Annotated in this window: 218 protein-coding genes, 1 tRNA gene and 2 pseudogenes (2 of these 221 running past the window's edge); 131 read left to right on the forward strand and 90 right to left on the reverse strand. The window is 69.7% G+C overall.

What is annotated here, in order from left to right; all coding sequences use genetic code 11:
• The 7 genes from OG371_RS36920 to OG371_RS36950 form a co-directional block, all read right to left on the reverse strand.
• Positions 1-452: the beginning of a ParB/RepB/Spo0J family partition protein gene (locus tag OG371_RS36920; protein WP_329060516.1), read on the reverse strand. It extends 1,315 nt beyond the left edge of the window; only the first 452 of its 1,767 coding nucleotides appear in the window; its start codon is at positions 450-452; its stop codon lies off the left edge, out of view.
• A 267-nt stretch (positions 453-719) separates the two neighbouring features.
• The gene (locus OG371_RS36925) at positions 720-1,148 is read right to left on the reverse strand and encodes an SLOG family protein (RefSeq protein ID WP_329060518.1); all 429 of its coding nucleotides are present in this window, start codon (positions 1,146-1,148) and stop codon (positions 720-722) included.
• Between the two features lie 207 nt (positions 1,149-1,355).
• The gene (locus tag OG371_RS36930) at positions 1,356-2,327 is read right to left on the reverse strand and encodes a hypothetical protein (RefSeq protein WP_329060520.1); all 972 of its coding nucleotides are present in this window, start codon (positions 2,325-2,327) and stop codon (positions 1,356-1,358) included.
• A gap of 140 nt (positions 2,328-2,467) precedes the next feature.
• The gene (locus OG371_RS36935; RefSeq protein WP_329060523.1) at positions 2,468-2,995 is read right to left on the reverse strand and encodes a hypothetical protein; all 528 of its coding nucleotides are present in this window, start codon (positions 2,993-2,995) and stop codon (positions 2,468-2,470) included.
• Positions 2,996-3,098: 103 nt separating this feature from the next.
• Positions 3,099-4,028 (reverse strand): DNA-processing protein DprA, encoded by a 930-nt coding sequence (locus tag OG371_RS36940; RefSeq protein ID WP_329060525.1) that lies wholly within the window; start codon positions 4,026-4,028, stop codon positions 3,099-3,101.
• Between the two features lie 117 nt (positions 4,029-4,145).
• Complete coding sequence (locus OG371_RS36945) at positions 4,146-4,427, reverse strand: response regulator transcription factor (RefSeq protein WP_329060527.1); 282 nt, start codon at positions 4,425-4,427, stop codon at positions 4,146-4,148.
• Positions 4,424-5,284: a hypothetical protein gene (locus OG371_RS36950; RefSeq protein WP_329060529.1), complete on the reverse strand. Its 861-nt coding sequence runs from the start codon at positions 5,282-5,284 to the stop codon at positions 4,424-4,426. The genes OG371_RS36945 and OG371_RS36950 overlap by 4 nt, the downstream gene beginning before the upstream one ends.
• A 552-nt stretch (positions 5,285-5,836) precedes the next feature.
• Here OG371_RS36950 and OG371_RS36955 point away from each other — a divergent pair.
• The 7 genes from OG371_RS36955 to OG371_RS36985 all read left to right on the forward strand — a co-directional run bounded on the left by OG371_RS36955 (position 5,837) and on the right by OG371_RS36985 (position 10,990).
• A complete protein-coding gene (locus tag OG371_RS36955) occupies positions 5,837-6,172 on the forward strand; it encodes a hypothetical protein (protein WP_329060531.1) in 336 nt (111 codons plus the stop codon).
• Between the two features lie 218 nt (positions 6,173-6,390).
• The gene (locus tag OG371_RS36960; protein WP_329060533.1) at positions 6,391-6,882 is read left to right on the forward strand and encodes a cupin domain-containing protein; all 492 of its coding nucleotides are present in this window, start codon (positions 6,391-6,393) and stop codon (positions 6,880-6,882) included.
• Positions 6,876-7,064: a hypothetical protein gene (locus OG371_RS36965; RefSeq protein WP_329060535.1), complete on the forward strand. Its 189-nt coding sequence runs from the start codon at positions 6,876-6,878 to the stop codon at positions 7,062-7,064. The genes OG371_RS36960 and OG371_RS36965 overlap by 7 nt, the downstream gene beginning before the upstream one ends.
• Before the next feature lie 60 nt (positions 7,065-7,124).
• Positions 7,125-7,412, forward strand: a complete 288-nt coding sequence (locus OG371_RS36970) for a transposase (RefSeq protein ID WP_329057890.1) — start codon at positions 7,125-7,127, stop codon at positions 7,410-7,412.
• Positions 7,409-8,293 carry an IS3 family transposase gene (locus OG371_RS36975; RefSeq protein WP_329057889.1) on the forward strand — a complete coding sequence of 295 codons (885 nt, stop codon included), beginning with the start codon at positions 7,409-7,411 and terminating at the stop codon, positions 8,291-8,293. Before OG371_RS36970 ends, OG371_RS36975 begins: the two co-directional genes overlap by 4 nt.
• A gap of 394 nt (positions 8,294-8,687) precedes the next feature.
• Positions 8,688-9,413 carry a hypothetical protein gene (locus OG371_RS36980; RefSeq protein WP_442876025.1) on the forward strand — a complete coding sequence of 242 codons (726 nt, stop codon included), beginning with the start codon at positions 8,688-8,690 and terminating at the stop codon, positions 9,411-9,413.
• Positions 9,410-10,990, forward strand: coding sequence for a DNA polymerase Y family protein (locus OG371_RS36985; RefSeq protein WP_329060538.1), 1,581 nt, complete (start codon positions 9,410-9,412; stop codon positions 10,988-10,990). The genes OG371_RS36980 and OG371_RS36985 overlap by 4 nt, the downstream gene beginning before the upstream one ends.
• Positions 10,991-11,019: 29 nt before the next feature.
• Here the strand turns inward: OG371_RS36985 and OG371_RS36990 are convergent, their stop codons facing one another.
• Positions 11,020-11,682: a hypothetical protein gene (locus tag OG371_RS36990; RefSeq protein WP_329060540.1), complete on the reverse strand. Its 663-nt coding sequence runs from the start codon at positions 11,680-11,682 to the stop codon at positions 11,020-11,022.
• 55 nt (positions 11,683-11,737) lie between these two features.
• On the opposite strand from OG371_RS36990, the gene OG371_RS36995 reads away from it, so the two are divergent.
• A complete protein-coding gene (locus OG371_RS36995) occupies positions 11,738-12,274 on the forward strand; it encodes a hypothetical protein (RefSeq protein ID WP_329060542.1) in 537 nt (178 codons plus the stop codon).
• A gap of 56 nt (positions 12,275-12,330) precedes the next feature.
• On the opposite strand, the gene OG371_RS37000 is transcribed toward OG371_RS36995, so the two are convergent.
• Complete coding sequence (locus OG371_RS37000) at positions 12,331-12,747, reverse strand: hypothetical protein (protein ID WP_329060544.1); 417 nt, start codon at positions 12,745-12,747, stop codon at positions 12,331-12,333.
• Positions 12,744-13,610, reverse strand: a complete 867-nt coding sequence (locus OG371_RS37005; RefSeq protein ID WP_329060547.1) for a hypothetical protein — start codon at positions 13,608-13,610, stop codon at positions 12,744-12,746. Before OG371_RS37005 ends, OG371_RS37000 begins: the two co-directional genes overlap by 4 nt.
• A gap of 764 nt (positions 13,611-14,374) precedes the next feature.
• On the opposite strand from OG371_RS37005, the gene OG371_RS37010 reads away from it, so the two are divergent.
• A complete protein-coding gene (locus OG371_RS37010; protein WP_329060549.1) occupies positions 14,375-14,599 on the forward strand; it encodes a hypothetical protein in 225 nt (74 codons plus the stop codon).
• A gap of 649 nt (positions 14,600-15,248) precedes the next feature.
• Here OG371_RS37010 and OG371_RS37015 read toward each other — a convergent pair.
• Positions 15,249-15,917: a DUF6218 family protein gene (locus OG371_RS37015; RefSeq protein ID WP_329060551.1), complete on the reverse strand. Its 669-nt coding sequence runs from the start codon at positions 15,915-15,917 to the stop codon at positions 15,249-15,251.
• A gap of 1,372 nt (positions 15,918-17,289) precedes the next feature.
• Here OG371_RS37015 and OG371_RS37020 point away from each other — a divergent pair.
• From OG371_RS37020 to OG371_RS37040, 5 genes are all read left to right on the forward strand, one after another.
• Complete coding sequence (locus OG371_RS37020; RefSeq protein ID WP_329060553.1) at positions 17,290-20,241, forward strand: RHS repeat-associated core domain-containing protein; 2,952 nt, start codon at positions 17,290-17,292, stop codon at positions 20,239-20,241.
• A gap of 343 nt (positions 20,242-20,584) precedes the next feature.
• A complete protein-coding gene (locus tag OG371_RS37025; RefSeq protein ID WP_329060555.1) occupies positions 20,585-21,064 on the forward strand; it encodes an RHS repeat-associated core domain-containing protein in 480 nt (159 codons plus the stop codon).
• 14 nt (positions 21,065-21,078) lie between these two features.
• Positions 21,079-21,264 (forward strand): hypothetical protein, encoded by a 186-nt coding sequence (locus OG371_RS37030; RefSeq protein ID WP_329060557.1) that lies wholly within the window; start codon positions 21,079-21,081, stop codon positions 21,262-21,264.
• 54 nt (positions 21,265-21,318) lie between these two features.
• Positions 21,319-21,495 (forward strand): hypothetical protein, encoded by a 177-nt coding sequence (locus tag OG371_RS37035; protein ID WP_329060559.1) that lies wholly within the window; start codon positions 21,319-21,321, stop codon positions 21,493-21,495.
• Positions 21,496-22,077: 582 nt separating this feature from the next.
• Complete coding sequence (locus tag OG371_RS37040; protein WP_329060561.1) at positions 22,078-25,932, forward strand: DUF4365 domain-containing protein; 3,855 nt, start codon at positions 22,078-22,080, stop codon at positions 25,930-25,932.
• 120 nt (positions 25,933-26,052) lie between these two features.
• On the opposite strand, the gene OG371_RS37045 is transcribed toward OG371_RS37040, so the two are convergent.
• Positions 26,053-29,376, reverse strand: coding sequence for an error-prone DNA polymerase (locus OG371_RS37045; protein ID WP_329060565.1), 3,324 nt, complete (start codon positions 29,374-29,376; stop codon positions 26,053-26,055).
• Between the two features lie 150 nt (positions 29,377-29,526).
• On the opposite strand from OG371_RS37045, the gene OG371_RS37050 reads away from it, so the two are divergent.
• Positions 29,527-29,763 (forward strand): hypothetical protein, encoded by a 237-nt coding sequence (locus tag OG371_RS37050; protein WP_329060567.1) that lies wholly within the window; start codon positions 29,527-29,529, stop codon positions 29,761-29,763.
• A 162-nt stretch (positions 29,764-29,925) separates the two neighbouring features.
• On the opposite strand, the gene OG371_RS37055 is transcribed toward OG371_RS37050, so the two are convergent.
• Positions 29,926-30,288: a helix-turn-helix domain-containing protein gene (locus OG371_RS37055; protein WP_329060569.1), complete on the reverse strand. Its 363-nt coding sequence runs from the start codon at positions 30,286-30,288 to the stop codon at positions 29,926-29,928.
• 204 nt (positions 30,289-30,492) lie between these two features.
• On the opposite strand from OG371_RS37055, the gene OG371_RS37060 reads away from it, so the two are divergent.
• Positions 30,493-30,816 carry a transposase gene (locus OG371_RS37060; RefSeq protein WP_329057474.1) on the forward strand — a complete coding sequence of 108 codons (324 nt, stop codon included), beginning with the start codon at positions 30,493-30,495 and terminating at the stop codon, positions 30,814-30,816.
• Complete coding sequence (locus OG371_RS37065) at positions 30,816-31,730, forward strand: IS3 family transposase (protein WP_329057475.1); 915 nt, start codon at positions 30,816-30,818, stop codon at positions 31,728-31,730. Before OG371_RS37060 ends, OG371_RS37065 begins: the two co-directional genes overlap by 1 nt.
• Here the strand turns inward: OG371_RS37065 and OG371_RS47540 are convergent.
• The 10 genes from OG371_RS47540 to OG371_RS37110 form a co-directional block, all read right to left on the reverse strand.
• Positions 31,691-32,206 (reverse strand): helix-turn-helix domain-containing protein, encoded by a 516-nt coding sequence (locus OG371_RS47540; RefSeq protein WP_442876026.1) that lies wholly within the window; start codon positions 32,204-32,206, stop codon positions 31,691-31,693. The genes OG371_RS37065 and OG371_RS47540 overlap by 40 nt on opposite strands.
• Positions 32,088-32,855 carry a trypsin-like serine protease gene (locus OG371_RS37070; protein ID WP_329073374.1) on the reverse strand — a complete coding sequence of 256 codons (768 nt, stop codon included), beginning with the start codon at positions 32,853-32,855 and terminating at the stop codon, positions 32,088-32,090. Before OG371_RS37070 ends, OG371_RS47540 begins: the two co-directional genes overlap by 119 nt.
• 636 nt (positions 32,856-33,491) lie before the next feature.
• On the reverse strand, positions 33,492-34,079 hold the full coding sequence (locus OG371_RS37075; RefSeq protein WP_329060571.1) for a hypothetical protein: 588 nt from the start codon (positions 34,077-34,079) through the stop codon (positions 33,492-33,494).
• Between the two features lie 26 nt (positions 34,080-34,105).
• A complete protein-coding gene (locus OG371_RS37080; RefSeq protein WP_329060573.1) occupies positions 34,106-34,357 on the reverse strand; it encodes a hypothetical protein in 252 nt (83 codons plus the stop codon).
• Between the two features lie 361 nt (positions 34,358-34,718).
• Positions 34,719-35,015 (reverse strand): hypothetical protein, encoded by a 297-nt coding sequence (locus OG371_RS37085; RefSeq protein ID WP_329060575.1) that lies wholly within the window; start codon positions 35,013-35,015, stop codon positions 34,719-34,721.
• Positions 35,008-35,259, reverse strand: coding sequence for a hypothetical protein (locus tag OG371_RS37090; RefSeq protein ID WP_329060577.1), 252 nt, complete (start codon positions 35,257-35,259; stop codon positions 35,008-35,010). The genes OG371_RS37085 and OG371_RS37090 overlap by 8 nt, the downstream gene beginning before the upstream one ends.
• A 124-nt stretch (positions 35,260-35,383) precedes the next feature.
• Entirely contained in the window at positions 35,384-35,755 is a 372-nt protein-coding gene (locus OG371_RS37095) for a hypothetical protein (RefSeq protein ID WP_329060579.1), read from the reverse strand.
• Positions 35,752-36,045 (reverse strand): hypothetical protein, encoded by a 294-nt coding sequence (locus OG371_RS37100; protein WP_329060582.1) that lies wholly within the window; start codon positions 36,043-36,045, stop codon positions 35,752-35,754. Before OG371_RS37100 ends, OG371_RS37095 begins: the two co-directional genes overlap by 4 nt.
• Before the next feature lie 48 nt (positions 36,046-36,093).
• Complete coding sequence (locus tag OG371_RS37105; RefSeq protein WP_329057889.1) at positions 36,094-36,978, reverse strand: IS3 family transposase; 885 nt, start codon at positions 36,976-36,978, stop codon at positions 36,094-36,096.
• Positions 36,975-37,262 (reverse strand): transposase, encoded by a 288-nt coding sequence (locus OG371_RS37110; RefSeq protein ID WP_329057890.1) that lies wholly within the window; start codon positions 37,260-37,262, stop codon positions 36,975-36,977. Before OG371_RS37110 ends, OG371_RS37105 begins: the two co-directional genes overlap by 4 nt.
• A 687-nt stretch (positions 37,263-37,949) precedes the next feature.
• On the opposite strand from OG371_RS37110, the gene OG371_RS37115 reads away from it, so the two are divergent.
• Positions 37,950-39,266 (forward strand): XRE family transcriptional regulator, encoded by a 1,317-nt coding sequence (locus OG371_RS37115; RefSeq protein WP_329060584.1) that lies wholly within the window; start codon positions 37,950-37,952, stop codon positions 39,264-39,266.
• A 13-nt stretch (positions 39,267-39,279) separates the two neighbouring features.
• Positions 39,280-40,167 (forward strand): aminoglycoside phosphotransferase family protein, encoded by an 888-nt coding sequence (locus OG371_RS37120; RefSeq protein WP_329060587.1) that lies wholly within the window; start codon positions 39,280-39,282, stop codon positions 40,165-40,167.
• Positions 40,168-40,652: 485 nt separating this feature from the next.
• Here the strand turns inward: OG371_RS37120 and OG371_RS37125 are convergent, their stop codons facing one another.
• Both OG371_RS37125 and OG371_RS37130 read right to left on the reverse strand, forming a co-directional pair.
• Complete coding sequence (locus tag OG371_RS37125; protein WP_329060589.1) at positions 40,653-41,732, reverse strand: helix-turn-helix transcriptional regulator; 1,080 nt, start codon at positions 41,730-41,732, stop codon at positions 40,653-40,655.
• Between the two features lie 183 nt (positions 41,733-41,915).
• Positions 41,916-42,332, reverse strand: coding sequence for an NUDIX hydrolase (locus OG371_RS37130; protein WP_329060591.1), 417 nt, complete (start codon positions 42,330-42,332; stop codon positions 41,916-41,918).
• Positions 42,333-42,499: 167 nt separating this feature from the next.
• On the opposite strand from OG371_RS37130, the gene OG371_RS37135 reads away from it, so the two are divergent.
• The 8 genes from OG371_RS37135 to OG371_RS37170 all read left to right on the forward strand — a co-directional run bounded on the left by OG371_RS37135 (position 42,500) and on the right by OG371_RS37170 (position 53,081).
• The gene (locus OG371_RS37135) at positions 42,500-43,270 is read left to right on the forward strand and encodes a TauD/TfdA family dioxygenase (protein ID WP_329060593.1); all 771 of its coding nucleotides are present in this window, start codon (positions 42,500-42,502) and stop codon (positions 43,268-43,270) included.
• A gap of 229 nt (positions 43,271-43,499) precedes the next feature.
• A complete protein-coding gene (locus OG371_RS37140; protein WP_329060595.1) occupies positions 43,500-43,649 on the forward strand; it encodes a hypothetical protein in 150 nt (49 codons plus the stop codon).
• Between the two features lie 100 nt (positions 43,650-43,749).
• Positions 43,750-46,812 carry a lantibiotic dehydratase gene (locus tag OG371_RS37145; RefSeq protein WP_329060597.1) on the forward strand — a complete coding sequence of 1,021 codons (3,063 nt, stop codon included), beginning with the start codon at positions 43,750-43,752 and terminating at the stop codon, positions 46,810-46,812.
• On the forward strand, positions 46,809-48,089 hold the full coding sequence (locus OG371_RS37150) for a lanthionine synthetase C family protein (protein WP_329060599.1): 1,281 nt from the start codon (positions 46,809-46,811) through the stop codon (positions 48,087-48,089). The genes OG371_RS37145 and OG371_RS37150 overlap by 4 nt, the downstream gene beginning before the upstream one ends.
• A 30-nt stretch (positions 48,090-48,119) precedes the next feature.
• On the forward strand, positions 48,120-50,201 hold the full coding sequence (gene fxlM, locus OG371_RS37155) for a methyltransferase, FxLD system (protein ID WP_329060601.1): 2,082 nt from the start codon (positions 48,120-48,122) through the stop codon (positions 50,199-50,201).
• 640 nt (positions 50,202-50,841) lie between these two features.
• Complete coding sequence (locus OG371_RS37160; RefSeq protein ID WP_329060603.1) at positions 50,842-51,153, forward strand: hypothetical protein; 312 nt, start codon at positions 50,842-50,844, stop codon at positions 51,151-51,153.
• 9 nt (positions 51,154-51,162) lie between these two features.
• Complete coding sequence (locus OG371_RS37165; protein ID WP_329060605.1) at positions 51,163-51,666, forward strand: GMC family oxidoreductase; 504 nt, start codon at positions 51,163-51,165, stop codon at positions 51,664-51,666.
• 1,247 nt (positions 51,667-52,913) lie between these two features.
• On the forward strand, positions 52,914-53,081 hold the full coding sequence (locus OG371_RS37170; protein WP_329060607.1) for a hypothetical protein: 168 nt from the start codon (positions 52,914-52,916) through the stop codon (positions 53,079-53,081).
• 199 nt (positions 53,082-53,280) lie between these two features.
• Here the strand turns inward: OG371_RS37170 and galE are convergent, their stop codons facing one another.
• The 11 genes from galE to OG371_RS37225 form a co-directional block, all read right to left on the reverse strand.
• Positions 53,281-54,240: a UDP-glucose 4-epimerase GalE gene (gene galE, locus OG371_RS37175; protein ID WP_329060609.1), complete on the reverse strand. Its 960-nt coding sequence runs from the start codon at positions 54,238-54,240 to the stop codon at positions 53,281-53,283.
• A gap of 54 nt (positions 54,241-54,294) precedes the next feature.
• Positions 54,295-55,380, reverse strand: a complete 1,086-nt coding sequence (locus tag OG371_RS37180) for a thioesterase domain-containing protein (protein ID WP_329060611.1) — start codon at positions 55,378-55,380, stop codon at positions 54,295-54,297.
• A 16-nt stretch (positions 55,381-55,396) separates the two neighbouring features.
• Positions 55,397-56,269 (reverse strand): hypothetical protein, encoded by an 873-nt coding sequence (locus OG371_RS37185; protein WP_329060613.1) that lies wholly within the window; start codon positions 56,267-56,269, stop codon positions 55,397-55,399.
• Positions 56,266-57,552: a D-arabinono-1,4-lactone oxidase gene (locus tag OG371_RS37190; protein ID WP_329060615.1), complete on the reverse strand. Its 1,287-nt coding sequence runs from the start codon at positions 57,550-57,552 to the stop codon at positions 56,266-56,268. Before OG371_RS37190 ends, OG371_RS37185 begins: the two co-directional genes overlap by 4 nt.
• Positions 57,549-58,736 carry an acyltransferase family protein gene (locus OG371_RS37195; RefSeq protein ID WP_329060617.1) on the reverse strand — a complete coding sequence of 396 codons (1,188 nt, stop codon included), beginning with the start codon at positions 58,734-58,736 and terminating at the stop codon, positions 57,549-57,551. Before OG371_RS37195 ends, OG371_RS37190 begins: the two co-directional genes overlap by 4 nt.
• A gap of 6 nt (positions 58,737-58,742) precedes the next feature.
• Positions 58,743-59,423 (reverse strand): HAD family hydrolase, encoded by a 681-nt coding sequence (locus tag OG371_RS37200; protein WP_329060619.1) that lies wholly within the window; start codon positions 59,421-59,423, stop codon positions 58,743-58,745.
• Positions 59,423-61,264 (reverse strand): ABC transporter ATP-binding protein, encoded by a 1,842-nt coding sequence (locus OG371_RS37205; RefSeq protein WP_329060621.1) that lies wholly within the window; start codon positions 61,262-61,264, stop codon positions 59,423-59,425. Before OG371_RS37205 ends, OG371_RS37200 begins: the two co-directional genes overlap by 1 nt.
• Positions 61,261-63,096 (reverse strand): ABC transporter ATP-binding protein, encoded by a 1,836-nt coding sequence (locus tag OG371_RS37210; RefSeq protein WP_329060623.1) that lies wholly within the window; start codon positions 63,094-63,096, stop codon positions 61,261-61,263. The genes OG371_RS37205 and OG371_RS37210 overlap by 4 nt, the downstream gene beginning before the upstream one ends.
• Entirely contained in the window at positions 63,086-64,081 is a 996-nt protein-coding gene (locus tag OG371_RS37215) for a R2-like ligand-binding oxidase (protein ID WP_329060626.1), read from the reverse strand. Before OG371_RS37215 ends, OG371_RS37210 begins: the two co-directional genes overlap by 11 nt.
• Positions 64,078-65,706: an AMP-binding protein gene (locus OG371_RS37220; protein WP_329060628.1), complete on the reverse strand. Its 1,629-nt coding sequence runs from the start codon at positions 65,704-65,706 to the stop codon at positions 64,078-64,080. The genes OG371_RS37215 and OG371_RS37220 overlap by 4 nt, the downstream gene beginning before the upstream one ends.
• Before the next feature lie 62 nt (positions 65,707-65,768).
• Positions 65,769-66,134, reverse strand: coding sequence for a hypothetical protein (locus tag OG371_RS37225; RefSeq protein WP_329060629.1), 366 nt, complete (start codon positions 66,132-66,134; stop codon positions 65,769-65,771).
• 52 nt (positions 66,135-66,186) lie between these two features.
• Between OG371_RS37225 and OG371_RS37230 the strand changes: the two genes are divergently transcribed.
• Positions 66,187-68,361: a CaiB/BaiF CoA-transferase family protein gene (locus tag OG371_RS37230; RefSeq protein WP_329060631.1), complete on the forward strand. Its 2,175-nt coding sequence runs from the start codon at positions 66,187-66,189 to the stop codon at positions 68,359-68,361.
• Positions 68,362-68,413: 52 nt separating this feature from the next.
• The gene (locus OG371_RS37235; RefSeq protein WP_329060633.1) at positions 68,414-69,337 is read left to right on the forward strand and encodes a LysR family transcriptional regulator; all 924 of its coding nucleotides are present in this window, start codon (positions 68,414-68,416) and stop codon (positions 69,335-69,337) included.
• A 487-nt stretch (positions 69,338-69,824) separates the two neighbouring features.
• Here OG371_RS37235 and OG371_RS37240 read toward each other — a convergent pair whose 3' ends face one another.
• The 5 genes from OG371_RS37240 to OG371_RS37260 all read right to left on the reverse strand — a co-directional run bounded on the left by OG371_RS37240 (position 69,825) and on the right by OG371_RS37260 (position 74,976).
• Positions 69,825-70,871 (reverse strand): alcohol dehydrogenase catalytic domain-containing protein, encoded by a 1,047-nt coding sequence (locus tag OG371_RS37240; RefSeq protein WP_329060635.1) that lies wholly within the window; start codon positions 70,869-70,871, stop codon positions 69,825-69,827.
• Complete coding sequence (locus OG371_RS37245) at positions 70,872-71,624, reverse strand: SDR family oxidoreductase (protein ID WP_329060637.1); 753 nt, start codon at positions 71,622-71,624, stop codon at positions 70,872-70,874.
• 1 nt (position 71,625) lies between these two features.
• Positions 71,626-72,354 carry a FadR/GntR family transcriptional regulator gene (locus OG371_RS37250; protein WP_329060638.1) on the reverse strand — a complete coding sequence of 243 codons (729 nt, stop codon included), beginning with the start codon at positions 72,352-72,354 and terminating at the stop codon, positions 71,626-71,628.
• A gap of 305 nt (positions 72,355-72,659) precedes the next feature.
• The gene (locus OG371_RS37255) at positions 72,660-73,826 is read right to left on the reverse strand and encodes a Dyp-type peroxidase (RefSeq protein WP_329060640.1); all 1,167 of its coding nucleotides are present in this window, start codon (positions 73,824-73,826) and stop codon (positions 72,660-72,662) included.
• A complete protein-coding gene (locus tag OG371_RS37260; RefSeq protein WP_329060642.1) occupies positions 73,819-74,976 on the reverse strand; it encodes an EfeM/EfeO family lipoprotein in 1,158 nt (385 codons plus the stop codon). The genes OG371_RS37255 and OG371_RS37260 overlap by 8 nt, the downstream gene beginning before the upstream one ends.
• Before the next feature lie 203 nt (positions 74,977-75,179).
• Here OG371_RS37260 and OG371_RS37265 point away from each other — a divergent pair, with 203 nt between their 5' ends.
• The gene (locus tag OG371_RS37265; protein ID WP_329060645.1) at positions 75,180-77,339 is read left to right on the forward strand and encodes an alkaline phosphatase family protein; all 2,160 of its coding nucleotides are present in this window, start codon (positions 75,180-75,182) and stop codon (positions 77,337-77,339) included.
• Positions 77,340-77,525: 186 nt separating this feature from the next.
• Here the strand turns inward: OG371_RS37265 and OG371_RS37270 are convergent, their stop codons facing one another.
• The 4 genes and pseudogenes from OG371_RS37270 to OG371_RS37285 all read right to left on the reverse strand — a co-directional run bounded on the left by OG371_RS37270 (position 77,526) and on the right by OG371_RS37285 (position 79,862).
• The gene (locus tag OG371_RS37270) at positions 77,526-77,801 is read right to left on the reverse strand and encodes a helix-turn-helix domain-containing protein (RefSeq protein WP_329060647.1); all 276 of its coding nucleotides are present in this window, start codon (positions 77,799-77,801) and stop codon (positions 77,526-77,528) included.
• Positions 77,801-77,935 (reverse strand): annotated as a pseudogene (locus OG371_RS37275) (ABC transporter ATP-binding protein); the annotation flags it as partial. The pseudogene OG371_RS37275 and the gene OG371_RS37270, both read right to left, overlap by 1 nt.
• Positions 77,936-78,103: 168 nt before the next feature.
• On the reverse strand, positions 78,104-79,135 hold the full coding sequence (locus OG371_RS37280; RefSeq protein WP_329060649.1) for a sensor histidine kinase: 1,032 nt from the start codon (positions 79,133-79,135) through the stop codon (positions 78,104-78,106).
• A 52-nt stretch (positions 79,136-79,187) separates the two neighbouring features.
• Entirely contained in the window at positions 79,188-79,862 is a 675-nt protein-coding gene (locus OG371_RS37285; protein WP_329060651.1) for a response regulator transcription factor, read from the reverse strand.
• Between the two features lie 220 nt (positions 79,863-80,082).
• Between OG371_RS37285 and OG371_RS37290 the strand changes: the two genes are divergently transcribed.
• From OG371_RS37290 to OG371_RS37335, 11 genes and pseudogenes are all read left to right on the forward strand, one after another.
• Entirely contained in the window at positions 80,083-85,182 is a 5,100-nt protein-coding gene (locus OG371_RS37290) for a hypothetical protein (protein WP_329060653.1), read from the forward strand.
• A 102-nt stretch (positions 85,183-85,284) separates the two neighbouring features.
• Positions 85,285-86,568, forward strand: coding sequence for a multicopper oxidase domain-containing protein (locus tag OG371_RS37295; RefSeq protein WP_329060655.1), 1,284 nt, complete (start codon positions 85,285-85,287; stop codon positions 86,566-86,568).
• 14 nt (positions 86,569-86,582) lie between these two features.
• A complete protein-coding gene (locus OG371_RS37300; RefSeq protein WP_329060657.1) occupies positions 86,583-87,881 on the forward strand; it encodes a multicopper oxidase domain-containing protein in 1,299 nt (432 codons plus the stop codon).
• Positions 87,882-87,907: 26 nt separating this feature from the next.
• Complete coding sequence (locus OG371_RS37305; protein ID WP_329060659.1) at positions 87,908-90,895, forward strand: multicopper oxidase domain-containing protein; 2,988 nt, start codon at positions 87,908-87,910, stop codon at positions 90,893-90,895.
• 25 nt (positions 90,896-90,920) lie between these two features.
• Positions 90,921-91,394 (forward strand): hypothetical protein, encoded by a 474-nt coding sequence (locus OG371_RS37310; protein WP_329060661.1) that lies wholly within the window; start codon positions 90,921-90,923, stop codon positions 91,392-91,394.
• 4 nt (positions 91,395-91,398) lie between these two features.
• A complete protein-coding gene (locus OG371_RS37315; RefSeq protein ID WP_329060663.1) occupies positions 91,399-93,219 on the forward strand; it encodes a copper resistance CopC/CopD family protein in 1,821 nt (606 codons plus the stop codon).
• Complete coding sequence (locus OG371_RS37320) at positions 93,216-93,581, forward strand: hypothetical protein (protein WP_329060665.1); 366 nt, start codon at positions 93,216-93,218, stop codon at positions 93,579-93,581. The genes OG371_RS37315 and OG371_RS37320 overlap by 4 nt, the downstream gene beginning before the upstream one ends.
• Before the next feature lie 1,202 nt (positions 93,582-94,783).
• Positions 94,784-96,580: a thiamine pyrophosphate-requiring protein gene (locus tag OG371_RS37325; protein WP_329060666.1), complete on the forward strand. Its 1,797-nt coding sequence runs from the start codon at positions 94,784-94,786 to the stop codon at positions 96,578-96,580.
• A 416-nt stretch (positions 96,581-96,996) separates the two neighbouring features.
• Positions 96,997-97,098, forward strand: a pseudogene (locus tag OG371_RS47545) (hypothetical protein); the annotation flags it as partial.
• Positions 97,099-97,174: 76 nt separating this feature from the next.
• Positions 97,175-97,408 (forward strand): hypothetical protein, encoded by a 234-nt coding sequence (locus OG371_RS37330; RefSeq protein WP_442876027.1) that lies wholly within the window; start codon positions 97,175-97,177, stop codon positions 97,406-97,408.
• A gap of 74 nt (positions 97,409-97,482) precedes the next feature.
• Entirely contained in the window at positions 97,483-97,893 is a 411-nt protein-coding gene (locus tag OG371_RS37335) for a CBS domain-containing protein (protein WP_329073376.1), read from the forward strand.
• A 212-nt stretch (positions 97,894-98,105) separates the two neighbouring features.
• Here OG371_RS37335 and selD read toward each other — a convergent pair whose 3' ends face one another.
• Positions 98,106-99,098, reverse strand: coding sequence for a selenide, water dikinase SelD (gene selD / locus OG371_RS37340; RefSeq protein WP_329060668.1), 993 nt, complete (start codon positions 99,096-99,098; stop codon positions 98,106-98,108).
• 62 nt (positions 99,099-99,160) lie between these two features.
• Between selD and OG371_RS37345 the strand changes: the two genes are divergently transcribed.
• From OG371_RS37345 to nrfD, 6 genes are all read left to right on the forward strand, one after another.
• Positions 99,161-99,255: transfer RNA gene (locus tag OG371_RS37345), tRNA-Sec, on the forward strand.
• Between the two features lie 12 nt (positions 99,256-99,267).
• Positions 99,268-100,557 carry an L-seryl-tRNA(Sec) selenium transferase gene (selA, locus tag OG371_RS37350; protein WP_329060670.1) on the forward strand — a complete coding sequence of 430 codons (1,290 nt, stop codon included), beginning with the start codon at positions 99,268-99,270 and terminating at the stop codon, positions 100,555-100,557.
• The gene (selB, locus tag OG371_RS37355; RefSeq protein WP_329060672.1) at positions 100,548-102,266 is read left to right on the forward strand and encodes a selenocysteine-specific translation elongation factor; all 1,719 of its coding nucleotides are present in this window, start codon (positions 100,548-100,550) and stop codon (positions 102,264-102,266) included. The genes selA and selB overlap by 10 nt, the downstream gene beginning before the upstream one ends.
• A 37-nt stretch (positions 102,267-102,303) precedes the next feature.
• Entirely contained in the window at positions 102,304-105,525 is a 3,222-nt protein-coding gene (gene fdh, locus OG371_RS37360; protein WP_329060674.1) for a formate dehydrogenase, read from the forward strand.
• A complete protein-coding gene (locus OG371_RS37365; protein WP_329060676.1) occupies positions 105,518-106,360 on the forward strand; it encodes a 4Fe-4S dicluster domain-containing protein in 843 nt (280 codons plus the stop codon). The genes fdh and OG371_RS37365 overlap by 8 nt, the downstream gene beginning before the upstream one ends.
• 20 nt (positions 106,361-106,380) lie before the next feature.
• Positions 106,381-107,271 (forward strand): NrfD/PsrC family molybdoenzyme membrane anchor subunit, encoded by an 891-nt coding sequence (gene nrfD / locus OG371_RS37370; protein ID WP_329060678.1) that lies wholly within the window; start codon positions 106,381-106,383, stop codon positions 107,269-107,271.
• Here nrfD and OG371_RS37375 read toward each other — a convergent pair.
• From OG371_RS37375 to OG371_RS37395, 5 genes are all read right to left on the reverse strand, one after another.
• Positions 107,265-108,014, reverse strand: a complete 750-nt coding sequence (locus OG371_RS37375) for a hypothetical protein (protein ID WP_329060680.1) — start codon at positions 108,012-108,014, stop codon at positions 107,265-107,267. The genes nrfD and OG371_RS37375 overlap by 7 nt on opposite strands.
• Positions 107,929-108,726: an SDR family oxidoreductase gene (locus OG371_RS37380; protein WP_442876201.1), complete on the reverse strand. Its 798-nt coding sequence runs from the start codon at positions 108,724-108,726 to the stop codon at positions 107,929-107,931. The genes OG371_RS37375 and OG371_RS37380 overlap by 86 nt, the downstream gene beginning before the upstream one ends.
• 131 nt (positions 108,727-108,857) lie before the next feature.
• Entirely contained in the window at positions 108,858-109,781 is a 924-nt protein-coding gene (gene ku, locus OG371_RS37385; protein ID WP_329060683.1) for a non-homologous end joining protein Ku, read from the reverse strand.
• A 72-nt stretch (positions 109,782-109,853) separates the two neighbouring features.
• Entirely contained in the window at positions 109,854-110,303 is a 450-nt protein-coding gene (locus OG371_RS37390) for a hypothetical protein (protein WP_329060685.1), read from the reverse strand.
• A 253-nt stretch (positions 110,304-110,556) separates the two neighbouring features.
• A complete protein-coding gene (locus OG371_RS37395; protein ID WP_329060687.1) occupies positions 110,557-110,916 on the reverse strand; it encodes a VOC family protein in 360 nt (119 codons plus the stop codon).
• Between the two features lie 112 nt (positions 110,917-111,028).
• Here OG371_RS37395 and OG371_RS37400 point away from each other — a divergent pair, with 112 nt between their 5' ends.
• Both OG371_RS37400 and OG371_RS37405 read left to right on the forward strand, forming a co-directional pair.
• Positions 111,029-111,670, forward strand: a complete 642-nt coding sequence (locus OG371_RS37400; RefSeq protein WP_329060689.1) for an endonuclease — start codon at positions 111,029-111,031, stop codon at positions 111,668-111,670.
• 262 nt (positions 111,671-111,932) lie between these two features.
• Positions 111,933-112,343, forward strand: a complete 411-nt coding sequence (locus tag OG371_RS37405; RefSeq protein ID WP_329060691.1) for a sugar phosphate isomerase/epimerase — start codon at positions 111,933-111,935, stop codon at positions 112,341-112,343.
• 4 nt (positions 112,344-112,347) lie between these two features.
• On the opposite strand, the gene OG371_RS37410 is transcribed toward OG371_RS37405, so the two are convergent.
• The 5 genes from OG371_RS37410 to OG371_RS37430 all read right to left on the reverse strand — a co-directional run bounded on the left by OG371_RS37410 (position 112,348) and on the right by OG371_RS37430 (position 118,444).
• The gene (locus OG371_RS37410; protein ID WP_329060693.1) at positions 112,348-114,348 is read right to left on the reverse strand and encodes a glycoside hydrolase family 31 protein; all 2,001 of its coding nucleotides are present in this window, start codon (positions 114,346-114,348) and stop codon (positions 112,348-112,350) included.
• A 29-nt stretch (positions 114,349-114,377) separates the two neighbouring features.
• Positions 114,378-115,202, reverse strand: a complete 825-nt coding sequence (locus OG371_RS37415; protein ID WP_329060695.1) for a carbohydrate ABC transporter permease — start codon at positions 115,200-115,202, stop codon at positions 114,378-114,380.
• Entirely contained in the window at positions 115,199-116,149 is a 951-nt protein-coding gene (locus OG371_RS37420; RefSeq protein WP_329060697.1) for a carbohydrate ABC transporter permease, read from the reverse strand. Before OG371_RS37420 ends, OG371_RS37415 begins: the two co-directional genes overlap by 4 nt.
• On the reverse strand, positions 116,146-117,366 hold the full coding sequence (locus tag OG371_RS37425; protein ID WP_329073378.1) for a sugar ABC transporter substrate-binding protein: 1,221 nt from the start codon (positions 117,364-117,366) through the stop codon (positions 116,146-116,148). The genes OG371_RS37420 and OG371_RS37425 overlap by 4 nt, the downstream gene beginning before the upstream one ends.
• Before the next feature lie 70 nt (positions 117,367-117,436).
• Complete coding sequence (locus tag OG371_RS37430; RefSeq protein ID WP_329060699.1) at positions 117,437-118,444, reverse strand: LacI family DNA-binding transcriptional regulator; 1,008 nt, start codon at positions 118,442-118,444, stop codon at positions 117,437-117,439.
• Between the two features lie 331 nt (positions 118,445-118,775).
• Here OG371_RS37430 and OG371_RS37435 point away from each other — a divergent pair, with 331 nt between their 5' ends.
• On the forward strand, positions 118,776-121,772 hold the full coding sequence (locus OG371_RS37435) for a glycoside hydrolase family 3 C-terminal domain-containing protein (protein ID WP_329060701.1): 2,997 nt from the start codon (positions 118,776-118,778) through the stop codon (positions 121,770-121,772).
• A 23-nt stretch (positions 121,773-121,795) separates the two neighbouring features.
• On the forward strand, positions 121,796-122,497 hold the full coding sequence (locus OG371_RS37440) for a GH12 family glycosyl hydrolase domain-containing protein (protein WP_329060703.1): 702 nt from the start codon (positions 121,796-121,798) through the stop codon (positions 122,495-122,497).
• Between the two features lie 375 nt (positions 122,498-122,872).
• On the opposite strand, the gene OG371_RS37445 is transcribed toward OG371_RS37440, so the two are convergent.
• Positions 122,873-123,217 (reverse strand): hypothetical protein, encoded by a 345-nt coding sequence (locus OG371_RS37445; RefSeq protein WP_329060705.1) that lies wholly within the window; start codon positions 123,215-123,217, stop codon positions 122,873-122,875.
• A 9-nt stretch (positions 123,218-123,226) separates the two neighbouring features.
• On the opposite strand from OG371_RS37445, the gene OG371_RS37450 reads away from it, so the two are divergent.
• A complete protein-coding gene (locus OG371_RS37450) occupies positions 123,227-123,484 on the forward strand; it encodes a hypothetical protein (RefSeq protein WP_329060707.1) in 258 nt (85 codons plus the stop codon).
• A 101-nt stretch (positions 123,485-123,585) separates the two neighbouring features.
• On the opposite strand, the gene OG371_RS47550 is transcribed toward OG371_RS37450, so the two are convergent.
• Complete coding sequence (locus tag OG371_RS47550; protein ID WP_442876028.1) at positions 123,586-124,080, reverse strand: DUF488 family protein, N3 subclade; 495 nt, start codon at positions 124,078-124,080, stop codon at positions 123,586-123,588.
• On the opposite strand from OG371_RS47550, the gene OG371_RS37455 reads away from it, so the two are divergent.
• From OG371_RS37455 to OG371_RS37465, 3 genes are all read left to right on the forward strand, one after another.
• Complete coding sequence (locus tag OG371_RS37455; RefSeq protein ID WP_329060709.1) at positions 123,975-124,481, forward strand: PucR family transcriptional regulator; 507 nt, start codon at positions 123,975-123,977, stop codon at positions 124,479-124,481. The two genes, OG371_RS47550 and OG371_RS37455, sit on opposite strands and share 106 nt — an antisense overlap.
• Before the next feature lie 204 nt (positions 124,482-124,685).
• Positions 124,686-125,087 carry a DUF1003 domain-containing protein gene (locus OG371_RS37460; protein ID WP_329060710.1) on the forward strand — a complete coding sequence of 134 codons (402 nt, stop codon included), beginning with the start codon at positions 124,686-124,688 and terminating at the stop codon, positions 125,085-125,087.
• 565 nt (positions 125,088-125,652) lie between these two features.
• Positions 125,653-126,606, forward strand: a complete 954-nt coding sequence (locus OG371_RS37465; protein WP_329060713.1) for an AraC family transcriptional regulator — start codon at positions 125,653-125,655, stop codon at positions 126,604-126,606.
• A 31-nt stretch (positions 126,607-126,637) separates the two neighbouring features.
• On the opposite strand, the gene OG371_RS37470 is transcribed toward OG371_RS37465, so the two are convergent.
• Positions 126,638-127,360 (reverse strand): type 1 glutamine amidotransferase domain-containing protein, encoded by a 723-nt coding sequence (locus OG371_RS37470; protein WP_329060715.1) that lies wholly within the window; start codon positions 127,358-127,360, stop codon positions 126,638-126,640.
• Positions 127,361-127,604: 244 nt separating this feature from the next.
• Between OG371_RS37470 and OG371_RS37475 the strand changes: the two genes are divergently transcribed.
• From OG371_RS37475 to OG371_RS37530, 12 genes are all read left to right on the forward strand, one after another.
• Positions 127,605-128,624 (forward strand): DJ-1/PfpI family protein, encoded by a 1,020-nt coding sequence (locus tag OG371_RS37475; RefSeq protein ID WP_329060717.1) that lies wholly within the window; start codon positions 127,605-127,607, stop codon positions 128,622-128,624.
• Positions 128,621-129,100: a nuclear transport factor 2 family protein gene (locus tag OG371_RS37480; RefSeq protein ID WP_329060720.1), complete on the forward strand. Its 480-nt coding sequence runs from the start codon at positions 128,621-128,623 to the stop codon at positions 129,098-129,100. The genes OG371_RS37475 and OG371_RS37480 overlap by 4 nt, the downstream gene beginning before the upstream one ends.
• Before the next feature lie 10 nt (positions 129,101-129,110).
• Positions 129,111-129,584, forward strand: a complete 474-nt coding sequence (locus OG371_RS37485; protein WP_329060722.1) for a nuclear transport factor 2 family protein — start codon at positions 129,111-129,113, stop codon at positions 129,582-129,584.
• 14 nt (positions 129,585-129,598) lie between these two features.
• On the forward strand, positions 129,599-131,128 hold the full coding sequence (locus OG371_RS37490) for a toluene monooxygenase (protein WP_329060724.1): 1,530 nt from the start codon (positions 129,599-129,601) through the stop codon (positions 131,126-131,128).
• 3 nt (positions 131,129-131,131) lie between these two features.
• The gene (locus OG371_RS37495) at positions 131,132-131,434 is read left to right on the forward strand and encodes a toluene-4-monooxygenase system B family protein (protein ID WP_329060726.1); all 303 of its coding nucleotides are present in this window, start codon (positions 131,132-131,134) and stop codon (positions 131,432-131,434) included.
• Positions 131,431-131,748, forward strand: a complete 318-nt coding sequence (locus tag OG371_RS37500; protein ID WP_329060728.1) for an MmoB/DmpM family protein — start codon at positions 131,431-131,433, stop codon at positions 131,746-131,748. The genes OG371_RS37495 and OG371_RS37500 overlap by 4 nt, the downstream gene beginning before the upstream one ends.
• Positions 131,745-132,776, forward strand: a complete 1,032-nt coding sequence (locus OG371_RS37505; protein ID WP_329060730.1) for a toluene hydroxylase — start codon at positions 131,745-131,747, stop codon at positions 132,774-132,776. Before OG371_RS37500 ends, OG371_RS37505 begins: the two co-directional genes overlap by 4 nt.
• Positions 132,773-133,099, forward strand: a complete 327-nt coding sequence (locus OG371_RS37510; protein ID WP_329060733.1) for a Rieske 2Fe-2S domain-containing protein — start codon at positions 132,773-132,775, stop codon at positions 133,097-133,099. Before OG371_RS37505 ends, OG371_RS37510 begins: the two co-directional genes overlap by 4 nt.
• Positions 133,096-134,340, forward strand: coding sequence for an NAD(P)/FAD-dependent oxidoreductase (locus OG371_RS37515; protein ID WP_329060734.1), 1,245 nt, complete (start codon positions 133,096-133,098; stop codon positions 134,338-134,340). The genes OG371_RS37510 and OG371_RS37515 overlap by 4 nt, the downstream gene beginning before the upstream one ends.
• A gap of 22 nt (positions 134,341-134,362) precedes the next feature.
• Entirely contained in the window at positions 134,363-135,097 is a 735-nt protein-coding gene (locus OG371_RS37520) for an iron-sulfur cluster assembly protein (RefSeq protein WP_329060736.1), read from the forward strand.
• Between the two features lie 35 nt (positions 135,098-135,132).
• Entirely contained in the window at positions 135,133-135,423 is a 291-nt protein-coding gene (locus OG371_RS37525) for a putative quinol monooxygenase (RefSeq protein WP_329060738.1), read from the forward strand.
• Positions 135,424-135,523: 100 nt separating this feature from the next.
• A complete protein-coding gene (locus OG371_RS37530) occupies positions 135,524-136,489 on the forward strand; it encodes an AraC family transcriptional regulator (protein ID WP_329060740.1) in 966 nt (321 codons plus the stop codon).
• A gap of 404 nt (positions 136,490-136,893) precedes the next feature.
• On the opposite strand, the gene OG371_RS37535 is transcribed toward OG371_RS37530, so the two are convergent.
• The gene (locus OG371_RS37535; protein WP_329060742.1) at positions 136,894-137,775 is read right to left on the reverse strand and encodes an alpha/beta hydrolase; all 882 of its coding nucleotides are present in this window, start codon (positions 137,773-137,775) and stop codon (positions 136,894-136,896) included.
• 39 nt (positions 137,776-137,814) lie between these two features.
• A complete protein-coding gene (locus tag OG371_RS37540) occupies positions 137,815-138,597 on the reverse strand; it encodes an SDR family NAD(P)-dependent oxidoreductase (protein ID WP_329060744.1) in 783 nt (260 codons plus the stop codon).
• 158 nt (positions 138,598-138,755) lie between these two features.
• On the opposite strand from OG371_RS37540, the gene OG371_RS37545 reads away from it, so the two are divergent.
• Entirely contained in the window at positions 138,756-140,414 is a 1,659-nt protein-coding gene (locus OG371_RS37545) for an AMP-binding protein (protein ID WP_329060746.1), read from the forward strand.
• Positions 140,415-140,606: 192 nt separating this feature from the next.
• Positions 140,607-142,034, forward strand: coding sequence for an alpha/beta hydrolase (locus tag OG371_RS37550; protein WP_329060748.1), 1,428 nt, complete (start codon positions 140,607-140,609; stop codon positions 142,032-142,034).
• Between the two features lie 70 nt (positions 142,035-142,104).
• On the opposite strand, the gene OG371_RS37555 is transcribed toward OG371_RS37550, so the two are convergent.
• The 3 genes from OG371_RS37555 to OG371_RS37565 are packed head-to-tail and all read right to left on the reverse strand — an operon-like array spanning position 142,105 to position 145,603.
• A complete protein-coding gene (locus OG371_RS37555) occupies positions 142,105-143,043 on the reverse strand; it encodes an acyl-CoA dehydratase activase (protein WP_329060750.1) in 939 nt (312 codons plus the stop codon).
• Complete coding sequence (locus tag OG371_RS37560; protein ID WP_329060751.1) at positions 143,040-144,410, reverse strand: 2-hydroxyacyl-CoA dehydratase subunit D; 1,371 nt, start codon at positions 144,408-144,410, stop codon at positions 143,040-143,042. Before OG371_RS37560 ends, OG371_RS37555 begins: the two co-directional genes overlap by 4 nt.
• Before the next feature lie 26 nt (positions 144,411-144,436).
• Positions 144,437-145,603, reverse strand: a complete 1,167-nt coding sequence (locus OG371_RS37565) for a 2-hydroxyacyl-CoA dehydratase subunit D (protein ID WP_329060754.1) — start codon at positions 145,601-145,603, stop codon at positions 144,437-144,439.
• A 101-nt stretch (positions 145,604-145,704) separates the two neighbouring features.
• Between OG371_RS37565 and OG371_RS37570 the strand changes: the two genes are divergently transcribed.
• The 5 genes from OG371_RS37570 (at position 145,705) to OG371_RS37590 (ending at position 151,273) form a co-directional block, all read left to right on the forward strand.
• Positions 145,705-146,754 carry an NAD(P)H-dependent flavin oxidoreductase gene (locus OG371_RS37570; RefSeq protein WP_329060756.1) on the forward strand — a complete coding sequence of 350 codons (1,050 nt, stop codon included), beginning with the start codon at positions 145,705-145,707 and terminating at the stop codon, positions 146,752-146,754.
• 38 nt (positions 146,755-146,792) lie between these two features.
• A complete protein-coding gene (locus OG371_RS37575) occupies positions 146,793-147,737 on the forward strand; it encodes an LLM class flavin-dependent oxidoreductase (RefSeq protein ID WP_329060758.1) in 945 nt (314 codons plus the stop codon).
• 5 nt (positions 147,738-147,742) lie between these two features.
• Positions 147,743-148,738 carry a quinone oxidoreductase family protein gene (locus OG371_RS37580; RefSeq protein ID WP_329060760.1) on the forward strand — a complete coding sequence of 332 codons (996 nt, stop codon included), beginning with the start codon at positions 147,743-147,745 and terminating at the stop codon, positions 148,736-148,738.
• Entirely contained in the window at positions 148,738-149,523 is a 786-nt protein-coding gene (locus OG371_RS37585) for an enoyl-CoA hydratase/isomerase family protein (RefSeq protein WP_329060762.1), read from the forward strand. The genes OG371_RS37580 and OG371_RS37585 overlap by 1 nt, the downstream gene beginning before the upstream one ends.
• A gap of 85 nt (positions 149,524-149,608) precedes the next feature.
• Positions 149,609-151,273, forward strand: a complete 1,665-nt coding sequence (locus OG371_RS37590) for an AMP-binding protein (protein ID WP_329060764.1) — start codon at positions 149,609-149,611, stop codon at positions 151,271-151,273.
• Between the two features lie 32 nt (positions 151,274-151,305).
• Here the strand turns inward: OG371_RS37590 and OG371_RS37595 are convergent, their stop codons facing one another.
• The gene (locus tag OG371_RS37595) at positions 151,306-151,890 is read right to left on the reverse strand and encodes a TetR/AcrR family transcriptional regulator (RefSeq protein ID WP_329060766.1); all 585 of its coding nucleotides are present in this window, start codon (positions 151,888-151,890) and stop codon (positions 151,306-151,308) included.
• A 164-nt stretch (positions 151,891-152,054) separates the two neighbouring features.
• Here OG371_RS37595 and OG371_RS37600 point away from each other — a divergent pair, with 164 nt between their 5' ends.
• Positions 152,055-153,230, forward strand: coding sequence for an acyl-CoA dehydrogenase family protein (locus OG371_RS37600; RefSeq protein ID WP_329060767.1), 1,176 nt, complete (start codon positions 152,055-152,057; stop codon positions 153,228-153,230).
• A gap of 4 nt (positions 153,231-153,234) precedes the next feature.
• Positions 153,235-155,178 (forward strand): AMP-binding protein, encoded by a 1,944-nt coding sequence (locus OG371_RS37605; protein ID WP_329060769.1) that lies wholly within the window; start codon positions 153,235-153,237, stop codon positions 155,176-155,178.
• 11 nt (positions 155,179-155,189) lie between these two features.
• Here OG371_RS37605 and OG371_RS37610 read toward each other — a convergent pair whose 3' ends face one another.
• Entirely contained in the window at positions 155,190-155,963 is a 774-nt protein-coding gene (locus OG371_RS37610; RefSeq protein WP_329060772.1) for a FadR/GntR family transcriptional regulator, read from the reverse strand.
• Positions 155,964-156,055: 92 nt separating this feature from the next.
• Here OG371_RS37610 and OG371_RS37615 point away from each other — a divergent pair, with 92 nt between their 5' ends.
• From OG371_RS37615 to OG371_RS37675, 13 genes are all read left to right on the forward strand, one after another.
• Positions 156,056-157,117 (forward strand): acyl-CoA dehydrogenase family protein, encoded by a 1,062-nt coding sequence (locus tag OG371_RS37615; RefSeq protein ID WP_329060774.1) that lies wholly within the window; start codon positions 156,056-156,058, stop codon positions 157,115-157,117.
• Between the two features lie 84 nt (positions 157,118-157,201).
• Positions 157,202-158,368 (forward strand): acyl-CoA dehydrogenase family protein, encoded by a 1,167-nt coding sequence (locus OG371_RS37620; protein ID WP_329060776.1) that lies wholly within the window; start codon positions 157,202-157,204, stop codon positions 158,366-158,368.
• Positions 158,368-159,117: an SDR family NAD(P)-dependent oxidoreductase gene (locus OG371_RS37625; RefSeq protein WP_329060778.1), complete on the forward strand. Its 750-nt coding sequence runs from the start codon at positions 158,368-158,370 to the stop codon at positions 159,115-159,117. The genes OG371_RS37620 and OG371_RS37625 overlap by 1 nt, the downstream gene beginning before the upstream one ends.
• Entirely contained in the window at positions 159,117-160,313 is a 1,197-nt protein-coding gene (locus OG371_RS37630) for a thiolase family protein (protein ID WP_329060780.1), read from the forward strand. Before OG371_RS37625 ends, OG371_RS37630 begins: the two co-directional genes overlap by 1 nt.
• Complete coding sequence (locus OG371_RS37635; protein ID WP_329060782.1) at positions 160,313-161,548, forward strand: acetyl-CoA hydrolase/transferase family protein; 1,236 nt, start codon at positions 160,313-160,315, stop codon at positions 161,546-161,548. Before OG371_RS37630 ends, OG371_RS37635 begins: the two co-directional genes overlap by 1 nt.
• Positions 161,545-162,501, forward strand: coding sequence for a hydroxymethylglutaryl-CoA lyase (locus OG371_RS37640; RefSeq protein WP_329060784.1), 957 nt, complete (start codon positions 161,545-161,547; stop codon positions 162,499-162,501). The genes OG371_RS37635 and OG371_RS37640 overlap by 4 nt, the downstream gene beginning before the upstream one ends.
• Positions 162,502-162,506: 5 nt before the next feature.
• Positions 162,507-163,262, forward strand: a complete 756-nt coding sequence (locus OG371_RS37645) for an SDR family NAD(P)-dependent oxidoreductase (protein WP_329060785.1) — start codon at positions 162,507-162,509, stop codon at positions 163,260-163,262.
• Positions 163,262-164,095, forward strand: coding sequence for a 1,4-dihydroxy-2-naphthoyl-CoA synthase (gene menB / locus OG371_RS37650; RefSeq protein ID WP_442876029.1), 834 nt, complete (start codon positions 163,262-163,264; stop codon positions 164,093-164,095). Before OG371_RS37645 ends, menB begins: the two co-directional genes overlap by 1 nt.
• A 37-nt stretch (positions 164,096-164,132) precedes the next feature.
• Complete coding sequence (locus tag OG371_RS37655) at positions 164,133-164,909, forward strand: enoyl-CoA hydratase-related protein (RefSeq protein WP_329060787.1); 777 nt, start codon at positions 164,133-164,135, stop codon at positions 164,907-164,909.
• Positions 164,910-164,949: 40 nt separating this feature from the next.
• Positions 164,950-165,762: an enoyl-CoA hydratase/isomerase family protein gene (locus OG371_RS37660; RefSeq protein WP_329060789.1), complete on the forward strand. Its 813-nt coding sequence runs from the start codon at positions 164,950-164,952 to the stop codon at positions 165,760-165,762.
• A gap of 28 nt (positions 165,763-165,790) precedes the next feature.
• Positions 165,791-166,597 (forward strand): enoyl-CoA hydratase/isomerase family protein, encoded by an 807-nt coding sequence (locus tag OG371_RS37665; protein ID WP_329060792.1) that lies wholly within the window; start codon positions 165,791-165,793, stop codon positions 166,595-166,597.
• 3 nt (positions 166,598-166,600) lie between these two features.
• The gene (locus OG371_RS37670) at positions 166,601-167,638 is read left to right on the forward strand and encodes a phosphotransferase family protein (protein WP_329060794.1); all 1,038 of its coding nucleotides are present in this window, start codon (positions 166,601-166,603) and stop codon (positions 167,636-167,638) included.
• Entirely contained in the window at positions 167,628-168,650 is a 1,023-nt protein-coding gene (locus OG371_RS37675) for a DUF7064 domain-containing protein (protein ID WP_329060796.1), read from the forward strand. The genes OG371_RS37670 and OG371_RS37675 overlap by 11 nt, the downstream gene beginning before the upstream one ends.
• A 58-nt stretch (positions 168,651-168,708) precedes the next feature.
• On the opposite strand, the gene OG371_RS37680 is transcribed toward OG371_RS37675, so the two are convergent.
• From OG371_RS37680 to OG371_RS37690, 3 genes are read right to left on the reverse strand one after another with little or no spacing between them, the layout of a single operon-like run.
• A complete protein-coding gene (locus OG371_RS37680; protein WP_329060798.1) occupies positions 168,709-169,617 on the reverse strand; it encodes an SDR family oxidoreductase in 909 nt (302 codons plus the stop codon).
• 59 nt (positions 169,618-169,676) lie between these two features.
• On the reverse strand, positions 169,677-170,813 hold the full coding sequence (locus OG371_RS37685; protein ID WP_329060800.1) for an acyl-CoA dehydrogenase family protein: 1,137 nt from the start codon (positions 170,811-170,813) through the stop codon (positions 169,677-169,679).
• A gap of 13 nt (positions 170,814-170,826) precedes the next feature.
• Positions 170,827-171,621 (reverse strand): enoyl-CoA hydratase-related protein, encoded by a 795-nt coding sequence (locus OG371_RS37690; protein ID WP_329060802.1) that lies wholly within the window; start codon positions 171,619-171,621, stop codon positions 170,827-170,829.
• Positions 171,622-171,844: 223 nt separating this feature from the next.
• Between OG371_RS37690 and OG371_RS37695 the strand changes: the two genes are divergently transcribed.
• The gene (locus OG371_RS37695) at positions 171,845-172,300 is read left to right on the forward strand and encodes a MaoC family dehydratase (protein ID WP_329060804.1); all 456 of its coding nucleotides are present in this window, start codon (positions 171,845-171,847) and stop codon (positions 172,298-172,300) included.
• Positions 172,301-172,321: 21 nt separating this feature from the next.
• On the opposite strand, the gene OG371_RS37700 is transcribed toward OG371_RS37695, so the two are convergent.
• Both OG371_RS37700 and OG371_RS37705 read right to left on the reverse strand, forming a co-directional pair.
• Complete coding sequence (locus OG371_RS37700; protein WP_329060806.1) at positions 172,322-173,116, reverse strand: PaaI family thioesterase; 795 nt, start codon at positions 173,114-173,116, stop codon at positions 172,322-172,324.
• A gap of 48 nt (positions 173,117-173,164) precedes the next feature.
• Positions 173,165-174,022, reverse strand: a complete 858-nt coding sequence (locus tag OG371_RS37705; protein WP_329060808.1) for a PaaX family transcriptional regulator — start codon at positions 174,020-174,022, stop codon at positions 173,165-173,167.
• Between the two features lie 185 nt (positions 174,023-174,207).
• Between OG371_RS37705 and fdxA the strand changes: the two genes are divergently transcribed.
• The 21 genes from fdxA (at position 174,208) to OG371_RS37810 (ending at position 197,404) form a co-directional block, all read left to right on the forward strand.
• Positions 174,208-174,549, forward strand: a complete 342-nt coding sequence (fdxA, locus tag OG371_RS37710) for a ferredoxin (protein WP_329060810.1) — start codon at positions 174,208-174,210, stop codon at positions 174,547-174,549.
• Positions 174,546-175,514 carry an NAD(P)/FAD-dependent oxidoreductase gene (locus OG371_RS37715; protein WP_329060812.1) on the forward strand — a complete coding sequence of 323 codons (969 nt, stop codon included), beginning with the start codon at positions 174,546-174,548 and terminating at the stop codon, positions 175,512-175,514. The genes fdxA and OG371_RS37715 overlap by 4 nt, the downstream gene beginning before the upstream one ends.
• A gap of 189 nt (positions 175,515-175,703) precedes the next feature.
• Positions 175,704-177,146: an aldehyde dehydrogenase gene (locus tag OG371_RS37720; RefSeq protein ID WP_442876030.1), complete on the forward strand. Its 1,443-nt coding sequence runs from the start codon at positions 175,704-175,706 to the stop codon at positions 177,144-177,146.
• A gap of 12 nt (positions 177,147-177,158) precedes the next feature.
• Positions 177,159-178,256, forward strand: coding sequence for an NAD(P)-dependent alcohol dehydrogenase (locus tag OG371_RS37725; protein WP_329060814.1), 1,098 nt, complete (start codon positions 177,159-177,161; stop codon positions 178,254-178,256).
• Positions 178,257-178,297: 41 nt separating this feature from the next.
• Entirely contained in the window at positions 178,298-179,530 is a 1,233-nt protein-coding gene (locus OG371_RS37730; RefSeq protein ID WP_329060816.1) for a cytochrome P450, read from the forward strand.
• A complete protein-coding gene (locus OG371_RS37735; protein ID WP_329060819.1) occupies positions 179,527-179,727 on the forward strand; it encodes a ferredoxin in 201 nt (66 codons plus the stop codon). The genes OG371_RS37730 and OG371_RS37735 overlap by 4 nt, the downstream gene beginning before the upstream one ends.
• Before the next feature lie 22 nt (positions 179,728-179,749).
• On the forward strand, positions 179,750-180,178 hold the full coding sequence (locus OG371_RS37740) for an SCP2 sterol-binding domain-containing protein (RefSeq protein ID WP_329060820.1): 429 nt from the start codon (positions 179,750-179,752) through the stop codon (positions 180,176-180,178).
• Between the two features lies 1 nt (position 180,179).
• Positions 180,180-181,037, forward strand: coding sequence for an MlaE family ABC transporter permease (locus OG371_RS37745; protein WP_329060822.1), 858 nt, complete (start codon positions 180,180-180,182; stop codon positions 181,035-181,037).
• A 13-nt stretch (positions 181,038-181,050) separates the two neighbouring features.
• Positions 181,051-181,893 carry an ABC transporter permease gene (locus tag OG371_RS37750; protein WP_329060824.1) on the forward strand — a complete coding sequence of 281 codons (843 nt, stop codon included), beginning with the start codon at positions 181,051-181,053 and terminating at the stop codon, positions 181,891-181,893.
• A gap of 29 nt (positions 181,894-181,922) precedes the next feature.
• The gene (locus OG371_RS37755; protein ID WP_329060826.1) at positions 181,923-182,735 is read left to right on the forward strand and encodes an ABC transporter ATP-binding protein; all 813 of its coding nucleotides are present in this window, start codon (positions 181,923-181,925) and stop codon (positions 182,733-182,735) included.
• 1 nt (position 182,736) lies between these two features.
• Positions 182,737-183,975: an MlaD family protein gene (locus tag OG371_RS37760; RefSeq protein ID WP_329060828.1), complete on the forward strand. Its 1,239-nt coding sequence runs from the start codon at positions 182,737-182,739 to the stop codon at positions 183,973-183,975.
• Entirely contained in the window at positions 183,972-185,330 is a 1,359-nt protein-coding gene (locus OG371_RS37765; RefSeq protein WP_329060830.1) for an MlaD family protein, read from the forward strand. Before OG371_RS37760 ends, OG371_RS37765 begins: the two co-directional genes overlap by 4 nt.
• The gene (locus OG371_RS37770; RefSeq protein ID WP_329060832.1) at positions 185,330-186,607 is read left to right on the forward strand and encodes an MlaD family protein; all 1,278 of its coding nucleotides are present in this window, start codon (positions 185,330-185,332) and stop codon (positions 186,605-186,607) included. The genes OG371_RS37765 and OG371_RS37770 overlap by 1 nt, the downstream gene beginning before the upstream one ends.
• Positions 186,607-188,019 (forward strand): MlaD family protein, encoded by a 1,413-nt coding sequence (locus tag OG371_RS37775; RefSeq protein ID WP_329060834.1) that lies wholly within the window; start codon positions 186,607-186,609, stop codon positions 188,017-188,019. The genes OG371_RS37770 and OG371_RS37775 overlap by 1 nt, the downstream gene beginning before the upstream one ends.
• A gap of 10 nt (positions 188,020-188,029) precedes the next feature.
• The gene (locus tag OG371_RS37780; protein ID WP_329060836.1) at positions 188,030-189,289 is read left to right on the forward strand and encodes an MlaD family protein; all 1,260 of its coding nucleotides are present in this window, start codon (positions 188,030-188,032) and stop codon (positions 189,287-189,289) included.
• Positions 189,286-190,575, forward strand: a complete 1,290-nt coding sequence (locus OG371_RS37785) for an MlaD family protein (protein ID WP_329060839.1) — start codon at positions 189,286-189,288, stop codon at positions 190,573-190,575. The genes OG371_RS37780 and OG371_RS37785 overlap by 4 nt, the downstream gene beginning before the upstream one ends.
• Position 190,576: 1 nt before the next feature.
• Entirely contained in the window at positions 190,577-191,113 is a 537-nt protein-coding gene (locus tag OG371_RS37790) for an RNA polymerase sigma factor (protein ID WP_329060841.1), read from the forward strand.
• 97 nt (positions 191,114-191,210) lie between these two features.
• Positions 191,211-193,451: an RND transporter gene (locus OG371_RS37795; RefSeq protein ID WP_329060842.1), complete on the forward strand. Its 2,241-nt coding sequence runs from the start codon at positions 191,211-191,213 to the stop codon at positions 193,449-193,451.
• Between the two features lie 3 nt (positions 193,452-193,454).
• On the forward strand, positions 193,455-194,498 hold the full coding sequence (locus tag OG371_RS37800; protein ID WP_329060844.1) for a peptidyl-prolyl cis-trans isomerase: 1,044 nt from the start codon (positions 193,455-193,457) through the stop codon (positions 194,496-194,498).
• Between the two features lie 15 nt (positions 194,499-194,513).
• Positions 194,514-195,005: a hypothetical protein gene (locus OG371_RS37805; protein WP_329060848.1), complete on the forward strand. Its 492-nt coding sequence runs from the start codon at positions 194,514-194,516 to the stop codon at positions 195,003-195,005.
• 137 nt (positions 195,006-195,142) lie between these two features.
• A complete protein-coding gene (locus OG371_RS37810) occupies positions 195,143-197,404 on the forward strand; it encodes an ATP-binding protein (RefSeq protein WP_329060850.1) in 2,262 nt (753 codons plus the stop codon).
• A gap of 19 nt (positions 197,405-197,423) precedes the next feature.
• On the opposite strand, the gene OG371_RS37815 is transcribed toward OG371_RS37810, so the two are convergent.
• The 6 genes from OG371_RS37815 to OG371_RS37840 are packed head-to-tail and all read right to left on the reverse strand — an operon-like array spanning position 197,424 to position 201,904.
• Positions 197,424-197,549, reverse strand: a complete 126-nt coding sequence (locus OG371_RS37815; RefSeq protein ID WP_329060852.1) for a hypothetical protein — start codon at positions 197,547-197,549, stop codon at positions 197,424-197,426.
• Positions 197,546-197,815, reverse strand: a complete 270-nt coding sequence (locus OG371_RS37820) for a hypothetical protein (RefSeq protein WP_329060855.1) — start codon at positions 197,813-197,815, stop codon at positions 197,546-197,548. The genes OG371_RS37815 and OG371_RS37820 overlap by 4 nt, the downstream gene beginning before the upstream one ends.
• Positions 197,816-197,836: 21 nt before the next feature.
• Positions 197,837-198,673, reverse strand: a complete 837-nt coding sequence (locus OG371_RS37825; protein WP_329060857.1) for a carotenoid biosynthesis protein — start codon at positions 198,671-198,673, stop codon at positions 197,837-197,839.
• 26 nt (positions 198,674-198,699) lie between these two features.
• The gene (locus OG371_RS37830; protein WP_329060859.1) at positions 198,700-200,199 is read right to left on the reverse strand and encodes an FAD-dependent monooxygenase; all 1,500 of its coding nucleotides are present in this window, start codon (positions 200,197-200,199) and stop codon (positions 198,700-198,702) included.
• Positions 200,196-201,101, reverse strand: a complete 906-nt coding sequence (locus OG371_RS37835) for an alpha/beta fold hydrolase (protein WP_329060861.1) — start codon at positions 201,099-201,101, stop codon at positions 200,196-200,198. The genes OG371_RS37830 and OG371_RS37835 overlap by 4 nt, the downstream gene beginning before the upstream one ends.
• Positions 201,098-201,904: an alpha/beta fold hydrolase gene (locus tag OG371_RS37840; RefSeq protein ID WP_329060863.1), complete on the reverse strand. Its 807-nt coding sequence runs from the start codon at positions 201,902-201,904 to the stop codon at positions 201,098-201,100. The genes OG371_RS37835 and OG371_RS37840 overlap by 4 nt, the downstream gene beginning before the upstream one ends.
• A 118-nt stretch (positions 201,905-202,022) precedes the next feature.
• Here OG371_RS37840 and OG371_RS37845 point away from each other — a divergent pair, with 118 nt between their 5' ends.
• Positions 202,023-202,748 (forward strand): TetR/AcrR family transcriptional regulator, encoded by a 726-nt coding sequence (locus tag OG371_RS37845; protein WP_329060865.1) that lies wholly within the window; start codon positions 202,023-202,025, stop codon positions 202,746-202,748.
• 353 nt (positions 202,749-203,101) lie between these two features.
• On the opposite strand, the gene OG371_RS37850 is transcribed toward OG371_RS37845, so the two are convergent.
• The 7 genes from OG371_RS37850 to OG371_RS37880 form a co-directional block, all read right to left on the reverse strand.
• Positions 203,102-203,230 carry a hypothetical protein gene (locus OG371_RS37850; RefSeq protein WP_329060867.1) on the reverse strand — a complete coding sequence of 43 codons (129 nt, stop codon included), beginning with the start codon at positions 203,228-203,230 and terminating at the stop codon, positions 203,102-203,104.
• A 172-nt stretch (positions 203,231-203,402) separates the two neighbouring features.
• Entirely contained in the window at positions 203,403-203,771 is a 369-nt protein-coding gene (locus OG371_RS37855) for a DUF5313 family protein (RefSeq protein WP_329060869.1), read from the reverse strand.
• Between the two features lie 67 nt (positions 203,772-203,838).
• Positions 203,839-204,555 (reverse strand): glycosyltransferase, encoded by a 717-nt coding sequence (locus OG371_RS37860; RefSeq protein ID WP_329060871.1) that lies wholly within the window; start codon positions 204,553-204,555, stop codon positions 203,839-203,841.
• The gene (locus OG371_RS37865; protein ID WP_329060873.1) at positions 204,552-205,817 is read right to left on the reverse strand and encodes a bifunctional PIG-L family deacetylase/class I SAM-dependent methyltransferase; all 1,266 of its coding nucleotides are present in this window, start codon (positions 205,815-205,817) and stop codon (positions 204,552-204,554) included. Before OG371_RS37865 ends, OG371_RS37860 begins: the two co-directional genes overlap by 4 nt.
• Positions 205,814-206,773, reverse strand: a complete 960-nt coding sequence (locus OG371_RS37870) for an acyl-CoA dehydrogenase family protein (protein WP_329060875.1) — start codon at positions 206,771-206,773, stop codon at positions 205,814-205,816. Before OG371_RS37870 ends, OG371_RS37865 begins: the two co-directional genes overlap by 4 nt.
• A 108-nt stretch (positions 206,774-206,881) precedes the next feature.
• Positions 206,882-207,079, reverse strand: coding sequence for a hypothetical protein (locus tag OG371_RS37875; protein WP_329060877.1), 198 nt, complete (start codon positions 207,077-207,079; stop codon positions 206,882-206,884).
• 66 nt (positions 207,080-207,145) lie between these two features.
• Complete coding sequence (locus tag OG371_RS37880) at positions 207,146-207,589, reverse strand: ATP-binding protein (RefSeq protein ID WP_329060879.1); 444 nt, start codon at positions 207,587-207,589, stop codon at positions 207,146-207,148.
• A 232-nt stretch (positions 207,590-207,821) separates the two neighbouring features.
• Here OG371_RS37880 and OG371_RS37885 point away from each other — a divergent pair, with 232 nt between their 5' ends.
• Positions 207,822-209,033, forward strand: coding sequence for a PP2C family protein-serine/threonine phosphatase (locus OG371_RS37885; RefSeq protein ID WP_329060881.1), 1,212 nt, complete (start codon positions 207,822-207,824; stop codon positions 209,031-209,033).
• A 1-nt stretch (position 209,034) separates the two neighbouring features.
• Here the strand turns inward: OG371_RS37885 and OG371_RS37890 are convergent, their stop codons facing one another.
• Complete coding sequence (locus OG371_RS37890; protein WP_329060884.1) at positions 209,035-209,406, reverse strand: STAS domain-containing protein; 372 nt, start codon at positions 209,404-209,406, stop codon at positions 209,035-209,037.
• A gap of 173 nt (positions 209,407-209,579) precedes the next feature.
• Between OG371_RS37890 and OG371_RS37895 the strand changes: the two genes are divergently transcribed.
• From OG371_RS37895 to OG371_RS37940, 10 genes are all read left to right on the forward strand, one after another.
• Positions 209,580-210,140, forward strand: a complete 561-nt coding sequence (locus OG371_RS37895) for a hemerythrin domain-containing protein (RefSeq protein ID WP_329060886.1) — start codon at positions 209,580-209,582, stop codon at positions 210,138-210,140.
• 529 nt (positions 210,141-210,669) lie between these two features.
• Positions 210,670-211,098 carry a DoxX family protein gene (locus OG371_RS37900; RefSeq protein ID WP_329060887.1) on the forward strand — a complete coding sequence of 143 codons (429 nt, stop codon included), beginning with the start codon at positions 210,670-210,672 and terminating at the stop codon, positions 211,096-211,098.
• 34 nt (positions 211,099-211,132) lie between these two features.
• The gene (locus OG371_RS37905; RefSeq protein WP_329060890.1) at positions 211,133-211,696 is read left to right on the forward strand and encodes a DoxX family protein; all 564 of its coding nucleotides are present in this window, start codon (positions 211,133-211,135) and stop codon (positions 211,694-211,696) included.
• A 240-nt stretch (positions 211,697-211,936) separates the two neighbouring features.
• Complete coding sequence (locus OG371_RS37910) at positions 211,937-212,218, forward strand: hypothetical protein (protein WP_329060892.1); 282 nt, start codon at positions 211,937-211,939, stop codon at positions 212,216-212,218.
• Positions 212,215-213,150, forward strand: a complete 936-nt coding sequence (locus tag OG371_RS37915) for an FAD:protein FMN transferase (RefSeq protein ID WP_329060894.1) — start codon at positions 212,215-212,217, stop codon at positions 213,148-213,150. Before OG371_RS37910 ends, OG371_RS37915 begins: the two co-directional genes overlap by 4 nt.
• Positions 213,150-213,713 (forward strand): ferric reductase-like transmembrane domain-containing protein, encoded by a 564-nt coding sequence (locus tag OG371_RS37920; protein WP_329060896.1) that lies wholly within the window; start codon positions 213,150-213,152, stop codon positions 213,711-213,713. Before OG371_RS37915 ends, OG371_RS37920 begins: the two co-directional genes overlap by 1 nt.
• Before the next feature lie 4 nt (positions 213,714-213,717).
• Positions 213,718-214,902, forward strand: a complete 1,185-nt coding sequence (locus OG371_RS37925; RefSeq protein WP_329060898.1) for an NADH-ubiquinone oxidoreductase-F iron-sulfur binding region domain-containing protein — start codon at positions 213,718-213,720, stop codon at positions 214,900-214,902.
• On the forward strand, positions 214,899-215,120 hold the full coding sequence (locus OG371_RS37930; protein WP_329060900.1) for a ferredoxin: 222 nt from the start codon (positions 214,899-214,901) through the stop codon (positions 215,118-215,120). The genes OG371_RS37925 and OG371_RS37930 overlap by 4 nt, the downstream gene beginning before the upstream one ends.
• A gap of 11 nt (positions 215,121-215,131) precedes the next feature.
• Positions 215,132-215,803 (forward strand): response regulator transcription factor, encoded by a 672-nt coding sequence (locus OG371_RS37935; protein WP_329060902.1) that lies wholly within the window; start codon positions 215,132-215,134, stop codon positions 215,801-215,803.
• Positions 215,800-217,023 carry a sensor histidine kinase gene (locus tag OG371_RS37940; RefSeq protein ID WP_329060905.1) on the forward strand — a complete coding sequence of 408 codons (1,224 nt, stop codon included), beginning with the start codon at positions 215,800-215,802 and terminating at the stop codon, positions 217,021-217,023. The genes OG371_RS37935 and OG371_RS37940 overlap by 4 nt, the downstream gene beginning before the upstream one ends.
• A 128-nt stretch (positions 217,024-217,151) precedes the next feature.
• On the opposite strand, the gene OG371_RS37945 is transcribed toward OG371_RS37940, so the two are convergent.
• Entirely contained in the window at positions 217,152-217,367 is a 216-nt protein-coding gene (locus tag OG371_RS37945; RefSeq protein WP_329060907.1) for a hypothetical protein, read from the reverse strand.
• Between the two features lie 96 nt (positions 217,368-217,463).
• Between OG371_RS37945 and OG371_RS37950 the strand changes: the two genes are divergently transcribed.
• Positions 217,464-218,384: an FAD:protein FMN transferase gene (locus tag OG371_RS37950; RefSeq protein ID WP_329060909.1), complete on the forward strand. Its 921-nt coding sequence runs from the start codon at positions 217,464-217,466 to the stop codon at positions 218,382-218,384.
• Between the two features lie 55 nt (positions 218,385-218,439).
• Here OG371_RS37950 and OG371_RS37955 read toward each other — a convergent pair whose 3' ends face one another.
• Positions 218,440-219,168: a hypothetical protein gene (locus OG371_RS37955; protein WP_329060912.1), complete on the reverse strand. Its 729-nt coding sequence runs from the start codon at positions 219,166-219,168 to the stop codon at positions 218,440-218,442.
• Positions 219,169-219,400: 232 nt separating this feature from the next.
• On the opposite strand from OG371_RS37955, the gene OG371_RS37960 reads away from it, so the two are divergent.
• The 5 genes from OG371_RS37960 to OG371_RS37980 all read left to right on the forward strand — a co-directional run bounded on the left by OG371_RS37960 (position 219,401) and on the right by OG371_RS37980 (position 222,729).
• Positions 219,401-219,982 (forward strand): sigma-70 family RNA polymerase sigma factor, encoded by a 582-nt coding sequence (locus OG371_RS37960; protein ID WP_329060914.1) that lies wholly within the window; start codon positions 219,401-219,403, stop codon positions 219,980-219,982.
• Between the two features lie 91 nt (positions 219,983-220,073).
• The gene (locus OG371_RS37965) at positions 220,074-220,889 is read left to right on the forward strand and encodes a zf-HC2 domain-containing protein (protein WP_329060916.1); all 816 of its coding nucleotides are present in this window, start codon (positions 220,074-220,076) and stop codon (positions 220,887-220,889) included.
• Between the two features lie 127 nt (positions 220,890-221,016).
• Positions 221,017-221,706: an MIP/aquaporin family protein gene (locus tag OG371_RS37970; protein ID WP_329060918.1), complete on the forward strand. Its 690-nt coding sequence runs from the start codon at positions 221,017-221,019 to the stop codon at positions 221,704-221,706.
• Positions 221,707-222,124: 418 nt separating this feature from the next.
• Positions 222,125-222,409, forward strand: a complete 285-nt coding sequence (locus OG371_RS37975) for a hypothetical protein (protein WP_329060921.1) — start codon at positions 222,125-222,127, stop codon at positions 222,407-222,409.
• The gene (locus OG371_RS37980) at positions 222,406-222,729 is read left to right on the forward strand and encodes an RNA polymerase sigma factor (RefSeq protein WP_329060922.1); all 324 of its coding nucleotides are present in this window, start codon (positions 222,406-222,408) and stop codon (positions 222,727-222,729) included. The genes OG371_RS37975 and OG371_RS37980 overlap by 4 nt, the downstream gene beginning before the upstream one ends.
• Before the next feature lie 7 nt (positions 222,730-222,736).
• On the opposite strand, the gene OG371_RS37985 is transcribed toward OG371_RS37980, so the two are convergent.
• A complete protein-coding gene (locus OG371_RS37985; protein WP_329060925.1) occupies positions 222,737-223,777 on the reverse strand; it encodes a cation diffusion facilitator family transporter in 1,041 nt (346 codons plus the stop codon).
• 126 nt (positions 223,778-223,903) lie between these two features.
• On the opposite strand from OG371_RS37985, the gene OG371_RS37990 reads away from it, so the two are divergent.
• Positions 223,904-224,281 carry an ArsR/SmtB family transcription factor gene (locus tag OG371_RS37990; protein ID WP_329060928.1) on the forward strand — a complete coding sequence of 126 codons (378 nt, stop codon included), beginning with the start codon at positions 223,904-223,906 and terminating at the stop codon, positions 224,279-224,281.
• A 42-nt stretch (positions 224,282-224,323) separates the two neighbouring features.
• Here OG371_RS37990 and OG371_RS37995 read toward each other — a convergent pair whose 3' ends face one another.
• Positions 224,324-224,686 (reverse strand): ArsR/SmtB family transcription factor, encoded by a 363-nt coding sequence (locus tag OG371_RS37995; protein WP_329060931.1) that lies wholly within the window; start codon positions 224,684-224,686, stop codon positions 224,324-224,326.
• A gap of 189 nt (positions 224,687-224,875) precedes the next feature.
• Between OG371_RS37995 and OG371_RS38000 the strand changes: the two genes are divergently transcribed.
• Positions 224,876-226,768, forward strand: a complete 1,893-nt coding sequence (locus OG371_RS38000) for a heavy metal translocating P-type ATPase (RefSeq protein WP_329073381.1) — start codon at positions 224,876-224,878, stop codon at positions 226,766-226,768.
• A 16-nt stretch (positions 226,769-226,784) separates the two neighbouring features.
• On the opposite strand, the gene OG371_RS38005 is transcribed toward OG371_RS38000, so the two are convergent.
• A protein-coding gene (locus tag OG371_RS38005) for an MFS transporter (RefSeq protein WP_329060932.1) crosses the window boundary here: on the reverse strand, positions 226,785-227,713 show its 3' portion. It continues 268 nt past the right edge of the window; the window shows 929 of its 1,197 coding nt (coding positions 269-1,197); its start codon lies off the right edge, out of view; the stop codon is at positions 226,785-226,787.

The following is a 227,713-nucleotide window of genomic DNA, read 5'->3' on the forward strand; positions in this document are numbered from 1 at the left end:
TTCTCGTCGAGCTGGTCGAAGACGCGCTTGATCTCCGCGGCCTGGTCGTCCTCAGAGGGCGGGTGCTTCATCCACACCGGGACGGTGGTGCCGGCCTCGCGTGCGTGCAGCACCCGGAGCTGTCCCTCGGTGACGACGATGACTCCGTCCTCGCGGCGGAACCCGTTGATCGCGGAGCGGATTCCGCGATTCTGGTAGTTCGCGACGGTCTTCTTGTCCAGTTCCAGACCGTGGGTGCGGACGTTGTTCTGGATGACGACGTCGTTGGGATCGGCGTGGACGATGGTGTCGATCTCGGCGGCCCGTTCTTCGGCGCTGATGGGCTGAGCGTCGGCCGGAGCGTCGGCCTGTTCCGGAATGATCGCCGGATCGTGGTCGGCGGCAGCGGGATCGACCTCGACGGGCGCGGTGTGTTCGTGCTGCGGGTGAGTGGACTCGACCGTGACGGTCATCGAATGCCTCCACAGAGTGGGAAACCCGCGTCCGCCACGTCCGTGACCGTTCCGATCCGGAGGCGGGGCGAGGCGCGGTGTCCCGGGCGGGACGCACTCGCCCCAGCGGGGCCGCGGGTGCCCGGGCCCGACGGTGGCCTCGGCCAGCCGGCGTGGACCGCCGCCGGGCGGCCGGAACGCCCTCGGGCGGACCGGCCTCCCGGGTGGCGGCGGTTCACCCGAGCTGGCACGGGGTCACCGCGGTTGGCCCGGGTGCCCCCGGCTCCGCTAGCGTGCGTCGTCCCCCCCCCGGGACCGCAACCCGTCCTCGGCGCCGGCCGGATGCTTGTCATCAGCCCGGAACACCCGGGTCGGAATGCCGGCCTGTCGCGCCAGGTCGACGGTGTGGCTGGCGCCGGCAGAGCCGTTGCGGATGAACGCGAGGCAGACGTCGGCGCCTCGGTCGACCATCACCTTGTTACGGAGGAACCCGGCCCTCTTACCGCGGGTGGCCCACAGTGCAGGATGCCGTTCCACACGGCCGCCCCAGTGCGTCCAGCACGCCTCGCACATCATGTCCGCACCACGGGGGCTGGCGCCCGAGACCAGAATCCGGCCCGGCGCCCACACGTCAGCCAGTGCCGCGCGGATAACTGCGGGATCGTCCCAGAGCCGTGATCCGGTGATGAGAATCCGGTGCGTCACGATCGATGCCACCTCCTGAGTAACTCCGTCCCGTCGGCTGAGCGGGATGCGGTGGTCCTCGCTCGCTCGGCGGCTGTGCGGCCGGCGGCAGTTGGCCGGGGTGCACAGCCACCGAGCGAGCCATGCTCACGGTGACCGCTCGGAGACGGCGGTCGATCTCATGAAGACTGGGGCTACGTCCACTATGGACGACGGTTGAGTGCGCCGTATCGCCGTCGATCAACCGGATTCGCTGTCCCTGGACTGCTGCTTGTGGATCCATCGGATGATGACCCCGGCGACTTCGGCCGCGGTAGTTGCGCCTTCCGGCGCAAGCGGCCCGCCGTCGTCGTCGCCGCCTTCACGGTCGAGACTGATCCACAGCTCGGAGGTCTTTGCGATCGCGCGGGGACTGTCGTCGCGCACCATGCCGGGGCCCACGACGAGCACGTAGCTCTCGTCTTCGGGTTCCCCGCCGGCGTAGAGTGATACGTTTCCGCTTCCGGTGAAGATTGTGTCGGCGCGGACTCCTTGGTCGCGGAGAATGCGCTTGACCTGGTACAGGTCAATGTCAAAGGCGGGCCCGGTCTGTATTACGTGATCGGTATGGAACCATTCATGGTCCATATGGGACAGAATGGCGCCTGTCTTCGAGTTGGTGGCGAGGGCGCGGTGGAGGACGGACTGGGTGCGCGCGGGAGAGCCGCCGGGGTGCCTGGCGAGGACGTCCAGCAGGATCTGCTCGACTTGCTCGTACCGCTGGCCATACCAGCGCTGCGAGTACGGCGAGAGACCGGTCGTCGTCATGGTGGCGTAGATTTCGCGGATCGCGGACAGCAGCGGCTCGGCGACGAGGAGAACGGTCTCGCGTTCTGCGTCGGCCATGATCTGAGCCTGGTTTTGAGCTGATTCGGGAGCGGCCAGGTACTCGAGGAGCGAGCAGCCCAGCCACGTCGCCGCGACTACAGCCGAGGGCGGCGCGGCCGAGTGGCCGGCTTCGTACCACCCTTCATACAGATCGAACTCGAGCCGGTACACACCTCTCGCGCTGGCGTCCCGCAGGCGGACGGTCTTCTGGTCGACCCGCACCACGGGACCCACGTGGGGAAGGCCCGCGGGGTCCCGTAAGGCGGCGCCCATCTCCTCGCGGGTGCGCTCGTCCCACACTTGTGCCGGGCTGTCGGGATCGCGTCGTACGTACTTTGCCGGCATGGCTTGACCTTTCTTGTCGGAAGGTGTCCAGATGAGGGAGAAGGGATTCTGTGGTGGCGATTGCCGATGGTCTGCGGGACGTCCCCGTTTGCGCCGGGTGGACACCGGCAACGGATGGCTGCCCGGCGAAACGGGAGCGGTCACCAGATGCCGGGGAGACTCCAGCTGATGGAGCGAACCCGGAGCGGAGCGCACTGCGCATACGACGCGGCGAGGTTGCCGTGATCGACAATCACGTCGTAGCCGGCCACCCATACCGCGAACCACGGCTCCGCAGGCGCGCCTTGCCGTGCGGCAGCGTCCGGCCCTGATACCTGACCGGGTTCGAGCGGCCGCGGTGAGGCTCGGTAGTGATCCATCCTTCCCACCACCATGGGGCAGGCCTTCATGGTGTAGGCGGCGCACTGCGGATGCAGGCCCGGCTCGCTGGTGCAGCGTCGCGGCAGGTCGGACTGCCGTAGCAGCAACACAATCCGGCCATCGAGAGGCTTTCCGCAGACGCCGCAGCGGCGGCGGGTGAGTGCGCTGTTCATGCGGTCGCGGTCCACGGTGCCGAACAGGTGCCGGCCGTTGGCTGTGCGCGGCGTGATCCAGGGGACCGCCATCCCGCCACTCACGGGCAGATGCGCAAGCCATACGGGCAACGGAGGCTGGCTCGGTGAGGACATTCTGGATTCCTTACGTGATAGGGGATGCGGGCTGCGGCGTCTCACTTCGTGGGGGCGATACGCTGCACGGGCTCTCCGAGAGCCATGGGGCCGGCGCGAAGGATCAGCGGTCCGTTCGGCCGGAGCTGCGCTCGATGTTCTGCTCGACGTCGGCGGCATTGATGACGAGCGTTGCCGTGCCGTCGACGATCAGGTGGTGGCACCCGTTGGATCGGCCCGACGTCACCGGCCCGGGCATGGCCATGACAGGACGCCCGATCTTGTGCGCCAAGCGAGCCGTACTGATGACGGCGGTGCGGGGGACCGCTTCGACGATCACCACGGCGGAGGTCGATGCGACGATCAACCGGTCGCGGGCCTCGGTGCCGCGCTTGCTGGGCGGGGTGGAGAATCCGAACTCGCTGACGAGGACACCGTTTTCGGCGATCCGTTCGAACAGGTTCTCGTGCTGTACGGGATGGGTGTGGTCGAGACCGTGCCCGAGCACGGCGACCGTGCGTGCATCGGGTTGGGCGAGGGCGCCTCGCTGAGCTGCGCCGGCGACGCCGAGCGAGCCACCGTTCCAGATAGCCCAGCCTCTCGCGGCGAGTTCGTGTCCGAGGTCGGCCGCGTTGTGTTCCCCGTAGGCCGTCGCAGCGCGTGCGCCGAGGACGGCGATCGCCCCAGAGGCGAGGGTGTCGAGTCGGCCAGTGCCGCGGACCCACAGTGCCAGGGGTGCGACCGCGCTGGTCGCCGTCGCGTCTTCTACACCCGTGGCGGCCTGCTCGGGATACGGCCACTCATCGTGCCCTGGCCTGACGAGCCGCGCACCCAGTTCGGCCGCACGGGCTACGTCGTAGGCGACGGCCTCCCAGTCACCGCAGGTGTCGTGGAATTCAGCGAGGACGTCGTCGGGCAGGGTTCCGTTGCCGTGGCGGTGGATCACCTCGATCGGACCGACTTCGGCGGCCAGGCGGACGGTGTTCGGCGCGGGCGGCCGACAAGCGCGCAGCAGGTAGGCCCAGGCATGGTCGAGCGTGCGGGGTGTGTTCACGAGGGGCTCCTGTCGGATCGTGCGTTCCTGCCGCGGCGGCAGGCGCGCACGGAGGAGCCCGCTCCGGGGCAGCCGGCAGCCGCACCCGATCCGAGGGACCGGCTGCCCCGGAGTGGGCTAACCTGAGCGCCGCTTGCCGCCGCGCGGGGACGCCTCCCGATAGCCTGTCGGCAGGCCCCGCGGTTTGTGCCCCGGCTGGAAGATGCCGGTGTGGTAAGCGATTGCGACCGCGTGCGCACGGTTGCGGGCGCCGAGCTTCTTCGAGATGTGGTGCAGGTGCGTGCGTACGGTCTCGATCGAGACGAACATCTTCACGGCAATTTCGGGGTTTGACATGCCCCGGGCGACTTCAACCAAGATCTCGAGTTCGCGGGGCGTGAGAGCGCGGGGCTTCTTCATCCGCGATTCCCCTTGCGGCCGCTCGCTGTGTGCCTGGCGCGCCCTCCGGGGCGAACCATCCAGACGACAACTGCGCGAAGCGAGGTCGAATTTCCTTTTGACCGCAAGGCCCGGTGCGCGCCGTAGCGCGCGGCCATCGCGTACAACTCGCGGCGTTCCGCGTCGGCCACGTCGAGCACGAGCATGATGACCCGTCCTCCGGGAACCACGTGCTCCCACAGCTGCCGCACCAGGTCGGTCGATGACACGCCGTGCTTCACCAGTGCGAGGGCTTCGTCGAAGGGGGCAGGACGCGTTCCGAGCAACGCCGTGAGCGTGCCCGGAAACACGCGCAACCGGGGATCAGCGGGCATCGCGGACCGGGGCCGGTGCTTCGGTGCCGTTGTGGTCACCCTGATGTGCTCGCCGCCGAGGTCGAGCGCGGCGCGCACCAGGGCGCCGTCGTCGATCTCCGCCATCAGAACCCGCAACGGTCCCTCCGTCACCGGAATGCTGCTGTAGCCGGCAACAGCGGCCAGAGCCAGGTGGTCTTGGCAGCCGCGTGCGTGAGGCGATACCGGCAGGGCGCCAACCATGGCCTGGAGGATGGCGGCAGTGGGGTCGTTGTCGAACACGAAACCTTTCCGCCACGAACTCCACCGGCCGCCCACGGCGACCAGCATCGTCTTGACGACGTGCAGCTCTTCGGTGGACATGTTGTCAGGCAAGCGAATCAGGCGCTTTCGCTTGCCGAGGACAGAGGCGTGCTCGACGCGGAGGCGTCGCCCGCCGATCATGATCTCGTTGCTGCGGCGACCGACTGCCGGGAGCCGGAATGTGGTGCGCCATCGTGCACGGCGAGGATGCGGGTTGGCCATCGGAGTGCCTTCCTGAGCCGGGGCGTGGACGGCCTCCGCCCGGGCATGCCCGCCGGCTCCGTGTGCAAGCCCGCCGTTGCGGCGTGGCGCACCGGCCACGAGCAGCGGGCTTGCGCACGGAGGCGGGCCTGCTTGGCTGATCGGCCTGCGACCCGGCAGAGGAAGGACCACTCAGGCCGTCGACAACGCGGAGATACATCCTCCATGAAGGAAGAGAAGATGTATCACCGTGTTGACGTTGCCTCGTTTTTCGGGCAGGGTGGGCCCCAGAAGGAACCCGGGCGTGATCCAGACGGGAGTGATCGCACCCGGTCCTTCCGGGCAGCGGCCCCGCAACAACCCCCTCGCGGGAAGCTGCGGTCCGGTCCGGGAGACGGTTGTCGGGGAGGGCGCCGTCTCCCGGACGCCGGCCCGCGTTCGCGCGGGCTGTCGTTCGGCGTTCTACCCGCGCGTGATCGTCACGTTCGTGGCCGCCCTCCCGCTGTTCCTCGGCCCAGTCCGGCGTGAACCGGCCGGAATCTGTGCGCCGCGGACGACGAAGGGAATGTCACCATGACCACCACATCCGACCTGTCCGCGCCGTCGCGCCGGAGCCGGTCGATCTGGACCTCGCTTGCCGTCGGTGCTTTGGGCGTTGCGGCGTCGATCGCGTTTGCCGCGCCGGCGAACGCCGCCCCGGCAACCACCGGCGGAGGCACGGAGACCGGCGCGTCGTCGGGCGGGGGCGCCCTGTCGGCTCCGGCCGCAGTCACTCCGTACGGAACACGCATCGGCGGGTTCGGCGTATCCCCGTACGGTTCGGCGGGCGATCGCAGTGACGGCACAGCACTGACCACTGTGGACAGCTACATGTCCGGTCAGCCAGACGCGCACGTCGCCGGCTCTTAACGCTGGCCCCTTGAGTACGCCTCGCGTGCCCGTGAACACCTGAGGGGCGAGCCACCCTCGGAATCCTCTCTCTGCTCGCCCCTCGGGTCCGAGGGGCGCACTGTGTCGCCGGCCTTGGAAAGAGCAGGTCGATCGGCCGCCGTCGAGGAATCGACGGCGGCCGATCGGCCCGTGCTGCCTTACCCAGTCGTCCTCCCCGTGAATGAACGGGAGTCCTCATGTCGACCGACACGGCACGGAAGCCGACGTGCGTCCGGATTGATCACACCGCCCGCGGATCATCCGTTCAAGGGCAAGCGCTGACGCCGATCGTGCACTCGGGAACCGCGCCCGGCACAAGGCTTTCGAGCTACATCGTCGCGATGCCGCCCGGTCATCTGAGCCTCGCCCACGTCCACCGCCACAGCGACGTCCTCGTGCAGATCCTGCGCGGATGGGCCGCGACGCTGTGGGGCGAGGAGATGGAGCCGATCCCGCACGGCGCCGGCGACCAGGTCGTGATCCCGGCGGGCATTCCGCACGCGGCCCTGAACCTCTCCCGGAATGCGATAGTCGTCGCCCTGGAGGTCCGGACCGACCCGCATGCCAACCGCGACGTCGAACTCCTGCCCGATCTCGACCCGGTGGCCGCGGCGCAGGTTCAGACCTTGCAGGCTGAACACCTCGACCGGGTCAAGCAGGCCGTGGCGCAGGGCAGGATGTCATGGTGACGACGCGGGAGGTCCTGGCCTACGTTCCGGGGCGCGTCGACACGGTGACGCTCTCGACCAACGAACTGGCCGGCGGCCCGCTGTCGGTAGCGGCCGCGGCAGTGCAGGAATCCGCACGTTCGATCCACCGCTATCCGGACACGACGGCCGCCGTTCTGACCGAGGCCATCGCCCGCCACTGAGGTTCCCCCTTCGGGCCGGACACTCTGAGCCCAGACAGTGGTCTGGGGAAGGATGTCCTGGTGCCACGTCCGTCGAAGTATCCCGAGCAGTTCCGCAAGGACGCAGTCGAGTTGGTCCGCAACTCTGATCGTCCGCTGCGCCAGGTCGCCCGCGACCTGGGCGTGAACCACGAGACCCTGCGCAACTGGGTCAAGACCGCCGAGAAGCAGGCCGGGCAACCGTCCGCTGTGTCGGGCGCCGATCAGGACGAGCTGCGGACACTGCGTAAGCGGGTGGCGGAACTGGAGGTGGAGAAGGAGATTCTGCGGAAAGCGGCCGCCTATTTCGCGAAGGAGATGGGTCGTTGACCTGCAGCTACCGGTTCATCTCCGAACACCGCGCCAGCTTCGCTGTCGCACTGCTGTGCCGGGTCCTGGGTGTCCGCCGCCCCGGGTTCTACGAATGGATCGCAGCCGCCCCTGTCAGGGCCGCGCACGCCGCGACCGAGGAGGAACTGGCCACCGAGATCGCCGAGGTCCACACCGAGCACCGTGGGCGCTACGGCTGCCCGCGGGTCACCGTCGAACTGCGCCGCCGGGGCCGGGTGGTCAACCACAAACGCGTTGAACGGATCATGCGCCAGCGCCGGATCGTCGGGCTGACCCGCCGGCGCCGCCGGTCCCTGACCAAGCAGGACACGACCGCCGCACCGGCACCAGACCTGATCAGCCGGGACTTCACCGCCGACGCTCCCGGCGAGCGGTTCGTCGGCGACATCACCTACCTGCCCACCCAGGAAGGATGGTTGTATCTGGCGACCGTGCTGGACCTGCATACCCGGGAAGCGGCCGGTCACGCGATGGCTGAGCACATGCGTGCCGAGTTGGTATGCGATGCGGTCGATCTCGCCGTGGGACGTGGTCTGACCAGTGCTGATGCGATCTTCCACTCCGATCGTGGTTCCCAGTACACCTCCTCGACCTTCCGCGCCGCACTCACGGCGGCGGGTATGCGGCCGTCGATGGGGCGGGTCGGGTCGTGCTACGACAACGCCGTCGCCGAGTCGTTCTTCGCGACCCTCAAAACCGAGATCGGGACCCAGGTCTGGGCCACCCGCGACGACGCCCGCCGGGCAGTGTTCGCCTACCTCAGCTACTACAACCACGACCGTCTACATTCGACACTCGGATACCGAACACCCCACGAAACCCGCATCAGCTATCGTCAACCTATCGCCCTCGCGGCATAAAACCCCGGTGTCCGGATCCCGGGGGGAACCTCAGTTGCACCAAACTCAACATTGTGGCGCCGCGCTCGCTGACAGGAGCGCCCTGACAACGCTTTCCTACGGACTCTGCCACGACCTCGCGATCCGCCTTCGACGAGCACGGTACCGACCTCTCGAAGCCGATCGACTACGACGAGCAGCATCGCACGCTGAACGTCTCTGAGCTGCGCATATACTTTCCAATTGCGTGTTGTGGCCGATGCAACTCTGCTCGGTCTCGGCTTGACAGGCGACGCCGCACAGACCTTAATCAAACGTAAGTTCGATTAAGGTGCCGTCTCCCCGCGGTGCGCTGAGGCTGTCCACGCGTGTTCCAGCGGATGGCTCTCCGGCGTGACGCGGGTTGGAGGCGGCTGTGGTGGACGAGCGGATTGCACGGCTTGTCGCGATTCCCGGTGTCCGCACGGCCGCCGAGGTTGCCGAACAGGTTGCTGGAGCGGCGGCGTCCAGTGAGGTGCTGCCTGTGCTGCCTGGTTTGACGCGGTTGTTGCCAGGCACGGGGCTGGAGCGTGGCGACACGGTCGCGGTCAGCGGCTCGGTGTCGCTGTTGCTTGGCTTGGTGGCTGGTGTCACCGGTGCAGGCGGGTGGGCCGCCGTGGTCGGGATGCCTGAGCTGGGGTTGGTCGCGGCGGCGGAGCTCGGTGTGGACCTCGGTCGGTTCGCGTTGGTTGCGTCCCCGGTCGCTGAGGTGATCGCGGTCGCGACGGCGTTGCTGGACGGGGTCGATCTGGTGGTGCTCGGCTCGCCCGCGGTCGCGGTCGCGGCCGTGTCCGGGCCGGTGGCCCGGCGGTTGTCCGCGAGGGCCCGGCACCGCGGCGCGGTCTTGGTCGCGGCGGGGCCGTGGCCGGGCGCGGAGCTGGAACTGCGTGCCGAGCCGGGCTTGTGGAGCGGGCTGGAGGATGGTCCGACCGGCTACCTGACCGGGCAGATAGCCGTGGTGTACCGCCACGGGCGGGGCGCGGCGGCTCGTCCGGCGCGCTTCACGGTCGCGCTGCCGCACCCCGGAGGTGAGATCACTGCGGTCCCGGTGCGGCGGGACCGCAGTGCCGAGCAGGTCGCGGCGCTGGAGAGCGCGAGATGAGCGCGGTCCGGCTCATGGTCGTGTATTGCCCGGACTGGCCTGTGGTCGCGGCCACCGCCGCGGCCGGAATCCCGGTGACCCGGCCGGCAGCTGTCTACTCCGGCAACCGGGTAGTCGCGTGCTCGGCCGCGGCGCGTGCGTGTGGAGTTCGGCGCGGTATGGCGCGCCGGGCGGCGGAGTCGCTGTGCGAGTACGTGGCACGGTTCGACCAGGACGCGGATCGGGACGCGCGTCTGTTCGAGCCAGTCGCTGCCGCGGTGGAGCGCCTGGCGGTCGGCGTGGAGGTCGTCCGGCCTGGGGTGGTGGCGGTTCCGGTGGCGGGAGCGGCCGGCTATTTCGGCGGAGAGGAACAGCTGGGGGAGCGGGTAGTCGACGAGGTCGCCGCCCGGGCGGGAGTGGAGTGCGAGGTCGGGGTGGCGGACGGACTGTTCGCGGCGACGCTCGCCGCCCGCACCGGCCAGCTCGTCGCCCCAGGCGCGAGCGCGCAGTTCCTTGCCCCACGGGCCATCGGCGATCTCGACCAGCCGGAGGCACCCCGCGCGACGTTAGTCGCGTCGCTGCGGCAACTCGGGTTGCGCACCTTGGGCGCGTTCGCCGAGCTGGCAGAACGGGACGTCGCCGGCCGTTTCGGCGCCGACGGGGCTCAGGCACATCGGCTGGCGCGCGGGCTGTCGGAGCGGCCACCTGCACGACGGCGGCCGCCGCCAGAGCTGGCGGTGCAGGAGTCGTTCGACCCGCCGTTGGAGCGGGTCGACGCGGCCGCATTCGTTGCGAAGGCCCTGGGTGAGCGGCTGCACGGTGTGCTGGCGGCGCGAGGGCTGGCCTGTACGCGACTGGCCGTGCGGGCGGTGACCGAGGCGGACGAGCAGTTCGCGCGGGTGTGGCGGTGCGCGGAACCGCTGACCGCGCAAGGCATCGCGGATCGGGCACGGTGGCAGTGCGACAGCTGGCTCACCCGCCCGCCCAGCGGCCGCCCGACGGCGGGGATGGTGCGGTTGGTGCTGGAGCCGGAGGAGACGGTGGCCGGGGCGGCGCTGCAGCTGCAGCTGACCGGCCGCGCCGAGCACGCTGACGCCGACGAGCGTGCAGGGCGGGCGTTCACCCGCGTCCAGGCCCTCCTCGGCCCGGACGCGGTCGTCACGGCGCAGCTGGTCGGCGGGCGTGGCCCGAGCGATCGCGTCCGGTTCGTGCCCTGGGGCGAGCCCCGCGACGCCGACGACGCCGCGCCGTGGCCGGGGCGGCTGCCCGCGCCGGCGCCCGCAATCGTTCCTCATTCGAAGACACCGGTCGTCGTCCGGGATGTGGACGGACACGAGGTGGTCCCGACCGAGCGGCAGGGGCTGACCGGCGTGCCCGCCGTGGCCGAGGTCGAGGGCAGGCCACCGTCGCCGGTGCTCGGATGGGCTGGGCCATGGCGTGCCCAGACAGCCGACTGGCGCCCCGGAAACACCGGTGACCAAACTCGAATCCAGCTACTGCTCGGCGAGACGCAACCCGGACGCGGGGACACGGCTGTCCTGCTGCTGCACGGCGAACTGTCCGGTCCACAGTGGATACTCGAAGGCGTGTACCGCTGAGCGTCGTCCGAACGCGCAGTGTGCCCGGCTCAGCCGGGGAAAGGCAGATGCGGGTGGCGTTTGAGGACGCGGGGCTCGAGGATGGGGCCGGGCCAGAGGACGACGTGGTAGGTGTCGGCGCCGTGGACCCGGTCCTCGCTGATGGTGTCGAATCCCTTCGCGTAGACGCGGGCGGTGTAGTCGCCGGGCGGGACGGCGGTGCGGGGGACGGTCGGCCGGTAGTCGAATTTGGACACGACGATGCGGCCGCTGGTGATGCGGAGGCCGGCTTCGGTGACGTGGTCCCAGTCCTCGAGGTTGTCGTCGGGAGCGTCGGCGCGGACGTCGAGGGTGACCGGGAGGAGGAGCCGGCGCGCGGTGCCGACGCCGATGGCGCCTTCGGCCGCGGCGATGAGGTCGGTCATCACGCTGGTGATGAAGGCGCGGTCGGTGTCCGGGCGTGCGGTGTCGTCCTGGACGAAGAAGCTGCCGTAGTCCGCGAGCACGTCGAGTTCGGCGTGCGCGATCGGTGCGGGAGGCTGGCTGGGTGTGTCGGGCATGAGCTGTACCTGGGCTCCGTCGGGTAGGTCGTGGATGGAGGAGGCGAAGGGGCCGCGGATGCGGATGCAGACCGCGGCGTCCTCGGCGGTGAGGTTCGTGTCGTCGTAGGCGCTGATCACCCGCGCGCGATCCGCCTCGTGCGTCGGCCCCACCTTTGCACGGAACCTGAGAAGCCGCGGGCTGGCAAGGTCGGGCAAGATGGTCGCCATGACCGTCGGCGAGCACCTGGCCCAACAACTGCGGAGCCATCTTGTTACGCAGCTCGCCGATGTTGCGGCGATGTTCCCGTCGAAACCCGACTGGTGCCACAACAGTGCCCAGGCCTTGGTTCTCGGCCATGGCCGCTGGTTCCGGCCGGCTCCGTTGCCGGTCGGTCGGACCCTCGGATCGCCGGGAAGATGCTTCGCCAACGCAACCCGGCACGCCGCCCGCCACGATCTGGCGTATGTGGAGGGGTTCGCCCTCCCCGAGGCCGGCCCGGTCTTGCAACATGCCTGGTGCGCCCGCCGCGATGGCACCGTTGAGGATCCCACTTGGGGCGCAGACGGTCTGGCCTACCTCGGCATCCCCTTCACCCGCCACTACCTCCAGGCGCAGCACCGACGCGGGAATACGCACCAGCTGCTGTTCGAACAACACCGCAGCGACTGGGAACTCTTCCGTTTCGGCATCGGCGAGGACATCGTCGAGGACATCGGCGAGCTGAACGAGCCGATAACCCTTTCCAAGCAACAAGAAAATTAGGCGCCGCCTGCTGGCATTCAGATGCGGCCCATGGATAGCGAGCGTCCCGGTCCGTGTCAAGAGGATGTGGGCGGCCCTGTCCATTCCCGTGCGTCGTCGCGCCGGTTCTGGAGGAGCCACCAGAGCTGGCGTAAGGATTTCGCCGGCACGCTGTGGCTGGCTGCGCGCATTGCCTTGGTGAAGTCGGCGCGAGTCGGTGTGCCGGGCAGGGCATCGATGATCGGCAGGGCCTGCGCGATTAGAGTGGTGAACTCCCGGAATTCGTGGTGCTCGTTGTTGTGCGCGGCGGGGATTCCGGTGTTGTGGCAGGCGGCGGTGGCTGCCGCCCACAGGCCGGTGGTGGCGTAACTCCACGCGCGGCTGGTTTTCGTCGCGGCGGGTGCGTCCTCGCCGAGTAGGTGTCCGAGCGTTTGGTCGAGTTGGCTGCGTGTGGTGGAGATGCGGAAGCCACGTCTGTTCGCGGCGTCCTTCACTGAGGTCCACGGGGTCTGCGGTTGGTGCCAGAACGCGATGGCCGTTGCCACGAGCACTTCGACCAGGGCTGGCGTGTCCCGGACATCCGCGCCCTGATTCTTCTGTCCGCAGGTGTTTCACGTGCGGGTTCGCATGACGAGACTTGGTGGACGTCCGCATGCCGGGTGGCCTGCTCTGTCGCCGGCCGTGCGGTGTGCCGAGGCTGGGGGTCTGCGATGACGGTAACCCCCAGGTGATCCAGCGCGGCAAGGTCGGAAATGCCGGCCGCGAGGAGTGCGGGCACCCCGAGCGAGGCGGCCAGCACGAGGGTGTGGGCCTGTCCGGAGGACAGGCCGTGTTCGGCGGCGACGGCATTGACGGCGGGCTGCACGGCGAGCTGCGCTTGATAGGGCAGCACTCGTTTGATCCCGATGCGCACGAGCTCGTCCAGGATGTGGTCGACGAGGGCGCCCACGCAGGGGCCGGCGCGGGCTTCGAGCCGGGTGAGGTCGCCGCGCCATCGATCGAGGACGGCGTCGACGAACTCGAGCAGGGAGAACTCCGCGACGTATGCGCCGTGCCGGGTGATCGTCCCAGCGAGCTGGGCTACGGCGTTGTCGTCGTAGGTGGTGAGCAACCGGACTAGGATCCTTGCGTCGACCACGGCTGCCGATTCGATACCGGCGGCGCTCACTACCTCGTACTCGCTGTCGCGATCGAAATCCTGCCGTGCGGCGGATTGCGCGGCGGAGCACAGCTGTGTGCGTAGCCGCTGGATTGCGCGCAGCGGGGTTTCGAGCGTGACGGAACCGGGGCTGTCGGGATCGATACGAACGATCACGGTGGCCGACTGGCTGACGACGCCGAGGGCTTCCCGCGCCACGAGGGGCAGCTGTCCCTAGCCCCGCACGTCGATCCGGGCCCTCGCCGACACCGACCGACCCCCACTGCCTCCGGAGGACACCATCCCTGTCCGGGACGCCATCCCGCCAGACCCCGCCGGGCCGTTGCCGTCCAGCGGGTGCGCCTGTCGATGGCTCTTGATGCCTGTCGAGATCCGAATGCCCCACTACCAGTCCCCGCCCTAGCCGACGCCAGTGCCCCATCAGTCAGCCACAGGGGCGCCAGAAAGTAGTCGCAAGGTCACAGTGTGCTCAAGGCTGTGTGCGGACGAGTGGCCGACACGAGGCGTTCACCCCGCGCTCCGAGAGGTGGAGCGTCGATGACGTCGGCGAGGCGGCCCGAGCGGCACCGCCTCGCCGTGCCCGTCGTCTTGGGCTAAGCACCCCGCAGCTGGAGTACGGGACGTGGCCCGGGGCTGGGCAGCGCGCGATCTTGGTGACAGTCTGCGAATACAACTGAAGCGTCCTGAAATTCCACAGTTGCTACTATAAAGTCTGAAGATAGGTGGAATTGTCGCTGCGGCATGCCTGCTTGATGGCCCTCACCTGCGCAATCGCCTCGAAACGTTCCTTCCGACACCCCTCATGAACCTCTGACCCCAGAAAGCCCGCGGTTGAATTACGCTGCCGCCGCAGTCTGAAGTTCTCGCTTTTGCGAGGTGGTGTTGCAGGACGGCTCTTCCCGTGTTGCCGACCACGCCGGCCGGGTGGTCGATCGAACCACTCGGGATAGGAGTTCCTTCCCGTGACCCAGGTGATCAACGAAGGTGACGACCCGAGCCCGCAGGACACTGTCCCGCCGGGCGAGGAGGCGGATCGGCATCCCCGGGCGAAACCCGCGCCGGAAGCCGGTGAGTCTCTCACCGATGAAGAGCGCCGGGCTCAGAAGGCCCGGCGCGTCATCACCATCGCGCAGGTCGTACTCGCCGTCGCGCAGACGGTGGACGGGGTTGTCAGGATGTTCTCCTGACACCGGCCGGCCTGGACGCAGCCGCATCTGGGCCGGTCCCATCCTCGACCGCCACCCGATGAGCGCAATCGGAAGGATTCTGCCGCGTCCCGGAAATCGGTGTTCCCGATTTCATGAACAGCCGACGCTGTAGGGCATAGCGGCCGAGACGGTGGCGTCGTGCTCACAGCCGTTCCAGCCGCTGCCGGATCCCGCCTGCACGCCAGGGCTGCCAACCCAGATGTCACCCAGTCCACTATCGACTCGACGATCTGCGTGCCGGGCTGGACGGCGACCGTGCGGCCGCCGACTTCGTAAACGAACCCGTTGAAGGTTCGGGATCGCGGATTGCGGCTACACAGGGCACCAGCTCCAGCTCATACGAGGAGGACCATTTCCTGCCGTTGGAACTCGGCGGATCGTCGCGGGACCCGAAGGGCTTCTGGCCCGAGTTGTACAGCGGTGATAAGAGCTCCTACAGCTCGGACTCGGCGGAGAACGCGCTGAAGAAGGCTGGCTGCGACGGCCGGACCGCTCTCGCGGCGGCACAGCACGCCATGCGTACCGGTTGGACCACCGCCGAATCAGTCCTCGGCTGATCCCGGCGCACCTCCTGGAGGCACCGCGGCGCCCGGCTGACGACGTGACACTCTGCAAGCCGGGCGCGGTGCTAGTGACTGGCGCCCAGCGGCAGCCTCGTCTGCGCGGCATGGACCATTCCCGTTTGCCAGACAGGAGGAAGCGCTAAGGGTTCACCGTGCGTGGCTTTCACGCTGGCGCGGTTTTTCGCGCGCTCGGTCTCTGTCCACATGCGAGTCAGCCATTGCAGGACCCGAACGAGTGCCAGAGCTTCAGCGACGACGGGTTCACCGGGCACGGGCGCAATTCCGGCGAGGTCTCGGAAGTCGTCGAGTGTCCGGGGCGCGGCATCTGCATCCGGAAGGTCGCGTTGCCACTCCAGGGCGGAGTCGGTTTCCTGGTACTGCCCACGATGCTCGATGATCTCGGCGAGAATCTCGCGCGGGTCGACGAGCTGGTTCACCCACCAGTCGGCGTCGTCGATGCCGGCGGCGTCGGTCAGCAGGCGCAGGGGCTGTGCGACCGCATCCGCGGACATCGTCACCACGGCGCGGCGCTCGAGGACACCCAGCAGGCGTCGGGCCAGTTCCGGCGTACGGGCGTCGTTGAGGGATGGCGCGTTCGCGCCGGTCGGGTTCCCTTCGACGCTGACCTGCCAGATCGCGATCCCGTCGCCCTCGGCCTTCGGCCCGAGCAGCACCACTGCACTGCCGGGGCACGGGAATCGCTCGGCGCCCGGGCTGCTCGACGCTGTGGTCATCATCATCTCCTCAGGTCAGAAGGCCGACAGCATGATCCTCGCGGCGGGAGCTTCCCCGAGGCTACGTGGACGGCATCGTCGGAGCGGTGCGTGCGCCCCGCGGAACGGCATCGCCGGCTACTCGGCGTCGAGGGCTCGGCCGAGGAGGAGGGTGGGCGGTCATCGCGGGGTGGCCGCGGCTGGGAGGCGCTGCTGCGTCGATCGCCGCATCGGAGGAAGACATTCGAGAGCTGGCTGTCGGCATCGTGGATGGCCGGCCCGGTCACTCTTCGTCGGGTTGCTGGGTCTCGACGTGGTGCCTGTACTCGGCGGCGTAGGCGGCTTCCTTGTCGAGTGCGCGGGTAAATGTGTTCATCAGCCTGCCGAGGACGGGGCCGGGGGCGATGTCTCGTCGCGGTTGCTCGCGTGTCCGGTGCGGTCGATGTCCCGGCTGACGACGACACGGCGCCCGCTGGCCAACAATGAGATGCTGGCAGGGCGTGCCGGCAGGACCCTCCCCCTCGGCCTGCCGGCACGCCCCACTTACTGCCGCGCGCACGCAAGACACCGGACCGTGTGCCGTACCGGCGCCTAGCCACCGTCGACCTGGTCGGTGGTTGTGTCCGTGATGTCGCCGAAGTGCTTCTCTCCCAACGCCATCGCGTCGCCCTGTGACGGACCACCAGCCGCTTTCATCACCTCCATCTCCGCCTGTAACCTCTCCAGCTGAAAGCCGACGGTGCCCGGAAGGTGAAGTGACTTTGCGGAATCAATTGTCGCGTGCTCCCTGGTCGCCGAGGAGCCGTCCGGTAAGTCATCGGAGTGAGAGAACGGTCACGGCGGTAGTGAGTTCTGCTTGTTAGTAGGCGATCTGTTTGGCATACCTCGCGCGATCTTCGCGTAGTTCCTGCCATTGTTGATCACCCTGTGCCGGCCCCTCGAATCGTGGACCTCCGGTCGGCCTGCGCAACGGTGAACGCCAGCATGCCGAGGTGATCGAGTAAATCCAGATTTCCGAACCACTCCGGCTGTGAATCACCAACTGAGCCTCGTTCGGTAACGTCTTTGCTCCATTAGCATGATAATAAGGATAAATCAGTCAAAGCAGACTTGTTGTTGTGACGAAGTAACAGCTGCGCACGATCAACCCTTCTGCACGATGTTCTGCCGTGCGAGGGGCCTTCTTCGGGTTTTTTTGTGCCTGGTCCAGGTTTTCTGGCGCGGTTTCATGCTGCACTCATGCGTGTCGAGGGGAAGACTGATGAGGCATAGATCTGCTGCGGCGGTGGCCGCTGTGACGTGGGGGGCGCTGGTGGTTGCTGTACCGCATACCGCGTCCGCCGAGCCGCATACGGTGGCGCCGCCGTCGACGGTGTGGACGCCGCCTGCGACGGTGAATCACACCCCGACCGGCGGCCTGCCGCCGTCCGCGAACTGGGCACCCGGGTGGAAGCCGGGCCTCGCCCCTGCGGCGGTGTCGTCGTGCGGGGCGAACGAGACCGGTTTGCTGCCACAGTATCCGCTGGAGCGGTTCCCGATTTCGGATCGAATGGAGGCGCTGGTCAACACCCATGACGGGAACCTGACGATCACCCAGCGGCAGCTGACGGTCCAGGGGACCGGGGAGAACCTGTCGCTGAGCCAGGTCTACAACAACCAGCGTCCGGGCAACGGCAGTTTCGGTACCGGCTGGACGCTGAGTCACGGCCAGGACATCGGCCTCACGTTCTCAGGCAGCGACGTCGTCGTGCACGGCGACTCCGGTTATTGCGCGACGTACAAGCACAATGCCGACGGCAGCTACGTCGAGGCGCCAGGTATGCATGCGGAGCTGGCCAAGGGTTCGGACGGCAAGTACACACTGATCTTCGACAGTTCGAACGAGCGGTGGACGTTCAGCCCGGCGGGCTGGCTGCTGTCACAGGCCGATCGCAACGGCAACAGCAACACCGCTCGCTACAACCCGGACGGCACCACCGCCTCGATCACCGATTCGCAGACCCGGGTGACGACGTTCGGCTACCAGAATGGCCTGGTCTCGACGATCACCGACCCGACCGGCACCGTCGCGGCGACCTACGGCTACAACACCGCCGGGCAGTTGCAGGACTTCACCGACCGGTCTGGCACGTCGATGCACCTGACCTGGTTCCCCTCCGGTGACCTGGCCACGATCCAGGACCCGGACGGCAAGACCTACGGCTTCAGCTACGACGGATCCCACCGCGTCACGCAGGTGACGGTGCCCCGGCAGGCCGGCGACGCGACGACGTTGTTCGGCTACAGCAGCGGGCAGACCACCGAGACCGACCCGAACTCGCATTCGGTGACCTACTACTACGACGCCCAGGGCCGGCAGACCTCGGCCGTGGACGCACTCGGCCATCAGCGGCAGCAGAGCTGGACCGCCAACAGCGACGTCCAGACCACTATGGACGGATTGAACAACTCCACCACCAACCACTACGACCCGTTGAACAACCTGATCGGGACCGATCTGCCGACCGGCGCGAAGACCGGGGTGGGCTATACGGACGCCGCGCACCCGCATCTGCCCACCACGGTCACGGACCCGGCCGGGGACCAGGTCTCCCGCACCTACGACGACGCCGGGAACGTGAAGACGATCCACTCCGACGGGCTCAACGCCGACCTGCAGACGTTGACTTACTGGCAGCCGCTCGGATTGGTCCGGACCAGTGTCGACGGCAACGGCCATCCGACCACCTACGACTACGACAACGCCGGCAACCTCAAGAAGGTCACGCCCCCGACCCCGCTGGGACCGACGACCTACACCTACGACTCGCTCTCCCGCGTCGCCACGGTCACCGACGGCCGCGGCATCGAGCTGGACTACGGCTACGACAAACTCGACCGCGTCGTCTCGGTGACCCGCCACCACACCAGCGGCCCGGACACGGTCCTGCAAACCTCGGCGTATGACAACAACGGCAGCCTCAAACGCCGAGAAACCGCCACCGCGGTCCACACCTTCACCTACGACACCGGCGGCCTGGTCCTCACCGACACCCGCACCGACGGCACGAGCCCGACAGAGAACATCACCTACGGCTATGACCCCGCGACCAACCTGACCAGCCTCACCGACCCGGGCGGCCAGACGATCTACGGCTACGACAACGCGAACCGGCTCACCTCGGTCAAGGACCCGTTCGGGCAGACCACCGGCTTCGGCTACGACAACGCCGACCGCCGCACCACCGTCACCTGGCCCGGCGCGGGCAGCCAGACCAACGGCTACGACAACTCCGGCCGCCAGACCAGCCTCACGGTGAAGAACAGCGGCGGCACGCAGCTGTTGCAGACCACCTACAGCTTCACCCGCAGTGACGGCAAGGACTCCGATCAGATGCAGTCCAAAACCGACGCCTCCGGCACCACCGCCTACGGCTACGACAGCCTGCAACGGCTGAAGACCGCCGGTACCACCGGGTTCGACTACGACAACGCGTCGAACATGAAGAAACTCGGCGGCACCACGTTCACCTTCAACGCCGCCGACGAACTCGTCAACGACGGCCGCACCCGCACCTACGACACGGCCGGCAACCTCACCGGCGCCGACAACCCCACCGAGACCAACTTCTACAGCGACACCAGCCAGTACGCCTCGGGCACCGACGCCGCCGGCGACAGCTTCACCGCCAGCTACGACACCCTCGACCAGACCCAACCCCACACACTCACCTACACCACCAGCGGCGGCACCACCACTGACCAGTTCACCACCACCGCCCTCGGCATGACCCAAGCCATCCACAACGGTGCCCGGACCAGCCTCACCCGGGACCCCAAGGGCACTCTCGTCACCGAAAAGGCCGGAACCAGCCGCTACAACCTGGTCACCGACTACCAGGGCAGCGTCATCGCCCTCGTCTCCACCACCGGCGCCCTGGCCGCCACCTACAAGTACGACCCCTACGGCGGCAGCACCGCCACCGGGCCGTCGGCCGGGGACAACCCGTTCCACTACCTCGGCCAATACCAATACGGCGTCGACATGCTGCTCGGCTACCGCTGGTACTTCCCCGGCTGGGGCCGCTTCACCACCCCCGACCCCACCGGACAAGAGGCCAACCACTACGCCTACGCCAAAGACGACCCCATCAACCGGAGTGACCCCACCGGCGCATCCGCCGCGCTGAATGCGTGCTCTGGCGCGATACTAGGTGTGGTACTTCTTGGGGCAGCGCTCACTGGCGGAGTCGTCGGACTGGCCGCAGCGTTCATTGCTGAAGATACACTAGGAGTTGGTTTGTCTCTTGTAGGATTAGCAGGCGCAGGTGCAGGTGGTTTGACAATTGACAGTTCGGCGTGCTGATGACGACGTTATCAACTGTTGGAATCATAGTTCTGGTCATTGCAATACTTCTGTCGCTGATTGCAATAGTTCGAAGTAGTCGAAAGAGGAGGGAAAAGTAGACTTTTGATGCTGTGGTTGGAATGCTGCAGAAATCAGCGTTCCAACCACAGTATTACCTATATACTTCAAGGCGGCGTGCACCAGTCGTGTCCAGCCTCCAGCACCGTTCAGCCCCTGTGTCGCCCGCCCACCGCGGGGTCCTCGTCGAGCAGGAACGGCCGTCGAGGAGCTCCGCAGCTTGGGTGTGGTCGCTGCGGCGTGAGGCCGGGGTGTAGCTGGTGTTCGAGGTGGCGCGCAGCTGGTGCGCCGCTACAACCTGGTCACCGACTACCAGGGCAGCGTCATCGCCCTCGTCTCCACCACCGGCGCCCTGGCCGCCACCTACAAGTACGACCCCTACGGCGGCAGCACCGCCACCGGGCCGTCGGCCGGGGACAACCCGTTCCACTACCTCGGCCAATACCAATACGGCGTCGACATGCTGCTCGGCTACCGCTGGTACTTCCCCGGCTGGGGCCGCTTCACCACACCCGACCCGACCGGACAGGAGGCCTGCCACTACGCCTACGCACAGGACGACCCCATCAGCCACAGCGACCCACGGGAGCCAAGGGTGGCAAGAGTTGCAACGCAGCCGGAATTGCAACGATCTTCACCTTGCTCGGATTTGCCGCCTGGATCGCAGCGGCTGGGGGTACCGGGGGCGTTCTCGCGCCCGTTGTCATTCAGGCAGGTACGCAACCGCATGAGCCCTGCTGGCACAATCTACGCATGCAGTTAAATTATACCGAGAGGATGAAGATCATCGACGGAAAGCTCTTGGGGTCGTTGATCGCATCTATTGTAACAATTGGGTTCTTTATATTTTCATTCTTCTACCTTAATACTCTCGTCGTCAACATACGGGCAATTCTCGCACTGCTGGCCATGTTGTATACGTGGTGGGCGTATTTCAAGGCGCGTAAAATCGAAAAGAAATGACCTGGTAAGCGTGCCGGGGCCGGGAATCCTGCGCAAGAAGAGTAAAATCACCAAATGAGCAAGTCGGTAAGTATAGCTTTTGTCACCGTCTCCGGAGTCTTGCTCATTACTATGATCGTGCTCGCATCGCTGTGGCGTCAGCCCACGTCCTTAATCGTCGGCGCTTTTCCCTTGGCACTGCTTGTGTACTTCATAATCTCGGTGAAGAAAAGCTGGAAAAAACTGTCCTAGTGCGCCGATCAGAACGTCCATGGCACGAACAGTGAGATTACGACGCCAATCTTGAGGACCGACAAGACCTGTAAGGTCTCGCCGGTCGTGACATGTCGATCTTGCGCGACCTGCCGTTTCTCGGCTTATCTCATCGCAATGTCATCAAGATCAGTCAAACTCGTGGCATTTCCTCGGTGTCCGACCGTTCGGTGCGACCGGGCCCGGCAGTCGCGGTGCGTTCGGACACCGGCTCGTCCGAGTCCGCCGGCTTCGCCCGCGGCGGCTCCGTTCGGCCCCGGCGACACCTTTGTCAAATGGAGGACATGTCCACCTGCACAGGCCACCGGCGCGGCCTCGGATCGCGCGGGCAGTCTGGATGTTTCACTCGAGATTCGGCGCAGTGAGGCAACTGACCCAGTACTCTGAGACGACTGCCCGGTCCATGAGCCGGATCAGCCCCCAGGTCCGTGCCCCGTTTCGCGTCGAGGTTGTCGCTGCCCATGGCCACGATGACGACTAATACCCGAACAGCTGTCAGTTACTGGATCGAGCCCGCATGAGCCGCATTAGTTGAAGGTGCGTGCCTCACCTGTTCGAAAGGTGAAAATCTCTCACGCACTGCAATGTTGGGCGGAAGTTTTTGCGCATCGCCTGGTTAATGCGAACTCTCCGGTGGAGCGCTATCCTGGCACCCGACAGAGCAGGCAGCAGGGAGGCGGTCCGATCAGCGTCGACACGAACAAGATCGATCGGGCCTCGGTCGCTCTCGGTGAATTTCAGGTCAATGAGTTGCTTGGCCATACATTTCGCGAGCAAACGACATCGGACTTTGGCGTCGATGCGCACGTCGAAATTAAACGCGACGGAAAAGCTACTGGACGACTTGTCGGCCTGCAGATAAAAGGCGGCAACTCGTGGTTCGAAGAAAAAACTGAGATTGGTTGGAAATTCCGCCCCGAAAAGAAGCATATTCCGTACTGGCTGAGTCACTCCTTGCCGATGTACGTGCTGCTCGTTGATAAGACCAATGGAACCATCTACTGGCAGGAGTTGTCCGAGAGAACTCTGGAGACCGGCCCACGCGGCGGTGTCTTTGTCACGGTCCCCAGGATTCAAACGCTCGAGACTGCAGGCGCGGTCTGGGAGATCGCTGCCGAGAAGTTCGCGGAGACGGCACTTTCTGACTACTCCGACAACCTCTCGCGTCTGCCTCCCTCGGCAGTCAGGGCTCTAGCTACCTTCGCAACGGCGAACGTAACCGCCGCGGCGCTGTTGGCAGCCCACCTTGCTCGAGGTCGAGGAGCCCCAGAGGTCGTCGTCCGCACCCTCAAGGACAGTGACCCAACCTGGTTGTCACCCGACGGTGGGAATATCGGTCTCATCGCGCTGGCCAGCTACGCGCACGCCCACTATCTCCCCGGGCTAGCAGCCGATGTGTTGCTCCTCGCCGCCGGCCGAGCACCCGAAACGAAGTACAAGCACACTCGGGATGCAGCCCTCATCTTGCTCGAATCCGACCGCGCTCGCGCCCGCGACCTTCTCGCCATAGCTGCGACAACGCCCATTGCCTCGGGCGACGCACGCATCGCCATCGGCCATGCTGTACTTGCGCACCCTGAAGGTTCGGCAGCACCCATTGTGATCTCGGATGAGGTCATGGCGCAGCTCGATGCCATCGCCGACGATGAGCTAGTGCTCGCATTTCGGGCGCAACGAAGCGAGCGTGCCGGCGATCTTGATCACGCAATCGATTTGTTCGAGCAGGCGCTCGCACTTGTTCCCGACTCGGCTGGGCTCATGGATACCCTTGCCGCCTCGCTCCTTCGCAGGGCGCGCGCGGGAAGGATGCAGCCCTTCGACGAGCAACGAGCCGTCCAACTCTCTTCAGGCGCAGTCGATCAGCTGCACAACTGGTCCGGTCCGACCGAATCGGCCTTGAAGACGCTCCTGCAGGGCCTGACCGTGAGCGGCCAGTTCTCGAAAGTTCTCGACCGAAGTCTGCCGGCGCCCGATGGTCGAGCGACCTCCGACGAGTCGCAGAGGGTCGACGTCCGCACGTCGGCCGCAACCGCCGCCACGATGCTCGGACGCCGTGACCTCGCGCTGCGCTTGATCGACTCTCTGCCTTCGGGCGTGAGCCAGGACTTTGCTCGTCTTCGACTGGGGGGCATTTCGGGCGATGTCGATGACCAGCGTGCAGCATGGACTGACCTGCTCGCGCGACTGGATGCGAGCCAGCCCGACGCTTTAGTGCAGGTGGTTATGCGTCTGAGTGATCTCGGAGTCGACGTGTCGGCGCGTCTCACCTCACTGATCGACGACAACATCATCGCGCCTGAGATCCGGGATCTAGCTGCCGTTGGCGCGAAGGCGCAAGTTGATCTCGATGCGGCACTTCCACAGTTGCGACTCTTGGCAGAACGTGACGCATTCGGTGCAGCTAGACTCGTTGACTATCTGGCAAACGCCGGAAGGCTCGACGATGCCCAAGTCGCATCGGAGGCGGCCTACCTCAGATTCGCAAACTCAGATTTCGCAGTGCGTCGCGCAGAATTACTCTTGCGCCTTGATCGTAAATCCGATGCACATGACGTAGCTACTGAGGCCCTTGCCACGTCGTCTCTCGATTCAATCCAGCGCCGCAAAGCGCATAAACTACTCGTCCGCCTGCTCTTGCAGGAAGCCATGCAGACGCCATCGGACATGCGAGTCTGGCGACGCGTCGAACGCCAGTTGATCGAATGCGTCAATTCCGACGAGTTAGTAGCCGAAGACCAAGACGTTTGGCAACTCGCAGGCGCTCAAATGCGGCTAAGGGAAGAAGCTGACGCCTTCGTGACGATCAAGCGGTATGAGCCAACAGTTACCACGCCAGACGAAGCTCATCTGTGGATGTCCATCATGGCAATGCAACCTACGCTGACCGCGCAGACATATGCACGTATGTTGGAACTAGCAGATACCTTTGCTGATGACGTCGAGTTGAGCGCCGCACTCCTGACCACAGTAATAGGGCGTACGCGTAACACTGAGGATGAGCCTGCTACCCCTGCTGATCAGCGGGCGGTACTTGATGGCGATCGTCGGGCCGCAGCTTTCGCCGCTCTCCAAGCCCACGTGCAGAGGCACGGCGATCAGAGCCCGATCAAGTTCGTTGAAGCTCCCACGCCAGAAGGCCTCATCGCCAAGATGACCGAACTTACCCGGCGCGATGACCGCCCACTCATCGAACTCTCTGAAATGATCCGTCAAGCTAGCGCGCCCCTAGGCATGTTGACGTCCGCCGTGAGACGGCCGTACTCGTCAACCCTCGCAATGAGACCTTTCGGTTACTTCATTTCCGCGGCGGCCTTTGAAGAGGATGATATTGCCGACGAGCGAGCAGCCAAGGCTTCGCCGAACTGCGACGTGGTCGTCGATCTTTCTGCCCTTCTCGTCGCTTGCGAGCTTGGTGAGTTTGACAGCTTCCGCGGCAATTTTAGAAGTCTACTCATTCCGTCCGCGTCACGCATGGACGTGCACGCAGGCCGCGCCACATTGGATGGTGAGTCATCCAGCAGTGGATCCATCAGGTACAACGCGGCAACCGACAAAATCGCCGCCGTAGAACTGAATGTTGAAGATCACCTCGGTGCACTCGCGCGCTTCTCGAAAATCGACAGCGCTCTCGCGGCAACTCAGACAGTCGCGGACGTCCCCCTTGATTATCTTGTGATTCCTCGATCAGCCCCTTGGCTCGGGCCGATTGGTCTCGCGAAACAGCGAGGTATACCACTCTGGTCAGACGACCTCGCGCAGAGGCGACTTGCCAGAACGCTGGGCGTAGAAGCTTTCGGGACAACGACGCTTCAGCAACTTCGCGCCGAAGATCGCCTTAACGGCGAAGAGGTAGACGACGTCCAGTTCCAAGAAGCTCTTGAGGCTCGACGGCAAGAGGTCATAGATGCCCTAGCTGCACGCATCGTTGACCTCCCAACCGATCGCGACGTTGTCATCAGTCAAGGCAGGGCAGAAGCCTGGAATGAACAGGTCGCCCTCGTTACAATCGGCCGGCAGGGTTGGTGGCATATGGCCGTCAACCCGTGGAGTGATCTCCGATCCATCCTGGCCGCGGTGGAAGCGGACGGCGGCCACTCTGATACGTGGCGCCATCACGCGATGTGGGGTGTCGCACGAGTCGCGCCTGACGACCCGAATCGTACGGCCCTTCTGCTCGCCTGCGTTGCGTTAGTCTGTGTCGACGACACTCTGAATGACGACAGGACCGTTGAGTATCTAGGGGCAGCCGGTAGTGTTGCGGTTCAGTTTGGCGCGAAAGTGCCGTCAGAATTTTTGGTTGAGGCCGCGACGGATCTTGACTCGGCGGGCGTATTCTCCTATGCACCAGTGGACGTCGCACGTCTGCGCCTTCGATTATCCGGTAATAACGGAGGTGATCCTTCGCCAACCGCATAGAAGGACTAGACTTCGGAAGTTGCAGCACGGTGGAGTATCGAGCCATCGGTGCAGGTGAACGTCAAACGCCGCTTCAGTTGGTTTTGAGACCCTACAAGACCGGTGCGCAGCGCGGTCGGGTCAGCGGAAGTCGCGTGACGGTGCGGCCAGGGCCGTGAGGTCGATGGGGATGATCTTGTCGGCGTCGATGGACACGGTGCCTTCGCCGATTCGGGCCAGGCCGCGGATGATCACAATGCGGGCGTGGCGCAGCAGTTTCTCGTAGCGGCGGTAGAAGCCTTTGGCGCAGACGATGTTGACCATGCCGGTCTCGTCTTCGAGGTTCAGGAAGGTGATGCCGCCGGCAGTGCCAGGGCGTTGACGGTGGGTGATGGTGCCGCCGACGTGAACGCGGGTGTTCTCGGTGAGGGTGAGCAGGTCGCGGGTGGTGGTGGCGCCATAGGTGTCGAATACGCTGCGGACGTAGGCGACGGGGTGGACGTCGGTGGTGATGCCGGTGGCGTTGCGATCGGAGACGGTCAGTTCGAGCGCGCTCATCGACGGTAGCGGTGGCGCTTGCTGCCCGACGGCGGTGCCGGGCAGGTGCCCGGTCCGGGTGCGGACCGCGGCGCCGGCGGCCCAGAGCGCTTGACGGCGGTCGAGCCCGAACACATCGAAGGCGCCGGCGCTGGCGAGGGCTTCGGCGACGGGGGTGGTGAGCTCGACCCGGTCGGTGAGGTCGGAGACTCCGGTGAACGCGCCTCGGGCCTGGCGTTCGGTGACGATCTGCTCGGCGACGTCCTGGCCGACGGTGGCGATGGCGGCGAGACCGAGGCGGATCGCCTGGCCGCCGCGGCTGGCGGGGTCGGGCTCGAGGGTGGCATGGGGGAGGCTGGCGTTGATGTCGGGGCGGCGGGCGGTAACCCCGTGTCGGCGGGCATCCTGGACAAGGGATTGCGGGCTGTAGAACCCCATCGGCTGCGCGCGCAGCAGCCCGGCGCAAAACGCGGCCGGATAGTATTTTTTGAAATAGGCGCTCGCATAAACCAGTAATGCGAACGACATGCTGTGGCTCTCGGGAAAACCGTAGCCGGAGAACGCGCGGATCTGTTCGTAGATCGTGTCGGCAAGGCCGCCGGCGATGCCGTTGGCGCTGGCCCCTTCGAAGAACCGGCCGGCCAGTCGCGCCATTTTCGCGGTGGAGCGTTTTGCGCCCATCGCTCGCCGCAGCTGATCGGCCTCCGCCGCCGTGAAGGACGCGACGTCGCGGGCGAGTTGCATCACCTGCTCCTGGAACAAGGGCACCCCCAAGGTCCTCTCGAGTGCAGGCGCGAGGAGCGGATGTGCGTGCTCCCAGGCTTCTTCTCCGCGGCGCCGGCGGATGTAGGGGTGGACCGAGCCGCCCTGGATCGGGCCGGGCCGGATGAGCGCGACTTCGACGACGAGGTCGTAGAACTCGCGTGGCCGCAGCCGCGGCAGGGTCGCCAGCTGCGCGCGCGACTCGACCTGGAAGACGCCGACGGCGTCGGCCTCGCAGAGCATGTCGTACACGGCCGGGTCGGCGAGGTCGAGCTGTCCCATGTCGACGTCGATGCCGTGGTGCTCGGCGACGAGGTCGGTCATGTAGTGCAGCGCGGACAGCATCCCGAGTCCGAGGAGATCGAATTTGACCAGGCCGATGGAGGCGCAGTCGTCCTTGTCCCACTGCAACACCGACCGGTCCTTCGCGGTGGCCCACTCGACCGGCACGATCTCCGAGACCGGGGAGTGAGCGATGACCATGCCGCCCGAGTGGACACCGAGGTGCCGGGGCGTGTCCTCCAGCTGCGCGGCGAGGTCCAGTACCGGCCCGGGAATGGTGTGGTCGGACTCGGCGGCGCCGACGACCGAGCCCCAATGGTCGACTTGTTTCCCGAAAGCGTCCTGCTGGCCCGGGGTGTAGCCGAGGGCTTTGGCGGCGTCGCGGACGGCGGAGCGGCCGCGGTAGGTGATCACGTTCGCCACCTGCGCGGCGTGAAACCGGCCGTGCGTGGCGTAGACGTACTGGATGACCTCCTCGCGGCGGTCGGATTCGATGTCGACGTCGATGTCGGGCGGGCCGTCCCGCTCGGGGGAGAAGAAGCGCTCGAACAGCAGGTTCCAGCGGACGGGGTCGGCGTGACAGATGTATAGGGCGTAGCAGACCGCGGAGTTCGCTGCCGAGCCGCGGCCTTGGGCGTAGATGTTGTTGTCCCGGCAGTACTTCACGATGTCCCACACGACCAGGAAGTACCCCGGGAAGTCGAGTTCCTCGATGATCCGCAGCTCGTGGTCGAGCTGGGCATACGCAGTGGGGTTGGCCGCGCGGGGCCCGTAGCGGTCGGTGGCGCCGAGCTCGACGAGGTGACGCAGGTAGGCGGCTTCGTCGGCGAACCCGGGCGGGGTCGGGAATGGCGGCAGCCGGGGTGCGACGAGGGCGAGGTCGAACGCGCACTCGACGCCGAGCAACGCTGCGCGCTGCACGGCGCCGGGGTGGCGGGCGAACAGCTGGGCTTGTTCGGCGCCACTGCGCAGGAACGCCGGCCCGCCGCCGGGCAGCCAGCCCTGCAGGTCCGCGATCGACCGACGGGCCCGGACCGCCGCGACCGCGTGGGCGTGGTGCCGCTGGGCGGGGGTGGCGTAGTGAACGTTGTTGCTCGCCACGGTCGGGACCCCAAGGTCGGCGGCCATGCCGGCCAATGCGTCGTTGTGGCGGCCGTCGAGGGGCTGCATGTGGTGGATCAGCTCGACCACAACGTGCTCCCGCCCGAACCGATCCACCAGCTCGCGCAGCGCCATGGCAGCCGCGGCCGGGCCGGCCTCGACCAGGGCACGGCGGACGGCGCCCTTGCGGCAGCCGGTCAGGACCAAGACGTGTCCGCGCAGTTCCTCGACGACCATGCCCGGGTCGTAGACCGGGCGCCCCTTCTCGCCGCCGGCGAGCTGGGCGTGGGAGATCACCCGGCACAGCCGGCGGTAGCCCTCCAGATCCCGCGCCACCGCGAGCAGGTGCTCCCCGAGCGGGTCGGGGATCCCACCTCGCGGGCCGGGCAGCCCGAGGGACAGTTCGGCGCCGTGACCGGCGCGGATCCCGACCTCCCGGGCAGCCTCGGCGAACCGCACCGCGCCGTACATCCCGTCGTGATCACTCAGGATCACGGCGTCCAAGTCCAACCGGACCGCTTCCTCGACGAGTGCTTCCGGCGAGGACACGCCATCCAGGAACGAGTGGTAGGAGTGCAAATGCAGCTCGGCGTAGGGCACCCGCGGCTCGGGTTCCTCGCTCTCGGCGCGGACCCGCAGATCCTGCGGCGGCCGGTATCCCTCACGCTTGCGCGACTGCGGCGCCTCCGCCGTCGCCGGCTCGTCCGGGCTGCCCGCGGGTGGCCGGCCGGAGGCGATCCGCTCGAGCTCCGACCATCGGCGCACCGGGTTCTCAAACGCCATCACGAACTCCCACGGCATGTCGTCGCGCCGTGGGAAAGACGGCGAACTAAAGTACGTTCGTTGATCGAACGTGTGTACGACAGTGCGCTTGACGTGCGGGGAACCGCAACGTGTGCGCGGTCACATTGGTCTGAAAGAGTGAGGTGGCATGTGGCAGAGGAACCAGACCTGAGGTTGGCTACGAAGGTCTACGTCGAGGACAGCGTCGCCCACGGCACCTGGTACGTCCTGCCTGATCAGGTGTGGTTCCAGCCGCACCCACCACCGCCACCGCAGGCTCAGCCCCGGCCGCAGGCAGCGATCATGTCGGCGGAGACGCTCGCGAAGTGGGCCGCAGCCGGGACCATACGCGACGTGACCCCGAAGACCGGCGGTGCATCCACCTGAATCATGCCCAGCCGGCGTGATTGTCGGCTCGCTGATGCGTTGGGCATCGGCTTCGTCGCCAGGCGTTCGCTACGCCAGATCCCGTTGCATCGGCCGTTCTTGGTCGAAAACGCGGGAGAAGTCAGAACCCTGAAACGCCGTGAGCGGGGTGGATCCTGGCGCTTAACGTGGACCGCGGCGCCGTAGCCGGACACCTTCGGCGAGCAGGATTCGGCGGGTTTGGTTGTAGCTCATGCCGTGGGTGTCGGCCAATTGCTGGATAGTGCCGCCGTGGTGGTAGGCGTTGACCAGTCCTGGCGGGGTCTGCGGTAGGAGAATCTTTTGTGGACGGATGGTGACACCGGCGCGGTGGAGCAGTTCACGGACTTTCCGATAGCTGAGCGGGTACTGCTCGGCCAGGCTCTCCATGGTTTCGCCGTCGCTGTACCGCTGGACCAGTTCGGTGATGATGTCGTGATCGATCTCAAGCCCGCCGGCGATCGGTGGATCACTCGTCGCTGTGTGGTGCAGTGCCGGTTCCGTCAACGTCTCGTCCTCGGTTGGTGGCGGATCCCTGACGCCGCGCCGATCGTGGTCATCCGGAATGGGGGGAGTAGAAGAGCACGCCGCAGGGGCAGCGGCTTGCAGTCGGTGGCACTTCCGTGTGGCCCGCGGCGCAGGTGTGAGGTTCCCCCTGGGCGGTGGACACCGAGCTAGCAGGACTGCGGTCCTGCTGGAAGGATGTCCGTTATGCCTCCTCGTAAGCGTCGGTCGTACACGGCCGAGTACAAGATTGAGGCTGCGCATCGTGTGATCGACTCCGACCGCACGATCGCCGAGGTTGCCCGTGAGCTGGGGATCGATCCGGGGATGTTCAGTGTCTGGGTCAAAGACGAACGGCGGAGGATCGCCGCCGCCGGGGTCCACGGCGAGAAACCCCTGGAAGCTGCAGAGCAAGCCGAACTGCTGCGATTGCGCAGGCAGGTGGCCGAGCTGGAGAAGGACAACGCGTTCTTGGTAAAAGCGTCGGCGTACTTTGCCGCGATGCAGAAGAACCCGCGAGGTTCGATCTGATGGCGAAGTACGCCGGCCCCGACGAGCCCGCCGGCTCCACACCACCCGAGGGCACACGGTTCTCTGTCCTGCGCATGGCGCGGCTGCTCGGTGTCTCGACGTCCGGCTACTACGCGTACATGAAACGTTCCGCAGCAACGATGTTGACGCCCCGGCGGCAGCGCCGCGCTGATCTGGCGGTGAAGATCCTCGACGTACACACCGAGTCCGACGGTACCTACGGGTCCCCGCGGATCACCGCCGAACTACGGGCACGCGGTGAAACAGTGAACGAGAAAACCGTCGCGGCAATCATGGCCGGAATCGGGATCGAGGGCATCAGTCCCCGCACCTTCAAAGTCCGCACCACGGTGGTTGACCCGGCGGCGTCGTTTCCGCCGGATCTGGTGCGACGCAACTTCGACCAGGGCAAGCTCGACGCGGTCTGGCTGACCGACATCACCTACCTCACCTGCGGTGAGGGTGATCTGTACTTGTGCGCGATCCGCGACGGGCATTCCCGCCGCGTGCTCGGGCACATCGTCGCCGACCATATCGGTGCTGACATGGTCTGTGAGGCCATCGACGCGGCGGTGGCCTGCCGCAGCCGCGGTGTCGCCGGCACAGTGCTGCATTCCGATCGCGGTGGGGAATTCACGGCCGGGTTGACGGCGCGAGCCTGCGACCGGTACGGGTTGAAACGGTCGATGGGTGAGACCGGTATCTGCTGGGACAACAGCCCCGCGGAATCGTTCTGGTCAACGTTCAAGCACGAGTACTTTTACCGCCACACGTTCACAGTCAAGGCAGAACTTGTTGCTGCAGTTGACAAGTGGATCGGTCGGTACAACAATGAGAGGCGTCACTCGGCTATCGGGATGCTCAATCCTGTGTGCTACGAACAGTCCCTGACAGGCGCAGCGAAAGCTGCTTGAAGACCTGTCCACTGTTCGGGGGGAACCTCAGTGAACCGCACCCGCCCCTGCGGCTGGGGTGGGGCCGGGCGTGCGAAGCCCGGGGTGCGGGCGAGCCAGTCAGCAAACAGGTGTAACGGGTTGATGCCCCACTCGTCCTCGGCGTAGTAGCGGCGCTGGTTGCCCCGGCCCCGGGGGCCGGCCGCGGTCACGGCGTGGTTCCCGGGAGGTTTGGTCGGTTTCCGGTTCTGGCTGCCATGCGCACGCAGGGGAACTCCGACTTGCTGCAGCGCCTGGCGAACGGTGCCGTAGGCGGTGTAGTCCTCGTCGGTGAGGCCGTGGATGCTGGCGCCGGCGCGGTACTCGTGGGCGATCCGGTCAGCGTGGAGGTCCACGCGTTTGCCCCCTCGGGGAACCTCGGGCAGCTGAGTGCCCGCCCGGCGGAGGACGCGTCCGGCCCAACTGAGAGAGAGCCCGCACTCCTCGGCGATATCCACGATGAGCGTCAGCCGGCTGGCTGGGGTCCTGGTTCCAGTTCCAGCCGGGGTGGACGACGATCTTGATGACCTTCGCGGTTTCCCCGCCCCGGGTGCGGTCTTTCGAGCCGACACGGACGAAGAACTGCTTGTCCGCGACCGGGATGCTCGTGGTGTTGCCGGGCTGGTCGTCGACGCAGTGGGCGTTGGTGACGACCCACGGTCGGAACACAAGCGTTCCTCCGCAAGTGTGCTGTGCGAAACGGCCGTGTTTGGGTGCATTGTACTGGAGGGACGCCATCCAGCCGGTGTTACCGGTGGCTGCGGTGCCGCCGACGATCTGCGGTGCTACCTCGGCCGAGGCGACGCCGCCACCCAGCAGTGCGGGCACGGCAAGTGCGCTGGCGGCGATGAGGCTTCCTGCTGTCGATCTCAACGGTTCTCTTTCCTGATAGTGGTTTTCGGGTTTCCCACGGCTGACACCGGGGGAGTCTTCGTGACGGCACAGCGCTTCCGCCCGAGATGAGTCGGACAGGCCGGCGCGTGGTTCCGTTGCGCGGCAGCAAAATAGGCAGTCACTGCTCCTGGTCGAAGTCGTTGCCACGGCTGTGTGGATCGGAGCGTGCTGATCGTTCGGCAGGATGTCGCCGCGGTGTCTCCGCGGCCGCATCCTTCTCGCCACCCACCGGTTGTGGACCGCGGCCTGGGAGATGCGGGCTTGCTTCCACCCCGGTCAGGTCTACGTCTTTGAGCGGAAGGGGACGAGAAGCGTGTCGCAGATAGGGCCGTGTCCGCAGCCGCGCTCGTGGCGCGTGAACTCGGGGCAGGCGTAGCGTCCTCTGATCGTGTTCCGAAACGGTGTCCCGGAGGTCGCGGTCGTACAACGGCCAGGCCGGGGATGGTGGCCGTTTCCGCTCGGCTTCGACGCGGGCGGTGATCGCGGCCACCGAATCTGGGCGCTGACTCCACCGCCGACGCCGATTGCGAACTCGGGCTCGTAGCGCCAACGCTGTGCCGGCCAAGAGCGCGGCAGCTGCGAGGCTGGCAAGGAGGATTGGGCTCATGATTAGAGCGGCTGTCGTTGATCACCATGCGTCCGCCCGACCATCGGCGGCGCTACAGCTGGGGGCCCGTCCGGCTGTGGTTACGAGCGACAACGCGGAGACCTCGTCGGTGTGTTCGGGAATGAGGCGCACGATGTTCCGGCCGATTACGGTTTCGTTATCCGGCCGCAATGTGCCGTTTCGCCGGACGTGCGCCGTGTCGGGGCGGTCGAGCGGGCCGACCCTGTGGGCCACGTCAGTGGTCAGCACGAGGCACCTTGCCGTCGTCGGCGCGCGGGGACGGCGAGGCGGGCCGTCACCGCGGCAGCGATGACACTCAGAAGTTTGTGGAGTCCCTGGTCGAGGTCGTAGAGCGCGGTGCCAGGCCCGGACTCATCCGGTGGGTTGCCGGGCTTGCGCACCACGGTGGCGAACGCGATGTAAATGTCCTTGCGGTTGACCTGCTTCGCCAGCCACAGCAGCGGGCGGCGGCGGTCGATGATCCAGTGCGTCCCGAAATTGATCGCCGCACCGACAAGCCGGGCACGCCACGGTATCCGCATGCCGAGGGTGAGCGCGACGGCCTCGGTGACGACGAGTTGCCCGGCGGCGTAGGTCAGCACGTGGCCCGTGGCCGCACGGCGCCCGACGACGCGGGCCGGCACCGGAGCCTCGTCCTCACGCAGGCCGTCGACCCTGGCCACAGGCGTGCCATCACTGGGATACACCAGCTCGTCGCCGTGCAGTCCTTTGAGGACAGCGTCTTTCGGCCGCTGAAGCCAATGGTCCGCCCAAAGGTGCAGCCCGTGAAACATGCTGGCGAGTGCCCCGAACAGCGCTATCCGCGCCACGACCCGGTCTGAGACTGTCACCAAGGTCATCCGGGTTGCCCCGCTGTGTTGTGGGCTTCGCCGTCGGAGCGCTCGTAAAACGCCTCGAGATAGATGTCGGCGTCGTCGGATTCGTGATCGACGCCGAGAGGCTGGCCGAGATCGGCGCCCCACACCTGCACCTTGGCCTGTACCGGGCCGGCCAGTCGCCCTGCTGCGACGGCGAACTCCGGTGCGCAGTCGCGCCCTTTGAACGTCGTGCAGGCCGCGGCGCGGCGTGATGATTGTCGGCGTGGCATACGAACCTTCCTCTACGAGACGACTTCTGATAGATGTGACCCGCGAGCGTCACTGGTGCTCAACTGGGGTTGGAGAGGATGGGCTCTCATCGCAAATTTCCTCGGAGTTCCGCTGGGCCATGACCAGTGTTCCGGCGGCCAGCGAGAATCGGTTCGATGCCGCGACCATCGAAAGCGGCGTGGCAAGGCGTAGGCACCGGAATTGGCGTCGAATCGCAGGAACGACCCAAGCCGCTCCAGAAGCAGCGAGAGTGCGATCCTTCGTCACCGGCGTGGTTTTCGTCGCCGAGTCGTTGCGCGCTCGGAGCTGAGGCGACAATTGCTGGCCCTGAGGAACCTGGCGACGACGATCGTGATCGCGCTACTGATGATCTCGATGTTTTTCGAGGGCTGCTATGGCCTGCTGGACGCGTTGCGGTGCGGGTGGTGATCCCTCTCGCGAGGCGATGGTGATTCGTTTGGCGGCGATGCGTTCGAAGACGGCGACGAATCCGACTTTCTCGGCGACGTCCTCGAAGAGCGCCTCGAACGTCTCCGGACCTTCTTCGCTCCATTCCCAGCCGAAGACGGCGATGTCGCCGTTGGAGACTCGTTGGGCGAGCTGGTCGAAGTCAGGGACCAGGACGGCGGCTAGGACGTCCGCGGGTTCGTCAGGCATGAGCGGGCACCTCGCGGGTGATTCGGATCGCCGGGCGGAACGCTCGCCAGGCAGCACGGCTGAACACGGTGACGATGTAGCCGCTGTTGCGGTTCGCGTTGGGTACCCGGGTGATCCACACGCGGTCTCCGTCCAGTGCTTCGCCGACTTCTCCGCGCAGACCTCTGCGCCCCTCGAAGGATTCCCAGCGCTGGACCGTCGCTACCAACTCAGCCATCGTCGGGCGGATTGCCTTGTACTCCATGAGTTCCTGTCCTTGTAGAGCGGTCCGGCCCCGCCCTGAAGGGGCTAGGGGAAGCTGGGCGGAGTCAGAGTCTGGGTTTCTTGGATGCGTATGTGGTTTGTCCGGGGGCAGTGCACTGAGTGAGCTAGCCGCGCCGGGGCAGACCCGGAGGTCGTTTACGCGCGAACACGCTGATCAGCCCCTGCTTCGAGTCGCCGTGTTCGTCGATATCGACCACGACCTCCGGCGGTGTCTCGTCGGCAGCGGCGTCCACGAGGGCACAGGCGACCACACGCAGCGCCAAGATCACTCGGTCGATCTGCGCCATCTCAGAGCCAGCGGAAGTCTTTGTACCCATCGCCTCGCGGAACAGGTCGACCTCACGACTGCCTCGGAGCATGATCGAGATCGGCAGCTCCAGCTCATTCCGCCCCATCGGGATGATGACGCCGCTGTGCCCGCCAGGGACCACCGTGAGTTCCGGCTGGTCGGTACTGTCGTCTCTGGCGCCGGTCATCGGTTTGGTTCCTGGTATTCCGCCCGCGTCCCCGCGAAGTCGAGTATCTCGCCCGTGAGACCAGCGGCGGCCGTGACTGCGTCGGCCGTCACCGGATCCTTGCCGTCGTGGCAGAAACCGTGCCCACGCAGATGGGCCTCGATGAATGATTCGTCAGGTGCGACGTTGATGTCCTCAGGGCAGGTTCGTGCCGGCTGGCTAAGCATGGCGGAGGTGCCGACTGACGGTTCGTTGCGGATCGTCCACACGCAGGTGAAGCGCAGAGAACGGGCAGGTGCCTGGCGCGCCACAGCATGATTGCGGGTTGAGGTTCCCCCCGGGATCCGGACACCGGGGTTTTATGCCGCGAGGGCGATAGGTTGACGATAGCTGATGCGGGTTTCGTGGGGTGTTCGGTATCCGAGTGTCGAATGTAGACGGTCGTGGTTGTAGTAGCTGAGGTAGGCGAACACTGCCCGGCGGGCGTCGTCGCGGGTGGCCCAGACCTGGGTCCCGATCTCGGTTTTGAGGGTCGCGAAGAACGACTCGGCGACGGCGTTGTCGTAGCACGACCCGACCCGCCCCATCGACGGCCGCATACCCGCCGCCGTGAGTGCGGCGCGGAAGGTCGAGGAGGTGTACTGGGAACCACGATCGGAGTGGAAGATCGCATCAGCACTGGTCAGACCACGTCCCACGGCGAGATCGACCGCATCGCATACCAACTCGGCACGCATGTGCTCAGCCATCGCGTGACCGGCCGCTTCCCGGGTATGCAGGTCCAGCACGGTCGCCAGATACAACCATCCTTCCTGGGTGGGCAGGTAGGTGATGTCGCCGACGAACCGCTCGCCGGGAGCGTCGGCGGTGAAGTCCCGGCTGATCAGGTCTGGTGCCGGTGCGGCGGTCGTGTCCTGCTTGGTCAGGGACCGGCGGCGCCGGCGGGTCAGCCCGACGATCCGGCGCTGGCGCATGATCCGTTCAACGCGTTTGTGGTTGACCACCCGGCCCCGGCGGCGCAGTTCGACGGTGACCCGCGGGCAGCCGTAGCGCCCACGGTGCTCGGTGTGGACCTCGGCGATCTCGGTGGCCAGTTCCTCCTCGGTCGCGGCGTGCGCGGCCCTGACAGGGGCGGCTGCGATCCATTCGTAGAACCCGGGGCGGCGGACACCCAGGACCCGGCACAGCAGTGCGACAGCGAAGCTGGCGCGGTGTTCGGAGATGAACCGGTAGCTGCAGGTCAACGACCCATCTCCTTCGCGAAATAGGCGGCCGCTTTCCGCAGAATCTCCTTCTCCACCTCCAGTTCCGCCACCCGCTTACGCAGTGTCCGCAGCTCGTCCTGATCGGCGCCCGACACAGCGGACGGTTGCCCGGCCTGCTTCTCGGCGGTCTTGACCCAGTTGCGCAGGGTCTCGTGGTTCACGCCCAGGTCGCGGGCGACCTGGCGCAGCGGACGATCAGAGTTGCGGACCAACTCGACTGCGTCCTTGCGGAACTGCTCGGGATACTTCGACGGACGTGGCACCAGGACATCCTTCCCCAGACCACTGTCTGGGCTCAGAGTGTCCGGCCCGAAGGGGGAACCTCAGGTGTCGGCGACGAAGACGCTCACGCGCGCGCCTCCTCGTTCGGAGCCGGACGCGCCTTGGGCGTCAGGTCTGTGTGGAGTCGTGGGAGCGCGTGGCTCCGTGCTGCTGGGCCTGGCGGCGAGCCGACCGCCACCGAAACGGCCAGAAGCTCGGAACCAGATAACGCCGAGAACCACCGCGCAACTCGACCCGGTCGCCGATGCCGATGAGCTCCCCGCAACCGCACCTCCACCGCCGAGCGCGTGGTCGACGCCTTCAACATCAACCGGCATCGCGAACACGCCGCCCTTGGAGCCGTCGCTAACGATGCCGACAGAAACCGAGCCCGGCATAGCCCCTCGAACACCCCACCTGCTGCCATCCCGGCTGCCATCGCCTCATCGGTAACAGCGTGATCACAGGGCATGTAGGCAGCTGTCACCCATGTCAGATGGGCTCGCTGCGCCGACGGTTCGACAGTCGCAAGCCCCGTTGTCGTCGTCATCGTTAGAGCGTCGATCAGGTACCGCATTCCGCAGAGGGCATTCTGGGGGGCATCGGCCGGCATCCCCGGGGCAATCTGAGCTCCATTTGCACTGGTCACCGGGGTACACTCAGCGACGTACGCCAGCGAGGGGAACAGAGTGGCCACACCGAACGCGAGTTTGCGCGCGAAGCGTGAAGCAACACCTTCGCGCGCCAAATCCGGCGAATCCATGACCCGTTCCGAGCTTGCTGACGCGGTGAACGCGTACCTCTGGGAGACGAGACGTCGGCGTTACAGCCTGGACTCTGACGCCATCAAACGATACGAGGGCGGCAAGGTCGGCTGGCCCAACGAGGCATACCGTGAGGCACTGCGGTCGGTGCTGGACGTTAGGACAGACGCGGAATTGGGTTTCCGGCCAACGCCGCGGGGCAGCAACAGTGCCAGCAGCGCGCTTGCACTGCCCGCTGCAACCCCAGACTTGTGCGGTCAGCCGGATCTTGGAGTCAGTCCGACCGAGTTTCTCGCACGCACGTCGGTGGAGACACCGATTCCTCGGCAGATCGGCTGGACTGACGTCGAACATGTCCGCGCGACTACCCGCGCAGTGGCGACGTCGGAGAACCTCTTTGGCGGTGGCCTGTCCTGCGAGGCTGCTATCGCTCAATTACGCTGGGCCGTCCGATTGATCGAGGCGCGGGCTGATAATGATGTACGTATGGCAATGTTTGAGGCGGTAGGAAATCTTAGTGGTGTCGTGGCATATTCTGCCTTCGATATTGCTAACTACGGGGCGGCCGACCGTTGTTTCAAATTCGCGCTGTGGTGTTCCGATCAAGCGGGCTCTTGGACGCTGCGTGCAAACACTCTGGCGGAAATGTCGCGAAAGTCTGCATATATCGGCAATCTCGGCGATGCGCTCACGCAGATCGAGTTCGCGCAAGTTCGCTCGGATCGAGTATCGCGGACCGCTTGTGCCATGCTGTGGGCGATTCGAGCGCGACTGCTAGTCCTGACTGATAGGTTGGGCGAGGCGGTTGCCGATGTGGGCCGGGCGGACGCATATTTTGCTGACCGTGACGCTGCGGCTGACCCGCCGTGGCTGTGCTACTACGACGAAGCTGAACATCTAGGAAGTACGGGAAAGGCCTTGATTCCGATTGCTCGAAAAAGAAGCAATATTGAATTGGCCGCACCTCGGTTGGAAACGGCAATTCGATTGCAAGGCTCGAACTATCCGAGATCGCGTACGTTTTCCCGAACTAGGCTCGCGGCGCTGATGATGTCCGTGGGTGACCCGCGCGAAGCAGCCTCCATCGGACAGCAGGCGGTCGCCGATGCCGCTCCACTACGGTCTCGACGGATTATGAAGGAATTGGCCAGCCTCGCGATGGTGGCCGAGCGCTACGCTCGGATCGGAGACGTTGCTGAGTTGCGGCACGACATCACCTCCCTGACGCTAGCTGAGAGCTGAGACGATCGTCGGCGTGACAACGAACCTAACGACCGCGGACGGCGTGCTCTCGACTGCCGCTCGGATCGCTGGCCTTGATAGCAGAGGGGCCGAATTGATCCGCGACGGCTCCAACGTGATGTACCGGCTTGCCGGCGACGTGGTTGCACGTATCGGTCGACCGGGTTCGGAGGTCGCCGCCCACCGCGAGGTGCTGGTGTCCGAGTGGCTCACCAGCGCTGGACTGCCAGTCGTGCAAGCGTTGGCTGATGTGCAGCAGCCTGTCGTGGTGAGTGGCCGGCCGGTCACCTGGTGGGCATTGCTGCCGGCGCACCGGCCGGCTACACCCGCCGAGCTCGGCTCGGTCTTGCGTTCCTTCCATGCACTGTCGACGCCGGAGATTTCGGGACTTCCCACTCATGACCCATTCGCCAACCTTGATCAGCGCATCACCGAGGCATCCGAAATCGACCACGACGACCGCACCTGGCTCCGGCGCCACCTCACTCAACTGCGATTGCGCTATCGACAGCTCGGGCTCGATGGGCCACGGAAAATTATCCACGGCGACGCGTGGCAGGGCAACGTGGCTGTGCCCGACTCCGGCCCGCCGATCTTGCTTGACCTGGAGATGGTCTCCATCGGCCATATTGAATGGGACTTAATCCAAATAGCAGTTGACTACACTGACTTCGCTCGACTGGAAGTCGGGGAGTATCGTTCGTTCGTGTCCGAATACGGCGGTTACGACCTGACTTCCGTATCCGGCTACCGCACGTTCGCAGACATACAAGAGCTTCGCTGGGTCTGTTTCGCGCTTAGCAAGGCTGGCGTCCGCCGCGATGCCGCCACCCAAGTACGGCACCGAATTGCGTGTATACGCGGCGACCTGCCTCGCCCGTGGACTTGGGATGCGATTTAGACTGAGTCATGGAGTTCTTTGAATGCGCGGTCGGAACGCGACGCGCTGAAGACCTCGGTGGATCTGGCATTGCCGGACGAGGATGAAATGACACGCTTCTGTTCTGCCTAAAGTAATCTGCGGGATTGCGCCGCGATTCGATCCAAGGAGGTGCGTACTCAGTCGTCGACCATCTCCGGGTCACTGTCGGCCTTCATCGGCGGCATCGTGATCGACAACTCGTTGGTCGAGTACGCGCACTCTGCCTCGGGCGGATGAGTCAGGGCTTCTCGTCAAGCTGGCGAGCCGGCACTTCTCGCTCCGTTCGGCCGGACAGGTAGGGCTTGGCGGTGTCTGCTCGGTCTGTGAGCCGTTGCGTACTACGTCCCGGCCAGTGGTGAACGTTCGGCTGTTCAGGGTCATGTCGCTCTTTTGCTGCGGCAGGTGAATGTCCGAGCCGAGCCTCCTTGCCTGTTGCGATCGCTTCGTCTGCCGTGCTCTTGTGATCAGCTGGTCGGGGCGAGCTGGCCGCGGAGGCGCTGCAGCGCGGTTCGGCCGGTGTGGGCGACGGCAGCGAGGCCGCCGCGGTTGGCGGCGCGGATCGCGCGTTGGAGTTGGTGGGGTAGTCGTCGTTGTTCGGCGATGGTGATGGCGGCCAGGAGGGATTCCTGGGCTCCGTCCTTGTCTCGGCTGGCGGTGAGGATTTCGCCGGTGGTGACGCGTTCAATGACTTGCCATTGTGGGGCGGCGGGCTCGCCGGCGCTATCGGTGGTCAGCACGTGTAGCGCCTGGGTGGGTTGGCCGAGGGCCAGCAGGCCGCGGGCGTGGATTTCGCGCAGGGTAAAGGGGTTGACCAGCATTCCGTGTTCTGCGCCGGTGTCCAGTAGGCGGCGGCACTGGTTGATCGCCGTGATGAATTGGTCGGGTAGCCCGGCTTCGCTGGCGGCGCGCGCTGCCAACGCCAGCGCGGAGCCTTGGCCGGTGGGGTCGGTCGAGATGGCCAGGGCGTGGTCGAGGCGTGTGACTGCGGCCGTGAGGCGGCCGGCTTTGCGGAGTTCGTTGCCGTGCATCCGCAGGGCGTGCGCGAGGAACGGCTGGTCGTTGGTGTGCCGGGCGAGGATGAGGGCTTTGCCGGTCCAGGCCGCGGCTGCGGACAGGCGTTCTTCCGGTAGCACGGTGCCCAGGGACACGCCGAGGGCGAGTCGGGCGGCGGCGAGTAGGAGGAGGGTGTCGCGTTCCAGGCGGCCTTCGGCGGCGCGGGCTTCCAGCCGGGCGACGAGGGGCCACAGCTCGTTGACTGCTTCGACGGCCCGGCCGGATTGGCGGGCGATCTCGGCGAGGCGGATCACGGAGTCGCCGAACTGTACCAGCGCGGCGAAGTCGGCGTCGTCGGGTTCGGTGACGCCGAGAAAGTGTGAGGGCAGGCCTAGCGCTCGGGCGATGTGCCGGCGGACCGCGACGTCGCCGGGGTCGCGGCGGCGGGTTTCGATCATCGCGATGTAGCTCTTGTCGTAGTCCAGGATCGCGGCGAGGGCTTCCTGGGACAGGTCGTTGGCGTGGCGGTAGGCGCGCATGATCGTGGGCAAGTCGCGAGTGGACAGTGCCTTGCCAGCGGCGGGGTTGGACCACATCCACACCGCGGGCGCCAGCCGGGCCGGCGGCGCGGGCAGCGCTGCGGTATTGGCCTGGCAGGTGGGGCACACCGGAGTCGGTGCGAAGCGGCCGAGGGGCGTTCCACAGCGTGTGCACCCGGTGGCCATCGCGTTCGCCTATCGGGTGGTGTGGAGGGTGCGGAGCCGGTCGAACCAGGTGGCGATGGAGCGCTTGTAGCCCTCAGGCATCGGCAGTGCGGCGATCTCGTGTTCGGCGAACTCGGCGATGCGGTTGTGCTCGTGGCTGATGACCGGTTCGGCGGTCGAGCTGCTTGTGCAGCCGTAGGTCACGATGAACACGTCCTTGTCCGCGACGGTGATGTGGTACATCCAGGAGTCCAGGATCTCGGCGACCGTCACCGGCAGGCCGGTTTCCTCGGCGATCTCGCGGGCCACGGTCTGTTCCGGGGTCTCGTTGTCCTCGATCCGGCCGCCGGGCAGCTCCCACTCCTCGCGTTCGTTGCGCACCAGCAGGACCCGGCCGTCGCGGACCAGCACGCCCTTGATCGACACCGGGTACGCGGGCTTCGCCATGGTCGAACCCTCCGCCGAGGCTGGGGAATGCTGTCGCCGCACGGTAGCAGTCCGTGCCGCGGCGGCCCGGCCGTGCGAGGTTGACAATCCGTCAGTGGACAGCGACCGCGTGCACCGGGTGTGCTCACAGGACCGAACGGGTCCGTGATGAACAGGAGGGCAGCGGAATGCTCGACAGTGCCGGCACCGCAGACGTTCTGGCCGCGTGCCGGCTCGACGTGGCGGCCTCTGATGACGTCGGTGAGCTGGCCGCGTGCCTTGCCGCCCACGGCGTGGCGCGCTTCGACGGGGTGCCCGACGAGCGGACGCTGCTGGAGCTGGCCGGCCGGCTCGGCGCGGTCGTGGCGCACCGCGACAGCGGTCAGGACGGGATGACCGTGATCAGCAACCGGGCTGCCGGCGCGGCGGGTCCCGTCCGGGCAGGGTTCACCGACCGTCCGCTGCTGCCCCACACCGACGGCTCCGACCGGCACCGTCCTCCTCATCTGATGATGCTGGTGTGCGAGCGGCCCGGGCGCGGCGGGCAGTGTGTGGTGGTCGACGGCCAGGCGGTACACGCCGACCTCGCGGCCACCGCGCCGGACGCGCTGGCCGACCTGTCAGCCCCGCGCAGCGCCTACTTCGGCGGCGCCGCGGGATTGGTCGGGCAGGTGTTCGAGCCATACCCGGACGGCCACATCAGCCTGAGGCTGCGGCTGGACAAGCTGGCCCGGTTCTCCCCGCGCGCCCAGCGCGCACTGCCGGTCCTGCGCGCGGCCATCGATCGGCACCTGGTGACATTTCCGCTCGACGCGGGTGCCGGGTATGTGGTGAACAACCGGCGATGGCTGCACGGCCGCCGGTCGTTCACCGGCGACCGCGTGATGTGCCGAGTACACGTCGAACCCCGGCCCGGCTGGCGCATCCCCGCCGGATTCCCGGCGCGCACCGCCGCCTAGACCGTGGTGTCCCTGCCGTGACCCCGACCGGCAGGGACACCACAACCAGCCCCGTTGAGGGGGCACCCGGCACGAGCCACGACCCAGTCCAGCAGCCGGGCCATGACTGCGGAGGCCAAGGGGGAGGCGGCACCGGCCGAGACCTCCTTGGGCAACGCGGACGCCGGCGACCACGTGGCGTGGCCCGGCGCAACGAAGAAACACCATCGCTACCAGCAGGAGGATCGCTATGAAGACCAGCACGAAGGAACTGATCGCGGAGTACGGCACCGTCGATCTCGCCCTGGACGTCCGCATCGTCACCGCCGGGCCTCCCGCGGCAGCGCTTCTGGGCAGCACCGACGACGGCTGTGACACCAAGAAAGACGGCGACTGCTGATGTGATCGCCGGGGGTGTCCGCGGCACGAGTTCGTGCTAAGGGCACCCCTTCGGCGCATAGGTCTCATCACGACGGACAGGGCTGGCGGGAGGAACGACAGTGAAGCGGGATGAGCTGGCGCCGTACTACCGGCAGGTGGGGTCGCCGATGGTGCGGGCGAGCGTGCTTACCGGCGAGACGATCGTGCCGCCCTGGCCCGTGCCGGAGGAGGACGCCGCCGGCGAGCGGTGGGTCGGATGGCTCGCCGCGGCCTGGGCGGAACGGCCGGTGGCCGAGGCGGTCTCGATCGCCAGTCCGGTGCTCGCTGCGCGGATCGAGGCCGTGCTCACCGGAGGGACAGCCGAGGCGGGGCAGGTGCGGCGTATGGCGTTGGCACTGGCGCGTTATAGGGTGCGGCTGCGCGGCCGGGCCACCCCGTTCGGGGTCTGCGCCGGGGTGAGCAGCGCCCGCTTCGGCCCGCACCTGTCCGCCCGATGGACGGAGGGCCACCAGGCCCGCACCCGGCCGGACGCGGTCTGGCTCTCCCGGGTGATCGCCCGGCTCGAAGCGTCTTCCGGTCTGCGGCGGCGGCTAACCGTCGTGATCAACGACCAGACGGTGGTACGCGGTGAACGCCTCGTCATGACCTGGGCACCGCATGCCGGAGCCGGCGGGGCGCAGGCCGAGGTGTCGGTGCGGCTGAACCCCGTCGTGCGGACGGTGATGCAGCGGGCGCGCTCGCCGCTGCGGGTCGGCGATCTGATCGTCCAGCTCGCCGCTGAGCACCCGGGCGCCCCGGCCGCGGGGCTGGAGGCGATGGTCGGCGAGCTGGTAGTCCGGGGGATTCTGATCAGCAGCCTGCGGCCCCCGTCGACCATCACCGACGTTCTCGCCCATCTCCTGGACCAGCTGACTGCCGCGGACGCGATGGATCTGCCGGAAACAGGGCCGTTGGTCAGGGAGCTGCAGGCGATCCACCGGCAGCTGCAGGACGCCGACCGCGCCACGTCCTGGGTCGAAGGCCGGGCACGGCGCGCCGCCGCCGAGCGGATGCGCGCGCTCGCCGGCGATATCGCTCAGCCCGTGGCGGTGGATCTGCGACTGGGCTGCAGTCTGGTGCTGCCGACGGCTGTGGCGGGTGAAGCCGCTCGCGCCGCCGAGGCACTGATCCGGCTGAGCCCGGCACCCGCGGGCACCACGTCGTGGCGCGAGTACCACAGCCGGTTCCTGGGCCAGTACGGCCCAGGAACACCAGTCGCGGTCGACCAGCTCGTGGACCCCACCGACGGAGTCGGCTTTCCCGCGCACTTCGCACCGGCTGCTCCCGCAGTCCGGGAGGTCCCGTCGCGCGACGGGGTACTGCTCGCCCTGGCCCAGCAGGCCGCGCTGGAACACGTCACCGAGGTCGTGCTCGACGAGCGAGGACTCGACCAGCTGGCCGGCGGACAGGGGACGCGGCCGGTGTCGCCTGCGGACCTGTGGGTCGATGTCCGCGCCGCCACGCCGGTCGCGCTCGACAAGGGCGACTTCACGTTGGGCGTGTGCGGGTTCGGCCGCCGGGCCGCTCACCTCGGCCGCTTCCTCGACCTGCTCGACCAGCCCGACCGGCAACAGATCACCAACCTGCCCACCAGCGTGCGCGGAGCTGTCGCCGCCCAGCTGTCGTTCCCGCCCCAGCAGGTGCGGCAGGAGAACGTCCAACGTGTCCCGTCCGTCCTGCCGGACACGATCACCCTGGCCGAATACGGCGACCCATCCCCACACCGGATCCCGGTGGCCGACCTCGCGGTCATCGCCGCCCAGCACCGGCTGTACGTGGTGTCGCTGTCGAGGCGGCGGGTGGTGGAGCCGGTGCTCCTGCATGCCGGGGCCTGGCACACGATGCCGCCGCTGGCCCGGCTGCTGCTCGAGATCCCCCGCTCCGCCCACGCCGCGGTCACCTCGTTCGACTGGGGCGCCGCCGCGATCCTGCCGTTCGTGCCCCGGCTGCGGTACGGCCGCACCATCCTCGCCCCCGCCCGGTGGCGTGTCGACCCGGCCGACCTGCCCGGCTCGACGGCATCGACCCGTGACTGGAACACGGCTCTGCAGGCGCTTCGCGCGCGTCGCCGGTTGCCCGAGGGCATCGAGGTGGGGACCGGTGATCGGCAGCTGCGGCTGAATCTGGGCCAGGCAATGGATCGGGCTCTGCTGCGCGCCCACCTGACCGCGGCCGACGGCCCGCTCACCGTCGCGGAAGCGCCCGCCGCCGCCGACTACGGCTGGTTCGCCGGCCGGGCCCACGAGATCGTCGTCCCGCTGACCGCGACCGGCCCGCCCGACCCGCCGCCGGCGTTCCTGCGCGGACGGGCACCGCTGGTCGTGAGCGAGCCCGACAACCTGGTGGTGTACGCCAAGCTGTACGGGCACCCCGACCTCGTCGACACGATCCTGACTGAGCACCTGCCGCGGCTGCTGGCCGGTTGGGACAGGCCGCCGCGCTGGTGGTTCGTGCGCTACCGCCACCCCACCCCGCACCTGCGGCTGCGTGTTCACGACCCGGACCACGGCCGCGCCGCCGCCCGGGTGGCCACCTGGGCGGGAAACCTCCGCATGCTCGGTCTCCTCGGCGAGATCAGCTTCGGCACCTACCGTCCCGAGACCGGCCGGTACGGGACCGGTCCAGCCATGACGGCGGCCGAGAACCTGTTCGCCGCCGACTCCGCCGCGATCCTCGCCCAGCTCGCTGCCGTGTCCGCTGGGGGCGGCGTGCATCCGCACGCCCTGACCGCTGCGAGCCTGCTGGATCTGGCCGCCGCGGTGACCGGCAGCGCGAGCGCCGGGACGCGGTGGTTCATCGACCATCCGGAACTCGCCACCGACGCGCCGCCCCTGGACCGCGAGACCCGCCGGCAGACCTTGTGCCTCGCCGATCGGCAGGCCGTGTGCCGCCTGCCCGGCGGCGAGGCGATCGCCGGCGCCTGGGCGGCACGGGCACAGGCCGCCACCCGATATGCCGCCGGCCTCCGCCGTACCGCAACACGCGTGACACCCGCCTCGGCGCTCACCTCGCTGCTGCACCTGCACCACAACCGTGCCCTCGGCATCGACGCGGAAACCGAAGCGGTCACGCACAAGCTGGCCCGGGCCGTCGCTCTGGCCCACGCCGCCCGCCAGCAGACCGAGAAGGGGGACGCCGCATGATCACGCTGGACACCGGCCGGCGAGCTGCCGCCGCAGCGGCGGCCGACCGGCTCTCCGCAGCCCTGATCACGCCCCCGGCGGTGGACTACGGCGACGACTACAGCCCGCGCAGCCCCCGCTGGCACGATCAATCGCTCTCCAAAGGAGCCGCGGGCGTCGCGATCCTGCACGGCCTGCGCGCCCAGCACGGCCTGGCCGACCCGGCACCGGTGCACGCGTGGCTGGCCAGCGCCGCCCGCGACGACCTGAGCGCCGGCCCGCCCAGTGCCGGGCAGGTCGGCGCCGGACTGTGGTTCGGCGCCCCGGCCGTGGCCTTCGCCCTCCACACCGCCGCCCCTGGCGCCTACCCGCACGACATGGCCGCCCTCGACGCCAGCGTTGCCCAGCTCGTCGAGACCCGTCTCGCCGCGGCCCACGACCGCATCGACGCCGGGCAGCGTCCCTCGCAGTACGAGTTCGACCTCACCCGCGGCCTGACCGGTCTCGGCGCCTACCTCCTGCACCGGGACCCCGGCGGCCATCTCGTCCGCCGGGTCGTGGCCTACCTGGTGCGGCTGACCGAGCCGGTAGACGCCGACGACGAGGCGGGGCCCGGGGCGCCGGGGTGGTGGACCCGCGACAGCTCGGCCCACGACCGCGATCCCGCCTTCGCCCAGGGGGAGGCCAATTTCGGTGTGGCACACGGCATTCCCGGCCCGCTCGCGTTCCTGGCCCTGGCACTTCGGCACGGCGTGGTCGTCGACGGCCAGGAGGCTGCCCTCGACCGGATCTGCCGGTGGCTGGAGAACTGGCGGCAGCAGGGCCCGGCAGGACCCTGGTGGCCCGAGCGGATCACCGTGCACGAACTCCACGCCCACCGGACCCGGCAGGACCGGCCTTTGCGGCCGTCCTGGTGCTACGGCACCCCCGGCCTCGCCCGCGCCCAGCAGCTCGCCGCCCTCGCCCTGAACGATCCCGTGCGCCAGGCGGCCGCAGAGGACGCCTTCGCACGCTGCCTCTGCGACCCCGCCCAACAGGGCAGCCTCACCGACCCGGCCCTGTGCCACGGCCGCGCCGGGCTCCTCGCAACGACCTGGCACGCCGCCGCCGACGCGAGCACACCCGCTCTGGCCATTCACATCCCGCGCCTGCTCGACCAGCTCCTCGACGACGCCCGCCACACCCCGTCCGAGGCTCTGCCCGGTCTGATCGAGGGCACCGCCGGCATCGCCCTGACCCTGCACACCCTGGCCACCGGAATCAGCCCTGGCTGGAGCGCCTGCCTCCTTCTCACTTGAGCACCACCACAACCCGACGGGAACCCGACGATGAACGACCGCGAACCGGCCACCCTGTGGCGGCAGGTCAACCTGTGGTGCGACAGCTGGCAGGCCGCCGAACGCATGGGCGTCCACCACCTGGCGCCGCTCCTGACCGAAGCCGAAGGAAACGGAGACCTCACCGCGTGGTGGTACATCCGCAAACGCGACATATGGCGACTACGAATCCAGCCCACCGAAACCCGTGACGCCGCAACAGTTCTCACGCAGTTCACGACCACGCTCACCGAACGCGCCGCGATCCGGCGCGCCGAGAGCGCAATCTACGAAGCCGAGACCCGCCGCTTCGGCGGCCCGGCCGCGATGCAGGCCGCCCACCGGCTGTTCCACACCGACAGCCGCCATATCCTGGCTCACCTCGCTCGCGGCGGCGACGATCACCGGAGCGAGATCGGCGTGCGGCTGGCCACCCGGATGATGCTCGCCGCCGGCCAAGACTTCTACGAACAAGGCGACGTCTGGGCCCAGGTCGCCGAGCAGCGAGCCGATGACGGAAGCGCGCCGTCCCCGGCCACGCTCGCCGCGGTGCAGACGCTCATCACGGCCCAGGCCGACACCGACGACAGCCCCCTCACCCAGGCACCTGGCTGGGCGACGGCGTTCGAAGACGCCGGGCGCACCCTCGCCGAGCTGGCCCAGCATGGACAGCTCGCACGAGGGCTACGGGCCGTCCTCGCCGACCAGCTGCTGTTCGCCTTCAACCGGCTCGGGATCCCCGCAGCCCACCAGAAAACCCTCGCCACTGCCGCCAGCCGCGTGATCTTCCACCGGGAACCCACACCCGAAAGAACCCCGCGAGGCAACGAAACCGCGCCCGTTGATTCCCCTACAGTCAGGACCGTGACCATGAACACCGTCGACACCGCCGCGCTCGAACTGCAGGAGCAGGAGCTGCGGGAGGCCCTCGTCGCCAAGATCGATCACCTCGGCATTTTCCGCACCACAGCAGTGAAAGATGTTTTCCGGCAGCTGCGCCGGTCCCTTTTTCTGCCCGGCGTCGACCTGGCCACGGCGTACGGGTACAAGGCCGTGGTGACCAAACGTGCGGACGACGGCACCGCCCTATCCTCCGCCTCCAGCCCCGGCATCGTGGCCACGCAACTCGAACAACTCGACGCCCGCCCCGGCAACCGTGTCCTGGAGATCGGCGCGGCCACCGGTCTCAACGCCGGATACCTGGAACTCCTGGCCCGTCCGACCGGCTCGGTGGTCACCATCGAATTCGACGACGACCTCGCCGACGGCGCCCGCACCAACCTCGCCGCAGCCGGCTTCAACCGCGTCACCGTGCTCTGCCGGGACGGCGCCCTCGGCGACCCCGACAACGCCCCGTTCGACAGGATCATCGTCACCGCTGGCGCCTGGGACATCCCGGCCGCCTGGTGGCACCAGCTCGCCCCCGCCGGACGGCTCGTCGTCCCGATCCGCCTGCACGGCAGCGGCCTCACCCGCTCCATCGCCCTCGTCCGCACCGCGGAAAACCGCATGGTCAGCACCGACGCCGAGGTATGCGGCTTCGTGCCCATGCGCGGCGCCACCGAAGAAGAAGAGATCCACGTCCGCCTCACCGACGACGTCATCCTCAAGATCGACCCCGCCGACCACGCCGACCACACCGCGCTCGCGAACGCCCTCAACCACCCCGCACACCACCACTGGACCGGCCTCCACGTCCGCCACGACGAACCCGCCGCCCACCTCGACCTCTGGCTCGCCACCATCCAAAAAGACCTCAACTTCGGCAAACTGGCCGTCGGCGCCGCGGCCCGCGACCTCGGCCTCGCCGACCCCGCCCTGCGCTGGGCCGGAGCCACCCTCTACAACGGCGGCACCATCGCCTACCTCACCACCTGCCCCATCGACGACGACACCAACGAGCTGGGCATCACCGCCCACGGACCGGACGCCGGCAAAGTCAGCACCCAGCTGAACGACCTGCTGCACCACTGGGACCAGCACCGGCCCGCGCAGCCCACCATCACCGCCTACCCCTCCTCCACCAGCGACGACCAACTTCAAGCAGGCGCCCACATCACCCGCCCAAACACTTGGCTGACCATCGCCTGGTAGGCCAGTCGCAGCCGCACCACCGCTGGATTCTTGTGTACCCGGCGAACCTTCTCGCCAAAGCCCGCGCAGTTGTTCGGATAGACACGAGCATCTCGACCATGCCCGCGCCCATGCGCGGGTATGGAACCACCCGGCGGCCCCAGCTGGAGAAGTCGCGGCTGCCGTTCAGCCAGACGCTCAGAGTGACGAGTTGGGGGCGCGGCGCGACTGGATGCCGAGTTTGCGCAGAACATTTCTCATGCCTCGTAGGAGACCGGCCGCCGCGGTCGGCGGCCGGTCAACACCTACTGGTCGACGGCTGGCGTGTCGGCGAGGTGGGGCAGGAGCGTCTCGAACCCACCTGGCGATGACCGCGGGATTAGGGACTGTGGTGCATGCCGGCCGCTAACCGTCCACGCCGCGATCATGCGCTAGCTTGCGGTCGCCCCACCAATCGGTTTTTCGCCGGTTGCGCCGGTCACGGGCTCCTGATCTGCGTTGATGGTTCACAGCATGTCGCCGACCCGTACTCGTCGCGCCGATTCATGCGCGCGTTCTGTTGCCGCGCTGGCTCCGTATCGCCTGGCCATCTGTGCGGTTGACCAACCGTTGAGCAGCATGAGGTCGCCCTCGCTGCCGCCGGCCTTCATAAAATGGTGTGATGAGAAGTGCCTGCCGAGGTGGGCGTGCAGATTTCTGCCGAGCTCTTCGGCCGAGCCGGCTGCAGGACCGTCGCAAGGGGGCGGTCTACCGGGTCCGGGCGGCGCGGGTCGTGGTGTGCGCGGACGGGCTGCGCACACCGCAGGTGCTGTTCGCCTCCGGCATCCGCCCGCGCGCGCTCGGCCACTACCTCAACGAGCACTTCCAGATGACCGCGTTTCTGGTGCTCGACGACGAGTTCGATCCGGCCGGGTACCCTCCGGGCGAGTTCGCCACTGTCCGCATCCCGTTCTCCGACGCCCGGCCGATGTAGGGCGGGGTCGTGGCGCTGGCCGGTTCCCCTTACCAGCTCGCCGTCGGCGACGACCTGCCGACCTCCCGGCTCGGCGTCTCCGTCTGGTACGCGGCGAAGGATATCCAGTTCGGCGACGCGGTCGAGTTCAGCGACACCGAGACCGACTTCTACGGGATGCCGAAGATGACCATCCGCTACTCGCACACTGCGAAAGACCTCGCGACCATCGAGTCGATGCGCGCGAATTCCATCCGCAGTGCTTCCCGGATCGGCACGCTCGCGGAGGAACCCACCCTCGCCGCGGGCGGTTCTTCTCTGCATTACCAGGGCACTGTTCGCATGGGCGCCGACGACGACGGCGAGTCGGTCTGCGACCCGTACCTGCGGGTCTGGGCGGTCGACCACCTCTACGTCGGCGGCAACGGCGTCATCCCCACCGCCACCGCCGCGAACCCAACCCTCACGATGGTCGCCCTGGCCTGGCGCGCGGCGAACCAGCTCGTCCGGGAACTCTGCGGCGCGGAGGGTTGACACTGACCTAGACATGGATCGGCAGCTGCGCCAGCACCACCCCTGCCGCGCTGTGCATGGTGACCACGCTCTTGCCGCGCTCCTCGAGCGGGCCTCGTTGAGGTTGATGCCGGGCAGCGCAAAGGTTCCGTTGCCGACGGTCGCGACGACGTAGGGGGACTGCGGGCGCGAGATGCTCACCGACTTGACCTCGGCGGACTTCACCAACCCGGTCACCGCCACGGTGGAGCCGTCGAGGTTCGGCTCGAAGTAGTAGAACACCGCGGTGGTGAACAGATACGGGCCGATCTGGAGGCCCACCTGCGCAACTTGGCGACTTGTGTGTTCAGGCCGGACAGGACGCTCTGCTATCCCTCGTAACCAGCGCCTGCGACGAGCTTGACTGGCGTCAGGCCTGGCGGGCTCACCGGAAGGTCAGCCTGCTCGCAAAGGCGTTGCTCTCGGCCTCCTGGGATACCTGCGTGCCGGAGCTGATCCTGGTCGCGCCGGAGTCACTGGACAAGATTCTGGCTGAGCTGGAGACCGTCCAGCGGAGTACATCGAACCACCTCTGGAGTCTTCACTCGGACGAGCCAACGTTCATCGGTCGGCACCTTGCCAACGAATGAGGCACGCGGATCGATCCTCGGCGTGCTCGCGAGCAAACCGGTACACTAAAACGCATGATCTCCCGCAATAGGGGAGATATCCCACGCGTGGGGGTTCAAGTCCCCCCTCGGACACAGTATTACCCCACGGATCGCGAAACGCGATCTTGAAGCTGAGGCGATCGTAGCTCAGTTCGAATCGAGCTACTTCAGCCGCCATCCAGCGCTTTCGCAGACGACGAGTCTTCCCACGACGTCGTTCGCCGGAGGGGACTGAGCCGGGTGTGGGTTGATGCCGATGCACGTTGGACCGCTGCCGGGGCTGTCGCCTCATGACGGCGTGTTCGAGTTCGTTCACCCGTTCGGCGCAGCGGATCGGGTGCAGGTTGTATAACGACTATGCGATAAGGCTGACACGATCAGCTGCGGAATGATGTGGACGAAGTCGAGATGAGCGCTGAGTCCCTGAAGACACTAGGACTCTGCGTGTCGACCGACTGATGGTGTCCACAATGGAAGCTTCTGGCGTAGTCGTCCGGCCCGGGGCCGCCTGAGGATCACGGCGCGGTCGGCACCTTTCTGACCGACTTGTTCGTGACGTGCTGTTACTACAGGTTCTTCTCTGCGATCCGGCGCATCACTCCAGGCCTGATCAAGGCCATGACGTCCGCTCCGCTGGTGCTGCTCGCGCTCGACGAGAAAACTGTGGTCGGCCACGTCATGGCCGCCTTCGCCGAAGACCGAGCGGCGGATATCGGCGTCGTCGCCGAGGCGTGCTGGCGCCAGGTGTCGGCCGACGGCTGGTGGGCGAGTTGTCCAGGGCGTTGACGAAGTCCGGCCCGCCTCAGGTGCGGCTGGGACGTCCTCCGCGACAACAAGCTCGTTCTCGACCGGCTGGGACGCTCCCGGCCGGCCGCCGCTTCGGGTGACGGCAAGACCGTCACCGTCCACGAAACGCGCACTTAGGAGGTTCGAAGCGGGTGTGCTGAACGTCGGTCATGCCGAGTGAGGACCGGACGCCGGCAGTTCAGTGGTGGTTGGTGTGGAACGCCCAAGCATCCGCGACGATGTCGCGCAGATCGGGCTTGCTCGGCTGCCAGCCAAGGTCCTTCTGGGCCTTCTCGCTGCTCGCGACGGTGATCACCGCGTCGCCGTCTCGCCGAGGGGCCAGCACCACCGGGATCGGGTGACCGGTGACCGCGCGAGCCGCTTCCACCACCTGCATGTTGGTGTAACCGTTGCCGTTGCCGAGGTTGTAGATCTCGTGGCGTCCGGGCTCGATCGCCTCCAGGGCCAGGACGTGCGCTGCGGCCAGGTCGGCGACATGGATGTAATCACGTACGCAGGTGCCGTCCGGGGTCGGATAGTCAGTGCCGTACATCTGCAGCTGTTCCCGCTTGCCCGCGGCGACCTGCAACACGATGGGGATAAGGTGACTTTCCGGATCGTGCCGTTCGCCGAGTTCGCCGACGGCCCCTGCCGCGTTGAAGTAGCGCAGGCTCGTCGCGCCGAGGCCGAACGCCGTGGCCTCCGCGGACAGCATCAAGTCGACCATGAGCTTGCTGGCCGCGTAGGGGTTTCGCGGTTCCACCCGGGCGGTCTCGGCGAGCTTTTCGTTGCCGTCGGCTCGGTACATCGAGCCCGTCGACGAGAAGATCATGCGGGGGACCCCGGCCGCCCGGATCGCCTCCAACAGGGCGAGGGAGCCACGCACGTTGACGTCCCAGTAGATGTCCGGCCGGACGACGGATTCCCCGACTTCGATCCGTCCGGCGAAGTGAAGTACTCCGTCGAAGCCAGCTTCGGGAGTCAGCACCCGGGCTGCGTCGTGCACGGATATCTGGTGGAACACCACGCTGTCCGGGACACTCTTCCGGTGACCGGTCGACAGGTCGTCCAGCACCTCGACCTCGTGCCCGGACGCCAGAAGGGCCCGCGTCACCACGCTCCCGATGTAGCCCGCGCCACCCGTGACCAGCAGTTTCACCGTTTGTTCCTCCTCATCGACTGGCTCGTGCAGTCTAGCGATGCGGAACTCCGATTACGCAACCGGCTGCCACTCGGAAATGTGACGTTCCAGATCGCGGGCCACCCGGGGACCGTTGTCGCCGCGGAACACCTGCTCGTGATCGCCGGGCAGCACCATTATCTCGCCGCACAACCGGAAGTGGTTTCCCCAGCCGTAGTCCACTGTGCCGGGACGCTCGGAGCAGCGGTAGAACGTGACGTCCGCGTCCAGCCAACCAGGATGGTAGGCGGCCGCCGCCGCCAGCGTGTAGTCGTACGTCTCCAGCATCCGGTTCATCGAAGGTGCGGAGTAATCGGCGGGTAGCGTGCCCTTGGCCTTTGCCATCGCCATGATGGTGGCCACGCGCGCGGCGGGTTCGACGCCGCGGAGATTTTCTTCGTCCGCTTCGCTGAGCTCCAGTCCGATCCGCAGCTTCCCCAGCCTCATCTGGCCGTCCGCGCCTTCCGCGGCGAAGCCTCTGGGGGGTACGCCGAGCGAAGCATCCGCCAGGGCCACCGTACCCAACGGCAGTTCCGAGGCCAGCAACTGCTTGGCCATTTCGAAGGTGATCTTTCCGCCCAGCGAGTAGCCCAGTAGGTGGTAGGGGCCGTCGGGATTCAGGATGCGTATCTCGGCGACGTACCGGGCGGCCATCTGCTCGATGGTCCGGTCTGGTTCGCGATGGGGTTCCAGACCGTAGAACTGCATCCCGTAGAGCCGCCGCGCTCCCGGGTACGCATTAGCGAGCGAGATGTACTTGAACACTGTGCCCGGCATGGGGTGCATGCAGAACAGCGGTGGGACGTCCGGATCGCCGTCCTTGAGCAGCACCGTGCACGGGGTGACACCGTCGAGGGTCCGCCCGCGGATGATCTTCGCGTAGTCGTCCACCGCGGGGTGCTCAACCAGGAGGTCCACCGGCAGGTCGGTTCCGAAGTGGACGTTGATCCGCTCGGTCAGCTTGACGGCTTTGTCCTTGGTTCCCCCTCGGGCGAAGTAATCGTCGTACAGCCCCATCAGTCCGCTGCCGGCGGAACCGGTGAACAGAGCGCATAAGGTGATCTCGATGGCGTCACGGCCGGTCGTCCGGCGCGGCGTACCTGACTGGGTCATGGTCATCCTCTCGATGCGGGCATCAGACGAAAACTCGATTGCCGAGCAGGGGACGCAACCCGGCCCACCACCAGTGGTCTTCGGTGAACGCCGACCACGGGTGACAGTGATAGCTGCCGGCTACCGCCCGCTCGACATTCCGCAGGGTGATCAGCCGCTCCACCAGCGGCTCGTCGTGCCCGTGGCGCAGTTCGGCGACGGCGTCGCGAATGGCGTTCCATTCCGGGAGACAGCCCGCCCGTGAAGCTGTCAACCGCCACTTGTACGGCGGCGGCCACTGGCCGTTCTGCAAATACGCGATGTGCACCAGCGTGTGCAACGCGGTGTCGAAGCAGTCGTCCGCGGCCATGGGCTCTTGCCGGAGAACGCCCTGTTTGATCGCCGAGTACACCTGTTTCCCGTAGGTCTCCAGCGCATATCCGGCCATCCCGATGGCATCGGTGGTCATCCGGGCACGCGTGCGGTCGATGATCCTCCGGACCGCGCTTCCGGGCACCTCGGCCAGCACCAGGTAGTGGTAGAGCGAATGGATCTTCTCGAGGTAGAGCTCGTCCAAGTTCGGCTCTTGGTTCGCGAAGCGCCAGACCCGGTGCACGGTCATGTGCTTGAGGTCGATGTCGAGCCCACGAGCGAGGTGGCGGTGTTCGAGGAAGTACTCGCGCCGCCGCACCGAGGTCCGGGTGCCGAACGCGGCCGACCATCGTGCGGCGAACACGTCCGGCACACACAGTTTCGACTGCCAGTACACGAAGATGTCGAGGTCGGAAAACGAATCGGTGGCTTCGGCTGCGTAGGCGATGCTGCCGCCGAGGCACACCGCGGACACCTCGGGAAAGGCAGCCAGGACCTGCTGGGCCAGTTCGGTCGCGACCGCGATCGCCGCTTCCTTGTTCATCGCTTTCTCCCGGTCCTGCCGCCTCCGGTGATCCCGAGCACGCGGCGCAGGTGGTCGTTGACGAATCGCCGGTCCGGGTCCACAGCGGCCCGGACCCGCTGGAACAGCTCCCAGCCGGGGTAGCGATCGCGGATGTCCTCAGCGGTGGCGAAATGCCGTTTTCCCCAGTGCGGGCAGCCTCCGTGTGCCCGGCAGGCCGCGTCGAACCGTCGCAGCATCGCGACGTCCCCGGCTTTGTTCGGTGTCGCGAAGTTCAGGTACATCGTCGGTCGATCGGCCGCCAGGCTGAGCGCGGCGTCCTCCGCCGCGGACACCCGCACAGTGAATGGGTATGGCGACCTCGGTTCGTGGCCGACCAGGGCGTCGCGCACCGCGACGAGCACCTCTCGGCTGCCCGCCAGTGGAAAGGCGTATTCGCAGGCGCTGAACCGTGCCGGTTCCCAGACGGTGAACGCGCGCCAGCTGTCGGTCACATAATCCCGGGACGGTATGCTCCCGCCCCACCCTGCCGCGGTGCGGACCTGGGCCGCCGTGCCGGCGAACCGTTTCAAGCCGGCTCGCGGCGACGCCTCGTCCGGCACCTCCGACATGTGTCGCATGTGGACTTGACAGTCGCCCGGCCGGAACGAGAAGTAGGTGTGCTCGGCCTCCTCCGGCCAGTGCGCGAACCGCTCTAGCACCGCGGCGAGTGGTTCCGGCCGTTCGGCCACCCGGAGCCGGAAAGCCGGGCGAACCCGCAGCGTTACCGCACTGAGTATCCCGAACCCGCCGAGTGCAGTGCGGACGCAGCGGAACAGGTCGCCACCCGCGGAGGTCAGGTCCACTACGTCGCCGTCTCCCCGCACGAGCCGGACGGCGGTGACCTCCCCGGCCAGTGGCGGGTGGGTTCGGCCGCTGCCGTGGTTGCCCGTGGAGATGGCGCCGCCGAGGGTCTGCCCGGCCAGGTGCCCGAGGTTGGCGACGGCCAGCCCGGCTCGGTGCAGAGCGGTGTTCATCGCGGCGATTGTGGTGCCGGCCCGGACGGTCACCTCCCCGGCGTCCCGGTCGAGCGAGACGATCCCGCGGTGCCGAGTGAGGTCCAGCCGGACACCGGAGGTACAGGCGATCGCGTTGAACGAGTGCCCCGATCCGGTCACCCGGATCTCGTCGTCCCGGTCCGCCGCGGCCCGCACCGCGGCGATGATGTCGTCCTCGTGGCGGGCCGCCATGGTCAGGCCAGGTGTGCACGATTCGGTGCCTGCCCAGTTCTGCCACTGCCGGATCCGCGAGCCGTTCACGGTCATGAAGCGGCCCCTTCATGGTCTGGCTCGACCGACGTTACCGGGGACAGCGCGTTGCGCTTGCGGCGCAACCACGGCAACTCCAGCCACCGGTAGGAGATGGCGGTGAGACCGAACAAGACGACGAGGAACACCACGATCGACACCGGACCGGGCGCCCCCGCACTGGGGGCACGTCCGCTGCCGCGCCGGCTCAGCAAGGCGATGGAGAGCCCGATCAACGGCACGTGGATGAGGTAGACGCCGTACGAGACCTTGCCGATCCAGGCCAGGGGCGCGCTCCCGAACGCGCGGGCGGCGTGACCGGGTGTGCTCAATGCGTAGGTGATCGCCCCCGCGGCGAGCGCGATCATCGAGTACTGCCAGATCCACCCGGCGCCGGCGCCCAGCATGTTCGGCCAGCCGAGGTCCGTCGGCACCCGATGCGTGCGGGCGAGCCCGGTCAGCACGGCGACGAGCGAGACCACGAGCACCGCACCCAGGGTGACCGCAACGACGACCGCCGGGCGGGGCAGCCTCGCCCTGATCTCCGGCAGGGCCACGCACGCCCCCACTGCGAAGGCGTCGAGGTAGGAGAACGGCAGCAGGTAGACACCCTGGACCGCGCCGGCGCCGGACGTGCCGGCCGCCGTCAGGAGCAGCCAGGCCAGCACCCGCAGCGCCGGGCCCGCCAGCACCAGAGCAGGCATGGTCCGCACCAGCGAACGCCGGGACAGGCCCAGCACCAGGGCGGCCCACACCAGGTAGACCTGCACCTCGAGGCCGAGCGACCAGACGTGGTTGTAGAGCACCAGCCCGTTCGGCGTGTACCCGGGCAGCAGGGGGCGCAGGTTGTAGGTCCAGGTCCAGATGTAGGGCAGGTCGCCGGGCAGTGACCGGCCACCTCCGCCGCAGGCGGCCAACACCGTCAGCCCCGCGCAGAACACCAGGTAGAGCGGAACCAGCCGTAACGCCCGGTTCCGGAAGAAGTCCTTGGCCCTCTGGCCGCGTGGCGCGTCGGCATGCTGCAGCAGGGTGCGGGTGATGAAGTGTCCGCTGAGCACGAAGAACACCGGCACGCCGAGCCAGCCGGGCTGGAACAGGCCGAGGTGGAACAGGATCACGGCGAGCACGGCCACGGCACGCAGGCCGTCGAGTGCCCGGGAGTGCGTGCCGGTCGCCGAAGTCGGGTGCTCGGTGGTCGCCACGACGGCCTAGCCTCGGTCCGCGTTGGCGTTCGTCTTCGCGACTAGGGCAGGCAGGCCGGTGAGCGTGTCCAGCACGAACCGGCAGTGCCGGGAGATCTCCTGGTCGCGCAGGATGTACCCCCACGGGCCGCGGCGGATCCACGCCGTGGCGAGACCACATCGCTGCGCCGGCCAGACATCGTTGTCCAGCCGGTCGCCGACGTAGAGGATTCGCTCGCGGGGTACGCCGGCGACTTCGACGACTTTCTCGAAGAACGAGTCGTCCGGCTTCTCCACCCCCCAGTTCTCGGACGTGCCGATGAAGTCCACCGGGAGGTCGAGACCGCGCAGCGTGCGCTCGTTGCGGGCCGTCTGGTTGCCGGCGAGGCCGACGCGGATGCCGAGCGCGCACAGCTCGGACAAGCAGCCGACCGCGTCCTGGTACAGATCGTCCGCGGTGAAGACCTCGGCAACGCCGGCGTCGGCCCTCTTCTCCCGTTCCGCGTGCAGGTCGAAGCCTGGGCGGAATCGCTGGAAGGCGTCCCGGTAGTCACCGCCGGTCGCGATCACGGCCCCGAACACCGAGGAGAAGGTGTGCCGGGGCACGTCGAGCCAGTCGGCCCAGGCGCCGTACTCCCACGTCTCGTCGAGGATCGTCTCCCCGACGTCGAAGACGACCGCATCGATCGCGGCACCGTTCTGGGGCATCAGTTTCCTCCGTCGTGTCCGGCCGGCGCCGCGTCCGGCAGCGCACCTGTGGATGGGGGCAGCGGCCGGCCGTGGATGGCCGCGTGCATGCGGAAGAGCTCGGCGTAGTAGCCATCGCGGGCGAGCAGCTGCGCGTGGCCGCCAGTTTCGGTGATCCGCCCTTCGCGGAGCACCACGATGAGGTCCGCCGTGCGAACGGTGGCGAACCGGTGAGACACCAGCACGGTGACCGTGCCGTGCTCGCGGGCCAGCCGCCGCGCGCTCTCCGTGTAGTTCTCGAACAGCGCCTGTTCGACGGCCGGCGCGAGACTGGCGGTCGGTTCGTCGAGCATCAGCAACATCGGGGCGTCCCGCATCATCGCCCTGGCCAGGGCGAGTTGCTGCCACTGACCGCCGGAGAGCCCGGTCCCGCCGGAGAGGAGCTCGTGGAGGCCGGCCGGGTGCGTCCCGACGAGACCGGTCCCGTCCACCCGAGCCAGTGCCGAACGGATGGCCTCCTCGTCGTCGAGCCGGGGCAGGTCGCCGACGCCGACGTTCTGCCCCACCGTGAGTTCGTAGCGGGCGAAATCCTGGAACGCCACCGAGATGCGTTCGTGCCAGGCCGGGGCCGGCACGGTGGCCAGGTCGACGCCGTCCACGAGCACGGTGCCCTCGTCTGCCGCGTACAGCCCGGCGAGGAGCTTGACCAGCGTGGTCTTGCCCGCGCCGTTCTCGCCCACGATGGCGACCGTTGTACCCGCGGGAATGCGCAGATCGACCTCGTGCAGGACCGGCCGGGCCGGGTCGAACCCGAAAGTCACGGACCGCAGCTCGATGCCGGAGCGCAGCGAGCCCGGCAGCCTGCCCGCAGCGTCGGCGGCCCGGACACCGCTCCGCTTCGCGTAGTCCTCCAGCCAATGCAGGCTGCGCACCGTGACCGAGATGGTGCCCAGCTGACTGGTCGTCTCGCCGATCTGCGCGAACTGGACCTGGGCCCGGCGCACCAGCACGACCGTCATGAGCAGCTGCCCGAGGCTGGTCTCACCCTCGGCGGTGCGCACGATGACTAAGGCGATCCCGGCGAGGAACAAGCTGGCGAAGACCATCCAGCCGAGTGCGCGCAACAGGCCTGACGCGGCGGCGCCGACGGCCGTTGCGCGCGCGATCCGGGTCGCCAGGCGGACCTGCCTGCGCAGCAGGTCTTCGGCAGCACGGTAGGTGCGCAGCTCCGGCCCGTATCCGGGAGTGGTGGTCACCGTGAACAGATCGTCGGCGAGCCGCCGCTGCTCCCGCAAGGTGGCGTCGAGGCGATGCTTGGGCCGATCGGCGACGCGGTCGACGAAGTAGGGGATCAGACCGGCGAACGCGAGCGTGGCCAGCGGCGGGTACACCGTGGCCAGCAGGACGACGACCACCACCAGGCGCACTAGCACGCCCAGCAACGCGATGGCCTGCCGTGGGTAGCCGGAGAGCAGCTTCACCCGCTCCTGCAACAACTCCAGGTGCCGCAGGTATTCGGGCCGCTCGAAGTGCCCGATGCCCGGCACCGAGTTGATCAGGTCGGCGATCTGACATCTCAGGTGCATGCCGGCGCGCTCGGTGAGCCCGGCGACCAGGTTGGCGCTCAGCCCACCGCACACCCAGCCCGTGACATAGAGCAGGGCCATCAGCACCGCGCCGATCACCACCGCCGATCGGTCGTCGCCGACGAACCCGTCGGTGAACATCCGCAACCCGAACGGATACAGCGACAGGCTGAGGGCGCCGGCGACACTGACCGTCGTGGCCGCCAACATCCAGCGCGGCGCCACACCCCGGCCGAGCTCGTCGAGCAGCCGCCAGTTCCGCCGGGCCCGCCTCACGGCGACTCCACGGCGAATCGTTCGGCCTGTAGCCGGTACATCTGCGCGTACTGGCCTTCGGCGGCGACCAGTTCGTCGTGCGTGCCGCTCTCCGTGACGCCGGTGTCACCGAGCACATGGATGTGGTCGGCCAGCCGGACGGTCGCGAAGCGGTGCGAGATCAGCACTGTGGTCACCCCGCGGGTGAGATCGAGGAAGTCCCGGTAGAAGGCGGCCTCGGCCCGGACGTCGAGGGCAGCGGCCGGCTCGTCGAGCACGAGCACCGTGGCCCCGTGGTCGAGGGCGAACACGGCACGGGCCAGGGCGATGCGCTGCCACTGGCCGCCGGAGAGGCCGACGCCGTCGGAGTACGAGGGCGCGAGCCTGGAGTCGAGGCCGTCCGGCAGCTGGCCCACGAACGCGACGGCACCCACCTTGGCCAGCGCTGCCCGGATCCCGGGTTCGTCAGCCGCTGCGAAGGCGATGTTGTCCCGCACGGACAGTGGCAGGTGCAGGAAGTCTTGGGTGATCAGCGCGATGCGCTGCTGCCATTGCCGCGCGTCGAGTTCGCTCAGGTCGGCGCCGTCCACCAAGATGCGTCCGTCGACCGGGTCGTAAAGCCGGGCGAGCAGCTTGACCAAAGTGGACTTTCCGGCACCGTTGCTGCCAACGATCGCGGTCGAGCGGCCCGCGGGGATGGTCAGGCACAGGCCGTCGAACACCGCCCGGTCCGCCTTCGGGTAGCTGAACCGCACCCCGGAGAACTCGATCGCAGTGCGTACCTCGGCCGGTGCCGGCCGGGAGCCGGACAGCGCCGAGGCGGCTCGGTCCAGCCGCGTGTTGAGCCGTTCCAGTCGCTGCAGGCCGTCGGACATCCACTCGAGTGCGATGTCCTGGTAGCTGATCCCGCCGACGGCCGAGGTCAACAACAGCGACGGCGCCAGTAACCCGATCCGGGTCAGGCTCAGTTCCCCGGTCAGCGCGGCGTCGGCGAGGAACCAGCACACCAGCAGGTACACCGCGGTCATCACGCCGCCGATGAGCAGGACCACCTGGGTCAAACCCGTGCGAGCGCGCCACACTTCGCGCATCCCGTCCAGCCAGAGCGTGCGATAACGGTCGATCAGCCAGCTCGCCAAGCGGAAGACCCGGACCTCCTTCCCGAACTCCGCGCTGGTGGCGACCCGGGCGAAGTAGCGGGCGCGGTGCACCAGAGCGGCGTCCTGCTGCAGGGCCACGGTCTGACGCGCGATGATGCGGCGCAGCGGAACCCGGACGGCCTGCCATGCGCAGAGCAGGAGGAGGCCGAGCCACCAGTGCCAGGTCGCCACGATGATGCAGGCGAGGATGCCGCTGAGCCGGTTGCTCATGATGCGCAACAGCATCAGCGGAGCTTCGGCCGGCGCGAAGTTGGTCAACGCACCTTGGGCGATGGCCAGTCCCGTGGTCACTTCCGGATGCTCGAGGTGGCTCACATCGGGGAGCCGGTTCAGGGCCGAAGCCAGCCTGCGCTGCAACGAGTAGGTAAGCCGGACAGCCACCACCGAGCCGATCGAGTCGAGGGCCACGTCCACGACCATCGCACCCAGCAACACCACGGCGGCCACGGCGAACGTATGCCACAGCTGCGTTGCCGCGGCAGAGTCCAGTCCGGCCCGCACCACTCCCGGCACCAAGCCGGTGAGCACAGCCATCAGGATGATGAAGGCGGCGGGGAGCACTGCGGTGAGTACGGCACACAGCGTCAGCGCGCCGCTGGCCACCGGACAGTGCCGGAAGCTGAGCCGGATGACCAGCCAGTAACCGGGAAGGGCGGACCGGATGCGCGCCGGGCCCGGACGTTCAGCCGCCATCGCCGGACTTCCTCGGCATCACCGTGGCCGTGCCCAGCAACCGCTCGGCCCGGTCCGCGGCCTCGGCGTCCTCCTCGGCATGCCGGTCTTCCAGCTCTTCGGGCGAGAGAGAAGAGGGCTCCGCCGGTGCGTCGTTGCCGCGCACCGCGCTCTCGATCGCGCGAAGACGGCGGTACGCGCAGGCGCGTGCGAACTGCTTGGTGAGCCGCCTGCCGAACCGGAACGGCGTGCCGTCCATCTGGTCGAACACCCAGTCCAGCGCCGACATCGCGACCGGCCGCAGTTCGGCGAAGGTCTGCTCGGCGATGGCCCAGTTTGCCCGGTCGGCCGCGACATGACGGCGACACGTGTAGGTTCCCCAGGCCATGTGCCGTCGCTCGTCCTCGCCGATGAGCCGGATCAGCTCGGCCATTCCGGGCAGGATGCCGAGGCTGCGGCAGAACACCCCGAACGAAAAGTATCCGGTGAGGGCCAGTGTGCCTTCGACGACGTGGTTGTAGATCACCGAGGCAGCCACTTGGCTCGCCGGCGAAGGATCCTCGTCCAGCGCGTGCAGGGCCGCGGGCAACCGCCGGTAGAAGATCTCGCGGTATCCGGGGTTGTCCGCGACGTAGCCGTGCAGGTCCTCGGTCAGGCCGACGGCGCTCAGCCAACGGCAGAACACCTCGGTGTGCCGCGCTTCTTCGAACGCGAACTGGCTGAGGTATAGTGCGTCACCTAGCCGCCCTTCGGCGGATATCGCCCGGGCGAAGGGCTGGATGTCAGTCGCCACCGCTTCCTCTCCCGCCACGAACATGGCGACCTGGAAGGTCAGCGCACGCCGGTAGGACTCCGGTAGCCGCGTCCAGTCTGCCGCGTCCTGCTCGAAGTCCAGGTCGGCGGGGTTCCAGAACTTTCGGTTTCCCTTCGCCAGCAGCCGAAGCGGCAGCGAGTTCCAGTCCAGCCGTTCCTCGGTGAGTACCTGGAAGCCGGTCCGCGTGGTCATCCCGGCGTCCCCGCGTCGAGGGGGCTGAGCGCGCCGGCCAGGTAGCGCTGCCACATGGTCCGGCGCCGCGGCTTGCCGCTCGTGGTGCGTTCGATGGTGCGGAACGGCCCGCAGACGACGTCGATCGCGACGCCCGCAGTCAGTTGCGCCAGCAGCTTGGTCACCTGCGCCACCATGTTCTCGGGCACCTCTTCCAGCACGGCGACCGCGACCGGCTCGGTCCGGCGGGTGCCCAGCAGCACCGCGACCGTGTGCCCGGGCAGGCCCAGTTCACGCAGTGCCACTTCGAGGTCCTCGGCGAACAAGGCCCGCCCGCGGATCTTCATGCTGTCGCCGAGCCGGCCGACGGGGAACAGCTCACCGCCGAGCACCAGCCCAGCATCACCGGTCTTCAGCTCCGATTCGGCGAACGCCGTCAACGATGCCGAATCCGCCACACCCGAGACGTAGCCGTCCGCCAGCGAGGTACTGGACACGACGATCTCGCCGACCATGCCTTCCGGCACCGGGTCGCCACCCTCGTCCACGATGCGGACGTCGACCCCGTCGAGCGGCGTGCCACAGCCTATGAGCGCGCCGTGGGTGTCGCTGGTGTCCACGGCTCGGCCGTCTTCGTCCAGCCGGACATAGCGTGGCTCGCGCAGCCGGGACAAGCCGTTGACTGCGAGTGTCGCCTCGGCCAGGCCGTACGCGGGCGTCAACGCGGAGCGCCGGAAGCCGAACGGCGCCAGCAAGTCGGTGAACTGCTCGAAGATCACCGGGTCGAGTCGCTCTGCGCCCACGACGACCGACCGCCAACCGGAAAAGTCCAGTCCGGCCAGGCGATCGGGCGTGACCCGCCTGATCACCTGCTCGAGCCCGAAGTTCGGCATGGTCCCGATTTCCGCGCCACCCGCCTCGCCGAAGCAGCGTAAGTAGGTGAGGGGATCGCGCACGAAGTCACCCGGTCGCAGGCTCCAGCAGTCACTCTGGTGGACCGCCGGCATCAGCAAGCCACCGATCAGGCCCATGTCGTGGTGGAACGGCATCCAATGTGCCGAGCGTGGGCGGTCGGCGAGGTCGAGCCAGCGGTGAATCGCTCGCATGTTATTCGCCAACGCTAGCCTGGACACCCGGACACCCCGCGGGTTTCCGCTGGAACCGGACGTGAGCTGCAGCAGGGCCAGGTCGGACGGCGCGGTCCGGAACGGACGGCCGTTTGCCATCAGGTCTTCGTAGCTGACTAGCTCGCTGCCCGCGGCAGCCACCGCGTCGGCGAACTGGCCGGCCTTGTTCGCACCAGCCACGACCTTCTTCGGGCGGGCGACGCCGAGGACTCGAGTCAGATGCGTGTTGTACTGACTGCTCTGGTGCCACACCGCCGCCGGCGCCACGGGTGACACCGTCGCGCCGGCCAGCATCGCGCCGAAGAACGTCACCACGAACTGCGGTCCGGACGGCAGTACGGACACGACGACGTCTTCCGGCTCGACGCCGGATTCGGCGAGCGCGCCCGCCATCAAGCCGGCTTTCTCCGCCAGGCGTTGGTACGACCAGAATTCCCATCCGTCCGAGCCGAGAAAACTGATGCCATGGTCGGGCCGCGCTTCCTCGGTCCAGCACAACACGTCGTCGAGCTCACGCATCGGCGATTCTCCTTCGGTGGCTGTTCCGCGCCGGTCCGTCTGGATCAGCGGATCGAGCGTGTTCATACGTCAGGGAAGTAGCGCAGCTGCGACCATTGGTCGACGTGCCGGGCGATGGCGTCCTCGACGGCGGGCGCGAGGTGACCGAAGAAACTCTCCGCGTCGTCCATCGGGAGAGTCAGGTCCCGGTATTCGAAATGCACCGTGCCCGCATCGGTGAGAACGGAATAGCCGAGCACGACCCTCAGTTCGTGTCGGCGTGCCATCTCGTAGGGAAGCACGGAAACCCGCCTGTGCAGCCCGAACAGTGGCAATTCAGCCGTGTTCCGCGCCACCTCGGCGCCGATGGTCGTGTCCGGTTGCCACACCATCGAGTACCCGCGGCGCACCGCGGTGTGCATGAAGCGGGCGACGAACGGGTTGGGCACGGGAAGCAGGCGAACCGCGGCACCGGGCGGGAAGTTCAGGAGGTCGGCGATCTTGGACAGCAGCAGGAACGGTGCGCCCTGCGGACTGGAATGGCACGACCTGCTCGCGGACACCGACCTGCTCGTCGAGAACACCGTCCCGGAAAGCGCCGCGGAAGCCGCACTCGACGTCGACGCGATCCGGCGGGCACACCCGTCCCTGGTGATCCTGTCGATCAGCGATTTCGGCCGTGGCAACGAGTTCAGCACCTGGCAAGCCACCTCGCCGGTCTTCCACGCGCTCACGAGCGAACTGTCCCGCTCCGGCCTGCCGGGCCGGCCGCCGCTCATCCCGCCGGCCGAGCTGCCTTACGACGTCGCGGCCGCCCAGGCCGTCTTCCAGCTGCTGAGCCTCTACCACGACCGGCTGCGCACCGGAGCCGGCAACCGGATCGACTTCTCGATCCTCGACGGCGCCATGCAGACGCTCGACCCGGCATACGGCATGACCGGCAGCGCCGCGGCCGGCGTCCCGCTCAGCCAAGCACCCCGCGGCCGGGCCGACGAGCGGTACAAGTACCCGATCATCCCGTGCCAGGACGGGTTCGCCCGCATCTGCGTGCTGGCCAAGCGGCAGTGGCGCGGCATGTTCGAATGGATGGGCCGGCCCGAGGAGTTCGCCGACCCGAAGTTCGACAACCTCATGGTGCGGTTCGGCTCGCCGACACTGCTGCCCGCGATCGCGCGCCACTTCGCCGGCAAAACCCGTGCCGAGCTCGAACAGCAGGGCCAGGAACACGGCGTTCCCACCGCTGCTGTGCTGACGCTGGAAGAGGCACTGGACACCGAGCAGATCAAGGCACGGGCGTTCCTTCGCGACGTCGAGCTGGCGCCGGGTGTCACCGGCCCGGTCCCGGCCGGCGTCGTCGAGATCGACGGCGCCCGCGCGTGGGCCGACGATGTCCCCGACGGCGCCGCGCCGAGGCCGGCGGCGAAGATCACCGCTCACCGTCGCGGCGAGCTGCCGCTCTCGGGACTGCGCGTGCTCGACCTCGGCGTCATCGTGGTCGGCGGCGACACCGGCCGCATTCTCGGCGACCTCGGCGCCGACGTCATCAAGGTCGAAAACTCCGCCTTCGTCGACGGCGCCCGCGCGGCGCAAGGGGCGACCGGCATGGCTCCCGGGTTCGCCGCCGGCCACCGCAACAAGCGCAGCATCGGCATCAACCTGCGCGATCCCGAAGGCCACCGGCTCCTGCGCGAACTCGCCCGAGCCGCCGACATCGTCCTGACGAACTTCAAACCGGGCGTGATCACCTCTCTCGGCCTCGACTACGCCTCGCTCCAGGACGTCAATCCCGGCATCGTCGTCGTCGACAGCTCGGCGTTCGGCCCGACCGGCCCCTGGGCCAAGCGTCTCGGCTACGGCCCGCTGGTGCGGGCCGCCGCGGGCTGCACCGACCAGTGGGTCTTCCCCGGCGAGCCGGGCAGCTTCAGCGACGCCGTCACCGTCTACCCGGATCACGTCTGCGCCCGCGTCGGTGCCTTCGCCGCGCTCGCGCTGCTGGTCCGGCGCGAGCGCACCGGACGCGGTGGGTCGGTCAGCGTCGCCCAGTCCGAGGTGATGCTCAGCCACTTCGCCGCGAAGATCGCCGCCGGGGAGCGAGCGGATCGGCCCGAGCACGACGGGCCGTGGGGCCTGTTCCCCGCCGCGGGCGACGACGACTGGGTGGCGGTGACGGTTCGTGACAGCGCGGACTGGTCGGCGCTGTGCTCGGTGATCGAGCGGCCCGACTTGCTCGCCGACCCGTCGCTCGCCGACGCCGCCGGGCGGGACGCGCAGCGCGCCCGCGTCGACGAGGCGGTCGCGGGGTGGACCGCGCAGCACTCTCCCGCCGACGCGATGTCCGCGCTGCAAGCCGCCGGCGTCCCGGCCGGTGCGATGCTGCGCGGAATCGACCTGGCCGACTGGGAGTACTACCGCGCTCGTCGGTCCTTCCGGCATGAGCAGCACCCGCGCAGCGCGGAGCCCTACGTGCTGGAGGATGTACAGATCCACGCCGAGGGCATCGCGGACCCGCCGCTCCGCCCCGCGCCGCTGCTCGGCGAGCAGACGTACGTGATCGCTCAGGAGTTGCTGGGCCTCGACGCCGCGGAAGTCGCCGACCTCGTGGAGCGGGGCGTGCTCGAGACCGTTGACGCCCCAGTCGCGCCTGCGCGAAGCGGAGCCACGGCCACCGCCGGCTGACTCGACCTATGATCGGTAACAGCGAGTCATCGAGGATACGTTGGGCGGCCAGATGGAAATCGACTTCACCCGCCTCAAGTACTTCCTGGCGGTCGCGGACGAGCTGCACTTCAAGCGCGCCGCCGAGCGGCTGCACATCACGCCGCCGCCGCTGAGCAAGCAGATCAAGCTGCTCGAACGCGAACTCGGCGGCGCGCTGTTCGAACGCGACTACCACGAAGTACGGCTGACGCCCCTCGGCGAAGAGCTGGTGGAGCCGGTCCGGCGGATCCTCGATCAGGTGGCCGAGCTGAAGGACACCGCCGACACCCTCGTCAAGCGGGTTGCCCCGCTGCGCGTCGGAGCCACCGCCTACGCCCCGTCCGAGCTGCTCAACGCGTTCGAGGACGCCGTGGCGAACCTGGCCTCGACCCGAACCGTGTTCAGCATCCCCGGTTCCGCCGCCGAGGTGGCCGCCCACCTCGTCGCGGGGCACCTCGACCTGGGCTTGATCCACCTGCCGCCCACCGACGAACGCATCGACTACCGTGTCATCGCCAGGTACCGCAGCGGCATCGCGGTGCGCAGTGACGACCCGCTGGCCGCGAAAGACCTCGTCACGGTCGACGACCTGCGCGACCGCGAGGTCGCCGTGGACTTCGCTGGCGCCAACCCGTTCATCCTGGCCAACGTGACCCGCCGGCTCACCGCCCGCGGGATCACGAAGGTGGTCCTGGCCAGCCCGACCGGCCGCGGCAGCGAAGTCGAGACGGCCGCACAGGTCCGCTCCCGGCACCTGGTCGCGATGATCGCCTACGCGCCCACCTCCTCTGTCGGCCGCGTGTTCTCCTCGCCGGAGTTCAAGCTGATCCCCATCGACGAGGACAGCTGGGAAGGCAGCGAGCTGGCCATCGCCTGGGCCCGCGAACGCGGCAGGCAGCACGTCTCCCTCGAACCTGCGATCGACGAACTGGCCGCAGTCTTCTCAACCTCTTGACCGGCTACGTTTCCCGGACGGCGACGCAGCCGTTTCGGGATCGGCAGTTTCCTGCCATTCTCCGCACTGCCAGACTGTGCGAACGATGAAGCCCGTCGCAACGGCGGCAGGATGAGCCAGGATTCCGAACTGCGTCGCCTAGGGCGCGCGAGTTCCTCCCGGGGCTGGAGCCGAACATCGTGCGCGCCGACGCCTGCCCGGACTGTGCACCGAGGACCACGTTCCCATGCCGGGCAACGCGCCGGGACGCCTGCGCACGGTCTTCGCCACCGGCTTTTCGGGACTGGCTTCAAAATCGCTCCCGTATCCGCAGCCACGGCAGTCGCTGTCGCCGCCGGTGAACCACGCGGGGACTGGCCGGGCCGGTTCACGGAGCGTTGACCTCACCTGGTCGTCCGCATGGCGGATGACCGGAACCGGCGGGCAGCCGGCGTGGGACCGTGCCTGGGCCGGTGAAGGACTGCCGGCCGCACACGGCCGGCGCCGGTCAGGGCGCACCGAACCGCAGCAGGACCTTGCTCGACCGCTCCGGATGGCTCGCCACGGCCAGGGCTTCCCCCGCTTCGTCCACTGTGTACTCCGTGGACACGATGGGAGCGAACAGCTCCGGGTTCTCGGCGATCGTCACCAGGGTCTCGGCCATCCCGCCCGCGAACCGGCTCGATCCGGCGAACGTCAGCTCACGGGGGACCGTCAGGTGCCATGGGGCGGCGACGCCGTGGCCGGGGAGCTGGCCCACCTGCACCAGCGTCCCGCCCGGAGGCAGCGCGGTCAGCGCCGCGGCGACGGCCGCGGGCGCACCCGACGACTCGAACGCGACGTCCACCGGCGGCAAGGGCTCGCCGGCGCTCAGCGTCCGGGTCGCGCCGACCTGCCGGGCCACTTCCAGCGGGCGGGCTTGGAGGTCGGTGACGGTCACCTCGGCGGCGCCGTCCAGGTGTGCCAGGGCCACCACCAGCAGCCCGATCGGGCCGGCGCCGGTGACCAGGACACGACGGTCCCGCACGCCGCCGGCCAGCGCGGCCATGCGGGTCAGCGCGTGCCGGGCCACGGACGCCGGTTCGGCGAGCGCCGCTGTGCGCAGCGAAAGTTCTTCCGGCACAGGGACCAGGCGGTGGCCGGGCACCAGCAGCCGGTCCGCGAAGCCGCCGTGGGTGTGCGGGCGGCGGGCCGCGCTGCCGAGGTACCTCAGGGACGGGCACAGGTTGTCCCGGCCTTCACGGCAGCGCGGGCACTCCCCGCACGTCTGCGCCGGGTGGACGGCGACGGGAGTGCCGGCCTGCGGCCCCGAGCCGTCGGCGGCCGCGGTGCGGACCGTGCCGACGACTTCGTGGCCCAGCACCATCGGGTCGGCCAGCACGGATTCGCCGACTTCGCCGCGCTGCCAGTAGTGGACGTCGGAGCCGCACACCCCGCCGTAGGCGACGTCGACCACCGCGTCGCCCGGCCCGGGGGAGACCTCCGGCCACTCGCGGACCGCCAGCCGGCCGGCGCCGAGCACCGTCACGGCCCGGCCCATCGGGATCACAGTCACTCAGATCACCGCCGTGAGGCCGCCGTCGACGTACACGACCTGTCCGTTCACGAAGTCCGACGCAGACGACGCGAGCCACACCGCCGGGCCGGTGACGTCCTCCGGGCGCCCCCACCGGCCGGCGGGTGTGCGCCGGGTGATCCACGCCGAGAACTCCGGGTCCGCCACCAGGGAGGCGTTGAGCTCGGTGTCGAGGTAGCCCGGCGCCAGGCCGTTGACCTGGATCCCGTGGCCCGCCCATTCCGCGCACATCGACCGGGTGAGGCCGGCGAGCCCGGTCTTCGCCGCGGCGTACGGCGCGGTGGTCGGCCGGACCAGCTGCGTCTGCACCGAGCAGATGTTGACGATCTTCCCGCTGCCGCGCGCGATCATGCCGCGCGCCAGCGTGCGGCCGACGACGAACGCGCTTGTGAGGTCGACGTCGAGGACGTGGCGCCAGTCCTCGACCGGCAGGTCGGTGAGCGGGCCGCGGACCTGGATCCCCGCGTTGTTCACCAGGATGTCCGGGCAACCGCGCTCGGCCACGAGCCGCTCGAGCGCCGCTTCCGCCGCGTCGCTGTCGGAGACGTCGAACGCGCAGGTGAGGGCGCCGTCGCCCAGCTCGGCGGCCGCGGCTTCGAGCTGCGCGGCGTCGGGGCTGTTGAGCACCACCCGCGCGCCGGCGGCGAGGTAGGCCTCGGCGATGGCACGGCCGATGCCGCGCCGCGAGCCGGTCACCAGCGCGAGCCGGCCGGTCAGGTCGAACGGTGTCACGTCAGATCTCCTCATCGTCCGCACCGAGAACTTCGGCCCGGGCTTCGCGCACAAGTGCGCGGGACGCCGCTTCGGCCGCGGCCTGGTCGCCGGCGGTCACCGCGTCGACGAGTTCGCGGTGCCGGTCGAGCGACACCGCGGTCTCGTCGCTGAACGAACGGTGGCCCGCGTACCGGGCGCGCAGGGTGGCCAGCACGGTCTGCACGAGCTGGCTGAGCACGTCGTTGTGCACCCCGCGCAGCAGGGCTTCGTGGAACGCGGTGTCCGCGGTGGCGAAGTCGTGCGGTTTCCCGTCCTCGAACGCGGTCGTCATCCCGGCCAGCGCTTCGCGCAGGGTCCGCGCGGTCTCCTCGTCCCGGCCGGCCGCGGCACTGCGCGCGGCCATCGGTTCGAGGGCCTCGCGCAAGGTGAGCAGCTCGCCCAGCTGGCGCCGGGAGTCGGGCCCGCCCGCGCGCCAGGTGATCACGCGCGGGTCGAGCAGGTTCCACGCCGCGACGGGCAGCACGGTGGTCCCGACACGGTGCCTCGGCTGGACCATGCCGAGCCCGGTGAGCGTGCGCAGTACCTCGCGCACGACCGAGCGGGACACCCCGTGGTCCTGCTCGATCCGTTCCGTGGACAGCACCGAGCCGGGGGCGAGCTCGCCCGTGGCGATCCGGCTGCCGATCGCGTCGACCACCCTGGCGTGCAGGCCGCCCGGTCCGCTCAGCGGGTTCACTTTGCCTCCCATTTGAGTATGATAAATCATACTCTAACGAAGGAGTGGGTATGCGGGTGACCGACGTCGAGACCTTCCTCGTGGCGCCGCGGTGGCCGCGAGACCGGCTTTCTCAGACACGCGCCAGTGGAACCCGCAACCGGTGAGCCGCAGGCTGGACCTTGACACCTCGGCGGCCGAAGTGGCGTAGCCGCGGCATTCCCGGCTGACCGTGGCCGCCGGAACGATCATTGCCGGGTTTCCGGCCTCGGCAGTCCCAGGAGCGCGGGCTGACCGATCGGCACTGTCGCAAGTAGACGTGACCGAACGCGCCCCGTTCAGCCGAGCATGCCGCGACCCAGCCAGTCGTCGGCGTCCTGTACGCCGGGCAGGGCGAAGAAGTAGCCGCCGCCGAAGGGCGAGATGTAGTCGACCAGCGGTTCGTCGATGAGCAGCGTCTGGACGGCGACGAACTGCCGGTCGAGGTCGGCGTTGAAGCAGATGAAGATCATCCCCATGTCGAGCTGCCCGTTGGGCTGGATGCCGGCGCTGTAGTTGAAGCCGCGGCGCAGCATCCGCCGGTCGTCGGCCGTGCCGTCGTGCGGGTTGGCGAGCCGGATGTGCGCTGTCAACGGCACCGTGTTGCCGTGCGCGTCCCGGTGGTAGCTGGGGATCTGGAACTCGTCCGGGCCGGCGACGCGTTCGCGCCGGCCGGACAGCGGCGCGCCGGTGTCCCGGGCCCGGCCGAAGATCCGCTGCTGCTCGTTGATCGAGATCCGGTCCCAGAACTCCACGAACATCCGGATCAGGCGGACCACGTGGTAGGAACCGCCGGTCACCCAGTCCGGTTCGCCGCCGCCTGCCTTGGTCCACACCAGCTGATCGACGAGGTCGGCACGGTCGAGGAACTCCTTGTTGGCGGTGCCGTCCTTGAAGCCGAACAGGTTGCGGGGCGTCCCGCTCGGCCGCGCAGGGCTGGTGAAGCCCTCCATCTGCCACAGCACCTGCAGGTCGGCCCGGGTCGCGCGCATCAGGATCCGCAGCGCGTGCAGCACGGTGTCCGGGTGATCGGCGCAGATCTGCACCAGCAGGTCGCCGTCGCAGTGCTCGGGGTCGAGCGCGTCGTTCGGGAACTCGTCCATCGCGCGTAGCCGGGCCGGTCTGACGCCCGCGAGACCGAACCGGTCGTCGAACAGGCTCGCACCGACACTGACCGTGACGGTGAGACCGTCGGGCACCGCACCCGGGCCGAGCACGCCGTTCTCGTACGGGGTCGACACGAGCCCGTCGTCGCTGCCGCGCCCGGCCGGTGCGTCGCCCCCGGCGACCAGATAGCGGATCGTCGTCGTCAGCGTCCGGAACATCCGCCGCAGCGCCGGCCGGTCGGCCGCGGTCACGAGGAACGCGACGACAACCGCCGCGCGCTGCGCGGGCTCGAGAATGCCGGCCTGGTGGGCGCCTTCGAACGGCCGGCCGGCCGGCCCGGCGGTGTTGTGGTCAGCCATGGGTGATCGGGCCCCGGTCGCGGGTGGCGTTGCGCGGGTCGGCGACGACCGCCGCATGGGAGAGCAATTCGACGCTGTGCTGCACTGCCGCGTTGACCGCGGCCCGCTGCCGAACGGGCAGTGCCGCCAGTCCGGCCCAGCCGCCGGCGTGGTGGTGGCTGCGAACCAGCTGCTGGGTGAGCCGCAGCTGCTGGTCGGTCTGGCCCAGGTACGGGTCCTGCTCGCGCAGGATCGGCCGCAGCGGGTCCAGCGCCTGCCAGACCCCGGTGAGGTTCGCGTCCACGGTCGCCAGCTCGGTCCGGCTGCCGGCGTCGCCGATCCCGTTCAGGTCCTGCTGCAAGGCATCCTCGAGGATCTCGTGAGCCCGCCGGCCCATGTCGATCGGCGTGATCGCGTTCGGCAGCGCCAGCTCGTCGGCAAGCCGCCCGATCGCCTCGAGCAGCGCGTCGACGTGCGGCACGATCGTCGCCACCGGCCGGTCACCCCACAACATCGCCTCGATCTTGCGGAAACCCGCGAAGTCCGCGTCCGCGAGGCGGGCAGGGGAGACGCCGCGCGGCGGGTCGGCGTTGATGTCGTCACCGGTCTCGTCATACGCCCGGTAGGCGCCGCCCAGCGTCTCGTAGGTGAGGTGTGCGATCAGCCAGTCGCGTTTGGCGGCTGCCGCATCGCCGGCTTGCAGGTCGCCGCGCAGCCGCCGGACCTGCCGGGTGAGCGCGGGCAGCTGTCCGGTGATCCAGCCGACGTAGCGGTTGATCGGGATCCGCAGGTCCAGCGCGGTCACGGGGATGATCCCGTACACCTCGTGGGGCAACGGGTCACCGGTGACGACGACCGGCAGGCTGTACTTGATCGTGTAGTCGGTGATGCAGACCCAGCGGTACGTCCCGGGCGGCACCGACGCCGTGACCGTGCGGCTGACGCCGCGGCCGAAGTGCTCGACCTCGACGTAGATCCGCTCGGTCGCGGGGTCCTCCAGGTAGATTTCCGCGCCGGCGCCCTCGTTGTTGACGAAAACGAAGTCGTAGCGGCCGGCCGGTCCGCCGAGCCAGTCGTCGATGCCGTGGGGCGAGCCGACGACCAGCACGATGGGCTGTGGCCGGCTCGACGGCAGGGCTGGTGCGGCCGCCGAGGCCGTCCTGCTGCTCACCGGGCCCAGCCTCGGTGGCCGCCGTGAACGCATTCGGTGATGCCGATGACGCACCGGTGAACAGCGGGTGACCGGCCAGGCAGGTCGAGATTGTGGAAGCCCCGAGACTTCCCGGAACGTTCATGGCCTGATTCTCGCGGCGTCAAGATCCGCGGCAGTTGACTTTGCGGGACCCCCACCACGAGAGGCCAGGTGCGAAACCCATGTCCGACAACGATTCGGCACCCGCGGACGGCAACAGAGCGACCACGGGGCGCAACCGGATCACCCGGCGCCGGCTGATCCAGGCCGCGGGAGCGGCGAGCGCCGCGGTCGCCGCCGGCGGGCTGTCGGCCGCCCCTGCCGTGGCCGCACCGGCCGGCCCCGGCTCGAAGCCGGCGCATCAGCCGCATCGCACCGGCACGATCAAGGACCTGAAGCACATCGTGATCGTGATGCAGGAGAATCGGTCGTTCGATCACTATTTCGGCACCCTCGATCTGGCCGGCGCGCGCGGCTTCGGGGACAAGCAGGTGCTGACCTGGCAGAACGGCCGGACGATCTATTACGACCCGAACAGCCGCGCCGAAGGCTACCTCCTGCCGTACCACGCGGACAGCCTGAAGTACAACGCGCAGAACACCAGCGCGCGGAACCGGTACTTCAAGGAAGCCGATGTGCCGTGGCACCACGCGATCGCCAAGGCGTACACCGTCGGCGACCACTACTTCTGCTCGCTGGACACCAGCACCAGCCCGAACCGCATCATGATGTGGGCCGGCACCAACGACGCGGCCGGCACGTCGGGTGGCCCGGTGATCAACAACAACGGGGACTACAGCTACTCCTACAAGTTCAAGACGTATCCGGAAACGCTGCAGGACGCCGGCGTCAGCTGGCAGATCTACGTCAACAACGACACCGACGACAATTTCCTCGGCGACTACTCCGACAACACCGTCCGTTCGTTCGCGGCGTTCGACCCGGCGAACGCCACCCCGGGCAACAGCCAGCCCCGCAAGGGCCTGCTCGCCCGCGGCAACGTGCTGCACACCCACACCACGCCGCCCGCCGGCATCAAGAACGACACCTCGGACATCGACTACGTGTTGCGGGACTTCATCTCCGACTGCGCGGCGGGCGCCATCCCCGAGGTGTCCTGGGTCGTCGCGCCCGCGGCGTGGAGCGAACACCCGACGTACGCTCCGAACAACGGCGCGGTCTACACCGACCGGGTGATCGAAGCGGTGCACGACAACCCCGAACTGTGGGAGTCGACGCTGATCATCCTGAACTACGACGAGCCCGACCACGCGAACCGCATCGGTGAAGGCGGCTTCTTCGACCACGTCGTCCCGCCGATCCCGGAGGTCGGCACCCCCGGTGAGCGGGCGCCCGGAATCAAGCCCGGCTTCGGTGGTCGCGTGCCGTTCGTGCTGGTCTCGCCGTGGACCCGTGGCGGCTTCGTCAATTCCGAGGTCTTCGACCACACGTCGACGATCCAGCTGATCGAGGAGTGGACCAAGAGCCTAGGCAAGCCCGCCATCTGCAATAACATCAACGACTGGCGGCGCGGCGTCTCCGGCAACCTGCTCTCGGCGATCGACTTCAGCCACTTCGACGCGTCCTTCCCGAAGCTGCCGAAGCCGGCCGACCTGCTCGCGTCGGTCGTCGCCGACAGCAGCCTGCCGGCCGTGCCCCAGCCCGCCATCGGCGCGCAGGTCATGCCGACCCAGCCGATCACCGGCACCGCGAAGCGGAGTCCGCTGTCGTTCCAGCCCAACGGCGTCCTCGTCGAGAACCACGCGACCGGGACCGCGACCGCGACTTTCACCGTCCAAGGCGGACCCCAGGGCAAGGCGATCAACATGATCGGGCTGGCCGATGAATACGTGCCTGCACTGGCCGGCGCCGAGCCGCTCGGCATCGGCCAGGACGCGCTGCCGCTCACGGCGAGCAACTACCGGTCGGCCTCGTACACCTGGGACACCAAGGCGACGAACGGCAAGTACGCGTTCACCTTCTACGGGCCCGACCACTTCATCCGCTCGTTCGCCGGCACCGTCGTCCCGGCGAACGACAAGACCTCGGCCCGGCCGCGGGCTGAGGTCGAGCTGGTCAAGGGGCACACGCGGCCGGACAGCCGGGGCAAGTCGCGCGACGCGACCCTCGAGTTCACCCTGTCCGCCGAGGGCCGCCGGCCGGTGACCTTCACCCTGACCGCGAACGACTTCGCCGGCGGGAAGACGACTGTCGAGGTGCCCGCCGGCAAGCGCCGAGCCGTCAGCTGGCCGACCGAGGACGGCTACTACGACGTGATCATCACCGCAACGGAGTCTGCCGGCTTCAGTCAGCGGTTCGCCGGTCGCGCCGCGGAGATGTGAGCCTTTCGCCCACCGTTTCGAGCCAGTCGCGATGTGCCGCGTTCCTGCCGGATCGCGGCACATCCGCGATGCGGTGACGCCCTTGCCGCATTGGCACCGGCGCCGCACAGCACCACGGCCTCGCCGCGCTCACCGGAGCCCCTGGCTGGCTGTACCCGGCGGACCTGCTACCTCGGTTACGCGGGCTCAGCGGCGGAGTGCGGCGATGGTGGTGGAACGGCGGCGGCGGACCAGGCTGCGCAGGGTGCCGGCGTTCCGGAACCCGACCTCGCCGGCGATGGTGTCGACGCTGAGTTTGGTGGTGCGTAACAGGAACGTGGCGTGGTCGATCCTGATGTCGTTGACGAACTCGATCGGAGACAGGCCCATCGTGGCCGACGTCAGCCGTTGCAGGCTTCGCTCCGGCAGCCCGATCGCGGCCGCGGCGGCGGAAATCTGGATCGGCTCGGTGAGGACGATCACCGCGTCGTGGTGGACTTGCCCGCGTCGTGGGGTCCCAGGAATCCGGTGACCGTGCCCGGGTGGACGGTGAAGTCCGCTGTGTCCACGGAGGTCTTTTCCCCGTACCGCTTCGTCAGCCGGTGTGCCTCGATCATCGCTCATCCTCTGGATCCCGGACCGGACGACCCGGTCCGTTCGCTCCCGGCGTCAGGGAACCACTTGGTACCGCAGGAGGAATCAGAGTGCCGCCCGTAGTACCGCGACGGGATCGCCGCACTCCGGCACCGTCACCAGCTCCGGCCTCGCGCCCGCCGTGGCGTTCACTACGTCCGGTCAGCTCGTCCCGGATGGAATTCGGTGCCCGGTCTCGCCTTCGGGGTCGTTGCGCCCGTGCGGCGTGAGGAGTCACGGATCTCGTCGGGAACGCTCAACGTGAAGGTCGCGCCGGCTCCGGGGGAGCTGACGACCGAGACCCGGCCACCGCGGGCCTCGACGGCCGCGCGGACGATCGCCAGGCCCAGGCCGCTGCCGCCGCGGGTGTCGCCGGAGCGCGTGGTCCATGACTGTTCGAAGATGTGCGGCAGGTCCTCGGCGGCGATGCCGCGGCCGGTGTCGGCGACCTCGATGTGGAATCCCGGGGGCGCGCGCCACGCGCGCACCGCGATCCGGTCGCCGTTCTGGGTGAAGGTGATGGCGTTTTCGAGCAAGCTGTCCAAGGCCGCCTGCAGCCGCTTGGTGTTGGCGAGTACCGTGCCCACCCCGCTTTCGACCGACCAGCGGCGGTCGGCCACCGGGGTCCACCGGCGCACCAGCCGTTCCAGGAACGCGTCGAGGTCGGTGTCGGCGGTGCTCAACGGTGAGTCGAGGCGCATCAGCGTGGTCAGGCCGCCGGTCATGCGATCCAGCTTGCCCAGCTCGTCCAGCACGATGCCGGCGTCCTCGTCGGTCTGCTGGTCCTCGTGGGCCGAGCGGATCAGCTCGACGTAACCACGGGCGACGGTGATGGAGGTCCGCAGTTCGTGTGAGCCCAGGCGCACGAACAGCTCCTGGGTCTCGGCGCGTTGCTTCTCGAGCGCGGCCACCCGCTGGAGCTCTTCCAGCGCGCGCTGGCGGCCCCGGACGTGCCACACCATGACCAGGAAGACGGCCGCCATCAGCGGTACTTCGGCGGTCTCTTCGAACCGGATCTCCCGGCGGGCGGCCTGGTCGAGCATCAGCAGGCCGGTCGACGCGGTGACCGCGCCCAGCGCCGTGAGCATCCCGGCCAGTGGCCACGAATTGACGCCGAAGACCAGCGCGATGCTGATCCACACGAAGTGGAACGGGATCGTCTCGCCCGCGGGGAACCGCCACATCGCCACGAGGTTCAGCAGGGCGAAGGCGATCCAGCAGAAAAGGACTGTCCGCTTAGCCCGCGGAGAGGCAGTAACCCACATTGCGCACCGTTTCGATCCGGCGGAGCCCGTCGAGCTTCGAACGAAGCCGCCGGACGTAGACGTCGACGACGTTGCTGCCCGGGTCGAACTGGTAGCCCCAGACGTCGGCGAGCAGTTCCGCACGGCTGCACACCTGGTCGGCCCGTTGCATGAGGTGGCTCAGCAGGACGAACTCACGTTGTGACAACGCGGTCTGCTGGTTGCCGACGGAGACGATCCGGCGCTGGGTGTCCAGCCGGAGATCGCCGACCTGGAGAAATCGCGAACCAGCGGTGGTTCCGGGTTGCTGCTCACGAAGCCGCACCCGGACGCGCGCCAGGAGTTCCGCGGTGACAAAAGGTTTCGGCAGGAAGTCGAGCGCGCCGGCGTCGAGCACCTGGACCCGCGTCCCGATCTCGGGCACCGCCGAGAGCACGACGACCCTGGCCCCCGGGAGCCGGTCGAGGAGCTCGGAGAGCACAGTGGCGCCAGGGACGTCGGGGAGCATGAGGTCCAGGACGATCAGGTCGTAGCTACGCTCGGTAGCGGCGGTGAGCCCTTCGGCGCCGGTCGCGGCCAGGTCCACGGCGTAGCCCTCGGCTTGCAGCACGCGCCGCAGCAGACGCCGGATCCGTTCTTCGTCATCGACAACCAGCAGGCGGCTCAACGACTTCACCTCACTCACCGGTGGAGCAGGATCGGCTGACGTCCGCTTCGGGATGCCTTGTCGTCCCTGCACGTTGTCGACCGGCCCGCCCGATTCGTTACATCGAGTGATAACGATTGGGGAACCGTGACAACCAGATGACGGACCTTTCATCTTCGGCGGCGGAGCCCGCCGGGCATCCGACGATCGGGTCATTCGCAGCACCCCACTGGAGGCTGGCATGGCTCGTCCGACCCTCCGCTCCGCGGCCATCGTCGTCGCCGCGCTCACCGGAATCGCGCTCGCGCTGCCGGTGGTGCTGCAGCACGGCATGCCACAAGCCCATGCCGCGCAACCGGGTTCGATCACCTTGCACGCGGAGAGCGCGCGCACCGTGGGAACCGCACCGGGTCAGGTCCGCAAGGGTGACGCGATCACCGGGTACAAGTGGCTGGTCGCCGCGGAGGACGTCGGGAATCCCCGCGACAGCCTGCAGAACTGCCTGCCCGCCCGTGCGGGCGGTGCCACGGATTTCGCGACGAAGTGCCAGTGGCCGTCGACGCGGTACACCCCGGGCAATGTCCCGATCGTCGCGCAGGGCGACCAGAACGACCTCAACGACACCAAGGCGCTCGACGCCCTGCCGCCGGGCAAGTACCTGATCTCGGTCACCGCCGACGGCTACAAGATCGACGGCGCGCACTTCACCGTGGACGGCGGCACGCAGCGGGTGAACGTCACCATGCAGCCGTACCCGCTGCCTCTGGGCAACGTCCGCATCCGGGTGTTCAACGACTCCGCACCGGTCGACGCGACCTACGAGGTCGGCGCCGAGTCCGGCTTGGCGGGGTTCACCGCGCACCTGTCCGATGTGCTCGGTGAGGTTTCCACCGACTACTACGGAAACCCGTTGTGCACGAAGTACGTCCACAACGGAGCCGGCCAGATCGCCTTCACCGGGGGCAAGCCGGAGATCGACCCGGCGTCGACGGGCAAGTGCGTCAGCGACGCCCAGGGCGACATCCTCATCCCCAACATGGGACCGGATCGCTACGCCGCCACCGTCATCCCGCCGGTCGGCACCGACTGGGCCCAGACCACGACCCTGGAAGGCGCGCACGACTGGGACATCTGGACCCAGGAAGGCGCCACCGGGTTCGACACCGAGCAGACCATCGGCGCCGAGCCGGTGCCCGCGGTCGACTTCGGTTTCGTCCGGCCCAAGGCGCTGCCCGCGGGGCCGACCGGCGAGGTCAAGGGCGTCGCCGTGCAGATCGACACCTACGTCGGCGGGACCGGGGGAGTGGGCGTGCCCAACGCGGGTGTCGCCGGGGCGAACGTCCGCGGCCCGATCGACCGGCCGTACGTCGCGCTTTCCGCACTGGGCAACAACGACCAGGTGGCCTACATGGCCCGCGCGGGCAGCGACGGGAAGTTCGACATCAAGAACGTCCCGGACGGCGACTACCAGCTGACGCTGTGGGACTACCCGCAGGAGGTGATCCTCGACAGCTTCAACGTCACGGTCGGCAATGGCGGTGTGGTCGACGTCGGGCAGAAGGGCCTCGTCGGCTGGCACGCCGCCATCGAGGGCACGATCTTCATCGACACCAACGGAAACGGCCGGCGCGACCCCGGGGAAGCGGGCGTGCCGAAGTTCCCGGTGTCGGTGAAGGAACGCGACAACTCCACAATGGACCAGGGCATCGCCGGGGTCACCACCGACGCCAGCGGCCACTACTCGATCCCCGAGGTCTACCCGCTGAGCAAGTTCCTGGTGCTGGAGGCGTTCAACACCCGCTACAAGACGACCGGGATCACCTATCAGGCCGACAACCAGCCGACGCCGACCACCATGCTCGGTACCGCGGTGGACGTGTCCATCCTGCCGATCATCGGGCTCAAGGGCCGGGTCGACTGGGGCGTGCAGCCCTACGCCGGTGCGCAGAACGGCGGGATCGTCGGCACCGTCACCTACGATACGACGCGCAACGAGCTCGACCCGCGCTACGCGGCGACCGAGTCCTACCAGCCGGGTATTCCGAACGTCCCGGTGCACCTCTACGCCGTGCAACGTGACGCGAACGGCGATCCCGTGCTCAACCCGGACGGATCGACCGCCCGGGGGCCGGAACTGGCGGACACCTACACGTCCGAGACGTGGCAGCAGCCGACCGGCTGCACGCCCCGCCTGTACAACGGTGATGTCCTGACCGGTCAGCAAGCGGTCGGGATCCCCGGGCAGGACCCACCGTCCTGTGTGGAATCCCCGATGAGCGGGATCCAGGTCCAGCCGAGTGACACCACGCCGGGCAACTTCGCGCAGACCGTGAACGGCAACTACGGCTTCGGCACCTCGAAGCTCAACCTGTACCCGCCGGGTGACGAGAACAACCCGGCACCGGGCAAGGACCTGCCGCTCTACGCGAACCTGGCCGACAACCACTACGACGACCAGCGCCTGGTCCCCGACGACTACCTCGTGTCGGTCGACATCCCGCAGAACCCGGTCGGCGGCAAGCCGATGTACCAGGTGACGAAGGAAGAAGACGTCAACATCTTCAACGGCGACGGCTACTTGCCGCAGGAGAACTTCCCGCCGGCGCCAGACCTCTCCAGTGACCCGCCCAACCCGGCTCAGCCGCAGCCGGATCCCGGAGCGCCTCCGTCGGGTGGTGCGGGCATCGTGGCGCCCTGCGCGGGCGCGAACCACACCGTGCACGTAGCGAACCAGGCGTTCGTCAACGGTGGCGGCAGCCCCTTCGAGGGCCAGGCGAAGCCGCTGTGCGACCAAAAGCTCGTGACCGTCCGAGGTGGACAGTCGACGGCGCCGAACTTCAACCTCTTCACCGCCGTGCCGCTGCCGACGCACTTCTACGGCCTGACCATCAACGACCTCGGCCTGTCCAACGACCAGCGGTCCATCCAGTACGGCGAGGCGCAGCCGCTGCCGAACGTCCCGATGGGCGTCTACGACTGGAGCGGCCGGCTCGTCGACACCGTCACCACCGACTTCAACGGCTATTACGAGGCCCTGGAGCCGTCGACGTCGACGTACAACTGCCCGCTGCCGGCGGGCCCGTGTCCCGGCATGTACCGGTTCGTCGGCAACGACCCGGGCCAGCCCGGTCACGTCAACCGCGACTACAACCCGCGGTTCCGGACCATCGCGACGAACTTCCAGGCCTGGCCGGGGCTCTACACCGTGACCGACACCGCGCCGACCCAGGTGGGCGTCGTGGCCTCGGCACCGGGCTCGACCCAGGTCAACCCGGTGAACTGCACCCCACCGGCCGGCGCACCCCAGATCTTCGCGCTCGACCGGCCCTTCCTGCGGCTGACCGACCTCCTGAACCGCACGGTCACCCTCGACGGTGCCGGGTTCGGCGCCACGAAGGGCACCGGGCAGGTCGTCCTCACCCGCGCCGACGGCTCGACGGTGAACCTCGGTACCACGGCCTGGAGCGACACGCAGATCAAGTTCACCGTGCCGATCACGCTCGCCGGCGGACCGGTGAAGATCTCCGTCCGCAAGTCCGACGGGCAGACGACGGTCAACGGCGTCGGACTGCAGGTCCTCGGGCTCGCCTACAACCCGCGGATCCTGCAGGTCAACCCGCCCACGCCGGCCCCGGCCGGCACGGGGTTCACCACCGTCCAAGCCGCGCTCGAGGCAGCGGCCCGGGGCAGCGGCCAGCAGGTCGTCGTCGTGTGGCCGGGCCCGCAGGGGCAGGACAACCCGCAGGGCGCGTACTTCGAGAACGTCGTGGTCCACTCGCAGGTGCGCCTGCAGGGCGTCGGCCCGGGCGGCTTCCGGCCGGACAGCAGCTATGTGCGGGGATCCGTGCTCAACGGCCTGGGCTTCAACCCGGACAACCCCTCGGGGACGGCGTGGTTCGCCCTCGTCGGCGGGCTGGCCCACCAGGGACCGGCGAACGTCCCGGACTCCGCGGTCGTCACCGTGCTGGCCCCACCGGGCGGCAACACCGGCTCCGCGATCGACGGGTTCACCATCACCGGCGGCGCGCAGGCGGACTTCGCGACCAACCTCAACGACGTCTACGGCGGCACCAAGACACCCGCCGGGGCACCGGGCGCGGCGATCACCCAAGGCGGCGGCGTGTACGTCCACGCCGGGGTCACCGGGCTCGGCGTGTCGGACAACGTGATCGTCGGCAACGGCGGCTCGTACGGCGGTGGCGTGCGTGTCGGGACGCCGTACGACACGACGATCCACAACCGGAACCTGACCATCGAGCACAACCAGATCCGCGACAACGGCGGCACCAACCTGGCCGGCGGGATCGGGCTGTTCGACGGCACCGACAACTACTCCGTGCACCACAACGACCTGTGCGGCAACTTCTCCGCCGAGTACGGCGGCGGGATCAGCCACTACGGCCGCGGCACGGGCGGCGACATCGGGACCAACCGGCTGTGGTTCAACCAGTCCTACGACGAGGCGGGCGGCATCATGATCGCCGGTGAGCTGAGCACCAACCTGAACCAGCCTTCGGCGGGCTCGGGACCGGTGACCGTGCACGAGAACCTCGTGCAGGACAACCTCGCCAACGACGACGGCGGCGGCATCCGGCTGCTGCAGGCCGGGAACTTCCCGATCTCGATCGTCAACAACATGATCACCGACAACATCTCCACGCACGAGGGCGGCGGGCTGGCGCTCGACGACGCGACGAACGTCCGGATCGTCAACAACACCGTGATGAAGAACGTCACCACGGCCACGGCGATCACCAGCACGGGCGAGGCGGCCCCGGCCGGGTTGTCGACCGCGCTGAACAGCGCGCAGCTGCAGGCGACCCTGCCCGCGACCGCGCCGAAGTACAGCAAACCCTTGCTGTTCAACAACATCTTCTACGACAACCGGGCCGGCAACTGGAACGGGCTCTACGTCTCCGGCATCGCCTCACCGCAGGCACCGGCGGGTGACCCGGTCCGGCATTGGGACCTGGGTTCGGTGGACGCGGGTGTCACGCTGACGCCGACGTACTCGGTGCTGCAGCAGTACGACCCCGGCGTGACGCCGAACCCGACGAACAAGATCGGGATCGACCCGCACGTCCGGACGCCGTTCGACGTCTCGGCCACGATCCTCACGTCGCGGACGTTCCCGTCCTTCCGGGAAGCGGTGATCGTCGCCCAGAACGTGGCGCCGCAGCTGCAGGGCGACTACCACCTGAGCGGACCGGTGCCACCGGCGAACGGCGGCGGTACGGGCTCGCAGCCCAACCCGGGCGGCGCGGTCCAGGCCCCCGCGATCGACTACGACGGGCAGCGGCGGCCCACCCCACCGGACATCGGCGCCGACGAAGCGTTCTGACCCACCCCGGATTCCGGTCCGGCCGCACTCACCTCCCCGGGGGTGCGGCCGGACCGGTTCCACCCCCATCCAGCATCGGCACCGGCTCGCCGGGAGGACATCGTGACCAGCGACAACCAGCAGCGGCCGGCGAGGCCGATGAGCCGCCGCACCTTGCTCTACGGCGGCGCCGCGACCGTGGCGGCCGTCGCGGGCGGGCGGCTGCTCGGCTCCCGCCTCGACGCGCCGAGCCCGATCACCGTCCGGACGGCCGCCGCGGTCGTCCCGCCGGTGACCGAGGTGCACTTCGCGGCGACCGACGGCTGGGTCTCGATGCCGGCCGGCGCCCGCCAGATCCTGCCCTTCTGGCCCGACTCGCTGGCCCCGAGCCCGTTCGACCTCTACGTGTTCGGCTTCCGCGACGTGACCGGGCTGGACGACGCCACGGTCAAGGCGCAACGCGGCAAGGCCCAGATCTCCGCGCCCCTGCTGGCTTTCGACCAGGGCACCGACATCAAGCTCACTCTCACCAACCTCGGCCTCTCCCAGCGCCCCGACCTCGTCGACGGTCACACCGTGCACTGGCACGGGTTCCAGAACGCCATCCCGCTGTTCGACGGCGTGCCGGAGCTGTCGATCTCCGTGCCGATCGGCCGGGACTTCACCTACTTCTACCGCCCGCACGAGGCCGGCACGTACATGTACCACTGCCACTTCGAAGACGTCGAACACGTGCAGATGGGCATGACCGGGGTGGTGTTCGTCCGGCCCGCGCAGAACAAGGCCCCGGTCGGCGGCGACCCGCTCGGCACGAAGTACGCCTACAACGACGGCGACGGCTCCACCCGCTACCAGCGCGAGTTCGCCTTCATGCTGACCGAGATCTGGGCCGAGGCGCACTACCGCGACGCCCACATCCAGACCACCGACTGGACCGACTTCTCGCCCAGCTTCTGGACGATGAACGGCCGCTGCTACCCGGACACCCTGGTCCCGAACGGCAATCCCCTGACGACGGCGGCCGGACGTCTGCAGTACCAGCCGAACAGCTCCCTGATCACCGCCAACGAAGGCGACCGCGTCCTGCTGCGCCTGGCCAACCTCGGCTACCAGAACCACTCGCTGACCGTCGACGGGATCACGCTGACCACCGTCGCCAAGGACGCCGCCCCGCTGGTCGGCCGGGACGGCAGCCAGCACTACCTGACCGGCAACAGCGTCGAGGTCGGCCCGGGGGAGAGCCGGGACGTGCTGTTCACCGCGCCGTCGCCGGGCACCTACCTGCTCTACGACCGCGACTACGGCTTCTTGAACAACGGCGGAGGCGGCGGTTACGGCGGCCAGATGACCGAGATCCGGGTCAGTCCCGCCGGCACCCTCGGCCCGCAGACCATCCCCAACACCTGAGCAGGACACACACCATGAACCCGACGCGCTCGCCCCGCTTCACCACCGCGGCCCCGGTCGTCCTGGCCGTCGCCATCGTCGTCGCGCTCACCATGCCGATGCCTTCGGCGGCCGCGGCGACCACCGACGGACTGCCCTGCGAAGCCAACTCCGCCAACACGTTCTCCCTCGACGCCAAGGCCGGGTACGTGTCCACACCGGACGGCAACTCGATCTACATGTGGAGCTACTCCTCGAGCACGAAGGCGTTCCAGCTGCCCGGTCCGATGCTCTGCGTGGACTCGGGGGTCACGGTCACCGTCGTCCTGCACAACACGCTGCCGGAGGCCACCTCGATCCTCTTCCCCGGCCAGCACCACCAGCGGGCCGACGGCCATCCCGCGCAGCCGCAGGCCGACAGCACCGGCCTGACTTCGCTGACCGACGCGGCCGCGCCGCTCACGGGTTCGGTGACCTACACCTTCACCGCCGGCTCGCCGGGCACCTACCTCTACGAGAGCGGCACCGACGTCGCCAAGCAGCGTGAGATGGGCCTGTCGGGTGCGCTCGTCGTGCGCCCGCCCGGGCAGCCCGACCACGCCAACGGCCGCGCCGACTCGGCGTTCGACCTCAACCGCGAGTACGTCTACCTGCTGTCCGAAGTGGACCCCGACCTGCACCTCGCCGTCGAGCGCAAGCGCGCCTTCGACGTCACCAAGACCAAGGCGCGGTACTTCTTCATCAACGGCCGCAGCATGCCCGACACGATCGCGCCCACCGGCGCGGCCTGGCTGCCCAACCAGCCCTACGGCTCGCTGGTGCACCTCAAGCCCTTCGTGCCCGGTGACCCGAACAGCAGGCCCGCGCTCGTGCGCTACCTCAACGCCGGTTCGGTGAACTACCCGTTCCACCCGCACGGCAACGACCAGCGCGTGATCACCGAGGACGGCCAGCCGGTGCAGGGCGCCGGCGGCAGCGACGCCTCCTACGACAAGTTCCTCATCGACATCGGGCCCGGCCAGAGCGCCGACACCCTCGACCAGTGGGTCGACGCCGAGCACTGGAACGGTGAGACCAACCCGATCCCGGTCCCGCTGCCGCAGCTGCAGGACCAGATCGTCGGGCCGGGCACGGAGACGTGGTTCAGCGAGAACCCGTACCTGGGCGGCCAGCCGGGCGAGGTGCCCGCGGGCGTCGTCCGCAACAACCAGTGCGGCGAGTACTACATGGTCGCCCACAGCCACGCACTCGAGCAGGCCACCAACTACGGCGCGAGCTTCGGCGGGATGATGACCCTCGTGCGCATCGACCCGGCCGCCGGGTGCCCGTCATGACGACCCCGGGCCGAGAGGACAGGACCATGCGCAGCAGCACCCGCCGCTCGGCCGGGAGAGCGGCACTCGCCCTCGCGGCCGCCGGACTGACCGTCGTCGTCCCGCATCCCGCCGCGGCCGCGGTCACCGCCCCGGCGGCGATCCCGCTCGCCCACGCGGCGACCCCGCAGGGCGCCCTGCCGACGACCGGCTGCACCACCGCCGGCACCGCGGCGACCTGCGAGCTGTACGCCAAGCCCGGCACGCTCACGGTGTCCAGCATCGCCATCCCCATCTGGGGACTGTCCTCGACGGACACCGGCGTGCCCGGCACGCCGGGGCCGGTGCTCGTGGTCACCGAAGGCGCCACCGTGACGGTCAACGTCCACAACGGACTTCCCGGCGCGTTGAGCCTGGCGGTCCCCGGCCTGCTCGGCGGCGCGGACGACCGGGCCGGCGCCGCGCCCGGAGCCACCAAGTCGTACACGTTCACGGCGAACCGTGCCGGTACCTATCTGTACGAGGCCGGGCACACGCCCGACGGCGCCCGGCAGACCGCGATGGGCATCGCCGGCGCGATGATCGTGCGTCCCGCCACCGGTCCCGGAACCGCGTACGGAACAGCGTTCGACGACGAGACCGCGCTCGTGCTGTCCGAAGTGGACCCGGCGCTCAACGCCGACCCCGCGGGCTACGACCTGCGGAAGTTCCAGCCGGTCTACCGCCTGATCAACGGCAAGGCCTACCCGGAGACCGACCCGATCGCGACCGCCGCTGGGCGCCGCGTCCTGCTCCGGTACGTCAACGCCGGCCTGTCCGCCCACGCGATGGGCACGCTCGGCACCGAACAGTCGGTGCTGGCCAAGGACGCCCGGCCGAGCGAGGCCCCGTACCTCAAGGTCTCCGACAGCATCGCGGCCGGGAGCACCGAAGACACCCTCGTCACCGTGCCCCCTCCCGAAGACGGCCCGAAGTTCGCGGTGTACGAGACGGCCGGGCGGCTCGACACCGCCGGCCACCGCGTCGGGACCACGACGACCGTGGCCTTCGGCGGCATGATGACGTTCCTCGACACCGGTGCGGCGCCGTCCGGCACCGACACGGCCGGTCCGGTCACGCAGAAGCTCGCCGCGGCACCCTCGACGGCGACCGCGCTGCAGACGGTGACGCTCACCGCCGACTTCACCGACGTGCCCAACGGCGGCTCGAACGTCACGCGCGCCGAGTTCGTCGTCGACGACCCGGCGATCGCCGTGGGCACCGGAACGCCCTTCACCGGCACGTTCGGCGGGCCCACGGTGACCGGTGCCCAGGCGACCCTGAACCTGGCCACCCTCACCCCGGCACTCGCGGCGGGCAAGCACGTCGTCTACGTCCGCGCCCTCGACTCCCAGGGCAACTGGGGCGTGGTGAACTCCGTGGTCCTGACGGTCAGCAGCTCCGGGCCGGTCACCAGCGGCGGGTCCCTGACCCCGGCGACGGGGAACGGCTCGGCCGCGGTCGTCGTGTCCGCCACCGGTGACGACTCCCTGCTCGGCGGCACCGTCGACCAGGCCGAGTACTTCCTCGGCACGCAGGGGGCGAACGGCACCGGCAGCCCGCTGGCGCTGAACCCCGGCACCGTCGTCGCGGAGTCGGCGACCATCCCGGCACTCACGCTCGCGGCCCTGCCCGAGGGCCCGGTCACGGTGTACGCGCACAGCCACGACTCCTTCGGGCTGTGGGGACCCGCCCAGGCGCTGCCGTTCACGCTCGACCGGACGCCGCCCGCGATGACCAGCGGCATCGTCGAACCGAGCCCGAACAACGGCACCGCCGGGTCGCCGGTCGACCCGACGTCGATCAAGGTCACCGCCGCGTTCGCCGACCCGGTGACCAACGGTGTCAGCACCGCGATCACCGCCGCCGAGGGCTTCCTGGACAACCCGAACGGCGTCCCGGGCACCGGGCTCATGTTCGTCGCGTCGGACGGCTCTTTCAACGCGACGGCCGAAAGCGCGTACGGCCTCATCCCGCTCAGCCAGCTGACCGGGATGACCGAAGGCCCGCACCAGGTCTACGTCCACGCCAAGGACGCGGCCGGGAACTGGGGCCCGTACGCCCCGCTGACGCTGGTGGTCGACCGCAGTGGTCCGGTCCTCAGCGCCGCGAGCGCGACCCCGAACACGGTCAACCGGACCACCACCGGCGTCACCCTGGCCGCCACGGCGACCGACAACCAGACCGCGGTGACCGCCGCGGAGTGGTTCGACGGCGCCGACCCGGGCAAGGGCCTCGGGCACCCGATGACGGTCACGGCCACCGGACCGAAGACCGCGAACGCCGGGGTCGTGGCCGGACCGGGCGGGTTCGCCGTCGGCACGCACGTCCTGTCGCTCCGCGCTCGTGACGCCGCCGGCAACTGGGGTGCCACCGTGACGGTCACCCTCACCGTCACGGCTCTGAGCAACATCGTGTTCTCCGACGGCTTCGAGTCCGGGAACACCGGTGCCTGGGCGACGGCGACCGGCCCGGTCGCCGTGCTCCCCGGCTCCGCGCTCAGCGGAACGCAGGGACTGCAGGCCACAGGCGGGGGAGCGGCGCCGGCGTACCTCACCGACCCCACCCCGCTCAACGAGTCCGCCTACCACCTGCAGTTCCAGTTCCGGCCCGACACCCTGGCCACCGGAACCGGCACGGTGAACCTGGCGGCCGGGCTGTCGGCGACCGGTCAGCAGCTGTTCGTCGTGCAGTACCGCAAGTCCACCGGCGCGGCCCAGGTGCGGCTCGGCGTGCGGCGCAGCACCGGCGTCGTGGCCTACACGCCGTACCTGACGCTGGGCACCGGGGTCCAGACGATCCGGGTCGACTGGGCAGCGGGGACGTCGACAACGCACAAGCTGACCGTCGGCACCGCGAGCCAGCAGCTCACCGGCGTCAACACCGGCACCGTCCGGCTGGACGCGCTCTGGCTCGGCCTTTCCGGCGGCGGTGCCGCCACCACCGGGGCGGCGTCGTTCGACGCGGTCCTCTCCACCCGGTTCACGCTGCCCTGACCCGCCCGACGCGAGGAGAACGACGATGTTGCAGAGGAAACTGGGCGAGTGGTGGCGGCGCGGCGCGGTCCGGATCGCGGTCCTGACGATACTGGTGCTGACCTTCGCGGCGGCGCTGACCTGGCGGGTCGAGTCGACCGCCGGTGCCGGCAAGCCGTATCAGGTGCCGCAGGACCGGCAGCTGGAAAGCAGCCTCGGGATCCGGATCGCGCAGGCGGCGGTGGTCGCCGACGGCGGCATCGTCGAGCTGCGCTACACGGTGCTCGACGGGCAGAAGGCGTCGAAGTTCCAAAACGACGTCCACCACCCGCCGGTCCTGCACAGCGAGCGGCGCAAGGGCGACGTATACCGGGCCGCGCTGATGAAGCAGGGCCACGAGCTGCGGCCCGGCCAGACCTACTACATCCTCTACCTCAACAACGGCAACGCGATCCGCAGCGGCGAGACCCTCGAGGTCGAAGCCGGCGGCGCCAAGCTGCAGCACGTCCCGGTGCGGTGACCCGGTGGCCGGACGGATGCGGGTGCGGGCGGCGGTGCTCGCCGGGTCGGTGGTCGCGGCGGCGGGGTTCGCCCTCCTGTCGGCGGCGCCGGCCTGGGCGCACGCCGAGCCGATCGGCACGGTGCCCGCCGACGGGTCCACTGTGGACAGTTCGCCGCCGTCGATCGAGATCCGGTTGAGCGAGCCGGTGGAGACCGCCGCGACGAAGGTCTCCCTCGTGGACGGCGGCGGGCGCACCCTGCCCACTTCGCCCGCGGAGCTGCTGCGGACCGCCGGGGCCGGACCGGAGGAACCGGTCACCCTGCGGATCCCGCTGCCGGTGCTGGCCCCGGACGCCTACCGGCTGTCCTGGACGACGGTGTCGAGCGACGACCTCCACACGACCGCCGGCACCCTGGTCTTCGGCGTGCGGCGCGCCGTGGCGCCCGCCGCGGCGGGCGCGCCCGCCGATCCGCTCCCGGCCCTGGGCGAGGTGCTCGCCCAGGCGGCGATCTACGTCGGGTTCGGCGGCTGGATCGGGTCGATGGTGCTGCTGTTCCTGCGTAAGCCCCAGGACGGACCCAGCCGTCCGGTGCGCGCGCGGTTGCTGCGCACCGGGGCGGTCGCGGCCGTCGTGGGGTTCGTCGGCGGCGTCGCCCTGATGCTGGTGCGGGCGGCCGTGTTCGGGCCCGACCTCGCCCGGGTGGCGTGGCAGCTGGTCAGCGGCACGACGGCCGGGCCACCGTGGGTGGTCCGCGAGGTCGTCGCGCTGGGCATGGCGGCCGTCTCGGTCAGCGCGCTGCGGCGGGGGTCGTTGCCGAGGCGGCCCGCGGCCGTCGCGGTGCTGGTGCTCGCCGCGGCCGCGGCGAGCACCACGGCATTGCTCGGGCACCTCGGCCGGTCCGGGCCGCTGCTGCTGCTCGCCGACGTCCTGCACATCCTCGCGACCATGACCTGGGCCGGAACGGTGGTCGTCGCGGGCGTCGTCCTGGTCGGTCTGCGGGGGCAGCGCGAGCAGGCCCGGGCGATCCTCCGCCGGTTCGGCCTGGTCGCGACCGGCGCGCTGATCCTGCTGGTGGCGACCGGACTGCTGCTGGCCGGGGACCGGGTGGCTTCCCTGGACGCCCTCCTCCTGTCGACCTACGGCCGGATCCTCCTGCTCAAGGCCGGGCTCGTCGCCGTCGCCGCACTGGCCGGTCTCGTGACGACCCGCAGCCTGCACGGGCGCAGGCAGGATCCGGGCCGGACCCGGCCCGCCGTCCGGGCCGAGACGGCGGTGCTGGCCGGAGTCCTCGTCGTCACCGCGGGACTGGTGTCGACCCACCAGGCGAGCGGGGTGCAGTGGCGGCCGCCGGACCCCGTGGCCTCGCAGAACTCGCTGACCGCGGACGACCTCGTCGGCACCGTCGAGGTCCGGCCCAACCTGCCGGGCCGCAACTTCGTCACGGTGAGCCTGTTCGACACCCGGCGCCCCGCACCCGCGCCGGTCCAAGCCGTCACCGTGGTCCTGCACGGACCCGGCGGCGCCACGGTGACCCGCACGGCGATCCCGGCCGGCCCCGGCTCCTACCTGCTGGCCACCGACGACCTGGCGGACAGCGGGCCCTGGTCGATCACCGTCACGGCACACCGTCCCGGCTTGGCCCCGGCGACCGCGACCCTGCCGTGGACGGTGCCACCGGCGGCGGTGTTCACCCGGCCGACGGTGTTCTCCGGTGCGCCGTTGACCGGCTACACCGCGTGGGCAGCCGTCGTCGTGCTGCTCCTGGGCGCCGCCGCCCTGCGGCTGCTGACCCGGCGTACGGCGCGCCGGGTCCGCGAGGCCGAACGGGCGCCGGTGCCATGACGGCGGCGCGTGCCGGGTTCTCGATTTCGGTGACGGAGGACGACCATCAGGTCGCCGTCCGCCTCGCCGCTCCCCTCGACGAAAACGGCAGCAGCCCGGTCGCCCTCTGCCTGACGCCGTTCGTCCTCCTGACGCCCGGCCGCCCGGTCGTACTCGGCCTGACCGAGCTCACCACGCTCCACGACGCCGGCGTGGAGACCCTCGCCGAATGGGCGGAACTCGCCGCACACCGCCAGTGCGACCTTCAGTTCGTCACCGTTGACGAGGACGACCTCCGGCCGCTGCCCCTCGCCGGCAGCACTTCTCGCCGGCCTCGAATCGCCGGCGCCCGATCGGGAAGTGGTGAGTCCGGCCGGCGGTGAGGGACGGCCGGCCCGCCATGAGCCGTGGGGGCGAACAGGCCCAGCCGCCGGCGCACCGGCCGCCGGCCGGTGTCCGGTTGACTTCCTCGATCACAGCGCCTCCTTTCCCTACGTTCGCGTACCCGTTTCGCCGGTGGCCAAACCGCAGCCGCTCAAGGCCGGCTCAGCAGCCGGGCAGAAGGCTTCTCTGCCCGAGCGTCGGCGAGGCCACGCGCCCGTTTCAGCGCCGCGGTTATGGTGCGCCCGCCGCGGTAGGCAGCAGGCACCCGAGGATCCACATAGGACGACCGGCGCACGGCGGGGTATTGCCGAGCGCCTCCGAAACCACCCGCATCACTGGGGATTCAGTGCATTTGCCAGCTCTCTCGGAAGCCGACGGCTCTGCCGCGGTGAACGCGGCCGCCGCCGGCACCGTGGCGGTCCGGGTGCTGCGCGACTCCGGGCACGGCCGCGGCAAGACGGTCCTGATTAGCCCTGCGCGATAACGGGCAAACCGCTGTGGGGCCGCGGGTCCGCATGCAGGCGCGCGGCTCAAAGTCCCGCCGGGTCCAACCGCGCGGCCCGGCGGGGCGCCGTCCTGGTTCGTCGTGAGCAAGCCTGGTCGGTTGGCTCACCGGGCGAGCTGGCAGCGCTCAGCAAGTCTGCTGCCCAGGCACGTGCCGCGTACACCGCCGCTCCGCGGTGACCCGGAGCCGGAGCGATGACGCATCTCTCCGGCGTCGAGTTCGACTGTCCACAACAGACAGCGCACGATCGCCGCCGACCCGCTGCCCCGAGCTGCCAGTTCCGGCTGACAGCTCGGGGCCGTCGTCATCGCCGCCCTGCTCCGCCAACGCTGCCCGCACTCGCGGGTCGAGATCGTCGATGTCCACCGGAGCGCACCCATCCGTCGCCACGGCGGTGATGCGACCTCGCCGGGCTGCGGCCCCGCTCGTTCGGAGACCAGGACGGCGCAGCGTTGCACGAGGTCGCGCAACACCGACGAGCGCGTGGCCGCGGTGCCCGAGGCCAGTTCGCTGAGCACCAGCGCGACCTGCTCGAAGTCGCCCTCGCGGGTGCGGCCACCAGTTGGTCCGCGCCGGCGTTCGCCTGGGTCATCGGTTCGCCGGCTCGGCCACCTGGTCCCACAGCGAGCCCGGTCTTCCTCGGGGGTCCGTGTAGCGGTCCTTCGCGCGGGTAACCCCTGCGGCAAAGGAGGCTTCATGACTGAGACAGTCGGCGACTACCTGCTCCGGCGTTTGCGGGAGTGGGGCGTGGCTCAGGTGTTCGGCTATCCCGGGGACGGGATCAACGGCATCGTCGCGTCGTTCGGGAGGGCGGGCAACGATCCGCGGTTCGTGCAGGCCCGGCACGAGGAGATGGCCGCGTTCGAGGCGGTCGGGTACGCGAAGTTCAGCGGTGCGGTCGGGGTGTGCCTGGCCACGTCGGGACCGGGCGCGATCCATCTGCTGAACGGGCTTTACGACGCGAAGCTCGACCACGTGCCGGTGGTGGCGATCGTCGGGCAGACCGCGCGCAGCGCGATGGGCGGCAGCTACCAGCAGGAAGTGGATCTGCAGGCGCTGTACAAGGATGTCGCCGGGGAGTACCTGGTCGAGGTCAACGTGCCCGAGCAGCTGCCGAACGCACTCGACCGGGCTTTCCGCAGCGCGCAGGCGACACGAGGGCCCGTGGCGCTGATCATTCCGGCGGACTTGCAGGAGCAGGAGTATTCGCCGCCGCAGCACGCGTTCAAGCAGGTGCCCTCCAGCAAGCCGGGGACGGCGTGGCCGCGACCGGTCGCGGCCGAGGCGGATCTCGACGCGGCGGCGGATGTGCTCAACGCGGGGGCGAAGGTGGCGATCCTGGTCGGGCAGGGCGCCCGGGCCGCGGCGGCCGAGGTCCGCGAAGTCGCGGACGTCACCGGCGCGGGCGTGGCGAAGGCGTTGCTGGGCAAGGACGTGCTCGGCGACGACCTGCCGTATGTGACCGGTGCGATCGGCCTGCTGGGCACCCGTCCGAGCTATGAGCTGATGCGCGATTGCGACACGCTGCTGATCGTCGGTTCCAATTTCCCGTACAGCCAGTTCCTGCCCGATTTCGGCCAGGCCCGCGCGGTGCAGATCGACCTGGACGGCCGGTTCATCGGCCTGCGTTACCCGACCGAGGTCAACCTGGTCGGCGACAGCGCGGCGACGTTGCGGGCCTTGTTGCCGAAACTGCGGCGCAAGGAAGACCGTTCGTGGCGCGACACCATCGAGAAGAACGTCGCCTCGTGGTGGGACACGGTCGAGCGGGAAGCCGCGGTGGCCGCCGATCCGGTCAACCCGATGGCGGTCGTGTCCGAGCTGTCCCGCCGGATCCCGGAAAACGCGCTCGTGACGGCGGATTCCGGCTCTTCGACCAACTGGTATGCCAGGAATCTGCGGGTCCGCGGCGAGATCCGGAGCACGCTGTCCGGGACCTTGGCGACCATGGGTCCCGCGGTGCCCTACGCGATCGGGGCGAAGTTCGCGTACCCGGATCGGCCGGTGATCGCGCTGGTCGGCGACGGCGCGATGCAGATGAACGGCCTGGCCGAGCTGATCACCATCGCCCGCTACCGGGACCAGTGGAGCGACCCGCGGTGCGTGATCTGCGTCTTCCACAACAACGACCTCAACCAGGTCACCTGGGAGCTGCGGGCGATGGGCGGGGCGCCCAAGTTCGAGGAATCGCAGCGCCTGCCCGAGGTGGACTACGCCGGTTTCGCCCGTTCTCTCGGGTTGACCGCGGTCACGGTGGAGCGGCCGGAGCAGTTGGGCGCGGCGTGGGACGAGGTGCTTGCCGCGGATGGCCCCGCGCTGCTGGACGTGCGCTGTGATCCGGAGGTGCCGCCGATCCCGCCGCACGCGACGTTCGAGCAGATGAAGTCGGCCGCCCAGGCCGTGCTGAAGGGCGATCCCCACGCCATGCACCTGATCGTGCAAGGAGTGAAGACCAAGCTCCAGGAGTTCGTGCCGGGACGGCCGGACAAGTGACCCTGCGGCCTCCGGCAGCCGACCGGGCGACGGCCGCCGCCTACCGCGTGCCCGCTCCCTCCGCGGAAGCCGACGGCACGCCGGAGTTTCGGCGAGAACCAGGTCTCCGTCCCGGATCGGGCCACTGGCCGTCATACCCGGCCCCCAGGAGACCGCGCCGGTCGGCCGGATCGCCGCGATCGACGTCCTTGTGGTAGCCACGGGCGACCGTGGCTCGCGACGGTTGCCCGTCCGGAGCGCCCGCGCTACGGTCATTTGGTCACGGTTCAGCCAACAGCCGTCCCTCGAAAGGCCGAGGCGCAGGTCGCCCGGTTTCGGAGGTGGCCGCCACTGCGGATGCCTCCCGTGCGTTTCCAGGAGGCATGCTCGTGATCGAAAACCAGTCCATGTCGGTCGAACTCGCCGCGGCCGCGGACATGGTGGTGGTCTGCGCGGACGGGATCACCACCGTGACCGTGGCCGGCGAGATCGACCTCAGCTTCACCGACCGGCTGTCCGAACAGCTCGCCGCCGAGCTGGACTTCGCGCCCCGGGCACTGATCATCGACTTGACCCCGGTCAGCTTCTGCTCGTGCCGGGGGGCTGGCCGTACTGATGGCCGCCGCTTCCCGCGCGCGGGAAGCGGGTGTCCCGTGCGTGATCGCCGCCGGGCAGCGCGCGGTCGTACGGCCGATCCGCCTGCTGGGCCTCGACCGGGTGCTGCGCCTGTGCCCGGCAGTCGCCGACGCGCGCGAAGCGGTAGGCGAAGGGCCCGCGGTGCCTGACCCGAGGACCTACACCGACACGAGACCGGGCGGAAATGAGCACGCTGGGCCGGGTGAAGCCTGAACGGGACCACGACCCGCACCGCCGGGAAGGTGCCGCTCGTGCGCTTGCCGCAAGGCCTGCGGGTGCCTGCGGAGGTGCAGGCAGCCAGGGAAATCATGAGCACGGGTGTCGGCTGCGTCGCCGAGTCCGCGTCGGTGTTGGACGTGGCCACGCTGATGGCGTCGGAACGGATGGGCGCCGTGCCGGTGTGCGGTGAGGACGGGCGGCTCAAGGGGATGGTCACCGACCGGGACATCGTGGTGAAGGTGCTCGCGGAGGGCAAGGACCCGCGGGCGCTGCACGCTTCCGAGCCGGCGCAGGGAGAGGCCGTGACGATTGGCGCGGACGACGCCGAGGAGGTCGTGCGCACCATGCCGAGCCACCGGGTCCGGCGTCTTCCGGTGATCGACGGGCACCGCATGGCCGGCATCGTGGCGCAGGCCGACGTGGCCCAGCCGAGGTCGAGGCGATCTCCGGGGCCGAGGATCAGGACCAGGATGCTGTAGGCGGCGACGCCGGCGAACCACACGGCGGCGAAGGAGAAGATCGCCGCACCGTTGTAACCACGGGACGCCGGCAGCCCGAGTACGGGCATGATGTTGAGCACCGGGCCGACGCTGAAGACCTGCAGGGTGTAGGTGCTGGTGACCGCAAACGTGGCTCCACGTCGGTGCGCGACTCCATCCATCACCCGTGCCTGGCCGGCCGCGCTACGGGATCAGCTGACCACGACGGTGTACCGGGACTGGGGGAGCAGCTCGCCGATCACCGGGTACCCCGGCACTTCGCCCGCGACGAGCAGGCCACCCGAGGTCTGGGCGTCGGCCAGGAGCAGGGCCTCGTCTTCGGTGACGCGGGTGAGGTCGGTGTGCGGGCGGACCCAGTCGAGGTTGCGGCGGGTCCCGCCGCTCACATGGCCGGCGGCCAGCGCCTCGCGGGCGCCGTCGAGGTAGGGCACGGCCGCGGGGTCCACCCGGGCGGTGACTCCGCTGGCGCGGGCGAGTTTGTGGAGGTGCCCCAGCAATCCGAAACCGGTCACGTCGGTGGCGCAGACGGCGCCGGCGGCCAAAGCGGCGCGTGAAGCGTCGGCGTTCAGGGTGGTCATGGTCTCGATGGCGTTCTCGAACCGTTCGCCGGTGGCTTTGTGCCGAGAGTTGAGCACGCCGATGCCGAGCGGCTTGGTCAGCGTCAGTGGCACGCCGGGACGGCCGGTGTCGTTGCGCAGCAGACGATCCGGGTCGGCCACACCGGTGATGGCCAGGCCGTACTTCGGTTCGGGATCGTCGACGCTGTGGCCGCCGGCCAGGTGACAGCCCGCCGCGGCGCACACGTCCAGGCCACCGCGCAGGACTTCAGCGGCGAGTTCGAACGGGAGGACGTCGCGGGGCCAGCCGAGGAGGTTGACCGCGACCACGGGGGTGCCGCCCATCGCGTAGACGTCGGAGAGGGCGTTCGCGGCGGCGATGCGGCCCCAGTCGTAGGCCTCGTCGACGACCGGGGTGAAGAAGTCGGTCGTCGCGATGAGGGCAGTGCCGTTCGGGAGGCGCACCGCGGCCGCGTCGTCGCCGTGGTCGAGCCCGACGAGAAGCTCGCCCACCGGCTTCGACGGGGCGCGCCCGGTGAGGCCGCGGACCACTTCTTCCAGCTCTCCCGGCGGGATCTTGCAGGCGCAGCCGCCGCCGTGGGCGTACTGGGTCAGGCGGTGGGTCATCCGCGCATTCTCCTCGTGGTGCGGGAACGCCGCGACCTTGGCAGGATGACGGGATGTCCCAGGGAGGCGTCTCCGGCCTGGTGGCCGGCGCGGTCTTCAAAACCGTTGAGCGGCAGGTACTGCCGCTGGCGGGTTCGATTCCCGTCCGCCTCCGCCACCGGGCCCGGCCGTGACCGACCCGCGCCGCGCGATCCCGCGCACCGACGCGCTCCTGACCGACCCGCGGGTGGCGAAGGCCGCGGAAACACTGGGCCGGGAGCTGGTCAAGCGCGTGGTTTCCGAAGCCCAGCGAAGGGCCCGTGCCGGTGAAATCGCGCCGGCACAGGTTCTCGACGAGGTGGTGGCGAAGCTGCCGGGCCGGGCCTCGTCGCTACGGCCGGTGGTGAACGCGACCGGCGTGGTCGTCCACACGAACCTCGGCCGGGCCCCGCTGTCGCAGGCCGCGCTGGACGCCGTGGTGGCCGCAGGCGGCAGCACGGACGTCGAGTTCGACCTCACCGATGGAAGCCGCGCGCGCCGGGGCCGGGGCGCACTCGAAGCGCTCGCCGCCGCCGTGCCCGCGGCCGGCGGAGTGCACGTGGTCAACAACAACGCCGCCGCGCTGCTGCTGTGCGCGCTCGCCTTGGCCCCGGGGCGGGAGATCGTGGTCAGCCGCGGGGAGCTGGTGGAGATCGGCGACGGGTTCCGCATCCCGGAGCTGCTCGCCTCGGCCGGCGCCCGGTTGCGGGAGGTCGGTACCACCAATCGCACCCGGCTCGCCGACTACGCGGCGGCGATCGGGCCGGAAACCGGGTTCGTGCTCAAGGTGCACCCCTCCAACTACCGGGTCACCGGGTTCACGGCCGAGGCGTCGGTCGCGGAGCTGGCGAGGCTGGACGTGCCGCTGGTCGTCGACATCGGCTCCGGCCTGCTCTCCCCGCATCCGCTGCTGCCGGACGAACCGGATGCGGCGACGGTGCTGCGCGATGGCGCGGACCTGGTCACCGCCAGCGGCGACAAGCTCCTCGGCGGCCCCCAAGCCGGGCTGCTGCTCGGGAAAGCGGAGCTGGTGGACCGGCTCAGGCGGCATCCGTCAGCCCGCGCGATGCGCGTGGACAAGCTGACTTGGGCGGCGCTGGAAGCCACCGTGCGCGGGCCGCTCCCGCCGGTCCGCACGGCGCTGGAGGCCGATGCGGCGACGTTGCGACAGCGGGCCGAGGCGATCTGCGAGGCGTTGCGGCGAGCCGGTGTCGAAGCCGAACCCGTCGACTCGGTCGCCGCGGTCGGCGGCGGGGGAGCGCCCGGTGTCGAGCTTGCCGGCGCCGCGGTGAGCCTGCCCGCGCGGTACGCGGCGGCGCTGCGGCTGGGCGAGCCCGCGGTCGTGGGCCGGGTCGTGCGGGACCGGTGCCTGCTCGACCTGCGTACCGTCGCCCCCGGGCAGGACCCGCTGCTGACCGACGCCGTGCGCCGATGCGGGTGATCGCGACCGCGGGGCACGTCGATCACGGCAAGTCGACGCTCGTGCGCCGGCTGACCGGGATGGAACCCGACCGCTGGGCGGAAGAGCGGCGCCGCGGCCTGACCATCGATCTCGGGTTCGCGTGGACGGAGCTCGGCGGCGAGGAGGTCGCGTTCGTCGACGTGCCGGGGCACGAGCGGTTCGTGCCCACCATGCTCGCGGGCACGGGGCCGGTGCCCGCGGTGGCGTTCGTGGTGGCGGCCGACGAGGGCTGGATGCCCCAGTCGGCCGAGCACCTGGCCGCGCTCGACGCGTTCGGGGTGGCGCACGCGCTGCTCGTCGTCACCAAGGCTGACCGCGCCGATCCGGCGCCCGCGACCCGTGCGGCGCTCGCGGAGTTCGCCGGGACCTCGCTCGGCACGGTGCCCGCCGTCGCGGTGAGCGGCACGACCGGTGCCGGCCTCGACGAGCTGCGCGCGGCCCTGACGCGCCTGGCGACGGCGCTCCCGGTGCCCGATCCGGACGGCGACGTGCGGCTGTGGCTCGATCGCGCGTTCACCATCCGGGGAGCGGGCACAGTCGTGACGGGGACCCTCGGGGCGGGCACGATCGCGGTCGGCGACGAGCTGGTCCTCGGCGGGACCACGGTGGGTGTCCGCGGGCTGCACGCCCTCGGCACGGCCCGCGAACGGGTCAGCGGCGTCGCCCGGGTGGCGGTGAACCTGCGCGGCGTACCGCGTGAAGCCGCGGCTCGGGGTACGGCACTGCTCACGCCGGACGCGTGGCGCGCGACGGAGGTGGCCGACGTCCGGCTGCGCGGCGCGGAAGAACTGCACCGCGAAGCCGTGCTGCACCTCGGCACGGCGGCGGTCGCGGTCCGCGTCCGTCCATTGGGGACGGACACCGCGCGCCTCACCCTGCGCCGGCCGTTGCCGCTGCGGGCCGGCGATCGCGGGCTGCTGCGGGACCCGGGTGAGCACCGGATCGCGGCGGGCGTCACGGTGCTCGACGCCGACCCGCCCGGGCTCACCCGCCGGGGGGCCGCGCGGGCCCGCGCGGCGGAGCTGGCCGCGCCCGACCAAGCCGAAGCCCGCCTGCGGCGCCAAGGGTTCGCGCGGGAACAGGAATTCCGGGCGCTCGGTCTCCGGCCCACCGGGGAGCGGGTCGGGGGCTGGCTCGCCGATCCGGCCCGGCTCGCGGCGATCCGCGCGGAAGCGCCGGAGGTGGTGGCCGCGTGGGGCCGGGAGCACCCGGTCGCGGCGGGGATGCCCACCGAGGAGCTGCGGCGGCGTCTCGGGCTGCCCGCCGCGGAGCTGTTGCCCGCCGTTCTCGGTGACCTGGCGGTGGCCGGAGGCGTGGTACGGCGGCGCGACGCGGGGCTCACAGCTCCGGTCGAAGCCGCGCTCGCCGCGCTGGACAAGCACTTCTCGGAACATCCGTTCCGCGCGCCGGAGGCTGACGAACTGCGCGCACTCGGGCTGGGCAGACGAGAACTGGCCGCGGCCGTGCGGCTGGGCAGGCTCACCGCCGTCGCCGAAGGGGTCGTGCTGGGTCCGGGCGCCGAGGCCCGCGCCGCCGCGGCGCTGGCCGGGGTCGAGCAGCCCTTCACCGTCTCGTCGGCACGGAGGGCGCTGGACAGCACCCGCCGCGTGATGGTCCCGCTGCTCGAACGGCTCGACGCGGCCGGGCATACCGAGCCGCTGGGCGACGGGCGCCGTCGCGCCGTTTGAACTGCGCACCACGGGGTACCGGACTAGCGTGCGAGACATGAGTTTCCGGCGGTGGATCGAAGGCTGGCCGGTGTACCGGCAGCTGACCGGTCCCGACCGGACCGCCCGCGGGGCCGCCGCCAAGTCGGACGGCTCGCGGGAGTGGCACGCCCGCACCGAGGACGCCGATCGGGTCGTGAAGTCCGTCTGTCCCTATTGCGCCGTCGGCTGCGGCCAGAAGGTGTACGTGAAGGGCGGCCGCGTCACGCAGATCGAGGGCGATCCGGATTCGCCGATCTCCCGCGGCCGGCTCTGCCCGAAGGGCTCGGCCAGCAAACAGCTCGTGACCAGCCCGAGCCGGGTGACCGAAGTCCTCTACCGCCGCCCGTACGGCACCGAATGGGAGCGGCTGCCGCTCGATCGGGCGATGGAGATGATCGCCGACCGCGTCCTGAAGACCCGCGCCGAGACGTGGCAGGACACGGACGGGAACGGGGTCCCGCTGAACCGCACCCTGGGCTTCGCCAGCCTGGGCGGCGCGACGCTGGACAACGAAGAGAACTACCTGATGAAGAAGCTCTACACCGCGCTCGGCGCGATCCAGATCGAGAACCAGGCCCGTATTTGACACTCCGCCACGGTTCCCGGTCTGGGGACCTCCTTCGGTCGTGGGGGCGCCACGACGTTCCAGCAGGACCTCGCCAACGCCGACTGCATCGTGATCCAGGGCTCGAACATGGCCGAAGCCCATCCGGTCGGGTTCCAGTGGGTGATGGAGGCCAAGGCCCGCGGCGCGAAGATCATCCACGTCGACCCGCGGTTCACCCGCACCAGCGCGGTCGCGCACACGCACGCGGCCCTGCGCGCGGGCTCGGACATCGCGTTCCTGGGCGGGCTGATCCACTACGTCCTCGACCGTGGGCTGGACTTCCGCGACTACGTGCTGGCCTACACCAACGCCGCGGCGATCCTGCGCGAGGACTTCCGGGACACCGAGGACCTCGACGGCCTGTTCTCCGGCTACGACCCGGAGCGCAAGCAGTACGACGTGTCCACCTGGGCGTACGAGGGCGTCGGCACCCTGCCCGCGGCGGGCAGCGGTGAGGCCGAGCTGCCGGGCGAACAGCACCATGGCGGCGAAGGCCACCAGTCGTCGGCACGCGCCGAGTCCTACGGCAGCGGCGGCGCCGCGATCGGCGGGAAGCCGCGAGAGGACAAGACCCTGCAGCACCCCCGCTGCGTCTACCAGGTCCTCAAACGGCATTTCTCCCGCTACACGCCCGAGATGGTCGCCGACATCTGCGGTGTCCCGGAGAAGCAGTTCCTGGAGATCGCCGAGGCCGTGACCGCCAACTCGGGCCGGGACCGCACCACCGCGTGGGTGTACTCGGTCGGCTGGACCCATCACACCGTGGGCGCGCAGTACATCCGCACCGCGTCGATCCTGCAGACGCTGCTGGGCAACATCGGCCGCCCGGGCGGCGGGATCCTCGCGCTGCGCGGGCACGCCAGCATCCAGGGCTCCACGGACATCCCGACGCTTTTCAACCTGCTGCCGGGCTACCTGCCGATGCCGCACGCGCACCAGCACTTCGGGCTGGACGAGTACGTGGCCACCGACGCCGGGGCCACCGGCTTCTGGGGCAACATGCGGTCGTACACGGTGAGCCTGCTCAAGGCCTACTGGGGCGACGCTGCCCAGCCGCACAACGACTTCCGCTTCGGGCACCTGCCGCGCCTGACCGGCGACCACGGCACCTACGCCACGGTCAAGGCGCAGCTCGACGGCGAGTGCAAGGGCTACTTCCTGGTGGGGGAGAACCCGGCCGTCGGCTCGGCGAACGGCAAGATGCAGCGGCTCGGGCTGGCCAACCTGGACTGGCTCGTGGTGCGCGACCTGCAGCTGATCGAATCCGCCACGTTCTGGGAGAACGGCCCCGAGATCGAGTCCGGGGAACTGGCGAGCACCGAGATCGGCACCGAGGTGTTCTTCCTGCCGGCCGCCGCGCACACCGAGAAGGACGGCAGCTTCACCAACACCCAGCGGTTGCTGCAGTGGCACCACAAGGCCGTCGAGCCGCCCGGCGAGGCCCGCAGCGACCTGTGGTTCTACTACCACCTCGGCCGGATGATCCGGGAACGGCTGGTGGACAGCACGGAGCCCCGCGATCTGCCCGTGCAGGAGCTGACCTGGAGCTACCCGACCGAAGGCCCGACGGCGGATCCGTCGGCGGAGTCGGTGCTCGCCGAGATCAACGGCCACGGTCCCGACGGCCCGCTCTCGGCCTACACGCAGCTGAAGGACGACGGCTCCACCTCCTGCGGCTGCTGGATCTACTGCGGTGTCCGCGCCGACGGGCACAACCACGCCGCGGACCGGAAGCCGGGTTCCGAGCAGGACTGGGTGGCGGCCGGCTGGGCGTGGGCGTGGCCCGCGAACCGGCGCATCCTCTACAACCGCGCGTCCGCGGACCCCGACGGGAAACCGTGGAGCGAACGCAAGAAATACGTCTACTGGGACGAGGAGTCCGGCCGCTGGACCGGGCCCGACGTGCCCGACTTCGAGCCGGCCAAGCGCCCGGACTACGTGCCGCCCGAGGGGGCGAAGGCGCAGGACGCGCTCGGCGGCGCGGACCCGTTCATCATGCAGACCGACGGCCGGGCCTGGCTCTACGTCCCGGCCGGGCTGGCCGACGGGCCCCTGCCCACGCACTACGAGCCGTTCGAGTCCCCTGTGGACAATGGCCTCTACGGTCAGCACGACAATCCGGCCCGGCAGACCCTGCGGACGCCGAGCAATCCGTACAACCCGGCCCGGAGCGCGGTGTACCCGTACGTGTTCACCACCTACCGGCTCACCGAGCACCACACCGCGGGCGGGATGAGCCGCACGCTGCCGTACCTGTCGGAGCTGCAGCCCGAGTTCTTCTGCGAGGTCTCGCCCGAGCTGGCGGCCGAGCGCGGGCTGGAGAACCTCGGCTGGGCCACGATCGTCTCGGCGCGCACCGCGATCGAGGCCCGGGTCCTGGTGACGTCGCGGATGAAGCCGCTGAAGGTGCGCGGCCGCACCATCCACCAGGTCGGGCTGCCGTATCACTGGGGCTCCAACGGGCTCTCGCGCGGCGACCCGGCCAACGACCTGCTCTCGGTCGTGATGGACCCGAACGTGCACATCCAGGAAGCGAAGGCGGCGACCTGCGACATCGTCGCGGGCCGCCGGCCCCGCGGCCGTGGCCGGCTGGACCTGGTCGAGGACTACCGGAGGAGAGCGGATGGCTGAGTACGGCGCACAGCCCCGGATGGGGTTCTTCACCGACACCTCCGTGTGCATCGGGTGCAAGGCGTGCGAGGTCGCCTGCAAGGAGTGGAACGAGGTGCCCGGGCGGGACCTCGACCTGCTCGGGATGTCCTACGACAACACCGGTGACCTCGGCGCGAACGCGTGGCGGCACGTCGCGTTCATCGAGCAGCCCGTCGCGGCGCCGCCGGTGCCGGCGGTCGAGCTGGGGATGCCCACGGTGGGCGCGCCCGCGCAGAACGGCGATTCCGGCGTCCGCTGGCTGATGTCGAGCGACGTGTGCAAGCACTGCACGGACGCCGCCTGCCTCGACGTGTGCCCGACCGGGTCGCTGTTCCGTACCGAGTTCGGGACCGTGGTGGTGCAGGAGGACATCTGCAACGGCTGCGGCTACTGCGTGCCCGCGTGCCCCTATGGCGTGATCGAGAAGCGTGAGAGCGACGGGCGCGCCTTCAAGTGCACGCTCTGCTACGACCGGCTCGGCGCGGGCCTCGAGCCCGCGTGCGCGAAGGCGTGCCCCACCGACTCCATCCAGTTCGGCGAGCTGGACGAGCTGCGCGAGCGCGCCGCCGCCCGCGTCGAAGACCTGCACGGCACCGGAGTGCCCGAGGCGCGGATGTACGGACACGACCCGGACGACGGGGTGGGTGGCGACGGCGCGTTCTTCCTGCTGCTGGACGAGCCCGAGGTGTACGGCCTGCCGCCCGATCCGGTGGTGACGACCCGGGACCTGCCGCAGATGTGGAAGCGGGCGGCGGCCGCCGCCCTCGGCGTCGCGGGCGCGCTGGCCGTGTCGTTCCTGGGCGGGCGCCGATGAGCCCCCGTGGAGACCGGCCGATGGTCGCGCCGGCCGAGTTCACCTCTTACTACGGCCGGCCGATTCTCAAGGAGCCGGCGTGGAAGCAGCCCGACGTGCCGCTGTACCTGTTCCTGGGCGGCATGGCCGGCTCTTCGGCGTCGATCTCGGTGCTGGCGGACCTGACCAGGCGCCCCGGGCTGGCGCGCGTCGGGCGGCTGGCGGCGGCCGGCGGCGCGGTGGCGAGTGTGGTGGCGCTGATCCACGACCTGGGGCGGCCGACGCGGTTCCTGCACATGCTGCGGGTGCTGAAGCCGACCTCGCCGCTCTCGGTGGGCTCATGGATCCTCGCACCGTTCTCGGGCCTGGCGTCGGTGGCCGCGGGATCCGCCGAAACCGGGCTGCTGAAGCCGATCGGCACACTCGCCGGAATCGCGGCGGGCGTGGCCGGACCGGCGATGTGCACCTACACCGCCGTGCTGCTGGCCGACACCGCCACGCCGTCGTGGCACGAGGGCCGGCGCCTGCTGCCGGTGCTGTTCGCGGGCAGCGCGGTGACCAGTGGCGCGGGGATCTCGCTGATCGCGGCGCCGAAAGCCGAGACCGGGCCGGTCGTGCGGGCCGCGCTGGCCGGCGCGGCGGCGGAACTCGTGGCCGCGCACCAGCTGGAGCACAGCCTCGGCCTCGTGTCCGAGCCTTACCGCACCGGCCGCGCGGGCAAGCTCCTCAAGGCCGCCCGCGGGCTGACCGTCACGGCTGCCGGGCTGTCACTGGCCGCCCGGCGGAGCAAGGCCGCTGCCGTGGCGAGCGGGGCCGCGTACCTGGCGGCCGGGCTGTGCACCCGGTTCGGCGTGTACCAGGCCGGCGTGGAGTCGGCTCGCGACCCGAAGTACGTCGTGGTGCCGCAACGCGCCCGTCTCGACGGTCAGTGAGCCTCGATCGCCGCTCGGGCCAGGGCCAGCTCCTCACGGGATTCGATCGCCAGTACCGGGACTGCCGCGTCGGCGGGGCTGATCACGGCGTCGTGCTCACGGCCGGTGGCCAGGCCGCCGTGGATGCCGAGCACGCCGAGGCCGTCCGCGATGGCCTCGGCGACTTCCGGCTGGTCCCAGCCGATGTCACCGGTGAAGACGAGGGCGTCCACGCGGTCGAGGCTCGCCGCCATGGCCGCGAGTTCGCGGCGCGCGCGGTGCTCGAAGACCGCGAGGGCGAAGCGGGCCTGTTCACCGTCGTCGCGCACGAGGTCGCGGGTGTCGTCCGAGGTGCCGGAAAGGCCCAGCAGCCCGGAGCGGTGGTAGAGGCCGTCTTCCAGCTCTGCGGCGTCCAGGTGGCCTTCGCGCAGCAGCCACAGCAGCGTCCCGGGGTCGGCGGTGCCGGACCGCTTGGCCATCATCGTGCCTTCCAGCGGGGTGAAGCCCATGGAGGTGTCGACGCTGCGCCCGCCCGCAACCGCGGTCACCGAGCAGCCACCGGAGAGGTGGGCCACCAGCAGGTTCAGCTCGGCGGGCGGGCGGTCGAGCAGCTCGGTGGCGCGGCGGGCTGAAGACTCCTTTCTCCTGTCCGGCGCACCGGGTTCGCTCCCCTTCGTCCTAGCCTGGCAGGGTCTCGCCGCCGAGCGGTGCGATGATCTCGCCGCTGTAGTACGAAGAAAGCCGGTTGGCGGCGAGGAACACATAGGACGGTGCCAGGTCGTCGGGATGCGCGGCTCGTTCGAAGGGCGCTTGCGAGCCGAACTTCTCCACCTTCTCCGGTGGGAAGGTCGAGGGGATCAGCGGTGTCCACACCGGACCCGGCGCCACGCAGTTGATCCGCACCCCGCGGCCGGCCAGTGCCTGTGCCATGGCGTACGTCCAGGCGTGGATGGCGCCCTTGGTCGCCGAGTAGTCGATCAGGGTCTTGTTGCCGCGCAAGCCGTTCACCGAACCGGTGTTCACGATCGCGGCGCCCTCGCCGAGGTGGGGGAGCGCGGCCTGGGTCACCCGGAAGTAGCTGTGCATGTTCACGTCGAAGGTGTGGAGCCACTGCTCTTCACTGAGATCCTCGGGCCGATCGACCGGCCACTGGGTCGCCGCGTTGTTCACCAGCAGGTCCAGCCCGCCGAGGTACCGCACCGCGTCGGCGACGACCTCCGCGCAGTGCCGCGGCTTGCCGAGATCACCCGGCAGCAGCACGCATTTCCCGCCCGCGGCCGTCACCTTTTCCCGGGTGTGCTCGGCGTCCTCGTGCTCGTCGAGGTACGCGATGGCGACGTTCGCGCCCTCCTTGGCGAAGGCGATCGCGGTCGCGCGCCCGATTCCGGAATCACCGCCGGTGATCAGCGCACGTTTCCCCTCGAGCAACCCGCGGCCCTCGTAGTCCTCCATGGTGTCCCGCGGCCGGGGGTCCATCCGCGCGGTCGTCCCGGGCGGCTCCTGCTGCTGCGGTGGTTGCTGCTGTGTCACGATCGCTCCTTGGTCGGGTGGGTACTGTGCGAGCGGCGGCGTTCGCGCTGCCGGGGGTGCTTCGCACGGACGGTGACTCAGGAGGCCTTCAACGCTGCCTCCAGGTCGTCGCGCGTCATCTTCGAGCGGCCCTTGAGGTCACGGTCCTTGGCCAGCTTCTGCAGCTGGGCCTTGGACAGCCCGGCGAGGTCCGGTGTCCCGCGCTTCGTGGACCGGCCTCGCCGCCCGTCCCGGTCGCGCAAGCTCTTGGACAAGGCTTCGAACAGGTCGACGACCTTCGTGTCCTCTTCCGGTTCCGCTGCCGGCGTCACCGTCCCACCGGCCTTCTTGGCGTCGATGAGGTCGCGGACCCGTTCGTTGTAGGTGTCGTGGTACTCCTGCGGCCGCCACCGCTCGGTCATCGCGTCGATGAGCCGGACAGCCATGTCGATCTCCTTCCCGCTCGTCTTGGCGTCCGCGGGGAGCAGGGGGACCTCCTTCGCCGGGTCACGCACGTCCGCCGCGAAATGCAGGGTATTGAGCACCAGGACGCCCTTCCCGGACCGGACGAGCGCGAGGTGTTCACGGCCGTGCAGGGCGAATTTCGCGACCGCGGCCTTGTCCCGCTGGCCGAGGGCTTTGACGAGCAGCACGTACGGCCGCTCGGCGTCCTCTTTGGCCGGTGCGAGCCAATACGTGCGGTCGAAGTAGATCGGGTCGACTTCCGCCAGGTCGACGAAGCGTTCGACTTCGAGCGAACGCGACCGGCCGGGCGCCGCCTCGTCGAGTTCCTGCTGCTCGATCAGGACGTACTCGCCGTCTTCGAGCTCGTAGCCTTTGACGATCTCCTGGTAGGGCACCTCGTCGCCAGTCCGCTCATTGACCCGGCGGTACCGGATGCGGTCCTGCGTGCCCTGCTGGAACTGGGTGAAGTGCACGGTGTGGTCGTCAACGGCCTTGTACAACCGCACTGGCACGCTGACCAGGCCGAAGGCCAGAGATCCCTGCCAGACCGGACGCATCCCGCTACTCCCTTCGCTGACCGGTGAGTACCCGGTGCCGGGTGCCGTCACACGGCGTTCGGGCCGGTCCCGTCACCCGTCGCGCAGGGCGTCCGCGACCGAGCCGCCCGCTTCGTCGGCCTGTTCGCCTGGATCCGGGTTCGCTCGGCGGTCCGGCACGCTCTCCGGCGGGGCGACGGGCTCGACCGGCTCGCCTTCGCGCAACTCGGCCGGCGTTGTGCCGTATCGGCTCGCCGGGCTCAGCTGTTCGGCCGGTTCGACACCGGCTTCCAACGGGTCCACGCGCAGGTCGTCCTCGTCCAGCAAGTCGCCGGTGCCCGCCTTGAAAGCCCAGCCCGGCACGCCGATCCGAACGCCCGCGAGCGAACCGTCGCCCGTGCCGTCGCCGTCGCCGGTGCGGCGGGCAACCTGACTATCCGCGCGCTGGCGTTCGCTGAGCCGCACCGTGTCGCGCACCAGGTCGAATCCGAGGCTGACTGACTCGGCCTGATCGGCATGGCTATGGGACTCGCCGCGAAGCATCACGTGGAGACCGGGCTGGGCGTTGAGTCGGAGCCCCTGTCCCACCACCGGCAGGGCAGGCAGGCTCCTCAAGGCGGCTCGTGCTCGGACGGCGGAGGGTGCGGGGCTGTCGCTGGTAGCGCGCCGTAACCGAGCGGCGGGGGCGGCGTACTTGGCGGCCGGGCTGCCGGCCAAGGACCCGAAGCACGTGGTCGCGCCACAACTCGGACGCCTGCGGGCGCTCGGCGTCGCCGGACGGTAGTGCGCCGCCTGGTCAGCGGCGGGGGAGTACGCAGAATTCGTTGTCCTCCGGGTCGGCGAGGACGATCCAGCGGTCTCCCTCGGCTTCGTCGACCAATTTCGCGCCGAGCGTGACGAGCCGCTCGACTTCGTCGCGCTGCTCGATCGAGGTGGGCGCGATGTCCAGGTGGAGCCGGTTCTTGACCTGCTTGACTTCCGGTACCGGCTGGAACAGCAACGAGGGCCGGCCGGGCGATTTCACCTCGACATAAGTCACGCCGTGGTTGTCGGTCCAGCGTTCGGTCTGCTGATAGTCCAACGACTCCCGCCAGAATTCGGCAAGGGCGTCGGGTTGCCGACAGTCGAACGCGACGGCGATCATCCGGGTAGTCATCCCTTCACCATGACAGCGTCACCTCCGGGACGCCGGGCGAAGCCTGTTTGTCGGCGCTCCCGTCGGGTAGCCGGAGTGAGAAGCCATACACAGCGCGAAAGGGGCACGGAGCATGTCCGGTGAGAAGACGATCGTCCGACGTTTGCTGGAGCGGGCCGGCCCGACCTACGCCGCCGAAGCTGGAATCAGGCTCGCCGACAAGCCGTCGCCTCTGTACCGGCTGCTCGTGCTCTCGACGCTGCTCTCGACCCGGATCAGTTCGGGCATCGCCGTGACTGCGGCGAAGGAGCTGGCGGCCGGCAAGCTGACCACACCGCGGGCGATGGGGGAGGCGAGCTGGCAGGACCGGGTCGACGCGCTGGGCCGTGCGCACTACAAACGCTATGACGAGCAGACGGCGACGGCACTGGGCTCCGGCGCGGAGATGCTGTTGGAGCAATATTCCGGGGACCTGCGCAAGCTCCGAGAGGAAGCCGGCCGAGACCGGGACGAGATCGGCAGGCGGCTGCGGAAATTCTCCCGGGTCGGGCCGGTCGGGGCCGACATCTTCTGCCGGGAGGCTCAGGTCGTCTGGCCGGAGTTGCGGCCGTATCTGGACAAGAAGGCTTTGGACGGCGCGAAACGGGTGGGGCTTCCTCAGGACGCCGTCAAGCTCGCCCGGCTGGTCGAGGATGAGGACACCGCCTTGCTCGCGGCCGCGCTCGTGCGGGTCGCGCTCGACCGGGAGCTGGCCCGGGACGTCACCGGTGCCTGACCCACGGCGCTGGGAGTCCTGGCCGGCAGGCGCGATGTCGTCGACCACGGCCGCGGCGAGACCGCGGATCTCGCGGTGCCGGGTGGCGAGCCGGTGGCGGTCGCGTCGCGCCGTACACAGCCGGCCATGGCGGGTCGGTTTCACAGTCGAGTCAGGAGTTGTCCTGTCGGCAAGACGCGTGCCCTCCGCCGCTACCTGCCTGCCGGTGTGTGATCGCGGGCGGCGGTGTAGCCCGGCCGGACGGGGGCGCCGCGAACGGGGTTTGGCAGGCGTTGTCGACGCTGTCGAAGGCGAGGAAGATGTCGGATCGCGGGAGCGGATTGATGTTGCCGCGACGAGGCCCGCCGCCGGGTCGGCGAGGCGCTGCAGCGCGGGCGCCGAACTGGCGCACCTGCACATCGCGGATTCGTTCAACCATAAGGGTTCTTCGGGCCTGCGTTACATCATGAACCCGCCAGGGACGCCGGCGCGCATTCACCAGCACCTCGACATCGGCCAGGGTGAAGTCGACTGGGACGCCTTCTTCGGAACCCTGCGCGATACCGGGTTCGACGGCGTAGCCACCGTCTGCGTCTTCGCCTGGGAAGAGCGGGCCGTCGAGTCCTCGAAGTTCATGCTCGACCGAGTGACGAAAGAGCGCCGGGTAAGGCCGGCCGGGCCCGTCTCGCGATAGCCGGTCACAGGCGTAGCGGGACGTCTGCTCCTTCGCGGAGGAACACCGGGATGGTGCTGATGGGCGTGTCGGCTCGTAAGCGGGTGCCTCCGGCGTGGCGTTGTCCGGTGGCGACGTCGACCCATGCCGAGCCGAGCGGCAGGTAGACCTCGCGGCTGGTGACGCCGGCGTGGAGCACGGGGGCGACCAGGACGTCCGGGCCGAGGAGGAATTCGTCGTCGGTTTCCCAGGCGGCGTCGTCTTCCGGGAAGTCGACGAACAGCGGCCGCATCGGGGGGATGCCTTGTTCGTGGGCGACCCGCATCTGCCGTAGGAGGTAGGGGCGCAGGCGTTCGCGCATTCTGAGTGACTGCTCGATCAGCTCGAAGGCAGCCTCACCGTAGGACCACGCTTCGTTCGGGCCGCCGGTCATCTCCGGGCCGAACGCCGTCCGCCGGTCGCGGAAGCCGTGCAGCCGCAACAGCGGGCAGAACACGCCGTACTGGAACCAGCGAACCATCAGTTCCCGGTACTGCGGGGATTCGGGGTCGCCGCCGTGGAACCCGCCGATGTCGGTGGTCCACCAGGGGATCCCGGAGACGGCCACGTTCAGCCCCGCTTTGACCTGCGCCCGCAGCGATTCCCAGGTCGGCGAGATGTCGCCCGACCACAGGGCGGCGCCGTAGCGCTGGCTGCCGGCCCAGGCCGACCGGGCCAGCAGGACGATCTCGTCGTCGCCCGCGGCCAGCATGCCCTCGTGGAAGGCCTGGGCGTGTTTCATCGGGTACATGTTGAAGACCTCGGCGCCCGCGCCGAGGTGGAAGCGGAGGTTCTGCGGGTGTCCGGGCTGGATCTCCGGCTCGCAGCCGTCGAGCCACCAGACGCGGGCGCCCTTGTCGTAGTAGTTCTGTTTTACCTTGTCCCAGATGAACTTCCGGGCTTCGGGGTCGGTGGCGTCGTAGAACGCGACCGGCATTTCGACGTCGAATCCCTTGTCGCGCCAAGGGGCGTGGTGGGGAACGCCGTGTTCGGTGCCGACGAGCAGGCCGTCTTCGAGCATCTTCGGGTAGTTCTCCGACAACGGGCTGACCGTGGGCCAGACCGAGATCATGAGCTTGACGCCGAGTTCGGCGAGTTCGGCGGTCATCGCTTCGGGGTCGGGCCATTCGGCCGGGTCGAACCGCCAGTCGCCGAGGTGGGTCCAGTGGAAGAAGTCGGCGACGATCACCGACAGGGGGAGTCCGCGGCGCTGGTACTCGCGCGCGACGTCGAGGAGCTCTTCCTGACTCCGGTAGCGAAGTTTGGACTGCCAGAAGCCCGTGGCCCATTCGGGCAGCATCGGGGCGTGCCCGGTGGCGTCGGCGTAGTGCGACAGGATCGCGGCGGGGTTCTCGCCGGTGGTGATCCAGTAGTCGATCTGCCTCGCGCTGTCAGCCACCCAGCGGGTGCCGTTGTCGGCCAGCTCGACCCGGCCGACCGCGGGGATGTTCCAGAGGAAGCCGTAGCCGCGGTCGGACAGCAGGAACGGGATCGACACTTCGGCGTTGCGCTGGACGAGGTCGAGCACGAGGCCCTTCTGGTCGAGCCGTCCGTGCGTGTGCTGACCGAGGCCGTAGAGCCGCTCGCCTTCGTAGGCGCTGAATCGCTGCTCCAGCCGGCCGTAGCCGTTACCGGCCGAGACGAACTGGCGCGCGCCCGGCCACCAGAAATGGGCCCGCTGCTCGGAAAGGAGCTCGGCGCCGGTGTCGGTGCGCACGAAACGGACGAGCGGATCGACGCCGGTGTCGGTCTCCAGCAACTCCACCATCGCGGTGAGGGACCCGTTGGTGACGCTCGCGCTGTCGGCGTTGACGACGGCTCCGGCCGGGCTGGGCTTCTGCGGGATCAGCGCCCCGGGCACGTCGTCGAGGATGGTGTGCTGCCCGGCCCGGACACGGAGGCTGTCCGGACCCCAGGGCTCGATGCGCAGTACTTCCTGGCGAACGGTCACCTCTACGGTGCGGCCGTCCTCGCTGAGGGTGATCATCTGTTGTGCTCCAGGATGTCAGTGGGGGATCAGTCTTTGACGGCACCGCTGGTGAGGCCCGCGACGACGTAGCGCTGGGCGATGACCAGGAGGATCGCCGCGGGAACGGACGCGAGAGTGGCGGTGGCCATGATCCCGTTCCAGTCCGCGGACTGGTTGCCGAGGAACCGGTAGATGCCGACGGTCACCGGCGCGAAGCCCTGCCCGGTGGTCAGGGTGATCGCGAAGAGGAAGTCGGCCCACGCGAACAGGAACGAGAACAAACCGGCGGTGACCATCGCGTTCCGGCTGACCGGCACGATGATCGACACGAACGTCCGCCAGTGGCCGGCACCGTCCACTCGCGCCGCTTCGGAGAGATCCCGGGGGATCGAGATCATGAACGCCCGCAGCAGCAGGATCGCGAACGGGATCGTGGCCGTGGAGTCCGCGAGGACGAGCCCGAAGTAGCTGTCGACGAGCCCGAGGTTGGAGAACACCGTGTAGAGCGCGTTGGCCATCACGATGCCGGGAATCATCTGCACGATCAGCAGCACGAACAGGATCAGCGGCCCGCCTCGGACCCTGAGCTGCGCCAGGGCGTACGACGCGGGCATCGCGATCGCGAGCGACACCACGACCGTGCCGAGCGACACGATCAGGCTCGACCCCAGGTGGCCGAGCTGGGTGGTGAGCGCGGTGCGGTAGCCGTCGAGGGTGCCGTGCAGCGGGAACAGGTCCGGTGCGGGTTTGAGCAGTGCGCCGCTGGGCTGTAGTGAGGCGTTGACCATCCAGTACAGCGGGAACAGCAGCACCACCACGATCACCACGCCGATCGCGGTGCGGGCCCGGCTGCTTCCGGTGCGCGTGCTCATGAGGCCGTCTCCGCCAGTGAGGCCCGCGCCGAGCGCAGGTAGACCAGGCCGAAGACCGTCGCGAGGACGATCAGGATGTTGCCGACCGCGGCGCCCTGGCCGAAGGCGAAGTCGTGGAACGAAAGCCCGTACGACATCGTGGTGAGCGTCTGTGTGGCGTTGGCCGGCCCGCCGCCGGTGACGACCATGATCACGTCGAACACCTTGATCGTGTAGACCAGCCCGAGCATGAGCACGATGCCGGTCACCGGCCGCAGCAGCGGCCAGGTCACGTGCCGGAAGCGCTGCCAGGCGTTCGCACCGTCGAGAGCCGCGGCCTCGTAGAGGTTTTCGGGGATGGCCCGCAGGCCGCCGTGCAGGATCACCAGGTTGAACGGCACCCCGATCCAGATGTTGGTGAGGATGACCGCGGGCAGCGCCCAGCCGGTGCTGGTGAGCCACGGCGCCGGCCCGCTGGCCAGGTGTACCGCGCGCAGTGCGGCGTTGATGATCCCGTGGTCCTGGTCGAGCATCCACCGCCACACCGCGCCGCTGACCACCAAGGGCAGCAGCCACGGCAGCAGGAGCAGTGAGCGCAGCGTCGCGCTGCCGAGGAAACGGCCGTTGAAGAACATCGCCAGCCCGAGCCCGATCGCGAACTGGAACACGATGGACCCGACGGTGAACAGCACGGTGTTCAGGACCGCGGTGCCGAACACCGGGTTGCGGAACACGGCCGCGTAGTTGTCCAGCCCGACGAACGGCGCCTGCCCGGTGTAGAACGAGCGGACGGTGTAGTTCTGGGTGCTCATCACGAGGTTGCTGATGAGCGGGTACCCGAAGAACACCAGCACGTAGAGCAGCGCGGGGAGCAGGAAGGCCAGGCCCGTCAGCCGCGACGGGGCGCTCCGTCGCGGCCGGGCGGGGGCGGGGGGCCGGCCGGCCGGCCTGGTCGCGGTCAACGTCATGATCCGCCGGCCTGCTGGGCGGTCTGCAGGGCCTGCGCCGGGGACTTCTGGCCGGTGATCGCGGATTGGATCGCGGTCGCCAGCGCTTCGGAGACCTTCGGGTACTTCTCCCCGAGGTCGGCCGTGCGGGACTTCGCGGTGCCGACCTCGTCGATGAAGGGCTGCATCTCCGGGTCCTGCTTCCCGAACTCGGCGGCGACGGCCGCCTTGGACGGGACGTAGGCGTGTGCCTTGCTCCACTCGAGCATGGTCGGGTCGGACAGGATGCAGGACAGGACCTTTCCGGCGGCCTTCTGCGTGCCGTCGCCGGTGGCCGGGATGGCGCCGACCTCGCCGCCGAGCGCGACCGTGGGCTTACCGCCGGCCTGTGGGGCGGGGATCGGGACGACGCCGTAGTGCAGCGACTTCTCGGCGTCGAGCCGGGCCAGGTTCCACGAACCGTTGATCATCATGGCCGCGTTGCCGGCGACGAACTGGTCCGCGACGTCGTTCTGGCTCCAGTTCAGCACGGACTTCGACGCCGCTCCACCCGACACGAGGTCGCTGACATACTGCAGTGCCTGGACGGCCGGTGGAGAGTCCACATGGGACAGATCGCCGCCGTTGCTCCAGAAGAACGGCAGGAACTGCCAGGTGCCCTCCTCGGACGGGATCGCCGAGAACGCGAGGCCGTACTTGCCGTTCGCGCTCAGCTTCGCGGCCGCGGCCTTGAGATCGTCCCAGGTCTTCGGCGGCTCGATCCCAGCCGCGGACAGCAGGTCCTTGTTGTAGATCAGGGCGAGTCCGTTGACGCCGGGCGCCAGGCCGTACACCTTGTCCTGGTAGGTGCCGGCCTTGATGATGCCGGGGTAGTAGCCGTCCGTGGAGATGCCGTAGTCGGTCAACGGCGTCAGCGCGCCGGTGCCGGCGATCTGCTGCAGGGTCGGGTTGTCGGTGAAGAGCAGATCGGGCAGCGTCTTGGAACCGGCGCCCTGCAGGATCTTCGGCAGCATCTGCGCGGTGGGGATGCTCTGGCGCGCGATTTTGACGCCGGTCTGCTGCGCGCAGGTGTCGAGGATCTTCTGCCACGCCGCCGTTCCCTGCGCGTCCGCGTAGTAGTCGAGTTCCGTGATCGAGGTCGCGGCGGAGGCCGGACCGGTCCCGCCGGAGCCGGGCGCGGGACTGGGGGAGCACGCCGCCGCGAGCAGGACCGTGGTGGTCACGCCGATCCCGGTCATCACCCGCCCGCGGGCGCGGGGGAGCCGCTTGTTCTTGGACATGGCCTTTCCTCCTGTGTTCGGGCGAAGCTCAGTTCGGGGGCGCGGCGCTGCTGGACCGCTGGGTCAGCTGCGGGGACAGCAGCCGGACCTCCCCGGCGACCTGGCCGCCCAGGTGCCGGATGGTCATCTCGACCGCCAGCTCCCCGACTTCGGCCGCGGGAATGGCGACCGTGGTCAGGGAGACGGCGTGGTTTTCGGCCATGCTCTCGGGACAGATCGCGACCACCGAGAGGTCTTCGGGCACCCGGCGGCCGCGATGGCGCAGATCGGAGAGCAACGCCGGGAGCACGGCCTCGTTGTGCACGACGAGGCCGGTGATGCCGGGGTCTCCGGCGAACAGCTCGTCGAGGCAGGAGCTGACCGCTTCGTAGGAATGCGCGCAGGAGTGCGACGTGGCGCTCACTCGCCGCGCCTGTGCCGCTTCGGTGAAGCCGCGCAGGAACCGGCCGGCGTAGCTGGTGCGGCGCTGATAGACCGCGGGGGAAGGCCCGACCAGCGCGATCGACCGGTGGCCGAGGTCGGCGAGGTGGTTCACGCATCGCGCGCCGGCGGCGGCGAAGTCGAGGTCGACGCACGTGAGGCCGGCCGGCTCGTCCGGTGCGCCGATGAGGACGACTGGGCGGTCCAGCGCGAGCAGCATCGGCACCCGGGGATCGTCGGCTTCGACGTCCATCACGATGAGCGCGTCGGCGATGGCGGACGACGCGACCCGTTGCAGCGCGGCCGGCCCCTCGTCCTTGGTCAGCAGGAGCAGGTCGTAGTCGTGGGCGCGGGCGGCGGTGACCACCGAGGCCACGAACTGCATGACGACCGCGACGTTCAGGTCGGTGCGCAGCGGCACGACCAGCGCCAGGACATTGGTCTTGCTGCTGGCGAGCGCCCGGGCGCCGGCATGGGGGTGGTAGCCGAGCTTGCGGATGCTCTGTTCGACCAGGCGCCGGGTCTCCGGGGAGATCGACCGTTTGCCGCTGATCACGTACGAGACGGTGCTGGGGGCCACGCCGGCGGCGTTCGCGACGTCGGTGATGGTCACCACGGCGGGCCTCCTCGCTCGCGTCGAAGCGCATCGATGATGGAGAAGCTAAGTGACATGTCGGCGAAACACAAGACCGAAAACCTGCTTGCGCGTATTCGATTCGAATTCGCCGTCGAACGCCGATTGTCGAATTCATCGAATGGCCTGATAGGGGCTATTGTCGGCAGAGGTTCGCAGGTCAGATGCTTGAACCCGACTGATGTCCGTTATCGATCAAGGTCGGTGATCTGCTGGTTGACCAGCTCGTAATCCGGCTGCAATAGTCCTTGCCGCGGTATCGGCGACGGCGTCGAAGCGCTTCGACAACGCGACATCCTTGGAGGCGGTTCACATGCGCAGATCTGCTGCCTGGCGAACGCGGTGCGCACGCGGGGTGATCGCCGCGCTGGCCGCGCTGCTGGCCCTGCCCGTGGCGGCGGGCACCGCGCCGGCCGCCCCGCTGCCGTTTCGCGACCCGAGCCTGCCGCTGAGCGAACGGATCTCGGACCTGCTCTCCCGGCTCACCCTGCCCGAAGAGATTTCGCTGACCCACCAGTACGAACCGGCCATCCCGCGGCTCGGCATCGCGATGTTCAAAACCGGCACCGAAGCGCTGCACGGCGTCGCCTGGTCGACCGACTACAACAACCAGGGCGCCGTCGATTACGCCAACGGCACAGTGTTTCCGCAGGCCATCGGCCTGGGCAGTACCTGGGACCCGGCGCTGATCAGGCAGGTCGGCACCGCCGTCGGACAGGAAGCCCGCGGGTTCAACGCCGAAAACCCTGCCGTCTGGGGCCTGAACCTCTGGGCGCCGGTGGTCAACCTGCTGCGTGACCCGCGCTGGGGCCGCAACGAGGAGGGCTACTCGGAGGACCCGTACCTGACCGGGCAGATCTCCACCGCCTACGGCAAAGGCATCCAGGGCGACGACCCGCACTACCTGCAGGCCGCCCCCACCCTCAAGCACTACCTCGCCTACAACAACGAGACCGACCGCACGATCAGCAACTCCTCGGTCCCGCCGAAGATCCTGCACGACTACGACCAGCAGGCGTTCGAACCGGCGCTGCGGGCCGGCGCCGCGAACGCCGTCATGCCTTCGTACAACCTGGTCAACGGCCGGCCCGACACCGTCAGTTCGGACCTCAACACCGTCGTGCGCAAGTGGGCCCCGCAGGACATCGCCGTCGTGACCGACGCCGGCGCGCCCTCGAACCTGACCGGTTCCGAGGCCTACTACCAGACCGCCGCCCAGGCCGCCGCCGCCCAGCTCAACGCCGGGGTCGACAGCTTCACCGACAACAACACGGACGGCTCGATCACCAACGCGGCCGTGCAGGCCGCGCTCGATCAGGGGCTGTTGACGAAAGCCACCCTCGACAGGGCCGTCGGGCACTTGCTCTCGCTCCGCTTCCGTCTCGGCGAGTTCGACCCGCCGGGCCGCAATCCCTACGGGCACATCACCCCCGCGGTGATCAACTCGCCCGCCCATCAGGCACTCGCGCGCCGAGCCGCCGACGAGCAGGCCGTGCTGCTGCGCAACGACAACAACGCGCTGCCGCTCGACGCGTCGACGGACAAGAAGGTCGCCGTCGTCGGCCCGCTGTCCAACACTCTCTACACCGACTGGTACAGCGGCTCGCTGCCCTACGGAGTCACCCCCCTGCAAGGCATCCAGCAGCGACTCGGCTCCAACGGAACCGTGGCGTCGGCCGAGGGCGTCGACCAGATCGCGCTGAAGAACCTCGCGACCGGCAAGTACCTGACGGCGTCGACCGCCGCGGCCGGTGCCCCTCTCATGCAGGGTGGCACGACCGCGGGCAGGAACGAGACCCTCGACGACTACGACTGGGGCAACGGGATCTCCACCCTCAAGACCGAGTCCAACGGCAAGTTCCTCTCCCTCGACGGCCGGAACCTGAGCAACAACGCCGTGCAGCCCAACGGCTGGTACGTCGACCAGCAGCTCAAGCTCGACCAGCAGCCCGACGGCAGCTACGTGCTGGAGTTCGCGGGCAACGAAGTCAGCGAGTCGTGGTTCGGCCCCGACAAGTTCGCCGTGGTCGACGCGGCGGGCAACCTGTCCATCGCCTCCCCGGACGCCGCCCACGCGACGCACTTCGCCCGCGAGGTCAGGACCAGCGGCGTCGACAGCGCGGTGGCCGCGGCCACCGGCGCCGACACCGCGGTCGTCGTGGTCGGCAGCATGCCGTTCATCAACGGCCGCGAAGCCGACGACCGCACGAACACCGACCTCGCCGCCGCCCAAAAGGAACTCGTCGAGGCCGTGCAGAAGGTCAACAAGCACACCATCGTCGTGGTGGAGAACAGCTACCCGACCTCCGGCTGGGACAAGGAGTCCGCGCCCGGCATCCTCTGGACCACCCACGCCGGGCAGGAAACCGGGCATGCCGTCGCCGATGTGCTCTTCGGCGACTACAACCCCAGCGGACGGCTGACCCAGACCTGGTACGCCGACGCTTCGAAACTGCCGAGCATCAACGACTACGACATCGCCAAGACCGGCATGACCTATCAGTACTACCAGGGCAAACCGCTCTACCCGTTCGGCTATGGCCTGAGCTACACCTCGTTCGGTTACCACGACATCCGGGTCGACCGGCGGGCCGTGACCGCGGACGGCAAGGTGACCGTGAGCGTGGCCGTCACCAATACCGGCGCACGGGCGGGCTCGGACGTCGTGCAGCTCTACTCGAGCTTGCGCACGTCCCGAGCGCAGCAGCCCCTCAAGGAACTCCGCGCGTTCCAGAAGGTCACCCTCGCCCCGCACCAGACGAAAACCGTCACGCTGCAGGTCAACGCCGCGGATCTGGCGAACTACGAGCCCAGCCTGGCCAGGGACGTGGTGGAGACCGGGCTGTACGACTTCTCCGTCGGCAGCTCCGCGACCGACCTCAAGCCAGCCGGCCCGGTGTTCGTGGCCGGCCGGGAGGTCGGACCGCGCGACCTGAGCAAGCTGACACTGGCCGAGAACTTCGACGACTACCAGGGCGTCACGCTGACCGACCAGAGCAAGACCTCCGGCACCTCGGCAGCGGTGTCGGCCGGGAGCTGGCTGAAGTTCTCGAACGCCGACTTGTCCCAGTGTGGCAGCAAGATCACGGTTTCGGCGTCCAAAGCGGACACCGGCACCACCGGCATCACCGTGCGGCTGGACAACCCCACGAGTGGCCGGATACTCGGCACCGTCCCGGTTTCCGGCACCGGCACCAGGTACGCCTACGCCGATTTTTCCGCCGCAGCGGGCAAGGTAACCGGAACACACGACGTCTACCTGGTGACCGATGGCACGGCGAACATTCACTCGTTCCAGTTGACGCAGTAGCGGTACACGGAAAGGAATGGGAAATGAAAAACTCGATACGCGTGGTCGTCGCCGCGGCGGCGGTGCTGGTCACGGCGGCGTTGACGGCGCAGGCAGCGTTCGCCGCGACCTGGTCGTCGTCGGATAAATACGGGTCGTGGTCCAACGGCGGCTACACCGTCTACAACGACGAATGGGGCAGCGGGGCCGGCGCCCAGACGATCTACGCCAACTCCTACAGCAACTTCTGGGTCGATTCGAACCAGCCCGCCACCAGCGGGGTGAAGTCCTATCCCAATTCCGAGAAGGCCGGCATCAACAAGGCCGCGGGTTCGTTGAACAGTGTCAAAAGCAGCTTCAACGTCAGCCGCCCCGGTACCGGTGACTACGAAACGGCCTACGACATCTGGGATTCGGCCAACGCCTACGAGATCATGCTGTGGGTGAACAAGACCGGCAACGTCGGCCCGATCGGCAGCAAGCAGACCACCGCGAGCGTCGGCGGGCACACCTGGGACGTCTACAAGGGCAGCAACGGATCGAACGCCGTATTCTCGTTCCTCATCACTGCGGCGACGAACTCGGCCACGGTGGACATCCTGGCCATCTGGAAATGGCTCGGGAGCAACGGCTACTTCTCCAGCAGCACGAAACTGGGCAGGGTCCAGTTCGGCTTCGAAATCTCCGGAACCGGCAGCGCCACCCAGCGGTTCACCGTGAACAGCTACTCTGTGACGACGTCCTGACTGCGCCAAGGCACCTCGCGAGGACCGTGTTCTGCCGCCGCGCCCGCCTCAACGCTCATTCCTGAGCAGGACGGCCGGACCACGCCGTCGGCGGGAACGGACGGCGCCCCGACCACGCCCGTTCCCTCCGATCACCACGCCCGGCGAGGCGCCCGACGAGCGTTCGCCTGATCATCGGGCGCCCGTTGCCCGGCACGGTTGGCGAGTCTCGCCGTGTCGTTCACGTGTTCCCGGTCCCGGCGGGGGAGGCCACGCCAGAACGACTGACCGCGTACTGCGGCGAAACATTCGGGCCAGGCGAGCTTGAGTCGCTGGAGCGTTCGGTCGGGGTGATCCGGTCGTGCCGGCGGTGGGCACCCATGGTGGGGGTTGCTTTCAGGCGGGGCCGAGCGCGGGCGGTGGCAGGGGGCGGTGCGGGTCGAGTTCGATGCCTCCGGCGCGGAGCGTGTCGTCCAGGATTCGCCAGATCCAGCGGGCGAGCAGACCTGCCAGCTCGACTTTCGTGACGCCGTGCGGGTTTTCGAGCCATTGTGCGGCACTCGAGTCGACCAGGCCCACCACGCCGAACGCGATTGTTTCGGCGATGTGTGTGTCCATGCCGAATATCGGCAGGTAGTACTCGAACAACTGGGTCAGCTGGCGCGCGATGACGGTCTTGACATCGGCGACGAGCGGGTGCTGCGGCGCTCGGCCGACCAGCTGGTCAGATCGGCGTTCCACAGCCTGCCCGTGCGCTGGCGGACAGTGCTGTGGAGCATGGTCGCCGAGGGTCGCACTCCGGCCGAGCTGGCCCCGGTGCTGGGCGTGTCGCCGAACGGGGTCGCCGCGCTGGCGTGCCGTGCGCGCAAGGGCCTGCGGCAGGCGTATCTCCAGGCCGAGGCGGAGGCCGGAACAGACCGGGAGGAGCCGGTCGTGGCCGGCGGTCCGGTGGGGAGTCCGGACCACCGCTGCCCGGCCGGTGTCACCGTGCGACAGGACCGCGAATGAGTTCGGCCACGCCCATCTTCGACATGCTGGTCGCCGAGCTCGGGCGGCGTCGGCCGGACTCCGCCACGCAAACCCCGGTGACCGAACCGAATCCGGGGAAGTCACGCCCCGACGCGGGCCGTCACCAGGTCGGCCAGGACGGTGACCCGGCCGGCCCCGAGGCGGTCGGCGGGGAGCAGAGTGATCGTCCGGCGGCGGGTGAGTTCGCCGAGGCGGCTCAGCGCGGGCCGAGCCTGTTCGAGCCGGTATCGGCGGGTGATCCTCCCGGAACGGGCGGGGCCGGACCTGCACCAGGCACTCAGCCTGGATGACGGGCCGATCTGCCGCCACCACTCGTCAAACCGTGCGGCGTCGCCGGTCAGGTTCGGAGGCCGGCTGCGGCCGACCGGCACCGTGTTTCGTCGTCGGGAGAGAGAACGGCGCGCACGACACCCCCTGCGGTAGAGCACGGCACTGCGTCCACCGTCCACAGTACGAACAGCGCGAGCCGATGCTGGCCGTGCTGCGCGACGTGACAGTCGCCCGCGCGGGGGTGAGTCCCCTGTACCGGTCGCTCGTCGACACACCACGCGCCCTGCACCTGGCGCGCACGGCACTCGCCGGGCTCCCGCCCGGCAAGCCGGAGGTCCGCGCGTTCAGCCCCAGCCCGCTCGCCGCGTTCCTCGCCTATGACCCGGACGAGGGACGGCGCCTGGCCGAGGAGGTCCTCGGCGGGGTCCTGGACCAGCCGGCCGGGGAACGCGACATCCTGCTGGAAACCCTGCAGGCCTATCTCTCCCACGGCGGGTCCTCCGAGCACGCAGCACAGGTCCTGCACTGCCACGCGAACACCGTCCGGTACCGGCTGCGCCGGATCCGTGAGCTCACCGGCCGGTCGCTGACCGACCCGCGCACCGTCGCCGAACTGGTGACCGCGATACAGGCACTGCACCTGAATCCCGGACACCGGACCCACGGATCGTCCTCCGCGGCTCAGCCGACTGAAAGCGACAACTGAGGCAGGAGAACACGGCTCGCTGTCATGGTCCGCCGACCGGCTCGGATCGAACGCCGTGGTCATGCACCTCGTCATCGACCAACTCCGCCCCGGCGTTTGCCCGGGGGCTCCGCCGGCAAACGATCACGACCCGGATGGGACACACTCGCCACGCGAGCCCGCAACCAGCCGACACCGGCTGAGCCCACAACTCGAGGAGCACCTGTGACCACTGTTGGTCGTGACGTCAAGACCGAACACCCTGTCGTCGTCCACATGCGGGAGCGTCGCGCCGCCGATGTGCAACTGCGGGTGGCCGACGCGATCACCAGGTTCGCCGGCTCGATGGCGTTCGTCTATCTGCATATCGTCGTCTTCGCGATCTGGATGATCTTCATCGAGAAGAGCCCCTGGCCGACCCTGACGCTGGTCGTGTCCCTCGAAGCGATTTTCCTCTCGACCTTCGTCATGATCGGCCAGAACCGGGCGGCGGCCTTCCAGCAGGCCAAGGCCGACCACGACTTCGTCGAACAGGAGACCGAACTCAAAACCAACACCCAGCTCACCCGAGAGATCCACGTGCTGACCACCGAGCTGGCTCGCCGGGCCGCCGCCGGCGACGCGTAGCCGAACGCTCCGCCACCGTCACAAGGCTCGCCGGATACCTGTTCGTCGACGTGGAGGTAAGGAACGGACGCCAGCGTGGCCCGGCTGTCAGTGGCGGCAGGGACACGATGGCGCGGGGGCAGGCTCAGGTGGCGCAGGCGATGGCTACCGGCGGCGGGATCTCATTTTCCTCCCGGAGATGTGTTTACGGGCTCTATGAACGGAGACACCACGCGTAGGGCCGCACCTTGGAATGGTGGCGGGCGACCCGGCGCGAGGGTAGGTGGGTTGGTCCCGTGGGTTATTCGGTGTCCCCGGTCGTTTTGCAGCCGCCATCCGGCGCTGTCGTACCCGATGAACTGTCCTGAGTCGGGTAGCGCTGGGGCGATGCGTCTGCCGGGTGTCCGCTCAGGCCGGAGCCGTGGCCGTGCTCCCCGCTGCCAGCACGGACGGACGAAGTCGTGCCGGATGTCCTCCGCACGCGAATCCACACCAAGCCGCCCGGAATCCGCAGTCCCGCGGGCCCGGCCGCGGCCTACCGTGGGGTACCGGGCCGACGAGGGCCCGCGGACGGGAGGCGACGAACGTGACGGACGTGCTCCGGCCGCTCGAAGAACGTCATACGGCGGGTGACCTGCTCGCCGAAATCGCGGACCGCGCGCCCGCCGTCGGCGGCAATCCCGGCGGCTGGCCGGGCCTGACCTTCTACCGCTACACCCGGCCCGTCGCCCCGCAGTGGGAAGAGGTGCGGTCGCTCTCGCTGTGCATCATCGCGCAGGGCCGCAAGTGCGTGGTAGCCGACGGGCGCGCGCACGACTACGACCCGTTCAACTACCTGGTGCTGAGCGATCGCCAGCACTTCACCGCGGAGATCCTCGAAGCCACGCCGGCCAAGCCGTTCCTGTCGCTGGTGCTGCAGGTGGACCCCGCGCTCGTGCGGCGGGTGTCGGCCGACGTCGTGGACCGGCGGGCGACCACGTTCGACCGCGTGGCCCACAGCCAGCCCGAGCCGGCGTTCGTCACGCCACTGGATTGCACGCTGATGTCGGCCACCGTGCGGTTCCTCCGCGCGACGGCCACCGGCGCGGACCGCCGGGTGCTGGCCCCCATCTACCTGGCCGAGATGGTGTATCGGATCCTGCAGGCCGAGCAGTACTCGCGGCTGCTGGAGATCGCGGCGTCGGAGGTGGCGCGCAACCCGGTCAGCGAGGTCATCTCCTACGTGCAGGACAACATGTCCGAGCCGCTGACGGTGAGCGACCTGGCGGAACGGGTTTCGCTCAGCCCCTCGGCGTTTTCGCACCTCTTTCGCGAGGTGACCGGGAAATCGCCGTACCAGTTCGTGAAGGAGATGCGGCTCAACCGCGCGCGCGACCTGCTGATCGAAGGCAGGCTGAGCGTCACCCAGGTTTCGAAGGCGGTCGGTTACGCGAGCGCGTCGCATTTCATCAACGAGTTCCGCGCGCGATTCGGGGCGACCCCGCGCGCGTATTCCGATCTTCGCTCGCTGCGGGAGGAATTCGGCGTCCGGAACGGGTGACGGGGGTGCCCGCGGGCACCCCCGTCCCGGCTCAGTGGGCGGTCCCGACCGGTTTCACCGCGCCGGCGAGCCGCTCGGCCAGCGGGGTCGATGAGGCCGGATTCTGCCCGGTGTAAAGGTTTCCGTCCACCACCACGTGCGGATTCCAGGCGTCAGCGCTCTTTTCGAACCGTCCGCCACTGTCGACGAGCCGGTCTTCCAGCAGCCACGGTGCCTGGTCGGCGAAACCGACCTGACTCTCCTCGGCGTTGCTGAAGCCGGTCACCCGGCGGCCCGCGAACAGCCACCGGCCATCGGCGCCGGTCGCCGGCAGCAGTGCCGCGGGCCCGTGGCAGACCGCGGCCACGGGCTTGCCCGCGGCATCGAACTCTGCGATCAGCCGGCCGAACTCCTTGCTGGCGGCCAGATCCTCCATCGGCCCGTGTCCACCCGGGACGAACACGAAGTCGAACTCGGCCGGGTCGGCCTCGTTCAGGTCGGCGGGCGCGCCGAGTTCGCCGCCGATGCTGTCGAGATAGGCGCGGAACCGTTGCCCCGGCTCGGCCGAGCCGCCGTTCATCTCGGGACTGAAACCGGCTTCGTCGGCGGTGGGGACCACCGCGCCCGGGGTGGCGATCACGAGGTCGAAACCGTGGTCGCGGAAGATCTCGTGCGGCACCGCCAGCTCTTCGGGCCAGAAGCCGCACGGGTGCCGGGTGCCGTCGGCCAGCGTCCAGTGGGCCGAGCCGGACACCGCGAACAGTACGCGTGTCATGGGAAGGACCTCGCTCTCGAAAAGGGTGACTCCGGCGCCGTCGGCCGGAAAGACCGTCCCGAAGGTAACCGCGCCGGCCGTGGTGCGAGCCGGTTCGTGCACGAATCTTGCAGACCTCGACCGGAACCCGCACCGGTCGGCGGAATCCGCACATCTTCCGCAGGAATCTTCGATGCGGCCGGGATCACCCCGGAGCTAGCGTTTCGGCACGCCCACGGAAACCGCACGTTCACCTGGAGGTCACATGGCGCGCATCGCCTACCTCGTCTCGAGTGCGAAGGAGATCGAACTCGCCGACGGCAGCCGGCACCCCACCGGCTACTTCGCCGAAGAGGCCGTCAAACCCTACGACCGGTTCGTCGACGCCGGGGCAGAGGTGGTGGTGCTGACGCCCGACGGCGAGCCGCCGTTCGCGGATCCCTACGGGCTGGAGCCCTTTTTCCACTACCCCGAAGAGGATCAGGACTTCTTCGCCGCCGTGACCCGCACGTTCCACCACGACCCGGACGACATCCGGATCACGCTGCACCAGAACACCGAGCTGGGCCTGGTCGCGGCGCGGCGGATCGCCGAACGGCTGAAGGCCCGCGGGTTCTCGCCCGCGGAGGCCCACACGCTGGTCAGCAAGGCGGCCAAGATCGCCTGGCGCGAGGACCGGCCGCTTGCCGACGTGATGGTGGGCGAGGGGCTCGACGGCGGCCTGCCCGCCGAGGAGATCCGCGCCGCCGTCGCCGAACTGGACGCCGCCAGCCGTCAGCTGGCCGCGGACCGCAAGGCGAAGCTGGACGCCATCCCCGGCTTCCGGCAGCCCACCTCGCTGGCCGGCTTGAGCGACGAGCAGCTCGCCGGGTTCGACGCCGTTTTCGCCCCCGGCGGGCACGGGCCGATGGTCGACCTCGCCGACAACCCCGACGTGGCGAGGCTGCTGAAGGCGCTGCACGACAGGCAGGCCCCGATCGCCGCACTGTGCCACGGGCCCGCGCTGCTGCTGTCGGCCCCCGAACGCGAAGACGGGCAGTGGCTCTTCGACGGCTACCGCCTGACCTGCTTCACCGACGAGGAGGAGGACCAGACGGTGCCGGGCAAGCTCGGCCTGCCGTGGTACGTCGACACGGCGCTGAAGAACGCGGGCGCGGTGTTCGACGACGGGCCGTCGGCGTGGGTCTCGCACGTGGTCGTGGACCGGAACCTGATCACCGGCCAGAACCCCGCCTCCACCGAGGCGACGGCCGACGCGCTGCTGAAGGCGGTGGGACAGCGATGAAACTCTTCACCCGCAAGGACCAGGCCGAAGACCGGGCCGGCGCAGCGGAGGTGACTCCCGCAGAGACCGTGTCGGCCTTCCTGACCGCGTTCGGCCGGCGAGACGTCGAGGCCGCACTGTCCGTTGTGGACGATTCCGTGCGGGTCGACATCCACCCGACCGGACTGCGCGAAGGCGGCTCGGCCGAGCTGCGGGCCTTTCTCACCGAGACCGCCACGGCGTTCCCGGACCTGCTCGTGACGGTGAAGAACCTCATCGAGACCGGCTCCGTGGTCACCGCGGAACTGAAGGTGGAGGGCACGCAGGCGGCGGTTTACCTCGGCGCGATCAACCAGGAGAAGCACCTCGACGTGGACCAGGCCTGGCGGTTCACCGTCTCCGGTGACCGGGTCACCGCAGTCGACGCGTACTGGTGCCAGAACCAGCTGTACCGGCGGCTCGCCGTGAAGCGCCTCGACCAGATCTCGCTCGTGTGAGGGGAACCCGATGACGACAACCGAACTGCAGAGCCGCAGCCGGGAAGCGGCAGACCAGGTCACCGCCTTCTTCGACGCCTACCGGCGCCACGACGTCGACGCGATGACCGACCTGTGCGCCGACAACGCCGACTTCTCCTACGTGCCGTTCGAGGTCTGGGGAAAGCAGCGTGTGCTGCGCGGCGACGGCAAGGTGAAGACGGTCGGCAAGACCATCTGGGTCGGGCTGATCGCCTCCTTCCCCGACCTGTTCACCGACGTCCACACCGTCGACGCGAACGACGCCGGCGACGTGGTGGTCACCTGCGACATCGGCGGCGGGCAGCAGCTCGCCTGGGGCCCCGCCGAACCTCGCGGAGGGAAGTTCAGCGAGCCCCACCTGTTCATCTTCCACGTCGATGGCGACGGGCTCATCGACCGGATCTCCGCGTACTGGGACGGGGCGGGCATCAACCGCCAGCTCGGCCACCTCGAAGTCGACTGAGAAGGGAAGCACCGATGGCTCTGCTGAAACGGGAAGAGTGGCAGGGGTTCGTCCGCGACGTTGACTGGACCTACAGCTACGTCGACGACGAGGCCGTGTTCCCCGAATGGCACAGCGGCACCGGCAAGGTGCCGCGGGAGGCCTGGCTGGATTGGGAAGAGGACTACAAGGTCACCTACCCCGACTATGTGGCGACCCAGCGCGACAAGGAGCAGTCCGCGTACGCGGTCAAGGCCGCGCTCCAGCGTTCGACCACGTTCGACCACCTCGACGAGGGCTGGAAGTCCTCGACCAAGATGCACTTCGGCGGCGTCGCGCTGGTCGAGTACGCGGCCGTGCTCGGCGAGCTGAAAATGGCGCGGTTCGGGCTCAACGCGGCCTGGCGCAACATGGCCGCCTTCGGCCAGCTGGACGAGCTGCGGCACGCGCAGATCACCACGTTCTTCGGGCACGAGTTCATCAAGAAGGACCCGCAGTACGACTGGACCCAGAAGACGTTCCACATGGACAACTGGGTGCCGATCTCGCTGCGGAACCTGTTCGACGGCATGATGATCGCCCCGAACGTGGTGGACCTCGCGATCGCGCTGCCGTTCACCTTCGAGACCGGCTTCACCAACCTCCAGTTCGTGGCGCTCGCGTCCGACGCGCTGGAGGCCGGCGACGTCAACTTCGCCAACATGATCTCCTCGATCCAGACCGACGAGGCCCGCCACTCCCAGCAGGGCGGCCCGACGATGGAGATCCTCGTCGAGCACGACCCCGTGCGCGCCCAGTGGATCATCGACAAGAACTTCTGGGGCTCGGCCCGCGCGTTCGCCGCGCTCACCGGGCCGGCGATGGACTACTACACCCCGCTGGAACACCGGAAGCAGTCCTACCGGGAGTTCATGGAGGAGTGGATCGTCGACCAGTTCGTGCACACGATCGAGGACTACGGGCTGAAGAAGCCGTGGTTCTGGGACGAGTTCATGCGCGGCCTCGACACCTGGCACCACGGTCTGCACATGGGCCTGTGGACTTGGCGCCCGACGCTGTGGTGGCGCCCGAAGGCCGCCGTCAGCAAGGACGAACGCGATTGGCTGCGTGAAAAGTACCCGAACTGGGAGCGGGTCTACGGCGACAAGTGGGACGTGATCATCGACAACATCAACGCCAACAACGTCGAGGCCACGCTGCCCGAGACGCTGCCGTGGCTGTGCAGCATGTGTAACCTGCCGTGCTGCAACGCCGTGCAGACCCGGTCCGGCCGCTGGCGCATCCCGAGCTACCAGCTGGACTACGACGGCAAGACGCATCATTTCTGCACCAACGCCTGCCGCCAGATCTGGTGGAAGGACCGCGACAACGTCAACCACGAGACGCTGATCGACCGGTTCCTCGCCGGGCAGATCCAGCCGATGGACGTCGGCGGCATTCTCGCCCACATGGGGCTCACGCCCGAGGTGATGGGCGACGACCCGGACTACGAGGCGTGGACGAGGGACTACGTCGGCCGCCCCGCGGCCGGCCTGGCACTGGCCACCGGCGCGGGGGAGGACTGAGCCATGCCCGAAACCGTCGAGCTGGGGCCGGAGGACCAGGCCCCGCAGCTGGTGCCGCTCAACGCGATCTTCGCGGACGACTTCGTGCAGATCCTGGTGCCGGTCACCACCGCGGACACGATCCGGGAGGTGGCGGCCGCGGTCGCCCACCACGTCGAGGGCAAGCGAGTGCGGGCCCGCGACGCCGAGAAGGTCGTGTTCCACAAAGGACGGCGGCTGGCGCCGGAGCTGACCGTGGCCGAGGCGGGCATCGGGCCGCTCGACCACGTCCGTGTCGAGTACGACCTGCCGGAGGGAGCACGGTGAAGAACCCAGTGGGCCCGATCCTGCGCATGGGCGACGAGGTGGAGCAGGTGATCGCGGCGATCGAGGACGACAACCCGGACCAGGAGATCGAAGTCATCGACCGGGGCGCGTACGTCCGGGTGCAGGGTGAGGACCGGGTGGTGCTGACCGAGGAGACGCTGCGCCGCTACCTGGGCGGCGAGTTCGAGATCCGCTCGCTCGAGACCATGATGTCGTCCTTCGCCGGGCGAGTGATCACCACGAGCGGCTCGATCGTCTGGGAGAAGATCTCGGCGCGGCGGGCCGCGTCGGCCGGTGAAGGGGTGAAGGCATGACCCAGCCGAAGAAAACAAGGCCACGTAAGACGTTCAGCGCGTTCGGTGACATCCGCCGGATGCCGAGCGACTACGAGATCGTCACGCACGCGCAGAACTGGACGCTGCGCAAGAACCGCACCGGCGCGTTCGAGCAGAACCCGTCCTCGGCGGCCAACCTGTGGTTCCTGACCTACCGTGACAAGTCGCCGTTGCAGGTCGACGACTGGGACGCCTTCCGCGACCCCGACGCGCTGACCTACAAGACCTACGTCACGGTGCAGGCCGAAGCCGAGGCCAAAACCGGTGGTGTGCTCGAAGAGTACGCAGGTTCGGACGCCGCGCTGACGCCCGGGCAGCTGTCCCTGCTGACCTCGCTGTTCACGCCGTCGCGCTACCTCCTGCACGGCTGCCAGCAGATCCAGGCGTACCTCGGTTACCTGGCCCCGACCTCGTACGTGACCAACACGGCGGGTTTCGCCACGGCCGACTACCTGCGCCGGGTCACGCTGACCGCGTACCGGACCCGCGAACTGCAGATCGCGCACCCGGACAGTGGGGCCGGCACCGCCGAGCGGCAGGTCTGGGAAACCCTCGGCGCCTGGCAGCCCGCCCGGCGCGCGGTGGAGAAGGCGCTCGTCAGCTACGACTGGGGAGAGGCGTTCGTCGCGCTGAACCTGGTGCTCGCGCCGACCTTCGACGACGTGCTGGTGCGGCAGTTCAAGGAGGTTTCGCGGGAGAACCGCGACGAAGAGTCCTGGCTGCTGTTGTCGTTCCTGCAGGAGGACAACAACCGGCGCAACCGGTGGAGTTCGGCGCTGGCGCGGTTCGCCGTGGAGCAGCGGCCGTCCAACGCCGGCGTGCTGCGGCGCTGGATCGACCGCTGGTCGCCGATCGCGGACGCGGCGGCGGCCGGGCTGGGCGAGCTGCTCGAGGCCCGGCCGGAGCACGGTCGTCCGGCGAGCGAGGTGGCCGCCGGCGCGAAGGCCGCCCGTGAGGCCTTCCACGAACCGATCTTCGAACCGGAAGGGATGCGTGCGGCGCGGTGAGCGGAGCGGTGACCGGGCAGTGGCAGGAGGCCATGCAGCTCGACGAGCTGTGGGAAGGCGAGATGGCGGGTGTCGAGATCGGCGGGGAGAAGGTCCTGCTGATGAACGTCGACGGTCACGTGCGGGCGTACCGGAACCGCTGCCCGCACCAGGCCTGGGCACTCGACGAGGGTGACTTCGACGGCGAGACCCTCACCTGCGCCCGGCACCTGTGGGTGTTCGACGCCCGCAGCGGCACCGGCGTGAACCCGGACAACTGCCGGCTGGCCTCGTTCCCCTGCAAGGTGGACGAGGACGGCACGATCCGGGTGGACCTCGGATGAAGACCCGGCGTTGTGTGCTCGTGGGCGGCGGTGTCGCGGCCGCGTCGGCCGCCGCCCACCTGCGTAAGCGGGGTTTCGACGGCGAGGTGGTGCTGGCCGGCGAGGAAGTGGTAGCGCCGTATGAGCGACCGCCGCTGTCGAAGGAGTTCCTGACGGGGCCGCCGGAGCTGGTGCAGCCGCTGGCGCCGGACTGGTACGCGGCGAACGGCGTCGAGTTGCGGCTCGGCGTCCGCGCCGTGGACCTCGACGTGGCCGGGCGGAGCATCGGACTGTCCACAGGGGAGCGTCTGGGCTACGACGACCTGGTGCTGGCCACGGGTGCGCGGCCGCGGCGTCTTCCGGGCTTCGACGGTGAGGGAATCCACTACCTGCGCACGGCCGCCGACTCCGGACGGCTGCGCGCCGAGCTGGCGACGGCGCGGCGGATCGTGATCCTCGGCGCCGGGTTCATCGGCTGCGAGGTGGCCGCTTCCGCCATCACGCTCGGCACGCGGGTCACCCTGTTCGAGCCCGAGCCGGCTCCGCTCGCGCGGGTGCTCGGCCCGGCCATCGGCGCGGTGCTGATGGACATCCATCGTGAGCGAGGCGTGGAAATTCGCGCGGGCGAGTACGTCACGGCAGTGGAACGCGGCAGGCACGGTTTGGTGCTGACCACCAGCCGCGGTGACCGCGTGGAGGCCGATCTGGTGGTCGTCGGCGTCGGCTCGGTGCCGAACGTCGAGCTGGGACAGGACGCCGGGCTCGCCGTGGCGAACGGCGGGATCGCGGTCGACGAGTACGGCCGGACGTCGGCGCCGCACGTCTACGCGGCCGGTGACGTCGCCGCCCAGCACCACCCGCGTTACGGCACGCGGATCCGGGTCGAGCACCACGACACCGCCGTGCGCCAGGGTGCGAACGTCGCCGCCAACCTGACCGGCGAGGCGACGCCGTTCGAAGAGGCGCACTGGTTCTGGTCGGACCAGTACGAGCACAGCCTGCAGTCGACCGGCCGCATGGGCGACTTCGGCTCGGCTGTGCTCCGCGGCAGCCTGGCCGAACGCAGCTTCTCGGCGTTCTCACTGGTGGACGGCCGGATCCAGGGTGTCATCTCGCTGAACCGGCCCGGTGACGTGCTCGCGGTCCGCCGGATGCTGTTCGCACCACACGAGGTGACGGCCGCTCAGCTCGCCGACGAATCGCTGCCGCTGAAACGGCTGCTGCCGCGGACCAAAGCGGCACCCCGGGCCGGGGCCCGCTGAATCTCACCGAGGAGGAACTGTCGTGACGACCCTTGCGGTGCTGGAAACGGTGGCGCCTCAGACCCGGGTGACAGCCGCCGACGCGCGGACGGCGCTGGCGAGCGTGCGTGGGCTGAGCGTGGTGGACGCGGTCGCGAAGCTGCGGCTGGGGCCCTGCCGCACGTGTGAGCCGGTGGCCCGGGTGCTCGACCGGGCGCTGGCGAACGCCGGCCGCGCCGGGCTTTCGGCCGGGCAGCTGGTCGTGGTGGGCGGTTCCGCCACACCCGCGGAGCCGATCGTGCGGGTACGGCGGAAGGCGCACGGCAAAGCCGACTGGATCAGCAGCGAGACGGCCGACGTGCGCGTCGAGCTGCAACCGGCCGGTGCGTACGAAGCCGCTGCCGTGCCGGCGCCCGTCGTCGCCGCGGACGAAACCGTGGTCGGCGGCGCGCCGGAGGACGCGCGCTCGGTTCCGGTGCGAGAGGCGCTTTACGAAGTGCTCGACCCGGACCTGGGCGTCAACGTCGTCGATCTGGGATTCGTGCGGGGCGTGACGGTGGACGAGCACGACGTCGCCACGCTGACCATGACGCTGACCTCGCCCGCGTGCCCGCTGACCGGGATCATGGAGGACCAGATCCGCACGGCGCTGCTGGAGGACTCCGGGATCGTCGCGGACTTCCGCGTGGTGTGGGTCTGGTCCCCGTCGTGGCGGCCGTCGGACATCAGCGACGACGGCCGCGAACAGTTGCGCGCCATCGGGTTCAGCAACTTTTGAGCAGTTCTGGCAATTCTGAGCACTTCGGAGGGTTCATGGCTTACGTCGTCGTCGCCACCTGGGTCGCGAAGCCGGGGCAGGCGGAGAAGATCCGGCAGATCCTGGAAACGGTCACGCCCGGCAACCGGGCGGAGGAGAAGATGCTGGAATTCCAGGCACACGTCAGCCGGGACGACCCGGACACCTTTGTGCTGTACGAGAAGTACGTCGACGCCTCCGGGTACGCCGACCACCGCGCCACCGACGCGTTCCAGAAGCACGTGCTCGGCGAAGCGATCCCGAACCTGGCCGAGCGGAGTGTGCGGGAGTTCGAGACCATCGGGTGACCGGCGCCTCGCTTCGCTCGTCTGCGGGGCGTAAACTCCCAGGTCCAAACGGCAGAGTCGCCGCTGCGGTCGGGGCGGCTCCGTGACGTCGGAGGCAGGCATGGTGCGGTCCGTTCCGCCGCTGGAAGACCGGATGACACCCGGCGACCTGATCGCCGAGCTGGCGGGACGCGCACCGGAGGTCGGCGGCAACACCGGCCTGTGGCCGGGGCTGACGATCTACCGCTTCCACGAGCCGACCGCGCCGAGCTGGGAAGAGGTCCAGTCGTTGTCGCTGTGTGTGGTCAGCCAGGGCCGCAAGTGCGTGACGGTGGACGGGCAGCCCTACCGGTACGACCCGTTCAACTACCTGGTCCTGAACAGCCACCTGCATTTCCAGGCCGAGATCCTCGAGGCCACCGTCACGAAGCCGTTCCTCTCCTTCGTGCTCCAGATCGACCCCGCGGTGGTGCGGCGGGTGTCGGTGGAAATGCTGGAACAGCGGCGCGCGGAAATGCTGGTCGACAGCCCGCCGGACCCGTCGAAGGCGTTCGTCTCGGCGCTGGACTCCGGGCTGATGAGTTCGGTCGTCCGGTTCCTGCGGGCGCTGTCCACCGGGCCGGACCGGCGGATCCTGGCGCCCGCGTACCTGCAGGAGATGGTCTACCGCGTGTTGCAGGCCGAGCAGTACGAGCGGCTGCTGGAAATCGCCGCGGCGCAGCAGAACCACGATCCGGTCGCGCGGGTCGTCACGTTCATCCAGGACAACCTGGCCGAGCCGCTGACTGTCACCGACATGGCGGAGCAGGTGGCGATGAGCCCGTCGGCGCTGACCGCGCTGTTCCGGCAGTCCACCGGGAAGTCGCCGTACCAGTTCGTCAAGGAGATGCGGCTGACCAGGGCACGGGACCTGCTGGTACGCGGCGACGGCACCGTGGTGTCGGTGTCCCGAGCCGTCGGCTACCCGAGCGCGTCGCACTTCATCAACGAGTTCCGCCGGCGGTTCGGGTTGCCACCGCGGGCGTACTGCGACCTGAGCACGCTGCGTTCACAGCTGGGTGCGCAGCACACCGCGAACCCGACCTGATCCCGTTCGGCCGGCACGCGCGCGCTCCACTTCGGGCACTCGCAGCGCACCAAGGATCCGCGTCACGGACTGCTGTGTGCACCAGGCGACTTGGCTTGCGCAGCCGGACCCCGTACCTCTTGGGCGGAGCGCGAACTGCCGGCCCGGATCAGCTCGGAACGCCGCCGGTCGACCGACGGCGCCATCGAGGGCGAGCGGGCTGTCACAAGGCCCCGTAGCCTCCGTTGAGGTGGCCCTTTTCGCTGAAGTGACTTGCAAGCGAAGGGCGAACGCGAGTGCCGCCGATGTTCGGCGAACAAGGCGGTGATCGACTGTCCGGTCGTCGCGGCGTTCGGGCCGGCCGGACTCCTTTCCGTTTCCTCTGTGCCAGGGCGCGTCGGTGCCCCGTAGATCCGTTTTCGCCGTCACGATCGCCGATCGGTGATCTTCCGGTCGAGCCAGGCCAGCAGTTCGGTGACGACCTCGGCGCGGTTGGTCTCGTTGAGGATCTCGTGCCGGGCGCCCGGATAGGTCACGAGGGTGACGTCGGTGAGACCGGCCGCCCGGTAGCGGCCCGCGAGCGGCTCGACGAGCGCGAGCTGCCCGTTCACGGGATCCTGTTCCCCGACGGCGAGGTACACCGGCAGGCCGGCGCGTATCGCCTTGAGCGTGTCCGGTTCGGCCAAGCGACGTGCCTCGGCGAACATCGCTTTGACCGACTCCCGGTCCAGGCCGAAACCACAGCGCGGGTCCTTGAGGTAAGCGTCGACGATCGTCTCGTCGCGGGTCAGCCACTCGAACTCGGTCCGCGCCGGCTGGAACGGCGCGTTGAACATGGCCAGGTCGAGTTCCTGGTCCAGATCCAGTGCGGGTTCGAGCAGGTCGAGCAGCGCGGTGCCGGTGAGTACGAGGGCGTCGAGTCGATCGCTGTGCCCGGGCAGGTACTGCTGGGCCGCGAAGGAGCCCATGCTGTGCGCCAGCAGGGCGAGCGGGAGCCCGGGTTGTTCCGCGCGGATCAGCTTCGAGAGCCTGCCGATGTCCTCGACGAGGTGGTGCCAGCCGCCCGGACCGAGCTTGCCGAGATCGTCCTCGGAGGTGGCGGTGTTTCCGTGGCCGCGGTGGTCCTGGCCGTAGACCACGTAGCCGGCGGCGGCCAGCGCCAGTGCAGTCTCGTCGTAGCGCAGGACGTGCTCGCCCATGCCGTGCGTCAGCTGGACCGCGCCCACCGGCGGTGTGGCCGGGTCCCAGCGGTAGGCCGTGATGGCGAGACCGTCCGCGCCCGGATAGGTGAAGCGCTCGGTGTGCATGGCGGGCCTTTCCGTTGTGTGGTGCGGAACCCGGGCGGGTCAGCCCGCGGAGATGCCGCCGTTGACGCTGATGGCCTGGCCGGTCAGCTTGGCCGCGCCCGGGCCGCCGAGGAAAACGATCAGCGACGCGAGGTCTTCCGGCTCGGCGACGCCCAGGTGTGCTTGGGCGGCGGCCTTTTCGAACAGCGCCTTGCTGAACCCGTCCCGCAGCACGTTCTCGGCGGTCGGGGTGCCGGCGATCAAGGACGGGGTCACGGCGTTCACCCGCACCCCGTCGCGCTTGGCCTCGATCGCGGTGACCCGCGAGAACATCACGATGGCCGCCATGGCGGCGCCCAGCACCGCTTCGCCCGGCGTCGGGACCTTGGCGGCGTCGGAGGCGATGTTCACGATGCTGCCGCCGCCCTGCTCCCGCATGAGCGGCAGCACCGCGCGGGTCAGGTGCATCGGCGGCAGTGCCTGCCCGGTCAGGATCTTGGCGAGATCGGCCGGGGGCGTCCGGTGCAGGAGCTCGGGCCGGTAGGTCGCGGTCACCGAGTTCACCAGCACGTCGATCGCGCCGAGGGCCGAGCGCACCTCGCCGACCGCGGCGTTCACCTGGTCGAGGTCGCCGGCGTCGGTGGGCACGAACACGACCTCGGCCTCCGGGTGCCGGTCTCGGAGCGCCTGGCGGGCGGCGTCCCCGCGCTCGGTGTTCCTGGCCAGGAGCGCGATGCGGCGGACCCCGGCCGCCAGGAACCCGAAGGCGCTGGCCAGCCCCACACCGGAGGTCCCGCCCGCGATGAGCACCGCGGACTCGGGATAGTCGCGAACAAGGGGCACAGAGACCTCCGGGGCTGTCGGGTACCGAGCGGTTCAGTTTCCACCCTGGTCGGCCGAACCGTCGGGCCAGTGTGCCATATCGGCCAGACCATTGGCATAGTTGGACCGCAGAGGTACGCTCGACCGGCCTGACTCACCTCGATACAAGGGAGTAGCGGATGGTCGGCGTGCCGGTTCTGGAGACGTCCTATTGGCCCGCGGAGCCCGGGGACGTCCTCGACGCCACGGTCTGCGAGACACTGCGCATCGCCGCGGAGACGGTGCCGGACCGCTTGGCCCTGGTCGACTGCGTGGCGGACCGCGAGGCCAGGGATGCCTGGACCTATGCCGAGTTCGTCGCGGACGCGGAACGGGTCGCCCGGGCGTTGCTGAAGCGGTTCTCGCCGGGAGACCGGATCGCCATCTGGGCGCCGAACAGCGCCCGGTGGATCGTGCTCCAGCAGGGGATCGCCATGGCCGGAATGGTGCTGGTGGCCCTCAATCCGGCGTACCGGGCCAGGGAAGTGACCTTTGTGCTCGACCAGTCCGGGGCGGTCGGCCTGTTCTGCCCGAGGACCTACCGGGAGTTCGACATGGTGGGCCTGCTCGAAGGCATCCGGGCGGAGACGCCGGACCTCCGGGAGATCGTCACGTTCGACGAGTGGGAGGCCTTCGCCACGAGCGGTGATCCGGATCAGCCGCTTCCGGTGGTGCGCCCGGAGGACATCATCCAGATCCAGTACACCTCGGGGACCACCGGATTCCCGAAGGGCGCCATGCTGCACCACAAAGGACTCCTGAACGAGGCCCGGCACGTGGCCGAGCGCGCGGGCATGGCCGACGGCGGCGTTTATGTGAACGCCATGCCGATGTACCACATCGGCGGCGGCGCGGTGACTTCCTTCGGGGCGTGGGCCAAGCGCGGCACCTTCGTGATCCTCCCCGGCTTCGAACCCGCGCTCCTGCTCGAAGCGTTCGAGACCTACCGGGGCACGCACACCCTGGTCGTTCCGACCATGCTGATCGCGATGCTCGACCACCCGGACTGCGCCCGGCGGGATCTGGCGAGCCTTCAGACCATCCTGAGCGGCGCCGCGTCCGTGCCGGCGTCGCTGGTGCGGAAAACGCAGCAGCGGCTGGACTGCCAGTTCAGCATCCTGTTCGGGCAGACCGAGGCCCACGGGGTGGTCAGCCAGACCAGGGTCACCGACTCCGCCGAGGATCAGGCGGAGACGGTGGGGCAGCCACTCCCGCGGCTGGAAGTGAAGATCGCGGACGCGGAGACCGGCGATCCCGTGCCGCTGGGCGAAACGGGGGAGATCTGCTGCCGCGGATACCAGAACATGCTCGGGTACTACCGGATGGAGGCCGAGACGAGCGCGGCGATCGACGCGGACGGCTGGCTCCACCTCGGCGATCTCGGCTCGATGGACGAGCGTGGTTTCATCCGGATCAGCGGCCGGATCAAGGACATGATCATCCGGGGTGGCCTGAACATCTACCCCGCCGAGATCGAAGCCGCGCTCGGCGATCACCCCGCCGTGGAGTACGCCGCGGTCATCGGTGTGCCCGACGACAAGTGGGGAGAGCAGATCGGTGCCGTCGTCAAGTTGAGGCACGGCGCCGAACAGCCTTCGGTGGAAGCGCTCACCGCGTACCTGAGGGCGGAGATCGCTCCGCACAAGACGCCGGTCTACTGGGCCTTCGTGGCGGCGATGCCGACCACGCCGAGCGGCAAGATCCAGAAATTCGTCCTGCGCCGGCAGGCGGAGGAGGGTGCGCTCAGCTTCGACTTCGTGCGGTCCGCGGGCGCCGACAACGTGGGAGCACAGGTTTAGCCGCTTCGCCTCACCCGAATGGGGGAAGTCGTCGAGATGGCCAAGCTTTGGTTGCATCCGTATATGGTTAGACCATAATGAGGGCACCCCGCCGGCGAGTCTCCTGGGGAGGATGACGTTCGTGGTGCGGAGTTCCGCGCGGCAGCTTCTGCCTTCGAAGAATCAGATACGGAGATTTGTATGCAACGGAGCATGCGTTGTCTGCTTGTGCTGGCCAGTGCCGTACTCGTGGCGCTGGTCGGCTCGGCCTCGCCCGGTGCTTCGGCCACCACCGGAAATGCGGCCGGATCACTGATACCGGCCGATCTGCTGTCGATTCCGGATGGCTTGCCGAATGGGCCGTTGCGTGACTACGGCACCCCGACGAAAGCGCCGGCAAAGACCTGCCCGTTTGTCGGGAAAATCCCGGTCTCGCTCCCGGTGGTGACCTCGCCGGTGGGCACGTCGATTCCCGGCCTGGCCGGCCTCGACCTTGCCGAGCCGGCTGTCGCGACGCACGTGTACGGCGAACTGTGCATGAACGAGGCGGCGCTGGCTGGCGCCCGGCAGGGGCATCCGCCCGCAATTCTCGTGCTGGTGCACGGAATCACCTACGGCACCTACTACTGGGACTTCCCCTACCAGCCGGGGACCTATTCGACGGTCAACGACCTGGTCGGCCATGGCTACGCGACGCTGAACCTGGACCGGGTCGGCGACGGGCGGAGCGACCACCCGCTGAGCCCCCTCGTCAACGCCCCCGCGCAGGCCGAGATCGTGCACCAGCTGGTGCAGAAGCTGAAGGGCGGGCAGCTCGGCGGAGTCGCGTTCGATCACGTCGGGCTGGTGGGGCACTCCTACGGGACCGTGATCAACTGGATCGAATCGGCTTTGTACAACGACACCGACATCAACATCGGAACCGGTTACAGCGACCGCGTCAACCCGGTGACGGCCGGAACGTTCATCGGCATGGCGACCCCGGCGCTGGCCTCCAAGCTGCAGCAGTCGCAGCCGTGGGCGGTCGACCCCGGGTACCTGCAGCCGCTCGACACCGCGCGAGGACTCCCGCAGCTCTACTACGGTGCCAACGTGGATCAAGGCGTGGTGGACACGGACCGGCGGCTGGCCAATACGGTGACCGTCGGCGAGGCCGCGACCTTCGTGCCCCGGGAATACGACGGCACGCACAAGAACATCAAGATCCCGACGTTCTCGATTCAAGGCGAATACGACATCATGACCTGCGGAAACAACGCGGAGGAATGTTCGACCCAGGCCACAAAATCCGACGATCCGGCCACGATCGAGCAGAAGTCCGCTCGGTACACCGATTGGCAGTCCACCGCGATGAACTCGCAGTCCTGTTTCCGGGGAGCGGTCATCCCGGATGCCGCGCACAATGTGGCACTGCACCAGAACGCCCGGCAGTTCCAGCAGCAGGTCGAATTCTTCGCGGACCAGGCCATGGGTGTGCACGGTGAAAACACCGCTCGGTATCGGTCGGTCTGCGCCACCCAGGGCCCGGGTATCTTCGACAACCTGCCGGAATTGTCGCGGCTGGTCCCGCCCTTCCCGATCTCGCCGCCTCCGCTGAGCGCGGTCACGGATCCGATTCTGGGGCTGCTGCCCAAGAACTGACCGGACCGGAAAGCGGTGGCACCCAGGACGCGGGTGCCACCGCTTTTCCGTCTGGCGGTGAAGCCGGGATTCAGGTCCGGCGGATCGCGATCGACGCTCCGAGGTGCACGGCCCCGCCCGCGGTTCCGTCGCAGCCGGCGCAGGAGTGGCCGGCGGCGGAATGGGCATCCGGGAACAAGGCGATTTCGGTGTCCGCGTCCTGCTCCGGCGGCGTCGGGCCGGCGGGCCGGCTCGCCGACTCGAGGGCCAGCAACGCCGCCCCGTACGCGCCGGTGATCTGCGGGTGCTCGGGCACCCGGACCTCCAGCCGGAGCGCGCTTGCGAGGAACTCGACTGCGGCGGGATTCCGGGCCACGCCACCGGTCATGACGACGGGAGCGTGCCGTCCGACCTGAGCCACCAGCGCCAGCGTCCGACCGGCGATCGCGCGGTGCACCGAGGCCGCGATGTCCGGGGTGGGCAGTCCTTGAGCCAGCATGGAGACGATCTCGGTCTCGGCGAACGTCGCGCACATGCTGCTGACCTCGAGCTCGGCGGTGCCCTGCCGGGCCAGGTCGCCGAGGTCGTTGATATCGCATTCGAGCGCGCGGGCGAGCACCTCGTAGAAGCGGCCGGTGCCACTCGCGCAGCGATCGTTCATGGCGAAGTCGTTGACCAGACCGCTTTCGTCGACGGTGATCGCTTTGCTGTCCTGGCCGCCGATGTCGATGATCAGCTTGACGCCCGGGCACATCGCCGCGGTGCCCCGGGCGTGACAGGTGATCTCGGTGAAGGTGCGGCGCACGCCGGGTACGAGCTTGCGCCCGTACCCGGTCGACACCGTGCCCGACAACTCCGCTTCGCCGATCCCGGCCTGGGCCAGCGCCCGGTCCACGGCCCGCTGCATGCCCTGGCGGCTCACCGCGCCCATCTGGACGACGCTCGTGCCGAGCATCGCGCCGCGGTCGTCGACGATCACGGCCTTCGCGGTGGTCGAGCCCAGATCAACGCCGAGGTGGTAGCCGGTCATGCGAACGCGCTGAACCCGTCGGGCAGCGATCCGCGCTCGCGGCGCACGTCGATCGCTTCCAGCATCGCCACGAGGCGGCTCTCCAGGATGCCGTCCTTGTAGAACGAAGCGTCCGCGACGTCGCCCTCGAAGAAGATGGACGGGATGCCGAGCTTGTCCTGCGCCGACTTGGCCAGGAGCCGCTGCGGTCCGGTGAAGGCCCGGCACGTGCGCGTGGAGTGGAACACGAGACCGTCGAGGCCGTACTCCTCGCAGTCGCGCAGGGTCAGGTACTCCAGCGTTTTCGCGCCGTGGTTGGTGGGGCACAGGAGGTAGTGCTGGGCCATGCCCAGGATCGGGTCGCTGGTGTCGATCAGGTGCGGCTCCTGCCAGAAGGCGTTCTGGATGTAGCGGCCGGCCAGCACCGCGACGCCGTGCTCGGCGAATTTGCGGGACAGGTAGCCGAGCTTGTTCCAGTTCATGATGCCGTCGAAGTAGAGGCGGTACTTCTCGTCCTTGACCGCCGAGACGCCGTTGTCGATCCGGCCCTGGATCTCGTCGCGCACGTCGGCGAAATAGTCGACGAGTGCCTGGTTCCCGGGCAGGAAGTTGATCGGCGCGACGCTGGCGATCCAGTCCCAGAACGTCGCCGGGGCCGGCTTCGCCTTGCACAGGTCGAGGCCTTCCCGGCGCAGCTCGCCGGCGCGCTTGATGTAGGTCATGCTTTCGCTCAGCGCGTCGTAATCGAACGGACGCCCGGTCTGGTTTTCCAGGAATCCGATGAGTTCCCGAAGCTGATCCGCGACGAACCGGGATGCTGTTTCCCACTCCTCGCCCCGGAGGTAGCCGGAGTCCGGCTTGTTGCCCCAGAGGAAGGGGTGCGAGATGTTGAAGATCGGGAGTTCCTTGCCGAAGACGCGGTAGGAGATCCCGTCCCATTGCTGGCCCGTGCTGCAGCCCGCGTAGTTGTTGACGAAGAAGTCCGGCGCGGGCAGTTTCGCCGCGAGCACCTCCTGGTCGTGCACGCCGACCACCCCGGTCTGGTCGCCTTCGGTGCCCTGCAAGGTGAGTACGGAGCAGCCGAGGTGCGTGCGGGAATACGAGCACAGCTCGGCGTTGTAGCCGTATTCCGCGCCGGCCAGCTGAGCCGGTCCTTCGAGCCGCTGGGCCGCGAGGCGGGCCGCGAACGCCTCGCCGTGGCACCAGGCCAGTCCGGCCGCCTGGAACATCGGGTTGAGCGCGCCGCCGTTGTACCAGACGATTTTCTTGCCCCGCTCACGCGCGGTGAAGAGGTCGTCCCAGTAATCGGAGATCATCTGGCCGCCGACGCGCGTCATCCCGAGCCGGTTGCTCTTGTCTTCGACGGGCTTTTCGATACTTCCGAGCATTTCAGTCGTCTCCCGTGGTTGCTGGCTCAGACGTGGACGGGCCGGCGGCGCAGGGCGCGCTCGACCAGTGCTTCGATCCGGGTGCGGAAGGATTCCAGCGGCATTCCCTCGTGCTCGGTCTCGAGCTGGAGCTGGGGGACTTCGGCCGCGTCGAGGGCTTTGCGAAGTTCCGGGTAGTACAGCATGTGCGGTTCGCAGAACTTCGGCATGAGGTGGATGACCGCTTCGGCGCCGCTGTGCCGGACGGCCTCGAGCAGGTAGGTGTCCCAGTCGGCATCCTGCTGCACCCGGGTCGGGCACGGGATGGTCACGTTGCGCCGCGCGTACCACCCGGCCAATGCGGCGATCGGATCACCCTCTTCCTCGACATCCGTGGAGAGGTAACGCCTTCCGTGGTACAGATCGTCGTCGACCACGATCGCCCCGCTGTCTTCGATCACCTCGAGCAGCTCGCGTCGTGGTGCGTGGCAGAGGTGTCCGGACAGATGCACCCGGACGCGGTCGTCGCGCTCGGTGCGGTGGATCCCGGCCAGCGCTTCGAACAGCAGCGCGTGGTGTTCGACGGGGTCCATGACCATGCTCGAGACGATGATGTCCTGAAGCTCGACCGGGCTGAGCGAGGCCTCACCCGCGCTGCGGGCGTCGAGCAGCTGCCGGATCAGACGGCGGTCGCGGTTGTAGGCTTCGATGCTCTGGCGGAGCGCGCCCTGCTCGACCGGATTCCCGGTGAACCGTTCGATTTCGGCCCGGATCTCCGCCATCGTCTCCGTGACCTTGGCCGGCGCCCACGAGTCGTTCATCGACGAGTTCAGCATGCCGAGGAAAACGGTGGTGTCCGGCTTGAGGGTCCGGGCGATCTCGGTGGCGCCGATCAGCTGGATGCAGTGGTCGGCGGTGAAGACGGCGTCGTAGAGGTCGAACCGGCCGGTTGCCACCTGGTCGGCCAGGTTGCGGGTGTACCCGCAGTAGAACTCGGCCAGCAGCGCCCGGCCTTCGGTGATCGGCTCCTGATCGTCCTGCACGATCACCGGCAGCGCGCCGGCCGCGTGCGCGAGCTCCCGCGGGAAGTTCATCGGCAGGATCGCGAGCACGGCGCCGCCGGGGTGTTCGGCCCGCCATCGCCCGACGTAGGCGCGCGGATCGCGGGCCACGCCGACCAGTCGTTCCATGGCCTCGGAAGGCGCGTCGGTCATGAGTGTGGTTCCTCTCCTGGGTTTCGTCGGATACTCTACGCCGCGTGTAACTGAGGCACAATGACCGTAGTGAGTCTGCGGGATCGTCCGAGGAGGCCGTTTTGTCGCCGATCGTCAACCGCTACACCCGTCTCGTCGGGATCGAGCACCCGATCGTCCAGGAGGGCCTGGGGCCGTTCCGCACGCCGAAGCTCGCCGCAGCAGTGTCCGAAGCGGGCGGGCTCGGCACTGTGTCGATGCCGGGCATGCCCGAGGACATCGCGCAAGGCGCACGCACCTTCCGTGCCCACATCGAAGAGTGCGCCTCGCTCACGGACCGGCCGTTCGCGGTGAACATCCCGGTGGGAGTCGACAGCTCGGGGAAAGTGCTCCCGTTCACTGACGCGTATATCCGGACCGCGCTCGAGGCCAGGGAGGCCGACCCGGCGATCGCGCGGAGGCTGCGCGTGCTGACCACCTCGGCCGGCTTCCCCGGTCCTTACATCGCGGCGATCAAGGACGCGGGCCTGGTGCACCAGCACAAGGTCGGTTCGACCCGGCAGGCGGTGAAAGCCGCGGCGGCCGGCGTGGACGTGGTGATCGCGGCGGGGTTCGAGATGGGCGGCCACGCGCCGAGCAAGGCGGTGCACACGTTCGTCCTCATTCCGAACGTCACCGAGGCGGTCGACGTGCCGGTGCTGCTCACCGGCGGGGCCCGGGACGCCCGTGGGCTCGCCGCCGCTCTCGCGCTCGGCGCCGAGGGGGTCGCCATGGGGACGCGCTTCATCACCAGTACTGCCAACTCCGACTGGCATCCCGCATACATCCAGGCGCTGCTGGACGCGGAAGAGGGTGACGATGTCGCCTTCGACGGTGTGTACGGCCCTTGCCGTGGCCTGCGGAACGCGGCGTCCCGGCGGCTGACCGAGGCGGCCGCACACCATGACGGCGGCGAAAAGCCGGATCAGGTCGAGCTGACCCGGTGGAAGATCGAGTCGATGCAGCGGGCGCAGACCGAGGGTGATGTCACGGACAGCCTGGTGCTGACCGGGCAGGTGGCGGCCGCGATCCACGACCTCGTGGACGTCGCCGAGTTCGTCCCCCGGATGGCGTCCGAGGCGGCCGAGATCCTGCAGTCCCTGGCGGCGCGGCTCGGGAGCCTCACAGCTTAATGGTATGTTTGGTCAGTCCATTTGAGAAGGGTGACGGCATGACGACGAGGTCGAGCCGGGGCGAGCCGGGCCTCGAAGTCGGCGTGGCGCTGAACGACGAGCTGCTCATCGCTGACGGGGCGAAGCGCCGCGAGATCCTGAACCACATCGCCGAAGCCGGGCTGGGCCACGTCACGGTCGGAGACCACATCAGCTTTCACGGTGGTGCCGGGTTCGACGGGATGGTCGCCGCGACTTCGATCCTGGCCGGGCACGACTCGCTGCGCGCGGTCATCGGCGTCTACCAGCTGGCTCTGCGCCATCCGATGGTGGCTGCGCGGCAAATGGCCACGTTGTCCCAGATCGCGCCCGGACGGCTCGTGTTCGGGGCCGGCGCCGGCGGCGAGGACCGCCTGGAGGTCGTGAACGCGGGGATCGATCCGGCCACGCGAGGCCGCCGGCTGGATGAGAGCCTGGGGCTGCTGCGGCGCCTCGCCGACGGCGAGCCGATCGAGCACGAGGGCGAGTTCTTCCGCCTGCGGGACGCCCGGATCCTTCCCGCGCCGGTGCCGCGGGTGCCGATGGTGATCGGCGGCTCGGGTGACGTGGCGGTGCGGCGGACCGCCGAACACGGTGACGGCTGGATGGGGATCTTCTGCTCGGCGAGGCGATTCGGTGCCACGGCCGGGAAGATCCGGGCGGCCGCGGCGGAACGGGGCCGCGAGGTCTCCTGGTTCGGCCTCAGCATGTGGGTGGGCCTGGGGCGTGACGACTCGACGGCACGGCGGCTGCTCGGCGAACGGATGCAGGCGCTGTACAACCTTCCCCCGGAGAAGTTCCGGCATCTCACCGCGGCCGGGACGCCCGCCACGGTCGCCGCGGCGTTGCAGCCGTACGTCGACGCGGGCGCGCGGCATTTGACCCTGGTGGTCGCCGCGGAGTCGGTGCACGACGGGATCGAGATGGCCGGAGAGGTCCGCGGCCTGCTGGACGGGCGGTGCTGAACTCGATGCGCGCGGCGGTTCAACGACGGTACGGCGGGCCGGATGTGCTCGAGGCGGCCGAGCTGCCCGGTCCCGTCCCGGACCGGGACCATGCGGTGATCGAGCTGCGGGCGGCCGCGCTGAACTGGCATGACGTCCTCGTCCGGCGCGGGCAGTACCGCTCTCCCTTACCTCATGTCCCGGGCGCCGACGGGGCCGGCATCGACGTCGAGACCGGCGCCGAGGTGCTGGTGCTCCCCGCTCTTCGGTGGGGCGACGACGAGTCGGCGCCGGCTCCGGACTGGGAAATCCTCGGGGACCGGCGGCACGGCACGTACGCGGAAAAGGTCCGGGTGCCACGGGACTGTGTGTTTCCGAAGCCGCCCGGTCTGACGTGGGCCGAAGCGGCCGCTCTGCCGCTCGTGGGCCTGACCGCCTATCGCGCGCTGTTCACCCGGGGACGGCTTCGCGCGGGGGAGTCGTTGCTGGTGCTCGGTGCGGGTGGCGGAGTCGCGACGATGGCGGTCTCCCTCGCCTCGGCGGCCGGTGCCCACGTCGTGGTGACTTCCTCGGCCGAGGCCAAGATCGCCGCGGCCGGCGAACTCGGCGCGGTGGGCGGGGTTCGTTACGACCGGCCGGGATGGGTGGAGGCGGCCGTCGCGCGGTCACCGCGGCGGCGCGGGTTCGACCTCGTCCTCGACCCGGTCGGTTCCTGGGCCGACGCGCTCGCCACCCTGCGCCCGGGCGGGAGGCTGGTGGTGCTCGGTGCTTCGCGGGCCGAGTCGGCCACGCTCGCCGTCCGCCCGTACTACTTCGGGCAGTACGACCTGCTCGGCACGACGATGGGCAGCTCCCGCGATTTCGAAGGCCTGCTGCGGCTGCGCGCGGAGCATGCGGTCCCGCCGCCGGTCATCGACCGCGTCTTCCCGTTGGCCCAGGCGGCGAAGGCGCACGAGTACCTCGAAAGCGGCCGGGGATTCGGGAAGACCGTGCTCAGTACCGACGTGGAAGGGATCGTGTGATGAACGAGCCTCTTGTCCGCCACGAACTCGATGACCACGGCGTGGCGTACCTGACGCTGGACTCCCCGGCCACCCGCAACGCCTTGAGCGACGCGATGCTCGACGAACTGCTGGCCGCGCTCGAGTCGGCGAGACAGGACGAGCGCGTTCGCGTGGTCGTCCTGGGTTCCTCGCACGACAAGGTGTTCTCGGCCGGCGGTGACCTGAAATCCTTCGCCGGCAACACTTCCACGGTCGTGAAGTACCAGGGCCTGGACCGGTTCCCCCGTCTCTACCAGGCCATCGGCGGCCTGGGGAAGCCGGTCATCTGCGCCGCCGGCGGCGACGTGCTCGCCGGGGCGTTCGGGGTGGCCCTCGCCTGCGACCTGGTGATCGCCAAGGAGGGCGTGCGGTTCGGGTGCCCCGAGATCAACGTGGGTGTTTTCCCGTTCATGATCTCCAGCCTGATCTACCGCAACGTCGATCGGTTGAAGGCCAACGAGTTGATGATGCTCGGCGAGCCGATCGACACGGCGGAGGCCCGGCGGCTGAACCTCGTCAACGCGGTGGTCCCGGCCGACCGGTTCGACGACGAGGTCCGGTCGTGGGCGCGCAAGGTCGCCGGCAAGTCCCCGTTGCTCATGCGGCTGGGCAAGGACGCGATCAACGCCACCCGGGACATGAGCCTGCCGGACGCCCTGGAGGCCTTGCGGGCCCAGCTCGCCCTCGCGTTCACCACCGAGGACATCGTCGAAGGGGTGGCGGCTTTCCGGGAGAAGCGCGAGCCCGTGTGGAAGTTGCGGTGAAGCAGGCCGCCCGACCTCGTTGATTCAACGGTCAGACCATTGTATGGTCGTACCAGTATTGCTGGCTGGAGGGCGGTAGGTTCGCATGGACGCGAAGCTCGCGACGGTCCACGATCGTTACAGCGCCACGGAGATCGCCGCCTACTACGAGGCGGGGCTCTGGGAGCCGGCGAGCTTCACGGAGCTGGCGGCCCGGCAGGCCGCGGCCCGCCCCGACCGGCCGTTCCTGATCGACTCGACGTCTTCGGTGACCTTCGCCGAGTTCCGGGACCGGGCACTGCGGCTCGCGGTCGGCCTCCGGCGCTCGGGCATCAGCCGCGGCGACCGCGTGGCGGTGCAACTGCCGAACTGGACCGAATTCCCGGTGCTGGCCGCGGCTCTCTCGCGCCTCGGCGCGATCCTCGTGCCGATCATGCCCATCTACCGGGAAGACGAGGTGGCGTACGTCCTGCGGCATTCGGGCGCGGTCGCGGCCGTGACCTGCGGGGAGTTCCGCAAGTTCGATCATCTCGGGATGTTCGCCGGACTGCTGCAGGAGATTCCGGGTCTGCGGCAGGTCTACCTCGCGCGCCCGGACCGCGAGCTGGACCCGGCGGTCGCCACGCCGCTGTCGGATCTCGTCGCCGAGGGCAGCATCGAGGCGCTGGAAGCGGAAGCGGGCCCCGACAGCTCACCGGATGACGGGTTCCTGATCGTGTACACGTCGGGGACGACCTCGCGGCCCAAAGGCTGTTTCCACACGTTCAACACCCTGCGGGCAAGTGCGGCGGCGATCGCCGAGGGGCTCCGGTACAGCGAGCGGGACGTCCAATTCGGACCTTCGCCGATCACCCACAGCACGGGACTGGTCACCAGTGTGGTGCTGCCGCTGCTGAAGGGCGCGACCTCGTGCCTGATGGAGGTGTTCGAGCCGGAGGCGGCGCTGCGGTGGATCGAGCGGTACGGCTGCACAGCGGCGGTGACCGCGACCCCGTTCCTGCAGATGCTGATGTCGGCCTACGACCCGGAAAAGCACGACGCGAGCAGCCTGCGGTTCTGGGTGTGCGCCGGTTCGCCCATCCCGGGCGCGGTCATCGCGAAGGCGGGTGAGCTGTTCCCGGGCTGCCGGACGCTCAGCCTCTACGGGCGGTCGGAGAACATGCTGACCACGATGTGCACCGCCGCCGACCCGGCCGGGCAGGAGGCGCATTCGGACGGTGCCGCGGTGGCGGGCGCACAGGTCGAGGTCGTCGACCAGGACGGCCGCGAGGTCCCTCGCGGGGAGGAGGGGGACATCGCCTACCGGGGGCCGAGCCACATGCTGGAGTATTTCCGCGACGAAGCCCAGACCGAGGCCTTGTTCACCCCGGACGGCTTCTCCCGCTCGGGAGACCTCGGGCGGATGGACGCCGAGGGCTACGTCCGGGTCACCGGCCGGCTCAAGGACATCGTGATCCGGGGCGGCATGAACATCAGCGCGCGGGAGGTCGAGGACCACCTCGCCGACCACCCCGGCATCGCCGGCGTCGCGGTCGTCGGGATGCCGGACGAGCGGCTCGGTGAAAAGGTGTGCGCCTACGTCACCCCGGCCGGGCCGGGTGCCGGGCCGACGCTGCGGGAGATCACCGATTTCCTCCGCGCGCGGCACGTCGCCGTGCAGAAGCTGCCGGAGCGGCTCGAGGTGGTGTCCGAGCTGCCGATGACGGCCACGGGGAAGGTGAAGAAGCACGAACTCCGGGAAGACATCAGGAAGAAGCTGGCATCGGCCTGAGACCGGGGGAGCCCGGGTACCCCGGAGCCGCCTCAGCTCGTGCGGGCGCGGTCGCCGGAAGAACTGGCGCCCTCCTCCAGCCCGGGCAGCCCGGCGGTGGTGAGCAGGCGGAGGGTTTCCTCGATGTCCGTGGACTGCGCGGTCCGCCGCGGCCAGTTCGAGACCGAGAAGATCATGCCGAGGACGGCCTGGGCCGCCACCGGAATCCGGTGGCCGGCGTCCGGGTAGCGGTGTCCCAGCAGCTCTTCCCAGCGCGCCGTGTACTGGGCCCGGCGGCGATCGAACGGGCGGCGCCACGGGTCCGCGAGCGAGCGCACGTCCCGCTGGTAGAGGTTGACCAGCTCGCGGTGCTCGACGGCGAAGGTGATGTGGTGGCGGACGGCGCGGTCGAGATCCGGTCCGGGATCCCCGTGCACGGGGATCGTCGCGCTGACGAGTTCGTCCAGCGCCTCGTTCAGCAAGGTCGCCAGGATCTCGTCCTTGCCGGAGAAGTGCCGGTACAGCGAAGGGCCGCTGAGCCCCGCCCGTTTCCCGATCTCGTCGACCCCGACGCCGTGGAAACCCTTCTCGTAGAAGGCTTCGGTGGCGGCTTCGAGGATCCTGCGCTCCCTGTCCACCCGGCGCAGCCTACCAGGTTCGGAACGTTCGTTCACCGGTGTGCGTTCCAGCTGGAGGTTTCGTATTCGGTCGACGGCACTGTTGTCGATTAGGTCTGACCATTGTAGCCTTTGACGGAGTGGTGTCACTGGCGAAGCCGCGGCGATCGGCGAAGGGCGGGGAGATGGACCTGAGCGATACTCCCGAGGAGGCTCGATTCCGGGCGGGGGCGCGGAAGTTCCTCGAGGAGAGCCTGCCCCGGCTCGGCCGGCCGCAGCCGGACGACCTGGTCGGCCGGGTCCCGTTCTGGCGGCAGTGGCAGCGGATGGTCTTCGAGGCGGGCTACGCCGGGCTCACCTGGCCGAAAGAGTACGGGGGCCAGGGCCTCGACGAGCGGCTGCGCGCCGTTTTCGGCGAGGAGAACGATCGCGCCGGGGCTCCGGACCGGCTCAACATCATCGGTGAGGACTTCGGCGGGCCGACCATCGTGCACTTCGGCACCGACGAGCAGAAGGCGCGCTACCTGCGTCCGATCCTCACCGGCGAGGAGATCTGGTGCCAGTTGTTCTCCGAGCCCGAGGCCGGCTCGGACCTGGCTTCCCTGCGCACCCGGGCGACGAAGGTCGAAGGGGGCTGGAGCATCACGGGGCAGAAGATCTGGACCAGCCGCGCCCAGATCGCCGCGCACGCCATTCTGCTCGCCCGCACCGGCGGCGGCGAGCGCCATCGCGGGATCACCTTTTTCCTGCTGCCGATGGACAGTGCCGGCATCACCGTCCGCCCGCTGGCCCACATGCTCGGCGAGGCCGAGTTCAACGAGGTTTTCCTGGACGAGGTGTTCGTCCCCGATTCCGCGGTGGTCGGCGAGGTCGACGGCGGGTGGAAGGTCGCGATGGGCACGCTCGGCTTCGAGCGCGTGGCGATCGCGACCGGCCGGGTCAACACCACCAAGGCGATCGGCGACATCATCGAGGACATCCGCGGGCGCCGGGATGCGACGGGTCGCCCCCTCGGTGCCGATCCGCTGGTGCGCCAGCAGGTCGCCGACCTGTGGTCGCGGGCGCTGGTCCACCGCACGATCAGCCAGCGCGTGGTCACCGGTGCCGCCGCCGACGGCCCGCCCGGCCCGGTCACCTCCATCGGCAAGCTCTACTTCTGTCCGCTGGTCGAGGACCTGGCGGACTTCCGGCTGTCGCTCGAGCCGCTGGGCGGCCAGTTCGGGCTCGACGACGAGCTGGCCGAGACGCGGGCCTGGCTCCGGCTGGCCAATCAGGCCCGCGGCACCGCCATCGCGGGCGGGTCGACCTTCATCCAGCGCAACATCGTGGCCGAGCGCATCCTCGGCCTGCCCAGGAGCTGACGACATGACCACGGAACACCCCTACGTCTGGCACCCGAGCGCGGACTACCTCGAAAACAGCAATGTCGCCCGGCTGATGCGAGCCTTCGGCGTGAGGACCGCGGACGAGCTGCGCGCCCGGTCGGTCGCCGACATCGCCACGTTCTGGCGGGCCGTGGTCGACGACCTCGGCCTGCCGTTCCACTCCCCGTATTCGGCCGTCGTGGACACCAGCCGGGGCATCGCGTACCCGGAGTGGTTCGTCGGCGGCGGGCTGAACGTCGCGGAGGCCTGCCTCGGGCGCTGGGCGCGGGAGAACCCTGATGCGCCCGCCGTGGTGCACGAGGCCGAGGACGGCACCGTGCGCCGGTTGACCTTCGCCGAGCTGGACGACCAGGTCGCCGCGGTGCGCGCAGGTCTGCGTGCGCGGGGCCTCGGGCGTGGGGACACGGTCGCGCTCTACCTGCCGATGACCCCGGAGGCGGTGGTCGCGATGTACGCGGTCGCGAGCATCGGTGCCGTGGCAGTTCCGTTGTTCAGCGGGTTCGCGACGACGGCGATCGCGTCGCGGCTGCAGGACGCCGAGGTGCGCGCGGTGATCACGGCCGATGCGACGGTACGCCGGGGCCGGACCGTCCGGATGCTGCCGCAGCTGGTCGCCGCACTGGAATCGTGCCCGCGGGTGGAGCACGTGATCGTGGTGCCGAACGTGGCCGCCGACCTCGAGCTTTCCGGCGGCCAGATCGCGTGGTCGGAACTGCTCGCCGCCGAGCCCGATCGCAAGGTGGAGCCGACGTCCACTTCGGACATACTGCTGCTCGCGTACACCTCCGGGACGACGGGACGTCCGAAAGGGGCGGTGCACACGCACGCCGGCTTTCTCGCGAAGGTCGCGATGGAAGTCGCCTACGCCTTCGACATCAAGCCAGGACGCACTTTCTGCTGGATCACCGACATGGGCTGGATCATGGGCCCGCTGTCCATTTTGGGCACCCACGCCTGCGGCGGCACGCTGCTGCTCTACGAGGGCTCGCCGGATGTTCCGGATACGCAGCGGTTGTGGCGGCTGGCCGAAACGCACGGCGTGAGCATGCTCGGCGTGTCGCCGACGCTGATCCGGGCACTGCGCGCGGCGGACGAGCCGCCCAGCGCGGATCTGTCGTCCGTGCGCATCCTCGGTTCGACGGGCGAGCCGTGGGATCCGGAATCCTACGAATGGCTCGCGCGGGACGTCTTCGGCTCACGCGTGCCGATCATCAACTTCTCCGGCGGGACCGAAGTCGGGGGCTCGTTCCTGTGCCCGTACCCGGTCGAAGAGATCACCAGCTGCTCGCTCGGGGGACCGGCGCTCGGCATGGACGTCGACGTGGTCGACGACGAAGCCCGGCCGTTGCGCGGCCAGGTGGGCGAACTCGTGTGCCGGCAGCCGTGGCCCGCGATGACCCGCGGGATCTGGCACGACGACCGGCAGTACCGGGAAGCCTATTGGTCGACCTTCGAGGGGCTGTGGCGGCACGGGGACTACGCGCTGGTCGACGAGCGGGGCGACTGGTTCATCCTCGGCCGGTCCGACGACGTGATGAACGTGGCCGGCAAACGGGTCGCGCCCGCGGAGATCGAGTCCGTCGTCGGCCAGGACCCCGCCGTGGCGGAGTCCGCGGTGGTCGGCGTGCCGGACCCGGCCAAGGGCGAGGCCGTGTGGGTCTTCTGGGTCGGCAAGCCGGGGGCGGACACCGACGACGAGGAGGTCGCGCGAAGGCTCCGCGCCCGGGTCGCGGAAGAAGTCGGCAAACCCTTCGCGCCCAGCCGGATCGTCCGCGTGGCGCAGCTGCCGAAGACCCGCTCGGCGAAGATCATGCGCCGGGCGATCCGCGCCGCCGTGCTGGACCAGGACCCCGGAGACCTCTCCGGCGCCGAGAACCCGCAGGCGGTCGGGGAGATCGCCGCTCAGCTCAAGGGGCGGCCATGAAAGCGGCCGGGTCAGTCTTCCTGGACGTCGACGTCGGTGCGTTCCTCGACCTTGAGCACGGCCTCGGCGTACGTGTGCACGTGCCGGGTCATCCGGCGCACGGCGGCGTTGGGATCCTGGGCGCGGATGGCCGCGGTGACCGAGCGGTGGGCGCGGACCGTGGTCGCCCGGACCTCCGCGTCCACGAACTGCGTGTTCCGGGTGGACGCGTAGATGGCCCGCGACAAGGCCAGCATGAATCCCGTCAGCAGCTCGTTGTGGCTGGCCATCGCGACACCCACGTGCCAGTCGATGTTGGCCTGCAGGAAGGCATCCAGGTCTCCGGCGGCGACGAGGTCGTCGTTCGCGACCTCGAGGCGGTCCAGGTCCTCCTCGGTGCGGGCGCTCGCGGCCAGGCGGGCGCACGCGGGTTCGAGCGCCTCGCGGGTTTCGAGCAGCGCCGGGATGCGGATCTTGCGCCCGCGGATCATGAGGTTGACCGACTGGGCGACCGACTCTTCGCCCGGGTGCTCGACGAAGGCGCCACCGGCGCGGCCGGTCTTGACCCGCACCAGGCCCTGCACCTCCAGGATGCGGAGCGCTTCCCGGACGGTGGTGCGGCTCATCCCCGTCTGGGTGACCAGCTCGCGTTCGGGCGGCAGTGCGGTGCCTTCGGCGAACTCGCCGCGCAGGATGCGTTCACGCAGGTCGTTCGCGAGTACGTCCGAGGCCTTGGGCACCTGCATCGGTGACAGCCGCACAGGATTCCGGATCGTCCCGTTCGGCGTATTCGCTGGCTCTGCCATCTCACGTCCTGTTCCACGAATTTGGTCGTACCTAAAGTACCAGTGATTCCGCCCCGATCGCCGGAGCCGCCGGGGCGAGGAGAGGATTGTTCATGGAGTGGAAACTCTCCGACGAGCAGATCGCCTATCAGGAGGCGCTGCGCGGTTGGTTGTCCGACACCGCTTCGTCCGCCACCGTGCGCGCTTGGCTCGACGAAGGCGACGAGCAGACTTTCGAAGCGCAGTTCGTCCGTGGCGGCTGGGCCGGGGTGGGGATTCCCGAGGAGTCCGGCGGTCAGGGCGGCGGCCTCGTGGAGCTGGCGCTCACCGCGGAGGAGCTGGCTCGCGCGGCCGTCCCGTCCTCGGCGTGGCTGGCCACCGTGCTCGCGGTGCCCGCGCTGGCGGGCCGGCCGGAGGCGGCTGAACAGGCGCTCGCCGGGAAACCGGTCACGCTGCTGGTGCCCGCGGACGAAATGCCGGATGCGGGGCCGGTGCTGGCGATGGATGCCGAGGGCCGGCTCAGCGGGAGCGTGCCCCGCGTGCTGGCCGGGTCCCGAGTGGACTCGTTCGTGGCTGTGGTGCGGCAAGGCGACCATCGCACGTTGCGATTGGTGCGGGCCGGGGACGCCGGGAAGTCCGCGCGTCGGCTGCTCGACCGCAGCCGCTCGGTCGCCGACATCCGCCTCGAATCGGTTCCGTCGGAGCCGTTGCCGGTGGCGGGGGAGGCGTTCCTGCGTGATTACGCCGCCCGGGCCGCGGTGCTGGTCGCGGCCGACGCGCTGGGCGCGACGGAACGGATGCTCGCCCTCGCGGTCGAGTACAGCAAGCAGCGCCGGCAGTTCGGGGTGCCGATCGGGTCGTTCCAGGCGGTCAAGCACGCGGCGGCGACCATCCTGGTCGGGGCCGAATCCGGGCGCTCGGTGCTCTACTACGCGGCGGCGACGGTGGACGCCGGCGAACTCGACTGCGGGCTGCACGCCGCCGCGGCCAAGGCGCAGATCACCGCGGTAAGCGCTCGTGCGGCGGACAGCGCGCTGACGATGCACGGTGCGATCGGCTACACCTGGGAGCACGATCTCCACCTGTTCTCGAAGCGCGCCAAGCTCGACGAGTACCTGTTCGGCACCCCGGCGCAGTGGAACGAGCGGATCGCCGACGGCCTGCAGCTGGTGTGACGCACTGGTCCGACCAGATCTGTCTTTTGGTCAGTCCTTTTGTTAGAATCAGGCCGCAGCCTGCCGACCGGATGAGGGGACACCGTGGATTTCGAGCTCACCGAAGACCAGCTCACGATTCGCCGAGCGGTCGCGGAGCTGGCGGCCAAGTTCGACGACCAGTACTGGATGGAGAAGGACGCGGCGCACGAGTTCCCGCACGAGTTCTACCGGGCGTTCGCCGACGGCGGCTGGCTCGGCATCACCACCCCCGAGGAGTACGGCGGGCACGGCTTCGGGATCACCGAGGCTTCGCTGCTGCTCGAAGAAATCGCCGCCTCCGGTGCGGGCATGAACGGCGCCAGCTCGCTGCACCTGTCGATCTTCGGCATGCACCCGGTGATCGTGCACGGCTCCGAGGAGATGAAGCGTGAGTGCCTGCCGCGCATCGTCAACGGCGATCTGCACGTGTGCTTCGGGGTCACCGAGCCGGGCGCCGGGCTCGACACGACCCGGATCACCACCTTCGCCCGCCGAGACGGCTCCGACTACGTGGTCAACGGCCGCAAGGTGTGGATCTCCAAGGCGATGGAGTCGGAAAAGGTCCTGCTGCTCACCCGCACCGCGAAGTTCGAGGACTCGCCGAAGAAGACCGACGGGCTCACGCTCTTCCTGACCGACCTCGACCGCGACCACGTCGACATCCGGCCGATCAGGAAGATGGGCCGCAACGCGGTCACCTCCAACGAGCTCTTCATCGACGATCTGCGGATCCCGGCGGAACACCGCGTCGGTGAGGAGGGCAAGGGGTTCAAGTACATTTTGGACGGTCTCAACCCGGAGCGGATGCTCGTCGCCGCGGAGGCGCTGGGCATCGGCCGGGCCGCGCTGCGCCGGGGCGTCCGGTACGCCAACGAGCGGGAGGTGTTCGGCCGGCCCATCGGCATGAACCAGGGCCTGCAGTTCCCGCTGGCCGACTCGCTGGCGCGGCTCGACGCGGCCGAACTCGTGCTGCGCAAGGCAACCTGGTTGTACGACAACGGAAAGAAGTGCGCCAGAGAGGCCAACACCGCCAAGTACCTCTGCGCGGACGCCGGTTTCGAGGCCGCCGACCGCGCGCTGCAGACCCACGGTGGCATGGGCTACTCCGAGGAGTACCACGTGGCCCGGTACTTCCGGGAAGCCCGCTTGACCAAGATCGCGCCGCTGAGCCAGGAAATGGTCCTCAACTTCCTCGGTGAGCACGTGCTCGGACTGCCCAGGAGCTACTGATGTTCTCACTATCCGGCCGATCCGCCCTCGTCACCGGGGCGGGCAACGGCATCGGTGCCGCCGTGGCCAAGGCCTACGCCGCGGCCGGGGCCGCCGTGCTCGTCTCGGACCTCGACAAGGACGCGGCCGCGGCGGTCGCGGCCGAAATCACCGCCGCCGGCGGGCGAGCCGAATCGGCGGCACTGGACGTCCGCGAGGCCGGGCAGGCCGCCGACGTCGCCGAGCAGGCCGCGCGCCTGGGCGGCGGGACACTGAACATCCTGGTGAACAACGCGGGCGCCATCGCGCCGGCGATGTTCCCGAAGATGACGGCGGAGCAGTTCCAGTTCGTGCTCGGCGTGCACGTCGGCGGGACCTTCACGGTCAGCCAGGCCGCGCTGCCGCACCTCGCGCAGGACGGCAGCGGCCGCGTCATCAACGTCACCTCCGCCGCCGGGCTCGTCGGCACGATCGGGCAGGCGAACTACGGCGCCGCCAAGGCCGGCATCGTCGGCCTCACCAAGTCCCTCGCCCGCGAGCTGGCCCGGCAGCACATCACGGTGAACGCCCTGGCTCCGCTCGCGGCCACCGCCATGACGGAGAACATCCGCGGCAACGAGAAGCTGGCCAAGCTGACGCTCGAACGCATTCCACTGCGGCGCTGGGCGGAACCCGCCGAGATCGCCGGGGCGTTCGTCTTCTTCGCCTCGGACGCGGCCGGATACATCACCGGGCAGGTCCTGCCCGTCGACGGAGGGACGGTCATCTGATGCCCGGCTTCGCCAGCCCCTTGACGCGCCACGGCCGTGAGGCGCTCATCGTCGATGCGCTGCGCACGCCGATGGGCAAGGCCCACCCGGACAAGGGATGGTTCCGCGACACTCACCCCAACGTGCTGCTCGGCGTCGTCTACACCGCGTTGCTGGAGTCGGCCGGGGTCGCCCCGGAGGTCGTCGAGGACCTGGTGATCGGCTGTACCGCGCCGTTCGGGGAGCAGTCGCGCAACGTGGGCCGCAATGCCTGGCTGCAGGCCGGTTATCCGCCCGAGGTGCCCGCGACGGTGCTCGACCGGCGGTGCGGCTCGGCCCAGACCGCGGTCGAGATGGCCGCCGCGCTGGTCGCGTCCGGCACGCACGAGGTGGTCATCGCCGGCGGGGTCGAGCACATGCAGCACGTGCCGATGAACGCCCCGGCGAAGATTTCCGAGCTGTACGGCGATCCCTGGCCCGACGAGCTGCGCGCGCGGTACGGCTTCGTGCCACAGGGCGAAAGCGCCGAGCTGATCGCGGACCGGTGGGGGATCACCCGGGCCGAGATGGACGAATTCGCGGTGCGTTCGCACGCGCTGGCCACCGCGGCGGTGGAGGCCGGCCGGTTCCGCCGCGAGATGATCCCGATGGAGCTGGACGGCGAGCAGCGCGTCAGCGACCAGGCCATCCGCCCGGGCACTTCGATGGCGGGGCTGGCGGCTCTCAAACCGGCGTTCCGCCCCGAGGACGGACGGATCACCGCCGGCAGCTCCTCACCGCTCAGCGACGGCGCGGCGGGCGTGCTTCTCTCCTCTCGCGAGGCGGCCGAACACCACGGCTGGACGCCCCGGGCGCGGGTGCTCGACCAGACCACGGTCGGCGTGGACCCCGTCATCATGCTCACCGGCCCCATCCCCGCGACCCGGAAGCTGCTGGAGCGCAACGGTTTGACGATCGACGACCTCGATCTGATCGAGATCAACGAAGCGTTCAGCTCGGTCGTGCTCGCCTGGGAGCGCGAACTCAAGCCGGACATGGCGAAGGTGAACGTCAACGGCGGGGCGATCGCGCTCGGTCACCCGGTCGGCGCTTCGGGCGCGCGGCTGTTCGGCACGCTGCTGTCCGAAATGGAGCGGCGGGACGTGGAGCTCGGGCTGGTCACCATGTGCTGTGGCGGTGGCCTGGGGACGGCCACGCTCGTTCAGCGGGTCCGCTGATGATCGACCTGCGGCCGTTCGTCTCCGCCGGCGACGGCGTGTGGTGGGGCCAGGGCGGCGCGGAACCCGAACCGCTGGTGAACGCCCTGCTCGACCAGGTCGGCGAGATCGGCGAGGTCCGCGCGTTCTGCGGTCTGACGTGGAATCCGCGGCTGGCGGGGGATCTGCCCGACGAGCTGACCGTGCTTTCCTACGGCGGGCTGGGCGAGCTGCGCCGGCTGAGCCGGCACGGCCGGCTCGACGTGGTGCCGTGCCACTACTCCGCGCTGCCGCGCATGTTCGCGCGCGGCCAGCTGCCCGCCGACGTCGGGCTGGTGCAGGTTTCCCGGCCGGACGGCAACGGCGAGGTGTCGCTCGGCATCGGCGTCGAGTACGCCGCGGACGCCATCCCGCACAGCCGGGTGCTCGTCGCGGAGGTGAACCACCGGATGCCGCCCACCACCGGCAGCGCGCGGCTGCCGCTGGAGCGGTTCGCCGCCGTGGTCGAGACGGACCGCCCGCTCGCCGAAGCGTCCACCCGTCCCGCCGATGCGGTGGACCGGGCGATCGCCGACCACGTCGCCGGGCTGATCGAAGACGGCGACACCCTGCAGATGGGGGTCGGGCCGCTGCCGAACGCGGTGCTCGACTCGCTGTCCGGTCACCGCGAACTCGGCTTTCACAGCGGCATGATCACCGACGGCGTGCTGACCCTGGTCGAGAAGGGCGTGCTGACCGGGGCGCGGAAGGAAATCGACCGGGGAATCATCGTCACCGGTGCCGCCTTGGGCACGGCGGAGTTCTACGAGCGGATCGGCGAGTTCCCGGTCGAGTTCCGGCCGGCCAGTTACACGCACTCGCCGGCGGTGCTTTCCCGGCTGCGCTCGCTGGTCTCGATCAACTCCGCGATCGAGGTCGACCTGCTGGGCCAAGTGGGCGCGGAGATCCGCCGGGGCGTGCACATCGGCGCCGTCGGCGGCCAGGTCGACTTCAGCCGGGCCGCCTCGTTGACCGGTGCCCGTTCGATCATCGCGCTGCGCTCCGAATCCGCCGGTGAATCCACGATCTCGCCGGCCCTGCGCGGTGGCGTCGTCACCACCGCGCGGGTCGACGTCGACGCCGTGGTCACCGAGCACGGCGTCGCGCTCCTGACCGGATGCACTGTCGCCGAACGAGCCCGGCGGCTCATCCGGGTCGCCGCGCCGCGGCACCGGAGCACCTTGGAAAACAGCCTTGCCGACCGGGAGTTGCCATGACCCTGCCCAACGCGGCGCAAGACGAGAGCCGCACCGTCAAGATCCGGGAAGTCGGTCCCCGGGACGGGTTCCAGAACGAGCCCGAAACCATTCCCACGGCCGAGAAGATCCGGCTGATCAACGCGCTCGGCCGGGCCGGCCTCACCCGCATCGAGGTCGCCAGCTTCGTCCGGCCGGACGTCATCCCCCAGCTCTCGGACGGGGTGGCCGTCCTCGAGGGCATCGACCTGCCCGAGGACGTCGACCGCCTGGTGCTGGTCCCGAACAGCCGCGGCCTCGACAACGCACTGGCCCAGCGCGACCTTTTCGAGGAGATCGCGCTGTTCGTGAGCGCGTCGGAGACGCACAACCAGCGCAACATCAACCGGCCGGTGGCCGAGACGATGGCCGACGTCAAGAAAATGGGCGAGCGCATCGTCGCCGAAGACCTCGGCTTCTGCGCGGTGATCGCCACGTCGTTCGGTTGCCCGTTCGAGGGCAAGGTCCCGATGGACCGGGTGCTCGACCTCGCCGAGCAGTTCGCCGAAGCCGGCGCGACGGAGCTCGGATTCGGTGACACCACCGGGATGTGCAACCCGGCGTACGCGTCGCGGTTCTTCGCGGCCGCGCTCGATCGCCTGCCGGGAATCGAGATCACCGCCCATTTCCACAACACCCGCGGACAGGGGCTGGCCAACGCGTACGCGGCGTTCGAGGCGGGGTGCCGCAGCTTCGAGTCGAGCTTCGGCGAACTGGGCGGGTGCCCGGTACCCGCCGGTTCGACGGGCAATATCGCCACCGAAGACCTCGTGAGCATGTTCCACGAAATGGGCGTGGACACCGGGACCGACCTGCCCGCCCTGATCGAGGCGGCCCGGGCTGCGCAAACCGTGCTGGGCCGCAAACTCACCAGCCACTCGATCGTCGCCGGCCCGGTCGGCTGGGCCGCCCCCGATACCGAAACAGGAGCGTAAGTCACATGAGCAACCGCGTCGCCCTCGTCACCGGCAGTGCCCAGGGAATCGGCAAGGGCATCGCCACCACCTTGGGAGCACAGGGATTCCGGGTCGTTGTCGCCGACCTCAACCAGGAGGCGGCGGAGCAGGCCGCGAAGGAGATCACCGCGGCCGGCGGCACCGCGTTCGCCGTGCGGATCGACGTCACCAGCACCGAATCGGTGGAAGCCGCGGTGGCGACCGTCGAGCAGGAGTTCGGCCCCATCGAGGTGGTGGTGAACAACGCCGGCTGGGACGACTTCATGCCCTTCGTGAAGACCGACGAGGCGTTCTGGGACAGGATTCTCGACATCAACTTCAAGGGCGCGCTGCGGGTCATCAGGACGGTCGTGCCGGGGATGATGGAGCGCGGTTTCGGGCGCGTGGTGAACATCGGCTCCGACGCGGGCCGCGTCGGATCGTCCCTGGAGGCCGTGTATTCCGGTGCCAAGGGCGGCATCATCGCCTTCACCAAAACGCTCGCCCGCGAGGTCGCGACGAAGGGCGTCACGGCGAACACGGTCTGCCCCGGCCCCACCGACACCCCGGCGCTGCGGAAGTTCGCCGAGGGCGCCGGCGACGCCGAGAAGGTGATCGGCGGGATGACCCGCGCGGTCCCGATGAAGCGCCTCGGGACGCCGGAAGACATCGGCCCGGCCGTGGCCTTCTTCGCTTCCGACGGGGCCGGGTTCGTCACGGGCCAGACGCTGTCGGTCAGCGGCGGCCTCACGATGTCCTGATGGGGGACATCGAAGTCGGCTGGGCGGAATCCGGCGACTACACCGATATCCGTTACGAGACCACGTCCGACGGCATCGCCAAGATCACCATCGACCGCCCGGAGGTGCACAACGCCTTCCGGCCACAGACCCTGATCGAGATCTCGCGGGCGCTCACGGTGGCCCGGGAGGACGAGTCGGTCGGCGTCGTCGTGCTGACCGGCGCGGGCGAGAAGGCGTTCTGCTCGGGCGGTGACCAACGAGTGCGGGGCGACAGCGGGTATCAGGCGGATGCCGACAGCACCGGCCGGTTCCACGTCACCGACCTGCACGTCCAGATGCGGCGGTGCCCCAAGCCGATCGTCGCCATGGTCGCCGGGTACGCGATCGGCGGCGGCCACGTGCTGCACCTGGTCTGCGATCTCACGATCGCCGCCGACAACGCGGTTTTCGGGCAGGTCGGGCCCCGGGTCGGCTCGTTCGACGGCGGCTTCGGGGCGAGCCTGCTGACCAGTCTCGTCGGGCCGAAGAAGGCCAAGGAGATCTGGTTCCTGTGCCGGCGCTACGACGCGGCCAAGGCCGAGGCGATGGGCCTGGTCAACACGGTCGTGCCGCTGGCCGACCTCGAGGCGGAGACCGTGCGCTGGTGCCGGGAGATGCTCGAGCTGTCCCCGTTCGCGCTGCGGCTGATGAAGGCCAGCTTCCACGCGGCCGAGGACGGCTTCGCCGGGATCCAGCAGCTGGCCCACGACGCCAACCTGCTGTTCTACGGATCGGCCGAAGCCCAGGAGGGACGCGAAGCGTTCAAGGAAAAACGCGCTCCCGACTTCAGCCGGTTTCCCCGGCGGGCCTGACCACCTGAACCCCGGACCAAGAATCAAGCGAGGCACGATGAGTGAACCCGAAGCCGTCACCTGGCGCAGCGCGTCGCCGGGAATCACCGTCGTCACGGTGAACCGCCCGCCGGCCAACGCGCTCGGGCTGCCGATCCTCGACGGGCTGCACTCGGCGTTCGACGCCGCGGAGAAGGCCGGTGACGTCAGGGTGATGGTCGTCGAGTCGGCCCTGCCCGGGTTTTTCGCCGCCGGCGCGGACATCAAGCACATGTCCACCATCGACGCCGAGACGTTCCTCGCGTACGGGAACCGCATGCGGTCGGTCAACGACCGGCTGGCCGCCGCGCCGTGGATCTCGATCGCGGCAGTCGACGGGGCCGCGCTCGGCGGCGGTCTCGAGCTCGCGATGGCGTGCACGCTGCGGGTGTGCGGTCCCCGGGCGAAGTTCGGCCTGCCCGAGGTCAAGCTCGGCCTGATCCCGGGAGCCGGTGGGACACAACGACTCCCGCGGCTGGTCGGCCGGGGCCGGGCACTGGATCTCATGCTGACCGCCCGTCAGGTGCGCGCGGACGAGGCGCTCGCCATCGGACTGGTCGACCGGCGCACCGAAGGTGACGTGCTGGACGCCGCGCTGACGCTGGCCGCCGAGATCGTCCCGTCCTCGCTGCCGGCGCAGCTGGCCGTGGTGCGCACGGTTGATGCCGCGTTCGAGCTGCCCCTGGCCGACGGGATGGCTTACGAGGCCACACAGGAACAGGCGCTGTTCACCGACGGCGACGCGGCCGAAGGCATCACCGCCTTCATCGAGAAGCGACCGCCGAACTTCGCCTGATCCGTGGCCCGGGCGAGAACCGCAGCGGAAGGAGCCGGTCGTGAAGATTCCGGACGAGGACTACAAAACACTGCGGCTCAGCGAGCCGGGCACCGATGTCGCGCTCGTGGAGCTGAACCGCCCCAGCCGGTACAACGCGATGACCGACACCATGTTCGACGAGCTGGAACGGGCGTTCACCGCGCTCGACGACGAGGACGGCTGCCGGGCAGTGGTGCTGACCGGCGCGGGCCAGGCGTTCTGCGCCGGCTACGACCTCGCCGACGCGGAAGACCTCCCCGGACTCGGTGCGCTGGGCATGCTGGATCGGCAGGAACGGGCGGCGCGGGCCCTGCTCGCGGTGCGTTCCGTGCGGGTTCCGGTGATCGCCGCGGTCAACGGGGCCGCGGCGGGCGGCGGTATGTCACTCGCGCTGGCGGCCGATATCCGGCTCGCGGCCACCGGGGCGAAGTTCAACGCCGCGTTCGTCCGGATAGGACTGTCCGCGGGGGATCTCGGTGCTTCCTGGCTGCTGACGCGGCTGATCGGCCCCGCTCAGACGAGCGAGATCTGTTTCACCGGGCGCATGGTGCTCGCCGAAGAGGCGGAGCGGATCGGCTTGGTCAACCGTGTGGTCGCTCCTGACGCGCTGCTGCCCGAGGCCCTGGCGCTCGCCGAGACGATCGCCGCCAACTCTCCCGGCGGGGTGCAGCTGTCGAAGCGTGCGGTGCAGGCCAACATGGAGATCTCGTCGTACGCCGCCGCACTCGAATTGGAGAACCGCGGCCAAGCGCTGTTGACGCGCGGCTCGGACATGCCGGAGGCGCTGGCCGCGTTCAAGGAGAAGCGCAAGCCCCTGTTCACCGGCTGCTGACGCGCCACGACACGACAGCGAGGTCGTCATGCGATTTCCCGAATTCGAGACCCTGACCTTCGAAGTGCTCGACGGTGGGATCGGCGTGCTCCGGCTGAACCGGCCGGAGCGGATGAACGCCCAGACCGTGCGGATGTTCCACGAGTACGGCCTGGCGGCCCGGGCCCTGCGGGACACCGGGCTCCGCGCGCTGATCCTGACCTCCACCGGGGACCGGGCGTTCTGCGCCGGGTTCGACCTGGCCGAGATCGACGTGATCACCCGCATGGGAGTGCGGGAGTTCCTGAAGTTCCAGGAGACCGCGACGGGCGGGATCGCGGCGCTGCGGCACTTGCCGTTCCCGGTGATCGCCGCGGTGCACGGGCCGGCGACGGGTGGTGGCATGGCGTTGGCGCTGGCCGCGGACATCCGGCTGGTCGCTCCGTCGGCGAAGTTCAGCGCGGCCTTCGTGAAGGTCGGCCTTTCGGTCGGCGAGCTGGGCACCTCCTACACACTGAGCCGGCTCGTCGGCCCGGGGCGCGCGGCGGAAATCGGCTACACCGGGCGGCTGGTGGCGGCGGAGGAGGCCGTCACGATCGGCTTGGCGAACCGGATGGTGCCCGGCGAGCAGCTGTTCGGCGAAGCCGTCGCGATGGCGGAGCAGATCGCGGCGAACTCCCCAGGCGGGGTGCGGATGTCCAAGCGGGCCATCCAGCGCAATCAGGAGATCACGTCCTACGCCGCCGCGCTCGAGCTGGAGAACCGCGGCCAGGCGCTGCTGACGCGGACCGCGGACATGCCGGAAGCGTTGTCGGCCTTCACCGAGAAGCGCCAACCGCGCTTCACCGGGCGGTGAGCGGTGACTGGGGAGTGGACACCGGCGGCCCGCCGGGAACTGGCGGAATTCCTCGAGGCCCGCGGGCTCACCCGGGGGCCGGTCACGACCCGCCGGATCGGGGACGGGCACTCGAACCTGACCTACCTGGTGTCGGACGGCGAACGGCAGGTGGTGCTCCGGCGTCCGCCACCGCCTCCGGTGCCGCCGGGTGCGCACGATATGGCGCGCGAGGCCCGGCTGATCGGAGCGCTGCGCGAGACCGAGGTTCCCGTGCCGCGTCTGCTGGCCACCGCGGACGCGGGGCAGCTGCTCGACGTGCCTTGTTACGTCATGAGTTTCGCGGCGGGCCCGGTGGTCACGACCCGGACGCCGCCGCCACTCGACCAGCCCGGGACCCGCCGGGCGATCGGATACGCACTGGTGGACACCCTGGCCGCACTGCACACGGTCGACTGGCGCTCGGCCGGGCTGGCCGGCCTGGGGCGGCCGACCGGGTTCAACGAGCGGCACCTGCGGCGGATCACCGGTCTGGTCGCGGGCGAGGACGGTGCGCTGCCCGCGCCGTTCGCACCGGTCCATTCCTGGCTGATGGCGAACATCCCCGCCGAATCCGGCGCGGCCCTGATCCACAACGACTACCGGATCGGCAACGTCGTCCTGTCGGCAAAGGAGCCAGGACGCGTCGAAGCGGTGCTGGACTGGGAGCTGGCCACCCTCGGCGATCCGCTGTTCGACCTCGGCTATTTCCTGGCTTCGGTCCCGCGGCCGGGCGTCCCGCTCACCCCCACCGAGGAGTTCGGGACGGCCCTGCTCGAACCGGGCTATCCCGGCCGCGAGGCGCTGGCGCAGCGGTACGCCGCCCGGACCGGCGCGAACCTGGCCGCACTCGGCTGGCACCGCGTTTTCGCGCTGTGGAAGCTGGCCGTGCTTTACGACTACGGGCGACGGCGGGCCGGCCGCAGCGGCGGCGACCCGTATTACCGGGAGGAATCGCTGGTGCGGTCGTTCCTCCACGAGGCCCAGGCCGTCGCCCGTTTCGAGGGAGCCCATGAGCACTGAATTCGACGACGCCCTCGTACCGCGGCCGGACGCGGTACACCACGACCGGTTCTTCGACCGGTTCATGCTCAACCTGCACCCCGCGGACGCGACGGCGCCGTCGGTCATCACCGGTCTCGGCCACTACCCGGCGAGGAACGTCGTGGACGGGTTCGTCGTGGTCACCACCGGCACGGAGCAACGCAATGTCAGGTTCTCCACCGAGCTTTCCGCCACCAGCGGCGCCGGCGCCGGGCCACTGGCGTTCGAGATCATCGAGCCGAACCGCCGCTGGCGGCTCCGGGTGGCGGACAATCCGGCCGGCGTCGCCTTCGACGTGGTCTGGACGGCGCGGACCCCGTACTGGCTGCGCGAGGTGGAACTCGGCAACAACGCCGGGCCGCCGACGAAGTTCGAGCACTTGGTCCAATCAGGACGCTACCGCGGGAGCCTGACTCTCGACGGTGCCACGCATCGGGTCGACGGGTGGTACGGGCAGCGGGACCGTTCGCGCGGGGTGCGGAACATGGGTGGCGGGCAGGGCCTGCACCTGTGGTGCCAGGCGCAGTTCCCCGATCGGTCGATCGGCTTCCTGCTGGTGGAGGACCGGGCGGGGGAGCGGCTGCTGGCCGAGGGGGCCGTCCTGCACGAGGACGGCACTGTGGACGACGTCGTCGACGTGGGCCATCGGCTGGCATTCTCGGACCTGGACCTGATCGCCGGCACGGTGGCGGTGAGGACGGCCGCCGGGCGCGTTTACCACCTCGAGGCCGACGCGTCGGCCGGCGGCGGGTTCATGGCCGGGGCGGGTTACGGCGGCGGGCACGGGGTGAGGCGTGGACGTGGCTACCTGGACCACGAGGTCTACCGGCTCGACGGGCCGGTGAGTCCGCGCACCCTGGACACATCCCTGACCGACCGGCTGTGCGCTTTCCGTTGGGGCAGCACGGAGGGGACCGGAATCCTCGAGTTCGCGCTCACCCGCAGCGAGTCGTACCGCTACCGGCCCACCTTGCGCTGGCGCTGCCCCTGACTCGTGAGTGTTCATGCCGGTTAGAACCGTCACGAACACTCACGAGTGGGGCGCGAGTTCAGACCGACCGCTGCTTCTTGCTCGCCTCGGTGGCGGCCATGCTGCTCCGCTTGATCTCGGCCCAGTCGCCGTCCGAAAGCGCGGTGAGCCCGGCGAAGGTGCCCGGGCCCGCCAGCATCTGGCCGCCGTCCATGGCGATCGTCTGGCCGGTGAGGTAGTCGCAGGCGTCCGACAGCAGGAACACGGTCAGGTGGGCCAGTTCTTCGACCGTGCCGGCGCGGCCGGCCGGAATCTGGTCGGCCTGCGTCGCGCCGACGGCGCTGCGGTCCGTGGGATTGAGCATCGCCCAGGCGTACTCGGTCGGGATCGGGCCGGGCGCGACCGCGTTGAGGCGGATGCCGTACCGGGCCCACTCGACGGCGAGCGACATGGTCATGGCGTGCACGGCGGCCTTCGCCATGGCCGAGGGCACCACAAACGCCGAACCGGTCCAGACCCAGGTGGTCAGGGTGGACACCACGCTGCCCGGCAAGCCCTCGGCGATCCAGCGCTTGCCCGCGGCCAGGGTGGTGTGGAACGAGCCGCTCATCACCGTCCCGGTCACCGTTTCGAACGCGCGCGGGCTCAGATCCTTGCTCTGGGCGATGAAGTTGGCGGCGGCGTTGTTCACCACTCCGCTGAGCGGTCCGTGCCCGGCCCAGATCGCCGCCATCGCCTCGTCGACGGCTTCGTACTGCCGCACGTCCACCGTCTGGACGTGCACGCTGCCGGGCCGGGCCGCGCCGGCCTGCTCGGCGGCCTCCTCCAGCACGGCTCGCCGCCGCCCCCAGAGATGGACGTCCGCGCCGTGGGCCACGAGCTGCCCGGCGAGGGCACGGCCGAGGCCGGTTCCGCCGCCGGTGATGAGGAACTGCTTACCCGCCAAGAGATCGGGCCGGTACGGCGAGCGGGCGGTGGGGTGCGGCATGGCGATGGCTCACCTTCCTGGATCCTCGGCGTGGCCGGGTGACGGGACCGCCGAACGGGTCAGGAGAGCAGCCGTTTGGCGATGATCTCCCGCTGGATTTCGTTGGTGCCGCCGTAGATCGGCGGTGCCAGCGCCCGGCGGACCTGGAACTCCATGCCGTACTCGCGGGCGTAGCCGTAGCCGCCCATCATCTGCATGGCTTCCAGCGCCGTGTTCTTCGCGATCTCGGTGCATCGCATCTTCGCCATCGCGCTCTCCTGGGCCAGCTGGTCCTCCTGCCCGGCGTCGATGCGCGCGGCGACGTCGTAGAGGAAGGACCGTGCGAACGCGATGTCGGTCGCCAGGTCCGCGATCCGGTGCCGCAGCGCCTGGAAGGTGGCGACCTTCTGCCCGAACGCCTCCCGCTCCCGGACGAAGGCGATCGCGTCGTCCAGCGAGCGCTGGGCGCTGCCCACGCTCATCGCGGCGATGATCAGCCGCTCGACCCCCAGCCCGCGCATGAGCTGCTTCCAGCCCTCACCCGCCGTGCCCACCACGGCGGACGCCGGCACGCGGACGTCGGTGAAGAAGACGTCGTTGCAGGTCCGGGCTTCCATCGTGCGCACTTCCCGCATTTCGATGCCCGGCGTGGCGCAGGGCACCATCAGCAAGGTCAGTCCCTGGTGCTTGCCCCGGGTGGCGTCCTCCCGCCCGAGCACCAGCAGGTGCTCGGAGATGTGCGCCGCGGAGATCCAGGTCTTCTGGCCGTTGACGACGTAGTCCCCGCCGTCGCGGATCGCCTTGACCCGGACCCCGCCCAGATCCGACCCGGCCTCCGGCTCACTCAGGGCGATCGCCTCCAGCCGGCCGGCGACGAGGTTGCCGACGACGGTCTTCTTCTGCTCCTCGTTGCCCCACTTCAGATACGTCTGGGCCGCGGTGAGGCTGCTGGAGTACGCGGTGATGGGCGCGAGCCCGCGTGCGGTCTCTTCGAGGAAAACGCATTCGTCGGCGAATCCGGCGCCGCCGCCGCCGAGTTCTTCGGGCAGGGACACGCCGAGCCAGCCGTGCGCGGCGAGTTTCGCCAGGATCTGCGGGCTGTTGGCCAGCGTGCCGTTCTCGGTGAGAGCGTCGCGCTGGGCCTGTGTCCCGCATTCGCGCGCGCAGAAGTCCCGGATCGCCCGGGCGAATTCGGCCTGCTCCACGGTCGGTTGCATCGCCTCGCGCCCGTCAGTTTCCGCGGTAGGCGGAGAAGTCCGGCTGGCGCTTCTCGTTGAACGCCCGGATGCCCTCTTTCGACTCGTCCGTCTCGCCGAAGAGCTTGAGCGTCGTGTAGGCCATGTTGCCGATGCTGACCATGTGCTCGGTGTCGGTGTTGAAGGACTGCTTCAGCACCTTCAACGCGGTGGGCGAGTACTGCAGGATCTGGTCGGCCCACGCCCGCACTTCGTCGTGGAGCTTGTCCGCGGGCACGACCTTGTTGACCAAGCCCCAGTCCAGCGCCTCTTCGGCGGAGAGCCGGCGCAGCATGAACCAGATCTCGCGAGCGCGCTTCTCGCCGACCACACGGGCCAGGTAGCCGGAGCCGAGACCGGCGTCGAACGAGCCGACCCGGGGACCGTTCTGGCCGAAGGTCGCGGTGTCGGCGGCGATCGTCAGGTCCGCGAGGACGTGCAGCACGTGGCCGCCGCCGATGGCGATGCCGTTCACCGCCGCGATCACCGGCTTGGGCACATCGCGCATCACGCGGTGCAGCGACTCGACCTCGAACAGCCCGCTCTGCGAGGGGCCGTAGTCGCCGGTCTCCATCCGCTGCTTCTGGTCGCCGCCGGAGCAGAACGCCTTCTGGCCCGCGCCGGTCAGGCAGATGGCGCCGACCTCGTCGCTGGCCCAGGCCCGCTTGAACGCCAGGATCAGCTCGTCGACGGTCTGCGCGCGGAACGCGTTGTAGCGATCCGGCCGGTTGATGGTGATCCAGGCAAGACCACGCTCGACCTCGTACTTGATGTCGGTGAAGTTGTCCATCTACCTGCCTTCCGCTCCGTTGCCGACGCAGGCACGTTTTTTCGGCCTGACCATTTGCGACTGTAGCCGTGATAACGATCGTTTACAAGCTGGGGCCGTCATGGAGCGGGACCTGGTGTCCTGGCGCGGCGTTGCCCGAGGGTGTTGCTTATCGTGCGGCCGTTTGAAAGGTTAGACCTTTAATGGCGATGACGCGTCGACGTCCTGGACGGTGGAGGAACCTGTGCTCGAACTGACGGTGGCGGAACTCGCCGAGGCCCGGGACCTGGACCTGGGTGCCTCGGCCTGGCGCCGGGTGGCGCAGGCCCGGGTCGACACGTTCGCCGACGCGACGGACGACCACCAGTGGATCCACGTCGACCCCGAGCGCGCGGCCGGTGGCCCGTTCGGCGGCACCATCGCGCACGGCTACCTCACCCTTTCGCTCGTGCCCGCCATGTTCAAGGAGATCCTGGTGATCAAGGACCACGCGCGCGGGCTGAACTACGGTTTGGACCAGGTGCGGTTCACCTCGCCGGTCCCGGTGGGGAGCGAGATCCGGCTGGCCGGGGTGATCTCCTCGGCGGCCAGGCGGGACGACGGCGGCGTGCGGTACCGCGTGGCCCTGCGGATCGAGATCAGGGGCCAGGAGCGGCCGGCGATGGTCGGTGAGTCGATTTTCGTGACCTACGCGCGGTAATCGGGGCACCCCCGGCCGGTGTCAGCCGAGGCTGTGGTGGTGCACAGCCGCCACGATGCACGGCTTGCCTGCCCGGTTGCGGCCGGTGACGCGGGTGAGGGCGAGGCTCCGGCCGAGGCTCACGACTTCGGCCTGGAACTCGGCCACGTCCCGGTGCGGAAAGGGCCGCAGGTAGCTGACGGTGATCGACGCCGGGTGCAGGGTCGTGGTGCGGGTGGCCAGCGCCGCGCCGGCCACGAGCCCGGCTGCCCACAGGGTCACTCCGCCGTGCAAGGTGCCGTGCGGGTTCACCAGCTCGTCCGCGACATCGAAGTGAAGCCGGGCGTGGCCTTCGGCCGCGTCGATTTCCTGGCGAAGACCGGTGAGGAGACCGGCGGTGGGGTGGCTTCCGGGGAGCGCGTCGGGCGCGGCTCCGCGGCCGACGAACTTTCCCCATTGGCGGCTCCGGGCGATGAGCTGACCGTCTTCGCCGAAGACGGAGCCTTCGGCCAGCCCGGTCGTCGCGCCCCGGTGCACCGTCCGCCCTCGTGCCGACAGCCACGTTCCGTTCCCCGGCAGGGGCCGGAGGAAGTCGATCGAGATTTCGGTGCTCACCGACCAGCGCCCCGCGGGGGCCTGCGAGATCAGCGCGTAGCCGAGGATGTTGTCCGCGAGCACCCCGATCGAACCGGCGCCGCCCGGTCCGTCCGACCACGGCCCCAGGAGCATGCGCGCCCGGATTTCGCCGTCGGCGTAGGCGAGACCGTCGACGGCGAACAGTGCCTCGGGCCCACCGGGCAGGAAAGCCGGCGGCCGAGGCGAGGTGGTGGTGTCCAAGTAGGTCTCCCGGTGACGGACATCGTGTGGGGCGGGGGATCGGGACCGTCAGGTGGTGACGTCGAGTTCGGCGAAGCGCCGGTGCACGATCGGAGCCCACTGCGCGCGGAACGCCTCGATCCGGCGGGCGACCCGCCGCCCCACCCAGTCCGGCAGCAGCGCTTCCGGCAGCTGCGGATCGACCCGCGGGAACTCCTGCCACTCGCTCACCAGCCGGATGTGCGCGAAGAGGGTTTCGTCCGGCCCTTCCGGGCGCACGCCGTTCATCGCCGACCAGGCCTGCTCGTACCGGGTGCGCAGGTCGTCGAGGTCCCAGCCGCGTTCGACGATCTCGTCCGCGGAGATCCCGATGGCGCTGACGTTGCCGGTGAAGGCGAAGGTGTGCTGCCCGAGTTCGAGCTGCTCCAGCAGCTGCCGCACCTCCGCCGCCCGCTCGACGTGCGGGGTCAGCCACAGCCCGGGGAGCGGGTTCCCGAAGCCGGCCCAGGTCAGGCCCGCGTAGAGCGGGCGCCGGGCCCGCCGCATCGACTGGGGGATCGTCGTCCACAGCGCCAGCCAGGTCCCGTCCCAGCTGCTGAACGGATCACTGAGCGAGTAGACGCGGCGGGAGCCGGTTTCGAAGATGTGGATCAGCTTCGGGGTCAGGGTCCAGCACACCTCGCGGCCTTGGCGCTCCGGCTGGAGCCAGCCGGACGCCGAGGCCCGGGCGATCGCCTGGCGGGCGGTCTGCTCCTCGAAACCGAGCCCCTTGAGGATGTACACCAGCGTCGAGGTCCACACCGGCTGCCCGGTCGGCCACACCAGCTCACCGAGGATCGTGATGAGCAGGGATCGTGCGCTCCCGTGGGCCAGTGGCGCCTCCGTGGTTCCGGGCGAGGGCGCGTCAAGTGCCTCGGGGGTCGGCATGAGGCCTCCTCGTCTCCGTGTCGCACGGCTTCCCGGTCCAGCTAGATTCTACACGGCACGTAACTGAGTGCGGCAGGGTGTAGACCTAGAAGGCGCCTTGCGGGTACCATGGCGGGACCCTCTGTGCGATTCCGCGATTCCTCCGATGTGCGCCGCGTCTTTTCCGCGAGCGAGAGGAATCTGCCGTGCCTTATGTGATCGCCGATGCCTGCATCGATGTGATGGACCGTTCCTGCATGGACGAATGCCCCGTCGACTGCATTTACGAAGGGAAGCGCAAGCTCTACATCAACCCCGCCGAATGCATCGACTGCGGGGCCTGCGAGCCCGCCTGCCCGGTGAGCGCGATCGCCCTCGATACAAAGGTGCCCGGCGGCAAAGCCGAGTTCGTCGGGGACAACGCGAGGTTCTTCGAGGAGCCGTTGCCGGGCCGGGAGGAGGCCATCGGCGCGCCCGGGGGAGCGGGGATCACCGGTGCCATCGGGGTGGACACCGAGCTGGTCTCCGGGTTCGGGGACGCCGGATGAACCACGAGGTCGACCTCCTGATCGTCGGGGCCGGGCCGGCCGGCCTGTTCGCCGCCTACTACGCCGGTTTCCGCGGGCTTTCGGTGGCGGTGCTGGATTCGCTGCCCGAGCCCGGCGGCCAGATCAACGCGATGTACCCGGAAAAGCGGATCTCCGACATCGCGGGCTTTCCCGCGATCCGGGGCCGGGAGCTGGTCGACCGGCTGCTGGAGCAGGCCGCCCCGTTCCGGCCCCGGTACCTGCTGGGGCATCGGGCCGAAAGACTCGAACCCGGGTTCGCGGTCACCACCCACCGCGGCGCGCGGATCGCGGCGAAGGCGGTGATCATCACCGGCGGGATCGGCACGTTCACCCCGCGCCCGCTGCCCGCGGCGCAGCGGTTCGAAGGGACCGGGCTGGCCTATTTCGTGCGCAGGCTGGAGGACTACGCGGGGACCGACGTGGTGATCGTCGGCGGTGGCGACTCCGCGTTCGACTGGGCGGAAGCGTTGCACCCGCTGGCCAAGTCGGTCACGGTGGTCCACCGCCGCGAGACCTTCCGGGCCCATCCGGCCACGGTCGCCGCGGTGCGGGCGAGCCCGGTCGAGATCACCACCGGCGCCGAGGTCTCCAAGGTGCTCGGGGGCGAGGCGATCGAGCGGGTGGAGATCACGCGTGGCGACGAAGCGTGGACCCGGTCCTGCCAGCGGATCATCGCGGCGCTGGGGTTCACCGCGAACCTCGGGCCGTTGCTGGAGTGGGGCATCGACATCCGGAACCGGCGGCACATTCCGGTCGACTCGTCGATGGCCACCAACGTCCCCGGCGTGTTCGCCGCGGGCGACATCAACGACTACCCGGGAAAGGTGCGGCTCATCGCCGTCGGGTTCGGCGAGGCCGCGACCGCGGTGAACAACGCGGCGCATTTCCTCGATCCCGGGCAGCCGGTTTTCCCTGGTCATTCCACGGATACCGCGGCCGGCTGAACGCGAACGGCCGGCAGGCAGGCGGGTTCCGCCTGCCTGCCGGCCGTCGGCTTTTCCGGGGTACGCGGATCGCGGAAAGCACGTATATCTACGTGTTGTTGCCCGGGTCACAGCGCCATAGCTTGAGTTATCGAGCGGCGTAATTCGGCGGAATCGCGGTGCACGAGGGCCACAGCAAAGGAGCTGAACATGGTTATGGCGTATGACAACTTGTTCATCGGCGGGGGCTGGGTTGCACCCGCGTCCGACCGCCGGATCGAGGTCGTCAACGCGACGACCGAGGAATCGCTCGGCAGCGTTCCGGAAGCCGGCGAGCCGGACGTCGACCGCGCGGTCGCCGCCGCCCGGCAGGCGTTCGACGATTCCCCGTGGGCCACCGCGTCCCCGGCCGAGCGGGGCGATGTGCTCAACCGGTTCGCGGACGCGCTGGAGAAGCGCGGCGAGCAGCTGACCCGGGCGGTCAGCCTCCAGAACGGCATGCCGCTGAGCTTGAGCGAGCAGTTCGAAGGCGGCTACGCGGTGGCGCTGCTGCGCTATTACGCCGCGCTGGCCACCTCGACCGAATTCGAAGAACGGCGGCCGTCACCACTCGGTTTCGACACCCTGATCCGGCGCAGCCCGGTCGGCGTGGTCGGCGCGATCGTGCCGTGGAACTACCCGGTGGTCCTCGCCGTCACCAAGATCGCCCCGGCGCTGGCCGCGGGCTGCACCGTCGTGATCAAGCCGTCGCCGGGAACGGTGCTCGACAGCTTCCTGCTGGCCGAAGCGGCCGAGGAGGCCGGCGTGCCACCGGGCGTGCTGAACTGGGTGCCCGGCGGCCGGGAACTCGGCGCGTACCTGGTTTCGCACCCCGGCGTCGACAAGGTCGCCTTCACCGGCTCCACCGCGGCCGGACGGCTGATCGGGGAACGCTGCGGAGCGATGCTGCGGCCGGTTTCGCTGGAGCTGGGCGGAAAATCGGCGGCGGTCATCCTCGACGACGCCGACCTGGACAAGGTGACCGAGGGGCTGTTCTTCGCCTCGCTGGCGAACAACGGACAGACCTGCATGGCGTGCACCCGGATCCTCGCGCCGCGCAGCCGCTACGACGAAGTGGTCGAATCGCTGGCCGGCTGGCTCGGTGGCCTGCAGGTCGGCGACCCGCTGGAGCCCTCGACGCAGGTCGGCCCGCTGGCTTCGGCCGAGCATCGCGAGCGGGTCGAGGGATTCATCGCCAAGGGCCGTGCGGAAGGCGCCCGGCTGGTACTCGGCGGCGGCCGTCCCGCCGGGCTCGACCGGGGGTGGTTCGTCCAGCCGACCCTGTTCGCCGACGTGGACAACGCGTCCACGATCGCGCGGCAGGAGATCTTCGGCCCGGTGCTGTCGGTCATCGCCTACGACGGCGACGAGGACGCGGTGCGCATCGCCAACGACTCCGAGTACGGCCTCGGCGGCAGCGTCTGGTCGGCCGACTCCGAGCGGGCCACGTCGGTCGCCCGCAGCGTGCAGACCGGCACCGTCGGCGTGAACGGGTACGTGATCGACCTCAACGCGCCGTTCGGCGGGGTCAAGGCCAGTGGCATCGGGCGCGAGTTCGGCCCGGAAGCCTTGGCCGGCTACCTCCAGCTCAAGTCGATCTACCTGCCTGCCTGAAGGAGATTTCCCATGCGTGTCAAGGCCGCAGTCGTGCGTGAAGCCGGCCAGCCGTTCCGGATCGAAGAGCTGGAGCTCGACGAGCCCCGGGCCGGCGAGGTCCTGGTCAAGATCCATTCCACCGGTGTCTGCCACACCGACATCGGCGTCCGCAACCAGTGGCTGCCGGTGCCGCTGCCGCTGGTGCTGGGCCACGAGGGCGCCGGGGTGGTCGAGGCGGTCGGCCCGGGCGTCACCAAGGTCGGGCCGGGCGACAAGGTCCTGCTGACCTTCGCCTCCTGCCACCGCTGCCGGATGTGCCTGCAGGGCGATCCGGCCTACTGCGAGCAGTTCGTCGTCGGCAACGTCGCGGGCTCCCGCCCGGACGGCACCAACGCGCTGCACGGCGAGGGCGACGTGCACGGCTTCTTCTTCAGCCAGTCCTCGTTCGCGACGCACTCGATCGCCATCGAGAACAACGTCGTCAAGCTGGGCCCGGACGCCGACCTGTCGATCGTGGGCCCGCTGGGCTGCGGCATCCAGACCGGCGCCGGCACGGTGCTCAACCGGCTTCGCCCCGAGACCGGGTCCAGCCTCGCCGTGTTCGGCGCGGGCGCCGTCGGCATCGCCGCGGTCATGGCGGCCCGCGCGGCCGGGTGCACGAAGGTGATCGCCGTGGACCTGGTGCCGGACCGGCTGGCGCTGGCCGAGGAACTGGGCGCCACCCACAGCGTTGATGCCTCCGCCAAGGACCCGGTGGAGGAGATCCAGCGGATCACCGGACGGGGCGCCGACTTCACGGTCGACACCACTGCCGTCACGGCCGTCGTCCGCCAGGCGGTCAGCGCCCTGGCACCCAAGGGCACCTGCGCGGTGCTCGGTTTCGGCCAGGCCGGCACCGAGGTCCAGGTCGACATGCTGGAGCTGCTGATGACCGGGCGCACCATCACCGGGGTGACCGAGGGCGACGCCCGGCCCGACGAGTTCATCCCGCGGCTGCTGGAACTGCACGCCCAGGGCCGGTTCCCGTTCGACAAGCTGATCACGAGCTACGACTTCGCCGACATCAACGCGGCCTGTGCGGATTCCGAGTCGGGCAAGGCGGTCAAACCGGTCCTGCGACTGGTCTGAGCCGGCCGGTTTCACCTACGCGGCAAAGGAAAGGAAACATCGTGACTGCCGACGACGGTGTCATCACGAAGCTGGTCGAGCACTTCAGCCTGCACGACCGCGATTGCCAGAAGCACCAGGACGAGATCTTCACGAAGATGCGCACCGAGTCCCCGGTCGCGCACAGCGTCGAACACGGCGGGTTCTACGCGGTTTCGCGCTACCGCGACGTCTACGAGGCGGCGCACAAGCCCGAGCTGTTCTCCTCGTTCCCGGTCACCATCCCGCCGTTCGGCAATCCGACGCCGATGATCCCGATCGAGTCCGACCCGCCGATGCACCGCAAGTACCGGACCCTGGTGGGTGCCCGGTTCAGCCCCAAATCGGTGGAGGCGCTCGAGCCGCACATGCGGGAGATGGTCCGCACGATCATCGACGGCCTGGTCGGCAAGAAGGACGCCGACCTGGCGAAGGAGGTGGCGATCCCGCTGCCGTTGCGCGGCATTCTCGAGCTGTACCTGGGGGTGCCCGAAAAGGACTGGGAAAAACTCAAGGACGAGTTCCTGTACATGCTCCAGCCCGATCCCGAGTCGACCGACGAGGAGAACCTGGAACGGTCGATGGCGGCGGGCCTCAACTGCACCATGTACTTCGCCGAGATGCTCGATCACTTGCGTACCAACGGTTACGGCGACGACCTGATCAGCCACCTCGACCAGGCCGAGCTGGACGGGGAACGGCTCGCTGACGACGAGATCTACGGTTTCTGCCTGGTGCTGGTGCCCGCCGGCTTCGACACGACCGCCAGCGTGCTGAGCCGGTTGCTGCTGATGTTCGCCGAGAAGCCCGAGGTGCGCGACCGGCTCGAGCGGATCGTCGACGATCCGGAGAAGCTGGACCTCGCTGTCGAGGAGCTGATCCGGTTCATGCCGCCCCAGCCCGGCGTGGCGCGGAACGTGACCGAGGCGTGTGAGTTCGCCGGGCAGCGGCTGGACGAGGGCGACCGGCTCCTGCTGCTGTGGCCCTCGGCCAACCGGGACCCGGAGGAATTCCCCGACCCGGACGAGCTGGTCTTCGACCGGCAGCCCAACCGCCACCTCGGGTTCGGCTCCGGGATCCACCGGTGCCTCGGCTCGCACCTGGCGCGGCTGGAGCTGAAGACCCTGCTGAAGGAGTTCCTGCACCGCGTCCCGCGCTACCGGGTCGCGCCCGGCAAGGAAGCCGTCTGGCACACCGGGAACACCTGGGGTGTGAAGACGGTGCCGGTGGTGTTCGACGAATGGCCGGAGCCGTGACCAGGATCGTGATCGACGCGGACCGGTGCCAGGGCCACGCGCGGTGCGCGGTCCGGGCGCCGGAGCTGTTCGACGTCGACGACGACCAGGGCAAGTCCTTCGCACTGACCGAAAACGTTCCACCCGAGCTGAGCGACGCGGCGGCCGAAGCGGTCGAGACGTGCCCGGAGCGGGCGATCTCCCTTCACGACGAATGACGTTTCGAGCAAAGGAGCTCTCGTGGGTGTCTTCAAGGACGAGGACGAGGTCTACCGCTACCTGGGCAAGATCTTCCAGGTGAGCCTGGCGGACCCCGAACTGGGGCCGAAGCTGCGCAAAGTCGGCTCCGTGCTCAAGCTCAACCAGTCGGACCCGGAATCGACCATCGTGATCGACTTCGGCGAAGGCGTGGTGCAGCTGGGGCGCGAAGGCGGCGACCAGGTGACGCGGCCGATCGACGCCGAACTGGAGATGCTGGCCGACACCGCGCACCGGTTCTGGCTCGGCAAGGTCAACGTCGCGCTGGCGATGGCCAAGGGGCAGATCAAGACCAAGGGCAAGGTCTCCGCGGTTATGAAGGTGGTCCCGATCACCAAGCCCTTGTTCGGCACCTACGAGAACATCCTGCGCGAAGCCGGGCGGGCCGATCTGGTCGACGCGGTGAACTGAGGTGACCACGGTCGAGAAACCCGGTGCGGCGCCGCCGCGTCGCCGCGTCGGGGGAACGGAACGCGTCATCGGCGTGGTGCCCGGTCCGGTGCGCACGGTGGTGCTGGAGGTGGGCCGGATCTGCCAGCTGCTGGGGCAGGTCCTGGCCAGCGCGATCCGGCATCCGCGGGGCTACTGGAAAGACACCCTCGACGAGATGTATGCGTTGCTGCGCCTGTGTTTCTGGCCGGCGACCTTCGCGATGGCCGGGTTCGGCTTCCTGATCACGGTGATGGGCGTCGGGCTGCTCGGCCTGCTCGGCGCGGCGAACCGGATGGGCGCGTTCTGGGTGATGGCCGACATCCGCGAGATCGCCGCGTTCATGGTCGGCATGGTCGTGGCCGGGGTGATCGGCACCTCGATCACCTCGGACCTCGGTGCGCGCCGGGCCCGGGAGGAGCTGGACGCGCTCAAGGTGCTCGGCATGGACGTGCTGCGGATGCTGGTGATCCCGCGGGTGATCGCGACGGCGGTGATGTGCGCTCTGCTCAACTGCCTCACGTCGTTTGTCGGCGTGCTGCTCGGCTTGGTGGCGGTGAGCGCGCTCGCCGACACCACGTCGGGCGCGTACATCGACAGCATGTCGCACAACCTGTACGCCGCCGACGTGTGGGGAGCCGAGCTGAAGACGCTCCTGACCGGTCTGTTCATCGGTGTGATCTGCAGTTACAAGGGGCTCAACGCCGGCGGTGGCCCCGAAGGCGTCGGCCGGGCGGTCAACCAGGCGGTGGTCATCTGTTTCGCGATGGTCTGGGTGTTCAACTTCTTCTTCAACGCGATCGCGCAGGGGCTCAACCCGAACCTGCTGATGCTGCGGTGAAGGGCGGACGACGATGACGACAGTCGAGCAGACCGCGAAACTCCCGGACCTGCGGACCCCGGTCCCACGCCGGTCGAACGTGCTGCGCGGAGCCGCCGAAACCGTCGGCGACATCGCCTGGTTCGGCTTCCGGGTGCTGGCGGAGATGCCGCTGGCACTGGGGCTCTACTTCTCCGAGGTGCTGCGGCAGGCGGCCATCCTGATCCGGTCCAGCGGCCTGATCATCTGGTTCATGATGTTCGCGATCGGCGCGGAAACCGGTCTGCAGGGCCATTACATCCTCGACCAGGTCGGCGCGTCCGGCTACGTGGGCGTGTTCACCTCGATCGGCGATCTGAAGGCGGACTCGACCTCGATGTGGGGCTGGGTGCTGGCGGCCAAGGTCGGCTGCGGCTACGTGGCCGAGATCGGCTCGATGCGGATCAGCGACGAGATCGACGCGCTCGAGGTGATGGGCATCCACTCCCGCGCCTACCTCGCCGGCACCCGGCTGTGGGCGATGTGGCTGGCGGCCCCGTTCATCTTCATCGCGGGCGAGGGCTGCCAGTACCTCGGTTCCTGGGCGGTGGTCCAGCCGATGCTGGAGACGACCTCCCCCGGCGGCTACTCGAACATCTTCTGGTCCTTCCAGACCCCGGTGGACCTGTTGTACGCGCTGATCTGGGCGGTGCTGCTGTCCACCCTGGTGGTCCTGGTCGGCTGCTTCTACGGCTACACCGCTTCCGGCGGCCCCGTGGGCGTCGGCCGCAACACCGCGAAATCGATGATGGTCAACATGATCATCGTGTCCGGCGCGGCGGCGATCCTCTATCAGCTGTTCTTCGGCACGAGCATCCAGACCCCCATAGCCAACTAGTCCGCCCGCGGTGGCGTTGAGGAGTTCCGATGGATCCGCAGAGTCGCGGTGGCCACAGCACCGACGTCCTCCCGGCCGGTCACGGCACGGCGGCGGTCGCCACTGTCCGGGACCTGTACAAGTCGTTCGGCTCGTTCCAGGTCATGCGAGGGCTCACGCTGGAGTTCAAGCCGCGGGCCGTCACCACGATCCTCGGCCCGTCCGGCACCGGGAAGAGCGTGCTCCTCAAGCACATGGTGGGCCTGCTCGAACCGGACTCGGGCACGGTGGAGATCTTCGGCCAGGACATCTGGAAGGTGCGCGAGCGCGAGCGGGCCGAGCTGCGCAAGCGGTTCGGCGTGCTGTTCCAGGACGGGGCGCTGTTCGGCTCGATGAACGTCTACGACAACGTCGCCTTCCCGCTGCGCAAGCACACCGACCTGGCCGAGACCGAGATCCGCGAGATCGTGATGGAGCGGCTCAAGGAAGTCGGCCTCGAGGCCGCGGAAAAGAAGGCACCGAACGAGATCTCCGGCGGCATGAAAAAGCGCGCCGGATTCGCCAGGGCGCTGGTGCTCAACCCGGAGATCGTGCTGTTCGACGAGCCGGACTCCGGCCTCGACCCGGTGCGCACCAGCCTGCTCAACGACGTGATCCTCAAGGTGCACGCGGACGACCAGGGCACCTATGTCGTGGTCACGCACGACATCCGCACGGCGCGCAAGGTCAGCGACTACGTCGGCCTGATCTGGCAGGGCCGGGTGGTCTACTACGGCGCGGCCGACGACGCGTTCGCCTCGGAAGACCCGTTCGTGCGCCAGTTCCTGGCCGGCGATTCGGTCGGTCCACTGGGGATGGACTGACATGGCGGTCACGAAGTGGCTGGCCGGCGCGGCGGTGCTGGCCGTCGCCGTCATCGGCGGCGGCTACCTGCTGGCCACGCAGCAGCACGGCTACGAGATCCAGCTGGTGATGCCGAACGCGGCCAACCTGCTGGACGGTTCACGGGTCGAGATCGGCGGCAGCGAAGTCGGTCAGGTCACCGGGCTGGGCACTCGCGACGGCAGCGCGCTGGTGACCGTGTCGGTCGACGACGCCCACGCGCCGCTGCACGCGGGCAGCACAGCCCAGGTGCAGTGGCGCGGACTGCTCGGGGAGCGGGTCGTTTCGCTGACGCCCGGCCCGGCCGCCAACCCCACGATTCCGTCGGGCGCGATGCTGCCCGCCGGTGGGGAGCAGGTGGAGCTCGACCAGGTGCTGGCCGCGCTGGACCCGCAGACCCGGACGCACCTGAACTCGGTGGTGCAGCAGCTCGATCAGAGCCTCAAAGCCCATCCGGCCGACATCAAGGCGACGCTGAGCACGGCCGGTCCCGCCGTGGACGAACTCGGCGCGGTGCTCAAGGCGGTCGGCCAGGACGGCCCCGCGATCCAGAACCTGATCACCGACCTGCGCAAGCTGATGGACCCGGTCGTCGCGCGCCAGCAGCAGGTGCGCCAGGTGATCGGCAACCTGACCAGTGCGACGGACACGCTCGCGGCCGAGCAATCCCAGCTGCAGCAGGCACTGGGCGCCCTTCCCTCCACTTTGGACAGTGCGCAGCGGGCCGTGGACCGGGTGCCGGGCGCGGTGGACGCCGCGGTGCCGCTGCTGCAGGACGCGCAGCCGGCGACGAAACAGCTGACTTCCCTGGCACAGAACCTCAGCCCGCTGCTCACCGACCTGCGACCGGCGATCGCCGATCTGCGGCCGACGCTGCGAGCCGCGACCACTCTGCTGCAGACGACACCGGCGTTGCTCGACAGCGCGCACGGGGTGCTGCCGGGAGTCACTCAGGCGATCACCCAGCTCAACCCCGCGGTGGCGTTCCTGCGGCCGTACACACCGGACCTGACGGGCTGGCTGGCCAACTGGGGCGCGGCCTTCGCAAACTACGACGCGCAGGGCCACTACTTCCACGGTCTGGTGCAGGTCAGCACCAGCATCCTGGACGACAACCCGGGGGTGAACGCGGGCTTGAAGGGCGGGCCGAGTTCCACCCCGGCCCCGGGCATGGCCTCCGGACAGCCGTGGGCCGACGCGAATGGGAGCGCACCGCGATGAAGACTGTGGTCAAACGAGGCCTCCGGATCGGCGCCGTCGTGCTGGTCGTGGCGGGAGCCGTGGCGGGGTACCTGGTGTCGCGGCCGAGCTCGGACAAGATCGAGCTGACGGCGATGTTCGCCGACGCGAGCCCGCTGATTCCCGGCAACCTCATCCGCATGGGCGGCATCCAGGTCGGCGAGATCGACTCGGTCGCCCTGCGCAACGGGCAGGCCGCCGTGAGCATGCAGCTGGACCCGGCGGTGCTGCCGCTGCACCAGGACGCGACCGCGAAGATCCGTCCGGTCACGCTGCTCGGCGAGCGCTACATCGACTTGGACCGGGGTTCCCCGCAGGCGCCGGTGCTGACCCAGGGGGTCATCGCGGCGAACCACACGAGCCGGGCGGTGGACCTCGACGAGGTGCTCAACTCGGTCGACGATCCCACCGGCACCGCGCTGGCCGCGCTGGTGACGACCCTCGGCGAGGGGGCCGCGGGGCAGGGTCCCGACATCGACGCGGCCCTCAAGGCGCTCGCCCCGGCCATGCAGAACACCAATCAGCTCGCGGACGTGCTGAACCAGCAGAACGCGGTGCTCGGCCGGCTGGTCGACCGGGCCACACCGGTCGCGCAGGCGCTGGCGGGCGGCAACGGCCAGAACCTCGACCAGGCCGTCGACGCCGGCAACCGGATGCTGACCGCGGTGGCGGCGCAGCGCCAGGCGATGCAGGACGCGCTCGGCCAGTTGCCCGGCACGCTGCGCACGGCCCGGCAGGTGCTGTCCGAGACCGCCGGGGTGGCCGAACAGGGCATCCCGGCCCTGGACTCCGTCCGGCCGGTGACGGACAACCTCAGTGCGATCACCACGGAGCTGAACACCTTCGCCGACAGTGCGGATCCGGCGCTTTCCTCGCTCCCGGCGGTGCTCGACCGCGCGAAGGCGCTGCTCGACCAGGCCGCGCCGGTGGTGCGGGACCTGGGGCCCGGCGGGGCAGTGCTGCCCGGTGTGAGCGCCTCGGCCCACCGGCTGGTCGGCGACCTGACGCCCGCGCTGGGCACCGCGCTGGATTTCGTGAAGTACTGGGCGATGAGCACCAACGGCCGCGACGCGCTGGGCAACTACTTCCGCGCTTTCGTGGTCACCACACCGAAATCGCTGTTGCAGATCCCCGGCGTGGGGCTGGGCCCGGCGTCGTCACCGCCGCCGGCCGCGCCGCCGGCCCAGCCACAGCCCCAGCCGCAACCTCAGCAGCAGCCGCCGTTGCTGAACCTGCCCGCACCGGCCGGCCCGCCGGCGGGTGACCCGGGCAGCGCGACCGGCCTGACCGGGAACCAGGAGAGCTCTCTGCTCGACCAACTGCTCGGAGGCCTGTGATGCGCTCGGCCACCACCCGCTCGTTCGGCATCGGGCTCGTCGGTCTCGCGGTGCTCGCCGTGACCATCCTGTTCGGCATGACGGCCAGCTCCGGGGTGCCCGGAGCGCCGAAAACGGTGGTGCGGGCCGCTTTCCACAACGTCGGCGCCCCGCTCAAGGTCGGCGACGACGTCCGTGAGAACAGCTCCCGCATCGGCCGCGTGGCCGATCTGCGCTACGACGGCCGGCAGGCCGTGGTGACCCTCGAACTCGACGGCACAGTGCCGGTGTACGCCGACGCCAGGGCCGCCGTCTGGGATCAGTCGGCACTGGCGAAGAAGCTCGTCGAGCTGGATCGCGGGCACGCCGGCGCCGGGCCGCTGGGGGACCGGGTCATCCCGCCGGACCGCAACGTGGACTCGGCCGACCTGGACCAGGTGCTCGACGTCCTCGACGGCCCGACCCGGGACGCGCTGACCGGCACCGTCCGGGAGGCCGGCGACGGCGCGGCGGGGCACAGCCAGGATCTGCACGACTTCCTGGAGCACGCGCCCGCCGAGCTGACCGGGATCGGGACGACGGCGGGGGCGCTGACCGCGCCGGCCGCGGACCTGCCCGCCTTGCTGCTGCGGGCCGACCAGCTGGCCGGCTCGTTCCAGGGCCACCAGCAGCAGCTGGCCGACCTGGTCAAGCAGGCCGGCGACACGGCGGGCGCGCTGGTCGTGGACAACGGAAAACCGTTGCAGGACACCGTCGGGAAGCTCCCTGGGACGCTCACCGACGCCAAGGCCGCGCTCGACTCGCTCAGCCGGCCGCTGGCCGATCTGCACGGCACGCTGGCCGCGGTGCGGCCGGGCGCGCAGGCGCTGGGACAGGCGACTCCCGATCTGCGCGGGGTGCTGCGTGAGGCGCCGGCCCCGCTCGGCGCGGTGCCGGGAGTGGCGCAGAAGGCCGGGCCGGCGCTCGCGGACCTGACCGGGGTGCTGGCCGACGCGCGCCCGCTCGCCCCGGCGCTGTCCCGCGGGCTCGTGGACCTGGCTTCACCGGTGAACACCCTGGCGCAGTACAGCACTCAGGTCGTCGAATTCTTCCGGCGCATCGAAAGCATGGTGTCCACGGAGGTCTCACCCGGGGTGCACGGGGCGCGGGTGGGCGTCGCGGTCGAGGGGCTCTCCGCGGCCACCGGCGGGCTGCTGCCGGATCCGCTGCAGGGCCAGGACGCCTACCCCGCTCCCGGTCAGGCGGACCGGGAGCACACCGGGTCGCCGGTGAACATCCTGCCGGGAGGGAACAACTGATGGCATCGAGGTTGCGCAAACCCGTGGTGCTCGGCGCGGTCCTGCTGATCCTGGTCATCGGCGCGCTGTTCGCGGTCTACCAGAAGGAGCGGATCGGCACGCTGCTGTCCTCGGGCGACATCGTCCACGCGGAGTTCGCCCGGGACTACCGGCTGCAGCCGGACAAGTCCGACGTGAAGGTCGCGGGCGTGGTGGTCGGCAAGGTCACCGAGGTCGGCAAGGACGCGCAGGGGCACTCCCTGGTGACGATGAAGGTGGACGACGGCACCGTGGCCAAGCTGGGCAGCCTGCCGTCGGCGATCATCCGGCCGACCACGCTGCTCGGCGGCAACTACTACCTGGAACTGGTGTCCGGCGGCGCCCGGCAGGCGTACGACACCGCCCAGCCCATTCCCTTGGCGCGCACCTCCGTTCCGGTCGAGCTGGACCAGGTGCTGGCGACTTTGCCTGGCCGGGCCCGGGAATCCGTTCAGGACAGCACGCGGCTGACGGACGAGGCGCTGAAAGCGGGGGCCGGTGCCGCGGCGGGTGATCTGGTCCGGGACGCCCCGGGCGCGCTCGCCCCCGCGAACGACGTGCTGTCCGCGGTGCGGGGAACCCGTCCACAGGAGGACCTCTACCAGCTCGTGCCCGACCTGGACTCGGCCGCCGCGACGATGACGCGCAAGGAGGGACAGCTCTCGGGCGTGATCGACTCGCTGCGAGACGTCAGCGCGACCCTCGCCGCGCAGCGCGCGCCGCTCGCCGACACCGTGGGCCAGTTGCCCGCCACACTCGGCTCGACCCGCACCGGGCTCGACGCGCTGAGCGGGAGCCTGGACCGGGTCACCGCGGTCGCGGGCAAGGCGGCGCCCGCGGTCAAGGAACTGTCGCCACTGCTGGAAAAGGCCAACCCGGTCGTCCAGCAGGCCCTGCCGCTGGTGCGGGACCTGCGGCCGCTGCTCGCCCAGGTCCGTCCGGTGGTGGACGAGCTGGTGCCGACCGCCACGGGGGCGACCTCGACGCTGAACAACGTTCGCGGCCCGGTGCTGGACCGCGTCAACGGGCCGATCGCGAAAACCGTGCTGTCGCCCTGGAACGGGACCGGGGCGTACGCCGGCGACGGCGGCAACGGTCACCTGTTCTACCAGGAGGTGGGCTACCTCGCGGCCCACACGGCGAACCTGTCCCAGTACGGCGACAAGAACGGGCGCATGCTCGGCCTCGCCCTCGGCGCCGGTGTCTCGAGTGTCGGCGGCAACGACCCTGGTACGGCGAAGCTGTTGCAATCACTCGGTTTGCTGCCCGGTGGGGTGCAGCTGCTGCCGCCGCCCGACAACTCCGGGGACACCTACCGCCCGCAGCCGGCGACCTCGCCCGGCCAGGGACAGCTGCTGCCCGGCCTCCCGCCGATCCCCCTGCGATCGAACTAGGAGTTGTGCGGTGAAGAAGAAATTCTCGCTCCGCCGGACCTGGGAACGGGTCCGCACCGTGCCCGGGCTCGGGCGCAACGTGCTCACCGTGATCGTGCTGATCACGCTCGGGGTGATCAGCACGTCCGTGATCCTCGGCAATCAGCGGTTCATCCTGCCCTGGGCCGACCGGTACGTGTTTTCCGCGGACTTCGCCCAGGCACCGGCCATCAATCCGGGCCAGCAGCCGAAGGTCCGCATCGCCGGGGTCGAGGTCGGGCAGATCACCGGCAGCGCGGTGACCGGCACCGGCACCGCCCGCCTGACCATGTCGCTCGAACCCGGGAACACCATCTACCGCAACGCGCACCTGGTCCTGCGGCCCACCAACCCGCTGAACGAGATGTACGTGGAGGTCGACCCCGGCGGGCCGCCGCAGCCACCGCTGCCGGCGAACGGGGTGATCCCGGTCGGCCAGACCGAGCGCCCGGTCCAGCCGGACGAGGTGCTCGATCACCTCGACGACCGCAGCCGGGCCGCGCTGACGAACCTGTTGTCGGCCTCCGACGTCGCGCTCGCCAACGCCCCGGCCACCCTGCCGGGCGGGCTTCGCGCGGCCGACGGCACGATGGTGGCCGTCAAACCGGTGCTGGACGCGCTGGCGGCGCGGCGGGACAACATCGCGAACCTGGTGACCGGGCTGAGCCGGATCAGCGGCGCGGTCGGGCACGACGACGCGCGGCTGGCCGAGCTGCTGGACTCCACCCAGTCCACGCTTTCCGTGCTGGCCCAGCACAACGCGGATGTCCAGGCGACACTGGCGGAACTGCCCGGGACCACGGACCAGTTGCGCCGCGCGATGGACGGCGTGAGCGGCCTGACGAACCGGCTCAACCCGGTGCTCGACCACCTCGACCAGGCCTCGGCCCAGCTCCCGGACACGCTGCGCAAACTGGGCGGCACGGTGGACAACCTCGGCGCGACCGTGGCCGCGGCCAAGCCGGTCGTCTCCGCGGCCGGCCCGGTGGTCCGCGACGTCAGCCCGCTGGTCGGCGACGTGCACCGCTCGCTCGCGGACCTCGAACCGGTCACCCGGGACCTGATCCCCGACTCGGCCCTGCTGGTCTCCTACCTGGGCGACCTCCAGGCCTTCATCTACAACACCAACGGCGCGTTCAGTCTTTCGGATGCCAACGGCGGCTTCATCCGCGGCCACGTCGCGGTCCCGCTGCCCGACGCCGGCGTGCTTCCCGGCACCCACGGCGGCAACACCGGCGGGAGCCACCCATGATGCGGATCTTCACCGGAACGGCCGGGAAACTCGCCGTGCTGGGCACGTTTTTCGTCCTGTCCCTGGTGTATCTCGGCTACCTGTTCGACCGGGCGGGCGTCACCGGCCCGTTCCAGGCGGCGGCCTACACTATGTCGTTCGAGACCGGCGACGTCGACAACCTGATCCCGGTCGGCGACGTCGACATCGCCGGGGTCCGCGTGGGCCGGGTCCAGGACGTGTCGAACCGGGACGGGAAAGCGACGGTCGTCGTCGGCCTGGACCCGGAGGCGGGGCCGCTGCACGAGGGTGTGACGGTGCGGGTCGGCGCGAAGTCGCTGGCCGGTGAGTCCTATGTGGACGTCCAGGACGGCAAGGGCGCGGAACTGCCGTCGGGCACGAAGCTGGCGGCCTCGGCGGTCAAACCCGCGGTGCAGTTGCGCGACGTGGTGAACTCGCTCGACCCCAAGACCCGCGACGCGCTGGGCAGCGTGCTGCGTACGGCGGGCGCGGCGACCGCGGGCACCAAGGACGACGTGTCGAGCGCGTTGTCCGGACTGGGCGCGCTCGGCCGCCAGGGCTACACCGCGATCGACGCCGTGGCGGCCCAGTCCAAGGACCTCACCGCGCTCGCCCAGCAGACCAACGTCGTGCTCGACGCGCTGAACACCGGTGAGGGGCAGATCGGGGACCTCGTGCAGGAAGCGCAGAAGCTGACGACGGCCACCAGCGGCCAGAAGCAGAACCTGTCCGACACCGTGCGGAAGCTCCCGCCCCTGCTGGCGAGCACGCAGACCGCCACCGGCCGCCTGCGCGACCTGTCGTCCGCGCTGAGCCCGGTCGCGGCGGACCTGAACCAGGCGGCGCCCGCGCTGTCGACGGCGCTGCAGCAGCTGCCCGCGACCACACAGGACCTGCGCGGGCTCCTCCCGGACCTCACCGCCACGCTGCACGAGGCACCGTCCACACTGGACCGGGTGCCGACGCTGGCCGGCGACGCTTCGGCGATGGTTCCCCAGCTGCGGACGACGATGAGCCACCTGAACCCGATGCTGGGCTACCTCGCCCCGTACGGGCCGGAGCTGGGCGCGTTCTTCTCCAACTTCGGGGCGATGCTCAACTACGTGGACGAGGCGGGGATCCACTTCTTCCGCCTCGAGCCCGATCTGGGCAACGAAAGCATCGTCAAGGGTGTGCCGGTGCCGCTGCCGGCGATCCTGACCAACCGCAACCCGTATCCGGCGCCGGGCCAGAGCCTGGCCCCCGACGGGCGCTCGTTCACCCGGCTCGAACCCGCTGGAGGCTGAGATGAGTGTGCCAACGCAGGTGATCACCGATGCCGACTGGCTCGCCGACGTGTATCGCCGCTGCCATCGCGACGTGTACCACTACATCCGCGCCTGGTCGGTCAGCCCGGCCACCGCCGAGGACTTCGTGAGCGAGACCTTCCTCCGGGCGGCCCGGCACGTGATCACGTTGAAACAGCGGCAGGACAGCGTGGTGCCGTGGCTGTTCCGGGTGGCGAAGAACGTCATCCTCGACGACCGGAAGTCGGCCCGGTTCCGGCGGCTGGTGGTGCTGGACGAGGTGCCCGAGGCGCCGGCGGACCACGAGCCGGTCGAAGACCAGCTGACCCGGAAGTGGATCGCCGCCGAGGTCGGCAAATGCGTCGAACTGCTCAACCAGGCGCAGCGCCGGTGCCTCGACCTGAGGTTCCACGACGGCCGGTCGGTGGCCGAGACGGCGAAGCTGATGAACCGCACCGAGATCGCGGTCCGGCAGCTGCAGCACCGGGCCCTGATCCGGCTCGGCTCGCTGCTGCCCGCCGCACTCGCACCCGGGTGATCGTGGACAGTCTCGGGAACTGAGTGCCAGTAGTTGTTGACTATCCACAGCGACCGCGGTTACGGTGACCGCCGTCACAGCGAAGGAGTCGGTACCCATGGGCCGCAGGAAGATCGGCGTCCGGGTGGTGGGCGCCGCCCTGGCCCTCGCCGCGCTCGCGGTCGCGGCCACCGGGCTGCTGAAGCTCCGGGTGGAGACGACGGTCGACTCCTTCCTCCCGGCAGGGGACTCCACCGTCACGGCGCTGGGGGACAACGCCCGGACCTTCGGCGGCGACCCGATCGTCGTCCTGCTGGAATCCCGGCAGCCACAAGGACTTCTGCTCGGCGACGGCCGGTTGCCCGCTCTCATGCGGCTTGAGGGGGAACTGGCCCACCTGCCCGATGTCGCGACCGTCTACGGCCCGGCGACGATCATGAACCAGCTCGCCATCACCTCGCAGGACATGCTCGCGCGGCTGAGCGGGACGCGGGACGGGCTGCGCGCCAAGGCCGAGAGCGAGGCGCAGGGCAAGGGATTGCCCGCGAGCGCGGTCAAGGCCGCCGGCGACGCCGCGGTCGCGGACTTCGACCGGCGCTACGGGGCGCTGCTCGTGCGCGGCCTGCCGGCCGGGCTGCCCACCACGAACAACCCGGCCTTCGTGCGGAACGTGATCTATGACAGCTCCGGGAACCCGCGCCCCCGCTGGCACTTCGTCGTGCCGTCGCCGACCGCGGTCTCGGTGCTGGTGCGGCCGCGGGAGGGCCTGGACGAGCCGGGCACCCGGCGCCTGGTGGCCGCGGTCCGCGACGCGGTCGGCCACGCCGGCCTGACGACCAGCCGGGTCACCGTCACCGGGGTCCCCGTGGTCACCTCGGCGGTGACCGACGAGGCGGTGGGCGAGATCCCGTTGATCGGCGCGCTGGCCGTCGTGGTGCTGCTCGGCCGGTTCCTGCTGACCGGCCGGAAGGAGCGGCTGCTGCGCCGGCTGTGGCCGCTGGCGGCCGCGCTGATCGGGGGTGTGCTGACCCTGGCGGCGTTCGGCTGGGCGGGCCTGCCGATGTCCTTCGGCGCCATCGTGCTCCTGCCGCTGCTGCTGGGCATCGGCAGCTCCTTCCCGCTGTACCTGGGCATGGTGGCGGACCGGCGCAAGGTGCTCGTGATGTCGGCGGCGAGTGCGGCGGCCTTCCTGTCGCTGGCGATCTCGCCGCTGCCGTTCGTTCGTGAGCTCGGCTTCGCGCTGGGCCTGGGCGTCCTGCTGACCGTCGGCGCGACGTTGCTGCTCGGCCGCCGGTTCGCGCCGTCCCCGCCGACGCCCGGCGACCGGGTCCGCACGATCGGCGGGGGCAGGCGGTGGGCGCTGATCGGGTGCCTGGTGGCGGTCGCCGCGGCCGGCTGGGTCGTGTTGCCCCGCTTGGACGTCCGGGCGAGTCCCGAGGACGTCGCGCGCGGGCTCTCGGCGCTGGACGAAGCTCGCTACGCCGAGCAGGTGCTCGGTTCCTCCGGTGAGGTCAGTGTGGTGCTGCGAGGCAACGACGCGCAGAGCCCGGCGGCACTGAACTGGCTCAGCCAAGCCCAGGATGTCGTGATCGCGCGCTTCGGCGACCGGGTCCGCCCGATCATCACGGCGCCGGACCTGCTCGGCTTCCTCGGCGAAACGCCCACCGCGGGGGAGATCGCGGCGGGGCTGCAGCTGATGCCGCCGTACCTGACCTCGTCGGTGCTGTCACCGGACGGCACACAGGCCTTGCTCACGTTCGGGCTGAAGCTGCAGGACCTCGGGCAGCAGGCGCAGCTGCTGGACGACGTGCGCGCGTCCTTGCCGCCCCCGCCGCCGGGCGCGCACGCGGACGTGGTGGGCCTGCCGGTGGCGGCCGCCCGAGCCTACGACCTGGTGCGCTGGGACCGGTATCCGGCGAATCTCGCGGGGGCCGGCGCCGCGGGGATCGTGCTCCTGTTCGGGTTGCGCCGGCGCGGGGACGCGGTGCGCGCCATCCTCGCGGCGGTGCTCGCCACCGGCTGGACGATCGCCGGGCTGTGGGCGGCAGGCCAGTCACTCAGCCCGCTCACCGTGGCGCTGGGCTCGCTGGCCACGGTCACCGCCGGTGAGTTCACGATCCTGCTGCTCGACGACACGCGCCCGAGACGGGCCGTGCGGTGGGCCTGCGCGACGTCAGTGCTCGGGTACCTGGTGCTCGCGTTGTCCCGGATCGGCCTGCTGCGCGAGTTCGGGCTCACCATGGCCGCGACCGTGGTGGTGTCCTACCTGGCCGCCCTCGCGTGTGTGTCGCTGGGACGCCGGCCGGTGCCCGGCCCACGGGCGGCGGCTCCTTCGAAAGCCGAATTGGTGGAGGTGTAGGGAGTGAAACTCCAGGTCCCCGGATTGTTCCGGCGATGGACGGTGGTGCCGTCCGGGCTCCGGGCCCAGGGTGTGCTGGCGGCCGTGCTGGTCGCCATCGCGGGCGGCTCGGGCGGGAACCTCGTCGTGCGCGCGCTCGACGAGCTGCCGGCCGGCGCCGTGTTCCGCACCGGCGACACCGTCGTTTCGCAGGAACAGCTCCAGCAGCGGGTGAACCTCATGGAACTCCTCTACGGGGTGCAGCAGCCTTCGGACCCCGCCGGAACGGACCGGTTCCGGCGCTCGGTGGCCAAAGCCGTCGCGGTGAGCATGGTCGTCGACGACGCGGCGCGGGGCGCCGGCATCGTCATCGCCGACAAGGCGGCCAGCGACCAGCTCGACAAGATCGTCAGCGACAACGGCACCGACCGCAAGACCTTCGTGCAGCAGCTGGGCGCCCACGGTCTGTCCGAAAAGGACGTTCTGGACGAGGTCAAGCGGCAGCAGGCGGGCGCGCGGCTGTTCCAGCAGGCGACCGCCGGGGTCAAGGCCACCACCGACGCGGACGCGCAGCACTACTACGACGCCAACCGCGCGCAGATGGTCTCGCCCGAGCAGCGCGACCTCGCCAACATCGTCGTGTCGTCGGCCGACCAAGCGCAGCTGGTGGCTCAGCAGGCCCGCTCGGGCGCCGATTTTCCGGGGCTGGCCGGGCAGTACTCGATCGACGGCAGTACCAAGGGCAACGGTGGTTCGCTCGGCAAGGTGGCCGCGAGCCAGCTCGACGCGGCGTATGCCAAGGCCGCTTTCGCCGCGCCGCCGGGGAGCGTGTTCGGCCCGGTGCAGACCCAGCAGGGCTGGAACGTCGGGCGGGTCGGTGCCGTCCACCCGGGCAGCCCGATGTCCTTCGACCAGGTCAAGGACGCGGTCAAGACCAAATTGGACAATGACGCGAAACTCAAGGTGTGGGACGACTTCCTGGTCGCCAGGATCAAATCCGCGAAGGTGGAGTACGCCCCCGACTACCTGCCGCCCGACCCGGACGCGCCGCCCGCGGACGGTCAGTAGGGGAAAAGGAGGAGAATGATGCTGGCTCTCATTCTGGCCGTGGCCGCCGGGGTCTGCCTCGGGCTCGGCTGGCTGCTGGGACAAGTGGTGCTGGTCTACGTCGCGCTGGGTCTTTCGGCGGCTGGCTTCGTGCTCGTGCTGGTGCAGGCCGTGCGACGCTGGAAAGCCGCCAAGGCGGCGAAAGCGGTCGACGCGGAAGCCGAAATCGAGGATGGTGACGGTACGGACTCCGGGATCGTGGAGCAGCCGGACGATGCGGCGGCCGAGGAAGGTGAAGTTGTTGTCGCGTCTGCCGCCGACGAAGGCGATGTTGTTGTCGCGTCCGCGGCCGAGGATGGCGAGGTCGTTTTCGTGGTACCGGGCCGGATGCGCTTCCACGCCGCCGGATGCCGGCTGATCGACGGAAAGGGTGTGGAACAGCTGACGCTGGAGGAGGCCGAAGACGAGGCCTTCACCGCGTGCACGGTCTGCGCGAGCCACCAGGCCGCGGAGCTTGTCGGGGGCTGAAGTCCGCGGACTTTCCCGCGCCGGGGAATTCCGGCGCGGGCGGTCGATGGGTTAGAATCTCTGACGCCCGCGCAACGGTGCGCCGGTAAGGGATGTGAGTGCCTGTGTGTCCACAAAGTACCACTCTCGACAACGACTTGACCAGTTTCATCGGGCGCCGCAAGGAGATCGCGGAACTCAAGATCGTGCTCTCCTCGACGAGGCTGGTCACCCTCGTCGGGGTGGGCGGGGTGGGCAAGACCCGCCTCGCGCGGCGGGTCGGGCAGGGACTGGCCAAGGGCTTCGCGCACGGTGCGTGGTTCGTCGACCTGGCAAGAGCATCCGAGCCCGCACTGGTCGCGAATGTGATCGCGGAAGCGCTCGGCGTTCCGGACCAGTCCGCGCTCTCGCCCGAAGCCGCTCTCGCCGAGTACCTGGCCGACCGGGAATTGCTGCTGATACTGGACAATTGCGAGCACCTGCTGCAAGCGTGCGCGGCGCTCGTCAGTGACCTGCTGCGTTCGGCCGGAGGGGTTGTCGTACTGGCCACCAGCCGCGAGCCGCTCGGGGTGCTCGGCGAGCACAGCTGGCCGGTACCGCCGATGTCGATGCCGGATCTGGCGAATGTGGCCCCGGCCCGTGGCGGTTACGTTTATGGCTACGAGGCGCTGGAGCTACTGGAAGAACGGGCCAGGACGGTACGCCCCGAGTTCAGCATCGGGCCGGTTTCCCGGGCCGTGGCCGCACAGCTGTGCCGGCGGCTCGACGGTCTGCCCTTGGCCATCGAGCTGGCCGCGGTACGCCTGCGGGCGCTCTCGCTGGAGCAGATCGTCGCTCGCCTGGAGGACCGGTATCGCTTGCTGAGTACAGGAAACCGTGGTGGGCCGGCCCGGCACCAGACCCTGCGCGCGGCAGTGGACTGGAGCTTCGACCTGTGTTCCGAGAAGGAGCGCAGCCTGTGGTCGCGGCTGTCGGTGTTCGCCGGCTCCTTCGCCCTGCCGGACGCGGAGGAGGTGTGCGCCGGCGGAGAGATCGAGCGGGCGGACGTTTTCGAAATACTGTCGGGCCTGGTCGAGAAGTCGATCGTGCTTTGTGAGGGCGCGGACGAGAACTCCCGGTACCGCTTGCTGGAGACCATCAAGGCGTATGGCCACGAACGGCTCGTGGCGGCGGGTGAGGACGTCGCGCTGAGCCGCCGGCACCGCGACTACTACCTGGAACTGGCGGAGCGCAGCGAGGACGGCTGGTTCGGCCGGGACCAGGTGCTCTGGTGCGTGCGGCTGCAGAACGCGCAAGCCAATTTCTGGGCCGCGCTGGACTTCTGCCTGGCGACGCCGGGGGAGTCCGCGACCGGTCTGCGGATGAGCGGCGCCCTCGTCTTCTTCTGGAATGCCTGTGGTCATCTCAAGGATGGCCGTTATTGGCTCGGCAGGGTGCTGGAGGGCTCCGCCGAGCCGTCGCCGGAACGGGTCAAAGCGTTGTGGGTCAACGGATACGTGGCCATGACCCAAGGGGACAACACGGCGGCGATGGCGAGCTTCGCGGACTGTCTCGCCCTGGCTGCCCAGCTGAACGACGCCACGGCCCGCGCGTACTGCCAGCAGTTCCGTGGCTCGGCGGAGCAGTTCAAGGGCAACCTGGAAGAGGCCGAGGTGCTGCTGGAGGAGGCGGTCCGGTCCCATCGCCACCGCGGGGTGGTGAACTCGCTGACGGTGCTCGCGACGGCGCAGCTCGGATTCGTGTCCTGCCTGGTCGGCAAGGCGGACCGGGCGCTCGAGCTCTGCGACGAAAGCTGTGCGGTGAGTGAGGCGCACGGTGAGCTCTGGGCGTTGTCCTGGGCGCACTGGGTGCGTGGCCTGGCGTACTGGACGCTGGCCCGGTTCGAACCGGCGGCGGTCGCGCTGGGCGATTCGCTGCGGGCCAAGCACGCGCTGGACGACCGGCTCGGCATGTCGGCCTGTGTGGAGCTGCTGGCGTGGACCGCCTGCGAGGCGGGCGCTTCCCGGCGGGCGGCCCAGCTGCTCGGTGCGGCCAAAGCCTTGTGGGCCTCGATCGGGCATCCGCTGTTCGGCTCGGTGGAGCTGCTGGACATCCACGACGGGTACCTGGAGCGCCTGCAGTCGGCACTGGGGGTCAAGGCGTTCGGTCAGTGCCACGAACTGGGCGAGCAGATGTCGGTGGCGGACGTGCTGTCGTTCGCCTGCGATGAGGCCGGGCCGGCGCCGGACGATGAACCACGGCTGACCCGCCGGGAGAAGCAGGTCGCCGAGCTGATCGCCGAAGGGTTGACGAACAAGCAGATCGCCACCCGGCTGGTGATCTCCCAGCGCACCGCGGAAGGGCACGTGGAGCACGTGCTGGCGAAGCTGTCCTTCCAGTCGCGGGCGCAGGTGGCCGCGTGGATCGCCGCGCGGGCGTAGCCACCGGCCGCGGGCTGCCTCAGTCGTCGCGGACCGTTTCGGCGATGAGACGGTCGACTTCGGTGGGCGGCGGGTAGCCGGGGCCGTCCGTGCGATCGGTGCGGACGAGGATGTCGACGAGGCCGTCGGCCAGGCCGGTGATCACCGTCGCGGGTGTTTTGATCGCGAGGCTGTGCTGGACCGAGACCAGGCCGTGGAGCCCGGTCCACAGGGTGTGGGCCGCGCGATCCCGGTCGCGAGGGCGACCCGCACCGTTCGCCCCTGCTCGTGGATTTCGTCGACGACGGCGTCGGCGAGTGGATCGGCGGTGGTCAGCGCCCAGGCCATCAGGTCCGCGCGGTCCGCGCCAAACTGGGCTGCCACTGTCGATCGCCTGCTGCGTTGCGCGGGCCAGTTGGGTTCGGTGCTCATGGGTCGCTCCGTTTCCGTGGGTCAGGCTGGTTCGTCGTGGTGGCGCTGGGCGATGCGCAGCAGGGCCAGCAGTGCGAGGAAGAACATCCCGTAGACGGTGAGCAATGCCGATGTTTCGTAGATGTCCCCGGTGTGCCAGGTCTTGCCGGCGGCGTCGGTGACGGTGGTGTCCTCGCCGGTGAGGAACTTGGTGAAGAACGAGAGCGTCGTTGCCGCGTAAGGCAGTACTGCTTGCAGGTCACTGCCGGTGGTGCCGGCCGGATGCGGGCCGCGGCGGCGCAGGTAAAGGGCGAAGACCTGCATGAACAGGTAAACGGTGAAGGTCCAGCCGAGGAAGTTGACCAGCGGCACGCCGAAGAACCCGCCGCCGTTCTCCCAGATCCAGGTCTGGCGGATGGTCGAGGTGGCGGGGTCGAGGGCCAGGTCCCAGGCGGTCATGGCGAACGCGCCGATGACCGGGGTGCCGATGGTGGTCAACCAGGGCGTGCCGCGGCGCACGTCGCCGAGCAGCACGGTGGCCACGATCCACGCGAGGTAGCCGGTGGCCAGGTAGGCCGGGCCGATGAACCACGGCACCTGGAAGATCTTGCCGCCGCCGGTGTAGTGGTAGTGGCCGAACGGGAAACCGGTGCCGATGCTGAGGTTTTCGAGGATGTTGCTGATCACGAGGCCCGCGGCCACGAAGACGCCGACGGCGCGCCAGCCGTAGCGCCGTGCTCCGTGCACGAGCGCGAACCCGACCTGCACCACGATCAGGGGCAGCTTGACGCCGGGAACGAAGGCCGAAAGGACCAGCCCGAGCAGGACCACGGCGGTGAGGGCCCACAAGGCCTTGCCGGATCGGGAGGTGGTGGACATGCGGTGGCTCCAGTTTCCGGAGTGGGTCAGGCGGCGAAGGCTTTGGCCGCGGCGTCGAAAGCCGCGATCCAGTCGGCCGTGATGACGGTGGCGAGGTATCCGTCCGGCCGGATCAGGACCAGGGTGTCGCCGGTGATGCCGTAGGTTTCGGCGACCAGCCCGGTGGTGTCGGCGAGGTCGCCGCCCTGTCCTTTGTGGACGGCGTAGCGGCGTAGCCCGGCGCCGTCGTCCGGCCACTTCAGGTCGGGGAGCGCGCTGATGGCGTCGGGACCGAAGGCCAGCAAGGTGAACTGCGGTCCCTGGTAGACGTCGAACAGCCGCTGGAACCCGGACCCGGCGCACGGCGCGTCCGGTGCCCGGTCGCCTGCTCGCAGTGTCTTGGTGGCCGCACCGTCGGCGGGGGCGAGCGGGCCGCCGTGGTAGGAGAGCCCGATCTGCCGTTCCTCGTCTCCGCGCTTCAGACTGGAGAGGCGTTGTTTCTCGAGCCCGGCATACAGTTCGGTGGACTTGCCGAGCACTCGTGCGGCGACCGGCTGCCTTTCGGTTTCGTAGCTGTCGAGCAGGGAGTCCGGTGCGCCGGCGAGGACCTGGCCGAGCTTCCAGCCGAGGTTGTAGGCGTCCTGCACACCGGTGTTGAGTCCTTGCGCGCCGGCCGGGGTGTGCACGTGGGCGGCGTCGCCCGCCACGAAGACGCGGCCGGCCCGGTAGTGCTCGACGATCCGGATGTTCGGCCGGAACACCGAGGTCCAGGTGACGTCGTGGAGCCGCCGGCCGGTGGCCGCGTGGAATCGGGCCGCCACCGCGGTTTCGCCGGTCTCCGGGGTCTCGTCCGGCTTCAGTTTGATCATCAGCTGGAACTGGTCGGAGTGGGGGAGCGGGCAGGCCCCGACGAACTTGCCGCCGGTGCCGGGCCAGACGTGCCACCGGTTGCGGGCGAGCCCGTCGATCGTGGCGTCGACGATGAGCGTCCGGTCGGACTGGTCGGTGTCCCCGGCGAACTTGAGCCCGGCGGCTTTGCGGACGGTGCTCCCGCCGCCGTCGGCGCCCACGAGGTACTTGCTGCGCACCCGTTCGCCCGAGGAGAGCGTGGCTGTCACGCCGTCGTCGTCCTGCTCGAAGCCGTCCAGTCCGACACCGAACTCGATGCGCAGGCCGAGGCGGTCGAGCAGGCGGTGCAGGATGGCGTCGGTGCGGGACTGCGGCAGCAGCAGGATGTTCGGGTACGGCACGGCCGGCGTCGGCCGGTGCTGCCGCTGCATCCGCCACGGCACGGTGATCGGCCCGAGGTGGATGCCCATGAGCGGGTAGGTGCCGCCCTCCGCGTGGGCCTCGTCCAGCACGCCGAGGTCCTCGAAGACCTCTTGGGTGCGGGGCTGGACTCCCTTGGCGCGTGATCCTTCGAACGCGTGCGGCGCCTTGTCGATCAGCCGGACGCGAAGGCCTCGCCGCAGCAGATCGGCGGCGAGCGTGGAGCCGACCGGGCCGGCTCCGACGACCAGGACGTCGAGGTCGTGCGGTTCAGTCATGTCAGTCGACCTCCGGTGGTTTGCTGGACGAAGGTGGTGAGCAGGCGCGCTGTGCCGTGGGGGTCCTCGAACGGGACCATGTGCCCGCAGCCGGCGATCACGTGGCACTCGTCGGGACGCAGAAGGTCCCGGACGGTGCCGAGATGCTCGATCGGGGTGACTTGATCGTGCCGGCCCCACAACACCATCGTGGGAATGGGCAACCGGCCGGCCCGCCGGTAGAGCTCGTGCCGCGCGGCGAGCGGGAAGTCCCTGAGCGTGGACAGGAGCGCGTGGATCGAACCGTGGAAACGGTACGGCTCGCCGACGAGACGAACGAGCCGATCAGCGTCGTCGCTTGACCGGACGTTGTGCGCGAGGTGCTTGCCCAGCGCGCGGCGCCCGAAGAACGTGCCCAGCAGCCGGGCCGGCGGATCGATGGACAGCAGGCGAGTGACGAGCCGGCTCGGCTCGGTCAGGCCCGCCGGGCCGATCAAGGTCATCGAGCTGGGCGTGACGGCGCTATCCCTTGTCGCGTAAGCCATCGCGAGAAGACCGCCCATCGACGTCCCCACCAGGTGGAGCGGCTCCGGCGCCCCGACCGCGGCTACGAGTTCGTCGAGCTGGCGGAGGAACAGGGCCTGGTCGTAGGGGCCTTCGACCCGGTCGGACCACCCGCGGCCGTAGGCGCTGTAGGCCAGGGTGCGCAGGCCTCCTGCGTGCAGGTCGGCGGCGACCTCGTCCCAGTAGCCGAGCGGGATCGTGATCCCGGGGACCAGCAGCACGAGCGGGCCGTCGCCGGGCCCGGCGAGTTCGTAGTGCGTCACCCCGCCGGAGAGCGTGACGAACGATCCCCGTGCCGCCGCCCGAGCGTCGTCGTCCAGGATCCGATCTTCGCCCTTGGCGGCGTAGACGCGGATCATTGTGCGCTGCCGAGGAACTCGAGAGTGGCTTCGGCGACCGCGGCCGGTGCTTCCTCCGGCATCAGGTGGCCGACATCGGGCAGCACGATCTCCCGGCTGTCCGGGATGTCCCTGGCGAAGTGCTGGCCGTCGATCCGATCACCGCGCAGGATCAGGGTGGGCACGCGCAGCCGGCGCAGTTCCGTCGAGTTGTCGGCCTGCGTGGTGTTCGCGAAGTCGACGAAGGCGGCCCGGTTTTCCGGACGGCTCATCAACGTGAAGGTCCGGTCGATCATGCCCTCGGACACGGTGAACCCGGGGCCGACCGCGCCGCGCAGGTTGCGCGCGACGACGCTCCGGGAGCCGCCGCGGCGCACGAGTGGCCGGGTGAGCGGGTTGCGGGCGAGCCGGATCGCGGCAGGCAGTGACTTGCCGGGATAACCGGTCGCGTTCAGCAGCACCAGGCGCCGTACCCGCTCGGGAAAGGCGAGCGCGAAGTTCCACGCGATGTTCCCGCCGAGCGAGTTCCCGGCCACGGTGCACTCCGGCACGGCCTGCCCGTCGAGGAACCGGGCGAGGAAAGCGACGTAGGACTCGATGCGGTAGTCGCGGTCCGGCTGGGGATCACTCAGCCCGAACCCGGGCAGGTCCAGCCGGATCACCTCGCAGGCCGGGCTCAGCCGGGCAGCGACCTCGTCGAACGTGTCCAGCGAGGAGCCCGAGCCGTGCAGCAGCAGGACCGGCGGCCCCTGGCCCTCCCGCACGACGCGCACGCGCATCCCGTCGACCGACACGAAGGTCGATCCTTCCGTGAGATTGTCCACGGCGCTCCCCTCCCCGGATATCGGCTACGATGTAGCCAGAACGTTTCGGCGACAGCGTAGCCGTATTTATCCGGGCTGGCCAACCGGGCTGATCGACGGGTGAGGCAAGGTGATGGCTGTGAGTGAGAGAGATCCCCGGCCGGGGAGCCCGCACTGGTGGCAGAACCGCCCGCGTCAGGACAAGGGCGCGGAGCAGGGGCCGGGACGCCCCTCGATGCCGCGCGAGCGGGTCATCGCCGCGGCCGTCGCCCTGGTGGACGAGGTGGGACCGGGGGAGTTCAGCATGCGGCTGCTGGCGCAGCGGCTGGGCTCGAGCACCGCCACGCTGTACCGGCACTTCGCCGGCAAGGACGAGATCTTCGTCCACGTCGTGGAGCACGTACTCGGCGAGATACCCCGCCACGTCCCGCGCCTGGCGGCCACCGCGACGTGGCAGGAACGGCTCGTCGCCAGCGCAACGGCGTTGTTTTTCACGCTGAAAGACCACCCGAAAGTGGCGGCGCTCTTCGGTGATCAGGTTCCGCTCGGGCCCCGTGCCCTGGCCGGCCGGGAGGCCGCGATCGGCATCCTGCTCGCCGGCGGGTTTTCCGCCGCCGCGGCGGCCAGGGCGTACGCCGCTATCGGCCATTACGTCGTCGGCTTCGCGGTCCAGCTACGTGCCGGCGGTATGTCCGACGAGGCGGAGAACCAGGACATCCGCGAGTTCTGCGGCGCGCTTGATCCCGAGCGCTATCCCGCCACTGTGACCGCGGCCCCGTACCTGCCGATCTCGCTGCCCGACGAGTTCCGGTTCGGGCTCCAGCTCATCGTCGACGGACTGGCCAACCACCTGGCCCGACCGTGAGACCGGGCGCCTCACGTAGTAGAGAAGCCGCTCAGCTTGCTCCGTGGTCAGCCGGATCGACAGCGCTGCAAGGACTTTGAGCGCCTCCGCAGCCAATGACGGAGGAAAGATTCCGGTGTCTCTCAGCTCACCAGCGCGCTGGCGCCGCAGCACGTCGAATGCCGTTTCGACGACTTCGCTGACGTGGTCATTCGGGACGAGGCCAGCTTGGACTGCGAGCACACGGAAGGCAGTGGCCGGAACCAAGTACGCCGGCGCTGTCAAGTGGACACGTACATCCAGGGTCCGGTTGCCGACGCCTGTCGCTACACCTTCCGCTGCCCTGGCCGCGCAGAACGACCGGGCCCATGCAGTCAGGCGGTGGGCTTGATCGCCGGCACGCCGAGCCGTCCCATGGACGAGGCCACGGACGTGTTGAGTACGTTCAGCACCCGCAGCGAACGGTCGTTGTCGGCTACTACACCGGTGCTGCGGAAAGGCAATCGCTGGAAGCGGTCGCGCAGGAGAGAGCCGCGACGCGCTCATTGCGGGCACGGAGCCGGTCGCGCCCAGCGCGGTCTGCAACACGGCGGCCCTCGCGAGAGTGCTGTGCGCGACGTGCTCAGGTCACCGATGCCCGACTTTCCCGGAGCCCCCGGCCGCCGCCGTGTCCTGTCACGGCCACGCGCCGGGACGACCAAGGCGCTTGCGGACCGCCTTGCCGGTGCCCGGGGGAAAACCGTGCCGGGTGAGCCGGACCTCGGCCAGCTCGTCGGCACTGGGCACGGTGAGGAAAAGGGTGAGCAGGAGGCTCAGCAGGAGCGCCGCCAGCACCATCGGCACCGGTATCGGGGTGAAGAACGTGAGCACGAGGAACGCCGCGACGAGCCAGGGCAGCGCTTCGGCGAGGATTCGCAGAGTGAATCGCAGCCGCCACGTTTTCGCGGTGGCGTCGTGCAGTACCCATTCACGGTAACGAGGAGGAAGGCGACCGCCGTAGACGTACTGCAGCCACCGGAAAGGGCCCGGGCGTTTGCGCTCCACGGGGGGTGGGTGCCCGGTCGGCGGCCGCTGAAACCGTCACCTTTTCACCGCTGCAACCGGCACTCGATCACGTAGGCCCGCCCATCGCCGGAGAACTGCCGACGGCGAGCGTGCGCAGCAGCGCCGACAAACCGCCAGGCGCCCGCCCGTCCAGTCGTGCGCTGGTGCGGACCAGGGCGCCGGGCTCCTGTGCCAGCCGGTATCCGGCGTTTTCGAGCCGGCGCCACAGGGAATGGTCTTCGCCGGTGGCGATGCGGCCGAATCCGCCGACGGCGGTGTAGGCGTCGGCGCGGACGGCGAGGTTGGCTCCGTAGACGTTGCCGGCCTCGCGGTCTGCTGTTTCGACCAGTTTCCGGTAGCGCGCAGCGGCGCCGGGGCCGCCTGGCGGCGGGCCGATGAGGTGGGCCGGGCCGGTCGTGGCGTGGCCGCCGTGCTGGGCGCGGGCCAGGTGCCGGGCTGCCCAGTGCTGGTCCACTTCACTGTCCGCGTCGGTGTTGAGCAGCAGCACTTCCGATGCCCGATGCCCGGTCAGGCGTGAAAGCGCGGTGCGGCAGCCCAGATCGCGGAGCTCGCCGATGGTCAGTGGCGCGTGGCTGACGACCACCTCGGCCGAGGACCGGGCTCGGTCGGCGGTGTCGTCGGTGCACCGGTCGGCGACCAGGACGACGGTCCGCTCGACCGACACCGGCAGCCGCCGCAGCGAACGCCGGATCGCGTGCAGGCAGCCGGGAATCGAGGGGGCTTCGTCGCGTGCGGGCAGGACGACGGCGACCGCGGTGATCACCGGCGCCTCAGCACGTCCAGGCGGAACTGCTCGTCGAGATGAGTCACCAGGGGGTCGAGGGCGGGATGCGCGGCGAGCCGCTCGTGCACGGCGGCGCCCTCGTGCGGGGCCTCCGGCGCCCACGGCAACCAGTGCACGGCTACCAGGTCGCCACCGGGGCGCAGCGCGGCCACCGAGGCCTCGATCGTCTTCTCGAGGTCCGTCTCGTCCAGGTAGTACAGGAGTTCGCTGTAGACGAACAGGTCGACCGGGCCGGCCGGGACCGCTTCCGGCACCAGCCCGTGGCGGACCTCGGCTCCGGGTGCGGCCGCACGGGCCAGGGCCACGGCCGCGGGCACCGGGTCGAACGCGACCAAGCGGTCGCACCGGCCGGCCAGCTGCCTGGTCAGTGTTCCCGTCCCGCAGCCGGGTTCGACGATCGTGCCGTAGCGCGCCCGGGGCAGCGAGGCCAGGAGCAACGCGCGCTTTCGTCTTTCATACCAACGGGATTCGACCTGCCACGGATCGTCCGCGCCGTCGTACAGTTCGGCGAACCGGGCGACCGGCGCCGAGCGTTCCGGTGGTTGCCGGAAGAACGTTTCCACCGGACGGGCGAAGTGCGCCAGCGCCTCCGCGGGCAGGATCGGCGCTTCGCCTCGGGGCCCGGGGCGAAGCTGCGAGGTGAATTCGCGGATCGCGGCGGCCTTCGCCGACCGTTCGCCGGTGGTGAGCCGGTAGGAGTGCCCGCGGTGCCACGGGATGCCGGCGGCGTCGGGGCTGCGCCAGTGCCACAGCCAGATGGGGTAGGACCAGCAGTGCGCTGAGTCCGGGGCGACGGCCAGCGCGGCCCGCCCGGCGGCCTGGTGGTCCGGGTGCGGGTCCTCGGGCCAGGGCATGAGGCACAGATCGGCACCCACCGCGTGGGCCCGGAGCGCGTCCACGAGTTCGTGGCTGTGGGCGGTCAGGTCCGAATCGGGCAGGCCCAGCCAGACCGGCTCCACCGGCAGCCCCTGCGCGGCCAGGGACCGGGCCAGCTCCTCGCGCCGGGCACGACCCAGCTCGCGGCGCTCGGCCGCGCCCGAATCGGGAAACGCGGCCTCGCCGTCCGTCGCCACCACCAGCGAGACCGTGGTGCCCGCCGCGTGCAGGTGCTGGAGCAGGCCACTGGCGCCCAGCGTCTCGTCGTCGGGATGCGCGGCGACGATCAGCGCGTGGCGGAACTCCTGCTCCGGCCAGGCGGGAAACGTGCGCGTCCACTCGGTCTCCGGGACGAACGGCCTCATGCGCCGGCCTCGCCGAGCACGGCCCGGCCCAGCGCGGCGAGATCCCGCTCGCCGTGGTGCTGCCGGATGAACACCTGGAGATCGGCCAGCTGCTGAGCGAATCGCCGGTCGCGGCACAGCGGCCCGGCGCCGGTGATGCGCGGCGCGAGGTCGACCACGTCGCGGGCGGTCCGTTCGACGCTCGCCCGGCAGGTGTCGTTCAGCAAGCCCGGGCTGGGGGCCTGCTCGATCGTCGCGGCGGCGGAAGCCAGCAGTGCTTCGGATCCGCGCAGCGCCGCGTGGAGGGCGCCGAAGTGCGCGAGCTGATGGCCGTCCGCCTTGACCCGCAGGGTTTCGCCCACCGAGTCGAGCACTCCGGCGGCGCCGCCGAGCCAGACCGCGGCCACCCCGGTGCCGCCGAGGACGAACCCCCGCCGCGCGAGGTACCAGCCGGGCGGCCCGACCAGCCGTTCGACGGGGACGTCGTCGAAGACCACGTCCCCGCTGTCGGAGGCGTCCATGCCGACCGCTTGCCATGCGTCCGGATGGCGCTCCACCCCGGCCGCGGACAGATCCACCTCGGCCAGCTGGTCGCCGGCCGCAACGAGGGCGCGGTCGAGGACCGTGAGGCCGGAACAGAACCGGACGGTCCCGCTCAACTGTCCATAATGGATTTCCGCGCCGGTCCCGCCCGATTTCGAGGCCCAGACACCGTAGAGGGACAGGGATGTGGGCGCCTGCCCGGCTTCGGCCAGGATCGCGACCGCGTCGGCGTGACCCTCGGCAAGCCGGGCGAGAGCCAGATCGCGGCGGCCGAAGCCGGCCAGCTCGCGCCACCGTCGCAGCAGCGCGCCCCGGCCGGTCAGCGGCAGGTCGAGCGCGCCGGCCACGAGCATCCGCCGCAGCTCCGCGCCGAGCGTCTCCGAGGTGCGGGGCAGCGGCAACGGTTTCGGTGGGGTGTCCGCCAGCAGGGTCATGGGGCCTCCTCGGTGTGCCGCGGCAGTGGACAGCGTTCGCGAATCAGGTCAGTGCCTCGTGGGTCAGCGCGCCGGCCGCGCTCGTACCAGACGATGAACTTGCTGCCGTCACGGGAAACGGGCCGGGGCCGCCCGGACACGTCCGGGGCTCAGCTCGACCATGGGGTGGCCGAGGCCGAGCCCGATGTCTTGATGCCGGCGGGTCTTCTCGTCCAGCAGGCAGATCTGGCCCGAGGCCGTCTCCCCGCGCAGGAAGCCCTTCCCGGTCGCCCCGCTTCCGATCACGACCAGCTTCTCGGCGCCCATGGTCGGCCGGGTACCCGCCGGCGGCGTGGAAAACACCGAGTCCTTACCGCCGGTGGCGCGAAGCCCTCAGGAATTCGGTGGAGCGCCGCAGGTGGGCCGCTCCGGGATGCCGCAGCCGAGCCGCGCCCACACTGTCTTCCCGACCTGGTTTTCGTGGACGCCCCAGGTGTCGGAGAGGCTGTCGACGAGCTGCATGCCGCGGCCGCGCAGGCTCGTCTCGTCCGGCCGGCGGACCTGGGGGCGCAGGCGCGCGGAATCGTCGACCTCGACCACCACCAGGCACGGCAGTGACAGGGCGGTCAGGCGCACCCAGCTGGGTCCGTCGGTGTGCACGTAGGCGTTGGTGGCGAGCTCTTCGGTCACCATCAGGACGTCCTCGAGGTGGTCGGGCGCCAGGTGGGTCAGCGATGATCTCGCCCAGCCGCGGATCCGGGCGAGGTGCGCGGGCCCGGTACCCCGCAGGTCCATGATCCAGGGCGCTTCGTCCGCCCCTGGGCCGGGAGCTGCCACCTTCGGCCCCTTTCTCCACCGGCTCCGCACGGATGCTTCCGCATACCCGGATCGGCCGACCACACACCTGGGAGAGCCGGCAGATCCCGGCCCGGGCGCCCCGGGACCGATCGTCGCATCGGGAACCGGTTCCCGCCCGGCGGCCCGACGGTACTGCCGAGCCCGGCGGAGACGCCATACGGCGGGCGACCTGCTCCGTCGCGGGTCGGGGCAGCCCGGCTACGGTCTGTCCATGACGCACGATGTGCCGGAGCCGGAGTTCCGCACCCGGCTGAGCGAGATCACCGGCTACGAGGGGCCGGCCGGGCGGGCCGGCGGAATCGAGGAGACGCTCGCCCGGGCGTGTGCGGTTCTCGGGGTCGACACGGCGACGGTGCTGCGGCACGAACCTCCCTCGCAGCACCTGGTCGCCATCGCCGCGGCCGGTCTCGAGGAGGAGGTCTACCAGGGTGTGCGGGTGTCGGTGGGCGCCGGGTTCGCCGGCACTGTGGCCGCGCGCCGCGAGCCGGTCGTCATCGACCGGGTCGACGAGACGACGGTAGTGAACTCCCTGCTGTGGGAACGCGGCCTGCGCACGATGCTCGGCGTGCCGATGCTCGCCGGCGCCGAGCTGGTCGGTGTCCTGCACGTCGGGTCCGTGGACCAGCGCCGGTTCACCACCACCGACATCGAGGTCGTCCGGTTGCTCGCCGACCACCTGGCGGCCGTCCTGCGATCCGAGACCCTGCGGCAGAACCAGGCAGCGACCATCGCGCTGCAGCGCAGCCTGCTGCCGGGCAAGCTGCCCGAGATCGACGGCCTCCGCGCGGCCGCCCGCTACGTACCGGGTGCCGGCGCGGGACTGGGCGGGGACTGGTACGACCTCTTCCGGCTGCCCGGAGACCGGCTCGGCATCGTGATGGGCGACGTGTCGGGCCACGGCCTGGACGCGGCGGTGATCATGGGCCGCCTCCGCAGCGCCCTGCGCGCCTATGCCCTGGACTGCGACGACCCGGCCGAGGTGCTCGGCAAGCTGGACCGCAAGGCCAATCATTTCGAACACGGCGTGATGGCGACGGTGGCCTACGGCGTGCTCGACGCCGGGCACGAGCAGCTGGCGCTGTCACTGGCCGGGCACCTGCCGCCGGTCGTGGTCTCGGCGGGCCGCCCGGCCGGGCTCGTGACCGCTCCGGCCGACCCGCCGATCGGCCTGAGCCTCGGGACGCCCCGCCGGCGCACCACCATGGTGCCGCTGGCGCCGGGCACCGTCGCTGCGTTCTACACCGACGGCCTCGTCGAGCGCCGGGACCGGCCGGTCGACGAGGGGATGCGGCAGCTCACCGAGCTGCTCCGGGTCGAGGACCCGGAGCGGGCCTGTTCGCGCGTCATGGCCGCGATGGTGGGCGCCCGGCCCTCGCCGGACGACGTCGCGCTGGTGGTGCTCCTGCGCCCGGCCGGGCCGTGATTCACGGCGCGGCCAGGGCCTGCTCCAGCGTGCGGTAGAGCGGCAGGCCCGGCTCCAGCCCGGTGAGCTGGATCGGGCGCAGGGTCGCGCGTCCGGACGCGACGATCCGCAGCTCGGTGCCGGCCGGCATGCCCCGCCGGATGGTCAGTAGCGCGGTCAAGCCCGGCGAGGCCAGGAACTCCACCGCGGTCAGATCGAGCACCAGCACCGGGGGCGCCTCGGTGAGGACCTCGGCGACTGCCGCCGTCATGCGCGGGGCGGTGCACGTGTCGACGTCGCCGCTCACCGCCAGTACGGCCGCCGGGGGCCGGTCGGCCCGTCCGATGCGGAGCGTCCCCGGTGGGTCGGTCGCAGGATCAGTCAGCTCGCTCATCACAGTTCCCGTGCTCGGCCGCCCGGCTCACGCCGTGGGCAGGAAAGGTCCAGGGCTGGCTGCTCAACCCAGGTCATCATGCCCGGGCGGTGCCGTCTTCGCACGGGAACGGGCGAGCGCCCGACGGTGGCCCAACAAGCGAAGCACTGACCGGCGGCCTACCTTCGATGGCCATGACCGACATCACCAGCCTGATCCTCGACGACCACGATCGGTTCCGCCGGGCCTTCGCCGAGCTGGACGACCTGGACTCCCCGGACGAGCTGGCGCGGGCGTGGGCGCCCCTCGCGACACTGCTGGACCTGCACGCCGCGGCCGAGGAAGCCGTCTTCTACCCCGAGCTGATCCAGCGCGGCGCCGACGCGGAGGACGAGACACTCGACGCCGTCGGCGACCACAACGACATCCGCGACGCGGTCGCTGAAACCAGGCGGCACCCGGCCGGCAGCGCGGCCTGGCAGGCCGCGGTACGCCAGGCCCGCACGGCCAACAGCGAGCACATGGCCGAAGAGGAGGACGACGCGCTCGCCGACTTCCGCCGGCACGCCGGCCCGGGGCTGCGCGAAGAGCTCGGCCGCAGGTTCCTCGCGTTCAAGGCCGAGCACGAGGACGGCCGCGGCATCGACACCGGCGACGTCGACCCGGAGCGCTACGTCGCCAAGCAGGAGGAAAAGGCCGGCAAGGACACCCCGCAAGACGGTTCGCTCGGCATCGGCGGACTGAAGGAGCGGTGAACACGATGAACCACCTCATGCGCTGACTCGCGCCGATCCCGGCCGAAGGCTGACGCCGGATCACCGCGCCCGCCCCATCGACGCCCGGAGAGCGCGCGCTGCAACGGGATCGATGGAGGCCTGGCGTCCGGGCCTGCCGTGCGCCACGATCACGACCGTCTACATGAGACACTCGGATGCCGGCGGCCCGCATGGTCTTCGCTCGGTCGACAGAACCGGGTGATGGCCGGGCGTGTGGGGGTAGGCGTGCCTGGCCCGGGTGTGGTCCCGGAAAGCCAGCTGACGGTTCTGGTGATAAGACGGTGAGAGCTGGGTAAGAAACGAACCTTCGAGGGTGTCGTCCGATGATCGGCTCCGGTATACCTGTTTGCGCCACATCGTGTAAGTAATTGGCCAACTGCGCACTGTCACCGGTGTTGTTGTGGTGCGCTTCCGGCATTGACGTCGAACCCATTCTCGGTGACGGCCGTCGCTGCCCGTTTATGCCCGTTGTCCCCCATTCAGACCGTGAGTCCTTTGTGGAGGAAAAATGAACCGGCTCGATCATGCCCGCGGCCATGCGCTCGGGCTGTTCCGTATCGTCCTGGGTTTTCTGTTCGCCTGTCACGGTGTGAAGACGCTCTTCGGGCTGCTGGGCGCGCACGCGCCGGCGGTGGTCGGGGCCTGGCCTGGCTGGTGGGCCGCGGTCATCCAGCTGGTCGGGGGCACACTGGTGCTGCTGGGCGTCGGCACACGGGTCGCGGCGTTGATCAGTTCGGGGTCCATGGCGTTCGCCTATTTCAGCGTGCACGTGCTCCAGGGGATCTGGCCGATCACCAACGGGGGCGAGGCGTCGGTGCTGTTTTGCTGGGCGTTCCTGCTGATCGCGTTCACCGGGCCGGGCCGGTTCGCGCTGGGCTCGGTTTTCTCCTCTTCGCGCGCGACCGCCCAGCAGGCGGCGGCCGCGTCCCAGGCCTGAACTTTTGGCGACATATTCGGAAAGGAAGAGATTCGTGAGTGCTGTGACCACTACGGCCACCTCGGGTGCTGCCGGAACCCTGTCCGGGACGGATGGGCGGCGGCTGCGCGGGGCGGCTGCGGTCCGGATCGGCTACGGCGTCGTGTGGGCGATCGATGCGAGTTTCAAGTGGCTTCCCGGGTTCATCCATGGTCAGACGCTGGACAAGGAGCTGGGCAAGGCGAGCAAGATCGACGTGCCGGTGCTGCACCAGTGGCTTCAGCTGTGGCATTCGGTGGCTGGGGTGAATCCCGGTTTGTTCGCGGTCGGCACGGCTGTGGTCGAGACGCTGATCGCGCTCGGGCTGATCTTCGGTGTGTTCTCCAATCTCGTTTTCCTTGGCAGCGCGGTGTTCTCGTTCGGGATCTGGTCGACCGCGGAGGCTTTCCACCTGCCGTGGAACACGCCGGGAATCACTGACCTCGGTCCGTCGGTGGCGTACATTTTTGCTTCTCTCGCGTTGTTCTGCGCGGCCGCGGGATCGGTGTGGAGTCTCGACCGGCGGCTTCGGCCGAAGCTGGGCCGCCTGTCGTGGCTGGCCGGCTCGACCGTGGAGTAGACCGGTGGGCTCGGCCGTCAGGCGATGCTCTCCGGGCATACCGGGAGATTGGGGACGGGGCAACGGGTTCGCCGGCAAGGAGAGCCTAGGCTGATCGCGCGGATCAGCGTTCGGGTAAGAACACGGTAAGAATCAAGCGGCAATTCTTCTTGCGGCCGACCGACGCCGCCGGAACTGTTCCCAGCAATTTCAAAGGAAGGCCGTTCACACTGGGATTCAGACGGCGAAAGGAACGCTCCCATGGACCCCAGGACCCAGGACCGGATGGCCCGGCGCGAGAACGGACGGCACAAGGTCGCGGTGCTGACCGCGGTGGCCGCGGTCGCCGGGGTGGCCGCGGCCGGCGGATTCGGGCTGGTGCTGTCCGGCGGAACGAGCGGGGCGTCGACCGGGACGACAACCGGCAGCACCGGTTACTCCACCGATTCCGGCACGCAGTCACAGGACCAGCTGCAGGCGCCGGCGGCCAACCCCGGATCGGGCAGCGGTGCCCAGTCGCACACCGGCTCGGGTGCGTCGTGACCGCGTGCGCGAGTTTCCCGGCGCTGGGCACGACCGCCCAGGTCGTCGTGACCGACCCGGGTGTGCTCGACGCGGCGGCCGAGCTGCTGCGCCGCGAACTCGGCGAGGTCGATCTCGCCTGCAGCCGGTTTCGGCCTGACTCGGAGATCTCGCGGCTGCACCGCGCCGCCGGGCGGCCGGTCGTGGTCGGCCCCCTGCTCGCGGACGCGCTTGAGGCGGCCCTGCGCGCTGCGCGCCTGACCGATGGCCTGGTCGACCCCACGGTCGGCGCGGCCGTGCGGGAACTGGGGTACGACCGGGACTTCGCCGCCCTGCCCGAGGATTCCGGCAGTGCGCGGTCCGAAGCCGTGCCCGCGCCCGGCTGGCACCGGGTGATGTTCGATCCCGCGACGGCGACCGTGGTCCTGCCGCGGCGGGTCCACCTCGATCTGGGGGCCACGGCGAAGGCGCTGGCCGCGGACCGGGCCGCGGGGGCGATCCACCGGACGCTGGGGTGCGGCACGCTGGTCAACCTCGGTGGCGACCTCAGCGTCGCGGGCGCCGCGCCGATCGGCGGCTGGCGCGTCGGCGTCGGGGACGACCACGTCACGGCCGCCGACCGGCCCGAAACCACGGTGACGCTGTACGGCGGCGGTCTGGCGACGTCGGGCACGACCCGGCGGCGCTGGCGTCGAGCGGGGGAGACGGTGCATCACATCGTGGACCCGCGCACCGGCCGCAACCCCGCCGGCCGCTGGCGGACGGTGAGCGTCACCGCACTGTCCTGTGTGGACGCCAACACCGCCGCCACGGCCGCGATCGTGCTCGGCGAATCCGCGCCGGGCTGGCTGGCCGCCCGGCGGCTCCCCGCCCGGCTGGTGGCGTCCGACGGCGCGGAGACCCTGGTCGCCGGCTGGCCGCGCGATGAGCCCGCCGAACCGGCGGTGGCGTGATGGGACCGGCGTTGTGGTACTTCAGCCGGGCGACCGGCTTGGTGTCGCTGGGCTTGTTCACGATCGTCATGGTGCTGGGCGCCCTCGGGGCCGGCCGGTTCGAACGCCGCGGCTGGTCCCGGCTGACCCTGGCCGCGCTCCACCGCAGCCTCGCACTGACCAGCGTGGTGTTCATCGCGATCCACATCGTCAGCGCGGTGGCCGACAGTTACGTGTCGCTGCACTGGATCGACGTGGTGCTGCCGTTCGTGTCGTCGTACCAGCCGTTCTGGGTCGGGATCGGCGCGATGGCCGTCGACCTCCTGATCGCCATCGTGGTCACCAGCCTGCTGCGCACCCGGATCTCGTTCCGGGCCTGGAAAGCGGTGCACTGGCTGGCCTACCTCTGCTGGCCGGTCGCGCTGGTGCACGGGATCGGCATGGCCCAGGCCGACTCGAACCGGGGCTGGATCCTGACCTACGAGGTGCTCTGCGTCCTGGCCGTCCTCATCGCCGCCGGCGCGCGGGTGATGACCAGCCATCCCGACACCGAAGCCCGCAAACTCTCCCCACTCCAGAGGTGATGTGATGACCACGTTCACCCCGATGGCGCGCGCCCTGCCGGCCCGCCGGCTCGGCCTCGCCGGTCACGAACAGGCCCACGGTGTGCTGCCCCTGGCCGCGTTCGACGGCCGGGAGGGCCGCCGCCGGCTCATCGCCGAAGTCACCGCGGCCGGCCTGCGCGGACGCGGCGGCGGCGGCTTCCCGACCGCCCGCAAACTGGCGGCCGTGCGCGGCCGGAGGCCGATCGTCGTCGCCAACGGCTGTGAAGGCGATCCGTTGAGCAGCAAGGACCGGACCCTGCTCGGGCTCGCCCCGCACCTGGTGCTCGACGGCATCCAGCTGGCCGCGCACGCGGTCGCCGCCACGGAGGCCGTTTTGTGCCTGCACGAGGGCAGCCGCGCCCGGGCGAGTGTCGAGGGCGCGCTCGCGGAGCGCCGCGCGGACCCGGTGCCGGTCCGGATCGTCGACGTGCCGCCGCGTTACGTCGCGAGCGAGGAGTCCGCGCTCGTGCACTACCTGACCACCGGCGACGCCCGCCCCACGGGCAAGGAGCCCCGGCCCGCCGAACGCGGCGTCGACCGCCGGCCGACGCTCGTGGACAACGTCGACACCCTGGCCCAGCTCGCGCTGATCGCCAGGCAGGGGGCCGGCACCTACCGCCGGACCCGGATGGACCTGGTGACGATCAACGGGGCGGTGCGCCAGGCCGGCGTCCTCGAGGTTCCGCCGGAGACCACCGCCGCCGAGCTGATCGGCTACGCGGGCGGGCCGGCGCGGCCGGTCCAGGCCGTGCTGATGGGCGGCTACGGCGGGACGTGGCTCCCGTGGACCGCCGCCACCGCGGCGGGGCCCGCGGTCGGCGCGGCGCCGGGGATCGCCTCGATGCACGTGCTGCCGGCCTCGGCCTGCGGGCTCGCCTTCACCGCGAAAGTGCTGACCCATCTCGCCGACGAATCCGCGCGCCAGTGCGGTCCGTGCATGTTCGGGCTGCCCGCCATCGCGGCGGACCTCACCGGCCTGGTGGCCGGGGACCGGCACACGCTCGGCCGCCTGGAGCGGCGGCTGCCGTTGGTCACCGGCCGGGGCGCGTGCGCCCATCCCGACGGCGCGGTCCGGCTCGCGGCCAGCGCGTTGCGGGTGTTCGGCCAGGACGTCACCGCGCACCTGCGGGAGCGCCGGTGCACCGCGCACTACGGGGGTTCCCGATGACGAAGTCACGCACGCTGCTGCGGATTGACCCGATCGGGTGCCGGGCCCACGGGTTGTGCGCCGAGGGACTGCCGGAGCTGATCCACCTCGACGAATGGGGCTACCCCGTGCTTCGCGGCGATGAGGTGCCCCCGTCTCTGGTGGCCGAAGCGCGCCGCGCGGCCGCTGCCTGCCCGACCCTGGCGATGCGTCTGCGCAGGGACCCGGCCGGGCAGTGACAATGGCGGGCATGGACGGCGACGCGGTACCGGCCAGGCTGCTGCTGGTCGAGGACGAACGCGAGCTGAGCGACATGCTCACGAGACTGCTGGCCGCCGAAGGCTACGTGGTCGACGTCGCCGCGGACGGGCAGCGCGGCCTGCACTACGGGCTCACCCGCGCCTACGACGTCGTCGTCCTCGACCGCGGCCTGCCCGCCATCGAGGGCCTCGACCTGCTCGCCCGGTGGCGAAGCCGCGGGATGACCGCCCCGGTGCTGGTGCTGTCCGCGCTGGGCAACCCCACCGACCGGGTCGCGGGCCTCGACGCGGGCGCGGAGGACTACCTCGCCAAGCCGTTTCATCTCGAGGAGCTGTTCGCGCGCCTGCGATCGCTGCGGCGCAGGCACCTCGACACGGCCCGGGTGCTGCCGCTGCCCGGCGGCTCCCTGGACATCGACAGCAGGCTGGCCACCATCGACGACCGCCCGGTCTCCTTGTCCGAGCGGGAATGCGCGCTGCTGGCCACCCTGGCCGCGCGGCCGGCCCAGGTGTTCACCCGGAGTGATCTGCAGGCGCTCGTGTTCGACGACGCCGGTCCGGAAGTGGTCGAGACCTACGTGCACTACCTGCGGCGCAAGCTCGGCTCCGGCGTTGTCCTGACCGTGCGCGGCCGCGGGTACCAGCTCGGCGTCGCCAGGTGAGGTCCGCTGACGAAACCTCGTTGCGCCGCACCGCTTTCCGGGTGGGCGCGCAGACCACCCTGGCTGTCGCCATCACCGTGCTCGTCCTCGGCGCCATCTCCGTGCTGATGGTGCTGCGCAGCCAGAAGTCCGTGGACGACGACGCGATCTCCGCCGCGCTGGCCAACGCCGACGACGTCGTCGATCCGCCGGCCGGGACCTGGCTGCTGATCCTGCACCAGGGCGGCGTGACGGTGAGCCCGGGCCTGCCGCCGGGCGCAGCCGACGAGCCGCAGCTCAGCCGGAGCGCCGCCGGCGGGACCTCGGTGACCGAGGACCGGTCGGTGAAAGGCCGCGAGTACCGCGTGCGCACGGATCCGCGCCCCGGCGGCGGCGCGGCCCAGGTCGTCCTGGATCTCACCCGGGACCACGTCCAGCGCACCAAACTCATCGAGGCCCTCATGCTCGTCGGCGCGGCGGGCCTGCTGCCCGCCGCCGGCATCGGCGTCTGGCTCGGCCGCCGGGCGGTGGTGCCGATGGCCGGCGTGCTGGTCCGCCAGCGCCGTTTCGTCGCCGACGCCGGGCACGAGCTGCGCACCCCGGTCACCCTGCTGAGCACCAGGGCCCAGCTGATCCAGCGAGCCCTGCGCACCGGCACCGACGTCACCGACGACGTGGACAAACTCGTCCGGGACGCCGACCACCTCGCCGCCATCCTCGACGACCTGCTCATCGCCGCCGACCCACGCGAGAAAGCCGCACCCGAACCTGTCGACCTGGCCGACGTCGCAGCTCGGGTGACGGACGCCGCGAGCGCCGAAGCCCAGGCCCACCGGATCCGGATCACCGTCCATTCGGGCGGCCCCACCGAGGTACGCGGCTCCGGCACCAGCCTGAGCCGGGCGGTCACCGCGCTGGTGGACAACGCCGTCCGCCACGCGCGCAGCGAGGTGGTGCTCACGGTGAGCACCACCCGGCGCCGCGCGGAACTCGACATCTCCGACGACGGGCCCGGCATCGACCCGGACATCCTGCCCAGCCTCTTCGACCGCTTCGCCACCGCTCCGGCCGATCGCCAGACCGGCGTCCGCCGCCGGTACGGGCTCGGCCTCGCCCTGGTCAGCGAGATCGCCGCCCGGCACGGCGGGTCCATCACCGCCACCAACACCGGCCACGGCGCCCGGTTCCGGCTGAGCCTGCCGGCGGCTCCGGAAAGGTCCCCGGATTCCGGATCGTCCTGACTGGCCGGGAAAACCGCACTGTTCCCAGGAATCCCCAAGAACTCGCGGCCAGACTGGCGACCGCCGACCGACTACGGAGGGATTTCCGCCATGAGCCGTTCGCCCCGCCGCCGGGCCGTCCTGCGCGATCAGGCGCGTCGACGCGCTGCCATCACCCATCGCTGGACGGTGGCGGCCGGCAGCGCCTTGACCGTCGTCTTCGGGGTCACGCTGTCGCAGCACGCCGCCGCCACGACCGCGCCGGTCCAGCCCGGCCCCGCGACGCCGTCCCAACCGGCGACCAGCGGGCCGCCGGCCGCGCCGGAGTCCACATCGGACTCGGCCGCGACGTCTTCCCCCAGCACCACACCGTCCGCGGCGCCGACCCGGACGCCGACCCTGCAACCACCGGTACAGCCTCCCGTCGCCACCAGCCGGAGGGCCGCGAAGTCCGGCGGCTCGTGAACCCCCGTGCCGGGTCCAGGAGGTTCCGGGCGATCGGGACGACCGCCGAGATCGTGGTCACCGATCCGTCCCGAATGGACATCGCCGAGCGCGTCCTGCGCGAGGAACTGTGCGCGATCGACGAGGCCTGCAGCCGGTTCCGGGCCGACTCGGAGATTTCGCGGCTCCACGAGCGGGCCGGTGCCGCGGCCGGGATCAGCCCGCTGCTGACCGAGGCGCTGTCCGTGGCGTTGCGTGCCGCGGACCTGACCGGCGGCCTCGTCGACCCCACGGTCGGCCGGGCGGTCCGGGACCTCGGTTATGACCGGGACTTCGACCGGCTGGACCGGGACGGCACGGCCCCGGCCGTGCCCCCGGCGCCGGTGCCGGGCTGGTGGCGGATCCGGCTGGACGCCGAACGGCACGAGGTCGTGCTGCCCCGCGGCGTGCTGCTGGATCTCGGCGCCACGGCCAAGGCCTGGGCGGCCGACCGTGCCGCGGCCCGTGCCGCGGACGCCACCGGCTGCGGCGTGCTGGTCGGCCTCGGCGGGGATATCGCCGTCGCGGGCCGATCCCCGAGGCACGGCTGGGGAATCTCCGTCGGCGATGACCACGCCCGCACCGATCCCGAGTGTGATCCGGCTGTCGCCATCAGCTGCGGCGGGCTCGCCACCTCGAGCACCACCTGCCGCGCCTGGCAGCGAGCCGGCCGGGCGGTGCACCACATCGTCGATCCCCGCACGGGAGACATCCCCGAGCGGGTGTGGCGCACCGTCAGTGTCACGGCGGCCACCTGCGTCGATGCCAACAGCGCGACCACCGCGGCGATCGTGCTCGGCCACCAGGCGATCGACTGGCTCACCGAGCACCGCCTGCCGGCCCGGCTGGTCTCGGTGGACGGCCGGGTGCGCACCGTCGCGGGCTGGCCCGCGGACTGAACCTCGGCGGCCGCGGGCTTCGCTCAGGTGCGGGCCGTCTCAGGTGCGGGTCGTCTCAAGTGCGGGCAGTGGCGTGCCGTGGTGAGCTGTGGTGGTTGTGCTGCAGGCCGCCGTTCGTCCACGCCGTGGAACCGCCGAGCAGGACCGCACCGGTGACGGCGGCGGCGACCAGTGTGGTGAGCACCACCGCGGCCCGCGACGGCCGTCCCGGCACCCGCTCGCCGCCGGCGCGCGGGGCGGTGATGATGCGCATCGCGGGGACCAGCCGGGCCGGCAGGTGCAGCCCCGTCACGACCGCCCAGACGAGGAAGGTGCCCTGGTGGATGCTGACCGCGCTGATGTCCTGACCGAACACGGTGATCAGCGCGGTCCGGCTCGGGACCGGCCCGAGCGCGACGAGCGCGAGCCCGGACCCCAGGACGGCGAGGGTGAACAGCACGACCAGCGGTCCCAGCAGCCGCAGCGGCATCGGCGGGGGACCGGCTCGCCGGTAGGCCGGGCGCTTGCGGTAGTACCCGATGACGCGCCAGCCGGTGGTCGCGGTTTTCAGCAGGGCCGGGGGAACCAGCAGGGCGCCGACGACGATGTGCCAGCCGATGAGCCCGTCGAGGTTGAGCAGGCTGGCCAGTTCGGCGAGGAACAGGGCGAGCAGGAGGACGCCGGTCCACGCGGTCAGCCGGGCGTTGCCGGCCGGGCCGCCGGTGCGGGGCAGAACCGGGTCGGCGCGGCGTTCGCGGCCGGTGGCCTCGGCGAGCGTGCCGGCCGCCCAGTGCTCCAGTTTCACGGCGACTTCTCCCTTGTCCGGTGCCACCATCCCGCCGGCCAGGGGCCGGTGAACCCCAGTGTCGCCGGGCAGTCTTGGGACTTCCTGGGAAGTCCGGCGCCCGCGCCGGGCCGGGGCGTGCCCGAGGTCACACCTCACGTCCGGAACCGGGGACCGCTCCGCAGCGACTACCGACGTCGGCCGGAAGGTCATCGGATACCGCAGCGAAAGGTGCCGGCATGAGAACTGCGCCATGGACGAGCTGACCCGCCTCGCGGTCGCCGCGCGCCACGGCGACCCGCAGGCGATGGGCGCCTTCATCGCGGCCGGGCAACGGCAGGTGCGATCGTTGTGCGCGTACCTGGTGGACGAGGTCTCCGCGGACGATCTGGCCCAGGAGACCTATCTGCGGGTCTTCCGCGCGTTGCCGGCCTTCCGGCAGGAGTCCTCCGCCCGCACCTGGCTGCTGGCCATCGCGCGGCGCGTGTGCATGGACGAGCTGCGGCTGCGGACCCGCCGCCGCCGGCAGGAGACACTGGTGGCCGGGCCCGCGGACGCCGAGCCGGACCGGTCCCGGGACACCGACCAGGTCGAGGTCCGGGAAGTGCTCGGCCACCTGCCGCCGGCCCGCCGGGACGCTTTTGTGCTCACCCAGATGCTCGGGCTGTCCTATGAGGACGCCGCGCGGATCTGCGAGTGCCCGGTCGGCACCATCCGCTCCCGGGTGGCCAGGGCCCGCGTGGATCTCATCGAAGCCCTCGGCCTGGTAGCGGGCGCAGACGGAAGGCACAGCGCACGAACCGCGTCGAGGATCCGACCGGACGGCAGGCAATGACCGGGATGGGCCCGTCGCCATCCACGCGGTGGCGGGGGAAGGGTTGGTACCAGTGAGAAATCGGGACAGCGGACCGGAAGACGACGGTCCGATGAACTGCGACCGGGTCCGGGAGGAGCTCTCGGCCGCGCTGGACGGCGAGCTGTCCCCGGCAGCGGCCGACCGGCTCGCCGAGCACCTGTCCGGCTGCGCCGACTGCCGGAACTGGCAGGACGCGGCGCACCTGCTCACCCGGCTCGTCCGGCTGACCCCGGCGCGGCCCGGGCCCGACCTGACCCCGCGGATCCTGGATGCCGTGCTGGCCGACCGGGCGGCGCACCGCGGGCCGGACCGGAACCGGCGGCTGGCCCGGATCGGACTGGCCGCCGCCGCGGTGGCCCAGTTCGTCATCATCCTGCCGGCCTTGTTCCTGGGTGACGCCGGAGCCGGCGTGCCGCCGCACGCTTCCCGCGAACTGGGCGCGTTCAACCTCGCCCTCGCGGTGGGCTTCGCCGCGGCCTCGCTGCGGCCGGCCCGCGCCCGGGGAATGCTCCCGCTGGTCGGGGTCGCCACCGGGGCGCTGGTCGTGCTTTCGATCGTCGACACCGCGTACGGCCAGACCACCCTGGCGGCCGAACTGCCGCACGTGATCACGGTCGCCGGCTGGTTGCTGCTGTTCCTGCTGGCCCGCGTGCACCGCGGCGATCCGGACGGGCCGGACCGGGCCGCCGACGACGTGCGTGAAGGTGGCTGGTGGGGCGGTTGGCGCCGGCCGGGCGGTTGGCGCCGGCCGTTCGGCGGTTTCGGCAGGCTGTCGGCCGGTATCTCCACGGCGGTTCGGTTCCCGGCCACCGCGAAGGCCCAGCCCGCGACGGTGCCGTCCGACGACCCGCCCGGCGATTCCGGCCCGGCCAGGATCGCGGCCTGATCCGGCCGGTGCTCGGCTGTGACCAGCACCACGGTCACGGGCTGGAACTGAACGGCTTCCCGCAGCGACTGCCATCCGCGCATCAGGGCAACCGCCGCACGGCGGCCACAGCATCGGAGGGACCGAGATGGACGTCATCGCACGTCATGAATCCGCGAAGGCAGTCACCACGACCGCCGCGGCGCGCAAGTGCGCGGTCGAGGTGATCGGCACGTTTTTCCTGGTTTTCACCATCGGCGCGGCGGTGCGCAGCGGCAGCCCGCTGGCGCCGCTCGCCATCGGCACGAGCCTGATGGTCATGGTCTACGCCGGTGGCCACATCTCCGGCGGCCACTACAACCCCGCGGTCACTCTGGCCGTGCTGGTGCGCGGCCGGATCGGCGTCGCGGACGCGGTCAAGTACTGGCTCAGCCAGCTGGCCGCCGGGCTGCTCGCCGCCCTGGTGGTCCGCGCGATCGTGCCGGCCGCACCGGCCAAGACCCTGACCCTGACCGGGCGCCTGCTGGTGACCGGCCTGGCCGCCGAACTGCTGTTCACCTTCGCGCTGGCCTACGTCGTGCTCAACGTGGCCACCAGCAAGCACCACCCGGATAACTCCTTCTACGGCTTGGCGATCGGCTTCACCGTCGTCGCCGGAGCCGTTGCGGTGGGCGGGATCTCCGGTGGCGTGTTCAACCCCGCGGTCGCCGTCGGCGGTGCCGTGCTGGGCCTGTTCGGCTGGTCTTCGCTGTGGGTCTACCTGGTGGCCGAGCTGGTCGCCGGCGCCGCCGCCGGGTTCGCCTTCCGCGCGCTGAACCCCGACGACAAGCAGGGCTGACCGGGACGGCCCGGCAGGCTCGGGCACAGGGGAGCGGCCGGGAGTCGAAGGCCGTCAGGTGGATCTCGGCGACCTCGTGACGAGGTTTCCTTGCGCCCCAAGGAATTCGACCTCCTGACCGAGTCCCGGCTACGTCCCGGCCGGGGCGGCGACCGGGGTTCCGGGCTGCTGCAGGTCCCGTTCAGCACTTCGAGACTTCGAGCAGGTTCTCGTGCTCGGTCTCGGAGAGGCTGTTCAGCGGGCAGCGCGTTCAGTGCCGGGCCGTTCTCAGGACAGCACTCCCGAATGATGAAGGACCCGGGGTGAGCCGGCGATGATGCGAAAGGCCTTGCGGCACAACGGTTCCGTAGCGTCCCGGTGGCTCAGGCGGCTGGAGCGGTCGCTCCGGTAGCCCGATCGGCTGCAGCTCGACACCTCGGTGTCGTCGCTGCTGCCCTCAGGCCACTCGGCGATGCAGGCGATTGACGACAAGGCGCGCGGGTTCGGCGGTGATCCGCTCGTCGTGCTGCTGAAAACCGCCCAGTCGCGGCAACTGCTGGTCGAGCGCGCCCGCGAGGGCGACGCCGATGCGTTCTCGGTGGTGTACGAGCGGTACGCTGGCACCACCTTCGGGTTCGTGCTGATCCGCACCAGGGACCGCGCGCTCACCGAGGAGATCACCAGCAGACGTTCCTGCGCGCGTTCCGCCGGCTCGAGTCGGTGACCTACCGCGGTGTCTCGGTCCGCGCCTGGCTGATGACGATCGCCCGGAACCTCATCCTCGACGACGCGAAGTCGTACCGGCGCCGGTACGAGACTTTCCTGCCCGAGCACTACGACGCCGTCTCGGCGGCGGAGGTCCGGCAATGCCTGGCGTACCTGACCGACGACCAGCGCGAATGCCTGCGCCTGCGGTTCTACGAAAGCCTGCCGGTGCACGAGGTCGCGAAGATCATGAACCGCAACGAGCCGGCCGTCCGCGGCCTGCAGATGCGCGCCGTCCGCCGGCTGGGCTTGCTGCTGTTTCCGGAACTCGTGCGGTGAACCCGCCTCAGGCGGCGCGGTGGTGTTCGGCGCCGTCCTCGCCGCCGGGGTGGGCGTGGATGAGTGCTTCGGTCAGCCTCGGCAGTGCGTTGATCAGCCGTTGTTCGGCGTCGTGCGCGATCGTGTGGGCTTGGCGCAGGGTGAGGGCCGGGGCGACGTCGAGTTCGGATTCGGCGACGAGGCTGTGCCCGATCCAGCGCAGCCGGATGGTGTCGACCCCGCGGACGCCGGGGGTGGCGGCGAGGGTTTGCTCGGCGGTGTCGACCAGCGCCGGGTCGACCGCGTCGAGCATGCGGGAGAACACTTCCTTAGCCGCGCCCCAGAGCACGGTCAGGATGGCGAGGGTGATGAGCAGGCCGACAACCGGGTCGGCCCAGTGCCAGCCGAGCCGGGAGCCGCCGGCGGCGAGCAGGACCGCGAGGCTGGTGAATCCGTCGGTGCGGGCGTGGAGCCCGTCGGCGACGAGCGCTGCCGAACCGATCCGGCGGCCCACGGTGATGCGGTAGTGGGCGACGATTTCGTTGCCCAGGAACCCGACGAGCCCGGCGGCGGCGACCCAGCCGATCTCGGTCATGTCCCGCGGGTGGAGGATCCGGTCGATCGCGGTCCACGCCGCCAGCACCGCCGAGGCGGCCATGACGAGCAGGATCACCAGGCCCGCGAGGTCTTCGCTGCGGCCGAGCCCGTAGGTGAAGCGCCGCGTCGCCGCCCGCCGCCCGAGCAGGAACGCGATGGCCAGCGGGACGGCGGTCAGCGCGTCGGCGAAGTTGTGCACCGTGTCGCCCAGCAACGCCACCGATCCGCTGATCACCACCACCACGAGCTGGGCCGACGCGGTGACCATCAGGCCCGCGAAGGAGATCCACAACGCCCGCATGCCCCGCACGCTGGCCTCGAGAGCGGAATCGACGAGGTCCGCGCTGTCATGGCTGTGCGGCGTGACCGCGTGCTTGACCCGGCTCCACAGCGAGCCCCGCGGGCCTCGGTGGCCGTGGCCGTGCGCATGCCCGTGGCCATGGCGCTCATCGTGGTCGTGCTGGTCCGGCATGACGGAATCCGCCTTGTGCTCGCGTGCGTGGCGCAGCCCGTGCAGGCCTGCGACGCCACCATAGCAGCGTATCTGCGCACACACGCAGATACGCAGGCAGCCAGGCAAAGCGGTACGGTGGCCGCCATGCACACCGAGCTGCCGGAGTTCGACATGCCGGCCGACGAGCAGGTCAATCTTGCGGCCGAGTCGTTCCGGATGCTGGCCGATCCCACCCGCATCAAGGTGCTCTGGGCCCTGCTGCAAGGGGAATCCTCGGTCGCCTGCCTGGCCGACCTCACGGGCGCCGCGCCGGCCGCGGTGAGCCAGCACCTGGCGAAACTGAGGCTGGCCGGGCTGGTCACGGGCCGTCGCGAGGGCACCTTCGTGTACTACTCGGCCGCCAACGACCACGTGCGCAGCCTGCTGTCGCAGGCGTTGTTCCATGCCGACCACGTCGACCGGGACATCCCCGCGAAGACCGCGACGCCGCACGTCCACCAGCCCGCTCGCCGCACGCGATGACCGGCCGGCCTCTTCCGCCTCAGCGAATGAGGCGGCGCCGGTTCAGCTGACGGCGCCGGGCCGGTCGGCGAGGCCGAGGCGAAGGTGCTCGCTGTGGTAGACGGCCTCGTCCAGCAACTGCGCGACGTGGTTGTCGTAGAGGCTGTAGACGATGCTGCGCCCGGACCGGGTCCCGGTCACGAGGCCGAGGTTGCGCAGCAGCCGCAATTGGTGTGACACCGCGGACTGTTCCATGCCGACGGCCTCGGCCAGCTCGGTCACCGGGCGGGAGCCTTGGCGCAGCTCGGTGAGGATCAGCAAGCGGCTCGGCGTGGCCAAAGCCTGCAGCGTGGTCGCGACGTGCGCGGCGGCGTCGGCGTCCAGTCGGCCGGCCGGGCGGTCACGGCCCTCCACCCCATGTCCCATGACCGTGGAGTCTAGCTCACCCCGGTAACCATGAAGACATCTTCATGTGTGCTGTTATGGTGGACGGGTCTGCTCGTCCTTCCCGGAGGTGCCCCTGTGGTCTCGTCCACCGCCACGCCCACCCGCCCGAGCCCGGTCCGCGAGACCAGGGTGCCGGTGCGGCGGACGCGGCTGTTCGCGTTGCCGGAGATGCGGTGGGCGGCCGCGGCGCTGGTGCTGTTCCTGGCCGGGCTGGCCGCGCAGCTGCTCGGCGGCCCGGGCTGGCTGTGGTGGGCGCTCTACCTCGCCGGCTACGTCACCGGCGGCTGGGAGCCGGGGCTCGCGGGCCTGAAAGCGTTGCGGGACAAGACTTTGGACGTCGACCTGCTGATGGTCGTCGCGGCGATCGGCGCGGCGGCGATCGGGCAGGTGATGGACGGTGGCCTGCTGATCGTCATCTTCGCCACCTCCGGCGCGCTGGAGGCGCTGGCCACCGCCCGCACCGAGGACTCCGTGCGCGGGCTGCTGGACCTGGCCCCTGACACCGCGACCCGGCTCTCCGTCGACGGTGGCGAGGAGACAGTGCGGGCCGTCGACCTCGAGGTCGGTGACGTGGTGCTGGTCCGCCCCGGGGAGCGGATCGCCGCCGATGGTGCCGTCGTGGCCGGTGCGAGCGAGGTCGACCAGGCCACCATCACCGGCGAACCGCTGCCGGCCGACAAGACCGCCGGGGACGAGGTGTTCGCCGGGACGCTCAACGGCACCGGGTCCCTGCGGGTCCGGGTGGACCGCCGCGCGGCCGACTCGGTCGTCGCCCGGATCGCCACGCTGGTCGAGGAAGCGAGCCAGACCAAGGCGAAAGCGCAGCTGTTCGTCGAGAAGGTCGAGCAGCGCTACTCGATCGGCATGGTCGTCGTGACGATCGCGGTGTTCGTGCTCCCGCTGCTGTGGGGTGCGGCGCTGCAGGATTCGCTGCTGCGGGCGATGACGTTCATGATCGTCGCCTCGCCCTGCGCGGTCGTGCTCGCCACGATGCCGCCCCTGCTCGCGGCGATCGCCAACGCCGGCCGGCACGGCGTGCTGGTGAAATCCGCCGTCGTCATGGAACAGCTCGGCACCACGACCCAGGTCGCGTTCGACAAGACCGGCACCCTCACCCGCGGCGCGCCCGAACTCGCCGAGATCCACGCCCTGCCCGCAGCTCCGTTCACGGAGAACGGCCTGCTGCGCCTCGCGGCCGCGGCCGAACACCCCAGCGAACACCCGCTGGCCGCCGCGATCGTGCGCGCCGCCCGCGCCCGCGGCCTCGTCCTGCCTCCCGCCGCCGAGTTCTCCGCCCAGCCCGGGCGGGGCGTCGCGGCCCTGGTCGAAGGCCATCACCTGCAGATCGGCTCACTGTCGGCGATGCTGGCCGCGAGTGAGGTCACGGCCGAGACCGCCGACACGGTGGCGATGGCGGAAGCGTTGCAGGACCGCGGTTTGACTGCCGTCGTCGTGCTCTGCGAGCGGCGCCCGGCCGGCGTGCTGGGCATCGCCGACCAGGTCCGCGCCGAAGCCGTCGCCACGGTCGCCGCCGTCACCCGGCTCACCGGCACTGAGCCCGTGCTGCTCACCGGCGACAACCAGGCCACCGCGGCCCGGCTCGCCACCCGGGTCGGCATCACCGACGTGCGCGCCGGGCTGCTGCCCGAGGACAAGGTCACCGCCGTGCGCGAGCTGCAAGCCGGCGACGGGCGGGTGACCGTGGTCGGGGACGGCATCAACGACGCCCCGGCGCTGGCCGCCGCGCACGCCGGGATCGCGATGGGCGGCGCCGGCTCCGACCTGGCGCTGCAGACCGCCGACGCGGTCGTCGTCCGCGACGACCTCACCACCATCCCGGCCGTCATCGCCCTCTCGCGCCGCGCACGCCGGGTCGTGACCGCCAACCTGGTCATCGCCGCCGCGTTCATCACCGGCCTCGTGCTGTGGGACCTCATCGGCACCCTGCCACTGCCGCTCGGCGTCGCCGGGCACGAAGGCTCCACCGTCATCGTCGGGCTCAACGGCTTGCGTTTGCTGCGCGCCGCCGCGTGGAACCGCGCCGGCCGTCACGACGCCTGACCGAGCCGGCCGCATCTCATTTCGGCGAGAGGCGCGAAGGACCGCCTTGAGCGTCCGGTGTCGTGGCCGCGGCGACGACGGCACCGAGGACGAGGAGCAGCGCGGCCAGGCCGAGCATTCCGGTGCCGAGGGTCGCGGCGGTGGCGATCGCGCCGACGAGCAACGGGCCACCGGCGTCGCCGAGTTCGCGGCCGACCTCGGCCGAGCCGAGGGTCTGGCCGAGTCGTTCGGCCGGGGTGGTGCCGGCGAGGTGGGCGAACCCGAGCGGGCTCACGATCCCGGTGCCGACGCCGATGAGCACGGCCGCGCCGAGCAGCCCGCCGACACCGGGGACGAACGCGGCCAGGGCCATCCCGGCGGCGGCCAGGCCGAGTCCGGTGGCCATGCCCGCTCCGTCGCGGATCCGCCCGGCGTCGCGGGCGCGCCCGGTCCACGGCTGCACCACCGCGCCGCACGCGGCGAGCAGTGACACGGCCGCACCGGTGACCACGGGCGCCAGGCCGGTCGTCGCGCCGAGGATCGGCAGGAACCCGACCCCGACGGCCAGTGCGGCGGTCGCCCCGGCCAAGGCGGCGGTGGGGCGCAGGAAAGCCGGGTGGCTCAGCCGCCGCGCCAGGTCCAGCACGGTCTGGCGGGCGCGGGGCAGTGGCGGCACGGACGGCACGACCGCCGCCGCCCACAGGGCGACCGCCAGCGCGAGTCCGGCGAGGGTGGCGAAGAGCAGGGTGAACCCGCCGACGGTGATCAGGACGCCGCCGAGCAGCGGGCCGAGCGCGTAGCCGAGTCCTTTCCACGCGCCGTAGCCACCGAACGCCCGGCCGTGCCCGGTCTTCGGTGAGAGCCGGGCGACCAGCGCACCGGCCGCGGGGGAGAACGCGGCCGCGGCCGCGCCTTGGCCGAGGCGGGCGAACCCGACCGCGGCCGGGTTGCCGGACAGGACGAACG

The organism is Amycolatopsis sp. NBC_01480, assembly GCF_036227205.1.
GTDB lineage: Bacteria > Actinomycetota > Actinomycetes > Mycobacteriales > Pseudonocardiaceae > Amycolatopsis.

What these genes read in the sequence shown, in the direction of transcription:
- OG371_RS37515 (WP_329060734.1), top strand. Translation starts at nt 133,096, where the DNA reads ATGAAGACCCGGCGTTGTGTGCTCGTGGGCGGCGGTGTCGCGGCCGCG.
- OG371_RS38000 (WP_329073381.1), top strand. Translation starts at nt 224,876, where the DNA reads ATGCGGTGGGCGGCCGCGGCGCTGGTGCTGTTCCTGGCCGGGCTGGCC.
- OG371_RS37395 (WP_329060687.1), bottom strand. Translation starts at nt 110,916, where the DNA reads ATGACTACCCGGATGATCGCCGTCGCGTTCGACTGTCGGCAACCCGAC.
- OG371_RS37885 (WP_329060881.1), top strand. Translation starts at nt 207,822, where the DNA reads ATGACGCACGATGTGCCGGAGCCGGAGTTCCGCACCCGGCTGAGCGAG.
- OG371_RS37210 (WP_329060623.1), bottom strand. Translation starts at nt 63,096, where the DNA reads ATGGCGGCTGAACGTCCGGGCCCGGCGCGCATCCGGTCCGCCCTTCCC.
- OG371_RS37065 (WP_329057475.1), top strand. Translation starts at nt 30,816, where the DNA reads ATGGCGAAGTACGCCGGCCCCGACGAGCCCGCCGGCTCCACACCACCC.
- OG371_RS37320 (WP_329060665.1), top strand. Translation starts at nt 93,216, where the DNA reads ATGACGGCGGCGCGTGCCGGGTTCTCGATTTCGGTGACGGAGGACGAC.
- OG371_RS37160 (WP_329060603.1), top strand. Translation starts at nt 50,842, where the DNA reads ATGAGAAGTGCCTGCCGAGGTGGGCGTGCAGATTTCTGCCGAGCTCTT.
- OG371_RS37705 (WP_329060808.1), bottom strand. Translation starts at nt 174,022, where the DNA reads ATGCCGACCCCCGAGGCACTTGACGCGCCCTCGCCCGGAACCACGGAG.
- OG371_RS37325 (WP_329060666.1), top strand. Translation starts at nt 94,784, where the DNA reads ATGACTGAGACAGTCGGCGACTACCTGCTCCGGCGTTTGCGGGAGTGG.
- OG371_RS37265 (WP_329060645.1), top strand. Translation starts at nt 75,180, where the DNA reads ATGTCCGACAACGATTCGGCACCCGCGGACGGCAACAGAGCGACCACG.
- OG371_RS37045 (WP_329060565.1), bottom strand. Translation starts at nt 29,376, where the DNA reads ATGGCGTTTGAGAACCCGGTGCGCCGATGGTCGGAGCTCGAGCGGATC.
- OG371_RS37305 (WP_329060659.1), top strand. Translation starts at nt 87,908, where the DNA reads ATGCGCAGCAGCACCCGCCGCTCGGCCGGGAGAGCGGCACTCGCCCTC.
- OG371_RS37795 (WP_329060842.1), top strand. Translation starts at nt 191,211, where the DNA reads ATGGGCCGCAGGAAGATCGGCGTCCGGGTGGTGGGCGCCGCCCTGGCC.
- OG371_RS37755 (WP_329060826.1), top strand. Translation starts at nt 181,923, where the DNA reads ATGGATCCGCAGAGTCGCGGTGGCCACAGCACCGACGTCCTCCCGGCC.
- OG371_RS37920 (WP_329060896.1), top strand. Translation starts at nt 213,150, where the DNA reads ATGGGACCGGCGTTGTGGTACTTCAGCCGGGCGACCGGCTTGGTGTCG.
- OG371_RS37600 (WP_329060767.1), top strand. Translation starts at nt 152,055, where the DNA reads ATGGACCTGAGCGATACTCCCGAGGAGGCTCGATTCCGGGCGGGGGCG.
- OG371_RS37665 (WP_329060792.1), top strand. Translation starts at nt 165,791, where the DNA reads ATGCGATTTCCCGAATTCGAGACCCTGACCTTCGAAGTGCTCGACGGT.
- OG371_RS37435 (WP_329060701.1), top strand. Translation starts at nt 118,776, where the DNA reads ATGCGCAGATCTGCTGCCTGGCGAACGCGGTGCGCACGCGGGGTGATC.
- OG371_RS37835 (WP_329060861.1), bottom strand. Translation starts at nt 201,101, where the DNA reads ATGATCCGCGTCTACGCCGCCAAGGGCGAAGATCGGATCCTGGACGAC.
- OG371_RS37390 (WP_329060685.1), bottom strand. Translation starts at nt 110,303, where the DNA reads ATGCTTCGCGGCGAGTCCCATAGCCATGCCGATCAGGCCGAGTCAGTC.
- OG371_RS37630 (WP_329060780.1), top strand. Translation starts at nt 159,117, where the DNA reads ATGCCCGGCTTCGCCAGCCCCTTGACGCGCCACGGCCGTGAGGCGCTC.
- OG371_RS37485 (WP_329060722.1), top strand. Translation starts at nt 129,111, where the DNA reads ATGACGACAACCGAACTGCAGAGCCGCAGCCGGGAAGCGGCAGACCAG.
- OG371_RS37410 (WP_329060693.1), bottom strand. Translation starts at nt 114,348, where the DNA reads ATGATCACCCTCAGCGAGGACGGCCGCACCGTAGAGGTGACCGTTCGC.
- OG371_RS37420 (WP_329060697.1), bottom strand. Translation starts at nt 116,149, where the DNA reads ATGACGTTGACCGCGACCAGGCCGGCCGGCCGGCCCCCCGCCCCCGCC.
- OG371_RS37130 (WP_329060591.1), bottom strand. Translation starts at nt 42,332, where the DNA reads ATGGCGAAGCCCGCGTACCCGGTGTCGATCAAGGGCGTGCTGGTCCGC.
- OG371_RS37935 (WP_329060902.1), top strand. Translation starts at nt 215,132, where the DNA reads ATGGACGGCGACGCGGTACCGGCCAGGCTGCTGCTGGTCGAGGACGAA.
- OG371_RS37560 (WP_329060751.1), bottom strand. Translation starts at nt 144,410, where the DNA reads ATGCTCGGAAGTATCGAAAAGCCCGTCGAAGACAAGAGCAACCGGCTC.
- OG371_RS37565 (WP_329060754.1), bottom strand. Translation starts at nt 145,603, where the DNA reads ATGACCGACGCGCCTTCCGAGGCCATGGAACGACTGGTCGGCGTGGCC.
- OG371_RS37090 (WP_329060577.1), bottom strand. Translation starts at nt 35,259, where the DNA reads ATGGAGTACAAGGCAATCCGCCCGACGATGGCTGAGTTGGTAGCGACG.
- OG371_RS37180 (WP_329060611.1), bottom strand. Translation starts at nt 55,380, where the DNA reads ATGACCATGACCCAGTCAGGTACGCCGCGCCGGACGACCGGCCGTGAC.
- OG371_RS37820 (WP_329060855.1), bottom strand. Translation starts at nt 197,815, where the DNA reads ATGAGCACCGAACCCAACTGGCCCGCGCAACGCAGCAGGCGATCGACA.
- OG371_RS37625 (WP_329060778.1), top strand. Translation starts at nt 158,368, where the DNA reads ATGTTCTCACTATCCGGCCGATCCGCCCTCGTCACCGGGGCGGGCAAC.
- selB (WP_329060672.1), top strand. Translation starts at nt 100,548, where the DNA reads ATGCGGGTGATCGCGACCGCGGGGCACGTCGATCACGGCAAGTCGACG.
- OG371_RS37775 (WP_329060834.1), top strand. Translation starts at nt 186,607, where the DNA reads ATGGCATCGAGGTTGCGCAAACCCGTGGTGCTCGGCGCGGTCCTGCTG.
- OG371_RS37400 (WP_329060689.1), top strand. Translation starts at nt 111,029, where the DNA reads ATGTCCGGTGAGAAGACGATCGTCCGACGTTTGCTGGAGCGGGCCGGC.
- OG371_RS37720 (WP_442876030.1), top strand. Translation starts at nt 175,704, where the DNA reads ATGGTTATGGCGTATGACAACTTGTTCATCGGCGGGGGCTGGGTTGCA.
- OG371_RS37965 (WP_329060916.1), top strand. Translation starts at nt 220,074, where the DNA reads ATGAACTGCGACCGGGTCCGGGAGGAGCTCTCGGCCGCGCTGGACGGC.
- OG371_RS37960 (WP_329060914.1), top strand. Translation starts at nt 219,401, where the DNA reads ATGGACGAGCTGACCCGCCTCGCGGTCGCCGCGCGCCACGGCGACCCG.
- OG371_RS37095 (WP_329060579.1), bottom strand. Translation starts at nt 35,755, where the DNA reads ATGACCGGCGCCAGAGACGACAGTACCGACCAGCCGGAACTCACGGTG.
- OG371_RS37765 (WP_329060830.1), top strand. Translation starts at nt 183,972, where the DNA reads ATGAAGACTGTGGTCAAACGAGGCCTCCGGATCGGCGCCGTCGTGCTG.
- OG371_RS37610 (WP_329060772.1), bottom strand. Translation starts at nt 155,963, where the DNA reads ATGGCAGAGCCAGCGAATACGCCGAACGGGACGATCCGGAATCCTGTG.
- selD (WP_329060668.1), bottom strand. Translation starts at nt 99,098, where the DNA reads ATGACCCACCGCCTGACCCAGTACGCCCACGGCGGCGGCTGCGCCTGC.
- OG371_RS37990 (WP_329060928.1), top strand. Translation starts at nt 223,904, where the DNA reads ATGCACACCGAGCTGCCGGAGTTCGACATGCCGGCCGACGAGCAGGTC.
- OG371_RS37865 (WP_329060873.1), bottom strand. Translation starts at nt 205,817, where the DNA reads ATGAGGCCGTTCGTCCCGGAGACCGAGTGGACGCGCACGTTTCCCGCC.
- nrfD (WP_329060678.1), top strand. Translation starts at nt 106,381, where the DNA reads ATGGTCGCGCCGGCCGAGTTCACCTCTTACTACGGCCGGCCGATTCTC.
- OG371_RS37375 (WP_329060680.1), bottom strand. Translation starts at nt 108,014, where the DNA reads ATGTGTTCCTCGCCGCCAACCGGCTTTCTTCGTACTACAGCGGCGAGA.
- OG371_RS37440 (WP_329060703.1), top strand. Translation starts at nt 121,796, where the DNA reads ATGAAAAACTCGATACGCGTGGTCGTCGCCGCGGCGGCGGTGCTGGTC.
- OG371_RS37685 (WP_329060800.1), bottom strand. Translation starts at nt 170,813, where the DNA reads ATGCAACCGACCGTGGAGCAGGCCGAATTCGCCCGGGCGATCCGGGAC.
- OG371_RS37715 (WP_329060812.1), top strand. Translation starts at nt 174,546, where the DNA reads ATGAACCACGAGGTCGACCTCCTGATCGTCGGGGCCGGGCCGGCCGGC.
- OG371_RS37490 (WP_329060724.1), top strand. Translation starts at nt 129,599, where the DNA reads ATGGCTCTGCTGAAACGGGAAGAGTGGCAGGGGTTCGTCCGCGACGTT.
- menB (WP_442876029.1), top strand. Translation starts at nt 163,262, where the DNA reads ATGGGGGACATCGAAGTCGGCTGGGCGGAATCCGGCGACTACACCGAT.
- OG371_RS37455 (WP_329060709.1), top strand. Translation starts at nt 123,975, where the DNA reads ATGCTGGCCGTGCTGCGCGACGTGACAGTCGCCCGCGCGGGGGTGAGT.
- OG371_RS37675 (WP_329060796.1), top strand. Translation starts at nt 167,628, where the DNA reads ATGAGCACTGAATTCGACGACGCCCTCGTACCGCGGCCGGACGCGGTA.
- OG371_RS37035 (WP_329060559.1), top strand. Translation starts at nt 21,319, where the DNA reads ATGAGCAAGTCGGTAAGTATAGCTTTTGTCACCGTCTCCGGAGTCTTG.
- OG371_RS37895 (WP_329060886.1), top strand. Translation starts at nt 209,580, where the DNA reads ATGACCGACATCACCAGCCTGATCCTCGACGACCACGATCGGTTCCGC.
- OG371_RS37545 (WP_329060746.1), top strand. Translation starts at nt 138,756, where the DNA reads ATGGTCGGCGTGCCGGTTCTGGAGACGTCCTATTGGCCCGCGGAGCCC.
- OG371_RS37575 (WP_329060758.1), top strand. Translation starts at nt 146,793, where the DNA reads ATGACGACGAGGTCGAGCCGGGGCGAGCCGGGCCTCGAAGTCGGCGTG.
- OG371_RS37585 (WP_329060762.1), top strand. Translation starts at nt 148,738, where the DNA reads ATGAACGAGCCTCTTGTCCGCCACGAACTCGATGACCACGGCGTGGCG.
- OG371_RS37580 (WP_329060760.1), top strand. Translation starts at nt 147,743, where the DNA reads ATGCGCGCGGCGGTTCAACGACGGTACGGCGGGCCGGATGTGCTCGAG.
- OG371_RS37605 (WP_329060769.1), top strand. Translation starts at nt 153,235, where the DNA reads ATGACCACGGAACACCCCTACGTCTGGCACCCGAGCGCGGACTACCTC.
- OG371_RS37550 (WP_329060748.1), top strand. Translation starts at nt 140,607, where the DNA reads ATGCGTTGTCTGCTTGTGCTGGCCAGTGCCGTACTCGTGGCGCTGGTC.
- OG371_RS37170 (WP_329060607.1), top strand. Translation starts at nt 52,914, where the DNA reads ATGACGTCCGCTCCGCTGGTGCTGCTCGCGCTCGACGAGAAAACTGTG.
- OG371_RS37525 (WP_329060738.1), top strand. Translation starts at nt 135,133, where the DNA reads ATGGCTTACGTCGTCGTCGCCACCTGGGTCGCGAAGCCGGGGCAGGCG.
- OG371_RS37690 (WP_329060802.1), bottom strand. Translation starts at nt 171,621, where the DNA reads ATGGACAACTTCACCGACATCAAGTACGAGGTCGAGCGTGGTCTTGCC.
- OG371_RS37470 (WP_329060715.1), bottom strand. Translation starts at nt 127,360, where the DNA reads ATGACACGCGTACTGTTCGCGGTGTCCGGCTCGGCCCACTGGACGCTG.
- OG371_RS36955 (WP_329060531.1), top strand. Translation starts at nt 5,837, where the DNA reads ATGACCACCACATCCGACCTGTCCGCGCCGTCGCGCCGGAGCCGGTCG.
- OG371_RS37530 (WP_329060740.1), top strand. Translation starts at nt 135,524, where the DNA reads ATGGTGCGGTCCGTTCCGCCGCTGGAAGACCGGATGACACCCGGCGAC.
- OG371_RS36950 (WP_329060529.1), bottom strand. Translation starts at nt 5,284, where the DNA reads ATGGCCAACCCGCATCCTCGCCGTGCACGATGGCGCACCACATTCCGG.
- OG371_RS37200 (WP_329060619.1), bottom strand. Translation starts at nt 59,423, where the DNA reads ATGCCCCAGAACGGTGCCGCGATCGATGCGGTCGTCTTCGACGTCGGG.
- OG371_RS37415 (WP_329060695.1), bottom strand. Translation starts at nt 115,202, where the DNA reads ATGAGCACGCGCACCGGAAGCAGCCGGGCCCGCACCGCGATCGGCGTG.
- OG371_RS37505 (WP_329060730.1), top strand. Translation starts at nt 131,745, where the DNA reads ATGACCCAGCCGAAGAAAACAAGGCCACGTAAGACGTTCAGCGCGTTC.
- OG371_RS37330 (WP_442876027.1), top strand. Translation starts at nt 97,175, where the DNA reads ATGGCCGCCGCTTCCCGCGCGCGGGAAGCGGGTGTCCCGTGCGTGATC.
- OG371_RS37875 (WP_329060877.1), bottom strand. Translation starts at nt 207,079, where the DNA reads ATGGGCGCCGAGAAGCTGGTCGTGATCGGAAGCGGGGCGACCGGGAAG.
- OG371_RS37830 (WP_329060859.1), bottom strand. Translation starts at nt 200,199, where the DNA reads ATGACTGAACCGCACGACCTCGACGTCCTGGTCGTCGGAGCCGGCCCG.
- OG371_RS37635 (WP_329060782.1), top strand. Translation starts at nt 160,313, where the DNA reads ATGATCGACCTGCGGCCGTTCGTCTCCGCCGGCGACGGCGTGTGGTGG.
- OG371_RS37925 (WP_329060898.1), top strand. Translation starts at nt 213,718, where the DNA reads ATGACCACGTTCACCCCGATGGCGCGCGCCCTGCCGGCCCGCCGGCTC.
- OG371_RS37930 (WP_329060900.1), top strand. Translation starts at nt 214,899, where the DNA reads ATGACGAAGTCACGCACGCTGCTGCGGATTGACCCGATCGGGTGCCGG.
- OG371_RS37190 (WP_329060615.1), bottom strand. Translation starts at nt 57,552, where the DNA reads ATGACCGTGAACGGCTCGCGGATCCGGCAGTGGCAGAACTGGGCAGGC.
- OG371_RS37900 (WP_329060887.1), top strand. Translation starts at nt 210,670, where the DNA reads ATGAACCGGCTCGATCATGCCCGCGGCCATGCGCTCGGGCTGTTCCGT.
- OG371_RS37250 (WP_329060638.1), bottom strand. Translation starts at nt 72,354, where the DNA reads ATGGGAGGCAAAGTGAACCCGCTGAGCGGACCGGGCGGCCTGCACGCC.
- OG371_RS37235 (WP_329060633.1), top strand. Translation starts at nt 68,414, where the DNA reads ATGGAAATCGACTTCACCCGCCTCAAGTACTTCCTGGCGGTCGCGGAC.
- OG371_RS36945 (WP_329060527.1), bottom strand. Translation starts at nt 4,427, where the DNA reads ATGAAGAAGCCCCGCGCTCTCACGCCCCGCGAACTCGAGATCTTGGTT.
- OG371_RS37985 (WP_329060925.1), bottom strand. Translation starts at nt 223,777, where the DNA reads ATGCCGGACCAGCACGACCACGATGAGCGCCATGGCCACGGGCATGCG.
- ku (WP_329060683.1), bottom strand. Translation starts at nt 109,781, where the DNA reads ATGCGTCCGGTCTGGCAGGGATCTCTGGCCTTCGGCCTGGTCAGCGTG.
- OG371_RS37725 (WP_329060814.1), top strand. Translation starts at nt 177,159, where the DNA reads ATGCGTGTCAAGGCCGCAGTCGTGCGTGAAGCCGGCCAGCCGTTCCGG.
- OG371_RS37150 (WP_329060599.1), top strand. Translation starts at nt 46,809, where the DNA reads ATGATCACGCTGGACACCGGCCGGCGAGCTGCCGCCGCAGCGGCGGCC.
- OG371_RS37680 (WP_329060798.1), bottom strand. Translation starts at nt 169,617, where the DNA reads ATGCCGCACCCCACCGCCCGCTCGCCGTACCGGCCCGATCTCTTGGCG.
- OG371_RS37770 (WP_329060832.1), top strand. Translation starts at nt 185,330, where the DNA reads ATGCGCTCGGCCACCACCCGCTCGTTCGGCATCGGGCTCGTCGGTCTC.
- OG371_RS37425 (WP_329073378.1), bottom strand. Translation starts at nt 117,366, where the DNA reads ATGACCGGGATCGGCGTGACCACCACGGTCCTGCTCGCGGCGGCGTGC.
- OG371_RS37030 (WP_329060557.1), top strand. Translation starts at nt 21,079, where the DNA reads ATGAAGATCATCGACGGAAAGCTCTTGGGGTCGTTGATCGCATCTATT.
- OG371_RS36985 (WP_329060538.1), top strand. Translation starts at nt 9,410, where the DNA reads ATGAGCGCGGTCCGGCTCATGGTCGTGTATTGCCCGGACTGGCCTGTG.
- OG371_RS37255 (WP_329060640.1), bottom strand. Translation starts at nt 73,826, where the DNA reads ATGGCTGACCACAACACCGCCGGGCCGGCCGGCCGGCCGTTCGAAGGC.
- OG371_RS37645 (WP_329060785.1), top strand. Translation starts at nt 162,507, where the DNA reads ATGAGCAACCGCGTCGCCCTCGTCACCGGCAGTGCCCAGGGAATCGGC.
- OG371_RS37760 (WP_329060828.1), top strand. Translation starts at nt 182,737, where the DNA reads ATGGCGGTCACGAAGTGGCTGGCCGGCGCGGCGGTGCTGGCCGTCGCC.
- OG371_RS37825 (WP_329060857.1), bottom strand. Translation starts at nt 198,673, where the DNA reads ATGTCCACCACCTCCCGATCCGGCAAGGCCTTGTGGGCCCTCACCGCC.
- OG371_RS37300 (WP_329060657.1), top strand. Translation starts at nt 86,583, where the DNA reads ATGAACCCGACGCGCTCGCCCCGCTTCACCACCGCGGCCCCGGTCGTC.
- OG371_RS37140 (WP_329060595.1), top strand. Translation starts at nt 43,500, where the DNA reads ATGAAGACCAGCACGAAGGAACTGATCGCGGAGTACGGCACCGTCGAT.
- OG371_RS37080 (WP_329060573.1), bottom strand. Translation starts at nt 34,357, where the DNA reads ATGCCACGCCGACAATCATCACGCCGCGCCGCGGCCTGCACGACGTTC.
- OG371_RS37135 (WP_329060593.1), top strand. Translation starts at nt 42,500, where the DNA reads ATGCTCGACAGTGCCGGCACCGCAGACGTTCTGGCCGCGTGCCGGCTC.
- OG371_RS37910 (WP_329060892.1), top strand. Translation starts at nt 211,937, where the DNA reads ATGGACCCCAGGACCCAGGACCGGATGGCCCGGCGCGAGAACGGACGG.
- OG371_RS37870 (WP_329060875.1), bottom strand. Translation starts at nt 206,773, where the DNA reads ATGACCCTGCTGGCGGACACCCCACCGAAACCGTTGCCGCTGCCCCGC.
- OG371_RS37615 (WP_329060774.1), top strand. Translation starts at nt 156,056, where the DNA reads ATGGAGTGGAAACTCTCCGACGAGCAGATCGCCTATCAGGAGGCGCTG.
- OG371_RS36965 (WP_329060535.1), top strand. Translation starts at nt 6,876, where the DNA reads ATGGTGACGACGCGGGAGGTCCTGGCCTACGTTCCGGGGCGCGTCGAC.
- OG371_RS37310 (WP_329060661.1), top strand. Translation starts at nt 90,921, where the DNA reads ATGTTGCAGAGGAAACTGGGCGAGTGGTGGCGGCGCGGCGCGGTCCGG.
- OG371_RS37060 (WP_329057474.1), top strand. Translation starts at nt 30,493, where the DNA reads ATGCCTCCTCGTAAGCGTCGGTCGTACACGGCCGAGTACAAGATTGAG.
- OG371_RS37070 (WP_329073374.1), bottom strand. Translation starts at nt 32,855, where the DNA reads ATGCGGCCGCGGAGACACCGCGGCGACATCCTGCCGAACGATCAGCAC.
- OG371_RS37970 (WP_329060918.1), top strand. Translation starts at nt 221,017, where the DNA reads ATGGACGTCATCGCACGTCATGAATCCGCGAAGGCAGTCACCACGACC.
- fxlM (WP_329060601.1), top strand. Translation starts at nt 48,120, where the DNA reads ATGAACGACCGCGAACCGGCCACCCTGTGGCGGCAGGTCAACCTGTGG.
- OG371_RS37790 (WP_329060841.1), top strand. Translation starts at nt 190,577, where the DNA reads ATGAGTGTGCCAACGCAGGTGATCACCGATGCCGACTGGCTCGCCGAC.
- OG371_RS37215 (WP_329060626.1), bottom strand. Translation starts at nt 64,081, where the DNA reads ATGACCACGCGGACCGGCTTCCAGGTACTCACCGAGGAACGGCTGGAC.
- OG371_RS37015 (WP_329060551.1), bottom strand. Translation starts at nt 15,917, where the DNA reads ATGACCACAGCGTCGAGCAGCCCGGGCGCCGAGCGATTCCCGTGCCCC.
- OG371_RS37280 (WP_329060649.1), bottom strand. Translation starts at nt 79,135, where the DNA reads ATGTGGCGGTTCCCCGCGGGCGAGACGATCCCGTTCCACTTCGTGTGG.
- OG371_RS36960 (WP_329060533.1), top strand. Translation starts at nt 6,391, where the DNA reads ATGTCGACCGACACGGCACGGAAGCCGACGTGCGTCCGGATTGATCAC.
- OG371_RS37785 (WP_329060839.1), top strand. Translation starts at nt 189,286, where the DNA reads ATGATGCGGATCTTCACCGGAACGGCCGGGAAACTCGCCGTGCTGGGC.
- OG371_RS37085 (WP_329060575.1), bottom strand. Translation starts at nt 35,015, where the DNA reads ATGCCTGACGAACCCGCGGACGTCCTAGCCGCCGTCCTGGTCCCTGAC.
- OG371_RS37750 (WP_329060824.1), top strand. Translation starts at nt 181,051, where the DNA reads ATGACGACAGTCGAGCAGACCGCGAAACTCCCGGACCTGCGGACCCCG.
- OG371_RS37365 (WP_329060676.1), top strand. Translation starts at nt 105,518, where the DNA reads ATGGCTGAGTACGGCGCACAGCCCCGGATGGGGTTCTTCACCGACACC.
- OG371_RS37535 (WP_329060742.1), bottom strand. Translation starts at nt 137,775, where the DNA reads ATGCACACCGAGCGCTTCACCTATCCGGGCGCGGACGGTCTCGCCATC.
- OG371_RS37185 (WP_329060613.1), bottom strand. Translation starts at nt 56,269, where the DNA reads ATGAACAAGGAAGCGGCGATCGCGGTCGCGACCGAACTGGCCCAGCAG.
- OG371_RS37220 (WP_329060628.1), bottom strand. Translation starts at nt 65,706, where the DNA reads ATGCGTGAGCTCGACGACGTGTTGTGCTGGACCGAGGAAGCGCGGCCC.
- OG371_RS37890 (WP_329060884.1), bottom strand. Translation starts at nt 209,406, where the DNA reads ATGAGCGAGCTGACTGATCCTGCGACCGACCCACCGGGGACGCTCCGC.
- OG371_RS36930 (WP_329060520.1), bottom strand. Translation starts at nt 2,327, where the DNA reads ATGCCGGCAAAGTACGTACGACGCGATCCCGACAGCCCGGCACAAGTG.
- OG371_RS37655 (WP_329060787.1), top strand. Translation starts at nt 164,133, where the DNA reads ATGAGTGAACCCGAAGCCGTCACCTGGCGCAGCGCGTCGCCGGGAATC.
- OG371_RS36995 (WP_329060542.1), top strand. Translation starts at nt 11,738, where the DNA reads ATGACCGTCGGCGAGCACCTGGCCCAACAACTGCGGAGCCATCTTGTT.
- OG371_RS37290 (WP_329060653.1), top strand. Translation starts at nt 80,083, where the DNA reads ATGGCTCGTCCGACCCTCCGCTCCGCGGCCATCGTCGTCGCCGCGCTC.
- OG371_RS37495 (WP_329060726.1), top strand. Translation starts at nt 131,132, where the DNA reads ATGCCCGAAACCGTCGAGCTGGGGCCGGAGGACCAGGCCCCGCAGCTG.
- OG371_RS36935 (WP_329060523.1), bottom strand. Translation starts at nt 2,995, where the DNA reads ATGTCCTCACCGAGCCAGCCTCCGTTGCCCGTATGGCTTGCGCATCTG.
- OG371_RS37475 (WP_329060717.1), top strand. Translation starts at nt 127,605, where the DNA reads ATGGCGCGCATCGCCTACCTCGTCTCGAGTGCGAAGGAGATCGAACTC.
- OG371_RS37555 (WP_329060750.1), bottom strand. Translation starts at nt 143,043, where the DNA reads ATGACCGGCTACCACCTCGGCGTTGATCTGGGCTCGACCACCGCGAAG.
- OG371_RS37380 (WP_442876201.1), bottom strand. Translation starts at nt 108,726, where the DNA reads ATGGACCCCCGGCCGCGGGACACCATGGAGGACTACGAGGGCCGCGGG.
- OG371_RS37480 (WP_329060720.1), top strand. Translation starts at nt 128,621, where the DNA reads ATGAAACTCTTCACCCGCAAGGACCAGGCCGAAGACCGGGCCGGCGCA.
- OG371_RS37805 (WP_329060848.1), top strand. Translation starts at nt 194,514, where the DNA reads ATGATGCTGGCTCTCATTCTGGCCGTGGCCGCCGGGGTCTGCCTCGGG.
- OG371_RS37995 (WP_329060931.1), bottom strand. Translation starts at nt 224,686, where the DNA reads ATGGGACATGGGGTGGAGGGCCGTGACCGCCCGGCCGGCCGACTGGAC.
- OG371_RS37590 (WP_329060764.1), top strand. Translation starts at nt 149,609, where the DNA reads ATGGACGCGAAGCTCGCGACGGTCCACGATCGTTACAGCGCCACGGAG.
- OG371_RS37640 (WP_329060784.1), top strand. Translation starts at nt 161,545, where the DNA reads ATGACCCTGCCCAACGCGGCGCAAGACGAGAGCCGCACCGTCAAGATC.